198 protein-coding genes, 10 tRNA genes, 3 rRNA genes, 4 pseudogenes and 2 riboswitches (2 of these 217 cut by a window edge) are annotated in these 227,147 nt (G+C 71.6%); of the genes and pseudogenes, 102 read left to right on the top strand and 113 right to left on the bottom strand.

Translation table 11 applies throughout. The features are described from left to right. The 3 genes from Q3Y56_RS16110 to Q3Y56_RS16100 form a co-directional block, all read left to right on the top strand. A protein-coding gene (locus tag Q3Y56_RS16110) for a hypothetical protein (RefSeq protein WP_304462613.1) crosses the window boundary here: on the top strand, positions 1 to 1,200 show its 3' portion. It extends 1,038 nt beyond the left edge of the window; only the last 1,200 of its 2,238 coding nucleotides appear in the window; its start codon lies beyond the left edge, outside the window; its stop codon occupies positions 1,198 to 1,200. Between the two features lie 328 nt (positions 1,201 to 1,528). Further along, complete coding sequence (locus Q3Y56_RS16105) at positions 1,529 to 3,079, top strand: N,N-dimethylformamidase beta subunit family domain-containing protein (RefSeq protein WP_304462612.1); 1,551 nt, start codon at positions 1,529 to 1,531, stop codon at positions 3,077 to 3,079. A gap of 79 nt (positions 3,080 to 3,158) precedes the next feature. Further along, positions 3,159 to 4,058 (top strand): phosphoribosylaminoimidazolesuccinocarboxamide synthase, encoded by a 900-nt coding sequence (locus Q3Y56_RS16100; RefSeq protein WP_304462611.1) that lies wholly within the window; start codon positions 3,159 to 3,161, stop codon positions 4,056 to 4,058. An 86-nt stretch (positions 4,059 to 4,144) separates the two neighbouring features. Here the strand turns inward: Q3Y56_RS16100 and Q3Y56_RS16095 are convergent. The 9 genes from Q3Y56_RS16095 to Q3Y56_RS16055 form a co-directional block, all read right to left on the bottom strand. Then, positions 4,145 to 4,217 (bottom strand) — tRNA-Gly (locus tag Q3Y56_RS16095). A 32-nt stretch (positions 4,218 to 4,249) separates the two neighbouring features. After that, a complete protein-coding gene (locus tag Q3Y56_RS16090; RefSeq protein ID WP_304462610.1) occupies positions 4,250 to 4,891 on the bottom strand; it encodes a DNA-binding response regulator in 642 nt (213 codons plus the stop codon). Further along, positions 4,891 to 6,285, bottom strand: a complete 1,395-nt coding sequence (locus Q3Y56_RS16085; RefSeq protein WP_304462609.1) for a sensor histidine kinase — start codon at positions 6,283 to 6,285, stop codon at positions 4,891 to 4,893. Before Q3Y56_RS16085 ends, Q3Y56_RS16090 begins: the two co-directional genes overlap by 1 nt. A gap of 75 nt (positions 6,286 to 6,360) precedes the next feature. After that, positions 6,361 to 7,158 carry an ABC transporter permease gene (locus tag Q3Y56_RS16080; protein ID WP_304462608.1) on the bottom strand — a complete coding sequence of 266 codons (798 nt, stop codon included), beginning with the start codon at positions 7,156 to 7,158 and terminating at the stop codon, positions 6,361 to 6,363. Continuing rightward, positions 7,155 to 8,096 carry an ABC transporter ATP-binding protein gene (locus Q3Y56_RS16075; protein WP_304462607.1) on the bottom strand — a complete coding sequence of 314 codons (942 nt, stop codon included), beginning with the start codon at positions 8,094 to 8,096 and terminating at the stop codon, positions 7,155 to 7,157. Before Q3Y56_RS16075 ends, Q3Y56_RS16080 begins: the two co-directional genes overlap by 4 nt. Positions 8,097 to 8,308: 212 nt before the next feature. Further along, a tRNA-Gly gene (locus Q3Y56_RS16070) sits at positions 8,309 to 8,381 on the bottom strand. A gap of 79 nt (positions 8,382 to 8,460) precedes the next feature. Beyond that, positions 8,461 to 8,532: transfer RNA gene (locus tag Q3Y56_RS16065), tRNA-Gly, on the bottom strand. Positions 8,533 to 8,578: 46 nt separating this feature from the next. Further along, positions 8,579 to 8,650: transfer RNA gene (locus tag Q3Y56_RS16060), tRNA-Gly, on the bottom strand. 176 nt (positions 8,651 to 8,826) lie between these two features. Then, complete coding sequence (locus tag Q3Y56_RS16055) at positions 8,827 to 9,144, bottom strand: Lsr2 family protein (protein ID WP_304462606.1); 318 nt, start codon at positions 9,142 to 9,144, stop codon at positions 8,827 to 8,829. 302 nt (positions 9,145 to 9,446) lie between these two features. On the opposite strand from Q3Y56_RS16055, the gene purS reads away from it, so the two are divergent. Genes purS through purL form a run of 3 tightly spaced genes read left to right on the top strand, consistent with a single transcriptional unit; the run spans position 9,447 to position 12,660 of the window. Further along, positions 9,447 to 9,713, top strand: a complete 267-nt coding sequence (purS, locus tag Q3Y56_RS16050; RefSeq protein ID WP_304462605.1) for a phosphoribosylformylglycinamidine synthase subunit PurS — start codon at positions 9,447 to 9,449, stop codon at positions 9,711 to 9,713. After that, the gene (gene purQ, locus Q3Y56_RS16045) at positions 9,710 to 10,414 is read left to right on the top strand and encodes a phosphoribosylformylglycinamidine synthase subunit PurQ (protein ID WP_304462604.1); all 705 of its coding nucleotides are present in this window, start codon (positions 9,710 to 9,712) and stop codon (positions 10,412 to 10,414) included. The genes purS and purQ overlap by 4 nt, the downstream gene beginning before the upstream one ends. Continuing rightward, complete coding sequence (purL, locus tag Q3Y56_RS16040) at positions 10,411 to 12,660, top strand: phosphoribosylformylglycinamidine synthase subunit PurL (protein ID WP_304462603.1); 2,250 nt, start codon at positions 10,411 to 10,413, stop codon at positions 12,658 to 12,660. The genes purQ and purL overlap by 4 nt, the downstream gene beginning before the upstream one ends. An 88-nt stretch (positions 12,661 to 12,748) precedes the next feature. On the opposite strand, the gene Q3Y56_RS16035 is transcribed toward purL, so the two are convergent. Further along, positions 12,749 to 13,147 carry a nuclear transport factor 2 family protein gene (locus Q3Y56_RS16035; protein ID WP_304462602.1) on the bottom strand — a complete coding sequence of 133 codons (399 nt, stop codon included), beginning with the start codon at positions 13,145 to 13,147 and terminating at the stop codon, positions 12,749 to 12,751. A 116-nt stretch (positions 13,148 to 13,263) separates the two neighbouring features. Between Q3Y56_RS16035 and Q3Y56_RS16030 the strand changes: the two genes are divergently transcribed. The 3 genes and pseudogenes from Q3Y56_RS16030 (at position 13,264) to purM (ending at position 16,931) form a co-directional block, all read left to right on the top strand. Next, positions 13,264 to 14,079 (top strand): sterol carrier family protein, encoded by an 816-nt coding sequence (locus tag Q3Y56_RS16030; protein ID WP_304462601.1) that lies wholly within the window; start codon positions 13,264 to 13,266, stop codon positions 14,077 to 14,079. A 182-nt stretch (positions 14,080 to 14,261) separates the two neighbouring features. After that, positions 14,262 to 15,778, top strand: a pseudogene (gene purF, locus Q3Y56_RS16025) (amidophosphoribosyltransferase). 55 nt (positions 15,779 to 15,833) lie between these two features. Then, entirely contained in the window at positions 15,834 to 16,931 is a 1,098-nt protein-coding gene (gene purM, locus Q3Y56_RS16020; protein ID WP_304462600.1) for a phosphoribosylformylglycinamidine cyclo-ligase, read from the top strand. Between the two features lie 117 nt (positions 16,932 to 17,048). Here purM and Q3Y56_RS16015 read toward each other — a convergent pair whose 3' ends face one another. Beyond that, positions 17,049 to 17,309 (bottom strand): DUF3073 domain-containing protein, encoded by a 261-nt coding sequence (locus Q3Y56_RS16015; protein ID WP_304462599.1) that lies wholly within the window; start codon positions 17,307 to 17,309, stop codon positions 17,049 to 17,051. A gap of 387 nt (positions 17,310 to 17,696) precedes the next feature. Then, positions 17,697 to 18,806: a Glu/Leu/Phe/Val dehydrogenase dimerization domain-containing protein gene (locus Q3Y56_RS16010; RefSeq protein WP_304462598.1), complete on the bottom strand. Its 1,110-nt coding sequence runs from the start codon at positions 18,804 to 18,806 to the stop codon at positions 17,697 to 17,699. Positions 18,807 to 19,004: 198 nt separating this feature from the next. Here Q3Y56_RS16010 and Q3Y56_RS16005 point away from each other — a divergent pair, with 198 nt between their 5' ends. Next, a complete protein-coding gene (locus tag Q3Y56_RS16005) occupies positions 19,005 to 19,841 on the top strand; it encodes a hypothetical protein (RefSeq protein WP_304462597.1) in 837 nt (278 codons plus the stop codon). 469 nt (positions 19,842 to 20,310) lie between these two features. Continuing rightward, positions 20,311 to 20,517 (top strand): developmental transcriptional regulator BldC, encoded by a 207-nt coding sequence (gene bldC, locus Q3Y56_RS16000; protein ID WP_003949541.1) that lies wholly within the window; start codon positions 20,311 to 20,313, stop codon positions 20,515 to 20,517. A 394-nt stretch (positions 20,518 to 20,911) separates the two neighbouring features. Here the strand turns inward: bldC and Q3Y56_RS15995 are convergent, their stop codons facing one another. From Q3Y56_RS15995 to Q3Y56_RS15965, 7 genes are all read right to left on the bottom strand, one after another. Then, a complete protein-coding gene (locus tag Q3Y56_RS15995) occupies positions 20,912 to 21,133 on the bottom strand; it encodes a DUF6274 family protein (RefSeq protein ID WP_304462596.1) in 222 nt (73 codons plus the stop codon). A gap of 363 nt (positions 21,134 to 21,496) precedes the next feature. Then, positions 21,497 to 21,571: transfer RNA gene (locus Q3Y56_RS15990), tRNA-Asp, on the bottom strand. 104 nt (positions 21,572 to 21,675) lie between these two features. Continuing rightward, positions 21,676 to 25,626: an ATP-dependent RNA helicase HrpA gene (hrpA, locus tag Q3Y56_RS15985; protein ID WP_304462595.1), complete on the bottom strand. Its 3,951-nt coding sequence runs from the start codon at positions 25,624 to 25,626 to the stop codon at positions 21,676 to 21,678. Between the two features lie 174 nt (positions 25,627 to 25,800). Then, a complete protein-coding gene (locus tag Q3Y56_RS15980) occupies positions 25,801 to 27,225 on the bottom strand; it encodes a serine/threonine-protein kinase (RefSeq protein ID WP_304462594.1) in 1,425 nt (474 codons plus the stop codon). A 78-nt stretch (positions 27,226 to 27,303) separates the two neighbouring features. Beyond that, positions 27,304 to 27,380, bottom strand: a tRNA-Phe gene (locus Q3Y56_RS15975). A 20-nt stretch (positions 27,381 to 27,400) separates the two neighbouring features. After that, positions 27,401 to 27,475: transfer RNA gene (locus tag Q3Y56_RS15970), tRNA-Asp, on the bottom strand. 38 nt (positions 27,476 to 27,513) lie between these two features. Next, positions 27,514 to 27,586, bottom strand: a tRNA-Glu gene (locus Q3Y56_RS15965). A gap of 239 nt (positions 27,587 to 27,825) precedes the next feature. On the opposite strand from Q3Y56_RS15965, the gene Q3Y56_RS15960 reads away from it, so the two are divergent. From Q3Y56_RS15960 to Q3Y56_RS15910, 10 genes are all read left to right on the top strand, one after another. Further along, the gene (locus Q3Y56_RS15960; RefSeq protein WP_304462593.1) at positions 27,826 to 28,176 is read left to right on the top strand and encodes a metallopeptidase family protein; all 351 of its coding nucleotides are present in this window, start codon (positions 27,826 to 27,828) and stop codon (positions 28,174 to 28,176) included. Positions 28,177 to 28,420: 244 nt separating this feature from the next. Then, entirely contained in the window at positions 28,421 to 28,879 is a 459-nt protein-coding gene (locus Q3Y56_RS15955) for a hypothetical protein (protein ID WP_304462592.1), read from the top strand. Positions 28,880 to 29,156: 277 nt separating this feature from the next. After that, positions 29,157 to 31,493 (top strand): DEAD/DEAH box helicase, encoded by a 2,337-nt coding sequence (locus Q3Y56_RS15950; RefSeq protein ID WP_304462591.1) that lies wholly within the window; start codon positions 29,157 to 29,159, stop codon positions 31,491 to 31,493. Between the two features lie 180 nt (positions 31,494 to 31,673). Then, positions 31,674 to 31,746, top strand: a tRNA-Lys gene (locus tag Q3Y56_RS15945). 194 nt (positions 31,747 to 31,940) lie between these two features. Next, positions 31,941 to 34,370, top strand: a complete 2,430-nt coding sequence (locus Q3Y56_RS15940) for a hypothetical protein (RefSeq protein WP_304462590.1) — start codon at positions 31,941 to 31,943, stop codon at positions 34,368 to 34,370. A 113-nt stretch (positions 34,371 to 34,483) separates the two neighbouring features. Beyond that, positions 34,484 to 35,230 (top strand): hypothetical protein, encoded by a 747-nt coding sequence (locus tag Q3Y56_RS15935; RefSeq protein WP_304462589.1) that lies wholly within the window; start codon positions 34,484 to 34,486, stop codon positions 35,228 to 35,230. Positions 35,231 to 35,276: 46 nt separating this feature from the next. Beyond that, positions 35,277 to 36,260: an urea transporter gene (locus tag Q3Y56_RS15930; protein ID WP_304462588.1), complete on the top strand. Its 984-nt coding sequence runs from the start codon at positions 35,277 to 35,279 to the stop codon at positions 36,258 to 36,260. 394 nt (positions 36,261 to 36,654) lie between these two features. Further along, positions 36,655 to 37,434, top strand: coding sequence for a DUF6227 family protein (locus tag Q3Y56_RS15920; protein ID WP_304462587.1), 780 nt, complete (start codon positions 36,655 to 36,657; stop codon positions 37,432 to 37,434). Between the two features lie 396 nt (positions 37,435 to 37,830). Beyond that, a riboswitch (cyclic di-AMP (ydaO/yuaA leader) is annotated at positions 37,831 to 37,995 on the top strand. 11 nt (positions 37,996 to 38,006) lie between these two features. Next, a complete protein-coding gene (locus Q3Y56_RS15915; protein WP_304462586.1) occupies positions 38,007 to 39,134 on the top strand; it encodes a M23 family metallopeptidase in 1,128 nt (375 codons plus the stop codon). Positions 39,135 to 39,293: 159 nt separating this feature from the next. Next, complete coding sequence (locus tag Q3Y56_RS15910) at positions 39,294 to 39,845, top strand: N-acetyltransferase (RefSeq protein ID WP_304462585.1); 552 nt, start codon at positions 39,294 to 39,296, stop codon at positions 39,843 to 39,845. Here Q3Y56_RS15910 and Q3Y56_RS15905 read toward each other — a convergent pair. From Q3Y56_RS15905 to Q3Y56_RS15875, 7 genes are all read right to left on the bottom strand, one after another. After that, complete coding sequence (locus Q3Y56_RS15905) at positions 39,829 to 41,025, bottom strand: Ig-like domain-containing protein (protein WP_304462584.1); 1,197 nt, start codon at positions 41,023 to 41,025, stop codon at positions 39,829 to 39,831. The genes Q3Y56_RS15910 and Q3Y56_RS15905 overlap by 17 nt on opposite strands. Positions 41,026 to 41,060: 35 nt before the next feature. Beyond that, positions 41,061 to 41,534 carry a hypothetical protein gene (locus Q3Y56_RS15900; protein WP_304462583.1) on the bottom strand — a complete coding sequence of 158 codons (474 nt, stop codon included), beginning with the start codon at positions 41,532 to 41,534 and terminating at the stop codon, positions 41,061 to 41,063. A 384-nt stretch (positions 41,535 to 41,918) separates the two neighbouring features. Further along, a complete protein-coding gene (locus Q3Y56_RS15895) occupies positions 41,919 to 42,449 on the bottom strand; it encodes a SigE family RNA polymerase sigma factor (protein ID WP_304462582.1) in 531 nt (176 codons plus the stop codon). Positions 42,450 to 42,533: 84 nt separating this feature from the next. Next, positions 42,534 to 44,006: a PrsW family intramembrane metalloprotease gene (locus tag Q3Y56_RS15890; protein ID WP_304462581.1), complete on the bottom strand. Its 1,473-nt coding sequence runs from the start codon at positions 44,004 to 44,006 to the stop codon at positions 42,534 to 42,536. 153 nt (positions 44,007 to 44,159) lie between these two features. Further along, on the bottom strand, positions 44,160 to 44,885 hold the full coding sequence (gene trmB / locus Q3Y56_RS15885; RefSeq protein ID WP_304465637.1) for a tRNA (guanosine(46)-N7)-methyltransferase TrmB: 726 nt from the start codon (positions 44,883 to 44,885) through the stop codon (positions 44,160 to 44,162). A 225-nt stretch (positions 44,886 to 45,110) separates the two neighbouring features. Then, complete coding sequence (lhgO, locus tag Q3Y56_RS15880) at positions 45,111 to 46,322, bottom strand: L-2-hydroxyglutarate oxidase (RefSeq protein ID WP_304462580.1); 1,212 nt, start codon at positions 46,320 to 46,322, stop codon at positions 45,111 to 45,113. A gap of 148 nt (positions 46,323 to 46,470) precedes the next feature. After that, complete coding sequence (locus Q3Y56_RS15875) at positions 46,471 to 47,904, bottom strand: MFS transporter (RefSeq protein WP_304462579.1); 1,434 nt, start codon at positions 47,902 to 47,904, stop codon at positions 46,471 to 46,473. 785 nt (positions 47,905 to 48,689) lie between these two features. Here Q3Y56_RS15875 and Q3Y56_RS15870 point away from each other — a divergent pair. Both Q3Y56_RS15870 and Q3Y56_RS15865 read left to right on the top strand, forming a co-directional pair. Next, complete coding sequence (locus tag Q3Y56_RS15870; RefSeq protein WP_304462578.1) at positions 48,690 to 50,771, top strand: asparagine synthase-related protein; 2,082 nt, start codon at positions 48,690 to 48,692, stop codon at positions 50,769 to 50,771. A gap of 172 nt (positions 50,772 to 50,943) precedes the next feature. Next, complete coding sequence (locus Q3Y56_RS15865) at positions 50,944 to 54,483, top strand: BTAD domain-containing putative transcriptional regulator (protein ID WP_304462577.1); 3,540 nt, start codon at positions 50,944 to 50,946, stop codon at positions 54,481 to 54,483. Between the two features lie 4 nt (positions 54,484 to 54,487). On the opposite strand, the gene Q3Y56_RS15860 is transcribed toward Q3Y56_RS15865, so the two are convergent. After that, entirely contained in the window at positions 54,488 to 56,389 is a 1,902-nt protein-coding gene (locus tag Q3Y56_RS15860; RefSeq protein WP_304462576.1) for a sigma-70 family RNA polymerase sigma factor, read from the bottom strand. Between the two features lie 575 nt (positions 56,390 to 56,964). After that, positions 56,965 to 57,681 (bottom strand): TetR/AcrR family transcriptional regulator, encoded by a 717-nt coding sequence (locus Q3Y56_RS15855; RefSeq protein WP_304462575.1) that lies wholly within the window; start codon positions 57,679 to 57,681, stop codon positions 56,965 to 56,967. 371 nt (positions 57,682 to 58,052) lie between these two features. On the opposite strand from Q3Y56_RS15855, the gene Q3Y56_RS15850 reads away from it, so the two are divergent. Both Q3Y56_RS15850 and Q3Y56_RS15845 read left to right on the top strand, forming a co-directional pair. Continuing rightward, positions 58,053 to 59,348, top strand: coding sequence for an NAD(P)/FAD-dependent oxidoreductase (locus Q3Y56_RS15850; RefSeq protein WP_304465636.1), 1,296 nt, complete (start codon positions 58,053 to 58,055; stop codon positions 59,346 to 59,348). A 387-nt stretch (positions 59,349 to 59,735) separates the two neighbouring features. After that, positions 59,736 to 61,775 carry an ATP-binding SpoIIE family protein phosphatase gene (locus Q3Y56_RS15845; protein ID WP_304462574.1) on the top strand — a complete coding sequence of 680 codons (2,040 nt, stop codon included), beginning with the start codon at positions 59,736 to 59,738 and terminating at the stop codon, positions 61,773 to 61,775. Between the two features lie 50 nt (positions 61,776 to 61,825). On the opposite strand, the gene Q3Y56_RS15840 is transcribed toward Q3Y56_RS15845, so the two are convergent. Next, the gene (locus tag Q3Y56_RS15840; protein ID WP_304465635.1) at positions 61,826 to 63,127 is read right to left on the bottom strand and encodes an MFS transporter; all 1,302 of its coding nucleotides are present in this window, start codon (positions 63,125 to 63,127) and stop codon (positions 61,826 to 61,828) included. A 143-nt stretch (positions 63,128 to 63,270) separates the two neighbouring features. On the opposite strand from Q3Y56_RS15840, the gene Q3Y56_RS15835 reads away from it, so the two are divergent. From Q3Y56_RS15835 to Q3Y56_RS15815, 5 genes are all read left to right on the top strand, one after another. After that, the gene (locus tag Q3Y56_RS15835; RefSeq protein WP_304462573.1) at positions 63,271 to 63,831 is read left to right on the top strand and encodes a MarR family winged helix-turn-helix transcriptional regulator; all 561 of its coding nucleotides are present in this window, start codon (positions 63,271 to 63,273) and stop codon (positions 63,829 to 63,831) included. A gap of 635 nt (positions 63,832 to 64,466) precedes the next feature. After that, a 16S ribosomal RNA gene (locus Q3Y56_RS15830) occupies positions 64,467 to 65,995 on the top strand. Positions 65,996 to 66,277: 282 nt separating this feature from the next. After that, a 23S ribosomal RNA gene (locus Q3Y56_RS15825) occupies positions 66,278 to 69,401 on the top strand. Between the two features lie 87 nt (positions 69,402 to 69,488). Further along, positions 69,489 to 69,605: ribosomal RNA gene (gene rrf, locus Q3Y56_RS15820) — 5S ribosomal RNA — on the top strand. Together the 16S, 23S and 5S rRNA genes form the textbook arrangement of a ribosomal RNA operon. A gap of 73 nt (positions 69,606 to 69,678) precedes the next feature. Then, positions 69,679 to 70,248, top strand: a complete 570-nt coding sequence (locus tag Q3Y56_RS15815) for a GNAT family N-acetyltransferase (protein WP_304462572.1) — start codon at positions 69,679 to 69,681, stop codon at positions 70,246 to 70,248. 24 nt (positions 70,249 to 70,272) lie between these two features. On the opposite strand, the gene Q3Y56_RS15810 is transcribed toward Q3Y56_RS15815, so the two are convergent. The 7 genes from Q3Y56_RS15810 to Q3Y56_RS15780 form a co-directional block, all read right to left on the bottom strand. Next, the gene (locus Q3Y56_RS15810) at positions 70,273 to 72,132 is read right to left on the bottom strand and encodes a type IV secretory system conjugative DNA transfer family protein (RefSeq protein ID WP_304462571.1); all 1,860 of its coding nucleotides are present in this window, start codon (positions 72,130 to 72,132) and stop codon (positions 70,273 to 70,275) included. A gap of 1 nt (position 72,133) precedes the next feature. Then, complete coding sequence (locus Q3Y56_RS15805) at positions 72,134 to 73,603, bottom strand: ATP-binding protein (RefSeq protein WP_304462570.1); 1,470 nt, start codon at positions 73,601 to 73,603, stop codon at positions 72,134 to 72,136. Between the two features lie 46 nt (positions 73,604 to 73,649). Continuing rightward, a complete protein-coding gene (locus Q3Y56_RS15800) occupies positions 73,650 to 75,206 on the bottom strand; it encodes an SCO6880 family protein (protein ID WP_304465634.1) in 1,557 nt (518 codons plus the stop codon). Positions 75,207 to 75,208: 2 nt separating this feature from the next. Beyond that, complete coding sequence (locus tag Q3Y56_RS15795) at positions 75,209 to 76,525, bottom strand: hypothetical protein (RefSeq protein ID WP_304462569.1); 1,317 nt, start codon at positions 76,523 to 76,525, stop codon at positions 75,209 to 75,211. Further along, a complete protein-coding gene (locus Q3Y56_RS15790; protein WP_304462568.1) occupies positions 76,515 to 77,435 on the bottom strand; it encodes a hypothetical protein in 921 nt (306 codons plus the stop codon). The genes Q3Y56_RS15795 and Q3Y56_RS15790 overlap by 11 nt, the downstream gene beginning before the upstream one ends. A 572-nt stretch (positions 77,436 to 78,007) precedes the next feature. Next, positions 78,008 to 78,319, bottom strand: a complete 312-nt coding sequence (locus Q3Y56_RS15785; RefSeq protein ID WP_304462567.1) for a hypothetical protein — start codon at positions 78,317 to 78,319, stop codon at positions 78,008 to 78,010. Between the two features lie 261 nt (positions 78,320 to 78,580). Beyond that, positions 78,581 to 78,829 (bottom strand): DUF397 domain-containing protein, encoded by a 249-nt coding sequence (locus Q3Y56_RS15780; protein WP_304462566.1) that lies wholly within the window; start codon positions 78,827 to 78,829, stop codon positions 78,581 to 78,583. Between the two features lie 168 nt (positions 78,830 to 78,997). Between Q3Y56_RS15780 and Q3Y56_RS15775 the strand changes: the two genes are divergently transcribed. Further along, positions 78,998 to 80,020, top strand: a complete 1,023-nt coding sequence (locus tag Q3Y56_RS15775) for a bifunctional lytic transglycosylase/C40 family peptidase (RefSeq protein WP_304465633.1) — start codon at positions 78,998 to 79,000, stop codon at positions 80,018 to 80,020. Positions 80,021 to 80,195: 175 nt separating this feature from the next. Beyond that, positions 80,196 to 80,936, top strand: coding sequence for a phosphatase PAP2 family protein (locus tag Q3Y56_RS15770; RefSeq protein ID WP_304462565.1), 741 nt, complete (start codon positions 80,196 to 80,198; stop codon positions 80,934 to 80,936). Positions 80,937 to 81,053: 117 nt separating this feature from the next. Here the strand turns inward: Q3Y56_RS15770 and Q3Y56_RS15765 are convergent, their stop codons facing one another. Continuing rightward, positions 81,054 to 82,625: an FAD-binding oxidoreductase gene (locus tag Q3Y56_RS15765; RefSeq protein ID WP_304462564.1), complete on the bottom strand. Its 1,572-nt coding sequence runs from the start codon at positions 82,623 to 82,625 to the stop codon at positions 81,054 to 81,056. Positions 82,626 to 83,158: 533 nt separating this feature from the next. On the opposite strand from Q3Y56_RS15765, the gene Q3Y56_RS15760 reads away from it, so the two are divergent. Both Q3Y56_RS15760 and Q3Y56_RS15755 read left to right on the top strand, forming a co-directional pair. Next, positions 83,159 to 83,977: a hypothetical protein gene (locus tag Q3Y56_RS15760; protein ID WP_304462563.1), complete on the top strand. Its 819-nt coding sequence runs from the start codon at positions 83,159 to 83,161 to the stop codon at positions 83,975 to 83,977. Between the two features lie 133 nt (positions 83,978 to 84,110). Next, positions 84,111 to 84,296 (top strand): hypothetical protein, encoded by a 186-nt coding sequence (locus tag Q3Y56_RS15755; protein ID WP_304462562.1) that lies wholly within the window; start codon positions 84,111 to 84,113, stop codon positions 84,294 to 84,296. Positions 84,297 to 84,396: 100 nt separating this feature from the next. Here the strand turns inward: Q3Y56_RS15755 and Q3Y56_RS15750 are convergent, their stop codons facing one another. Continuing rightward, positions 84,397 to 84,777 (bottom strand): metal-sensitive transcriptional regulator, encoded by a 381-nt coding sequence (locus Q3Y56_RS15750; RefSeq protein WP_304462561.1) that lies wholly within the window; start codon positions 84,775 to 84,777, stop codon positions 84,397 to 84,399. A 193-nt stretch (positions 84,778 to 84,970) separates the two neighbouring features. Between Q3Y56_RS15750 and Q3Y56_RS15745 the strand changes: the two genes are divergently transcribed. Continuing rightward, positions 84,971 to 85,591 (top strand): DUF47 domain-containing protein, encoded by a 621-nt coding sequence (locus tag Q3Y56_RS15745; protein WP_304462560.1) that lies wholly within the window; start codon positions 84,971 to 84,973, stop codon positions 85,589 to 85,591. A gap of 6 nt (positions 85,592 to 85,597) precedes the next feature. Continuing rightward, the gene (locus tag Q3Y56_RS15740; RefSeq protein ID WP_304462559.1) at positions 85,598 to 86,596 is read left to right on the top strand and encodes an inorganic phosphate transporter; all 999 of its coding nucleotides are present in this window, start codon (positions 85,598 to 85,600) and stop codon (positions 86,594 to 86,596) included. 142 nt (positions 86,597 to 86,738) lie between these two features. Here the strand turns inward: Q3Y56_RS15740 and pstB are convergent, their stop codons facing one another. The 4 genes from pstB to pstS all read right to left on the bottom strand — a co-directional run bounded on the left by pstB (position 86,739) and on the right by pstS (position 90,934). Continuing rightward, positions 86,739 to 87,515, bottom strand: coding sequence for a phosphate ABC transporter ATP-binding protein PstB (gene pstB / locus Q3Y56_RS15735; RefSeq protein WP_304462558.1), 777 nt, complete (start codon positions 87,513 to 87,515; stop codon positions 86,739 to 86,741). A 65-nt stretch (positions 87,516 to 87,580) separates the two neighbouring features. Next, positions 87,581 to 88,663: a phosphate ABC transporter permease PstA gene (pstA, locus tag Q3Y56_RS15730; RefSeq protein ID WP_304462557.1), complete on the bottom strand. Its 1,083-nt coding sequence runs from the start codon at positions 88,661 to 88,663 to the stop codon at positions 87,581 to 87,583. Further along, positions 88,660 to 89,712: a phosphate ABC transporter permease subunit PstC gene (gene pstC / locus Q3Y56_RS15725; RefSeq protein WP_304462556.1), complete on the bottom strand. Its 1,053-nt coding sequence runs from the start codon at positions 89,710 to 89,712 to the stop codon at positions 88,660 to 88,662. The genes pstA and pstC overlap by 4 nt, the downstream gene beginning before the upstream one ends. 100 nt (positions 89,713 to 89,812) lie before the next feature. Further along, positions 89,813 to 90,934, bottom strand: coding sequence for a phosphate ABC transporter substrate-binding protein PstS (gene pstS / locus Q3Y56_RS15720; RefSeq protein WP_304462555.1), 1,122 nt, complete (start codon positions 90,932 to 90,934; stop codon positions 89,813 to 89,815). A gap of 360 nt (positions 90,935 to 91,294) precedes the next feature. On the opposite strand from pstS, the gene Q3Y56_RS15715 reads away from it, so the two are divergent. After that, positions 91,295 to 92,362 (top strand): C40 family peptidase, encoded by a 1,068-nt coding sequence (locus Q3Y56_RS15715; protein ID WP_304462554.1) that lies wholly within the window; start codon positions 91,295 to 91,297, stop codon positions 92,360 to 92,362. Positions 92,363 to 92,637: 275 nt separating this feature from the next. Beyond that, a complete protein-coding gene (locus tag Q3Y56_RS15710; RefSeq protein WP_304462553.1) occupies positions 92,638 to 93,876 on the top strand; it encodes a PP2C family protein-serine/threonine phosphatase in 1,239 nt (412 codons plus the stop codon). Between the two features lie 121 nt (positions 93,877 to 93,997). On the opposite strand, the gene Q3Y56_RS15705 is transcribed toward Q3Y56_RS15710, so the two are convergent. From Q3Y56_RS15705 to Q3Y56_RS15695, 3 genes are all read right to left on the bottom strand, one after another. After that, the gene (locus Q3Y56_RS15705; protein WP_304462552.1) at positions 93,998 to 94,378 is read right to left on the bottom strand and encodes a DUF2516 family protein; all 381 of its coding nucleotides are present in this window, start codon (positions 94,376 to 94,378) and stop codon (positions 93,998 to 94,000) included. Between the two features lie 126 nt (positions 94,379 to 94,504). Next, on the bottom strand, positions 94,505 to 95,227 hold the full coding sequence (locus Q3Y56_RS15700; protein WP_304462551.1) for a hypothetical protein: 723 nt from the start codon (positions 95,225 to 95,227) through the stop codon (positions 94,505 to 94,507). A gap of 18 nt (positions 95,228 to 95,245) precedes the next feature. Beyond that, positions 95,246 to 95,671: a helix-turn-helix domain-containing protein gene (locus Q3Y56_RS15695; protein ID WP_304462550.1), complete on the bottom strand. Its 426-nt coding sequence runs from the start codon at positions 95,669 to 95,671 to the stop codon at positions 95,246 to 95,248. A 102-nt stretch (positions 95,672 to 95,773) separates the two neighbouring features. Between Q3Y56_RS15695 and Q3Y56_RS15690 the strand changes: the two genes are divergently transcribed. The 3 genes from Q3Y56_RS15690 (at position 95,774) to Q3Y56_RS15680 (ending at position 99,106) form a co-directional block, all read left to right on the top strand. Further along, entirely contained in the window at positions 95,774 to 96,193 is a 420-nt protein-coding gene (locus Q3Y56_RS15690; protein WP_304465632.1) for a helix-turn-helix domain-containing protein, read from the top strand. A 10-nt stretch (positions 96,194 to 96,203) separates the two neighbouring features. Then, entirely contained in the window at positions 96,204 to 96,620 is a 417-nt protein-coding gene (locus Q3Y56_RS15685; protein WP_304462549.1) for a VOC family protein, read from the top strand. A gap of 86 nt (positions 96,621 to 96,706) precedes the next feature. Further along, the gene (locus Q3Y56_RS15680; protein ID WP_304462548.1) at positions 96,707 to 99,106 is read left to right on the top strand and encodes an excinuclease ABC subunit UvrA; all 2,400 of its coding nucleotides are present in this window, start codon (positions 96,707 to 96,709) and stop codon (positions 99,104 to 99,106) included. Positions 99,107 to 99,308: 202 nt separating this feature from the next. On the opposite strand, the gene Q3Y56_RS15675 is transcribed toward Q3Y56_RS15680, so the two are convergent. Then, positions 99,309 to 100,481 (bottom strand): YcaO-like family protein, encoded by a 1,173-nt coding sequence (locus Q3Y56_RS15675; RefSeq protein ID WP_304462547.1) that lies wholly within the window; start codon positions 100,479 to 100,481, stop codon positions 99,309 to 99,311. A 187-nt stretch (positions 100,482 to 100,668) separates the two neighbouring features. Continuing rightward, entirely contained in the window at positions 100,669 to 100,800 is a 132-nt protein-coding gene (locus Q3Y56_RS15670; protein ID WP_304462546.1) for a hypothetical protein, read from the bottom strand. 183 nt (positions 100,801 to 100,983) lie between these two features. On the opposite strand from Q3Y56_RS15670, the gene Q3Y56_RS15665 reads away from it, so the two are divergent. Beyond that, positions 100,984 to 101,451 (top strand): DNA-binding protein, encoded by a 468-nt coding sequence (locus Q3Y56_RS15665; protein WP_304462545.1) that lies wholly within the window; start codon positions 100,984 to 100,986, stop codon positions 101,449 to 101,451. A 74-nt stretch (positions 101,452 to 101,525) separates the two neighbouring features. On the opposite strand, the gene Q3Y56_RS15660 is transcribed toward Q3Y56_RS15665, so the two are convergent. The 3 genes and pseudogenes from Q3Y56_RS15660 to Q3Y56_RS15650 form a co-directional block, all read right to left on the bottom strand. Then, entirely contained in the window at positions 101,526 to 102,161 is a 636-nt protein-coding gene (locus Q3Y56_RS15660) for a maleylpyruvate isomerase N-terminal domain-containing protein (RefSeq protein WP_304462544.1), read from the bottom strand. Positions 102,162 to 102,351: 190 nt separating this feature from the next. Continuing rightward, positions 102,352 to 102,573, bottom strand: a pseudogene (locus Q3Y56_RS33535) (GNAT family N-acetyltransferase); the annotation flags it as partial. A gap of 734 nt (positions 102,574 to 103,307) precedes the next feature. Then, entirely contained in the window at positions 103,308 to 103,973 is a 666-nt protein-coding gene (locus Q3Y56_RS15650) for a TetR/AcrR family transcriptional regulator (RefSeq protein WP_304462542.1), read from the bottom strand. 112 nt (positions 103,974 to 104,085) lie between these two features. On the opposite strand from Q3Y56_RS15650, the gene Q3Y56_RS15645 reads away from it, so the two are divergent. Together Q3Y56_RS15645 and Q3Y56_RS15640 are read left to right on the top strand one after the other, a co-directional pair. Further along, entirely contained in the window at positions 104,086 to 104,472 is a 387-nt protein-coding gene (locus Q3Y56_RS15645; RefSeq protein WP_304462541.1) for a cupin domain-containing protein, read from the top strand. A gap of 62 nt (positions 104,473 to 104,534) precedes the next feature. Beyond that, entirely contained in the window at positions 104,535 to 106,031 is a 1,497-nt protein-coding gene (locus tag Q3Y56_RS15640; RefSeq protein WP_304462540.1) for an MFS transporter, read from the top strand. A 99-nt stretch (positions 106,032 to 106,130) separates the two neighbouring features. Here the strand turns inward: Q3Y56_RS15640 and Q3Y56_RS15635 are convergent, their stop codons facing one another. Further along, complete coding sequence (locus Q3Y56_RS15635; RefSeq protein ID WP_304462539.1) at positions 106,131 to 106,427, bottom strand: hypothetical protein; 297 nt, start codon at positions 106,425 to 106,427, stop codon at positions 106,131 to 106,133. Positions 106,428 to 106,615: 188 nt separating this feature from the next. On the opposite strand from Q3Y56_RS15635, the gene Q3Y56_RS15630 reads away from it, so the two are divergent. Then, complete coding sequence (locus tag Q3Y56_RS15630) at positions 106,616 to 107,374, top strand: GntR family transcriptional regulator (RefSeq protein ID WP_304462538.1); 759 nt, start codon at positions 106,616 to 106,618, stop codon at positions 107,372 to 107,374. A 68-nt stretch (positions 107,375 to 107,442) separates the two neighbouring features. Here Q3Y56_RS15630 and Q3Y56_RS15625 read toward each other — a convergent pair whose 3' ends face one another. Both Q3Y56_RS15625 and Q3Y56_RS15620 read right to left on the bottom strand, forming a co-directional pair. Further along, a complete protein-coding gene (locus Q3Y56_RS15625) occupies positions 107,443 to 108,411 on the bottom strand; it encodes a serine hydrolase (RefSeq protein ID WP_304462537.1) in 969 nt (322 codons plus the stop codon). 101 nt (positions 108,412 to 108,512) lie between these two features. Then, complete coding sequence (locus Q3Y56_RS15620; protein WP_304462536.1) at positions 108,513 to 109,496, bottom strand: helix-turn-helix domain-containing protein; 984 nt, start codon at positions 109,494 to 109,496, stop codon at positions 108,513 to 108,515. A 70-nt stretch (positions 109,497 to 109,566) separates the two neighbouring features. Here Q3Y56_RS15620 and Q3Y56_RS15615 point away from each other — a divergent pair, with 70 nt between their 5' ends. Further along, positions 109,567 to 109,956 carry a cupin domain-containing protein gene (locus tag Q3Y56_RS15615; protein WP_304465631.1) on the top strand — a complete coding sequence of 130 codons (390 nt, stop codon included), beginning with the start codon at positions 109,567 to 109,569 and terminating at the stop codon, positions 109,954 to 109,956. A gap of 150 nt (positions 109,957 to 110,106) precedes the next feature. On the opposite strand, the gene Q3Y56_RS15610 is transcribed toward Q3Y56_RS15615, so the two are convergent. Continuing rightward, positions 110,107 to 110,853, bottom strand: a complete 747-nt coding sequence (locus Q3Y56_RS15610; RefSeq protein ID WP_304462535.1) for a TetR/AcrR family transcriptional regulator — start codon at positions 110,851 to 110,853, stop codon at positions 110,107 to 110,109. A gap of 111 nt (positions 110,854 to 110,964) precedes the next feature. On the opposite strand from Q3Y56_RS15610, the gene Q3Y56_RS15605 reads away from it, so the two are divergent. Both Q3Y56_RS15605 and Q3Y56_RS15600 read left to right on the top strand, forming a co-directional pair. Further along, positions 110,965 to 111,981 carry an ATP-binding cassette domain-containing protein gene (locus Q3Y56_RS15605; protein WP_304462534.1) on the top strand — a complete coding sequence of 339 codons (1,017 nt, stop codon included), beginning with the start codon at positions 110,965 to 110,967 and terminating at the stop codon, positions 111,979 to 111,981. Then, positions 111,974 to 112,717 (top strand): ABC transporter permease, encoded by a 744-nt coding sequence (locus tag Q3Y56_RS15600; protein ID WP_304462533.1) that lies wholly within the window; start codon positions 111,974 to 111,976, stop codon positions 112,715 to 112,717. Before Q3Y56_RS15605 ends, Q3Y56_RS15600 begins: the two co-directional genes overlap by 8 nt. 28 nt (positions 112,718 to 112,745) lie before the next feature. Here Q3Y56_RS15600 and Q3Y56_RS15595 read toward each other — a convergent pair whose 3' ends face one another. Both Q3Y56_RS15595 and Q3Y56_RS15590 read right to left on the bottom strand, forming a co-directional pair. Further along, positions 112,746 to 113,231, bottom strand: coding sequence for a GNAT family N-acetyltransferase (locus tag Q3Y56_RS15595; protein WP_304462532.1), 486 nt, complete (start codon positions 113,229 to 113,231; stop codon positions 112,746 to 112,748). A gap of 22 nt (positions 113,232 to 113,253) precedes the next feature. Further along, positions 113,254 to 113,853 (bottom strand): NADPH-dependent FMN reductase, encoded by a 600-nt coding sequence (locus Q3Y56_RS15590; protein WP_304462531.1) that lies wholly within the window; start codon positions 113,851 to 113,853, stop codon positions 113,254 to 113,256. A 52-nt stretch (positions 113,854 to 113,905) separates the two neighbouring features. On the opposite strand from Q3Y56_RS15590, the gene soxR reads away from it, so the two are divergent. Beyond that, positions 113,906 to 114,361, top strand: a complete 456-nt coding sequence (gene soxR / locus Q3Y56_RS15585) for a redox-sensitive transcriptional activator SoxR (protein WP_304462530.1) — start codon at positions 113,906 to 113,908, stop codon at positions 114,359 to 114,361. A gap of 75 nt (positions 114,362 to 114,436) precedes the next feature. Here soxR and Q3Y56_RS15580 read toward each other — a convergent pair whose 3' ends face one another. The 3 genes from Q3Y56_RS15580 to Q3Y56_RS15570 form a co-directional block, all read right to left on the bottom strand. Beyond that, a complete protein-coding gene (locus Q3Y56_RS15580; protein ID WP_304462529.1) occupies positions 114,437 to 115,693 on the bottom strand; it encodes a GNAT family N-acetyltransferase in 1,257 nt (418 codons plus the stop codon). Positions 115,694 to 115,780: 87 nt separating this feature from the next. Continuing rightward, positions 115,781 to 116,737, bottom strand: a complete 957-nt coding sequence (locus Q3Y56_RS15575; protein ID WP_304462528.1) for an asparaginase — start codon at positions 116,735 to 116,737, stop codon at positions 115,781 to 115,783. A 94-nt stretch (positions 116,738 to 116,831) separates the two neighbouring features. Beyond that, positions 116,832 to 117,413, bottom strand: coding sequence for a hypothetical protein (locus Q3Y56_RS15570; RefSeq protein WP_304462527.1), 582 nt, complete (start codon positions 117,411 to 117,413; stop codon positions 116,832 to 116,834). Positions 117,414 to 117,557: 144 nt separating this feature from the next. Here Q3Y56_RS15570 and dtd point away from each other — a divergent pair, with 144 nt between their 5' ends. Continuing rightward, positions 117,558 to 117,983: a D-aminoacyl-tRNA deacylase gene (gene dtd, locus Q3Y56_RS15565; RefSeq protein ID WP_304462526.1), complete on the top strand. Its 426-nt coding sequence runs from the start codon at positions 117,558 to 117,560 to the stop codon at positions 117,981 to 117,983. 15 nt (positions 117,984 to 117,998) lie between these two features. Here the strand turns inward: dtd and Q3Y56_RS15560 are convergent, their stop codons facing one another. The 6 genes from Q3Y56_RS15560 to Q3Y56_RS15535 all read right to left on the bottom strand — a co-directional run bounded on the left by Q3Y56_RS15560 (position 117,999) and on the right by Q3Y56_RS15535 (position 123,282). Next, positions 117,999 to 118,964: a folate-binding protein YgfZ gene (locus Q3Y56_RS15560; protein WP_304462525.1), complete on the bottom strand. Its 966-nt coding sequence runs from the start codon at positions 118,962 to 118,964 to the stop codon at positions 117,999 to 118,001. 9 nt (positions 118,965 to 118,973) lie between these two features. Next, a complete protein-coding gene (locus Q3Y56_RS15555) occupies positions 118,974 to 119,477 on the bottom strand; it encodes a Fur family transcriptional regulator (protein ID WP_304462524.1) in 504 nt (167 codons plus the stop codon). Between the two features lie 19 nt (positions 119,478 to 119,496). Beyond that, complete coding sequence (locus Q3Y56_RS15550; protein WP_304462523.1) at positions 119,497 to 120,528, bottom strand: ABC transporter substrate-binding protein; 1,032 nt, start codon at positions 120,526 to 120,528, stop codon at positions 119,497 to 119,499. Positions 120,529 to 120,537: 9 nt separating this feature from the next. Then, on the bottom strand, positions 120,538 to 121,329 hold the full coding sequence (locus Q3Y56_RS15545) for an ABC transporter ATP-binding protein (protein WP_304462522.1): 792 nt from the start codon (positions 121,327 to 121,329) through the stop codon (positions 120,538 to 120,540). Further along, positions 121,329 to 122,351 carry an iron ABC transporter permease gene (locus Q3Y56_RS15540; RefSeq protein WP_304465630.1) on the bottom strand — a complete coding sequence of 341 codons (1,023 nt, stop codon included), beginning with the start codon at positions 122,349 to 122,351 and terminating at the stop codon, positions 121,329 to 121,331. The genes Q3Y56_RS15545 and Q3Y56_RS15540 overlap by 1 nt, the downstream gene beginning before the upstream one ends. A 215-nt stretch (positions 122,352 to 122,566) precedes the next feature. Continuing rightward, positions 122,567 to 122,700, bottom strand: a riboswitch (cobalamin riboswitch). Positions 122,701 to 122,709: 9 nt separating this feature from the next. Further along, the gene (locus Q3Y56_RS15535; RefSeq protein ID WP_304462521.1) at positions 122,710 to 123,282 is read right to left on the bottom strand and encodes an FABP family protein; all 573 of its coding nucleotides are present in this window, start codon (positions 123,280 to 123,282) and stop codon (positions 122,710 to 122,712) included. 220 nt (positions 123,283 to 123,502) lie between these two features. Between Q3Y56_RS15535 and Q3Y56_RS15530 the strand changes: the two genes are divergently transcribed. Next, positions 123,503 to 123,868, top strand: a complete 366-nt coding sequence (locus tag Q3Y56_RS15530) for a DsrE family protein (RefSeq protein ID WP_304462520.1) — start codon at positions 123,503 to 123,505, stop codon at positions 123,866 to 123,868. Between the two features lie 63 nt (positions 123,869 to 123,931). Here the strand turns inward: Q3Y56_RS15530 and Q3Y56_RS15525 are convergent, their stop codons facing one another. From Q3Y56_RS15525 to Q3Y56_RS15500, 7 genes are all read right to left on the bottom strand, one after another. Next, entirely contained in the window at positions 123,932 to 124,180 is a 249-nt protein-coding gene (locus Q3Y56_RS15525) for a DUF3099 domain-containing protein (protein ID WP_304462519.1), read from the bottom strand. 121 nt (positions 124,181 to 124,301) lie between these two features. Next, positions 124,302 to 124,589: a DUF1416 domain-containing protein gene (locus Q3Y56_RS15520; protein WP_304462518.1), complete on the bottom strand. Its 288-nt coding sequence runs from the start codon at positions 124,587 to 124,589 to the stop codon at positions 124,302 to 124,304. Between the two features lie 35 nt (positions 124,590 to 124,624). Next, positions 124,625 to 125,464, bottom strand: a complete 840-nt coding sequence (locus Q3Y56_RS15515) for a sulfurtransferase (RefSeq protein WP_304462517.1) — start codon at positions 125,462 to 125,464, stop codon at positions 124,625 to 124,627. A 140-nt stretch (positions 125,465 to 125,604) separates the two neighbouring features. Beyond that, complete coding sequence (locus tag Q3Y56_RS33530) at positions 125,605 to 125,712, bottom strand: putative leader peptide (protein ID WP_369696755.1); 108 nt, start codon at positions 125,710 to 125,712, stop codon at positions 125,605 to 125,607. A gap of 191 nt (positions 125,713 to 125,903) precedes the next feature. Further along, the gene (locus Q3Y56_RS15510; protein WP_369696754.1) at positions 125,904 to 126,758 is read right to left on the bottom strand and encodes a DUF2993 domain-containing protein; all 855 of its coding nucleotides are present in this window, start codon (positions 126,756 to 126,758) and stop codon (positions 125,904 to 125,906) included. 156 nt (positions 126,759 to 126,914) lie between these two features. Then, positions 126,915 to 128,762 (bottom strand): hypothetical protein, encoded by a 1,848-nt coding sequence (locus Q3Y56_RS15505; RefSeq protein ID WP_304462516.1) that lies wholly within the window; start codon positions 128,760 to 128,762, stop codon positions 126,915 to 126,917. A 10-nt stretch (positions 128,763 to 128,772) separates the two neighbouring features. Beyond that, positions 128,773 to 129,033, bottom strand: coding sequence for a MoaD/ThiS family protein (locus Q3Y56_RS15500; RefSeq protein WP_304465628.1), 261 nt, complete (start codon positions 129,031 to 129,033; stop codon positions 128,773 to 128,775). A gap of 184 nt (positions 129,034 to 129,217) precedes the next feature. On the opposite strand from Q3Y56_RS15500, the gene Q3Y56_RS15495 reads away from it, so the two are divergent. Then, on the top strand, positions 129,218 to 130,969 hold the full coding sequence (locus Q3Y56_RS15495; RefSeq protein ID WP_304462515.1) for an ABC transporter ATP-binding protein: 1,752 nt from the start codon (positions 129,218 to 129,220) through the stop codon (positions 130,967 to 130,969). Positions 130,970 to 131,118: 149 nt separating this feature from the next. Next, positions 131,119 to 133,095 (top strand): ABC transporter ATP-binding protein, encoded by a 1,977-nt coding sequence (locus Q3Y56_RS15490; RefSeq protein WP_304465627.1) that lies wholly within the window; start codon positions 131,119 to 131,121, stop codon positions 133,093 to 133,095. Positions 133,096 to 133,206: 111 nt separating this feature from the next. Here Q3Y56_RS15490 and Q3Y56_RS15485 read toward each other — a convergent pair whose 3' ends face one another. Beyond that, positions 133,207 to 134,076 (bottom strand): alpha/beta hydrolase, encoded by an 870-nt coding sequence (locus tag Q3Y56_RS15485; protein ID WP_304465626.1) that lies wholly within the window; start codon positions 134,074 to 134,076, stop codon positions 133,207 to 133,209. Between the two features lie 314 nt (positions 134,077 to 134,390). On the opposite strand from Q3Y56_RS15485, the gene Q3Y56_RS15480 reads away from it, so the two are divergent. The 5 genes from Q3Y56_RS15480 (at position 134,391) to Q3Y56_RS15460 (ending at position 139,695) form a co-directional block, all read left to right on the top strand. After that, the gene (locus Q3Y56_RS15480) at positions 134,391 to 135,224 is read left to right on the top strand and encodes a response regulator transcription factor (protein WP_304462514.1); all 834 of its coding nucleotides are present in this window, start codon (positions 134,391 to 134,393) and stop codon (positions 135,222 to 135,224) included. Between the two features lie 24 nt (positions 135,225 to 135,248). Then, the gene (locus tag Q3Y56_RS15475; RefSeq protein ID WP_304462513.1) at positions 135,249 to 136,271 is read left to right on the top strand and encodes a LacI family DNA-binding transcriptional regulator; all 1,023 of its coding nucleotides are present in this window, start codon (positions 135,249 to 135,251) and stop codon (positions 136,269 to 136,271) included. Positions 136,272 to 136,404: 133 nt separating this feature from the next. Then, entirely contained in the window at positions 136,405 to 137,418 is a 1,014-nt protein-coding gene (locus tag Q3Y56_RS15470) for a S1C family serine protease (RefSeq protein ID WP_304462512.1), read from the top strand. Positions 137,419 to 137,482: 64 nt separating this feature from the next. Further along, a complete protein-coding gene (locus tag Q3Y56_RS15465; RefSeq protein WP_304462511.1) occupies positions 137,483 to 138,292 on the top strand; it encodes a response regulator transcription factor in 810 nt (269 codons plus the stop codon). Further along, a complete protein-coding gene (locus Q3Y56_RS15460) occupies positions 138,289 to 139,695 on the top strand; it encodes a cell wall metabolism sensor histidine kinase WalK (protein WP_304462510.1) in 1,407 nt (468 codons plus the stop codon). Before Q3Y56_RS15465 ends, Q3Y56_RS15460 begins: the two co-directional genes overlap by 4 nt. Positions 139,696 to 139,797: 102 nt before the next feature. Here Q3Y56_RS15460 and Q3Y56_RS15455 read toward each other — a convergent pair whose 3' ends face one another. After that, entirely contained in the window at positions 139,798 to 140,196 is a 399-nt protein-coding gene (locus Q3Y56_RS15455) for a hypothetical protein (RefSeq protein ID WP_304462509.1), read from the bottom strand. 37 nt (positions 140,197 to 140,233) lie between these two features. Here Q3Y56_RS15455 and Q3Y56_RS15450 point away from each other — a divergent pair, with 37 nt between their 5' ends. After that, complete coding sequence (locus Q3Y56_RS15450; RefSeq protein ID WP_304462508.1) at positions 140,234 to 140,425, top strand: hypothetical protein; 192 nt, start codon at positions 140,234 to 140,236, stop codon at positions 140,423 to 140,425. A gap of 26 nt (positions 140,426 to 140,451) precedes the next feature. On the opposite strand, the gene Q3Y56_RS15445 is transcribed toward Q3Y56_RS15450, so the two are convergent. Continuing rightward, positions 140,452 to 141,723, bottom strand: coding sequence for a DUF2993 domain-containing protein (locus tag Q3Y56_RS15445; RefSeq protein ID WP_304462507.1), 1,272 nt, complete (start codon positions 141,721 to 141,723; stop codon positions 140,452 to 140,454). Between the two features lie 251 nt (positions 141,724 to 141,974). On the opposite strand from Q3Y56_RS15445, the gene Q3Y56_RS15440 reads away from it, so the two are divergent. Next, complete coding sequence (locus Q3Y56_RS15440; RefSeq protein WP_304462506.1) at positions 141,975 to 143,201, top strand: alpha/beta hydrolase; 1,227 nt, start codon at positions 141,975 to 141,977, stop codon at positions 143,199 to 143,201. A gap of 214 nt (positions 143,202 to 143,415) precedes the next feature. Beyond that, entirely contained in the window at positions 143,416 to 144,732 is a 1,317-nt protein-coding gene (locus Q3Y56_RS15435) for a triacylglycerol lipase (protein WP_304462505.1), read from the top strand. Between the two features lie 79 nt (positions 144,733 to 144,811). Here the strand turns inward: Q3Y56_RS15435 and Q3Y56_RS15430 are convergent, their stop codons facing one another. Continuing rightward, on the bottom strand, positions 144,812 to 145,324 hold the full coding sequence (locus Q3Y56_RS15430) for a GNAT family N-acetyltransferase (RefSeq protein WP_304462504.1): 513 nt from the start codon (positions 145,322 to 145,324) through the stop codon (positions 144,812 to 144,814). A gap of 243 nt (positions 145,325 to 145,567) precedes the next feature. Here Q3Y56_RS15430 and Q3Y56_RS15425 point away from each other — a divergent pair, with 243 nt between their 5' ends. Then, positions 145,568 to 147,061 (top strand): oxidoreductase, encoded by a 1,494-nt coding sequence (locus Q3Y56_RS15425; RefSeq protein WP_304462503.1) that lies wholly within the window; start codon positions 145,568 to 145,570, stop codon positions 147,059 to 147,061. Between the two features lie 90 nt (positions 147,062 to 147,151). Here Q3Y56_RS15425 and Q3Y56_RS15420 read toward each other — a convergent pair whose 3' ends face one another. After that, complete coding sequence (locus Q3Y56_RS15420; protein ID WP_304462502.1) at positions 147,152 to 148,981, bottom strand: bifunctional UDP-sugar hydrolase/5'-nucleotidase; 1,830 nt, start codon at positions 148,979 to 148,981, stop codon at positions 147,152 to 147,154. Positions 148,982 to 149,180: 199 nt separating this feature from the next. On the opposite strand from Q3Y56_RS15420, the gene mshD reads away from it, so the two are divergent. From mshD to Q3Y56_RS15400, 4 genes are all read left to right on the top strand, one after another. After that, positions 149,181 to 150,179 (top strand): mycothiol synthase, encoded by a 999-nt coding sequence (gene mshD, locus Q3Y56_RS15415; RefSeq protein WP_304462501.1) that lies wholly within the window; start codon positions 149,181 to 149,183, stop codon positions 150,177 to 150,179. 542 nt (positions 150,180 to 150,721) lie between these two features. Next, entirely contained in the window at positions 150,722 to 153,010 is a 2,289-nt protein-coding gene (locus Q3Y56_RS15410; protein ID WP_304462500.1) for an RNA degradosome polyphosphate kinase, read from the top strand. A 243-nt stretch (positions 153,011 to 153,253) separates the two neighbouring features. After that, the gene (locus Q3Y56_RS15405; RefSeq protein WP_304462499.1) at positions 153,254 to 154,912 is read left to right on the top strand and encodes a CHAD domain-containing protein; all 1,659 of its coding nucleotides are present in this window, start codon (positions 153,254 to 153,256) and stop codon (positions 154,910 to 154,912) included. 78 nt (positions 154,913 to 154,990) lie between these two features. Then, complete coding sequence (locus tag Q3Y56_RS15400) at positions 154,991 to 155,467, top strand: NUDIX hydrolase (protein ID WP_304462498.1); 477 nt, start codon at positions 154,991 to 154,993, stop codon at positions 155,465 to 155,467. Positions 155,468 to 155,537: 70 nt separating this feature from the next. On the opposite strand, the gene Q3Y56_RS15395 is transcribed toward Q3Y56_RS15400, so the two are convergent. Next, positions 155,538 to 156,563 (bottom strand): aldo/keto reductase, encoded by a 1,026-nt coding sequence (locus Q3Y56_RS15395; RefSeq protein ID WP_304462497.1) that lies wholly within the window; start codon positions 156,561 to 156,563, stop codon positions 155,538 to 155,540. 146 nt (positions 156,564 to 156,709) lie between these two features. On the opposite strand from Q3Y56_RS15395, the gene Q3Y56_RS15390 reads away from it, so the two are divergent. Next, positions 156,710 to 157,633, top strand: a complete 924-nt coding sequence (locus Q3Y56_RS15390; RefSeq protein WP_304462496.1) for a helix-turn-helix domain-containing protein — start codon at positions 156,710 to 156,712, stop codon at positions 157,631 to 157,633. Positions 157,634 to 157,684: 51 nt separating this feature from the next. On the opposite strand, the gene Q3Y56_RS15385 is transcribed toward Q3Y56_RS15390, so the two are convergent. After that, the gene (locus Q3Y56_RS15385; protein WP_304462495.1) at positions 157,685 to 158,515 is read right to left on the bottom strand and encodes a class I SAM-dependent methyltransferase; all 831 of its coding nucleotides are present in this window, start codon (positions 158,513 to 158,515) and stop codon (positions 157,685 to 157,687) included. Positions 158,516 to 158,643: 128 nt separating this feature from the next. Continuing rightward, positions 158,644 to 159,513, bottom strand: coding sequence for an NAD(P)H-binding protein (locus tag Q3Y56_RS15380; RefSeq protein ID WP_304462494.1), 870 nt, complete (start codon positions 159,511 to 159,513; stop codon positions 158,644 to 158,646). A gap of 102 nt (positions 159,514 to 159,615) precedes the next feature. Between Q3Y56_RS15380 and Q3Y56_RS15375 the strand changes: the two genes are divergently transcribed. The 4 genes from Q3Y56_RS15375 (at position 159,616) to Q3Y56_RS15360 (ending at position 163,467) form a co-directional block, all read left to right on the top strand. Further along, positions 159,616 to 160,788 carry an AraC family transcriptional regulator gene (locus Q3Y56_RS15375; RefSeq protein WP_304462493.1) on the top strand — a complete coding sequence of 391 codons (1,173 nt, stop codon included), beginning with the start codon at positions 159,616 to 159,618 and terminating at the stop codon, positions 160,786 to 160,788. Between the two features lie 193 nt (positions 160,789 to 160,981). Beyond that, the gene (locus Q3Y56_RS15370; RefSeq protein WP_304465625.1) at positions 160,982 to 162,475 is read left to right on the top strand and encodes a glycosyltransferase; all 1,494 of its coding nucleotides are present in this window, start codon (positions 160,982 to 160,984) and stop codon (positions 162,473 to 162,475) included. Next, positions 162,462 to 163,046, top strand: a complete 585-nt coding sequence (locus Q3Y56_RS15365) for a YbjN domain-containing protein (protein WP_304462492.1) — start codon at positions 162,462 to 162,464, stop codon at positions 163,044 to 163,046. The genes Q3Y56_RS15370 and Q3Y56_RS15365 overlap by 14 nt, the downstream gene beginning before the upstream one ends. Before the next feature lie 154 nt (positions 163,047 to 163,200). Beyond that, positions 163,201 to 163,467 (top strand): RNA-binding protein, encoded by a 267-nt coding sequence (locus Q3Y56_RS15360; protein ID WP_304462491.1) that lies wholly within the window; start codon positions 163,201 to 163,203, stop codon positions 163,465 to 163,467. Here Q3Y56_RS15360 and Q3Y56_RS15355 read toward each other — a convergent pair. After that, on the bottom strand, positions 163,464 to 164,741 hold the full coding sequence (locus tag Q3Y56_RS15355) for an MFS transporter (protein ID WP_304465624.1): 1,278 nt from the start codon (positions 164,739 to 164,741) through the stop codon (positions 163,464 to 163,466). The genes Q3Y56_RS15360 and Q3Y56_RS15355 overlap by 4 nt on opposite strands. Positions 164,742 to 164,918: 177 nt before the next feature. On the opposite strand from Q3Y56_RS15355, the gene Q3Y56_RS15350 reads away from it, so the two are divergent. Then, a complete protein-coding gene (locus Q3Y56_RS15350; RefSeq protein ID WP_304462490.1) occupies positions 164,919 to 165,680 on the top strand; it encodes a phosphoglyceromutase in 762 nt (253 codons plus the stop codon). Between the two features lie 377 nt (positions 165,681 to 166,057). On the opposite strand, the gene phoU is transcribed toward Q3Y56_RS15350, so the two are convergent. Continuing rightward, entirely contained in the window at positions 166,058 to 166,741 is a 684-nt protein-coding gene (gene phoU, locus Q3Y56_RS15345) for a phosphate signaling complex protein PhoU (protein WP_304462489.1), read from the bottom strand. Between the two features lie 352 nt (positions 166,742 to 167,093). Here phoU and Q3Y56_RS15340 point away from each other — a divergent pair, with 352 nt between their 5' ends. Both Q3Y56_RS15340 and Q3Y56_RS15335 read left to right on the top strand, forming a co-directional pair. Next, on the top strand, positions 167,094 to 168,389 hold the full coding sequence (locus Q3Y56_RS15340; RefSeq protein ID WP_304462488.1) for a cell wall metabolism sensor histidine kinase WalK: 1,296 nt from the start codon (positions 167,094 to 167,096) through the stop codon (positions 168,387 to 168,389). After that, positions 168,386 to 169,066, top strand: coding sequence for a response regulator transcription factor (locus Q3Y56_RS15335; protein WP_144386969.1), 681 nt, complete (start codon positions 168,386 to 168,388; stop codon positions 169,064 to 169,066). Before Q3Y56_RS15340 ends, Q3Y56_RS15335 begins: the two co-directional genes overlap by 4 nt. A gap of 137 nt (positions 169,067 to 169,203) precedes the next feature. Here Q3Y56_RS15335 and Q3Y56_RS15330 read toward each other — a convergent pair whose 3' ends face one another. After that, positions 169,204 to 169,935 carry a DUF461 domain-containing protein gene (locus Q3Y56_RS15330; RefSeq protein WP_304462487.1) on the bottom strand — a complete coding sequence of 244 codons (732 nt, stop codon included), beginning with the start codon at positions 169,933 to 169,935 and terminating at the stop codon, positions 169,204 to 169,206. Positions 169,936 to 170,446: 511 nt separating this feature from the next. Here Q3Y56_RS15330 and Q3Y56_RS15325 point away from each other — a divergent pair. The 7 genes from Q3Y56_RS15325 to Q3Y56_RS15295 all read left to right on the top strand — a co-directional run bounded on the left by Q3Y56_RS15325 (position 170,447) and on the right by Q3Y56_RS15295 (position 177,409). Then, complete coding sequence (locus Q3Y56_RS15325) at positions 170,447 to 170,929, top strand: CarD family transcriptional regulator (RefSeq protein WP_009716930.1); 483 nt, start codon at positions 170,447 to 170,449, stop codon at positions 170,927 to 170,929. Between the two features lie 301 nt (positions 170,930 to 171,230). Then, on the top strand, positions 171,231 to 172,004 hold the full coding sequence (gene ispD / locus Q3Y56_RS15320) for a 2-C-methyl-D-erythritol 4-phosphate cytidylyltransferase (protein WP_304462486.1): 774 nt from the start codon (positions 171,231 to 171,233) through the stop codon (positions 172,002 to 172,004). After that, positions 171,994 to 172,491, top strand: a complete 498-nt coding sequence (gene ispF, locus Q3Y56_RS15315) for a 2-C-methyl-D-erythritol 2,4-cyclodiphosphate synthase (protein WP_304462485.1) — start codon at positions 171,994 to 171,996, stop codon at positions 172,489 to 172,491. The genes ispD and ispF overlap by 11 nt, the downstream gene beginning before the upstream one ends. 113 nt (positions 172,492 to 172,604) lie before the next feature. Further along, positions 172,605 to 173,003: a PPOX class F420-dependent oxidoreductase gene (locus Q3Y56_RS15310; protein WP_304462484.1), complete on the top strand. Its 399-nt coding sequence runs from the start codon at positions 172,605 to 172,607 to the stop codon at positions 173,001 to 173,003. An 81-nt stretch (positions 173,004 to 173,084) separates the two neighbouring features. Continuing rightward, the gene (gene cysS, locus Q3Y56_RS15305) at positions 173,085 to 174,482 is read left to right on the top strand and encodes a cysteine--tRNA ligase (RefSeq protein WP_304462483.1); all 1,398 of its coding nucleotides are present in this window, start codon (positions 173,085 to 173,087) and stop codon (positions 174,480 to 174,482) included. 106 nt (positions 174,483 to 174,588) lie between these two features. Further along, the gene (gene rlmB, locus Q3Y56_RS15300) at positions 174,589 to 175,542 is read left to right on the top strand and encodes a 23S rRNA (guanosine(2251)-2'-O)-methyltransferase RlmB (protein WP_304462482.1); all 954 of its coding nucleotides are present in this window, start codon (positions 174,589 to 174,591) and stop codon (positions 175,540 to 175,542) included. A gap of 118 nt (positions 175,543 to 175,660) precedes the next feature. Next, positions 175,661 to 177,409 carry a DoxX family protein gene (locus Q3Y56_RS15295; protein WP_304462481.1) on the top strand — a complete coding sequence of 583 codons (1,749 nt, stop codon included), beginning with the start codon at positions 175,661 to 175,663 and terminating at the stop codon, positions 177,407 to 177,409. A gap of 173 nt (positions 177,410 to 177,582) precedes the next feature. Here Q3Y56_RS15295 and Q3Y56_RS15290 read toward each other — a convergent pair whose 3' ends face one another. The 3 genes from Q3Y56_RS15290 to Q3Y56_RS15280 all read right to left on the bottom strand — a co-directional run bounded on the left by Q3Y56_RS15290 (position 177,583) and on the right by Q3Y56_RS15280 (position 180,388). Further along, positions 177,583 to 178,335: a nucleotidyltransferase family protein gene (locus tag Q3Y56_RS15290; RefSeq protein WP_304462480.1), complete on the bottom strand. Its 753-nt coding sequence runs from the start codon at positions 178,333 to 178,335 to the stop codon at positions 177,583 to 177,585. A gap of 171 nt (positions 178,336 to 178,506) precedes the next feature. Beyond that, positions 178,507 to 178,929, bottom strand: coding sequence for a hypothetical protein (locus tag Q3Y56_RS15285; protein ID WP_304462479.1), 423 nt, complete (start codon positions 178,927 to 178,929; stop codon positions 178,507 to 178,509). 319 nt (positions 178,930 to 179,248) lie between these two features. Then, positions 179,249 to 180,388 (bottom strand): ABC transporter ATP-binding protein, encoded by a 1,140-nt coding sequence (locus Q3Y56_RS15280; RefSeq protein WP_304462478.1) that lies wholly within the window; start codon positions 180,386 to 180,388, stop codon positions 179,249 to 179,251. 198 nt (positions 180,389 to 180,586) lie between these two features. On the opposite strand from Q3Y56_RS15280, the gene Q3Y56_RS15275 reads away from it, so the two are divergent. Next, positions 180,587 to 180,659, top strand: a tRNA-Thr gene (locus Q3Y56_RS15275). An 89-nt stretch (positions 180,660 to 180,748) separates the two neighbouring features. Here Q3Y56_RS15275 and Q3Y56_RS15270 read toward each other — a convergent pair. The 4 genes and pseudogenes from Q3Y56_RS15270 to Q3Y56_RS15255 all read right to left on the bottom strand — a co-directional run bounded on the left by Q3Y56_RS15270 (position 180,749) and on the right by Q3Y56_RS15255 (position 184,602). Beyond that, complete coding sequence (locus Q3Y56_RS15270) at positions 180,749 to 181,897, bottom strand: site-specific integrase (RefSeq protein WP_304465623.1); 1,149 nt, start codon at positions 181,895 to 181,897, stop codon at positions 180,749 to 180,751. 8 nt (positions 181,898 to 181,905) lie between these two features. Further along, positions 181,906 to 183,274, bottom strand: a pseudogene (locus Q3Y56_RS15265) (FtsK/SpoIIIE domain-containing protein). 5 nt (positions 183,275 to 183,279) lie between these two features. Continuing rightward, positions 183,280 to 183,630: a hypothetical protein gene (locus Q3Y56_RS15260; protein WP_304462477.1), complete on the bottom strand. Its 351-nt coding sequence runs from the start codon at positions 183,628 to 183,630 to the stop codon at positions 183,280 to 183,282. A gap of 186 nt (positions 183,631 to 183,816) precedes the next feature. Beyond that, positions 183,817 to 184,602, bottom strand: coding sequence for a GntR family transcriptional regulator (locus tag Q3Y56_RS15255; RefSeq protein ID WP_304462476.1), 786 nt, complete (start codon positions 184,600 to 184,602; stop codon positions 183,817 to 183,819). A gap of 111 nt (positions 184,603 to 184,713) precedes the next feature. Here Q3Y56_RS15255 and Q3Y56_RS15250 point away from each other — a divergent pair, with 111 nt between their 5' ends. Genes Q3Y56_RS15250 through Q3Y56_RS15240 form a run of 3 tightly spaced genes read left to right on the top strand, consistent with a single transcriptional unit; the run spans position 184,714 to position 185,872 of the window. Beyond that, positions 184,714 to 185,121, top strand: coding sequence for an NUDIX hydrolase (locus Q3Y56_RS15250; protein ID WP_304465622.1), 408 nt, complete (start codon positions 184,714 to 184,716; stop codon positions 185,119 to 185,121). A gap of 44 nt (positions 185,122 to 185,165) precedes the next feature. Beyond that, the gene (locus tag Q3Y56_RS15245; RefSeq protein WP_304462475.1) at positions 185,166 to 185,585 is read left to right on the top strand and encodes an ATP-binding protein; all 420 of its coding nucleotides are present in this window, start codon (positions 185,166 to 185,168) and stop codon (positions 185,583 to 185,585) included. Next, positions 185,582 to 185,872, top strand: coding sequence for a hypothetical protein (locus Q3Y56_RS15240; RefSeq protein ID WP_304462474.1), 291 nt, complete (start codon positions 185,582 to 185,584; stop codon positions 185,870 to 185,872). Before Q3Y56_RS15245 ends, Q3Y56_RS15240 begins: the two co-directional genes overlap by 4 nt. Positions 185,873 to 186,222: 350 nt before the next feature. Here the strand turns inward: Q3Y56_RS15240 and Q3Y56_RS15235 are convergent, their stop codons facing one another. From Q3Y56_RS15235 to Q3Y56_RS15220, 4 genes and pseudogenes are all read right to left on the bottom strand, one after another. After that, positions 186,223 to 186,903 carry an MAE_28990/MAE_18760 family HEPN-like nuclease gene (locus Q3Y56_RS15235; RefSeq protein WP_304462473.1) on the bottom strand — a complete coding sequence of 227 codons (681 nt, stop codon included), beginning with the start codon at positions 186,901 to 186,903 and terminating at the stop codon, positions 186,223 to 186,225. Further along, entirely contained in the window at positions 186,900 to 188,039 is a 1,140-nt protein-coding gene (locus Q3Y56_RS15230; RefSeq protein WP_304462472.1) for a DUF262 domain-containing protein, read from the bottom strand. The genes Q3Y56_RS15235 and Q3Y56_RS15230 overlap by 4 nt, the downstream gene beginning before the upstream one ends. Before the next feature lie 2 nt (positions 188,040 to 188,041). Further along, complete coding sequence (locus tag Q3Y56_RS15225) at positions 188,042 to 189,412, bottom strand: hypothetical protein (RefSeq protein ID WP_304462471.1); 1,371 nt, start codon at positions 189,410 to 189,412, stop codon at positions 188,042 to 188,044. Between the two features lie 1,209 nt (positions 189,413 to 190,621). Then, positions 190,622 to 190,903, bottom strand: a pseudogene (locus Q3Y56_RS15220) (site-specific integrase); the annotation flags it as partial. Positions 190,904 to 191,481: 578 nt separating this feature from the next. Between Q3Y56_RS15220 and Q3Y56_RS15215 the strand changes: the two are divergent. Beyond that, complete coding sequence (locus Q3Y56_RS15215) at positions 191,482 to 192,738, top strand: phage tail sheath subtilisin-like domain-containing protein (RefSeq protein ID WP_304462470.1); 1,257 nt, start codon at positions 191,482 to 191,484, stop codon at positions 192,736 to 192,738. Between the two features lie 132 nt (positions 192,739 to 192,870). Continuing rightward, a complete protein-coding gene (locus tag Q3Y56_RS15210) occupies positions 192,871 to 193,461 on the top strand; it encodes an isochorismatase family protein (protein WP_304462469.1) in 591 nt (196 codons plus the stop codon). Between the two features lie 205 nt (positions 193,462 to 193,666). On the opposite strand, the gene Q3Y56_RS15205 is transcribed toward Q3Y56_RS15210, so the two are convergent. Further along, positions 193,667 to 194,299 carry a class I SAM-dependent methyltransferase gene (locus tag Q3Y56_RS15205; protein ID WP_304462468.1) on the bottom strand — a complete coding sequence of 211 codons (633 nt, stop codon included), beginning with the start codon at positions 194,297 to 194,299 and terminating at the stop codon, positions 193,667 to 193,669. Between the two features lie 162 nt (positions 194,300 to 194,461). Beyond that, a complete protein-coding gene (locus Q3Y56_RS15200; RefSeq protein ID WP_304462467.1) occupies positions 194,462 to 194,971 on the bottom strand; it encodes a hypothetical protein in 510 nt (169 codons plus the stop codon). An 890-nt stretch (positions 194,972 to 195,861) separates the two neighbouring features. On the opposite strand from Q3Y56_RS15200, the gene Q3Y56_RS15195 reads away from it, so the two are divergent. After that, positions 195,862 to 196,632, top strand: a complete 771-nt coding sequence (locus Q3Y56_RS15195) for a hypothetical protein (protein ID WP_304462466.1) — start codon at positions 195,862 to 195,864, stop codon at positions 196,630 to 196,632. A gap of 106 nt (positions 196,633 to 196,738) precedes the next feature. Here the strand turns inward: Q3Y56_RS15195 and Q3Y56_RS15190 are convergent, their stop codons facing one another. Then, positions 196,739 to 196,900, bottom strand: coding sequence for a hypothetical protein (locus Q3Y56_RS15190; protein WP_304462465.1), 162 nt, complete (start codon positions 196,898 to 196,900; stop codon positions 196,739 to 196,741). Between the two features lie 21 nt (positions 196,901 to 196,921). Here Q3Y56_RS15190 and Q3Y56_RS15185 point away from each other — a divergent pair, with 21 nt between their 5' ends. The 4 genes from Q3Y56_RS15185 (at position 196,922) to Q3Y56_RS15170 (ending at position 200,981) form a co-directional block, all read left to right on the top strand. Beyond that, positions 196,922 to 197,596, top strand: coding sequence for a LuxR family transcriptional regulator (locus Q3Y56_RS15185; RefSeq protein ID WP_304462464.1), 675 nt, complete (start codon positions 196,922 to 196,924; stop codon positions 197,594 to 197,596). Positions 197,597 to 198,063: 467 nt separating this feature from the next. Then, entirely contained in the window at positions 198,064 to 198,756 is a 693-nt protein-coding gene (locus tag Q3Y56_RS15180) for an IclR family transcriptional regulator (protein WP_304465621.1), read from the top strand. A gap of 232 nt (positions 198,757 to 198,988) precedes the next feature. Next, entirely contained in the window at positions 198,989 to 199,729 is a 741-nt protein-coding gene (locus Q3Y56_RS15175) for a thioesterase II family protein (RefSeq protein WP_304462463.1), read from the top strand. A gap of 151 nt (positions 199,730 to 199,880) precedes the next feature. Continuing rightward, the gene (locus Q3Y56_RS15170; RefSeq protein ID WP_304462462.1) at positions 199,881 to 200,981 is read left to right on the top strand and encodes an aminopeptidase P family protein; all 1,101 of its coding nucleotides are present in this window, start codon (positions 199,881 to 199,883) and stop codon (positions 200,979 to 200,981) included. 73 nt (positions 200,982 to 201,054) lie between these two features. On the opposite strand, the gene Q3Y56_RS15165 is transcribed toward Q3Y56_RS15170, so the two are convergent. From Q3Y56_RS15165 to Q3Y56_RS15155, 3 genes are all read right to left on the bottom strand, one after another. After that, positions 201,055 to 202,050 (bottom strand): zinc-binding dehydrogenase, encoded by a 996-nt coding sequence (locus Q3Y56_RS15165; RefSeq protein WP_304462461.1) that lies wholly within the window; start codon positions 202,048 to 202,050, stop codon positions 201,055 to 201,057. A 67-nt stretch (positions 202,051 to 202,117) separates the two neighbouring features. Further along, on the bottom strand, positions 202,118 to 203,080 hold the full coding sequence (locus Q3Y56_RS15160) for an LLM class flavin-dependent oxidoreductase (protein ID WP_304462460.1): 963 nt from the start codon (positions 203,078 to 203,080) through the stop codon (positions 202,118 to 202,120). Positions 203,081 to 203,123: 43 nt separating this feature from the next. Continuing rightward, a complete protein-coding gene (locus Q3Y56_RS15155; protein ID WP_304462459.1) occupies positions 203,124 to 204,320 on the bottom strand; it encodes an NAD(P)-binding protein in 1,197 nt (398 codons plus the stop codon). A 202-nt stretch (positions 204,321 to 204,522) separates the two neighbouring features. On the opposite strand from Q3Y56_RS15155, the gene Q3Y56_RS15150 reads away from it, so the two are divergent. After that, positions 204,523 to 205,173, top strand: coding sequence for a pentapeptide repeat-containing protein (locus tag Q3Y56_RS15150; RefSeq protein WP_304465620.1), 651 nt, complete (start codon positions 204,523 to 204,525; stop codon positions 205,171 to 205,173). Positions 205,174 to 205,213: 40 nt separating this feature from the next. Here Q3Y56_RS15150 and Q3Y56_RS15145 read toward each other — a convergent pair whose 3' ends face one another. From Q3Y56_RS15145 to Q3Y56_RS15135, 3 genes are all read right to left on the bottom strand, one after another. Continuing rightward, a complete protein-coding gene (locus Q3Y56_RS15145; RefSeq protein ID WP_304462458.1) occupies positions 205,214 to 205,711 on the bottom strand; it encodes a hypothetical protein in 498 nt (165 codons plus the stop codon). 112 nt (positions 205,712 to 205,823) lie between these two features. Continuing rightward, complete coding sequence (locus Q3Y56_RS15140; protein WP_304462457.1) at positions 205,824 to 206,909, bottom strand: S-(hydroxymethyl)mycothiol dehydrogenase; 1,086 nt, start codon at positions 206,907 to 206,909, stop codon at positions 205,824 to 205,826. 138 nt (positions 206,910 to 207,047) lie between these two features. Then, positions 207,048 to 208,661 carry a M4 family metallopeptidase gene (locus Q3Y56_RS15135; RefSeq protein ID WP_304462456.1) on the bottom strand — a complete coding sequence of 538 codons (1,614 nt, stop codon included), beginning with the start codon at positions 208,659 to 208,661 and terminating at the stop codon, positions 207,048 to 207,050. A gap of 405 nt (positions 208,662 to 209,066) precedes the next feature. On the opposite strand from Q3Y56_RS15135, the gene Q3Y56_RS15130 reads away from it, so the two are divergent. Beyond that, positions 209,067 to 209,600: a Scr1 family TA system antitoxin-like transcriptional regulator gene (locus Q3Y56_RS15130; RefSeq protein WP_304462455.1), complete on the top strand. Its 534-nt coding sequence runs from the start codon at positions 209,067 to 209,069 to the stop codon at positions 209,598 to 209,600. 50 nt (positions 209,601 to 209,650) lie between these two features. Here Q3Y56_RS15130 and Q3Y56_RS15125 read toward each other — a convergent pair whose 3' ends face one another. Continuing rightward, on the bottom strand, positions 209,651 to 209,965 hold the full coding sequence (locus Q3Y56_RS15125) for a hypothetical protein (protein WP_304462454.1): 315 nt from the start codon (positions 209,963 to 209,965) through the stop codon (positions 209,651 to 209,653). Between the two features lie 409 nt (positions 209,966 to 210,374). Next, positions 210,375 to 210,950: a TerD family protein gene (locus Q3Y56_RS15120; RefSeq protein WP_304462453.1), complete on the bottom strand. Its 576-nt coding sequence runs from the start codon at positions 210,948 to 210,950 to the stop codon at positions 210,375 to 210,377. 150 nt (positions 210,951 to 211,100) lie between these two features. Between Q3Y56_RS15120 and arfB the strand changes: the two genes are divergently transcribed. Beyond that, complete coding sequence (gene arfB / locus Q3Y56_RS15115; protein ID WP_304462452.1) at positions 211,101 to 211,529, top strand: alternative ribosome rescue aminoacyl-tRNA hydrolase ArfB; 429 nt, start codon at positions 211,101 to 211,103, stop codon at positions 211,527 to 211,529. Positions 211,530 to 211,662: 133 nt separating this feature from the next. Continuing rightward, entirely contained in the window at positions 211,663 to 212,070 is a 408-nt protein-coding gene (locus Q3Y56_RS15110; protein ID WP_304462451.1) for a hypothetical protein, read from the top strand. 53 nt (positions 212,071 to 212,123) lie between these two features. Here Q3Y56_RS15110 and Q3Y56_RS15105 read toward each other — a convergent pair whose 3' ends face one another. Then, on the bottom strand, positions 212,124 to 212,684 hold the full coding sequence (locus Q3Y56_RS15105) for a flavin reductase family protein (protein WP_304462450.1): 561 nt from the start codon (positions 212,682 to 212,684) through the stop codon (positions 212,124 to 212,126). Positions 212,685 to 213,125: 441 nt separating this feature from the next. On the opposite strand from Q3Y56_RS15105, the gene cdgB reads away from it, so the two are divergent. The 3 genes from cdgB to Q3Y56_RS33520 all read left to right on the top strand — a co-directional run bounded on the left by cdgB (position 213,126) and on the right by Q3Y56_RS33520 (position 216,230). Beyond that, positions 213,126 to 214,922: a diguanylate cyclase CdgB gene (gene cdgB, locus Q3Y56_RS15100; protein WP_304462449.1), complete on the top strand. Its 1,797-nt coding sequence runs from the start codon at positions 213,126 to 213,128 to the stop codon at positions 214,920 to 214,922. Between the two features lie 250 nt (positions 214,923 to 215,172). Beyond that, the gene (locus Q3Y56_RS33525) at positions 215,173 to 215,646 is read left to right on the top strand and encodes a hypothetical protein (RefSeq protein WP_369696753.1); all 474 of its coding nucleotides are present in this window, start codon (positions 215,173 to 215,175) and stop codon (positions 215,644 to 215,646) included. A 26-nt stretch (positions 215,647 to 215,672) separates the two neighbouring features. Beyond that, on the top strand, positions 215,673 to 216,230 hold the full coding sequence (locus Q3Y56_RS33520; RefSeq protein WP_369696752.1) for a carbohydrate-binding protein: 558 nt from the start codon (positions 215,673 to 215,675) through the stop codon (positions 216,228 to 216,230). Here the strand turns inward: Q3Y56_RS33520 and Q3Y56_RS15090 are convergent. The 5 genes from Q3Y56_RS15090 to Q3Y56_RS15070 form a co-directional block, all read right to left on the bottom strand. Continuing rightward, positions 216,220 to 217,083 carry a class II fructose-bisphosphate aldolase gene (locus tag Q3Y56_RS15090; protein WP_304462448.1) on the bottom strand — a complete coding sequence of 288 codons (864 nt, stop codon included), beginning with the start codon at positions 217,081 to 217,083 and terminating at the stop codon, positions 216,220 to 216,222. The genes Q3Y56_RS33520 and Q3Y56_RS15090 overlap by 11 nt on opposite strands. 63 nt (positions 217,084 to 217,146) lie before the next feature. Further along, positions 217,147 to 218,100, bottom strand: a complete 954-nt coding sequence (locus tag Q3Y56_RS15085; RefSeq protein ID WP_304462447.1) for a 1-phosphofructokinase family hexose kinase — start codon at positions 218,098 to 218,100, stop codon at positions 217,147 to 217,149. 175 nt (positions 218,101 to 218,275) lie between these two features. Further along, entirely contained in the window at positions 218,276 to 219,541 is a 1,266-nt protein-coding gene (nagA, locus tag Q3Y56_RS15080) for an N-acetylglucosamine-6-phosphate deacetylase (protein WP_304462446.1), read from the bottom strand. Beyond that, positions 219,541 to 220,482 (bottom strand): ROK family protein, encoded by a 942-nt coding sequence (locus Q3Y56_RS15075; protein ID WP_304462445.1) that lies wholly within the window; start codon positions 220,480 to 220,482, stop codon positions 219,541 to 219,543. Before Q3Y56_RS15075 ends, nagA begins: the two co-directional genes overlap by 1 nt. Positions 220,483 to 220,667: 185 nt before the next feature. Next, positions 220,668 to 221,600 (bottom strand): SIS domain-containing protein, encoded by a 933-nt coding sequence (locus tag Q3Y56_RS15070; RefSeq protein ID WP_304462444.1) that lies wholly within the window; start codon positions 221,598 to 221,600, stop codon positions 220,668 to 220,670. 346 nt (positions 221,601 to 221,946) lie between these two features. On the opposite strand from Q3Y56_RS15070, the gene Q3Y56_RS15065 reads away from it, so the two are divergent. The 3 genes from Q3Y56_RS15065 to Q3Y56_RS15055 all read left to right on the top strand — a co-directional run bounded on the left by Q3Y56_RS15065 (position 221,947) and on the right by Q3Y56_RS15055 (position 224,879). Next, positions 221,947 to 223,170, top strand: coding sequence for an extracellular solute-binding protein (locus tag Q3Y56_RS15065; RefSeq protein WP_304462443.1), 1,224 nt, complete (start codon positions 221,947 to 221,949; stop codon positions 223,168 to 223,170). A 250-nt stretch (positions 223,171 to 223,420) separates the two neighbouring features. Then, positions 223,421 to 223,687 carry a DUF3263 domain-containing protein gene (locus Q3Y56_RS15060; protein WP_304462442.1) on the top strand — a complete coding sequence of 89 codons (267 nt, stop codon included), beginning with the start codon at positions 223,421 to 223,423 and terminating at the stop codon, positions 223,685 to 223,687. A 295-nt stretch (positions 223,688 to 223,982) separates the two neighbouring features. Further along, a complete protein-coding gene (locus tag Q3Y56_RS15055) occupies positions 223,983 to 224,879 on the top strand; it encodes a trehalose-phosphatase (RefSeq protein WP_304462441.1) in 897 nt (298 codons plus the stop codon). Positions 224,880 to 225,079: 200 nt separating this feature from the next. Here Q3Y56_RS15055 and Q3Y56_RS15050 read toward each other — a convergent pair whose 3' ends face one another. Then, a complete protein-coding gene (locus Q3Y56_RS15050) occupies positions 225,080 to 225,925 on the bottom strand; it encodes an endonuclease/exonuclease/phosphatase family protein (protein ID WP_304465619.1) in 846 nt (281 codons plus the stop codon). 227 nt (positions 225,926 to 226,152) lie between these two features. Further along, positions 226,153 to 227,147: the 3' portion of a trehalose-6-phosphate synthase gene (locus tag Q3Y56_RS15045; protein ID WP_304462440.1), read on the bottom strand. Its footprint extends 466 nt past the window's final position; the window shows 995 of its 1,461 coding nt (coding positions 467-1,461); its start codon lies off the right edge, out of view; the stop codon is at positions 226,153 to 226,155.

Raw genomic sequence — 227,147 nt, 5'->3', positions numbered from 1 at the left:
GCGGGCTGGGACCGGCTGCTGACCCGGGTCGCGCTGCCCGCCTGGCGCATGGGCCGCTGGCCCTCGCAGCTGGACGCGGGCGTCGTCTCGGCCCTGACCGAGCTGTCCCGCCGCGACCGGCTGGCCGAGGGCTTCGCCTCCCGGCTCGGCGAGCGCCCCGCGTGCGACCTGCTGGAGGAGCCGGGGGCCGTCGACGAGGCGACCTCGCTGCTGGCCGCCCGGTTGTTCCACGGCGGCCCGCCCCAGCCGGGGCCGGGCTGGACCCCGGTCGAGTGGGAGCACTATCCGGAGCAGGTGGTGGACCGCAAGTGGCGGCTGGAGGCCGCGCGACTGCTGCGCGTGCTGGACGAGCCCGCCCCCGATGCCCCCGGCCGCGAGCGCGCCCCGCTCCGGAGCGAGGGCCGCGGCGACCACCAGGCCGGCCGGCGGCCCGCGGCACTCCTGCCCGAGGAGCTCCGGGGCGTGGACCTCGGGCCTGTGGACCTGGGGCCTGTGGACCTCGGATCCGTGGAGCTCCGGCACGAAGGGATCCCGCCCGGAGGAATCGCGTCCGGAGGAATCGCGTCCGGGGCCATCACCTCCGGGGCAATCACCTCCGAGGGGCTCCGGCGCGAAGCGCTCAGGCATGACGGGCGCGGGGCCGGATCGGGCGCGCCGGAGGTCCGTACGGCCACCCTCGCCCGCGTCATGGACCGGCTCTCCGCCCCGGCGCGCGGAAGCGCGGCGACACCCCACGCGGCCGTCGCCGCAGCGGCCGCCGGGGAGGAGCTGGCCGTGCGGCTGACCGGCGAGCTGGCCCGCGAGGAGACCGCGGCCCGGCGCGCGGCGAGCCAGGCGGCGGCGGACGAGCCGGACCCCGGCTGCCCGGCGGACAGCCACGGCCGGAGCGCGACGCCGGCCATGGCCGACCCGTGGCTCGACGGGTACATGCCGCTCTTCCCGCTCCAGCCGCCGCGCACCGGACGCGAGCTGCTCGCCGACCACGTCACCGCCATCGTCTGCTGCGCCGCCGTGGACACCGCGGGTGCCGAACCCGGCCTGGACTGGCTGGACGGGCCCGTGCTGCTGGTCGACGGCCGCCGCGCGGCGGACCTGGCGCCACCGGTGCTGAGCCTGGTCGAGGACGGCGACGCCCGGCCGCTGCGCGCGTGGCTGGCGGAGATCGGCGTCCGCTCGGAGAAGCCCGTGCGCCTGGCGTGAGACCGCGAGACGCCGCGGAAAGCCGCGAGACGTAGCGGGCCACCGCAAGGCGTCGCAGGTTCTCGTGGGACACCGCGCCGCGCGCGGCGTGGTGGGGGATGTCCTGCGCGCCGTGTCCGGGAAAGTTCACTCCCGCCAATTCGCGACGAACAGTGATGGACTGGGTGCGTTATGTGATGTGCTTGTAGTCGACCGCCAGTACTCGGCCCGACAGAAGAGTGAGCGGATCTGCACGGGGACGAGCGGGGAGCGGCCGAACGGAAGCGGGCGACGAGAAGCGGACGGGCGGGCCGTGGGCCGCCAGGGGAAGAACGGGAGGGGAGCGGGCATGGGGACGGAGCACATCCGGCGCTGGGAGTCGGGGGCGCTCGCGCATGCGGTGACGGACCCCTTCGGTCAGGGACCGCTGCCGTGGCTGCGCGGAAGCGAGCACTATTTCGACGACACCGGCCATGTCGTGCCGTGGTACGTGGACTACGGCGACGGCCCCGGGGCGGGCCCGGTGTCCGGGCCCCGCTCGGCCGCCGGCCCCGGCGGCGCCGCACGCGCCACGACCCGGGGCACCGGCCGCGTCACCCCCCGCCCCGGCGTCTCCGGCCCGCGCACCGCCGACGACGTCCACCGGCAGATCAAGGGCTTCACCTCCACCCCGGCGGTCGCCCCCGGCGAAGCCATCGACTTCCGCATCACCGTCGACCCGCCGCAGCAGTTCAGCGTGGATGTCTACCGCATCGGGCACTACGCCGGGGACGGCGCCGCGAAGATCACCACCAGCCCGCGGCTGTCCGGCATCGTCCAGCCGCCGCCGCTCACCGCCGACCGCACCGTCTCCTGCCACCACTGGTGGCTCTCGTGGCGGCTCCAGATCCCCTCGTACTGGCAGCTGGGCGCCTACGTCGCCGTGCTGACCACCGCCGACGGCTACCGCAGCCACATCCCGTTCACCGTCCGCGACGACCATCCGGCCGATCTGCTGCTGGTCCTCCCGGACATCACCTGGCAGGCGTACAACCTCTACCCCGAGGACGGCCACACCGGCGCCAGCCTCTACCACGCCTGGGACGAACACGGACGGCTGCTCGGCGAGCAGGACGCTGCGGTCACGGTCTCCTTCGACCGGCCGTACGCGGGCGCCGGCCTGCCCCTGCACGTGGGCCACGCCTACGACTTCATCCGCTGGGCCGAGCGGTACGGCTACGACCTCGCCTACGCCGACACCCGCGATCTGCACGCCGGTCGCATCGACCCCGCCCGCTACCGCGCCCTGGTCTTCCCCGGCCACGACGAGTACTGGTCGGTTCCCATGCGCCGCACGGTCGAACTCGCCCGCGACACCGGCACCTCGCTGGTCTTCCTGTCCGCCAACACCATGTACTGGCAGGTCGAGCTGGCACCCTCACCGGCCGGCCCGGACCGGCTGCTGACCTGCCGCAAGCGCCGCGGACCGGGCCGCTCCGCGCTGTGGCGGGAGACGGCGGAGCCCGAGCAGGAAGTGATCGGCATCCAGTACGCGGGACGGGTCCCCGAGCCGCACCCGCTGGTCGTCCGCAACGCCGACCACTGGCTGTGGGAGGGAACGGGCGCGGGGGAGGGAGACGAACTGCCCGGCCTGGTGGCGGGCGAGGCCGACCGCTACTTCCCCCGGACGAACCTGCCCGAGCACACCCGGCGGATCCTCCTCGCCCACTCGCCGTACGCCGACGGGGACGGCGCCGCACGGCACCAGGAGACCTCGCTGTACCGCGCGCCCAGCGGCGCACTCGTCTTCGCCTCCGGCACTTTCGCCTGGTCACCGGCGCTGGACCGGCCCGGCCACGTCGACGAGCGCATCCAGCGCGCCACCGCGAACCTGCTGGACCGCATGTGCAAACGCGAGTGACCAGGGCGGACCCGTGTCACCGGCGCCCCGCGCCGTGGGGGACAATCACAGCACTTGGTCGAAACCCCCAGGAGGATCCGTGTCCGGATTCGTAGAGAAGCCCGAACCGGTCGAGGTGCCGGGCCTTGAGCACCTGCACACCGGCAAGGTGCGCGACCTCTACCGGAACGAGAACGGCGACCTCGTGATGGTCGCCAGCGACCGGATGTCCGCCTACGACTGGGTGCTGCCCACCGAGATCCCCGACAAGGGGCGCGTCCTCACCCGGCTCTCCCTGTGGTGGTTCGACCAGCTCGCCGACCTCGTCCCCAACCATGTGATCTCGACCGAGGTCCCCGACGGCGCCCCCGCCGACTGGGCCGGCCGCACCATGATCTGCCGATCACTGAAGATGATCCCGGTCGAGTGCGTGGCCCGCGGCTATCTGACCGGCTCCGGCCTCGTCGAGTACCAGCGGGACCGCACCGTCTGCGGGCTCGCCCTCCCCGAGGGCCTGGTCAACGGCTCCGAACTGCCGTCCCCGATCTTCACCCCGGCCACCAAGGCCGAGGTCGGCGAGCACGACGAGAACGTCTCCTACGAGGAGGTCGCCCGCCAGGTCGGCGCCGAGACCGCCGCGCACCTGCGCCAGCTCACCCTCGCCGTCTACAGCCGGGCCCGGGACATCGCGCGCGACCGCGGCATCATCCTCGCCGACACCAAGTTCGAGTTCGGCCACGAGGGCGAGCAGCTGATCCTCGCCGACGAGGTGCTGACCCCCGACTCCTCCCGCTTCTGGCCCGAGGAACAGTGGCAGCCGGGCCGCGCCCAGCCGTCCTTCGACAAGCAGTTCGTCCGCGACTGGCTGACCTCCCCGGCCTCCGGCTGGGACCGCCACGGCACCCTGCCCCCGCCCCTGCTCCCGGCGGACGTCGTCGAGCAGACCCGCGCCAAGTACCTGGAGGCATACGAGCGCCTCACCGGCACCCGCTGGTCCTAGGAACGCGGGCCCTCGGGAACACCGAGGGCCCTGCCCCGGGAACGCCGAAGGCCCCGGTCGTGATGACCGGGGCCTTCGTAATCGAGAGCGGACGACGAGGCTCGAACTCGCGACCTCAACCTTGGCAAGGTTGCGCTCTACCAACTGAGCTACGTCCGCATGCCCCACACTTCCGTGCGGTGCGGAGTCCACTATAGCCAACCTTGCTCGCGTGCGATGCGCGCGGCCGCATGCCGATTCTCCGCGTTCAGCTTCGCCACGGCCGACGAGAGGTAATTGCGCACCGTTCCCGGCGTCAGCGCCGCCCGCTGCGCGATCTCCGCGACGGGCGCCCCACCCTCCGCCAGCTCCAGCAACTCCGCCTCCCGCACGGACAGCGGCGAGTCCCCGGCGCTTATCGCGTCCGCCGCCAACTCGGGGTCCACGTAACGGCTTCCGCCGTGCACCGCGCGGATGATCTCCGCCAGCCGCTGCGCCGACACCGTCTTCGGCACGAACCCGCGCACCCCGGCCTCCAGCGCCCGCTTCAGGTGGCCAGGGCGGCCATGACTGGTGACGATCATGATCCGGCAGTCGGGCAGCTCGGCCCGCAGCGATGTGGCAACCGCCACACCGTCCGCGCCCGGCATCTGCAGATCCAGCACCGCCACATCAGGCCGGTGCGCCCGCGCCATCGCCAGCGCCTCGGGCCCGGTCGCGGCCTCGGCGACCACCCGCAAGTCGTCCTCCAGCGCCAACAGCGCCGCCAGGGCACCCCGGATCAGATGCTCGTCGTCCGCGAGCAGCAGCCGCACCTCCCCAGGCCCTGTGCCGGCTGTGCCGGTCCGCTCCATCACCGCTCCCCGCCTTCCGTCCCGACGACCGCCTCCGACAGCCCGGCCGACGATCCACCTGACAACCGGGCCGACGAGTCGGCCGGCGATTCCCCGTTCACCAGCGGCACCTCCGCCGTGAGCCGGAAGACGCCGCCGGACAGGGTCTCGATGCCCACAGTGCCGCCCACCGCCGCCAGCCGCTCCTGCAGCCCCCTGAGCCCGCTGCCCGGCTCCCCTTCGGAGCCACCCCCACCTCCGGGGGCCCCGCCCCTCTCCCCGCTCCCCGTGGTCGGTTCGCTGCCCCCGGTGCCGCGCACACCGTCGTTCTCCATCACCAGCACCGCCGCGTCCCCCACCCGCAGCCGCACCGTGCAGTGCCGGGCCTCTGAGTGCCGCAGCACATTCGTCGTCCCCTCCCGCACGACCCACGCCAGCGCCGACTGCACCGCCCCCGGCAGCACAGCCCCGCCCGGCGCGCTGTCCGCGGCCCCGTCCCGCTCGCCGCCGTCGTCGATCCGGCAGTCCACACCGGCCGCCCGCAGTACCGAGCGGGCGCCCACGAACTCGGTGTGCAGATCGGCCTCCCGATAGCCGCGCACCACATCCCGCACCTCCCGCTGGGAGTCCTGCGCGAGGCGCTGCACCTCGGTCATCTGGTCCACGGCCGCCGCCGACCCGCGATGCGCCAGTTGGACGGCCAGCTCGCTCTTGAGAGCGATCACCGCGAGATTGCGGCCCAGAACGTCGTGCATGTCCCGGCCGAAGCGCAGCCGCTCCTCCGCCACGGCCAGCCGGGCCTGGACGCCCCGGGCAGCATCCAGCTCCCACATCACCGCCAGCACCCATGCCGAACACCGGACCGTGAAGGCGACCCAGCCGACGATGACCAGCATCACCAGGGACGCTCCCACCGCGGTCAGGATGCCGCTGCCGATCGCCGCCAGCCCGGCGCCGGCTACGACCGCGATGGCCACCTGTGCGGCCATCGCCGTCCGCACCGGCACCATCAGGACATGTGCCCCAAGGAAGGGGATGGCGACGGATGCCAGCAGTGACGCGATCACCCCCGAGCCCTCTATCCCGCCGACCGATGCCAGCGCCAGCACCCATCCGACCATCCCGGCCAGCAGCGCGGCCCCGGTCACCACCTGCCGCCGGGTGACCGTCCCGGTCTTCAGATACTGGTCCAGCCCGCCGCGCATCAGCCCCGTACCGGACACGACCTGCACGACGGCCAGCGCGGCGACCAGCAAGACCAGCGTGAGGGGCGCTCCCGACGTGCGCACCGGCAGCGTGGTGAGCAGCAGCAGTGTGCAGGCGGGAGCCAGCCAGGCGAACGAGTACAGGGTCCCTCGCGTGTACAGGTCGACCTGCGCGAGCCTGCTCCTACTGCGCCATTTCCGTCCGGCCACGCCGTCGCCCCTCTCCTGCCCCAGTGCCGCACGCTCCCCATCAGCGCTGCGTCAGCGTCCTGCCGCGGCTCTCCCTCACTGACGCGGCTCCCAGCGGAACCACCGCCGTACAGCAAACACCGCGACACCAGTCCAGACCATCGCCGTGACCAGCTGTCCCAGGGTCTGGCCCGAGGCGCCGGTCCACCCGGCCCGTATCAGCCCGACCACGGGCGTCAGCGGCAGCACCTCACACACGGAGGCGACCCGGTCCGGCAGCACCTCCAGCGGGAAGACCAGCCCGGAGCCGGCCATCGAGAGCATCAGCAGCGGCATCACGCTCAGTTGGGCGCCCTCCGCGGACCGGGTCACCCCGGCCGTAGCGGCCGCCAGCGCCGCCAGCATCACCATTCCGCAGAGCACCCCGGCGAGCGCCAGGTGCGGTGCCTCAGGAGCCGCGACGTCCAGGACCAGGGCAGCCCCCGCCGCCACCAGCAGACACTGCACCAGGGCGATGACGAGCGACGGCAGTGCCGTGCCGGCCAGGATCTCCCGGTCGGTCAGCTCCCCGCAGCGCAGCCGCTTGAGGACCAGCTCGTCCCGCCGCACGACATACGCCGGCACGAGGTTGGCATAGATGCCGAAGAGCAGCACGAATCCGAGCGTGCCCGGCAGCAGCACCGTTTCCGGGGAGAGCCCCGCCTCCTTGAGGTTCAGTCCGTCGACGGTGGATTTCATGGCCGTGGTGAACGTCAGGGGCAGCACCAGCGCGGTGAACATGGCCGCCTTGTTCCGCCGCAGCAGTGTCAGCTCGGCCCGGCCCAGTGCCCTCAGCCGGGCCGCGGTCCCGCTCGCCCGCCGCATGCCGCGCACCGTGACTACCTCCGCGCTCATCGTGAGCTCCCCTCCATCTCCAGCTCCTTCGCGATGTCCAGGAACGCCTCTTCCAGCGAGGCCGACCGAGCGTCGAGTCCGCCCAGCTCCACCCCCGCGTCCCGCGCCCACAGCAGCAGTCCGGTGGCGGTCCGTTGAAGGTCGTCTGTGAGCAGCCGCACCTGCTGCCCGGCCATCTCATGGCCCGTGACCCCCCACTCCGGAAGCGGCGGCAGGTCCGCGAGCACGGAGGAGTCCGGCAGCTGGAAGGAGATGCGCGAGGGGTACCGCGCGACGACGTCGGCAACGCGGCCGGACGCGGCTATCCGTCCCTCGTGCATGATCGCGAGCCGATCGGCCAGTTCCTCGGCCTCCTCCAGATAGTGGGTGGTCAGCAGGACGGTCGTGCCGCTGTCGCGCAACGACCGCACCAGTTCCCAGGTCTCACGCCGCCCCTCCGCGTCGAGCCCGGTCGTCGGCTCGTCCAGGAACAACACGTCGGGCCGACCCAGCAGCGCCAGCGCCAGGTCGAGCCGCCGCCGCTCGCCACCGGACAGCTGCTTGACCCGGACGTCCCGCCGCTCCGCGAGCCCGACCGCCTCCAGTGCGTCGGTCACCGGCCGGGCTCCGGTGGTGCAGCCCGCCCACATCCGTGCCGTCTCCGCCGCGGTCAGGTCCGAAGGGAAGCCGCCTTCCTGAAGCATCACCCCGATCCGCGGGCGCACCTGTGCGCGCTCCCGGTGCGGATCGAGTCCCAGCAGCCGCACTGATCCCTCGTCCGGCAGCGCGAGCCCCTCCAGCAGCTCGACGGTGGAGGTCTTGCCCGCGCCGTTCGTCCCGAGCAGGGCGAACAGTTCCCCCCGCGCCACGGAGAAGGAGACGCCCCGCACCGCCGCGAAGCCGCCGTCGTACCTGCGCCACACCTCCGTGGCCTCGATCACATTCTCGCCGTGTTCCATGATTCAAGGCTCCCCGCGACCAGGGCCGGAAGGCAGTGCGGCCTGTCATCACTTGAGATGACAGATGTCATGGGTTCGCCGCCACCGCGACGGAATAGGTGCCAAGGGACCGTGCGGCCGTGGGACCCCGCGCCGTGGGACCGCTGCCATGGGATCAGGGTCGCGAAACGACGAAGGCCCCGGTCCTGAGGACCGGGGCCTTCGCTCCAGAGAGCGGACGACGAGGCTCGAACTCGCGACCTCAACCTTGGCAAGGTTGCGCTCTACCAACTGAGCTACGTCCGCATGCCTCCGACCAGCTTTCACCGATCGGCGCGAGAACCACCATACCTGATCCACCGAGGTGGTCCGGCACGTGGCGGAGAGCGGGTGACAGGAATCGCACACTGCGCCTCCCCCTTGGAAAGGGGGCGCTCTACTACTGAGCTACACCCGCATCGTCACTTCGCCTGATCCATCAACAAGATCCGGCAAGTGATGAGAGCGGGTGACAGGGATCGCACACTGCGCCTCCCTCTTGGAAAGAGGGCGCTCTACTACTGAGCTACACCCGCGCGTTCCTCGGGGTTTTGCCTTTCGGCCTCGCCCCTCGGCGTGCTCCAGACTCTAGCGGATCACCGGGGGCGTCGCGCAACTCGGCTCCGGAGGCCGGAGCCGATGCCGAACGGGCGGTGCAATTCACCGCGTTGGGCGCGGTTCGCCCCGTTGAGTCCATTTCGCGTCGCCGGGCTCAGCTCGCCTCGTCGAACGCTTCGTAGACCTTCTTCGGAATGCGGCCGCGCGGCGGCACCTCCATGCCCCGCGACCGGGCCCACGCGCGCACCGCCGCCGGATCCGGCGCCACGGCCGTGCGGTGGTAGGCCTTGCCGGAGCGGGAGCGCTTGCGGCCGGCCGCGACGTACGGGGCGAGGGCGCCGCGCAGTTTCTTCGCGTTGGCGGAGTTGAGGTCGATCTCGTACATCCGGCCGTCGAGTCCGAAGGCGACCGTCTCCTCGGCCTCCCCGCCGTCGATGTCGTCAGAGAGCGTGACCACTACGCGCTGCGCCACGGATATCGGTCCTTTCGGCAGCATCGATGCGTTGACGTGCATGGATGCCGAGTGTGAGGGTGTATGGGGCCAATGCTTTTTCTTTTGTACAGCGGCGGGCATTGCATTGTGAAGCCCTGCGAATTTCATCCGCGTGTCCCGCCGCAATCGGGACCCTACGTTTTTCCGGCTCCTTTCCGCACGTCTTCTTGCCGCCGATGCTTAAACGTGATCGGGCCACACACTATATCTACCCGCGTAGATTTTCCCGCGGGGTACGCTTAGGCCACCGCCTTACGCACCACATCACACCGGGAGTGCCAGTGGCACGCGTCGTAGTCGACGTCATGCTCAAGCCGGAGATCCTCGACCCGCAGGGCCAGGCGGTGCAGCGCGCACTGCCCCGCCTGGGATTCGACGGGATCTCCGATGTCCGTCAGGGCAAGCGTTTCGAACTTGAGGTGGAGGGCCCGGTCGGCGAGGCCGCCCTCGCCCGCATCCGAGAGATCGCCGAGACCTTCCTCGCCAACACCGTCATCGAAGACTTCGTCGTCCGGCTGGAGGACGCCGACGTGAAGGTGGAGTCGTGACGGCACGCGTCGGAGTCGTCACATTCCCCGGCACGTTGGATGACCGCGACACCCAGCGCGCGGTCCGTCTCGCGGGCCTGGAAGCGGTGCCGCTGTGGCACCGTGACAAGGATCTCAAGCAGGTCGACGCCGTGGTGCTTCCCGGCGGCTTCTCCTATGGGGACTATCTGCGCGCCGGCGCGATCTCGCGCTTCTCTCCGGTCATGGAGTCGGTCATTGGACAGGCGAAGGCGGGTATGCCCGTTCTTGGCATCTGCAATGGCTTCCAGGTCCTGACCGAGACGCACCTGCTCCCCGGTGCGATGCTTCGGAACAACCATCTCCACTTCATCTGCCGCGAGCAGAAGTTGCGGGTGGAAAACAACGGGACGGCCTGGACGAGTTCATACGAACTCGGGCAGGAGATCAACATTCCGCTGAAGAACATCGACGGCCGGTACGTCGCCGAAGAGCGCGTCCTGGACGAGCTGGAGGCCGAGGGCCGGGTCGTCTTCCGGTACGTGGCCCGCGGTGAAGCCGCTCATGGATACGGCAACCCCAACGGCTCGCTTCGCGACATCGCCGGCATCACCAATGCGGCGGGCAACGTCGTGGGGCTGATGCCGCACCCCGAGCACGCGGTGGACCCGCTCGTCGGCACCGGCGGCACCGACGGTCTCGGATTCTTCACCTCGATCCTCAAGAAGCTGGTCACCACATGAGCCTGGACACGGTCAAGCACGCGGCCGAGACCCCGGACGTCGAGCAGCCCTGGGCCGAACTCGGTCTCAAGCAGGACGAGTACGAGCGCATCCGCGACATCCTCGGGCGTCGTCCCACCGGCGCCGAGCTCGCCATGTACTCCGTCATGTGGTCCGAGCACTGCTCGTACAAGTCGAGCAAGGTCCACCTCAAGCAGTTCGGCGAGAAGGCCCCCGAGAACGACGCCCTGCTCGTCGGCATCGGCGAGAACGCCGGTGTCGTCGACGTCGGCCAGGGCTACGCGGTCACCTTCAAGGTCGAGTCGCACAACCACCCCTCCTACATCGAGCCGTACCAGGGCGCGGCCACCGGCGTCGGCGGCATCGTCCGCGACATCCTCGCCATGGGCGCCCGCCCGGTCGCCGTGATGGACCCGCTGCGCTTCGGCGCGGCCGACCACCCCGACACCAAGCGTGTGCTGCCCGGCGTCGTCGCGGGCATCGGCGGCTACGGCAACTGCCTGGGCCTGCCCAACATCGGCGGCGAGGTCGTCTTCGACCCCTGCTACCAGGGCAACCCGCTGGTCAACGCCCTGTGCGTGGGCGTGATGAAGCACGAGGACATCCACCTCGCCAAGGCGTCCGGCGCCGGCAACAAGGTCATCCTCTACGGGGCACGCACCGGCGGCGACGGCATCGGCGGCGTCTCCGTGCTGGCCTCGGAGACCTTCGACGACACCAAGCCCACCAAGCGCCCCGCGGTCCAGGTCGGCGACCCGTTCCAGGAGAAGCTCCTCATCGAGTGCACCCTGGAGATCTTCCGGGAGCACCTCGTCGAGGGCATCCAGGACCTCGGCGGCGCCGGGCTGTCCTGCGCCACCTCCGAGCTGGCCTCCGCCGGCTCCGGCGGTATGCGGGTCGAGCTGGACACCGTTCCGCTGCGCGACGCGACGCTCTCGCCCGAGGAGATCCTCATGAGCGAGTCGCAGGAGCGCATGTGCGCGATCGTCGAGCCCGGCAACGTCGACCGCTTCCTGGAGATCTGCGAGAAGTGGGACGTCATCGCCACCGTCATCGGTGAGGTGACCGACGGCGAGCGGCTGGAGATCTTCTGGCACGGCGAGCAGATCGTGGACGTGCCGCCCGGCACCGTCGCCCACGAGGGCCCGGTCTACCACCGGCCGTACGCCCGCCCCGCGTGGCAGGACGCCCTGCAGGCGGACGACGCGAACGCGCTCCCGCGCCCGCAGACCGCCGACGAGCTGCGCGCGCAGGTCCTGAAGCTGGTCGCCTCCCCGAACCAGGCGTCCAAGGCATGGGTCACCGACCAGTACGACCGGTTCGTCCAGGGCAACACGATCCTCGCCCAGCCGGAGGACTCCGGCATGGTCCGTGTCGACGAGGGCACCAACCTCGGCGTCGCGGTCGCGACGGACGGCAACGGCCGCTACGCCAAGCTGGACCCGTACGCGGGGGCGCAGTTGGCGCTGGCCGAGTCGTACCGCAACGTCGCCGCGTCGGGCGCCAAGCCGCTGGCGATCTCCAACTGCCTGAACTTCGGCTCGCCCGAGGACCCCGCCGTCATGTGGCAGTTCGCCGAGGCCACCCGCGGCCTGGCCGACGGCTGCCAGACGCTCGGCACCCCGGTCACCGGCGGCAATGTCTCGCTGTACAACCAGACCGGCGAGACCGCGATCCACCCGACCCCGGTCGTCGCCGTGCTCGGTGTGATCGACGACGTCACCCGCCGCACCCCGATCGCGTTCCGGGAGGAGGGCCAGCTGCTCTACCTGCTCGGCGACACGCGTGAGGAGTTCGGTGGCTCGGCCTGGTCCCAGGTCGTCCACGACCACCTCGGCGGTCTGCCGCCGCGCGTGGACCTGGAGCGGGAGCGGCTGCTGGCCGAGATCCTGATCTCCGCGTCCCGCGACGGCATGATCGACGCGGCGCACGACCTGTCCGACGGCGGTCTGGTCCAGGCCGTTGTGGAGTCCTGCCTGCGGGGCGGGAAGGGCGCGCGCCTGATCGTGCCGGACGGTCTGGACGCCTTCACCTTCCTCTTCTCGGAGTCGGCGGGCCGCGCGATCGTCGCGGTGCCGCGCAGCGAAGAGCTCCGGTTCAACGACATGTGCGGCGCCCGTGGCCTTCCGGCCACGCGCGTCGGCGTGATCGACGGCGAAGAGGTCGAGGTCCAGGGCGAGTTCAGCATTCCGCTGGCCGAGCTCAAGGAAGCCCATGAGGCCACGATCCCGGGCCTGCTGGTCTGACGCACCGCGGCCGGGGCGGTAGCCGCGCCGCTTCGCATACCCCGGGCCGGACGTACGCCGTACGTCCGGCCCGGGGCCGCGTGTGCGGTCAGTTGCTCCAGAACGCGTCCTCGACGTCGATGTCCTCCCAGCACTCGTCGATGTCGCTGATCTTGCCGCCGACGATGGTGAAGAACAGGGCTTCGCGCATCTCCATGCCGCGGTCCTTGCGGTCCGCGTAGAACTTGTGGACGGAGATGACGTGCCCGCGCCCGTCAGCGGTCACGGTTTCGAGGTCGACGCGGATCGTGCCGCCAGTCTCCTCGTGCATCCGCCGGTACAGCGCGATGCAGGCGTCGCGGCCTTTGTGGTGGCCGGACACCGGGCCTTTGCCGGGCACGTGGTGGACGCAGTCCGACGTCATCATCATGGCCAGGGTGTCCATGTCGCCCCTGGTGAAGGCGTCGTAGCCGCGCCGTACCAGAGCACTGTCCGGGTGCTCGCCCATGGCAACGCACCCCCTTCTCGCGGGAATTTCGCGGATTCAGCCTCTTTTCCATCATCTGTCGGGCCCCCGTGGCTGTCCACGGCGTGCTGTCAGACCCGCTGAGTAAGATCAACCGCATGCCCGGCGCCCCCCGCAAGCCTCGTGCCCGCCGCTACGACCACGCCCGGACGCGCGCGGCCGTCGCGGCGCAGTTCCAGCACGTACGGGACGCCGTGGCCGGGCTCGACGCCGCGCGGCTCGCCGCCCCGACCCGGCTGGGGGACTGGACGGTGACGGACCTCGTCGCGCACCTGTCCATGGCGGTGGAGAGCGTGAACCGGACTCTGGAGCAGCCCGCCCCGCCCGCCGCCGAGGTGACCGCCGCCGACTGGGTCTTCGCCACGGCCGCGCACGCCGGGCGGATCGAGGAGGACACCCGGGCCGTCGCCGCGAGCGCTTCGGCGGCCGCTGATGCCACGGTCGCCGACCTGCTGGCGCGCGCCGCCGCGCGGTACGAGGAGCTGGTGCCGCCCGCGCCCGCCGACCGGCTGCTGTCCGCCCGCGTCGGCGCCATGCGGCTGGACGAGCTGCTCGTCACCCGCTGTGTGGAGCTGGTCGTCCACACCGATGATCTCGCGGCCGCCACCGGGCTGGAGATCCCGTACGACCGCCAGGCCCTGGCCACTGCCGTCCGGCTGCTCGCGGACGCGCTCGCGGCGAAGGCGCCCGGGGGGTCGGTGGAGGTCCGGATCCCGCCGTTCGCCGTCGTCCAGTGCGTCGCGGGGCCGCGGCACACCCGCGGCACCCCGCCGAACGTGGTCGAGACCGACCCGCTGACCTGGATCCGTCTCGCCACAGGGCGTACGACGTGGGGCGAGGCGGTCGAGGACGCCGCGGTGACGGCGAGCGGCGAGCGCGCCGACCTCGCCGCGCACCTGCCGCTGCTCGGCTAGCGGGCCGGTCGCCGGGCCGGGCCCGGAGGCCGCGGGAGGCCGGCGGGAATGTGATCCTCGCCGCAGCCGGGGCCGCCTCTCGGCGACAGTTCGCTGGCGGGGCGCGTCCGAGGGGTGTGATGTGCGTCGGCGAGGCCGTCCCTCGTTCGGAGGTGCGGCGGAACTGGCCTAGACTCGATGGCGTGCCACGTGGTGACGGACGACTCAGCCACGACCTGCTCCCCGGTGAGAAGGGCCCCCAGGACGCTTGCGGCGTCTTCGGTGTCTGGGCCCCGGGTGAAGAGGTCGCCAAACTCACCTATTTCGGGCTGTACGCGCTGCAGCACCGTGGACAGGAGTCCGCGGGCATCGCAGTGAGCAACGGCTCACAGATCCTCGTCTTCAAGGACATGGGCCTGGTCTCCCAGGTCTTCGACGAGACCTCTCTCGGATCCCTTCAGGGCCACATCGCGGTCGGCCATGCCCGCTACTCCACCACCGGTGCCTCGGTGTGGGAGAACGCGCAGCCCACGTTCCGGGCCACGGCCAACGGCTCGATCGCGCTCGGCCACAACGGCAACCTGGTCAACACCGCCGAGCTGGCGGAGCTGGTCGCGGAGCTGCCCCGGGAGAACGGCCGGGCCACCCAGGTGGCGGCGACCAACGACACCGACCTGGTGACCGCGCTGCTGGCCGGCCAGGTCGACGACGACGGCAAGCCGCTGACGATCGAGGCATCCGCAGCCCAGATCCTGCCGAGGGTCAAGGGCGCTTTCAGCCTCGTTTTCATGGACGAGCACACGCTGTACGCCGCCCGCGACCCGCAGGGCATCCGCCCGCTGGTCCTCGGCCGCCTGGAGCGCGGCTGGGTGGTGGCCTCCGAGACCGCCGCCCTGGACATCGTCGGCGCGAGCTTCATCCGCGAGGTGGAGCCGGGCGAGCTCATCGCCATCGACGAGAACGGCATGCGGACGTCCCGGTTCGCCGAGGCCAGGCCGAAGGGCTGCGTCTTCGAGTACGTGTACCTGGCCCGCCCCGACACCGACATCGCCGGGCGGAACGTTTACCTCTCCCGCGTCGAGATGGGCCGCAGGCTGGCCGCCGAGGCGCCCGCCGACGCCGACCTGGTGATAGCCACCCCGAGTCCGGCACCCCGGCCGCGGTGGGCTACGCCGAGGCCAGCGGCATCCCGTACGGCTCGGGACTGGTGAAGAACGCCTACGTGGGCCGGACCTTCATCCAGCCGTCGCAGACCATCCGGCAGCTGGGCATCCGGCTCAAGCTGAACCCGCTCAAGGAAGTCATCCGCGGCAAGCGGCTGGTCGTCGTGGACGACTCGATCGTGCGCGGCAACACCCAGCGCGCGCTGGTGCGGATGCTCCGTGAGGCGGGCGCGGCCGAGGTCCACATCCGGATCTCCTCCCCGCCCATCAAGTGGCCGTGCTTCTTCGGTATCGACTTCGCCACCCGCGCCGAGCTGATCGCCAACGGTCTGTCGGTCGAGGAGATCGGCAAGTCGCTGGGCGCGGACTCCCTCGCGTACATCTCCATCGACGGCATGATCGAGGCGACCACGATCGCCAAGCCGAACCTGTGCCGGGCGTGCTTCGACGGCGAGTACCCGATGGAGCTGCCGGACCCGGAGCTGCTGGGCAAGCACCTCCTGGAGACCGAGCTCGCCGGCGGCGCCGACGCCGCGGACGCGCTGCGCCGTCCGTAACGCTTCGTCATCACACGACACTCAACGTCATCACACGACACGAAAGTTCCCAGCCATGTCGCTTGAGTCTTCTGAGCGTGTCCCCCACGAGGGCGCCGGTGCCAGCTACGCGAGCGCGGGCGTCGACATCGAGGCGGGCGACCGCGCCGTCGAGCTGATGAAGGACTGGGTGAAGAAGGCCACCCGTCCGGAGGTCGTCGGCGGCCTGGGCGGCTTCGCCGGTCTCTTCGACGCCTCCGCGCTCAAGCGGTACGAGCGGCCGCTGCTGGCGTCCGCCACCGACGGCGTCGGCACCAAGGTGGACATCGCGCGGAAGATGGGCGTCTTCGACACCATCGGCCACGACCTGGTCGGCATGGTCGTGGACGACCTGGTCGTCTGCGGCGCCGAGCCGCTGTTCATGACGGACTACATCTGCGTCGGCAAGGTCTACCCGGAGCGGGTCGCCGCGATCGTGAAGGGCATCGCCGAGGGCTGTGTGCTGGCGGGCTGCGCGCTGGTCGGCGGCGAGACCGCCGAGCACCCCGGCCTGCTGGGCGAGGACGAGTTCGACGTGGCGGGCGCGGGCACCGGTGTGGTCGAGGCCGACCGGGTGCTGGGCGCCGATCGTATCCGTACGGGTGACGCGGTGATCGCGATGGCGTCGTCCGGACTTCACTCGAACGGGTACTCACTCGTCCGGCACGTGCTCTTCGACCGGGCCGGGTGGGCGCTGGACCGCGAGGTTCCGGAACTCGGCCGGACGCTGGGCGAGGAACTGCTGGAGCCCACCCGGATCTACTCGCTGGACTGCCTGGCCCTCACCCGCACCGCCGAGGTGCACGGCTTCTCGCACATCACCGGCGGCGGTCTCGCCAACAACCTGGCCCGGGTCATCCCCGATCACCTGCACGCCACGGTCGACCGGTCCACCTGGACGCCGGGCGCGATCTTCGACCTGGTCGGCCAGGCCGGCTCGGTGGAGCGGCTGGAGCTGGAGAAGACGCTCAACATGGGCGTGGGCATGATCGCGGTCGTCCCGCAGGAGTCCGTGGATGTGGCGCTGACCACGCTCGCGGACCGGGGCGTCGACTCCTGGGTCTGCGGCGAGGTCCTGGAGCGCGACGGTGACCACACCGAAGCGGTGGCGCTGACCGGTGACTACGCGAGCTGACGCCGCGAGCCGTGACATGGACGGCGACGTGAGCGCAGCACAGAAGCCGGTCCGAGGCGGTTGCCCCGGACCGGCGGAGGTGCGGCGAGCGGCTGAATGCCGGCTGCGCGTGCGCGCTCAGGCGCGACGGCGGTGCGCGGACGACCCGGACGACTGGTCGTCGTCCTCGTCCTCGTCGTCGTTGTTGTACAGATCCGCGTACTGTGCGTACGGGTCCTCGTCGTGCTCATCGTCCTCGAACGGCTCGCCATTCGGCGGCTGGCTCGATTGCGATGCGCCCAGCTCCTCGGCCAGGCGTGAGAGGTCCGTCCCACCGCTGTTGTACTTCAGCTGGCGGGCGACCTTCGTCTGCTTGGCCTTGGCCCGGCCGCGCCCCATGGCTCGACCCCCTCAACGACGGGGCTCGACGGCCCCAGAGTCTTGACACGCGTTCACGTTCATGAATCGGAGCGGACTCTCGAAAGAGAACCCGGTCCGTAGGGCTTCAACGGTACCTGCTTCTGTGGCCATACGGTACGTCGCCCGCATGACGTGCCACGTCGCACAACCCGCGAGGCGCCCCGTCCTCGCTGGTCAGCTGCGATTTTAACGTGTCCTGAGCGCCGACCCGCCGACAGGCCGTGAGGGATCTCTCCCTCACGGCCTGTCGGAGCGCCGACAAACGGGTGACCCATCTGCCCGTCTGGCCGAAAACAACCAGGTCGAGCTACCGGGGCGGCCAGACGGATCCGGCGGGCCGGTGCGTGAGCCCTCCCGCCGGACGGGTCACCTACGGCGGCCTTCGGCCATCCGCTGCTCGGCCAACCGGTCGGCGGCCACCGCCGGAGGCACGCCGTCCGTCACCGCGCGTTCGAATATGGCCAGCGTGGTGTCGAAGATCTTCGTCGCCTTGGCCTTGGCCCGGTCGAAGTCGAAGCCGTGCAGCTCGTCGGCGACCTGGATGACGCCGCCCGAGTTCACGACGTAGTCCGGGGCATAGAGGATGCCGCGGTCGGCCAGGTCCTTCTCCACACCCGGGTGGGCGAGCTGGTTGTTGGCCGCGCCGCACACCACCTTGGCGGTCAGGGCGGGCACGGTGGCGTCGTTCAGCGCGCCGCCGAGCGCGCACGGCGCGTACACGTCCAGGTCGGCGCGGATCAGCGCGTCGGTGTCGGCGACGGCCGTCACCTGCGGATGCCTGGACCGGACCCGGTCCACCGACTCGGCGCGTACGTCGGTGACGACGACCTCGGCCCCGTCCTCCAGCAGGTGCTCCACCAGGATGTGTCCCACCTTGCCGACGCCCGCGATGCCGACCCGGCGGCCACGCAGGGTGGGCGCGCCCCAGGCGGTCTGCGCGGAGGCCCGCATGCCCTGGAAGACGCCGAAGGCGGTGAGGACGGAGGAGTCGCCGGCGCCGCCGTTCTCCGGTGAGCGGCCGGTGGTCCAGCGGCACTCGCGGGCGACGACGTCCATGTCGGCGACGTACGTGCCGACGTCGCAGGCGGTGACGTAGCGGCCGCCCAGGGAGGCCACGAAACGCCCGTAGGCGAGCAGCAGCGCCTCGGTCTTGATCTGGTCGGGGTCGCCGATGATCACGGCCTTGCCGCCGCCGTGGTCGAGCCCGGCAAGCGCGTTCTTGTACGACATGCCCCGGGAGAGGTTGAGCGCGTCCATGACGGCCTCCTCGTCGGAGGCGTACGCGTGGAAGCGGGTGCCGCCGAGGGCCGGGCCCAGGGCGGTGGAGTGGATGGCGATGACGGCCTTCAGGCCCGTCTCGCGGTCCTGGCAGAGGACGACCTGCTCATGGCCGCCCTGGTCGGAGCGGAAAAGAGTGTTCAGCACGCCATCAGCATCGTCGGTGAGACGTACGTCAGTCACGGTGGTGACTCCCATATGTCGCGGGTGGGCGCCCTCCTGGGGGTGGGGGAGGGCCGGTCGCCAAGAGAGTAAGCCCTGGCGGGGCGGTATGGGGCGGGTCTCGGGCCGCGGACGGGCGGCCGAGTCGCCGGTTCCACGGTGTGGACGGCGTGGGACGATTCGAGCGTCCGGGAGGCAACTGCCCGCGGTGGAATCGGCCTTGAAGGAGCGTGCGTGGCCTTGGCGTCTTCGGTGATCGTCCCGTACGCGGCGTATCTGCGGGTCTACGAGCCGCTGGCGGCCTTCCCGGAGCCGGAACGCACCCACTGGGCGCGCTACGCCCGGCGCGCGCGCCTGCCCGGAGCCCAGGAGGAGCTGCGGCGCTCGCTGGCGGACCTGCTGCCGGTGCCGCCGGTGGCGGTTCCGGTGCACGAGAGCGGCGACGCGTTCGTGGCGGTGGTCGACGGCATCGTCTGCGTCTGCCCGTGGCGGACCCGGCTGCGGGGCTGGCTGGCCCTGGAGGAACTGTCGGAGCGGTTCCCCGCGCCGCTGCTGGACGCCGTGCTGCCGCCGGTGGTGCGCCGGCAGGCGCTGTCCGATTTCGAGCGCTGGCTGGAGCGCAATCCGGACGCCCGGCCGTGGATCCGGTCGGCGACCTGGCATGTGCCGGTGCGCTGGTTCGCCCTCTTCTCGGACGAGGAGCGCGAATTCACCAAGGGCGAGGACGGCCTCGTCCTGCGCTATCGGACGCCGATGGTGGACGCCCGGCGGCGGGTGGCGCGTGGCCTGAAGGTGCTGCGCGAGGCGCTGGGGGAGGGGCCGCTCATCGACGGCCTGGTAGATGTAGGACGGTGGCTCGAAGAGTTCCATCCGCGTTCGCTTGTTGAACTGGACTACGGCGGCCTGGTGCACACGGTGCCCGAGGAGGATCTCGACGGCGATCACTCCGCGGCGGACGTGGCCGAGGGCCTGGCGGCCCTGCGGGACGGCGACGGGGACCGGGCGGGGCAGGCGTACGAGAGGCTGACGGAGCGCTGGAGCGCGGTGCGGGCACGGCAGAACGCGAGTTGACGCCGTCTTGATGTCGGACGCTCAGGACGTAGGTCCCGATACGGACTTTTAACGTCAAGCGTGATGTAACCCACTTACCTCGGGTCTTGCGGGTATCCCCTACCCTCGTGTCAAAATAGGACAAGGAGTCCAGGTGGGCCTCCTTCCGTCCAAGTAAGGGCGGATTTCTCGGTATTGCACGCCTTGGTGGGTCTGGTGACCCCTGATCCTGTTGTGACTGATCGTTACGACGGGGTGACTGTCCGCTATGACATGGTCCATCGGTATCCGCCGAGGTTGAACACCTGAGAGGGCAATTCCATCGGTTTGGCCGACGGGGCTGGACAGATGGTGTAGTTGTAGTGCCGAGGACAAGCCGTTCGTCCTATAACCGACTCGGCCCGCGTCCGCCATTTCGGGCAACGCGGGTCAAGGTGCAGAATTTAGAGGAAAGAACCGTGATGGTTCGGTTCTCCCGAGGAGGCCGCTCATGACCGCTCGCACCCCTGATGCCGAGCCGCTGCTGACCCCGGCTGAGGTTGCCACGATGTTCCGCGTGGACCCGAAGACGGTCACGCGCTGGGCCAAGGCAGGCAAGCTCACGTCCATCCGCACGCTCGGAGGGCACCGGCGCTACCGCGAAGCGGAGGTCCGTGCGCTTCTCGCGGGCATCCCGCAGCAGCGCAGCGAGGCCTGAAACACCGCATTACCGGGCATTTTCCAGGCCCCCCAGCCTGGTGACCGCCCGCACTGAGCACCACACGACAGGTGCCTGCCCCAACAGGCCCGCCGCCCGCACATCGGGGTGAAGTCGTTCGATCGCGCTGGATTCCGCCGGATCCAGCGCGATCTTTTTTATGCCCTGGAGAGCGCCGGTCAGAGGGTGCCGCAAGGGCCCGCCTCGGGCTGGGCGGCCGAGGTTGAGAGCGCTCCCCGAGGGGTCACCGAAGGCATCCCGGGCGCCCCTTCGAGGCTGGTGCAATTGCACATATTAAATTGACCCGTTGTAGGAGGGGGGTAAGTTCGGCCGTTCTACAAAGCCGTTCGGTGACTCCCGTCACATTGCGTGCGCCTTGTCATCGCGCGCACACCTACGGTACGAGGGCGCCATCCGGCGGAGCGTCCTCCGGCGGGGTGTCGCTCGATGGGGTGGCATCGCCCGGCCCGGAAGCGGTGGCGGGGTCGTGCTCCATCGCGAGGCGCAGCAGCCGGTGGCAGACCGGGCAGTGACGGGTGGAGTGCCGGTACCCCGTCGCGGCCGACAGATGGGCGCGCAGCAGCGCCCGGATCTCATGCCTCGCGGACGTCGTCATACGCGCACCTCCCGCGCCCCCACATCACTCACTGATTGGGTACCGCCGGTACTTGCCCCAGTCAATACACACGAAGGCCCGGATCCTGGGATGGATCCGGGCCTTCATCTCGTGCGGTCCTGACGGGATTTACTGCTTCTGATTGCGGCCTCCGGCCGCGGGCGCGGCCTCATCCCGTCGTCGGCCGGGCAGCGGAACGGTCCGCGCCCAGTATGGGACACAGACCGCCGCCTTCGTGCGGTCCTGACGGGATGTGCCCTGTCCGATCGCGGCTTCCTGTCGCGGCGCGGCTTCGTCGTGATGCCGCGCTGGACAGCGGAAGGGCCCGCGTCCGGTGTCGGATGCGGGCCCTTCATCTTCTTGCGGTCCTGACGGGATTTGAACCCGCGGCCTCCACCTTGACAGGGTGGCGAGCACTCCAAACTGCTCCACAGGACCTTGCTTCGCTTTGCACGGTGTGCGCTGCGGAAACAGACTCTACAGCAGGTCAGGGGGTGCGGTCGAACTCGCGCCCGCAGACCCCCGGCCCACCGCGCCGGCGGCTACGGCACCGCCGCGTCGATCGCCTTCACGATGCGCTTGTCCGACACCGGGTAGGCCGTGCCGAGCGCGTGCGCGAAGTAGCTGACCCGCAGCTCCTCGATCATCCAGCGGATCTCCAGGACCTCGCGCGGCACCGGGCGCCCCTGCGGGAGCTGCTCCAGCAGCCACGCGTACTCGTCCCGCATCTCCCGCACCTTCGCCATCCGCGCGCGGTCCCGCTCGGCGTTGACCGGGAGCTGCTGCAGCCGCCGGTCCGCGGCCACCAGGTAGCGCATCAGGTCGGGCAGCCGGCGCACTCCGTGCGCGGTCACGAAACCGGGCTTCACCAGCTCCGCCAGCTGCTCCTTGACGTCCGTGAGGGAGGCCAGCAGCACCGGGCTCGTGGTGGCCTTCAGCCGGCGCTCGCACGCCTGCCAGGCGGCCAGCACCTCCTGCACCTTGCGGATCGTGTCCAGCGTGGCGTCCGTGATGTCCGCGCGTACGGCGTCGAAGAGCTTGCGGAAGGCCTCCTCGTCCCACGCCGGGCCGCCGTGCGCCGCGATCAGCCGGTCGGCCGCCGCCGCCACGCAGTCCTCGAAGAGCGCCGGGACGCCGCCGTGCGGATTGCGGGCCAGGGCCAGCTTCGCGCTGTTGCTCAGCTTGTCCTGGGCGAACTTGGCGGGATTGGACGGCAGGTTGAGCAGGATCAGCCGCCGCGTGCCGCGCCACATGGCCTGCCGCTGCTCGGCCTCGGTGTCATAGAGCCGTACGGCGACCGAGGCGCCCTCGTCGACCAGCGCCGGATACGCCTTGACCGGCTGGCCGGACCGCCGGGTCTCGAACGTGCGCGGCAGGGTGCCGATCGTCCACGCCGTCAGCCCGGCGCGCTGCTCGATGCCGGTGCCCTCCTTGGACGTCTCGAACGCCTTGGAGATCGCGGCCCGCGTCTTCGGCTTCAGCCTCAGCCGCAGCGCCTCCAGGTCCTTGTCCTCGGCGATCTTGCGACGCCGCTCGTCCACGACCCGGAAGGTGATCTTCAGGTGGTCGGGGACCTTCGCCGGGTCCCAGTCCTCCGCCTCGATCCTCACCCCCACCATCCGCTGGAGCTCCCGGCCGAGGGCGGCCGTCAGCGGCTCCTGCAGGGGCACGACGCCGTCCAGGAAGCGCTGGGCGTAGTTGGGTGCCGGGACGTAGTGCCGCCGCACCGGCTTGGGCAGCGACCGGATCAGCTCGGTCACCAGGTCCTCGCGCAGCCCCGGGATCTGCCAGTCGAAGCCCTCGGGAGAGACCTGGTTGAGCACCTGGAGCGGAATGTGGACGGTCACACCGTCCGCGTCCGCGCCCGGCTCGAACTGGTACGTCACCCGGAATTTCAGCTTGCCCTGCCGCCAGGAGTCCGGATAGTCGTCCTTGGTGACGCCCTCCGCCCGCTCGTTGATGAGCATCGACTTCTCGAAGTTGAGCAACTCCGGCTCGTCGCGGCGCTTGTGCTTCCACCACGAATCGAAGTGCGCGCCCGAGACGACGTGTTCGGGAACGCGCTGATCGTAGAAGTCGAACAGGGTCTCGTCGTCCACCAGGATGTCGCGGCGCCGCGCCCGGTGCTCCAACTCCTCGACCTCGCCGAGCAGCTTGCGGTTGTCGTGGAAGAACTGGTGGTGCGTGCGCCAGTCGCCCTCCACCAGCGCGTTGCGGATGAACAGGTCCCGGCTGGTCTCCGGGTCGATCCGGCCGTAGTTCACCTTCCGCTGGGCGACGATCGGCACGCCGTAGAGCGTGACCCGCTCGTACGCCATCACAGCGGCCTGCTTCTGCTCCCAGTGCGGTTCGCTGTACGTGCGCTTCACCAGGTGCTGGGCCAGCGGCTCGATCCACTCCGGCTCGATGCGCGCGTTGACCCGCGCCCACAGCCGGGAGGTCTCCACCAGCTCCGCCGACATGATCCAGCGCGGCGGCTTCTTGAACAGCGCCGAGCCGGGGAAGACCGCGAATTTGGCGCTGCGCGCGCCCAGGTACTCGTTCTTGGCTGTTTCCTTCCCGCCCTCCCCCCCGGCGTTCTTGAGCCCCACGTGGGAGAGGAGCCCCGCCAGCAGCGCCGTGTGGACGTGCTCGGGCGCCGCGTCCTGCTCGTTCAGATGGATGTCCATCGTCCTGGCGACCGTACGCAGCTGGCTGTAGATGTCCTGCCACTCGCGTATCCGGAGGTAGTTCAGGAACTCGGTCCGGCACATCCGGCGGAACGCGGACGACGACAGCGCCTTCTGCTGCTCGCGGACGTACCGCCAGAGATTGAGGAAGGCGAGGAAGTCGGAGTTCTCGTCCTTGAAGCGGGCGTGGTGCTGGTCCGCCTGCTGCTGCTTGTCGGAGGGGCGCTCGCGCGGGTCCTGGATGGACAGCGCCGCCGCGATCACCATCACCTCGCGCACACAGCCGGTGCGGTCGGCCTCCAGGACCATCCGGGCCAGCCGGGGGTCCACCGGCAGCTGCGACAGCTTCCGCCCGGTCTGGGTGAGCCGCTTCTTCGGATCCTTCTGCGTGCCGTCCAGGGCCCCCAGCTCCTCCAGGAGCTGCACGCCGTCCTTGATGTTGCGCCGGTCGGGCGCGTCGATGAAGGGGAACTTCTCGATGTCGCCCAGGCCCGCCGCGGTCATCTGGAGGATCACGGAGGCCAGGTTCGTACGGAGGATCTCGGCGTCGGTGAACTCCGGACGGCTGAGGAAGTCGTCCTCGGAGTACAGGCGGACGCAGATGCCGTCGCTGGTGCGGCCGCAGCGGCCCTTGCGCTGGTTGGCGCTGGCCTGGCTGATCGGCTCGATGGGCAGGCGCTGCACCTTGGTGCGGTAGCTGTAGCGCGAGATGCGGGCCATGCCGGTGTCGATGACGTACCGGATGCCGGGCACGGTCAGCGACGTCTCCGCCACGTTGGTCGCCAGCACGATGCGCCGGCCCGTATGTCGCTGGAAGACCCGGTGCTGCTCGGCGTGCGAGAGCCGCGCGTACAGCGGCAGCACCTCGGTGTTCCGCAGCTGCTGCTTGTTGAGCGCGTCGGCGGTGTCCCGGATCTCCCGCTCGCCGGAGAGGAAGACCAGGATGTCGCCCGGCCCCTCGGCCTGGAGCTCGTCGACCGCGTCGCAGATCGCGGTGATCTGGTCGCGGTCGGCGTCGTCGCCGCCCTCTTCGAGGAGCGGCCGGTAGCGCACCTCGACGGGATACGTACGGCCCGAGACCTCGACGATCGGCGCGTCGCCGAAGTGCCGGGAGAAGCGCTCCGGATCGATCGTGGCCGAGGTGATGACGACCTTCAGGTCGGGTCTGCGCGGCAGCAGCTGCGCGAGGTAGCCCAAGATGAAGTCGATGTTGAGGCTGCGCTCGTGCGCCTCGTCGATGATGATCGTGTCGTACTGGCGCAGCTCGCGGTCCGTCTGGATCTCGGCGAGCAGGATGCCGTCCGTCATCAGCTTGATGTGGGTGTCCAAGCTCACCTGGTCGGTGAAGCGGACCTTCCAGCCGACGGACTCGCCCAGCGGGGTCCGCAGCTCCTCGGCGACGCGCTCGGCCACCGTACGGGCGGCGATCCGGCGCGGCTGGGTGTGGCCGATCAGGCCCCGCACGCCCCGCCCCAGCTCCAGACAGATCTTCGGGATCTGCGTCGTCTTGCCGGAACCCGTCTCTCCGGCGACGATCACGACCTGGTGGTCGCGGACCGCGTCCCGGATCGTGTCCTTCTTCTGGCTGACCGGCAGTGCCTCGGGGTAGCTGACCTCGGGTACGGCGGCGCGGCGGTCGGCGACCCGCAGCTCGGCCCGCTCGACGTCGGCGGCGATCTCGGCGAGCACGGCGGTCCGCGCCTCGGGCTTGCGGATCCGGCGCGCGCCGTCGAGCCGGCGCCCCAGCCGCTGCTGGTCGCGCAGCATCAGCTCGGGGATCCGCTCCAGCAGGGCGGGGAGGGTGGGGGCAGGCGTTGTGGACATACGCGATCCAGGATCTCACTTCGCCGAAACGGCTGGCGAGCCATTTCTGTCCGGACTAATCGGGGAAGTATGTCGGGGGCGGCGGCGTCAGCGTGAATCCGTGAGCGGGTGAACGTGGATCCGCGGGTGCGAGTGCGGGTACGGGCGCGGGTACGGGCGCGGGGCGCGGGGCGGTCAGAGCCCGGGGGCGAAGCGCCGGAGCACGGCGTCGAGCAGGGCGCTCCAGTAGACCAGCTCGTCCCTGTTCCGGGCGGTGACCTTGCATATGTGGGCGCTGTCGTCGGTCAGCAGCAGGCTCACCGTGAGCGTGGTCCTGCGAGGGTCTGCCGTCTGCTCGGCGTAGTCGATGGCGTACCAGGGGAATTCCGCCGTGCTGCCGTTGCGGTCGAATGCGATGCCGTCGCGGTCGGCGACGATGGAGTTCTTGCGATCCATGGCGAGGAACTCCGGATCGTCGGCCAGCCCGCCCGGCACGGCACCGGCTGGCACGGCACCGCCCGGCACGGCACCGGCAGGCATCGCACCGCCCGGCGGCGGCCCTGCCGGCGGCGGACCGGGCGGCGCGGGCGCGACCGCCGGGACGATCGGGGCGTGGGGCGGCGGAGGCGGCACGGCAGGCACGCCGGCGACAGTGGGCGAGTAGCCCGCCGCGGCGGCGGGCGACCCGGCATGGGCCGGGGCGCCGGCCGTGCCCGACGTGCTCGGGACGCCGGCCGCGCCCGGGTGACGGGGGGTGGGGGCCGAGCCCGGGACGCCGACCGTGCCGGGGCGACCGGGGGTGGCGGCCGAGCCCGGATAGCTCGTCACACGGGGATCTTCGACCGTGAGCCAGTCCAGCAGCTGCCCGGTGCTCGGCCTGCGCTCCGGGGCCTTCTCCAGACACGCTGCCACGATCGGCCGCAGCGGATCGGGAACCGCGGAGAGGTCCGGCGGGTGGTGCACCGAGCGGTACATCAGCGAGACCGGCGTGCCGTCCCCGAACGCGCTGCCGCCCGCGGCCGCGACCAGGACGGCGCCCAGCGCGAACACGTCCGCGGCGGTGTCCACCGGATGGCCCTCGGCCTGTTCGGGAGCGAGGAATCCGGGGGTGCCGAAGGCCGTGCCGGTGATCGTGAGCGGGGTGTTCTCCACTGCCCTGGCGATGCCGAAGTCCAGGACCCTCGGACCGTCCTCGGCCATGATGATGTTGCCGGGCTTCAGATCGCGGTGGACGAGTCCGCAGCTGTGGACGGCCTGAAGGGCCTCGGCGAGCGCGGCGCCGAGACGGCGCAGCTGCCGCGTCCCCATCGGGCCCTGGGCGGTGATCAGCTGGGACAGGGTGGGGCCGGGCACGTAGGCGGTGGCGAGCCAGGGGGCCTCGGCGTCCGGGTCGGCGTCGACGACCGGGGCGGTGTGGAAGCCGCCCACCCTGCGGGCGGCCGCGACCTCGGCGCGGAACCGCTCCCGGAACAGGGGCTGGCAGGCCAGCTCGGGCCTGGCGACCTTGACCGCGACGGACCGCCCGCCGCGCGAGCGCGCCAGATAGACCGTGCCCATCCCGCCCTCGCCGAGCTTGCGCACGATGGCGTACGTACCGATCCGGTCCACTCCAGCCCCCAACGTGCTCCGGATGCTTGCGGCGCCCAACCAGGTCCAACGAAGAAACCCCCGGCGAGTGATCTCGCCAGGGGCTTCGTGTGGTGGCTGGGGCCGGGGTCGAACCGGCGACCTTCCGCTTTTCAGGCGGACGCTCGTACCAACTGAGCTACCCAGCCACGCAACCTCGCGGTTGCAGCGGTCCTGACGGGATTTGAACCCGCGGCCTCCACCTTGACAGGGTGGCGAGCACTCCAAACTGCTCCACAGGACCAAGCTTGTGCGAGGACTAGTCTCGCACATGGTGTTGCGTGCCCCCAACGGGATTCGAACCCGTGCTACCGCCTTGAAAGGGCGGCGTCCTGGGCCACTAGACGATGAGGGCTGATGGCCCACCGTTTGCGCCTCTCGGCGCCGTCGGGGACGTGAGAAGCATATGGGATGCCGGGGAGGTTCGCCAAAACGGTTTACGGCTGCCTGGGCGAACGGCCTGTTCCTCGGCCTCTTCCTCGGCCTGTTCCGCGCCTGTTCCACGGTTCGCCGGGGCGTGATCGCGGGGCCGGGGCGGGGTGCTCTGCGTGGCCGGGCTGCCCCGGCGGGCGTGTCCTGGTCGACAATGGCGGCGTGCTGGAGATGACGCGCGAGGAGTTCGAGGAACTGGTCGCCGAGGCGCTCGACCGGATTCCGGCGGAGCTGACACGGCTGATGGACAACGTCGCCGTGTTCGTGGAGGAGGAGCCGCCCGCGGACGACCCCGAGCTGCTCGGGCTGTACGAGGGGACTCCGCTGACCGAGCGGGGTGAGTGGTACGCGGGCGTCCTCCCGGACCGGATCACCATCTACCGGGGCCCGACCCTGCGGATGTGCGAGACACGCGAGGACGTGGTCGCCGAGACCGAAGTGACCGTGGTGCACGAGATCGCCCACCACTTCGGCATCGACGACGAGCGGCTGCACGCGCTCGGGTACGGCTGACGGCTGCACGCGCTCGGGGGCGGCGCTCGGGTACGGCTGACGGCCGCACGCGCTCGGGTACGGCGCTCGGGTACGGCTGATCGCGTGTCCTGCGCGGGGCGGCGCCAGTTGGGCAGGGAGTCTGCACCCTGCGGCCTGGAGGTGGCCCGCCCATGCCTGGATTTCCCGTTCCGTCCCCTCGCGCCCCTCGTGTCGCGGCGCGTGTCGCGGCGGTCATAGCCGCCGCCGTGGCCCTGGGGGCTGCATGAGCGTGTCCGACGGCCCCGAGCGGCCGGGTTCGCGCGGCGGCACCGAGCAGCGGGGCCGCGCGGAGGGCGTCGAGCCGGGCGGCGGGCTGCCGGGCTCGGCGGAGTCCGGGCACCGCGACGACGGCAAGGGGCGGGACGGGAGGGAGGGCGGGAAGAAGAAGGCGGGCAAGGAGAAGGGCGGTAAGCCCTCGGCGTCCCCGTCGGCCTCTGCCTCCGCGTCGCGGTCGGGAAGCCCGCACGTGCCCGTGCCGCCCGCCACGCCCTCCGGGCCGGGCGGCGGTTCGCCGGGCCCCGCGCCCTCCTCCCGGCCGCCGCACCCGTCGGACCCGGCGCCGACCACCCCCGAGCCGCGGCCGACCACCCCCGAGCCGCCGTCGCCGTCGCCGACCCCGGAGCCGCCGGGCGGCGGCGGAACCGAGCCGGGCACGTCGCCGGAGTCCGGGGGAGCGAGGTGAGGCCCGGGCGCACGGTGGCCGGGCGGCGACCATCGGGGCGCCGCTGAGCAGGGCCTTTACCGGATCCGCGGCGGGCCGTCCAGGGGGAATTTGCTTTCGGTGGGGGCGAGTGCGTATGGTGGTAGATCGTTTGATCCCATTTGCCCGGCGCCAAACCGAAGCGCGCCGCGTGGCGCGTTCCTTACCTTGCCGTGGCCTGACCGCATTGAGGCGGTCGTTTGCGAAACGACACGGAGCTTGGGCGCGTGCCGAGACTCCGGAAGGTTTCGCATTTCGCATGTCCATTTCCACTGATCACACCGTCATGCCCGCTGCCGATGAGGCCGTGGAGGTGTCGGAGGCGACCGAGGAGACGGTTGAGGCCGTCGCCACCGTCGACGCCGCCGACGAGGCCACCGCGGCCGAGGCCGAGGCCGACAAGGCTCCCGAGATCACCTTCGCCGACCTCGGGCTCCCCGAGCAGATCGTGCGCAAGCTGGCGCAGAACGGTGTGACCACGCCCTTCCCGATCCAGGCCGCGACCATCCCGGACGCCCTGGCCGGCAAGGACATCCTGGGCCGCGGCCGCACCGGCTCCGGCAAGACGCTCTCCTTCGGTCTGCCGACCCTGGCCCAGCTGGCCGGCGGCCACACCGAGAAGAAGAAGCCCCGCGCGGTCATCCTCACCCCGACCCGTGAGCTCGCGATGCAGGTCGCGGACGCCCTTCAGCCGTACGGCGACGTGCTCGGACTGAAGATCAAGGTCGTCTGCGGCGGTACGTCCATGGGCAACCAGATCTACGCCCTCGAGCGCGGCGTCGACATCCTCGTCGCCACCCCGGGCCGTCTGCGCGACATCATCAACCGTGGCGCCTGCTCCCTGGAGAACGTCCAGGTCGCCGTCCTCGACGAGGCCGACCAGATGTCCGACCTGGGCTTCCTGCCCGAGGTCACCGAGCTGCTCGACCAGGTGCCCGAGGGCGGCCAGCGCATGCTCTTCTCCGCCACCATGGAGAACGAGATCGGCACGCTGGTCAAGCGCTACCTGAACAACCCGGTCAGCCACGAGGTCGACAGCGCCCAGGGCAACGTCACGACCATGACGCACCACGTCCTCGTCGTGAAGCCCAAGGACAAGGCGCCGGTCACGGCCGCCATCGCCGCCCGCAAGGGCCGCACGATCATCTTCGTACGGACGCAGCTGGGCGCCGACCGTATCGCCGAGCAGCTCGTCGATGCGGGCGTGAAGGCGGACGCGCTGCACGGCGGCATGACGCAGGGTGCCCGTACCCGCGTGCTCGCCGACTTCAAGGACGGCTACGTCAACGCGCTGGTCGCCACCGACGTCGCCGCGCGCGGCATCCACGTCGACGGCATCGACCTGGTGCTGAACGTGGACCCGGCCGGCGACCACAAGGACTACCTGCACCGCAGCGGCCGCACCGCCCGTGCCGGGCAGAGCGGCACGGTCGTCTCGCTGGCCCTGCCGCACCAGCGGCGGCAGATCTTCCGGCTGATGGAGGACGCGGGCGTGGACGCCTCGCGCCACATCGTCGGCGGCGCCGGCGCGTTCGACGAGGACGTGGCCCGTATCACCGGTGCGCGTTCGCTCACCGAGGTGCAGGCGGAGTCGGCGGCGAACTCGGCCAAGCAGGCCGAGCGCGAGGTGCAGCACCTCACCCGTGAGCTGGACAAGGTGCAGCGGCGCGCGACCGAGCTGCGCGAGGAGGCCGACCGGCTGGCGGCCCGCGCGGCGCGTGAGCGCGGCGAGGACCCGCAGGCGGGCGCCGCCGCGGCCGAGCCGGCCGGTGAGGCGACCGCCGACACCGCCGCGGTGGCCGCAGCCGACGCACCGGTGGTGCCGGAGCAGGCCGCGGCGTCGGAGGCCGAGGGCGCCGGCGCAGCCGAGGCGCCGCGCCGGACCGCCCCGGCGCACGAGCGCCGTGACGAGCGGGGCAACTTCGACCGCCGTGACCGTGACCGGGACCGCCGTGACGACCGCGGTGGCTTCAACCGTGACCGTCGTGACGACCGCGGTGGCTTCAACCGCGACCGCGACGACCGTGGCGGCTTCAACCGCGACCGCGACCGGGGCTTCGGCCGCGACCGCGACCGCGGCGGGGACCGCCCGTCCTACCGCGACCGCCAGAACGGCGAGCGCGGCGGCTTCGGCGGCGGCCGCTCGTACGAGCGCCGCGACGACCGCGGCTTCGGCCGTGACCGTGACCGGGACCGCCGTGACGACCGCGGTGGCTTCAACCGTGACCGTCGTGACGACCGGGGCGGCTTCAACCGTGACCGCGACGACCGTGGTGGCTTCAACCGCGACCGTCGTGACGGCGACGACCGCGGCGGCTTCAACCGCGACCGCCGTGACGGCGAGCGCGGCGGCTTCAACCGGGACCGCCGCGACGAGCGTCCGGCCCGTTCGTTCGAGCGCCGCGAGCCCGGCTTCCGCGACCACAACCACCGTGGCGGCGACCGCCCGTTCAACCGCGACCGCCGTGACGACCGCCCGTTCAACCGGGACCGCCGCGACGACCGCCCGGCCCGCCGGGACGACCACCGCGGCGCCACCGGCGCCCGCTCCTTCGACCGCCGCGCCGACAAGCCGCGCTGGAAGCGCAACGGCTGATCCCGGCAGGCTCTGACACCTGGGCCCGTACGACACCGGCGTGTGTCGTACGGGCCTTCGTGCGCCGAGGGCAAGTCCGCCCGGAGACCGCCCGGTTGAGCGGTGTCGATCACCTGACACGGCCTCTGGAGGGTATTGGCTCGGGCCTTCGCCGCGGTCCGGGCTATGCTGCGGTGTGCGGGGTCATTAGCTCAATTGGCAGAGCAGTGGACTTTTAATCCATTGGTTCAGGGTTCGAGCCCCTGATGACCCACTCGGTTGGACGTCCCGCAGGGCCTCTGACCAGCAGATATGCGCCCCGGCCGCGGTGAGTGGCCGGGGCGCTTCCGTGTCCGGAGGCGGCGCGCGGGGGCGGCGTCGGGTGCGGGTGAAGATCGCGGAGGGGGCGCTCACCCTGCCGGATGCCACCGGGTGCGCGGGGGAGTGACCTCTGCTGATGATGTCGGCATGGGGCTTCAAGCACGTACTGGACGCGAGCCAGTGGGCGCGACCCGGGATGTCGAGAGACCTGAGGCATCGCAGGGAGTCGCCCCGTGGGCGGAGGAGGCGTGGGCGGAGGAGGCGGTGGGCCTCTTCGGCCCCGCGCCGGCCGCCGGCACGGTCTTCATCAGCGGCATGCACAGCGGCCCGAACCCGTCGCCCGGCCTGAGCGTGGCCCGTTCCCTGCGTCTGGCCTGGCCCGGACTGCGGATCGTCGGCTTGGACTACTCGTCGGAGAGTTCGGGGCTGCACTCCGACGTCCTCGACGACCTGGTGTGCCTTCCGCCGTGGAAGCGGGCGCACCTCGCCACGTGGACCGAGCAGATCAGCGGGCTTCTGGAGCCCGAGGACGCGTATCTGATCCCGTGTCTGGATCTTGAAGTCCGGCTGCTGGCCAGGGAGCTGGGTTCCCACGAGCGGATCCTGGGCCCTTCGAAGACGGCGCTGGACCTGGTGCGCAAGCCTCCGCTCGATGCCGCGGGACGGCTCGGCCTGCGCACTCCGGCGTACGAGACCGACAACAGCTGGCTCGCTGTCGACCGGTTCGTCCGTCTGGCTCCGCACGGGGTGTGGGTGAAGGGCCAGCACTACGACGCGTACCGGGCCTACACCGCCGGGCAGGTGCTGGCCCTGGGCGACGTCGTCCGCCGGACGTGGGGTGGCGGATGGCATGTGGAGCAGCACGTCGCGGGCCAGGAGTGCAGTATCGCGTTCTGCGCGCTCGACGGCCGGCTCCTCGACGCGGTCTTCATGACGAAGGCGGTGGTCACGGGCGAGGGCAAGACATGGTCCGGCGAAGTCGCGGAGCTCGAGGGGCCGCTGCGCGACCGGCTGGCCGACCTGGTCGCCGAGGCCGTGTGGACCGGCGGCGGCGAGCTGGAGCTCATCCGCGCCTGGAACGGCGACCTCACGCTCATGGAGGTCAACCCGCGCCTCCCCGCCTGGATCCACGGCGCCTCGGTGTGCGGCGCCAACCTGCCCGCCGCCCTGCTCGCCGGGGGTCCCCTCACGCCCTCAGGATGCCGGGGTGCCGCTCCCGGCTCCGGCAGGCGCCTGGTGCCGGGTTTCACCCGGGTGGTCGAGGAGATCCCGGTCAACCCGGCGCTGGGCATCACCCCCATCGGCTGGGTCGCCGGGGGGCTGTCCCATCCGGAGGACAAGCACCACCATTCCGGGATGCCCGCACTGGGCCAGCGGCGTCTGGTCCCCTCCGAGGGCGACGCGGTGGCCGAGGAGCCGGTCGGAAGCCATGCGGCGGTGGCCGACGAGACCGGTGGCTTCGAGGACCTGCTCGAACCTCCCGGGCGCGAGGCCACGCCGCGCAGACAGTTCCTCGTCCCCCTGTTCACCGAACGGGTCCAGGCCCTGCGGCGGGAACTCGAAGGGCTGTGCCGACTCCTGCTCGCGCAGAGCGTGAAGACGTGTCCGCAGCCCGAGGTGCTGCGGGAGGCCGCGCGGCTCGACATGGTCGCCGAGGCCATCAGCCTGGCCGAGCTCGAAGCCGCCGACCGCCTCGGCCTGGCGGCCGAACGGGCGATCCTCAACGGGCCCGCGAAATGGTGGCCCGCCGCCGACCGCGTACGCTGCTGGGCCTTCTTCGCCGACTCCCTGGCGGAACTGCGCGGGCTGAGCGCCCTGCTGGACGACGGCTTCAAGCTGGAGGCCGACGTCGTCGGGGTCCGGGTCGCCCCCGTCGGCGTGGCCAGCCGGTTCGGCATCCCGCTGCACGAACGCGACGCCATGGCCGAGACGGCCCGGCTGCTCGGCGCTCTCGCGGAGCGGCTCGAGGCCCGGTGGGGGCTGCACTTCCACTACGCCCAGAGCGTCCTGGGTACGTCGCGCTGGCAGCGCGAGTGCGCCGCGGCACTGGCCGCCGCGGATCCGCTGGCGGACCTGCTCGGAGCGGCCCCGGCCGTGCTGGACATCGGCGGCGGGTGGCACGTCGACGACATGCCGGGGCTGCGTACGTCGCTGGAGTACGTGCTCGCGGCGGGCCCCTCGGCCGTACACGACGGGGACCCGCTGCTGGTGCTGGAGCCGGGCAAGCTCCTCACGCAGCCGTCGGCCGCCGTCGTCACCCAGGTCCTGGTGCGCCGGGAGTCCCGCTACGGCTGCGACGTCGTCGTCGACGCGGCCGAGGGCGACATGCCCGAGGCGCCGTTCCATCCACACCCCGTGGTCCGGTTCGACGGGTCCCGCTGGGTGCCGCTGCCGCCCGGCCGGAACCGGATTCTGGGCAGGTCCTGCATGGAGCACGACGTGCTGTCCGTCTGCCTCGACCTGTCGGGCGTCCGTGAGGGCGACTACCTCGCGTTCGGCATGTGCGGCGCGTACGACACGTCGATGGCCTACGACTTCGGGCGCGGGACCGTGCCGCGGGAACTGGGGCAGTCGTGACCGCGGGAACCGGGAGTCGTGACCGCGGGAAGTGGGGCAGTCGTGACCGGGGAAGCGGGGCAGCCATGACCGGGGAAGCGAGGCAGTCATCGAGCCCGGGGAGCGGGGTGGCCATGACGGAGCTGCTCGCGGAGCTGGAGCGGTTCGACCGGATCGGCCTGTCCCGGGTGGCCGGTCATGGGGCGGCGTGCTGCCACATGGTCAGGCACGGCGTGTTCGCCCGGCTCACACAGTTCGGGGACATCGGAGCCCGGCTGGCCGCGGTCCCCGAGCTCTTCCGGTGGGGGCCCGTGCAGTGGCCCGCGTACTGGTGCCACCTGGCACTCCACGACGGGCTCATCGGCGACTGCGGGGTCCACGCCGACGTGGCGGCGGCGCTCCTGGAGCGGGACGGCATCCCCCACGCGCGCGGTCGCGCCGCGCTGCTGACAGGACCGCTGGCCCCGGCCCACTGGCGCGTCAGTTGGAACGAGGCGCAGGCCAACGTCGCGTGGATCGGGCGGAATGTGGTGCACCACGAGGTGATCCGGGTCGGAGACCGGTGGTGGGACCCGAGCGACGCCCGCTGGTTCGCGGGGGCAGGAGGAAACCTGGCGGGCGCGCGCGTCGTCGCCGTGCGCGAGGACGACGGGCCATGGCAGTTCGACCCCGGCACGTCGACGCCGGCGCCGACGCCCCTGCCGGCGCCGGCCTCGACGCTCGCGCCCGACGCGTCGTCGATGCTCGCGCCCGATACGTCGGCGATGCTCTCTCCCGACGCGTCGTCGACGCTCTCGCCGGATGCCTCGTCGGAGTCCTCGTCAGCCCCCTCGTCAGCCCCCACGTCAGCACCCTCCTCAACGCCGCACGTCCTGTCATGAGGCCGGACTCGGTCGTGGAGACGGCCATGCCGCCCTGGAGGCATCCATGATCACTCCCGACACGTGGCAGGCGGCCTCGCCGGACACCGCGGAGACCGCCGGTCTGCCCGGCCCGGTCCGCCTCACGACGCAGCTGGTCCGCGGCTTCGCCCAGCTCAGCCTCCAGGCGAACGCGCGCGCGGGGGCCATCATCCTGCTCGCGCTCTTCGTGGGCGACTGGCGGATGGGCGCCCTCGGCCTGCTCGGCGCCGCGGTCGCCACCGCGACCGCGTACGCCCTGGGCGTCGACAGGGGCGCCATCGACCTCGGGCTGCAGGGTTTCAGCGGCTGCCTGACCGGCATGGCCCTGTTCGTCTTCCTGGGCCACTACCCCGCGACCTACGTGCTGACCGTCGGCGGCGCCGTCGTCTGCGTGCCGCTGTACTCGGCGCTGACCAACCTGCTGGCGCCCTGGAGGCTCCCGGCGCTGACCGCGCCGTTCTGCGTCGTCTGCGGGGTGGCGGTGATGGGGGCCCCGGCGTTCACCCGGGTCTGGCACGGCGGAAGCCCCGCCGCCCTGCCCGCCATGGCGACGGCCGGCGCCGACTACACCTGGACCGACCTGTGGCACGGGTTCTTCACCAACATCTCCCAGGTCGCCCTCTCGGCCCACTGGTACGTCGGCGCGATCATGTTGGTCGGGCTGTTCGTCGCGGGGCTCCGCCCGGGTCTGGCCGCCGTCCTGGGCAGCGCCGTCGCGGTGCTCGTGGCCTGGGCGCTGGGTGCCCCGCCGGGCGCGGTCGCGGTGGGCGTCTACGGCTACAACGGAGTGCTGGTGGCCATCGCCCTGGGCACCCTGTTCCTGGCGAGGACGGTACCGAGCGCGCTCTACGCCTTGGTGGCCGTGGCCGCCGCCACCGTGCTGACGGCCGCACTGAACGCCTACTTCACGCCCTTCGGCGGACGTACCCTCACCTGGCCCTTCACCATCACCACCTGGCTGTTCATCGCCGCGGTCCCGGCCTTTCCGCGGATCCGGCGCGCTGTGTGAACGAGGAAGCGCAGCCGAAACGAGCGCTGCCGAAGCGAGCGCTGCCGAACAAGCCCTACCGCACGAGTGCTTACGACAGCAGGTCGACGCGCGTGCCGATGCCGCGCTGCCGCGCCCGCTGATACGCGGTCCGGGCGACGGCGAGGTCCTGCCAGGGCAGCCCGACCGGGGCGTCGACGGAGCGTGCGCCAGACCCCTGACCCGTGGCTGGATCTGTCGCCTCTCGAGCCCGAAGCGTGATGATTCCCGGCCATGTGCCGCAGCAGGGGGCAAAGGGAACTGCGGTCCACGGCTTCGCCAAACACCGCACGCGGGGTGTGTCGACGCCGCTACGGTAAGTCGCGAGATGTCGCTTCGGGGGCGCGGCGAGTCGATGGCCGGGAGGAGTAGAGACATGGGACACGCAGAAGCCGGCGGGCCGCCCACCGAGCATCTTGACGGGCTGCTGGCCCGCGCTCAGAACACGTTCGAGCTCGACGAAACGGAGCTCGTCCGGCTGCGTGACGCCCTGATGCACCAGACCGAACTGCGGTCGTGCCGCCAGTGCAACGAGCCGCGAGGACCGGTGGGATACAGCACGTTCCGGCACGTCTTCCTGCTGCCGGACGGCAGCAGCGGGCTGCTGTGGGAGCTGGAGCACAACACCGCCCGGGACGGGAGCCTCCTGTACGAGCTGTACCTGGACGAGGAGGCCCTCACCACCGCCGAGCGCCGTGTGCACGAGCTCACCGGCGGCGGCCGCTGGGAGGACTGGGAGGAGTTCGAGAAGGGCCCGGTGTGGCTGCCCGAGCAACTGCTGCGCACCACGGTGCCGCTGGAGATGTCCCGCGCGTACGTGGCCGACAACTCCGCCGACCACGCGCGGCGCGTGCTGCGCCGTGCGGAGAACTCCGACCGGCCGGGCGAGGAGGTCGAGCAACTGCTCGCGACCGCGTTCGCCCACGACATCGCGCTCGCGCCGAAGCCGCGGCGGCGCTCGGGGGGACGGGACGCGACATGGTGCCGCTTCTATGAGCACGCGTTCCTGCTGGCGTGCGGGGACGAGATCAGCCTGTGGGAGCTGGAGCACAACCTGACCAGCGACGGGCGGCTGGTGTGCGAGGTCTATCTCGACGAGGCCGCGGCCGAGCTGGCGGCGGACCGGCGGGCCCGGGCCCTCGGCGTGGAGCTGTGACGCGGCGCCGGCCCTGATCCTCAGAACGCCGGACGCGAGTGATGCCCGGAACCGTCGCTTCACCCGCTGGATTTCGGCCGTTCTGATCGTCGGAGGCGTCGTCTTCGACGGGGCCGCCCCGCGCCGGCCGCCTCGGGCGTGACGTCGCGTAGTCGAAGGTGACCCCTCAGGCATAACGATTGACACACGATCAGGCGTGTCAGGTTTGCGTGTACGTGGAACACGACGTCGCGGCGCGCCGGTGGAACCGGCAACTCGCACCACCCTGCCCGCAAATGACCGTTTGGCGCGCGTCAAAGGTTCGTGGATTCCGGGGAACAGCTTGGAATCGTGTCGCCGGGTCTATTAACGTTCGATAACGCAGCGCGGTCGTCACAGCCGTCGCAGAGGCGGCACCGTGCGCCGTCGCCGAATCCCTACGCACCACCACTGCACCACCAGCAACACCAAGGGAACCGGGGAACCACCAACCTTGGGGTGAATCGGGCCGCACCTGGCCCGTAGGAGACCTTCCTGCTCCGAACCCGTCAGCTAACCCGGTAGGCGAGAAGGAAGGAAAGGAGTACGCCCCGGTGGCGTCCAACAGGTCTGCCCTCGACGAGGCACCGTACGGAACCTCCGGCGGAGCCGGGCCCTCCGGGACCGCCGTCTTCGCCCCCGGCGCCGCCGACGACGGCGAGCCGTGGGAGGAGTGGAACCCCACGGAGGAGTCCGTCGCCCCGGTCCGCGGCAGGCACCGGGTCGTCAAGCAGCGCGGCGGGACCATGGCGCGCAGCGGCGCCGTGCTCGGCGTCGGTGTCATCGCGGCGGTCGGCGCGGGCGGCATGGCGACCGCCAAGGACCGGCCGAACGCCCCGATATCCATGCCGGACCTGGCCCATGTCGCCGACGAGGTGCAGGACGCGCTCCCGGACACCAAGGACCTTCCCGTCATCGGGCCGCTGATCTCCGACGGCGACCCCTCCGGCACCGGCACACGGGGTTCCGGCACTCCACTCTCCCAGGCCGGGCTCACCCCCCAGGACCGGGCCAGCGGCACCACGGACGCGGGCGAGGCGCTCCGCGCCCGCATCATGCAGCAGGCCGAGCAGCAGCAGACGGCCGCCGACGAGGCCCAGCGGGAGGCGGCGGCGCGGGCCGAGGCGGCGGCCGCGGCGAAGGCGGCGGCGGAGCAGAAGGCGAAGGACGTCGCGCAGCAGAAGGCCGCCAAGGCGGAGGCCGAGCGGAAGGCCGCGGAGGAGGCCGAGCGCAAGGCGGCGGAGGCCGCCCGCAAGGCCGAGGCCGAGCGTCGCGCGAAGCTGGCCGCGTCCTATGCCCTCCCCCTCGCCTCGTACACCCTGACCTCGTCGTTCGGCGAGGCGGGCGACATGTGGTCGGCCGACCACACGGGCCAGGACTTCGCGGCCCCGACCGGCACCCCGGTCAAGGCGGTGCACGGCGGGACGATCACCGAGGCCGGCTGGGCGGGGTCGTACGGCTACCGCATCGTGCTCACGCTGGAGGACGGCACGGAGGTCTGGTACTGCCATCTGTCCTCCATGGTCCGGACCTCGGGTTCGGTGTCGACCGGAGATGTGATCGGCCGCGTCGGCGCCACGGGCAACGTGACCGGACCGCATCTGCACCTCGAGGTACGACCGGGCGGCGGAGCCCCGATCGACCCGCTGGCCTGGCTGCGCGAGCACGGCCAGAACCCGTAGCGGAGGCCGCACGCCCCACCCGTGCCCTCCTCCCCTTCCCCCACGCCCTGAACGCCGACGGCCCTGGTCTCTCTCCCCCCTTGACACCAGGGCCGCCGGTCTGTCCGGGGCAGGAAGCCCGTCGCCCAGCCGCTGCCCGATCGCCAGGAAGGTCCGCCCATGACGACGCCCCCGTACCTGTACCGCGTAGGGACCCCCGCCGACGACGCCGAACTCACGGCGCTGGACGACTCCTTCACCACGGACACCGTGTACGAGGTCACGGCGACCGCGACCGGCTTCTCCCTCCATCCGGCACCCGTCCACCCGCCCCTGACGAAGCAATTCCCGGACGATGACGGCGACGAGGACGACGACCGGGTCGACCACACGGTGGTCGCGGTGGACGGCGACCGCATCTGCGCCTTCATCGCACTCGACTACGAGGACTGGAACCGCCGCCTGGTCATCCGCCAGATCACCGTGGCGCCCACCCACCGGGGCAAGGGCATCGGCCGCCACCTGATGGCCCGAGCCTTCGCCTACGGCCACGACCGCGGTGCCCGCGCCGCCTGGCTGGAGGTCACCAACGTCAACGCCCCGGCGATCCACGCCTACCAGCGGATGGGCTTCACTCTGTGCGGTCTGGACACGACCCTGTACCTCGGCACGCAGTCGGAGGGCGAGACCGCGCTCTTCATGAGCCGACCGCTCGTCAGTCCAGAGCGCTGAGCTTCTGCCACTCCTCGTACGACAGGTTCCACTCGCCATAGCCATTGCCCGTGGCCACGGTTTGGCGGGTCGAGCCGGTGACCTCGACGATGTCGCCGCGGACCGCGCGGTCGTAGAACCACTTGCCGTCCTTGTTGGTCATGCCGACACAGCCATGGCTCTTGTTGATCTTGCCGAAGATGCCCTTGCCCTCGTTCCAGGGTGCGGCGTGGGCGTAGGTGCCGGAGGTGGTGAGGTGCACGGCCCAGGGGACGTCCTTGTTGTAGGGGTCGGCTATGCCGACGGATTCGCTGGTCATGTTGACCATGGGGGCCTTGTCCAGGACGACCATCGTGCCGTTCCAGGTGGGGTAGCGGGGCTCACCGCCGGATATGGGAAGGGTGCCGACCTTCTTGCCGTCCTCGTAGACCGTCATCGTGTGCGCGTTGAGGTCGACCTTGGAGACACGCGCCGTGCCGATGGTGAACGTGCTGGTCACATCGCGGCGGAGGTAGCGGCCGTCGCCGGTGTTCACCCCGCTGAGCTTGGCGTTCAAGGTGACCTTGGTGCCCTTGGCCCAGTAGGTCTTGGGACGCCAGGAGGCGCGTTCGATGCCGGTGAGGGGGTCGCGGACCCAGCCCCAGGAGCCTTCCGTCTTGGGGCTGGTGGAGACGGAGAGCTGCCGCTCGACCGCCGCCTTGTCCTTGACGGGGTGGTCGAAGGCGACGGAGACGGGCTGGCCGGCTCCGACGACCTTGTTGTTGGTCGGGGTGACGGAGACGCCGTTGGCGAGCTGGGCCGGGCGGACGCGGAAGGTGGACCGGTGGTTGGTGTTCTCCCCCGCGGCGTTGGTCGCGGTGGCCTGGATGGTGTAGGTGGCGCCCGGGGTCATGGTCCGGGTGGAGTGCCAGCTCTTGCGGTCCTTGTCCCAGGTGCCGGTCACCGGCGCGGCCTCGGCGTCGTCGGAGGTGACGGCGACCTTGGTCAGCGTGCCGCCCTTCGCCTCGACCTTGATGGTGTGGTCCGGGGCGAGCGGCTGACCGGCGCTGCCCTGGGTCGCCGAGATACGAACGGGCCCGGCATCGGCGGCGTCCTTGTCCTTGTCACCGGCCGACGCCGACTGGCAGCCGACGAGCGCGGTCAGGGCGAGGGACGACGCCACGAGGAGGTGGAGGTGGCGTACGGAACGGTGGGATCGCACAGTGGGCCTCTTGAGATGGTCGTGGGGTCGTCGGATCAGCAACGTCGCGCCGCTTCTTCCGGGTTGTTCTTGTAAAGGGAGGGTGAAGGCGAGGCAGAAGGTTGCGTCCGCCACAGGGATACCGAAAGACAGTGATCCGCGACGCCGTCGATGTACTCGCGGGCGAAGCCGTCTATGCCCGCGACTTGGACGACGGCGACACGGGTGCCCGAGCGCATCGGCACCACCTCGACGTCCTCCGGAGAGGCGTGGGAGGTCCGGACGAAGAACTTGTGGATCAGCGGGTCTGCCGCCGAGCCGGACGGCGCAATGTCCCGATCGGTGGGCCAGTTCACGCCGCAACGTGCGCGGAGCGTGTTCGCCAGCGCTGTGAACACCGTGATGGCGTCTCGCTCGCTCGCGTACACGCTGATCGTGTGCCGCGCCTTCTGGTCGCCCCTGCGGCCCTCGTAGGTGCGGGTGCGTTGGGAGACGGGCGCCGGTGCGCGGTCGCCGTCGAGGCCGGTCAACCGGCAGCGTCCGTCGACGTCGAGGAGCGGCGCGTCGGTTCCCTCGGTGCTCCGGACCGCTTTCCAGTGCGCGTACTCCGAGAACGGCAGCGCGGTCGGCGGCAGCAGTGCGGCGGACGGGATCGCCGGGGTGGTCGGCGGGGTGTCGGCGGTGGCCGTCGGCGAGGGGGCGGCCCCGCCGGCAGGGTCCGGGCCGGATCGTCGCCGGGCAGCAGCTGCCAGGAGCCGATCGTGAGCGCGGCCGCGGTGAACACCGCGGAGGCGGCGATCGTCGCCCGCTTGCGGGCGCGGCGGCAGTGCCCCCTGGCCCGCGCTGCCTGCGGGCCCGCGAGCCTTATGGAGGGCTCGGCGGCACGCGCGATCTCACGCAGACGCTCTTCCAGATCAACCATGGGTGGGCACCTCCTTCGGTGGGCGTGCGCAGAGTCTGGGAGCCGGGGCCTCGGCGTCGCGGAGATGGGGCCCGAGCGCCTTGCGGGCACGGCTGAGCCGCGTACGCACGGTGCCTGCCGAGACTCCGGTCTCCCGGGCGACCTGCTCGATGGGCAGGTCGAGCAGGTGGTGCAGGACGACGACGGTGCGCTGGTCGGGCTTCAACCCGCGCAGGGCATGCACCAGCGCCACCCGGTCAGGGGCCAGATCGGGCAGGTCGGCCGGTGGGCCGTGGCGCACATGCGCGCGCATGCGGTTACGCGCCCGGCGCCAGGAGCTGACGGCCAGACGGAGCGCGACCGTCCGGACCCATGGCGTCGGGTCGCCGTCCTTGGTGAGGCGGTCCCAGCGCTGCCACGCCCGGGCGTATGCCTCCTGTACCGCGTCCTCGGCCTCGGTCAGGTCGCCGGTCGCGGCGTAGACCGCGGCGACCAGCCGCTTGGCTGTCGCCGCGTAGAACTGATCGAAATCTGATGCTGACATGTGCCCCCCGCTGCCCCCGTGCGCCGTCCTGCACGCGCGGTGCTTTTCGCTCCTGTAATGGGCACGCCCGGCGGCGGCGAAAGGTTACAGACCGATTCGCGGAGGCTGAGGGGAGACCCCATACGGGTACGTTCCGGATCCCACGCGCGGCGCGGACCCCCAGTACGGCGCGGTTCCGCCGTTCGGCGCGACTCCCCCGTACGGCGCGGCTCCCCAGTGCAGTGCGGCTCCCCCGTACGGTGCGGGCCCCCAGTACGGGGCAGGCCCCCAGTGCTGCGGCACACGCGGGGCGGGCACCGACAGCGCCGCGTGCGCCAGCACCGGCTGCGCGATCTCCTTGCGCTGCCACAGGTGGTGCAGCAACTCCTGTTCGCGCGCCGTGAAGTCCGGGCCCGCTGTGCCCCGGTACGCCCGCCGCCGGAGAAAGGCGAGGGAGGTGGCGAAGGCCGTGTACTCGGCGACCGCACGCGCCGCCGCGGCGCCCTGGGTGCGGCGCGCGAGATCGCGCGCGATGCCGCGGGCCCGGAGCGAGGACAGCGCCACCGGCTCCGGCGGGGTGAGCCAGCCCGCGGCCTGGTACGCGGGGAGATGGGTGCGGATGGTGCGCAGCTCGTTGTTGCGCGACCAGATGGTGAGCCAGGTCAGCAGGCCGAACAGCGGGACCATGAGCAGGGCGTAGACGGTGAGGAAGCTGAGGCCGCCGTGCGTGGCCGACCCGTTCCATATGCCGTGCAGGACCATGGCGGCGAGCAGCGCGGCGACCGGCAGGAGCACGCGGCGGGCACGCTGCCGCTGCGTGGCCGCGCCGGCGAGGCCGAAGCCTATGCCCGTCATGGCCGTGAACAGGGGATGCGCGAACGGGGACATGATCGCCCGGACGAAGAACGTCGCGGCGGTGGTGGAGCGTACGCCGGAGTACCCCAACTCCTGATCGTCGACGAACGCGTTGCCCAGATAGAGGATGTTCTCGGTGAAGGCGAAACCGGTGGCGGTGATTCCGGCGACGACGACGCCGTCCACGATCCCGTTGAAGTCGCGGCGCCGGAAGAGGAAGAGGAGCAGTATGGCGGCCGCCTTCGCGCTCTCCTCCACGACGGGTGCGACGAAGGTGGCGCCCCACGCGGTGTCGGCCGCGTCGTCCCCGGACCCGGAGTCGGCGACGGTCCTCGTGAGCCACTCGGTCGCGAGGCCGTTGGCGAGCAGGGCGACGAGCGTCGCGGCGCACGCGCCCCAGGCGAACGCGAACACCAGGTTGCGCCAGGGCTTCGGCTCGACGCGGTCCATCCAGCGGAAGGCCGCGACCATCAGCGGCACGGGCAGAACGGCCAGCCCCAGCCCGACCAGAAAGCCCTTGGTCCCGGTCTGCTGGCGGACGAGCGCCAGGATGACCAGCCCGGAGAGCGCGAGCAGCAGGATGAGCGCCCCGGCCCGCAGCGCCCGGTTGTCCCACAGCGCGCGACGCGGTCGGTAGCGCCAGTGGGCGGGCCCGGGTACGGCCTCGAAACGCGGCTGCGGTTCGCACCCCGGCACCGGGGGCTGGGACGGGGATTCGTGCACTCGACGACCCTAACGAAGGGGGAGTGGGGGGGGCTCAGGGATTATGCCCAGCCGCCCCGACCGCAATGACCCGCGGCCTCACGCCGTACGGCGCCGGAGCAGCCTTGTCTCGTGCGGCGCCGGAGCAGCATGGTGTGGGGCGCCGGGGCGGCCTCACGCCGTACGGCGACGGAACAGCAGGTCGTTGACGCGGTGGCCCTTCTCCAGCCCCTGGCCTTCGAACTTCGTCAGCGGACGGAAGTCCGGGCGCGGTGCGTACCCGCCGTCGGCCTGCGTGTTCTCGAAGTCCGGGCTGGCGGTCAGGACCTCCAGCATCTGCTCCGCGTACGGCTCCCAGTCGGTGGCGCAGTGCAGGAGCGCCCCGGGCTTCAGCCGGGTCGCGGCGAGCGCGACGAACTCGGGCTGGATCAGACGGCGCTTGTGGTGCCGCTTCTTCGGCCACGGGTCGGGGAAGTAGACGCGCAGGCCGGACAGGGAAGCGGGGGCGAGCATCTCGCGCAACAGGATGATCGCGTCGCCGTTCGCCACCCGGATGTTGGAGAGCCTGTTCCGCTCGGCGAGGGCCAGCAGGTTTCCCTGGCCGGGGGTGTGGACGTCGGCGGCGAGTATGCCCGTGCCGGGGTCGGCCGCCGCCATCTGGGCCGTGGCCTCGCCCATGCCGAAACCGATCTCCAGCACGACGGGCAGCTCGGGCTCGCCGAAGAGCTCGCCCAGGTCGATGGGGTGCAGGCCGTCGATGTCCAGGCCCCACTGGTTCCACAGCCGGCGCAGTGCCTCGCCCTGACCGGGGGTGACGCGCCCGCGCCGGGGGCGGAACGAGCGGATCCGGCGCTCGTGGTGCGAACCGGCCGGATCGGGCACCGGCCCGTCGGGGAACATCGGGGTGCTGCGGTCTCGCGGGGCGGACGCTCCACGCTGCGCGTGGATGGTCCGGCTCCCCGCAGCGGGCTCGCTCGGGGTGGCGGCGTGGTTCTCGGGCACGGCGTGGTTCTCTGACACAGTAGGTCGATTCTACGGGGCCGTGGGGAGGGCGCGGGGAGACGCGGGGAGCCGGCGGCACGGAGACGGGGCGCGGCGTCCAGCGCCCGCCCGCCGCGGCCGTCCTCAGCCCCGCAACGCCGCCAGCGCCCGCCGGGCCACCTCTCGCCCGATGGGCAGGGACGCCGTCGCGGCCGGGGACGGCGCGTTGAGCACATGGACCACCCGCTGCGACTCGGCGAAGAGGAAGTCGTCCACGAGCGTGCCGTCCCGCAGCACCGCCTGCGCGCGGACGCCCGCCGGGGCCCGTATGAGATCGTCGGCCGTCACCACGGGCAGCAGCCGGCGGACGGCGGCGGTGAAGGCGCGCTTGGACACCGAGCGGCGCAGCTCGCCCACGCCGTACCGCCAGTGCTCCCGGGCCATCCGCCACGGGCCGGGGAACGCCAGGGTCTCGGCCAGCTCCCGGGGCCGCGCCGTGCGCCAGGTGTAGCCCTCGCGCGCGAGCGCGGGCACCGCGTTCGGCCCGATGTGCACGTCGCCTTCGATGCCGCGCGTCAGATGCACGCCGAGGAAGGGGAACGCCGGGTCGGGCACCGGATAGACCAGGCCCCTGACGAGCGGGGCCCGAGGCGGAGCCAGCTCGTAGTACTCCCCGCGGAAGGGGACGATCCGCATCCCCGGGTCGTCCCCGGCCAGCCGGGCGATCCGGTCGCAGTGCAGCCCCGCGCAGTTGACCAGTGCCCCCGCTCTCAGCACCGTCCCGTCCGCCGTGCGGACCGCGACCGCCGACGGGCGGCGCCCGATGGCGCGGACCTCCGACCCGTACCGCACGGAGGCGCCCGCGTCCTCCGCCAGCCCGGCCAGCCGCGACGCCACCGCCTTGAAGTCGCACACGCCGGTGGAGCCGACGTGGATCGCGGCCAGGCCGCGCACATGCGGCTCGTACTCCAGGATCTGGGCGGGGCCCAGCTCCCGCACCGGTATCCCGTTCTCCCGGCCGCGCTGCACCAGGGCGTGCAGCCGCGGCAGCTCCACGCGCTCGGTCGCGACGATCAGCTTGCCGGTCACCTCGTGCGGGATGTCATGCTCCGCGCAGAACTTCACCATCTCGGCGGCGCCCTGCACCGCGAACCGGGCCTTCAGAGATCCCGGACGGTAGTAGATACCGCTGTGGATCACACCGCTGTTGCGGCCGGTCTGGTGGCGGGCCGGGCCCGCCTCCTTCTCCAGCACGATCACGCGGGTGCCCGGCGCGGCCCGCGTGATCGCATACGCCGTCGACAGGCCGACGATGCCGCCCCCGATCACCAGCACATCGCAGTCCCACGTCGCCACGTCACGTCACCTCCCCGCAGCTCCCGACGCTCAACCGCTCGCACGACGATCACTATCATGACGCGCCCCACTGACAATGGGCCCGCGGCGATGCTCAGGCGCGTGATCCGCGGGTCGCGGGGGTCGCGGTCCGCTGGTCCGCTGCTCCTCAGGCCGGGGTGACCAGCAGCGGCCGCGCGCGCTCCCGCAGCTCGGCGACGCGGGGCTCGTGCCCGTACGGCTCCAGGCGGTGCAGCAGGTCCCGGACGTACTCCGTCGTACGGGCCGACGAGATGCGCCCCGCCACCTCCACCGCCCGCGCGCCCTGCGCGCACGCCGCGTCCAGATTGCCCGATTCCAGCTCCGCGACGGCCGACACCACCAGCCGCAGCCCGTGTGAGCGCACGAACTCCTCCGTCGGCCGCGACAGCGCCTGCTCGGTGAACCGCCGCACCTGGCGCGGCAGCTTCAGGTCGCGGTAGCACTCGGCGGCATCCGCCGCGAACCGCTCGTGGGTGTAGAAGTCCAGCCAGGACGGGTCCGGATCGCCCACGCGTGACCGCTCCAGCCACCCCTCCGCGGCCTTCAGCGCCGCCCCGCAGGCCGGTCCGTCCCCCGCCTTGGCCTGGGCGCGCGCCTCGACCAGGCGGAAGAAGCTCATGGTGCGTGCGGTGGCCAGGCCCCGGTTGCGCTCCAGCGCGGCCTGCGCCAGGTCCACGCCCTCGTCGGCGAAGCCGCGGTAGGTGGCCTGCAGGCTCATCGACGCCAGGACGTACCCGCCCAACGGCACGTCGGCGGCCGCACGGGCGAGCCGCAGCGCCTGGATGTAGTACCGCTGGGCCGCCTCCTGCTGCCCGGTGTCGAAGGCCATCCAGCCGGCCAGCCTGGTGAGTTCGGCGGTGGCGCCGAACAGCGCCCGCCCGACCTCGTCGGTGTACGAGCCGAGGAGCAGGGGGGCGGCGTCCACGCGCAGGCACTCGGGCACCATCGAGGAACGCCAGTCGCCGCCCCCGTACTTGGAGTCCCAGCGGCGCGCGTCCTCCGCGGCCTCCCGCAGCTTGCTGACGTCGCTGTGCCCGACGCGCTGGGAAGGGATGTCGGATCCGCCGCCGCTGTCGGCTTCCTTGGGCTCGCGCGCGACAGAGGTGTCCGCGGGGGTTATCAGCCAGCGTGAGGCGGGTGTCGCGTAAGCGCTCACCGCGAAGGAACCGGCGAGGCTCTGCCATATGCCGCCGCCCCCGCGCCGCCCCACCAGGTCCAGGCGGTACAGCTCGGTCGCGGTCCGTACGGCCTGGCCGATGTCGCGCGGGAAGGCGAGGCCGACCTCGGGGGCGGGGTCCGCGTCGGCGAGCCCGATCTCGTGCAGCGGCACCGGACGGCCCAGCTTGGAGCCGATCGCGGCGGCGATCAGATGGGGGGCGGCCCCTTGGGGGACCATCCCCTTGGAGACCCAGCGAGCCACGGACGTCTTGTCGTAGCGAAGGGTCAGGCCGCGTTGAGCGCCGAGGTCGTTGACTCTGCGCGCGAGCCCGGCATTGCTGATTCCCGCGAGCGCGAGAACGGTGCCGAGCTTCTCGTTCGGCCCGCGTGGCTCCCTGGACATGCGCACCCCTCGAACAGCGCCGACGGCCGCCCCGGCATAGGCACGGGGCATTCGTAAACCCAGCGTAGTTCGCCGGATCCCGACCGTTAAGAGGTCTAGTCCCGGATGGCGAGATTCTTGTACGAACGCGGGTGCGGGACGGGGCGTGTGCTCCCGGTGTGTGTGGCTGTGCGCCCGTCTGTGCGCTCTGTCCCGCCCGCCGCGTGAGCGTTTCCATAGTGCTGCGTGGGTCGGCCCACGGCGCAAAAGCCGGTGGGCTGGGGGATGCCGCCGCCTCATTCCCCGCGGGCGGCGGAACGGTCCGGGAGGTGGACGCCACCTCCCGGACTGTGATGTGGGGCCTCCGCAAGCCCACGGAAGGCCCGTCAGAAAAATGGCTGAAAGCCGCTCCTGACGGCCGGGCTGCCGCGCCGGGCCGGGGAGGGGGAGGCCCGACGCGGAAGCCCCGGAGCCGCCGGCTCCGGTGCCGCGTTCCCACACCCGCACCGACACCGACGGCAATGCCGATACCGATGCTGATGCCGACGTCGGCCGCCCGTGCCAACGCGCCGCCGCCGACGTGTCGTTCGCGCGCGCACGCTCCCGTACGCCCCACTCGTGGCAGCATGGGCCACGGCGGAGCGGTAGCGCGCACTCTCGGGTCGCGTGCGAGGGCGCGCGCCCGTGGTGATCCCGTTATTGCCCGAGCGCTGCCCGGCAGGATGCCGAATCCGTCGACTTGCTGTGCATATTGCTGCGCAGGATGACTGCTGGTTCTTGGTTGTCCACAGCCTGTGGAGGCGCCGATGCGGTGGTTGGTGGGGTGGAGCAGAGCCGCCTCGGGACCGGCCACGGCCGACGGCGGTGGCGTACAGCCGGTCGGCGCCCAACTGCTGTGGGCCGACCCGGATCCGCTCTGGGCCGTCGGCGACTGGCGCCCCGACGAGGTGCGCGTCGTCCAGACCGACCCCTTCACCCGGCTCGCGGTCTTCGGCTGCTGCGGCGCGACCGACGAGGAGCTGCGCGTCGGCCTGTTCGCCGCGCGCGGCGGCGCCCTGCGGCATCTGAGCGCCTGGCCCGGCAGCTACACCGCCGTCGCCCAGGTCGGCCGGCGTGTCACCGTTGTGGGGGATCTCGCCGGTGCCCGCCCCGTGTTCCATACGGACTGGGCGGGCGGCACCGCCTATGCCACCGCCGCGCTGCCCCTCGCCGACCTCGTCGAGGCGCAGCTCGACGTCAGCCACCTCGCCGCACTGCTCGCCTGCCCCGACTCCCCGGAGGCCGTCGGCGACGGCACCCCTTATGCGGGTGTACGGCGCGTGGCGCCGGGCCACGCGCTGATCCTCCGCGAGGGCGCGCGCGACATCGTCGGTTACGAACCCATCGCCTCCCTCGCCGTCGCCGCGCCCCAACGCGACCCGCAGGAGGCGGTGGAGGGCGTGCGGGACGCGCTGGTCGACGCCGTACGAGCCAGGCTCACCGCGCCCCGCCACGCCCCCGAGACCGGCCACCTCGACCCCGGCCCCGTACCCGGGATGGGCCCGGCGGAGCGGCGGGCGGCCCGTGGCGCACCGGCCCCCGGCGTCGGCGCGGATCTGTCCGGAGGCAGCGCTTCCGGCACGCTGGCGCTGCTGGCCGCCGGACTCCCGGGCGTACCCGGCACCGTGCTCGGCCATGGCACCGGGGCGGGCGAGCGCCTGCTCGTCGTCACCTTCAACGACCTGGTCGTACGCGGCCGGACCCGCGAGGCGGAACTCGAACGCGCCCGCAGCATCGCGGAGAACCCCCGTCTGCACCACGTCGTGGTCGCCGCCGGCGAGGAGGCCCTGCCGTACGCGTCCCTCGGCGGCGGACCGCTCACCGACGAGCCCGGCCCCTCCCTCGTCCACGCCGAACGCCACCGCCGCAGACTCGCCGCGGGCAGCGCCGACCACTTCATCGGGCACGGCGCCCGCCAGGTGCTCGACGCGCATCCCGCCCGCCTCGCGGATCTGCTGCTCGACCGGCGCCGCAGGCACCTGCTGCGGCCCGCCACGGCCCTCGCCCGTGCCGACGGGCCGTCCGCGCACTCCTTCTTCGTCCCCTTCACCGTCTACCGCGCCGCCCGCAGACTGGCCCGTACGCCGTACAAGGACGGTCTGGAGGACGCCGCACACCGCCTGATGGAACGCCGCTTCGCCGGCGATGCCGGGCCGGGCGCCACCGGTGTGGTCTCCGCCTCCCTCGCCGCGCTCACCTGGTGCCGCCCCGGGCCCGCCGCGCGGTGGCTGACCGGCGAGGCGCTGGCAGAGGTATCGGTTCGCCTGGAAGCGGCGGCCGCCCGACCGGCCGCGCTCCGCCGCCCCGGCGAGCGCCGTGCCGATGCCGCGCTTGCCCGTTACGCCGCCGACCAGCGCGTCTTCGAACAGGCCGCGGAGGTACGCAGCCAGCGACTGCACGCGCCCTTTCTGGACAACCAGGTCGTCCGCGCCTGCCGCGCGCTCCCCGAGGCACTCCGCGTGCAACCGGGGGCGCGCGCCGCGGTCCTGCGCGCCGTACTCGCGGGCGCGGGCATCCGCGACCTGCCACCCGGCTGGGGCGCCACGTCCCACGCCGCCCACAACGCCGCCGTACGCGCCGGACTGCGCACGTACGCGAGCGACCTCATCGACCTCTTCGAGGCACCGCTGCTGGCGGACGCGGGGCTGGTCGAGGCGCGCGTCGTCCGCAAGGCCCTGCGAGCGGCGGCGGAGGGCGAACGGCTCCCGCTGGACGGCCTGGCCGAGCTGGTCGCCACGGAACTGTGGCTGCGCCGCCTGCTGGCCCGGCGCGGAACATGCTGGACGGGCACGGCGGCACCGCGCCAGCGGGCGGTCGCGGGCGGCGTGGTCCCGCGCCCCAGCCTGTGAGAATCGCGGAGTCAGACGCATTGCAGCAGGCTCTTTAAAAGAAGCGCGTTGAAGCGGCGCTTCGAAGCAGGCGCGTTGCGGCAGGCGCATGGAAGCCTGCTCCCCGTCCCCGTCCCCTCCCCGTCCCCGTCCCCTCCCTGTCCCCGTCCCCTTCCCCAAGGACCATGTTCCCGTGCGGTATCTGATACTCGGCCCCACCGAAGCGCGTGCCGCCGACGGGCAGCCGCTCCCCGTCGGCGGAGCCCGGCTCCGCGCGCTTCTCGCCGCGCTCGCGCTGCGCGCCGCACGCGCCACCCCGACCCCCGTCGACGTCCTGATCGACGAGGTCTGGGGCGACGAACCACCGCACGACGCCCTGGCCGCGCTCCAGGCGCTCGTCGGCCGGCTACGGCGCGCCCTCGGGCGGGACGCGGTGCTCTCCGCACCCGGCGGCTACCGCCTCGACGCCACCCCCGACGACATCGACCTGCTGCGTTTCGAGCGCCTGGTGGACGTCGGCGGACGCGCCCTCGACGCCGGGGACCCGGAGACGGCGGCCGCCACGCTCCGTACGGCGCTCGGGCTCTGGCGTGGACCGGCGCTCGCCGACCTGCCGGACCGGGAGGCGGCGGCCGCAAGGCCCGAGGCGCTGCGGCTGACCGCCCTGCACCAGCGGGTGGCGGCCGATCTGGCGCGCGGGCAGGCCGTCGCCCTGGTTCCGGAACTCCGCGAGTTGGTCGCCGACCACCCGCTTGACGAAACGTTCCACGCCCAGCTGATCCAGGCGCTGCGTGCGATCGGGCGGTCGGCGGACGCGCTCGCGGCGTACGAGGACGTGCGCCGCGGACTCGCGGACAGGCTCGGTACGGAGCCGGGACCGGAGCTTCAGCGGCTCTACCGCCTGCTGCTGGACGGCGGCGGGCCGCGGACGGCTACGGCCACGGACGCGGCTGCGGTCACGAACGCGGCTACGGCCACGGACCGCACCGCGGCTCCAGGGCACACCGCCACCGCCCGTCCGGGACCCGCCTCCGCTGCCCGCCTCAGCCCCGGCTCTGCCGCCCGCCCCGGCCCCGCCTCCGCCGCCCGCCCGGCTCGTGGCAACCTGCGCGCCCGCCTCACCAGCTTCGTCGGCCGCCAGGCCGAGATCGACGCGCTCCGCGACGACCTGAGCTCCGCCCGCCTCGTCACGCTGACCGGACCCGGTGGTTCCGGCAAGACCCGGCTCTCCGAGGAGACCGCCGCGACCCTCGGCGCCGCCCACCGCGACGGGGTCTGGGCCGCCGAGCTCGCCCCGCTCGACGATCCGCGCGCCGTCCCCGGCACCGTGCTCAGCGCGCTCGGCCGCCGTGAGACGGCCCTTCTCGGCTCGGGGCTCGAAGGCCGTACGAGCGGCGCGGATGCCGCGGACCCGACCGCGCGGCTCATTGAGTACTGCGGCCCTCGCCGCCTGCTGCTCCTCCTCGACAACTGCGAGCACGTCATCGATGCCGCCGCCCAGTTGGCCGAGGCGCTGCTCGCGGCCTGCCCGGGGGTCACCATCCTCGCCACCAGCCGTGAGCCGCTCGGGGTGCCCGGCGAGACCGTACGCCCGGTGGAACCGCTGCTTCCGGCCCCCGCGCACCAGCTGTTCGCCGAGCGCGCCGCTGCCGTACGCCCCGGGTTCGACCCGGCGCGGGACCCGGCGACCGAAGCCGCGGTCGCCGAGATCTGCCGCCGCCTCGACGGCCTGCCGCTGGCCATCGAACTCGCCGCGGCACGCCTCCGGCTGCTCACCCCACGGCAGATCGCGGGCCGTCTGGACGACCGCTTCCGGCTGCTGACCACCGGCAGCAGGACCGTACTGCCGCGGCAACAGACGCTGCGCGCCGTCGTGGACTGGTCCTGGGACCTGCTCGACGACCGCGAACGCGCGCTGCTGCGGCGCGCGTCGGTGTTCGCGGGCGGCTGGACCCTGGACGCGGCGGAGTCGGTGTGCGCGGATCCGGTGCGGCAGGAGCGCCTCGACGCGGCACAGCAGGAGCGCCTCGACGCGGCACAGCAAGGGGGCGCCGACCCGGTCCGGCACGGGTGCGCCGACGCGCCGGAGCCGTCCGTACGCATCGGGCAGGGGGATGTCCTCGATCTGCTCGGTGCGCTGGCCGACAAGTCCCTGCTCGTGGTCGACCATCCCCAAGGGCGAGATGATGAAGTCCGTTTCCGCATGCTGGAAACCATTCATGAGTACGTCAACGAGCGTGCCGCCGAGACCCCGGCCACCCGCCGGGACCACGCCGCCGCGCTCCGCCGCCACACCGCGCACTTCAGGGCGTTCGCCCACACCGCCGATCCGCTGGTGCGCTCGGCGGAGCAGCTTCCGTGGCTGCGCCGCGTCGAGGCCGACCTGGACAACATCCGCGCGGCGCTGCACCGTGCCATCGAGTGCCGGGACGAGGACAGCGCGATCGCCCTCGTCTTCGACATGGGGTGGTTCTGGTGGCTGCGCAATTACCGTGACGAGGGGGCTTCGTGGGCGGCGCGAGCGCTGACGCTCATCGCTCCGGTCTCGGATCCCGTCCCCTCCTCCCGCCACGAGGATGTGGTCGACCTCCGCCTCCTCCGCTACTTCCTGATCGCCGAGCAGCGTTCCGAACAGGAGCTGCGGAGCCCCGAAACCATGGCCGCCGCACGCGCCATACGGGCCGCCTACGCCGGTCACTCCGGCCCGCGCGGTGCCCGCTTCCCCGGCCTTCTGTGGCCGTTCTGCGGATACCTCATCGACGGGCACACGAGCGTGGTGCCCATGCTGGACGAGGCGGTCGCCAACTGCCGTCGGTACGGCGACGAATGGGCGCTCGGCGCCCTGCTGATGCTGCGTACGCACCTGGAGATCGACCTGCCCGGCGGCATGGCCCGCGCCGAGCGCGGCTGGCCGGAACTGCGCGAGCTGAGCCGACGCGTCGGAGACCGCTGGATACTCGCGCAGGTGGAGGAGGCCAACGGCGAGATGGCCATGGCGCACGGCCGTTACGCCGACGCTCGGGCGTCGCACGAGGAGGCACTGCGGCTCGCGCGCGAGATCGGCGCCCACACCGAGACCCCGTTCCTCATCACACGGCTCGCCGACCTCGCCTTCCAATGCGGCGATCTGCCGGAGGCGGTGCGGCTGCTGGACGAGTCCGAGGCCGAAGCCGAGCGCCACGGCGCGCGGGACGCACAGGCCTTCAACCGCATGCTGCGCGCGTCGATCGCACTGCGCGGCGGCGACCTCGACGCCGCGCGGGCACGGTGCGACGAGGCGCTGCGGGAGGCGGCGAGAGCCGCCACCCCGCCACCGCAGTTCTGGACGGTGCTCGGCGGCATCGACGCCCGGATCACGGCGGACAGCGGGGACGCGCCGGGCGGCCTGCGCAAGATCCGTGACGCGTTGCGCACGGGCATCGAGTCGCACAGTACGGAGGGGCTGCTGGCCCTGCAGGCGGAGACCGCGGCCTACATCCTCCTCCAGCTCGCGCGCCACGCCCCGGCCGCCCGGCTGCTGGGCGCGGCCGGGGCATGGCGCGCGGGACAGCCGCGCACGCCGTCGCTGGAGGAGCACGTCACGGACGTGGCGAAGGCCGCGTGCGAGGCGCTGGGCGAGGGCGCGTTCGAGGAACTGCGCGCCGAGGGCACGCGACTGACCGCCGACGAGTGCGTCGCGCTGCTGGACTCGATCGCCACGCCTCCGCCGCCCCCTTCGGTCACTGCCGATTGATGGCTTATGTGCAATTGATGACGGACTGCGCCCAGTCCGCCAGAGCCACCTTGCTCAGCGAACCGTGTCGTTCGACCACCAGCCGGAGCGTCTTTCGCCCGGACAGCGGCACCTGGACGGGCACGGCCGGGTCGCCGCCGTGGATCACCGGGGAGCGCCACAGCCGCACCCCGTCCGCGTAGACGGAGAAGCGCGCGGCGCCGAACCCCAGCATCAGGTCGTCGATGCCGACGTACGCGCTGTAGGAGACACAGGAGCGGTTGAGGTCGATCGTCAACGACGACGGTTCCCGCACGGTCACACCGTGGGGGTAAGGGGTGCCGCCTGTGGACAGCCCCCAGCGCTGCCACAGCCAGCTGCTCTCGCCCTGCCGCAGCTCCGGCTCCGTGCCATCGCCCGCACCGCCGAACTCCAGGCGGTTGAGCTGGTACGCCGTCGGGGCCTGCGGGGGAGTGGACGTGGGCCGGGGCGACGTCGGCGTCGGCTGCGGTGTCGGCTTCGACGTCGGTTTCGACGTCGGTTTCGGCGGGGTGGGGGTGGGAGTCGGGCGCGGGGCGGCCGTGGTGGGCTTCGGCGCGGGCGTGGTGGGCGTCGGCCGGGGCGCGGTCGGGCTCGGCTTCGCGGCGGGAGGGGAGGTCCGCGGCTTGGGCTTCGCCTCCGCGGGCACAGGCGTGGCCTTCGCCTCCGACGGCGGGCTGGACTCCGGCGTCGGCTTCGCCGGAACGGCGGGTGACGCCGACGGCTTGGCGGCGACCTGCTTCGGCTGCCCGCCGCCACCGGTGGTGAGGGCCAGCGCGGTGGCGGCGGCCGTGACGATGACGCCCGCCGCGATACCCACCTTCACCGGGGCCGCCAGACCTTCCGCCGCGGCCCCCGCGCCCGCAGCGCTCGTTCCGCCTCCAGCTCCAGCTCCAGCTCCAGCTCCAGCTCCAGCGCCGCCCGCCGTGGCGGTCGCCCCCGCGCTCAGACCCGCCGCCGCGGCCCCTGCTCCGGCCGCGCCCGCGGCGGCACCTGCCGCCGCCTTGAGCACGTAGCCGCCCGCGAACCAGCCGATGACCGCGAGCGGCAGCACGGCGCGCAGCCGCGCGTTCACGTCGGCGACCTCCAGGGCCGCCATACGGCACTTCGGGCAGTTCTCCAGGTGCTTGCGCAGTCCGAGTTCCGCCCGCGTCCGCAGACCGCCGCGTGCGTACGCGCCCAGCCGGTCGGCGTACCGCGCGCAGTCCCCGCCCTCGGTCAGGGCGGTGCTCACATGGGCCTGGAGGTACGCCTGCTTGAGCTTCTCCCGGGCCCGGTGCGCCAGCACCGCCGTGGCGTTGTCCGACAGACCGAGCAGTGGTGCCACCTCACGCGGCGACTCCTCCTCGACCGTGGTGTGCCACAGCACCGCCTGGTAGTGCTCCGGCAGGCTGCGGAACGCCTTGACGGCCAGGGTCCGCTCGGCGGCGTGCATCGCCTTGACGTCCGCGCCCTGGTCATGCGTGCGGGCCTCGGCCGCGGGCCGTGCCGCGTCGGACGCGAACGCGGCGAAATCCTCGACGAGCTGCTCCCGCTTGGCCGTCCTGCCCCACGTCGCCGCAACCCGTCGCACGGTGGTGAGCAGGTAGGCGCGGACCGCCGAATCCGGGCCCGCCCCGCCCCGTACCGCCTGCAGCGTCCGTGCGAACACCTCGGCGGTGAGGTCGTCCGCGGTGTCGGCGTCCCGGCAGCAGCTACGGGCGTACCGCCGCACCGAGCCGGCATGACGGCGGTACAACTCCTCGTACGCGGTGTCGTCACCGTCGCGCAGCCGCGTGACCAGGTCGGCGTCCGACGGTGCCGTCCCGCCCTCCGCCTCGCCGGCCGCACCGGTGGCCCCGCCGGCGCGGTCGCGCTGCGATGGCACGCTCGGGTTCGGCCGGGACATGCCCTTGACGCGGCGGTGCCGGCCCCCTTGCGCCGGCACCTGAGGCGAGGGGGCGCCTCTGCCGGCTTCACCCCCACCAGGAGCCCCGGTGCCGACGGGCCGGGCCTCGTCCGCTCCGCCCGTTCCGGCGCCGCTCGTTCCGGCCCCGGACGTCTCCGCTGCCTCGGTCCCCTGCCCGCCCGTGTCCCGCTCGTTGCGGTCGCGCGGCTCTCCTCGCCCGTCAACACCACCCATAGCGGAAGCCCCCGACCCGACCGACGCACTCGAACACCGGGTAAGAGTGCCACAGCCGCCCCACGGCGCCACCCCGTACAACCCGCAACCACTCTTCCGGGGCGGGGTTGCCGTACGGCGACGCTACCGTTCACCCATACGGGCGAAAGGTCGGCCATCGGAGACCTGCCTGCCCGCGGCCTGTCCACGAGGCAGAGGCAGGCCGGGGGTGACGGAGCCGGCCGAGTCGCAGTCGGCGGCCGACCGTCTCTGCCGAGAACAACCGGCCAACTCCGCCGGGAGCAGCCGACCGTCTCCGCCGACAACAGCCGACCAGCTCCGCCGAGAGCAGCCGATCAGTCCTACGGGCGCGACCGTAGCCCGTCCAGCAGGATGTCCAGCAGCCGTGCCGATGCCGCCGCCTGCTGCGCCGCGTCCGGGAGCGAAGGCGCCGCCGTCGCTATCACCAGCAGCACGTCCGCGACCGTCACATCCGCCCGCAGCTCACCCGCTGCCCTCGCCCGCTCGACGAGCTGCCCGACGACCTCCAGCAGCGCCGCCACGCCCGCGTCGTCGCGCTCCTGGCGCGGCGCCGGACGCTGCTCGACCAGCCGCAGCTCCGGCTGGTTCGAACCCGGCTGCCGCTGGTGCGGCACCCGAGCGGGCTCCTCCGCCTCCACCTCGACGCCGACCCGCAGCACCTGCGGCGGCAGCAGCCGCCCGGCACCGGACGCCACGGACGTACGCAGGAAGCGGGACAGCGCCGACCACGGCTCGTCCTCCTGCCCCAGCGCGGCCCGCGCCTGGTCGGTCAGCCGGGCCGTCTCCTCGTCGGCTATGCGCCGCACCAGCACGTCCTTGCTGGGGAAGCGCCGGTACACGGTGCCGACACCGACCCGCGCCCGCCGTGCCACGTCCTCCATCGGCGCGCCGTAGCCCAGCTCGCCGAAGACCTCGCGCGCCGCGCGTAGAACGTGCTCGAGATTGCGCTGCGCGTCCACGCGCAGCGGAGCATGACGACCGCCGGTCCCGTCCGCCGAAGCGACAGCAGCGGCCCAATGAGAACCCTGGATATGCATATGTGTTCCCCCGGTAATGACGCGTCTCCCCCCGGAGACTCCCCGCCCTGACTGGTCGGGCAGTCTCAACCCCGACCAAGTACGAACATAGTTGAGCCCAGGTCAAGAAAGAAGGGGGTAGTTCGGCACATCCCGCCCCCCGATCGGAGTACGAGCCCGATCTCTCCGCTTTGCGCCCTCGTCCGTCGGCCCGGTTCCCGGCGCTGACCTGCACGCATTCGCCACATACCGCCGACGACCGGTCCGCCGGCCCGCGACCGCCTCCGGTCACACAATTCGTCGGGCCTGTGGACAAACTCCGGTCACAGGTGCGTCATGGGAGGGTGAAGGAACCTGCGCGCATTCTCGTTGTCGGCGGTGGCTACGTCGGGATGTACACCGCGCTGCGCCTTCAGCGGCAGCTGAAGCGCGGCGAGGCACAGGTCATCGTGGTCGACCCCGAGCCGTACATGACCTACCAGCCGTTCCTGCCCGAGGCGGCTGCCGGATCCATCTCACCGCGGCACGTCGTCGTACCGCTGCGCCGCGTCCTGCCCAAGTGCCAGGTCGTCATCGGCGAGGCCACCTCGATCGACCACGCCAAACGCACCGCGAGCATCAAGACCCTCGCCTCCGAGGAGGAGGGCACCGGCGCGATCGCGATCCACTACGACGAACTCGTGCTGGCTCCCGGCTCCATCTCCCGCGCCCTCCCGATCCCCGGTCTGGCCGACTACGGCATCGGCTTCAAGACCGTGGAAGAGGCCATCGGCCTGCGCAACCACGTGCTGGAGCAGCTCGACATCGCCTCCTCCACCCGCGATCCGGACGTCCGCGACGCCGCGCTCACCTTCGTCTTCGTCGGTGGCGGATACGCGGGGGTCGAAGCGCTCGCCGAGCTGGAGGACATGGCCCGCTACGCCGTGCGCTACTACCACAACATCGCGCCGGACGACCTCAAATGGATCCTCGTGGAGGCGACCGGACGCATCCTCCCCGAGGTCGGAGAGGAGATGGGCCGGTACGCGGTCCGCGAGCTGCGCGGCCGGAACATCGACGTACGCCTCGAAACCCGCCTGGAGACGTGCGAGGACCGGATCGCCGTGCTGAGCGACGGCTCCCGCTTCCCCACCCGCACCCTGGTGTGGACCGCGGGCGTCAAGCCGCACCCCGTGCTCGCCGCCACCGATCTGCCGAGGGACGGCCGCGGCCGGCTGGTCTGCACCCCCGAGCTGCGCGTCGAAGGCGTCGAGCACGCGTGGGCCGCCGGGGACGCCGCCGCCGTCCCGGACCTCACGGCGCAGGAGCCGGGCAAGGAGTGCGCCCCCAACGCGCAGCACGCGGTCCGCCAGGCCAAGGTGCTGGCCGGGAACATCCTCGCCGCGCTGCGTGAGCAGCCGCTGAGGGAGTACAAGTACAGCTACGCCGGGTCCGTCGCCTCCCTCGGCCTCCACAAGGGGGTCGCGCACGTCTACGGCCGGAAGTTCAAGGGCTATCCCGCCTGGTTCATGCACCGCGTCTACCACCTCAGCCGGGTGCCGACCTTCAACCGCAAGGCGCGGGTGCTGGCCGAGTGGACGCTCGCCGGACTCTTCAAACGTGAGATCGTCTCGCTCGGCTCCCTGGAGAACCCGCGGGCCGAGTTCGAACTCGCGGCGGGGACGGGGCGCCACCCCGAGGCGAGTTGAGCGCCCCGCCGCCCGCGGCCCGGCCGCCGGCGGCCCCCGGGGCGCCCGCTGCCGACCGGCTCCGGCAGCCCCACGACGCTCGTTTGAGTAGGTTCGGGCCGCCGCGGCGGAGCGGGGAACTCCCTCCGAGTGGCCGACGTCTGACGGATGTCAGTCCAGTCCGTCACACTGGGCGTGTGACCATGGGTGGGCTCGCATCTACGAAGAGTGACAATCCTGCTAAGAGTGACAACCGCGAGGATCCGGACGCTTGCTGTATTCCTCTGGGGCCGGCCCCCGCACCCTCAGACGTGACCGCAGCACTGCCGCCGACCGTCACCGCAGCCGCTGGCGCGGGGCGGCCACCCCGACGGGCCGCCCCGAAACGACACCGCGAGGCAAACCTCAGTGAACTTCACGCGCTGGAGCGCTCGGCTCCCCGGAACACAGCGACGCGCCGCCGCGCGGTCCGACCGCACCGCGGGCGGCTCCGTGCCGACGGCTCGGGGCGAGCGCCCCGACTCCGCGCGCCAGGCCGCGGCGGCGTCGGCGTCCGGCTCGGCGGTGGAACCGCCCGGGGTCGCTGACGGCGGCGCCCACGGGCAGCCTGCGCCGACGCTCGGAGGGACGACCGTCCACGACATCCTCGGGCAGGTCCCGGCGCTGGTGGCCGTCGTGTACGGACCGGAGCACCGCATCGCGTACGTCAACGAGGCGTACGCGGCCCTCTTCGGCGCCCGCACACCCGGCACCCCGGCCCGGCAGGCGCTCCCCGAGCTCGGCGAGCTGGGTCTCCTGCCCCTGATGGACCAGGTGCTGCGCAGCGGCAAACCGCGTACGGTCAAGTCCCGCCGGATCCCGAGCGGCGGCTTCGCCGCGGCCACGGAGGCGGCGCACCAGCAGGGCGCCCACTCCGACGGGAATCACCGTGCCCGCCCCCACGGGGAAGGGCGGGCCGCGCACCTCTCCGAGTCCCCGCGGGACACCGCGCCGACGGGCACCGCGGACGCCGGCGCGCAGGCTCCCGCCGGGCCGAACCAGGAGACCGTCTGCACCGGCGGCCGGAACCGCGACGGGTACTACACCTTCACCTGCACGCCGATCGAGGTCACGGCACCGGCGCCCGTGGCCCCGGCACCGCCGGCGCCGGCGTCCGCCGCGGACAGCGGCACCGCCACGGATTCCGGCACTGACGGCGGCCCCGGCACCGACGGCGGCACCGACGCCGAAGCCGTCGCACCGCGCGCTGTCACCCACCGGGGCGTCCTCGTCTTCGGAGCCGACGTCACCGACCAGGTCGAGGCGGCCGAGCGGCTGCGCGCCAGCGAGCGCCGCCAGCGCGACGCGGCGGTCACCCTTCAGCGCAGCCTCCTGCCCCAAGAGCTGGAGCAGCCGGACGATCTGCGGATCGCCGCGACCTACCGGCCGGGCGGGGAGGACGCCGCGGTGGGCGGCGACTGGTACGACGTGATCACCCTCGGCGCGGGCCGTACCGCCCTCGTCATCGGTGACGTCATGGGCCGCGGCGTTCGCGCGGCCGCGGTCATGGGCCAGCTGCGCACCGCCGTGCGCGCCTACGCCCGCCTCGACCTGCCCCCGCACGAGGTGCTCCAGCTCCTCGACGGCCTCGCGGCCGAGATCGACGCCAGTCAGATCGCCACGTGCGTCTACGCCGTCCACGACCCCAACGAGGGCCGCCTGGTGTACGCCTCGGCGGGCCACCTGCCCATCCTGGTCCGCGATCCTGACGGTACGGTCCGGCGGGCCGCCGAACCCACCGGGCCACCCCTGGGGACCGGTGGCTGGCTGCACACCTCCGGGTCCGTGCCGCTCGGCCCCGGTTCCAGCGCGGTCCTCTACACCGACGGCCTGGTGGAGCGGCGCGACAAGGACATCGACGACGGCGTCGCCGAACTGGAGCGGGCCTTCACCGGTGCGACCGGCACGCCCCAGGTGATGTGCGACCGCCTCATCCGCGCCCTCGGCATCACGGAGGAACACGACGACGACGTGGCCGTCCTCGTGGTGCAGCACCCGGAACGCACGGGGCACGACGCCGAGCTGTTCCACAACGCCGCGCTGGAACTCCTCGGGGGAGTCGAGGCCGCACCGCGCGCGCGTGCCTTCGCCTCCGGCGTCCTCGCCAGCTGGCGCTTCCCGACCGAGCTGCGCGACCTGGGCGTCCTGGCCGCCAGCGAACTCGTCGCCAACTCCCTCCAACACGGCACCCCGCCCATGCGGCTGCGGCTGCGGCGCACGGACCGCCGACTGATCGTCGAGGTGACGGACGGCGACGACCACCTGCCGCGCCGCCGCCGCGCCGAGCCCGCGGACGAGGCAGGCCGGGGCATCTCGATCATCGCCACCATCGCCTCGTCGTGGGGCTCGCGGCGCACGCCGGGCGGCGGCAAGGCCGTGTGGTGCGAGTTCGCCCTTCCCGCGGGCTAGCCGAAGGGGAGCCGGTCCGCTACCCCGGTGCGACGGGGAACTGCGAGCCGTCAGGCCGCAGCGGTCACCTGCTCCGCGTCGGCGGCCGTCCGCCGCGCGGGCAGCGGCGCCGGGACCGCCCGCAGCGGGTTGTCCTGGGCGGCCGTCAGATGACGGCCGAGCCGGAGGGCGAGCGCGGTGATGCCCAGCGAGCAGACGACGAGCATCACGATGTACGGCGTGTACAGACCGGCACCGGCCAGTACGCCGCCCACCGCCGGACCGACGGCGAGTGCCAGCTGCTTCACCAGGGCGAACGCCGAGTTGTACTGCCCGATACGGGAGGCCGGAGCGAGATCGGCCACCAGCGGCGCGATCGTGGGCGACAGCATCGCCTCGCCGATTCCGAACATCGCGTACGTGGAAATGATCGCGGCGGTCGCGATGGCGTGGCTGCCGTGCACCAGCCCCGAGGCTGCGGCGGCCAGCCAGGCCACCGTCCATATCAGCCCGACCAGCGCGATGACCCGGCTCCGCCGCCGCCCCTCGACCAGTTTCAGCACCACGAACTGGGCGAGGACGATGGCCATCGTGTTCGCGGCCAGCGCGATACCGAGCGTCGCCGGCGATATCCGGGCGACCTCGACAGCGAACGCGGACAGGCCGGACTCGAACTGTCCGTAGCAGGCGAAGAACATCACGAAGCCCAGCACGCACAACTGCACCATCGCCCGGTCCGCGAGCAGCGCTCGGGAACCCGACGCGGCACGTTCCCCGGTCGGCACCGCGTCCTCGACCTTCGGCGCTTTGGGCAGCCGTACGGTGGCGACCGCAGCACCCAGCACCAGGAACATCACGGACTCGATCGCGAAGAGCCGGACGAAGCTCGACGGGTGCGAGGTGTCGACCAGCAGCCCGGCGCAGAGGCCGCCTATGCCGAGCCCCAGGTTGCTGAGGAAGAACTGCATCGCGAAGGCCCGCGACCGCGTCTGCGTCGTCGAACACCAGACGATCATGGTGGCCAGCGCGGGCTGCACCACCGCTATACCAGCGCCTAGCACTCCGGCCGCCGCGATGACCAGCGGTTCGCTCTGCGCCAGCCCGAGCCCGAGGGAGCCCACGGCGGCCGCGACGGAACCCGCGAGGACGATGGGCAGCGGCCCCCGCCGGTCGATCACGCGACCGGTGAAGGGCAGCACGACGAGCGCGGCCACGGCGAGCGTCGCGAGCACCACACCCGCGGTGCCCGAACCAAGATCCCGCACCTGTGCCACATAGATGAACAGGAACGGAACCGTGAAGCCGTTGCCGAACGCGCTCAGCGCGTTGCCCAGCTGGATCCGGCGCAGCGCGGCGCCCATCGCGGTGGTCACACTCACCTACCTAGGTCGAAGCAAGCTCGAAGAAGAAGAGGACGGACAGTCGAAGTCTGAAGACTTCAACCCTAAAGTTCGAAGCTAAAGACTACATGGCGAAGGACTTCAACGCCAATGAGTTACGTGCCATACTTCGCGGCATGCCCGACACCCCCGAGCCGGCCCCCACGCCGGCCGAGCCGAGCCTTGAGGAACAGATCGCGGCCTACCAGCGCGAGTTCCAGGACCTCGACCCCCAGGTCGAACAGGTCGTCTCCGCCCTCCAGCGGCTCAACCGCCGGATGAACGTGGCGTACGGACGCCAGACCGCGACCCTCGGCATCAGCAACGCCGAGTGGGAGGTCCTCAAGGCTCTGGTCCTCGCCGGCGCCCCGTACCGCCTGGGCCCGGGCGAACTCGCCAAGCGGCTCGGGCTCACGCCGGCGGCGATGACCCACCGGATCGACCGGATGGCGAGCGACGGACTGGTCACGCGCGAGCGCGACGAGCACAACAGGGTGCGCGTCATCGTGGAGCTGACCCACGAGGGCCGGGAGAAGTGGCTCGAGGCGATGCGGATGGCGACCGTCTTCGAGGAGGAGCTCCTCCAGGACCTCTCCCCCACGGAGCGCGGGATGTTGGGCCAGGTGCTGACGCGCGTGCTGCGCCGGGTGGAGGAGACCCAGCCGGACGCCGGTGGCCGCCTCAACGACCTCGGCTGACCGAGGTTGACACGGGTCGAACGGATCCGTAGTGTTCTCCGAGTTGCCACGGAGCCGTAACGGTTCTTCGGCAGCCACTCGCGCCGCGACCGGCGGCAAACCACTACTGCACGGCCCCTGATCGGGATCAATTTCGGCATGCCGAAATTCGGACCGAATGACTTGATTATGAGTCGCCAGGAAAACCCGCTAAAGTAGTGAACACGCCGGAAGGCGCAACCCCCTCCGACGGGGAATCGGAAACGAATTCGGGCCGGGAACGGAACGAACAAGGGTCTGATAGAGTCGGAAAGGCCGGAAAGCGAAAGCAGGAAGGCCGCCCCGCTCCAAACAGGGGGCCGGAAACGAAGAGCGGAAACGCGAAACGGATCTGGTAAGGTTGGAAACGCAAGACCGAAGGGAAGCGCCCGGAGGAAGCCCGAGAGGGAAGCCGAAGGAAGCGTCCGTTCCTTGAGAACTCAACAGCGTGCCAAAAGTCAACGCCAGATATGTTGATACCCCGTCTCCGGGCCTGATGGTCTGGGACGAGGTTCCTTTGAAGAAACAAAACACAGCGAGGACGCTGTGAATCGTCGGGATTATTCCTCCCGATGGTTCCGCTCAACGCGAGTGTGCATCCCGATTACGGGAAAACATTCACGGAGAGTTTGATCCTGGCTCAGGACGAACGCTGGCGGCGTGCTTAACACATGCAAGTCGAACGATGAACCCGCTTCGGTGGGGGATTAGTGGCGAACGGGTGAGTAACACGTGGGCAATCTGCCCTGCACTCTGGGACAAGCCCTGGAAACGGGGTCTAATACCGGATACGACCACTTGAGGCATCTCATGGTGGTGGAAAGCTCCGGCGGTGCAGGATGAGCCCGCGGCCTATCAGCTTGTTGGTGGGGTGATGGCCTACCAAGGCGACGACGGGTAGCCGGCCTGAGAGGGCGACCGGCCACACTGGGACTGAGACACGGCCCAGACTCCTACGGGAGGCAGCAGTGGGGAATATTGCACAATGGGCGAAAGCCTGATGCAGCGACGCCGCGTGAGGGATGACGGCCTTCGGGTTGTAAACCTCTTTCAGCAGGGAAGAAGCGAGAGTGACGGTACCTGCAGAAGAAGCGCCGGCTAACTACGTGCCAGCAGCCGCGGTAATACGTAGGGCGCGAGCGTTGTCCGGAATTATTGGGCGTAAAGAGCTCGTAGGCGGCTTGTTGCGTCGGATGTGAAAGCCCGGGGCTTAACCCCGGGTCTGCATTCGATACGGGCAGGCTAGAGTTCGGTAGGGGAGATCGGAATTCCTGGTGTAGCGGTGAAATGCGCAGATATCAGGAGGAACACCGGTGGCGAAGGCGGATCTCTGGGCCGATACTGACGCTGAGGAGCGAAAGCGTGGGGAGCGAACAGGATTAGATACCCTGGTAGTCCACGCCGTAAACGTTGGGAACTAGGTGTGGGCGACATTCCACGTTGTCCGTGCCGCAGCTAACGCATTAAGTTCCCCGCCTGGGGAGTACGGCCGCAAGGCTAAAACTCAAAGGAATTGACGGGGGCCCGCACAAGCGGCGGAGCATGTGGCTTAATTCGACGCAACGCGAAGAACCTTACCAAGGCTTGACATACACCGGAAACGGCCAGAGATGGTCGCCCCCTTGTGGTCGGTGTACAGGTGGTGCATGGCTGTCGTCAGCTCGTGTCGTGAGATGTTGGGTTAAGTCCCGCAACGAGCGCAACCCTTGTTCTGTGTTGCCAGCATGCCTTTCGGGGTGATGGGGACTCACAGGAGACTGCCGGGGTCAACTCGGAGGAAGGTGGGGACGACGTCAAGTCATCATGCCCCTTATGTCTTGGGCTGCACACGTGCTACAATGGCCGGTACAATGAGCTGCGATACCGTGAGGTGGAGCGAATCTCAAAAAGCCGGTCTCAGTTCGGATTGGGGTCTGCAACTCGACCCCATGAAGTCGGAGTCGCTAGTAATCGCAGATCAGCATTGCTGCGGTGAATACGTTCCCGGGCCTTGTACACACCGCCCGTCACGTCACGAAAGTCGGTAACACCCGAAGCCGGTGGCCCAACCCCTTGTGGGAGGGAGTCGTCGAAGGTGGGACTGGCGATTGGGACGAAGTCGTAACAAGGTAGCCGTACCGGAAGGTGCGGCTGGATCACCTCCTTTCTAAGGAGCACATGGCCGACTGCGAGCGAATGTCTCGCACGGTTAGCTCATGGGTGGAACGTTGACTACTCGGCACACTCGGTTGTTGTGACTGTTAGTACTGCTTCGGCGTGGAACACAGGACGGAACGCTGGGGGTGTCGGGCACGCTGTTGGGTGTCTGAGGGTGCGAGCGTTGCTCGTCCCTTTGCGATGCCGGCCTCGGTGAACTCTGCACGTTGGTGTGGGGGTGACGGGGGACGGGTCGTTGCTTGAGAACTGCACAGTGGACGCGAGCATCTGTGGCCAAGTTTTTAAGGGCGCACGGTGGATGCCTTGGCACCAGGAACCGATGAAGGACGTGGGAGGCCGCGATAGGCCCCGGGGAGCTGTCAACCGAGCTTTGATCCGGGGGTGTCCGAATGGGGAAACCCGGCAGTCGTCATGGGCTGTCACCCGCTGCTGAACACATAGGCAGTGTGGAGGGAACGCGGGGAAGTGAAACATCTCAGTACCCGCAGGAAGAGAAAACAACCGTGATTCCGGGAGTAGTGGCGAGCGAAACTGGATGAGGCTAAACCGTATGTGTGTGATACCCGGCAGGGGTTGCGCATGCGGGGTCGTGGGAGTTCTCTTGATCGGTCTGCCGGCCGGTCGGCGAGTCAGAAACCGTATGGATAGGCGAAGGGCATGCGAAAGGCCCGGCGTAGAGGGTAAGACCCCCGTAGCTGAAATCTGTACGGCTCGTTTGAGAATCACCCAAGTAGCACGGGGCCCGAGAAATCCCGTGTGAATCTGGCGGGACCACCCGCTAAGCCTAAATATTCCCTGGTGACCGATAGCGGATAGTACCGTGAGGGAATGGTGAAAAGTACCGCGGGAGCGGAGTGAAATAGTACCTGAAACCGTGTGCCTACAAGCCGTGGGAGCGTCGCGCAAGGACTTGTCCTTGCGTCGTGACTGCGTGCCTTTTGAAGAATGAGCCTGCGAGTTTGCGGTGTGTTGCGAGGTTAACCCGTGTGGGGAAGCCGTAGCGAAAGCGAGTCCGAATAGGGCGGTTTAGTAGCGCGCTCAAGACCCGAAGCGGAGTGATCTAGCCATGGGCAGGTTGAAGCGGAGGTAAGACTTCGTGGAGGACCGAACCCACCAGGGTTGAAAACCTGGGGGATGACCTGTGGTTAGGGGTGAAAGGCCAATCAAACTCCGTGATAGCTGGTTCTCCCCGAAATGCATTTAGGTGCAGCGTCGTGTGTTTCTTGCCGGAGGTAGAGCACTGGATAGGCGATGGGCCCTACCGGGTTACTGACCTTAGCCAAACTCCGAATGCCGGTAAGTGAGAGCGCGGCAGTGAGACTGTGGGGGATAAGCTCCATGGTCGAGAGGGAAACAGCCCAGAGCATCGACTAAGGCCCCTAAGCGTACGCTAAGTGGGAAAGGATGTGGAGTCGCAGAGACAACCAGGAGGTTGGCTTAGAAGCAGCCACCCTTGAAAGAGTGCGTAATAGCTCACTGGTCAAGTGATTCCGCGCCGACAATGTAGCGGGGCTCAAGCGTACCGCCGAAGTCGTGTCATTGCAGTACATACCCCCAACGGGGACTGTGATGGGTAGGGGAGCGTCGTGTGCCGGGTGAAGCAGCGCCGGAAGGTAGTTGTGGACGGTTCACGAGTGAGAATGCAGGCATGAGTAGCGATACAAACGTGAGAAACGTTTGCGCCGATTGACTAAGGGTTCCTGGGTCAAGCTGATCTGCCCAGGGTAAGTCGGGACCTAAGGCGAGGCCGACAGGCGTAGTCGATGGACAACCGGTTGATATTCCGGTACCCGCTTTGAAGCGCCAAACATCGAATCAGGCGATGCTAAGTCCGTGAAGCCGCCTTTGATCTCTTCGGAGTGATGGGGAGTGGTGGAGCCGACGGACCAGACTTGTAGTAGGTGAGTGATGGGGTGACGCAGGAAGGTAGTCCAGCCCGGGCGGTGGTTGTCCCGGGGTAAGGGTGTAGCCCGAGAGATAGGCAAATCCGTCTCTCACACAGGGTGAGACCTGATGCCGAGCCGATTGTGGTGAAGTGGATGATCCTATGCTGTCGAGAAAAGCCTCTAGCGAGTTTCATGGCGGCCCGTACCCTAAACCGACTCAGGTGGTCAGGTAGAGAATACCGAGGCGTTCGGGTGAACTATGGTTAAGGAACTCGGCAAAATGCCCCCGTAACTTCGGGAGAAGGGGGGCCATTTCCGGTGATGAGTCTTGCACTCTGAGCTGGGGGTGGCCGCAGAGACCAGCGAGAAGCGACTGTTTACTAAAAACACAGGTCCGTGCGAAGCCGTAAGGCGATGTATACGGACTGACGCCTGCCCGGTGCTGGAACGTTAAGGGGACCGGTTAGCTCCATTTCGGTGGGGCGAAGCTGAGAACTTAAGCGCCAGTAAACGGCGGTGGTAACTATAACCATCCTAAGGTAGCGAAATTCCTTGTCGGGTAAGTTCCGACCTGCACGAATGGCGTAACGACTTCTCGACTGTCTCAACCATAGGCCCGGTGAAATTGCATTACGAGTAAAGATGCTCGTTTCGCGCAGCAGGACGGAAAGACCCCGGGACCTTTACTATAGCTTGATATTGGTGTTCGGTTCGGCTTGTGTAGGATAGGTGGGAGACTGTGAAGCATGCACGCCAGTGTGTGTGGAGTCGTCGTTGAAATACCACTCTGGTCGTGCTGGATGTCTAACCTGGGTCCGTGATCCGGATCAGGGACAGTGTCTGGTGGGTAGTTTAACTGGGGCGGTTGCCTCCTAAAGGGTAACGGAGGCGCCCAAAGGTTCCCTCAGCCTGGTTGGCAATCAGGTGTTGAGTGTAAGTGCACAAGGGAGCTTGACTGTGAGACCGACGGGTCGAGCAGGGACGAAAGTCGGGACTAGTGATCCGGCGGTGGCTTGTGGAAGCGCCGTCGCTCAACGGATAAAAGGTACCCCGGGGATAACAGGCTGATCTTCCCCAAGAGTCCATATCGACGGGATGGTTTGGCACCTCGATGTCGGCTCGTCGCATCCTGGGGCTGGAGTCGGTCCCAAGGGTTGGGCTGTTCGCCCATTAAAGCGGTACGCGAGCTGGGTTTAGAACGTCGTGAGACAGTTCGGTCCCTATCCGCTGTGCGCGTAGGAATATTGAGAAGGGCTGTCCCTAGTACGAGAGGACCGGGACGGACGAACCTCTGGTGTGCCAGTTGTTCTGCCAAGGGCATGGCTGGTTGGCTACGTTCGGGAGGGATAACCGCTGAAAGCATCTAAGCGGGAAGCCTGCTTCGAGATGAGTATTCCCACCTCCTTGAGAGGGTAAGGCTCCCAGTAGACGACTGGGTTGATAGGCCAGATATGGAAGCCGGGTAACCGGTGGAGTTGACTGGTACTAATAGGCCGAGGGCTTGTCCTCAGTTGCTCGCGTCCACTGTGTTGGTTCTGAAGTTGCGAACCGTTTTGAGCCCCTGTGTGGGTTCCGGTTGTGTCATCTTCATAGTGTTTCGGTGGTTATTGCGTTAGGGAAACGCCCGGTTACATTCCGAACCCGGAAGCTAAGCCTTTCAGCGCCGATGGTACTGCAGGGGGGACCCTGTGGGAGAGTAGGACGCCGCCGAACAAATTGTGAGAAACGCCGTGTCTCTCTGAGGAAACTCAGAGAGACACGGCGTTTTTTTGCGTATCCTCAGCTGATGGGTTACCAGATACGGACCGTCAAGGCCGATGAGTGGCAGCAGGCCAAGGAGTTGCGGCTCGCCGCGCTCGCCGACCCCATCGCCCGTATCGCGTTCCACGAGACGCGGCTCAACGCCTCCCGCTATGCCGACGACGTATGGCGGGACCGGGCCGAGCGCAGTGCGGCCGGGACGGATACGACGACGTACATCGGCGAGACCGAAGAGGGCGTCTGGGCCGGGATGGTCGTCGTCCTGGTCGAGCCGAGCGGACAGGGCGAGCCCGAAGGCGCGGACAGGGGGCTGGACACCGCCCACCTCGTCGCCGTCTATGTGCGACCCGAGCACAGGGGCACAGGTCTCGCCCGTCAGCTCTTCGACGCCGCCATCCGATGGAGCTGGGACCTGGAGGCGCCCCGCATCGAACGCGTGCGTCTTTGGGTGCACGAGGACAACGTCCGCGCCGAAGGCTTCTACCGCAAGCTCGGCTTCGTACGGACCGGTGTCTCGGCGACCGCTCCCAAGGATCCGTCCAGGACCGAGTTCGAGTTGGCGCTGCGGCGGCCGGACGGTGGCGGCGCGCGGTAGCCGGGGCTCGCGGTGGCCCCGGGGCTAGCGGACGAGCGCGCGGTGCGGCCAGCGGGCGCGGGCCTGCTCCTGAGAACGCATCAGGGCCAGCGTCAGCAGCCCCTGGGCCGCGCCCTGCGCGATCAGGTCGGGAAGGGCCGGGATCGGGGCGACCGCGGCGACATCGTCGAGGACCAGGGTGACTGGTGGGTCGAGCCGACCGGAGGATGACCGTTCGGCCATGCGCCGGCCGTGCTCGACCACGCTTGATGCGAGTGCGGTGAGCAAGGGCATCGCACCCGGGTGGGCCCGCGGATCCTCGATGGATTCGCCCACAAGGTAAAGCGTTCCCCCTTCGGCGATGAATGACTCCAGCGCGAGCGCATCGGCCCGCCCGGGGTTGCACGCGTCCCTGATGTGGATCGAGGACAGCGCAGAGAGGGCACGCGCCGTCAGCTCACGGGCCAGGTCGCGGCGTTCGGGATGCGCGGTGAGCGTGGCCTCCAGCTCGCCCGCAACGCCGCCGAGCGCCTTCGGGTGGGTACGGAGGATACGGACCGGCTCGTGGGCCGAGCCGCCCTGCGCCCACCGGTGCACCTGCCGGAACGGCCGGCCGTCGACGGCCGCGGCGTGCAGCCAGCAGCGCATCAGCGTCTCGGCCGCCTCGGCGGTCGGCCGGTCGAGCGCGTGCGCGGGTCGCACCGGCGCGAGCAGAGCGGCGGCCCGCGCCGCCGCCACGTCCCGCACCTCGCACCCGGTCGCGGGATTCCAGCGCAGCCGGGCCGGGGTGTCGAGAAGGTGGGCGGGGTCGAAGACGTGCACGGCGCCGAGCTTGGCCCGCGCGTCCTTCGTGGCGGACCACACCTCCGGGGCGCTGGTCACGACCAGGACCGGCCCCTCGGCGTCCAGCACGGTGCGGACGGCCGCGTCGCCGCGCTGGGCGCCGTAGAGCACGCGCGGCAGGGGCGGTTCGGGCGACGGGAACGACGCGGCGCGTGCCGCCGCGTCGGGCGTCCCCGGTGCCATGGACGGCGTGGGCGCCTCCATCGGCGGCGCGACGGAGGTACCTGCCGCGTGCGGAGGCTGCTGCCCGGCCGCTTGAGGCGCGGCGGGCGCCTGGGCCATCATCGGCTCCGCCTGGCCGCCGTACGCGGCTGATGGCCCGTACGAGGCCGCAGGAGAGCCGTTCGCGGGCTGTGGGGGTACACCGGCGGCCGGGGCCGCCGGGACCGGGCCTGGGGGCGGCGCGGCCCCATTGGCCATCCCCCGACCGGGCGTTGGCCCTGTGCCGTGGCGGGTGTCCGCGAGGCCGCCTGTGGCGTCCTCGTCGTCCGCGGCGGTGGTCTCGTACCGGCCCGGGGTCCTGTCGTACCGGCCGGAGGGCTTCTCGTACCCGGTCACGCCGCCGTCCGGAGCACCGGTCACGGCCGCGTCCTTGGCCGCCGCCCGGCGGTCGACGGCCTCCTCGCGGCGGCGGGCCCGCACGATCCGGTAGCGGGCCGTCGTACCGATCGCGAAGACCGTCAGGACGAAGAGGACCATCAACTGGCCGATGAAGAGGCCCCAGAACAGCCCGTACCCGGAGAGCTGGTCCGCCGGTGTCTCCGGCCAGGCCGCGGCCAGGTCGTGGGGCTCGGAGATGAGGCTGCGCAGCGCTATCGGTGTACGGAGGAAGGTCACGTTGTCCGGCCAGGCGCCCTTGGCGAGCAGCCCTGCCAGGCCGGCCGCCGACCACATCAGCAGCGTCACCCCGACCAGGAAGCCGATGACGCCGACGAGCAGGCTGTCCGGGATGCCGCGTTCCGGCGAGCCCTCGGGGCCCCGCGCGCTGCCGCCGCCGCCTCCGCTGCCTCGTCCGGGCCGTCCGGTGCCTCCGCTCCCCCCTCGTCGAGGATCTCCTGTCATGTCACGCCACCGTCGACCCGTACGACGACCCTCCGTAGGAGGGGCCGCCGTACGCCGCTTCCGCCTCTTCGGCGAGGTGCTGCTCCACCACGGCGGCGGCCCGTTCCTCGGCCTCGGCCTCCGCTCGGGCGGCGAGTTCCAGCGCGAGCCCGTCCTCGGTCATGGCCCGGTCGGTGTAGACCAGCGGGCGCTCGGCTTCGGTGATCAGGTGCTTGACCACCTGGACGTTGCCGTTGACGTCCCAGACGGCGATGCCGGGGGTCAGGGTGGGGATGATCTCGACGGCCCAGCGGGGCAGGCCGAGCACCCGGCCGGTGGCGCGTGCCTCGTCGGCCTTCTGCGCGTAGATGGTCCGGGTCGATGCCATCTTGAGGATGGCGGCGGCCTCCTTCGCCGCCGCGCCGTCGACCACGTCCGACAGGTGGTGGACGACGGCGACGAAGGACAGTCCCAGTCGGCGGCCGAACTTCAGCAGTCGCTGGAAGAGCTGGGCGACGAAGGGGCTGTTGATGATGTGCCAGGCCTCTTCGACCAGGAAGATGCGCTTCTTGCGGTCGGGCCGGATCCAGGTGTGCTCCAGCCAGACGCCGACGATCGCCATGAGGATCGGCATGGCGATGGAGTTGCGGTCGATGTGCGACAGGTCGAAGACGATCAGGGGCGCGTCGAGGTCGATGCCGACGGTCGTCGGGCCGTCGAACATGCCGCGCAGGTCACCGTCGACCAGCCGGTCCAGAACCAGGGCGACGTCCAGTCCCCAGGCCCGTACGTCGTCCAGGTCGACGTTCATCGACTCCGCGGACTCCGGCTTGGGGTGGCGCAGCTGCTCGACGATGTCCGTGAGCACCGGCTGCCGGTCGGTCTCGCTCTTCTCCGCGGAGCCGAACTGGTTCAGCGCGGCGGCGTGCGCGACCTTGAGCGCGAAGCCGGAGCGTTCGTCGAGGCCGTGCCCCAGGGCGACTTCGATGATGGTGCGCAGGAGGGCGAGCTGGCCGGTGGTGGTGATCGTCGGGTCGAGCGGGTTGAGGCGGATCCCGCCGTCGAGCGCGGCCATCGGGTCCAGGCGGATGGGCGTGATGCCCAGCTCCTGGGCGATGAGGTTCCATTCGCCCACGCCGTCCTCGCCCTGGGCGTCGAGGACGACGACCTGGCGGTCGCGGAAGCGCAGCTGGCGCAGGACGTACGTCTTCTCCAGGGCCGATTTGCCGTTTCCGGACTCGCCGAGCACCAGCCAGTGGGGGGCGGGCAGTTGCTGACCGTAGAGTTGGAACGGGTCGTAGATGTAGCCCTTCCCCGAATACACCTCCCGGCCGATGATCACGCCGGAGTCGCCGAGTCCGGGGGCGGCGGTGGGCAGGTAGACGGCCTGCGCCTGCCCCGTGGAGGTACGGACCGGCAGCCGGGTCGTCTCCACCTTCCCGAAGACAAAACTGGTGAAGGCGTCGGTGATGGCGCCCATCGGATCGACCACGGCCAAGCCCCTCTCGTCCCTATGTCCTTGTCCGGTCCTGGCGGCGCTAGCGGCGGATGCCGGTCGCGAACGGCAAGGTGTTCACAAAGGCCCGGTGGTGTTCGCGGTCGCACCACTCCAGTTTCAGGTAGCTCTTGCCGGCGGAGGCGCGGATGGTGCGCTTGTCGCGGGCGAGTGCCTCGGGGGAGCGGGAGGAGACGGTGATGTAGCCGACGAGGTTGACGCCCGCGGCGCCGCTGGCCAGGTCCTCGCCGCGCTGGTCCAGCCGGCCGTGCGCGGCGATGTCGCGCGGGTCGACGGTGCGGTTCATCTTGGCGGCGCGGCTGGCTTCGGCCTCGTCGTTGGTCTTCTCGGTCAGCATCCGTTCGATGGCGACCTCGGTCGGCTCCAGGTCCATGCAGACCGCGACCGTACGGATCACATCCGGGGTGTGGACGAGCAGGGGGGCCAGGAAGTTGACGCCGACGGGCGTCATGGGCCACTCCTTCACCCACGCGGTGGCGTGGCACCAGGGCTCGCGGGTGGTGGACTCGCGGGTCTTGGCCTGGAGGTAGGTGGGTTCCATCGCGTCCAGCTCGGCGGGCCAGGCGTTGCGCTGGGTCATGGCCTGGATGTGGTCGATGGGGTGGTCCGGGTCGTACATGGAGTGGATGAGGGACGACAGGCGGCCCTGGCCGAGGGGCTGCCGTACGCGGATGTCGGCCTCGGCGAGGCGGGCGCAGATGTCGGTCAGCTCGCGTGCCATGACGACGGCGAGGCCCGCGTCCTTGTCGATCTTGCGGCCACCGGTGCTCTGCCGGGTGGCGCGGGCGATGACCTGGGCCTCGGTGGCGAGGTCGCGTGTGTAGTGCATGCAGGCCACGAGGTAGGCGCGGTGCTGTTCGGAGGAGGTGGACACCATGGACTGGAGCTGGTCGTAGGAGTCCTTCAGCCAGTCGGGGGCCTCGCGGTCGCCGCGCCGTTCGACGTCCTTGGCGTGCGCGTCGGGGTCGGCGGGGAGGGTACGGGCCAGCATCTGCAGTCGGGTCACGAACCCGTCGCCGTTGGCCACGTGCTTGAGGAGGGTGCCGAACCGGTCGACGAGGGCCTCCTGGTCCTCGGAGTCGCGCAGGCCGACGCCGGGGCCCTCGATCTCGATGGCGGCGGTGACGGTGCGGCGGTCGGCGTGCAGCAGGACGGCGATCTCGTCGGGGCCGAAGGGCGCGGCGAGCCAGCTGATGCGGCCGATGCCGGGGGGCGGGCCGATCTCGATCTCGCGGCCGTCGATCCGCGTGCCGGCCTCGGCGGCGGCGGAACGGTAGGCGGCGCCGCCCTTGCGGGTGATGCGCTTGTACGAGCGGTTGATCTCGAACCACTTGTAGAAGGTGCGGCCGTTGTACGGGACGTAGACCGCGGCCAGGGCGAGCGTGGGGAAGCCGACGAGGGTGACGATGCGGAGCGCCAGCACGGGCACCAGCAGGCCGCACATCATGCCGACGAAGGCGCCCCCGATGATCAGCGCGATCTCGCCGGTTTCGCGGTTCTTGCCGACGATCGCGGTGGGGCGGGCGCGGCCGATCAGATATGTGCGGCGGGGCGCGATGGGGTGGGACTGGGCCTCAATCGTCAACGCCGGTCACCTCCCGGATTGGTGCTGGTGCTGGAGCGGTTGCTCGGGTTGCGGGGCGCGGGGGTGGCGGGCTTGGCGCTGCCGCCGCCGCCCGAGCCGCCTGGGGCGGCGGGCGCGTTACGTGTGCTGTGGGCGGCCACACCGCCGGAGACGGGGTTGGCGGGCTTGGGCGCGCCGCCGGCGGCGCCTGCGCCGCCTCCGCCCTCGCCGCCGGTGCCGCGGGCGCTGTGGGTGTTGATGCCCTGCTTCACGAGGGAGGCGGGCGAGCGGATGATGGCGGCGGCCTGGCGGGAGGCCGGGTCGGAACTGGCGCTGCGGGACTGGATGATCTCGTCGCCGAAGCCGGGCACGAAGCGGTAGATCATCGCGCTGGCGAAGATGGCGAGGATGATGATCGACAGGCCGGAGACGACGGCGGAGAAGGCGTCGGGCTCGTCGCCGTTGGAGGACAGCGCTCCGGCGAGGGCGAGCACGATGACGATGACCGGCTTGATGAGGATGATGGCGACCATCAGCCCCACCCAGCGGCGCACGTGGCGCCACATGTTCTTGTCGACCAGGCCGGCGTAGACGGCGGTGCCGAGGAGGGCGCCGACGTAGAGCAGGGCGGCGCGGATGGCGAGCTCCAGGCACAGGACGCCGGCGGCCAGGATGGTCACGAGGGAGACGACGATCAGCATGATGGGGCCGCCGCCGATGTCGTCGTCCTGCTTGAGGGCCTTCGAGAAGGAGTTGAAGAAGGCGGCGTTGTCGGCGCCGGTGCCGGAGGCGATGACGTCGCTGACGGCGTCGGTGGCGGAGACGACGGTGTAGAGCACCAGGGGGGTGAAGGCGGAGGCGAGGACGGTCAGCCAGAGGAAGCCGATGGCTTCGGTGAAGGCTTGGACGAAGGGGACGCCGCGGATGGCTCGCTTGGCGACGGCGAGGAGCCAGAGGATGAGGGTGAGGATGGTGGAGGCGGCGAAGACGACGGCGTACTGGCGGAGGAAGGACTCGTTGGTGAAGTCGACGTTGGAGGTCTCTTTGACGAGCTTGGAGACTTTGCCTACTAGCCAGGCGGCGGCTTCGGCGCAGTTGTGGGCTAGGGAGGCGGCGGGGTCTAGGGGGGCGGAGGGGTCGGGTGTGCCACCAGGGGAACTGTCGCCCTCGCACAGGTCCTTGTATCGGCCTTCGAGGCCCTCGCATTTGTCTTCGCTGGGCGAACGAGTCGGTGTTGGGTCAGCCATGGCGTGCGGTGCCAGCAGGACGATTGTGCCTTGAGCGAGCACGACCGCCCCTGACAGCCAGAGGGCACGGCGGCGATTAGCGAGCATAGGTGAACCCTCCGAACCCTTGGACAGCGTCGCTGATTTCCTTAGCCGAAGACGCGGCCTGGTCACGGCCGACGGGTGCCGGGCCATTCTTCTGCGCGTGCTTGACGACCTTCCAGTCGCCCCTGACCCACTTCAGATCGAATGTGTCTGTGTACCACGCCTCTGTGACCGGATTCTTCGAGCCCTCCCCGGCGAGCCCAAAAAGGACTGAGCTCCAGACGGCGACTTGAGCCGTGCCGTTCTCGTACTTCTCCACCTTCGTGCCCACAGGGTTTGCCCGGGATACGAAGGTCATGCCGTCCGGAGCATTGCCCTTGGCATCGAGGCCGGCGTTTGCGAGAACCTTCTCGCTGGTGAAGGCGTTGTCCAGCTCGGCCTGTCGGCCAGGCGCGCTTTCCGGCGCGTAAATGGCGTTCACGATCGCATGGCGGCGATCGGCTTTGAACATGCCGTCGGACCCCAGCGCCACCGCGTAATTCGCCGCCGCGCTCTGCGCCCCCTGTTCCGTCCTCGGGAAGCCCGAGGCGATCCCCGTGACCTCGTTCTTCCCGTTCACCGGGCGTTCGCCCGTCGGGGCTGTGGCTTCTGCCTTGGGGCCGTTCCCGTTGCCATCGCCGTTACTGCCGGAGGAAGAGCTGGTGGAGGTGTCGTCGGAGTCGTCGTTGCCGCCGCGGTTGGCGAAGGCGATGGCCGCGATGAGGATGACGACGACGCTCACCACGGTGATGAGGTTGCGGCTTGGCTTGGTGCGGGTGGGGCGGCGGGGGGAGCCGTAGCCGTCTCCGTCGCCTTCCGGGAGATGGGTACGGGTCAGATGGGCGTCGCCGCCGCCTCTGCCCGTACCGCCCGTGCGGGCCGGGTCCTGACCGCCGTAGCCGTCCCCGTATCCGTCGTCGCCGCCGAGACTCATCGCCTGCACGCCCCTTCAGCTGTGTCGTACACCGGTGTAGCTCTCATGCCGCCCACATATGACGGTAGCGGCGCGGGCCGCGGAACGGGGGCGGCAGGGTGATTGCACATCAGGCTGACACAACCTCAGCAAGTGGACTGAGCGGATGGGAGGGAGGAGGCGGGCGGGGGAGTAGAGGAGAGGGAGTGGTACGTGGGGCGTGGGGTGAGTGCGGGCCCGGGCCCCGGTCGTCGCGGTTGCCCCGGATGGTGTCCTGGGCATTGCTGGCGTCCAGGCGTTCCGGTTCGTGTGGCCTCGCCGGGTACGTGGGCGTTCTGGTCCGCGCGGTCGTCCTGGGTGTTCCCGACCTGTGGCCCCGGTGGCGTGGGGTTCCGGTCCGCGTAGGCGTCCCGGTGGCCCCCGCGTTGGCGGTGCGTTCAGGTGCATCCAGGTGCGTCCGCGTGATGCCGGTTCCCGGCGTACGGGGGGCGCACGCCCCCGCGGCGCCCGGCGGCGGTTCGCGCCCCGGCCACCCGGGGTCGGCCTGCCAGGTCCGGCTCCAGGCGGTGTTCGCCCGGGGCCGGGGCGCCCGGCTAGATGGCCATCCCGTACACGATCGTGAACAGCGTGCCCAGTGAGCCGATGATGAACACGCCGGTCAGGCCCGCCACGATCAACCCCTTGCCCTGCTCGGCGCTGAACGTGTCGCGCAGAGCGGTCGCGCCGATGCGCTGTTTGGCCGCGCCCCAGATCGCGATGCCGAGGCAGAGGAGGATGGACACGGCCATCACGACCTCGACCATCACCCTGGCCTCCTGGCCCAGGCTGCCGAACGGCCCCCAGTTTGGGGCGATTCCGCCGATGATGAGGTTGATGTCGCCCTTGTCGCCGGCTGCCAGAAACATTGTGAACTCACCGCCCCTTATGGATGGTTGTGTGCGTCTGCCGCGCGGCACACGTCGGCTTCTATCTTCGCCGACGAAGCCGCCCCCGCACGCCGCCACGGCCGCATTTCTTGCTGGATCTCGTACGTGTTGTAGGCCACGTGCGCCGCGCGGGCCGCCGCGCGAGCGAACGTACGACCTATCGTCACTCTGTGTATCATCAGTTGTGACGTTGGGCAACGGTTCGCGGTTCCTGGGGACGGCCGCTGTGCGCGACGTTCCTCAGCTTCCCCCGTGCTCCGTCCCGTGCTCCGTCCCCCGCGGCGGCTCCTCCGCGAAGTCGTCGAACTCCCCTGCCTTGACGCCCTTGAGGAACGCCTCCCACTTGGCCTGGGTCGTGACGACGATGTTGTCCGGGTCGCGGCTCTCCCGCATGTAGACGCGGCCGTCCGGGCCGGCGGCCACCTCCAGGTACGGCTCGTCCGGGTCGTCCCCTTCCAGGGGGTCGGGCCGCTGCCAGTTGAGCTCCATCGGTCTCGCTCCTCAGTGCTGGTGCTGGTGCTGGTGTCGCTGCCGGTGTCGGTCGGCCGTCAGCGGGGCGGACTCTACGCGGGCTCCGGGCTCAGGACCGTCGGCCCGGTCCACGGCGGCGGCCAATTCGCGCCGCACCCCGCAAAAGTGCGTTCGTACACTCCCCAAATGGGGGAGGATGAACGGGTGCGTAAGGTCTGGCTGAGCGTCAGTGTCGGTGTCGTGCTGTGCCTTTCATTCGTGGCGCTGCTCGTCCTCGGCACCTACATGGTGGCCGGAAACCTGGCGTCCGGTGCCGGCAGGACCGTCGGGCTCGCCCAGGGTGCCGTGCCCGCCGCCTATCAGGGCCTCGTGCAGCGCTGGGGCAACCTCTGCCCCGCCATCAACCCCGCCCTGCTCGCCGCCCAGCTCTACCAGGAGAGCGGCTGGAACCCCAAGGCGCAGAGTCCCGCCAACGCCCGGGGGATAGCGCAGTTCATCCCCGGCACATGGGCTACCCACGGCGTGGACGGGGACAAGGACGGCGACCGGGACATCTGGGATCCCGAGGACGCGATCCCCTCCGCGGCCGCCTACGACTGCTCACTCGCCCGGTACGTCAAGGACGTTCCCGGCAATGCCACGCACAACATGCTGGCGTCGTACAACGCGGGCGCGTACGCGGTGATCAAGTACCGCGGCGTGCCGCCGTATCGCGAGACGCAGAACTACGTGAAGCGGATCACCACGCTCGCCAAGAGCTTCGAGGCGCCGGTCCAACCCGTGGCGTCGTCTCAGCAGGCGGCCGGGGCGATCTACTTCGCGCAGGACAAGCTCGGCACGCCCTACTTGTGGGGCGGCAACGGCACCCCGGAGCAGAACGGGCGGTTCGACTGCTCGGGGCTGACCAAGGCGGCGTACCACTCGGTGGGCATCGAGCTGCCGCGGGTGGCCAACGACCAGTGGAACGCCGGGCCGCACCCGAAGCGGAGTGAACTGCTCCCCGGCGACCTGGTGTTCTTCGCCTACGATCTCGGCGACCCCCGCTCCATCCACCATGTGGGTATCTACGTCGGCGGCGGATACATGATCAACGCGCCCTACACCGGCGCGGTGATCCGTTTCGACAAGATCGACACGCCTGACTACATCGGCGCGACGCGGGTGACGCAGGATGGCGCGAATGCGGCGCGCCGCGCGAACTCTGTGTAAGGCATCGGGCCTGAGCTGCGACGATGGGTCACCCTTCGATAACGTCCCGGTGATCTTTGGGTTGAGCGTGGAACGCACAGCGTGATCAGGGCGTTTGCTAGGGGTGAGGAAGCAGCATCGAGCGGGGGCCGGCAGCTGCACGTAGCGACAGGCAAGAGATAAGGGGCCGCGGCATATGGCTGGACTCGCACTGGGGTCCCCCTTGGCGGAGCTGAGGGGGGAGTCCGACTCGAACCCCGATGTCAGCCTGCTCTACGACATCAACGGACTCGCCAAGGACGCCCCGCACTGGTTCAACCGGGTCATGGAGTTCGTCGGCGAGTACGGCATCGTCTTCGGCCTGGCGCTGGTGATGTTCGGCGCCTGGTGGAGCGTGCGCAAGCGGCCGAGGGACGCGCCGAGCGCCGTCGCCGGGCTGGTCTGGGCGCCGCTCGCCGCAGGGCTCGCCCTGCTGGCCAACATCCCGATCCGTGGCTTCGTCGAACGGCCCCGGCCCTTCAAGGACCATCCGGTCGCCGTCCTCGTGACGGGCAAGGACGACTACTCCTTCGTCAGTGACCACGCCACGTTGACCATGGCGCTGGCCGTCGGCGTCTTCATGGCCAGCCGGAAGTACGGCGTGGGCGCCATCGCGCTCGCGCTCCTCGAAGGCTTCTGCCGCGTCTACATGGGCGTGCACTACCCGACGGACGTGATCGGCGGCTTCGCCCTGGGCACCGCGGTCGCCCTGCTCCTCGCACCGCTCGCCATGATGCTGCTGACCCCGCTGATGACCTCGATCGCGGGCTCCCGGGCGGCCTGGCTGGTCCGCGCCGGGCCCGACGGCGGCCGGGCGGGCACGCGCCGGGAGGCCGCGGCTTCGCCGCCGGTGCCCGAGCCGCGCCGCGACGGGCGGGACGAGGACCTCGCCGCCTGACCGGCCGTCCGGTCGTGTCACTCCGCTACCAGGTCGCACACCGTCACCAGGCCCACAGCGAACGGCCCGCCGCTCCCCTCCCGGGAGCAGCGGGCCGTAGCCGTTTTCCGGTCAAGGTCACAGCGCCTGCGGGAAGTCGAAGAGCCGGTTCGGGTCGTACTGCTTCTTCAGCTTCGTGAGCCGGCCGGCGGCGTCGCCGTAGTACGCCTTGCGCCAGTCCTTGAGGCCCGCGTCGGTGTAGTTCTGGTACGCCGCACCCGACGCGTACCGCCGCATCGCCGTGTGCGCGCCGTCCAGCCACGCCGTCTGCACGCCGCCCGAGCCGCTCGCCGGCCACGAGGCCATGTACTGGGCGAGGAAGCGCGAGCGCCGGTGGACGAACGCGGTGGCCAGCGGCGCGACCCGGTTGACCGCCCCGCCCAGCGCGGTCAGCGCGATGGAGACCGCCCCGCCGCCGCTGGTCCGGCGGCCGTACCGCTCCGGCTGGTCCAGCAGCGCCCTGATGCCCGCGGTGCTCAGCGAGCGGTCGAAGAAGTCGGAGCGCGCCGCGTACGTCTCGCGCTGGAGCGCGCCGTTCGGCGTGCGCCCCGGCGTCTTGCCCGGCAGGTGGGACTGGCTGGTGGAGTACGAGCTGCAGCCCGCGTACATCCGCATCGCGTCCAGGTAGGTACGGCGGCGCAGTGAGACGCTGGTGGCCGGCGCGCCCGCGCGGTCGGCGAGCCGGTCGACGGCGTTCTGCAGCGCTCCGTACGTCCCCAGCGAGAAGCAGGCCACGGAGATCCGCGGGGTGCGGCCGGGCGTGGCGGACAGGTGGAGGGACGACCAGATCTCGTCCGGCTGGGCGGGGCCCCACTCCTGCCAGGCGCGGAGCACGGCCGCCGCCTTCGACCACGGCCAGGTCAGGTACGCGGTGACGCCGGGAGCCGCCTTGTGGGTGCGGAAGCGCAGTTCGGTGACGACGCCGAAGTTGCCGTTCCCGGCGCCCCGCAGCGCCCAGAACAGGTCGGACTCGCGGTCCTTGGAGACGTCCAGGGTTTTGCCGTCGGCGGTGACGATCCTGGCGCCGGTGAGGCTGTCGGAGGTGAGCCCGTACGCCCGGGAGACGACGCCGTGGCCGCCGCCGAGGGTGAGCCCGGAGACGCCCACGGTGGGGCAGGAGCCGGCCGGGATGGTGACGCCGTGGGCGCCGAGCTGGGTGTAGACGTCGATGAGCTTGGCGCCCGCGCCTATGGTGGCGCTGCCGGAGCCGGTACGGACGGACTTGAGCGAGGAGACGTCGATGACGAGGCGCCCGTCGCCGCTGGACCAACCCGCGTAGCTGTGGCCGCCGTTGCGGATGGCGACGCGGGTGCCGTGGCGGCGGGCGAAGGCCAGGCACTCGGCTATGTCGGCGGTGTTCCCGACGTACGCGACGGCGGCGGGGCGCAGCGCGTCGAAGCGGGTGTTGTACAGCTGGCGGGCGGTGCCGTAGTCGGCGTCGCCGGGGCGGATCAGGCGGCCCTGGAGGCCCTTGCCGAGCGCGTTCCAGTCCGCGCCGGCGGGCTTGCCCGCGCGGGTGGTGATCGACGCGCCGGACGTGGCGGTGCCGCGGCCGGGGGCGGCGTTCCCGGTCCCGCTGTCGCATCCGACGGTCCATGCGGCGCCGGCCGCGATCCCGGTGCTCGCGGCCAGCAGTGTGCGCCTGTCCATGGCGGCCTCCGTTGCTCTGTGCTCTCTTCTAGGCAGAGGGCGAACGGAGGTTCCTGGTTCCTTACGTGTCCGGACCGCCGCCGGCGGAATGGTCCACGGCGTCCTCGCGCGCGCGGGCGCGCGCCCGGCGTGCGGGTCCCCTCCAGCCGCAGGAGCAGTGGGCGCTGCAGAAGGCGCCCTTCTCCACGGTGGTCACCACGTGCGGGACGGCGTGGGGCCCGTCCGGCGGAGGCGGCGGGCCGGGGGCGCGCGGCCCGCTGGGCCGGCCGGGCGGCGGGCCGGGGTGGTCTGAGGCGCCTGGATCGAGCACATGACCACGCTACCGGGACCGTGACGGGCTTCGGTGCCGGGTCGTTGAAGGAGCGAGTACTCACGTCATGAGCAGCGTGAGCCCGAGGGTGGCCAGGGGGTCAGGGCCGATGGTGAGCCGGCAGCGCGGACGCACGGGTGCGGCAGCGGCGCGCGGGTGGTCCCCCCGAAGGGGGTCCGGGGGCGCCTCCGCCGGGAGCGGCGGCAGACGGGCGGAGACGGCGGTGGCGACGGCGGTGGCGGGTGGGTTGGCCGTCGGGCTGATGGTGACGGGCGCCGGGTGCTCGTCGGAGCGTGTGGTGGTGGCCGGGCAGGCCGCCGGCGACGCGGTGGCCGAGCTGCGCGGCGCGGCCGATGTGCTGGTGCGGTCGGGGAGTTCCCGGGTCCGTACGACGGTGGAGATGGCCACGGGCGGGACCCGGGTGGCCGTGCGGGGCCACGGGGGTTACGACTTCGTCGCCCAGCGCGGGCGGCTGAAGGTGGTGCTGCCGAAGGACGCGGCGGGGGTGGCCGAGCACGAGCCCGTCACGGAACTGCTGGCGACGGGCGCCCTGTTCATGCGGAACCGGGGCGAGGGCGTGCCGGCCGACAAGTGGGTGCGGGTGGACACCGCGGGGGTCTCGGACGGGAACCTGGTCACCGGCGGGGCGACCGATCCGCTGACGGCCGCGGAGCTGCTGCGGGCGGCGCGGCATGTGAGCGTGATCGGCGATGAGCGGCTGCGCGGCACGGCCGTGCGGCACTACCGCGGCCTCACCGACATCGGGCGGGCGGCGCGGGTCGCGTCGCCGGGGGTGCGGGAGGCGCTGGGGGCGGCGGCCAAGGGGTTCACCGAGCACGCCGTGGCCTTCGACGCGTACCTCGACGAGCAGGGGAGGCTGCGGAAGATCCGGCACCGGTTCTCGGTGACCAACGGCTGGGCCGGGTCGGGCGGGCGGCAGGACGTCGCCTCCACGACCGAGCTGTACGACTTCGGGGCTCCGGTGACGGTCCGGCTACCGGAGCCCGCGGACATCTATACGGGCACGGTCGGGTCACCGTGACCCTGGTGCCGCCGGACCGCCTGAGCCTGCGAAATGGTCCGTCCGTGCCATGCGCGGCGTGTGCACCGCTCCCTACCCTGGGAAGTCGCTGCTCGTAAGTGCTCGCATGTGCTCGTAAGGGGAGGTGAAGCACGTGGTGGCGCGTCGTGGCTCTTCGGGCCCGGACTCCGTGGCCCTGATCGAGATCGATCTCTACGGTGACTTGATGATCGCCGCGTCGAGCGCGGATGAGGACCGGCTCAGCCCGGACCGGATCGACGAGATCCTCGGCGTCGGCGCCGAACGGGCGGACGGTGCGGTCGGGCGGGACCACCCCTAGAGCGCGGGACCACCCCTGGAGCCGGGACCACCCCTGGAGCGTGGAGCGATCGGTTTCGGCCATGATCCCGCGGCTGCCGGGCGCCGATCGCCGGGCCGGGTCAGGTCCTCAGCAGGCGGGCGATGGCCGCGGTGGCCTCGGCGACCTTGGCGTCGATCCCCTCGCCGGCGTCGTCGCCCTCGTGCGCGGCGCTCTCCACGGCCGCACTGGCGACACAGTGCCGGAGGTGTTCTTCGAGCAGTTGCAGGGCAAAGGACTGGAGTGCCTTGGTGCTCGCGGACACCTGGGTGAGTATGTCGATGCAGTAGACGTCCTCGTCGACCATGCGCTGAAGGCCCCTGATCTGGCCTTCGATGCGGCGCAGTCGCTTGAGGTGCTGATCCTTCTGCTGGGCGTACCCGTGCGGTCCGTGGTGCTCCTCGCGCGCTCCGGTCGGCTGGTCACCGCCGGCGGTGCCGCTGTCGGCTGCCGTGGTGGTCATGGCGTCCTCCGTTGTTCGCGATCGATCGGTATACCCCGGGTGGGTATACCGTACCCCATATGTCCGACTGAGTCCTGACCCGGTCATGAGCACGTTGCCCGATGGGCGACACTGGATGAACGCCGGTTAGCCGTGGCCGGATGATGCGCCTAGCATCAACGAGACCGAATCCGCTGTACCCCGAGGATCCCCAGTGCGCTTTCGTCTGACCCCCAGGGAGACGAGCTTCTACGACATGTTCGCCGCGTCCGCGGACAACATCGTCACCGGCTCCAAGCTCCTGATGGAACTGCTCGGGGCGGACTCCTCCGCTCGGGCCGAGATTGCCGAACGGATGCGGGCCGCGGAGCACGCGGGGGACGACGCGACACACGCGATCTTCCACCAGCTGAACTCCTCCTTCATCACCCCGTTCGACCGCGAGGACATCTACGCCCTCGCGTCGTCGCTCGACGACATCATGGACTTCATGGAGGAGGCCGTCGACCTGGTCGTCCTCTACCAGGTCGAGGAGCTGCCGAAGGGCGTCGAGCAGCAGATCGAGGTGCTGGCCCGGGCGGCGGAGCTGACCGCCGAGGCCATGCCGAACCTGCGCACGATGACGAACCTCACGGAGTACTGGATCGAGGTCAACCGGCTGGAGAACCAGGCCGACCAGATCCACCGCAAGCTCCTGGCGCACCTGTTCAACGGGAAGTACGACGCCATCGAGGTGCTCAAGCTCAAGCAGATCGTGGACGTCCTGGAAGAGGCCGCCGACGCCTTCGAGCACGTGGCGAACACCGTCGAGACCATCGCGGTCAAGGAGTCCTGACCCCCGGTGGACACCTTCGCGCTTGTCGTGACCATCGGGGTCGCGCTCTTCTTCACGTACACCAACGGGTTCCACGATTCCGCGAACGCCATCGCGACCTCGGTCTCCACGCGGGCGCTGACCCCGCGGGCGGCGCTCGCGATGGCCGCGGTGATGAACCTCGCGGGTGCCTTCATGGGCAGCGGGGTCGCCAAGACGGTCAGCGAGGGCCTGATCGAGACACCGACCGGCGACAAGGGGATGGGCATCCTCTTCGCGGCGCTGATCGGCGCGATCGTCTGGAACCTGGTCACCTGGTACTTCGGCCTGCCGTCCTCCTCCTCGCACGCCCTCTTCGGCGGCATGGTGGGCGCGGCGCTCGCGGGCGGCATCGACGTCATCTGGTCCGGGGTGATCGAGAAGGTCGTCATCCCGATGTTCGTCTCGCCGTTCGTCGGCCTGATCCTCGGCTATCTGGTGATGGTCGCGATCATGTGGATGTTCCGGAAGTCCAACCCGCACAAGGCCAAGCGCGGCTTCCGGATAGCGCAGACCGTCTCGGCGGCGGGCATGGCGCTCGGTCACGGTCTGCAGGACGCCCAGAAGACGATGGGCATCGTGGTGATGGCCCTGGTCATCGCCGATGTCGAGGACGCGGGCGACCCGATCCCGGTGTGGGTCAAGATCGTCTGCGCGCTGATGCTGTCGCTCGGTACGTACGCGGGCGGCTGGCGCATCATGCGGACGCTGGGCCGCCGGATCATCGAGCTGGACCCGCCGCAGGGCTTCGCGGCCGAGACGACGGCGGCGTCCGTGATGTACACGGCGTCGTTCATGTTCCACGCGCCGATCTCCACGACGCATGTGATCACCTCGGGGATCATGGGCGTCGGGGCGACGAAGCGGGTGAACGCGGTGCGCTGGGGCGTCGCGAAGAACATCATCATGGGCTGGTTCATTACGATGCCGGCGGCCGCGCTTGTCGCCGCGGCGAGCTATGGCGTGGTGAATCTGGTCTTCGGCTGACGGCCGCCTCTCCGGGGCTCCGCCCCGGACCCCGGCTCAGACGCACGGACGGGCCCGCCCCCCTCAAGGGGGGCGGGCCCTTCGCCTTGCGGCGGCACCGCCATGCAGCGCCGCAAGGCAGCTCCCGTAGTGCCGTGGCCGATCAGCCGAAGCGGCCGGAGATGTAGTCCTCCGTCGCCTGGACCGAGGGGTTGGAGAAGATCCGCTCGGTCTCGTCGATCTCGATGAGCTTGCCCGGCTGGCCGACGCCCGCCAGGTTGAAGAACGCCGTACGGTCCGAGACCCGCGCCGCCTGCTGCATGTTGTGCGTCACGATGACGATCGTGAAGCGCTCCTTGAGCTCGCCGATCAGGTCCTCGATGGCGAGGGTCGAGATCGGGTCGAGCGCCGAGCACGGCTCGTCCATCAGCAGCACCTGCGGCTCGACCGCGATCGCCCGCGCGATGCACAGCCGCTGCTGCTGGCCACCGGACAGGCCCGCGCCCGGCTTGTTGAGCCGGTCCTTGACCTCGTTCCAGAGGTTGGCGCCCTTGAGGGACTTCTCGACGACCTCGGTGAGCTGGGACTTCTTGTACGAGCCGTTGAGCCGCAGGCCCGCCGCGACGTTGTCGAAGATCGACATGGTCGGGAACGGGTTCGGGCGCTGGAAGACCATGCCGACGGTGCGGCGTACGGCCACCGGGTCGACCCCGGAGCCGTAGAGGTTCTCGTCGTCCAGCATCACCTTGCCCTCGACCCGGCCGCCGGGGGTGACCTCGTGCATGCGGTTGAGGGTGCGCAGGAAGGTGGACTTCCCGCAGCCGGAGGGGCCGATGAAGGCCGTCACGGAGCGGGGCTCGACGGTCATCGAGATGTCCTCGATGGCCTTGTGGTTGCCGTAGTACGCGGTGAGGCCGCTGACGTCGATGCGCTTGGCCATGGAAATCACTTCTCTTCTCAGGTGTACGCCCCGTGGAGCGGGGTCGCACATCAGGTCTTGGCGGCTCAGCGGCCGGTCTTGGGAGCCTTCCAGCGGGCGATGCCGCGGGCCACCAGGTTGAGGATCATGACGAAGGCGATCAGCACGAGCGCCGCCGCCCAGGCGCGGTCGTAGGACGCGTCATTGCCGTTGGACCACTGCTCGAAGACGTAGTACGGCAGTGAGGACTGCGGGCCGTCGAACGGGTTGCTGTTGATGACCCGCTCGCCGAACACCAGCAGCACGATCGGAGCGGTCTCACCCGCGATACGGGCGATGGCGAGCATCACACCGGTGGCGATACCGCCGATCGCGGTCGGCAGCACGACCTTGAGGATGGTGCGCCACTTCGGCACGCCGAGCGCCAGCGACGCCTCGCGCAGCTCGTTGGGGACGAGCTTGAGCATCTCCTCCGTGGAGCGGACGACGACCGGCATCATCAGGATCGCCAGCGCCATCGCGCCCGCGAAGCCGGAGTAGTCGTTGTCCAGCCACAGGATCCAGAAGCTGAGGATGAACAGACCGGCCACGATCGACGGGATGCCGGTCATGACGTCGACGAAGAACGTGACGGCCTTGGCGAGCGCGCCGCGCCCGTACTCCACCAGGTAGATGGCGGTCAGCAGGCCGATCGGGGCGGCGATCGCGGTGGCGATGCCGACCTGCTCCAGCGTGCCGATGATCGCGTGGTAGACGCCGCCGCCGGGCTGGTCGTCGAGCATTCCGGCCATCGAGTGGCTCAGGAAGTAGCCGTCGAGCACCTTGGAGCCGCGCTTGATCGTCTCCGAGAGGAGGGAGACCAGCGGGATCACCGCGAGCAGGAACGCCACCCACACCACGCTGGTGGCCAGCCGGTCCTTCGCCTGCCGCCGGCCCTCGACCTTGGCCGCGACCAGGTACGAGCCGACGATGAAGATCAGCACGGCGATCAGGCCCGACTGGACCTTGCTGTTCAGCCCGGCGCCGAACCCGATCCCGGCGCCCGCGAGCGCCGAGACTGCGGCGAACGCGGCAGGGGCCCAACGCGGCAGCCGCGGCTGCTTGAGCGTGGTGGGGCGCGGGGCGCCGCCGTTGGTGGCCGACGGGGCCTTGGTCAGGTTGCTGCTCATGCGTTGGCCCCCGAGTACTCCTTGCGGCGCGCGATGACCAGGCGGGCCGCGCCGTTCACCACGAGGGTGATCACGAACAGAACCAGGCCGGAGGCGATCAGCGCGTCCTTGCCCATGTCGCCGGAGGCCTCCTTGAAGCTGCTGGCGATGTTCTGGGCGAACGTGCCGCCACCCGCGTCGAGCAGGCTGGGGACGATGTCCCAGCTGGTGGAGAGCACGGTGGCGACGGCCATGGTCTCGCCGAGCGCGCGGCCGAGGCCGAGCATCGAGGCGCTGATGACGCCGGAGCGGCCGAACGGCAGGACCGACATCCGGATGACCTCCCAGCGCGTGGCGCCGAGGGCCAGCGCGGCCTCCTCGTGCATCCGGGGGACCTGCCGGAAGACCTCACGGCTGACGCTGGTGATGATCGGCAGGATCATGATCGCGAGCAGGATGCCGACGGTGAACAGCGAGCGGGCCGCGCCGTCGTGGTACTCGAAGATCCCCGTCCAGCCGAGGTAGTCGTCGAGCCACTTGTAGAAGCCCTCGAGGTGCGGGACGAGGAAGAGCGCGCCCCACAGGCCGTAGACGATGCTGGGGATCGCGGCGAGCAGGTCGATCACGTACGCGATGGGGCCGGACAGCCGGCGCGGCGCGTAGTGGGTGATGAACAGCGCGATAGCGACGGCGACCGGCACGGCGAGGGCCATCGCGATGATCGAGCTGACGATGGTGCCGAACGCCAGGACCGCGATGCCGAAGACCGGCGGGTCGGTGTTGGGCTCCCACTCGAAGGTCGTGAAGAAGTTGCCCTCGTTGGCCGAGAGCGCACCGCTGGCCCGGTAGGCCAGGAAGGCGGCGATGGCGGCCATGATCACCAGCAGGGTGATGCCGGCGCCCCGGGAGAGGCCGACGAAGATCCTGTCGCCGAAGCGGCCGGTGCTCTTCTGCTGGGGCTTCCCGAGCGGGGACTTCTCGAGCGACGAGGCGTCGAGCGGGGAGTGGTCGCCGTCGGGCGATGGCGGACCGCTGGGGTCCGGGGATGCTATGTCAGGGATGTCACTCATGGGGTTCTCCGGTCTGCGGAGCCGGTCACGGCTCCTGGCGCGGCGGTGCACCGGATGAGGGGGCGGCCGGCCCCGGGGCGCGGGGCCGGCCGTACCGGGGTCAGGACAGGCTGGTCACGGTCGAGCGGACCTTGGTGGCGATCTCGGCGGGCAGCGGGGCGTAGCCGCGCTCCTTGAGGACCTTCTGGCCGTCCTCGCTGGACAGGTAGGTCAGGAAGGACTTGGTGGCCTCGAGCGTGTCGGCGCTGTTGCCCTTCTCGCAGGCGATCTCGTACGTCACCAGGGTGATCGGGTAGGCGCCCTCGGCCTTGGTGTCGTAGGCCAGCTCCAGGGCGAGGTCCTTGCCCTTGCCGACGACCTTGGCCTCGGCGATCGCCTTGGAGGCGTTGTCCGTGGTGGCCTGGACCGGGGCGGCGGCGCCGGTCTTCAGGTCGACCGTCTTGAGCGAACCGGAGGTGGCGTACGAGAGCTCGAAGTACGAGATCGCGCCGTTGACCTGCTTGACCTGGGAGGAGACGCCGGAGGAGCCGTCCGCGGACTGGCCGCCCTCGCCCTCCCACGCCTTGCCCGGCTCGTGCGGCCACGCCGACGGGGCGGCGGCCTTGAGGTACTTGGTGAAGTTGTCGGTGGTGCCGGACTCGTCGGAGCGGTGGAACGCCTGGATCTTGAGGTCAGGAAGCTTGGCGTCCGGGTTCAGCTTCTTGATCGCCTCGTCGTTCCAGTTCTTGATGTCCGAGTTGAAGATCTTGGCCAGGGTCTCGGCGTCCAGGGTCAGCTTGTCCACGCCGTTGACGTTGAAGCCGACCGCGATCGGGCCGCCGAGCATCGGCATGTTGATGGCCTGGCTGTCCTTGCAGACCTTCTTGGAGGAAGCGACCTCTTCGTCCTTGAGCGCCGAGTCGGAGCCGGCGAAGGCGGTCTTGCCCTGGAGGAACTCCTGGATGCCGGCGCCGGAGCCGGTCGCCTTGTAGTTGACCTTGGTGCTGTCGCAGGCCGCGGTGTAGTTGCGGATCCACAGGTCCATGGCGTTCTTCTGGGCGGAGGAGCCGGAGGCGAGCAGGTTGCCCTTGCCCTCGCACTTGATGTTGCCGGCGGCCTGCGACTCTCCGCCGTTCGTCTTGCTGTTGTCGTCCGAGCCGCAGGCGGTGAGGACGAGGGCGCTGGAGACGGCGAGAGTACCGGCGGCGATGGCGCGAAGCCGGTTCTTGCGCTGAAGCTTCACTTTTCGGGAGTTCCTTCCGGGAGCCGCCGGTGGGGACGGCGTGGGAGAAGAGGAATGGTGCGGATCTGTGGATTCAGCTATGCGGTGCCGAGGCCGGATTGAGGGCACGGCTCGCTTCCGTAGGGCCGAAATTAGGCAGGACAGGTGAAGCCGCCGATGGGGAAGAGTGAACGGCGGGTGAACCTCGGCCGTCAGGGTGGTGGCCTTGCGCGGGGCGGGCGGAGGCGTCGGCTTCGCGCACCGCTCTACCGGTTTGCGGTGTGTCGTGCCACCATCCGTTCCTACGCGCCAGTAGGCGATCGTCGGCGAGTGAAGCGAGTGAAGCGGGGGCCCGCGTGCGGGGAGAGCGGAGGCTGACCGGTGAGGCGTGACGGCAGGGGGAGGGGTGCGGGAGTCGTCACGGCGACCGCGCTGGTGTGCGCGCTCGGCGTGCTGGCGGTCCCGGAGGTGGCGTACGCCGCGCCCGGCGACCCGGAGCCGTCCCGGGACGGGCGGCCGAGCCTGGAAGAGGTCCACAAGCAGGTCGAGGCGCTGTACCGGCAGGCCGAGGCGGCCACGGACGCGTACAACCTCGCGCGCGACAAGCAGACCCGCCAGGAGAAGACGATCACCAAGATCGCGCGGCAGGTGGTCAAGGCCAGGGGGGACATGGCCGAGCTCAAGAAGCAGGCGGGGGCGATGGCCCGCGCGCAGTACCGCAACGGTGCCATGCCGCCCGAGGCCCAGCTGCTCCTCTCCGACGACCCGCAGGAGTTCCTCGACGGCGTGTCCCTCGCGCGCAAGGGGCGGCACGCCACCAGCGGGCTGATCAACCGGCTGGCGGCGACGCAGGCCCTGCTCGACCAGAGCGCCGACTCCGCGTCGCGGGAATGGCAGCGCCTGGACCAGAGCCGGGCGAAGAAGGCGGCTGCCAGCAAGCAGATCAAGGAGAAGCTCAAGAAGGCCGAGAGGCTGGAGTCGAAGCTCAAGAAGGACGAGCTGGAGCGGCTGCGGAAGCTGGAGGAGGAGAAGGCCCGGTCGGCGCAGTCCAAGTGGCTGAGCTCGGGAATTCTCGACGACGTCAAGGGAAAGGCGTCGCCGTCGGGCGGGCGGGCGGTGAACTTCGCGACGGCGCAGATAGGAAAGGACTACGTGTGGGGCGCCGAGGGCCCCGACACGTACGACTGCTCAGGGCTGACGCTCAAGGCGTGGGCGGCGGGCGGCCGCGCGATACCGCGTACCTCGCAGGAGCAGTGGAAGCAGTTGTCGCGGGTGGAGATCGAGGAGATGCGCCCGGGCGACTTGATCATTTACTTCGGGGACGCCAGCCATGTCGGGATGTACGTGGGCGACGGCATGATCGTGCACGCGCCGCGGCCCGGTCGGCAGATCACGCTGGCGGGGGCGGGCTCGATGCCGATTCTGGGTGTCGTACGGCCCGACAAGTAGTCGTACGGCCCGTACAAGGAGCGGCCGCGCGCCGTTGCGCACGTGATGTTCGTCATCGCGCCGCCCTCTTATGTGTGCCAGGTTTTCGGACGGCTTCGGCATATGACAGAAGTTGATTGCCAAAGGTCATTCCGTTACGGCGCGCCCTACCGCTAGGGTCGCCAGGCAGTGACCGGGTGCACACCGCGAAACCGACCGGTTGGTGTGTGCCAGCACGGGTGGCCCGCCACGTGGGCGGGACGCTGTGCCCTCGGGGGGAGGGAAGGAAGCGAGGCATGTCCGTACCCGTGCCACGGCAGCGGGAGGCGTCGACCCCACACGCCCGGCCCGTCGCCCTGTCCGACGGCGGGCTGACGCTGCTGGTCATCGAGGACGACCCGGTCGGCTCCCTCTCCGTGCCGGAACTGCTGGACGCCGACGGCAACCGGGTCCGTATCCGTACGGCCCGCAATCTCACCGAGGCGACCCGGCTGCTCACCGACGACGTCCAGTGCATCCTCCTCGACCTGGCCCTGCCCGGCCCCGGGCGCGGCTCCGGCGACGCCCTGGACGCCCTGCGCCAGGTGCTGCGGCTCGCCCCCGCGCACGCCGTCCTCGCGCTCACCTCCGAGGGCGACGCGGAGCGCGCCGCCGAGGCGGTGCGGGTCGGCGCCCAGGACTACCTCTTCCGCGACGAGCTCAACGGCCGGGTGCTCAGCCGCGCCATCCGCTACGCGGTGGAACGCAAACGCGCCGACCTGGCCCAGCGCCAGCTGACCGAGTCCCGGCTGCGCGCCCAGGAGAACGCCCGGCTGGAGCGCGGACTGCTGCCCACCCCGCTGCTCCAGGGCTCGGACCTGCGGTTCGCTGCCCGCTACCGGCCCGGCCGCAGCCGCGCGCTGCTCGGCGGTGACTTCTACGACACCGTCCGCACCCCGGACGGCACCGTGCACGCGATGATCGGCGACGTGTGCGGGCACGGCCCGGACGAGGCGGCGCTCGGCGTCGAGCTGCGGATCGCGTGGCGCGCGCTGACCTTCGCCGGGCTCTGCGGCGACCAGCTGCTCGGCACGCTCCAGCAGGTGCTGGAGCACGAACGGGCCGATGACGAGATCTTCGCGACGGTCTGCACGGTGGACATCGCGCCGGACGGGCGGCGGGCCGGGGTCTGCCTGGCGGGCCACCCCTCGCCGCTGGCGGTACGGGCGGGCCTGCCGCCGCGGGTGCTGCCGTACGAGGACAACGCCGGACCGGCGCTCGGCCTGCTCCCGAACGCGCGCTGGCCGCGCCGCCAGGTCGAACTCGGGCCCGCCTGGAGCCTGATGATGTACACCGACGGCCTGATCGAGGGGCGCGTCGGGGCGGGCAGCAAGCAGCGCCTGGGGCAGGACGGCATGGTTGACATCGTTTCCCGCCAGATGGCGGAGGGCCTGCGCGGCGAGGCGCTGCTGGACGCGATGGTCACGGAGGTGCGCTCCCTGAACGGCGGGGAGCTGACGGACGATCTGGCGGTGCTGCTGCTCGACCGCGGCTGAGCGGGGCGCGCTGAGCGCGCTGGGGCGTCCGGGGACCTGGGGCGTCCGTGGACCTGGGCCGTCCGGGGCCTCTGGGCGTACGGGCGGCGGGGCGTGACGTCCCGTCAGTCGGACCCGGCGTTCAGCGGCGGCCGTTGAAGGGGCCGTACGGGCCGTGCCCGCGGCCGGGCCCCCGCCGGGGCCAGGTGCGCCGCCCGCGGATCTGCTTGAGGGTGGCGCGCACGTCCACGTAATAGACGATGGTGGCGACCAGCGAGGCCAGCGCGCACATGAACCACAGCGGGCCGAGGATGCCGGCCAGCGCGGCCCAGCCGCCGCCGAGCAGGCTGAGCGAGGGAAGCGCCGTGACCAGCGCCGCCACGCCCAGGACCGTCATCCAGAAGCGCTTGGTCTGCTTGTCGGTGGCGCGGAACGCGTCCTCGCGGGTGGTCGCGGCATCGAGGAGTGCCAGCAGGGCGAACACGCACAGCAGCCGCGGCAGCCACTCGCCGGCCACGCTCATGGCCCTGCCGAACCCCGCACTCAACACGCGGCCCACCACCCCTTCGATCCGTCACGGGTACCCTGCGCGCCACCGTACCCCGCACGGCGGGCCGGACACACCGGTTGGTGTCCGGCCCGCGCGCGCTCACTCGGCCGGCTTGGCCGCCGTCTTCTTCGCGGCGGGCTTGCGGGCGGGAGCCTTGCGGGCCGCCGGCTTGTCCGTGGCGTCGGGCCCGGCGGCGGGGGAGGACTTGCCTCCGTTCGCTCCGGAGCCGGTCCGCGACCCGGCGGCCGCCGCGGACTTCGCCTTCGACGCGTCGCCCTTGGCGGTGTCGTTCTTCGCGGGCGCGCTCTTCGAGCCCTCGCCCTGCGAAGCCTGCGAACCCTGCGCGTCCTGCGAACCCCGCGGCCCCTGGGAGTCGTCGGCCTTCGGCTCGATCCGCCGGCCGGCCTCCTGGATCTCCTCGGCCGCCTCGCCGCGCCAGGTCTTCACGGCCTCGCGGCCGTGCTCGGCGACCTCGTCGTACTTCTCCTGCACCCGGACGGCGAGCTCGGCGGCCCGCCCCACGCCCTGGAGCGCGAGTTCCTGCGCGGACTCCCGCAGCTTCTTGAGGTCGGTGTCCAGCGACCCGATCAGCTCGGTCAGCTTGTCCTGCGCGTCCCGGGCCTGCTGGGAGATGCGCTCCTGCACCGCCTGCGTGTCGGTGTTCCGTACGGCCGCGAGCCGCTCGGGGGCCTCGGCGCGGATCGTCTCGACCAGCGCCGGCACCTCCTTGAGCTTCTGGGCCGCGAGATCGGCCGTGCCCGCGAGGAAGTACAGGGGGGTGGGGTCGGTCAGCGTCTTGCGTACGTCGTCGGCGATGGCCATGGCGATGGTCCTCCCGGATCAGTTCGAGGGTGGGGTGGTGTCGTCGGGGGCGTCGCTGCTGTCCCTGTCGGCGGGGGGTGGCCGCTCGCCGCTCGCGGGGTGTCCGTTCTCCTTGCGGAACGATTCGTAGATCTGGAGCAGCACCTGCTTCTGCTGCTCGTTGATCGACGGGTCGGCGAGGATCACGCTGCGCACCTCCGCCTCGTCCCGTTCCCGCTCGTCGAGGATCCCGGCCTGGACATACAGCGTCTCGGCGGATATCCGCAGCGCCTTCGCGAGCTGCTGCAGAATCTCGGCGCTCGGCTTCCGCAGGCCACGCTCGATCTGGCTGAGATACGGATTGGACACCCCTGCGGCGTCGGCGAGCTGCCGCAGGGAGAGCTGCGCGGTGCGCCGCTGCTCCCGCAGGAACGCGCCGAGATTGCCGACGTTCAGTGATGCCATGAGGACGATGCTGCCCCATCGCTGCTAACTTTTGCAAGCGCATGCTTGCAAAAGTGGCACTTATGTCGGCCGTGCCGCCGCTGCGATGCTGGTCCCGTGACGGTGACGCTTGCGGACCTGGTCCGGCTCCGCCGGGCCCGCGACCTGATGGACCGCGACTACGCGGAGCCGCTCGACGTCCCCGCGCTGGCACGCGCGGCCCACATGTCGTCCGGCCACTTCTCCCGCAGTTTCCGCGCCGCCTTCGGGGAGACGCCGTACAGCTACCTGATGACGCGCAGGATCGAGCGGGCCAAGGCCCTGCTGCGGCGCGGCGACCTGTCGGTGACGGAGGTCTGCTTCGCCGTCGGGTGCACGTCGCTGGGGTCGTTCAGCTCGCGGTTCACCGAGCTGGTGGGCGAGAGCCCGAGCGCGTACCGGGCGCGCCGCCATGACGAGGGCGCCGCCATCCCGGCCTGCGTCGCCAAGATGTACACGCGACCGGTCAGGAATGGAGAAGCCGGACCCGCCCCGCGCCCGTAGCGTAAAGCGCATGGACATCAAGCTTTCCACGTGCTTCATCGCCGTCGACGACCACGACAAGGCCCTCGCCTTCTACCGGGACGTGCTCGGACTGGAGGTACGCAACGACGTCGGGTTCGAGGGAATGCGCTGGGTGACGGTCGGCTCGCCGTCGCAGCCCGACGTGGAGATCGTGCTCGAACCGCCCCTGGCGGACCCGAACGCCTCGCCCGCCGACCGGCAGGCCATGGCGGAACTGCTGGCCAAGGGCCTGCTGCGCGGCGTCATCTTCTCGACCGACGACGTCGACGCCACCTTCGAGCGCATCCGCGCCGCGGGCGGCGAGGTGCTGCAGGAGCCGGTCGACCAGCCGTACGGCGTCCGAGACTGCGCCTTCCGTGATCCCTCCGGCAACATGTTGCGCTTCAATCAGCCTCGCGGGCACTGAGATCGGCCACTGAGATCGACATTGGATCGACACGGAGATCTCGTCCCGCGGACCGAGCGCAGCCCAGGAAGACGGACGGAGACACGATGAGCACGGCCTCGAAGACGGACACGCAGTCGCCTGAGCCGCACGCCGCCGACAGCCACGCGTTGATCCGCGTGCACGGCGCGCGCGTGAACAACCTCAAGGACGTCAGCGTCGAGATACCCAAGCGCCGGCTGACGGTGTTCACCGGCGTCTCCGGCTCGGGCAAGAGCTCGCTGGTGTTCGACACCATCGCCGCGGAGTCGCAGCGGCTGATCAACGAGACCTACAGCGCCTTCGTGCAGGGCTTCATGCCGACGCTGGCCCGGCCCGAGGTCGACGTCCTCGACGGGCTGACGACCGCGATCATCGTCGACCAGCAGCGGATGGGCGCCGACCCCCGCTCCACGGTCGGTACCGCGACCGACGCCAACGCGATGCTGCGCATCCTCTTCAGCCGGCTCGGCACGCCGCACATCGGCCCGCCCGGCGCGTTCTCCTTCAATGTCGCCTCGGTCTCGGCGAGCGGTGGGTTCACGGTCGACCGCGGTGCCGACAAGACCAGGACAGAGAAGGTGACCTTCAGCCGCACCGGCGGCATGTGCACGCACTGCGAAGGCCGGGGCACGGTCTCCGACATCGACCTCACCCAGCTCTACGACGACTCCAAGTCGCTCGCCGAGGACCCGTTCACCATCCCCACCTACACCGGGGGCGGCTGGGTGGTGCGGGTCATCGCCGAGTCGGGTTTCTTCGACCCGGACAAGCCGATCCGCCAGTACACCAAGAAGGAGCGGCACGACTTCCTCTACCGCGAGCCGACCAAGGTGAAGATCAACGGCATCAACCTCACCTACGAGGGGCTGATCCCCAAGCTCCAGAAGTCGATGCTCTCCAAGGACCGGGAGGCGATGCAGCCGCACATCCGGGCGTTCGTGGACCGGGCGGTCACCTTCGCCGAGTGCCCCGAGTGCGACGGCACCCGGCTCAGCGAGCCGGCCCGGTCGTCGCGGATCGGCGAGGTCAACATCGCCGACGCCTGCGCGATGCAGATCAGCGACCTGGCCGAGTGGGTCCGCGGCATCGCCGAGCCTTCGGTCGCGCCGCTGCTCACCGCGCTGCAGCGCACCCTCGACTCGTTCTCGGAGATCGGTCTGGGCTACCTCTCGCTCGACCGGCCGTCGGGCACGCTGTCGGGCGGCGAGGCGCAGCGCGTCAAGATGATCCGCCACCTCGGCTCCTCGCTCACCGACGTCACCTACGTCTTCGACGAGCCCACCGTCGGCCTCCACCCCCATGACATCCAGCGGATGAACGACCTGCTGCTGCGGCTGCGGGACAAGGGCAACACGGTGCTCGTCGTGGAGCACAAGCCGGAGGCGATCGCGATCGCCGACCACGTCGTCGACCTCGGTCCCGGCGCCGGTACGGCGGGCGGCACCGTCTGCTTCGAGGGCACCGTCGAGGGTCTGCGGGCCGGCGGCACCGTCACCGGCCGCCATCTCGACGACCGGGCCGCCCTCAAGGAGACGGTGCGGAGGCCCACCGGCCGGCTCCCGATCCGCGGCGCGACGGCGCACAACCTGCGGGGCGTCGACGTCGACATCCCGCTCGGCGTGCTCTGCGTCGTCACCGGCGTCGCGGGCTCCGGCAAGAGCTCACTGATCCACGGCTCCGTCCCCGCCTCGGAGGGCGTGGTGTCGGTCGACCAGGCGCCCATCCGCGGCTCGCGACGGAGCAACCCGGCGACGTACACCGGACTGCTCGACCCGATCCGCAAGGCGTTCGCGAAGGCCAACGGCGTGAAGCCGGCGCTGTTCAGCGCCAACTCCGAGGGCGCCTGCCCCCACTGCAACGGCGCCGGCGTCGTCTACACCGACCTGGCGATGATGGCCGGCGTCGCCACCACCTGCGAGGAGTGCGACGGGAAGCGGTTCGAGGCGTCGGTCCTCCACCACCACCTCGGCGGCCGCGACATCAGCGAGGTGCTCGCGATGTCGGTGACCGAGGCCGAGGAGTTCTTCGGCGCCGGCGAGGCGCGCACTCCGGCCGCGCACCGCATCCTCGACCGGCTCGCCGACGTCGGGCTCGGCTACCTCACCCTCGGCCAGCCGCTCACCACGCTGTCCGGCGGCGAGCGGCAGCGGCTCAAGCTGGCCACGCACATGGCCGAGAAGGGCGGCATCTACGTGCTCGACGAGCCGACCACCGGCCTCCACCTCGCCGACGTGGAGCAGCTGCTCGGCCTGCTCGACCGGCTCGTCGACGCGGGCAAGTCGGTCATCGTCATCGAGCACCACCAGGCGGTCATGGCGCACGCCGACTGGATCATCGACCTCGGCCCCGGCGCCGGCCACGACGGCGGCCGGATCGTCTTCGAGGGCACACCCGCCGACCTCGTCGCCGCCCGCTCCACCCTCACCGGGGAGCACCTGGCGGCCTACGTCGGCACGGCGCCGTGACGGCGCCTTAGGTGAAGAACCCTATGTAGGACGAGGCGAGGCTTGAGGCCAGCCAGTACAACCCGTAGGCGATGCCGATGATGATCAGCACTGACAGCACGCTGTCTATTCTGTCGGCCAGCGTGGAGGGAGGTCTGGGCTCCAGGTCAGGTGAGCTCACCCGTTCAACATACGTCAGGAAGTAGGGGGTGTGGACGTTTGTTCAGTTTTCTGCGCCCGCCGGTTCACCTGGCCCGGCGCTGACGTGGTCGCACGTGAGACGGGTCACCGCCCGCCCGCGCGGGCCCGGCAGGATGAGAGCGCCTTTGACGACGGCGAAGAACCGCTCCAGGCCGGGTACGACGGTGTGGACGGCGTCGGCGCCGCCGGGGAGTCGGGCGATGCGGCGTTGGTAGGCGGTGAATCCTCCGGCGCGCAAGCGGACGAGGAGCTCGGTGAGTTGGTCCGCGGGCGCGTCGGGCGCGGGGTGGTCGCGGAACGGTGCGCTCCGGGCCTGTCGGAGGGCGTCGGTGAGGTCGAACCGCCCGCAGCGGTGCAGCGCCGGGTAGGGCTCGAGGACCGTCAGCGGGACCGGCCGGGCCGGTGCGCGGCGGCGGGCGGTGGCCGATTCAAGGTGCTCGGTGAGCGCCCCCGCGACGGCGTCGTGCCGGCTGAGAGCGGCGGCCTGGCCGCGTACGTAGGGCTTCGGAGGGGAGGGCGGGCTGTAGGCCAGGACGGTGGGGACGCCGAGATCGCCGGTGGCGTCGACGAGATGGACGCGGGCCGATGCCTCGCGTTCGGCGCAGCGGTGGAGAGCGGCAAGCCCGTCGGGCAGGGTCGCGGGGTCGAGGACGACGGGCGGTCGGCCGGCGAGGAACATGCGGAGGGTCAGCAGCGAGCACGCGTCCCGCTCGATCGTCTCCAGCAGCGCGTGGACGGTCGCCCGGGTGCGTGTGGGCCCCAGGCCGTATCCCGAACCGACGGCGTACCTCGACAGGGCCCCGTAGTCGGTGCGGTCGCCCAGCGCGTCCCGATGGGCCTGCCCGTCCGGGCCCGCGTACCAAGGAGCACCGAGGAACAGGGGGATGCTGACCTCGTTCGCGTCCTCATCCTCGTCCTCGTCCGCGTGGAGGGACCGGTAGGTGAGGCAGGCGAGCTCCCGGTCCGGGTGCTGTGCCAGCAGCGGGGCGCTCGCCTCGCCGGCCAGCACACCGGCGGCCAGCCGGCCGGCGGCGGTGAAGTGCACGGCCGCCCGGTCGAGGCCGGCCGGCCCGGCCAGCAGGCGCTCCAGGGCTTCGCCGAGCGCCCGGGCCCGCGCCTCGGTGTCCGCACGCGCCTTCCCCGTACCGGCCGCCACGGACACGCCTGCCGTGTCGACGAGCTCGCACCCCCACACAGACAGGACGCTGTCGAGGCGCGCCTGGCGACGCCAGCGCGGCCGCGTGCCGAGACCTCGGGCCGATTCCTCCAAGGTCGCGACGGCCCGCGTGGACTCCGTGGGGGCGGGGGCGGGGGCGGGAAGGGCGCCTTCACCGCGCCCTTGGGCCCCGGTGTGCGGTCACCCCTCCCGCCCGTACGCATGGTCAGACGGCCTCGTCCGCCGCATCGGCCGTGGGAGTCTGCTCCAGCTCAGCGGCCAGGGCCGCTTCCGCGGGCGTCAGTTCCGTGCCCTCGGGGTGCCGCGCGACCGCCATGTCGCCACTGGCGTCACCCATCGTGGATCCCCTCCAATCTTGTCGGAACACGGTCAGGGCGACCGCTCCCACCACGCTAGGGAGGCCGTCGCGGGCAGGCCGGGCGCGTCACGGGCGCACCGATGCATTCGATGGGCGCCGGATGAACAGATTGTTCACAATATTGAGTTGATGCCATGTCGTGTGCCAGGGCAGCCTGGTCGCATGGCAGCCTCGACTCCCGATCGGTCCACCGACCCCTTCACGCCCCCGCACCCGGACCAGGCCCGGGCGGAGCGCGTGTACACCTCCCTGTTCCGGATCGCCGAGCGGCACGCGGCCACCGACGAGCAGCGGCGGCGGCAGGTCCATCCCTCCGTCCTCGGGCCGCACGAGGCCATCAGGCTCGTGTCGTTCCTGCTCAGTGGGGCCGCGCAACTCCAGGACGGTGAGCCGGAGGTGGACCGGTCCGATGTCACCGCCGCCTTGAGTCTTGTGCCACTGGCTCGTGGGGAGATGGACGAGCTGGAGGCCGGGCTCCTCCAGATGGCGCGGGGCCGCGGCATGACCTGGCCGGAGATCGCCTTCGGCCTCGGGCTCCGTACCCCGCAGGCCGCCAGGCAGCGCTACGAGCGCCTCGTCGGCCGTACGGCCACCGACGCGGACGGGGCCGGTGCGGAGCGGGGCGCATGAGAGGGGGGCGGGTGCGGCCGGAGCGGAGGGGGCCGGAGCGGACGAGGCCGCGGCGGATGAGGCCGGACAGGGCGTCAGATCGCGTTGACCGCCGCCGGCGCCCGCTCCACCCGGGCCAGCGCCCGCAGCAGCGCCGCCTGGCCGTGCCGCCGGGCGGCGAGCCGGGCCAGCAGCACGAGTACGGGGTCGAAGGCGGCGTCCGGGAGCTCTTGCGGGGGCAGGCCCACGCTGACGGCCAGATCGTCGATGTGCACGGCGAGCTCCAGCAACCGCGTGACGAGGAAGTCGTCGAAGGTCAGCGCGAAACCCTTCTGCGGGAGGAACACGGTCCGGCCGCCCGAGAGGCCCGGCAGCTCGGTCTGCTGCTCGGCGAGTGCCGCGCGGGCGCGCTTCAGCAGCGACCGCGGCCCCTCGGCCGCGATGCCCTCGCTCTTCGCCCGGATACCGGCGTTGACCTCACCGTCGAGCGGCGCGTCGATCCACGTGGCACGCGCGAAGTTCTCCAGCAGCGGAATCGGCGCCTCCGCGGACGCGGGTTCGGCGAGGGCGGAGTCGACGCTGAAGATCTGAGCGGCGAGGTGGCCCGCGAGGCCGCCGACCGTCATCTCCGCCAGCGCGCTGGGCTGCTCCCACGCCGCGGCGACTTCCGGCCGCTCCAACAGCGCCACGGCTTGCGCCGCGGCAGCCAGGTACGCGTCTATGGCACTCATGACGTCCTCCATAACGTCCCCCATAACGTCCTCCAAGTCCCGAATCCGGCACCACACTTACGGCCGATGGGCCGTACCCCCTCAGTATCCGGCCGGGGGCCGGGCGTAGGTGCGGGTGTACGCGGTGAAGCCCCAGGGATTCGTAGAGCCGCTTGGGCACGGGATAGCCGGCGTCGCCGCGGGCGTAGACGACGGCCCGCCGGCCGCCGGCGGTGGCGAACGCGTGCAGCACCGCGACGCAGGCGGCGCGGGCCAGGCCCAGGCGGCGGTGCTCGGGGTGGGCGCCGACCGGTTCGAACGCGCCGATGCCGTTGACCTCGTCGTACCAGCCCTGGCAGTAGGCCGCGACGTCACCGGCGGGTGAGACCACGACGGGGTCGAACTCGGCGCGGTAGGGCCAGGTGTCCCGCATGCGGGCAGGGGGCACCTCCCAGCGGCCGCGCTGGGGGAGTTCGGCGGTGACGCGGGTGGAGCCGAACGCGGCGCGGTGCGCTGCCGCCCGGCCCGCCACGTCGGCGGGGTCGCGCTGCGCGCGGATGGTGTAGCCGTCCGGCAGGCGCGGCATGTCCGGCAGGCCGGTGAGCGGACGGCCGAGGCACGCCAGATACGGGCCGTCGGAGGCGCGGACGTAGCCACGCCGCTCCAGTGCCGCGGCCAGGTCGGCTTCGGTCTCGGCGACGTCGACCGTGAGGGGGCCGGGTGCCGTTCGCTCCGCCCAGGTGAGGACGTCGTCGGTCAGTTCCGGGTGGTCCGGGTCGACCTGGAGCGTCAGATGGTCCGGAAGCTCCAGCCAGCCCCAGGCCAGTGTCCGGTCCCCGCGGCTCCAGACCGCCGTCGGGCACGCGTCGGCGCGGTCGAGGGACAGGCAGTGGTTCCAGGCGAGGTCGCCGATGTGCCGGTAGCCCGTCACCGGGAAGACGCGGGCGCCCAGGCTCTGCATGGCGCGCAGCGCCACGGGACCGGCGTACTCATGGCATCCCATGCGCGCCATCCTGCGTGGCCGCGTCTCGGGCAGGCAACGGAGTTACCGGGGACGGAGATACCGAGGGCGGAGTGGCCAGCGACGGAGTGACCGGGAGCCATCGACCGCGACCTGATCACCGGCCGGAATCCGTCCTCGGCCAGGCCGCCGGCTACCCGGCGTGATCACGGTGCCGGGCTGACGCGCGCGCCCGTCTGACCGTCCAGGCCGGCGATGACGAGGTCCAGGCCCGCGCGGAACTCCGCTTCCGGGGTGCTGGTGCTCGCGGCCTCGGCGATCTCGACCAGGTGCGGGAAGCGCTCCGGGGGAAGCGCGCGGACGCGCTGGGTGAGCGTGTCGACGTCCTCGTCGGGGGCGATCGACAGTGGTCCGGCGAGCTCGGCCTGGGCGAAGCCCATGATGAAACCCGTGAGCATGCGGAAGGCCGCCAGCAGGTCGGCGCCCGCGCGGCCGCTGCGGGACAGGGCCTCCAGCAGGTCCTCGGCGGTGGCGAGGGTCGGCAGGTCCACCGTGCGGCGGGTGAGGATCAGCGGGATCACGTCCGGGTGGGCGCGGACCGCGCGCCAGTGGGCCTCGGCCAGGGCCCGGACGTCCGCGCGCCAGTCGTCCGACGGGATGCCCGGCGGCTTCCGGCCCTCGGCCATGACCGCGTCCACGAGCAGCGCTTCCAGGCCCTCGCGCCCGTCCACGTAGTTGTAGATCGTCATGGCCCCCGTGCCGAGGGCGGCGGCGAGGTTGCGCATGGTCAGGGCGGCGAGGCCCTGCTCATCGACCAGTGACAGCGCGGCGTTCCGCAGCTGCTCCTCGGTGAACTTGCGGGGTGCGGGCACGGCGGTTCCTCCTTGACTCGCGTACATCGTACGTGTTCGACTGCGCTCACGCGTTTACGTACGAGGTACGTGAACGTGCCCTTCACCCGCACGCACGCTCACGGAGGCCCCGATGGCGCTCATCGACCTGTTCTCGTCCGCGGTCCGGCTCTACGGCGACGGCACCGTCCGCGCCGAGGAGCGCCGGATGTCCGGCGACCTCGACGGCTGGACGCTCGCGGCCTTCCACGTCGAGACCGACGAGGACGTGCACGCGGACCACTGGGAGATGCACCCGGCCGCGGACGAGGCGGTGTGCGTGCTGGCCGGGGGCGCGCGGCTGATCCTGCGGGCCGATGAGGCCACCGGCGCCGCCGAGGAGACGGCGGTGCTCGGGCCGGGGACGGCGTACATCGTGCCGCGCGGGCGCTGGCACCGCGTCGAACTCGACGGGCCCGGCGACCTGATGTCCCTCACTCTGCGCCGCGACACCCGGCTGGAGAAGCGGCGGGACGGCTGAGGCCAGGACACCCGGAGGACGCGCCGGACAGCACAGGCTTTTCGAAGAGAGGAAGTTTTCGCATGGACAGCCCCGTGGCGTCGGCGGCCGGGCACGGGACGGCCCCCGCGCCGCCCCGGCCGGGCGCCGCCGCGCCGACCCTCGGCGGGCGGCTGCTCGCCGTCGTCCTGACCGTGCAGTTCATGGTCGCGCTCGACGCCTCCGTGGTGAACGTCGCGCTACCCGACGTCCGCACGGCACTCGGCTTCGACGGCGAGGGCCTGACCTGGGTCGTCAACGCCTACGCGCTCACCTTCGGCGGGCTGATGATGCTCGGCGGCAGGCTCGGCGACATCGTCGGCCGCCGCCGCACCCTGCTGACCGGGCTGACACTGTTCGGCCTGGCCAGTCTGGTGGGCGGGCTGGTGCAGTCGCCCGGTGCGCTCATCGCCGCCCGCGCCGTCCAGGGTGCCGGGGCGGCCGCCCTGACCCCCGTCGCGCTGGCCCTGCTCACCACCGGTTTCCCGCCGGGGCCCGCGCTCTCCCGGGCGCTGGGGCTGTGGGGCGCCACGGCGGCCGCCGGCGGCGCCGTGGGGGTGCTGGCGGGCGGAGTGCTGACCGAATGGCTGAGCTGGCGGGCGGTCATGCTCGTCAACGTGCCGATCGTGGTGTTCGCGCTGGTCCTCGCGGCCCGGCTGGCACCCGACCGCCGGGAGCGGACCGCGCCCCGGCTCGACCTCGCCGGGGCGGTGCTGGTGACCGCCGGGGCGGGCGTGCTGGTGCTCGGCGTCGTACGGACCCACAGCGTGCCGTGGGGCTCGGCCACCACCGTGCTCACCCTCGGCGCGGCGGCCGTGCTCCTCGCCGCCTTCGCGGCCGTCGAACGCCGGGCGCGTGAACCGCTGCTGCGCCTGGGCCTGCTGGCCCGCCGACCCGTCCTCGGCGCCAACCTGTTCATGATGCTGCTGTGCTCCGGGCAGTTCGCCGCCTTCTACTTCACCTCGCTGTACCTGAACCAGGTGCTCGGCTACGGAACCGCGGCGGCCGGCGTAGCGTTCCTGCCGTTCTGCCTGGGCATCGTGGCCGGGACGCTGATCGCCTCCCGTACCGTCGCCCGGGTCGGGCTGCGCGGCCTGATGGTGGCCGGCGGTCTGGTCGGCGCGGCCGGATTCGCCTGGTTCGGCCTCGCGTTCGCCGCGCAGGCCGGCTTCGCGGGCGCGATCCTCGGCCCGTCGCTGGTGGCGAGCACCGGCATCGGGATGTGCTTCGTACCGCTGGGCACGGCGGCCACGGCGGGCGTCGACCCGCGCGAGGCGGGCATGGCCTCCGGACTGGTCAACAGCTCACGCCAGGTGGGCGGTTCGATCGGCCTGGCGGTCCTGGACACCCTGGCGGCGACGGCGTCCGGTGCGCACGGGGCCGCCGGGGGCGGGCACGGCGGCGATCCGCGGCCCGACCTCGCGGACGGATACGGTGCGGCGCTGGGCGCCGCGGGCGGGTTGCTGGCCGTCGCGGCGGTGGTCGCGCTCGTTCTCGTACCGGGACGGCGAGTACGGGACGCGGCGGCGCGGCAGCCCTGACGCCGCGGCGGCGACAGGCGATACGGACGGGCTCGCGACGGGCTTCCGTCCGCCCCTGGGGGAGGGGCGGACGGCCCGTGGCGGCAGCTCAGCGGTCGGTCAGGGGGCCAGCCCTTCGTCGTCGGGTGCGGGAACCCGCTCGCCGCGGCTTTCGGCGACCCGGAGCGCGTCGCGCAGGGACTCGCACAGGCGGTTGCCGAGGAAGCGCAGCTCGTCGGCGGTGGCCTTGCGGTCGTCCAGCATCTCTCCGGCGTAGCCGAGCAGTTCGGTGCCCATGCGGAGCTGTACGGCCTCCATGTCGTCGGCCAGCCGCGAGACGTAGCCGGTGCCGTCGCCTGCGAGGCGGCACGGTTTGCCCTCCGGGCTGGCCCAGGGCAGCAGCCGCGGCGCGTTCATCGGGCCACCACCTCCAGCCCGTGCACGGCCAGCACCAACCCCGTGGGCCACGGCGGCGCTGAGCCCGGCTCCGCAGGCGGGGCGAGCTGCGGCATCGGCGTGCCGTCGGGCCCCGAAGGGGATGGGGTGGGTGGGGCCGTGGCGCGGCGCCGGCCCGACGAGGGCAGTAGTCAGAGCGAGGAGGGCGTATGGCCGCCAAGGGCAACGGCCGCCAGCCGAAGTACCAGCGCATTGCTGAGGCGCTGAAGGAGGCGATCAGGGCTGGCGAGTACGGCCCAGGTGATCGGCTGCCCGGCGAAAACGACCTCATGGCCACGTACGAGGTCGCCCGCATGACCGCACGGCAGGCGCTCGGCGTTCTGCAGAGCGAGGGGATCACGGAGGCGCGGAGGGGCGCGGGCGTCTTCGTCCGTGACTTCCAGCCGTTGCGGCGACGAGGCATCGAGCGGCTCGCACTGGAGCAGTGGGGCGAGGGCCAGTCCATCTGGTCGGCCGACACCGGCGGCCGGGAATTGGTCGTCGATCAGGTGACGGTCACCGAGGCACCGGCGCCCGCGGCCATCGCCAACGTGCTCGGTATCGAGGCTGACCAACCGGCGTGCGTGCGCAGCCGCCGCTTTGTCCTCGAAGGCAAGCCGGTGCTGCTGGCCACGAGCTATCTACCTGCCGACCTGGTGGCCGACTCGGCGATCACGCAGGAGGACACCGGTCCCGGCGGCATCTACGCACGGCTGGCGGAACTGGGCCAGAAGCCGGTTCGCTTCCGTGAAGAGATCCGCTGTCGCATGCCGTCCCAGGAGGAGGCGAACCGGCTCAGCCTCAGCGTTGGCACGCCCGTGGTCCTCATCTTCCGTACGGCATTCGCGGATGGCGGCCGCGCTGTGGAAGTCAACGAGATGATCCTGGACTCGGCCGCGTACGTGCTCGAGTACGACTTCGACGCCTAGCGAAGGAACGCGAACGGCGGAACCCGAGCGGGCGGCCCCGCGAGCGCGGGGCCGCCGTCGGATGAGCCCTACGACGGAGGCAGCGCGGGCAGTACCTCCCGCGGCGTGCTGGTCGGGGTGTAGCGCTCCGTCACCGACACCGTCGGGGCGAGGTCCTTGTGGATCGCGCGGGAGACGGCCTGGATCGTGGCGACGCCGTCGTTCATGGTCCGGCTGTCGTGCGTGAGGACCGTGATCGTGTAGTCGTGGCCGCCGCCGGTGAACGCGCCGACGCTGTGCACCCGCCAGCCGTGCGTGGCGCGCGACAGCCAGCCGTTCTTGACGTGGATCTTCGCGGTGCTCGGCGCGCCCGCCGGGGTTCCCCAACGCTGGGAGGAGACGACCTTGTTCATCAGCTTGAGGACGTACGCGCGGGACTTGTCGCTGAGGACCGCGTTCCGCGCGGTCAGCAGGTCCATCAGCTTCTGCTCGTCGCGCGCGGTGATCTGCGTCAGGCCCCAGTAGCCGCCGCTGCCCGGCACGGTCTGCGTCATCCCGGCCGCCGTCAGGAAGCGTTTGATCTTGGTCATGCCGAGCTGCTTCCACAGCGCGCTGGTCGAGGCGTTGTCCGACGCGGTGATCATCTTGGTGGCGAGCTGGGACTCGCGCTCGGTGAGGAGGCGGCCCTGGTTCTTGGCGTCCCACAGCAGCGTGGCCAGGACGGTCACCTTCACGACGCTCGCCGAGTCGTACTTCTTGTCCCCGCGCAGCGTGCACACCGTGTTCGTGGTGCGGTCGTGCAGCGAGACGGCGGTGGTCGCGGACCGTCCGCGCAGCGCCGCGTCGATGTCCTTGGCGAGCTTGTCGGCCAGCCCCGGCCTCGCCGAAGTGCAGCTCACCGGCGCGGTGGTGGCGCCCGCGGGCTGGGCCGCCGCGACGGTGAGCAGCGGCGCGAGCGAGCCCGCGGCCAGCGCGACGGTCAGCGCGCCACGGGCACGACGGGACGTGCGAGATATGCGGGATACGCGAGATGTTCCGGATATGCGGAAGCGCGTCATGAAAGCCTTCCCCTCCCCTGTGGATTCACCACAGATGACGGTCTGACGCTACCGAATGGTTGTGCGGGCCCGGTGTGCGGTGCGCGACGGACCGCGCGGGATCACGGGCCGAACCGCGCCCGGTACGCCGTCGGGCTCAGCCCCGTCCTGCGACGCAGCTGCGTCCGCAGGTTCGCCGCCGTGCCGAGGCCGCTGAGCCGGGCCACCCGGTCCAGCCGCTGCTCCCCGCGTTCCATCAGTCGGCAGGCCAGCGCGACCCGCTCGCCGGTGAGCCACGCCAGCGGGGTGGTGCCCAACTGGGCGCGGAACCGCCGGTGCAGCGTGGCGGCGCTGACCGCCGCGCGGTCCGCGAGGTCCGGCACCGTCAGCGGCCGGTCGAGCCGCTCCCGTACCCAGTCCAGTACGGGGGCGAGGGACTCGTCCGGGACCTCGGGGACGGGGCGCTCGACGAACTGCCGCTGCCCGCCGTCCCGGTGGGCGGCGAACACCAGTCGGCGGCTGACCGCGTTGGCCGCCTCGGCGCCGTGGTCGCGGCGTACGAGATGCAGGCTGAGGTCGAGCGCTGCCGCGCTGCCCGCCGCCGTCAGCACCTGGCCGTCCTCGACGAACAGCACGTCCGGTTCGAGGCGTACGGCGGGATGGCGGGCGGCGAAGGACTCCGCCCAGCGCCAGTGCGTGGTGGCCCGCCGCCCGTCGAGGACGCCCGCCGCCGCGAGCGTGAACGCACCGGTGCAGAAGCTCACCAGCCGGGCACCGCGCAGCGCCGCGCGTCGGATCGCGGCCAGTACCGCCGGGTCGGCGGGGACGTGCGGATCGGGGCGGTTCGGCACGATCACGGTGTCGGCGGCGTCGGCCGCGTCGAGTCCGGCGACGCCGGAGAGGGTGAAGAACCCGGCGTGCACGGCGACCGCCGGGGAGGCGGCGCAGAGGGCGAAGTCGTACCAGGGGATGCCCAGCTCGGGGCGGCGCAGCCCGAATATCTCGGTGGCCACGCCCAGTTCGAAGGGGTTGGAGCCCTCGCCGACGATCACGGCCACCCGGTGCGGCGGACGGCACGCGCCCGCCTGCGAGGAATCTTGCGGCATATGCGATTCCTAGCACTCACGCGGCGGTCCCGTCACCGCGCATGATCGCCGTATGAACAGCGAACGCCCTGTGAACAGCGAACCGATCGACCTCCAGACCGCGCTGGCGAGCTTCGAGGCCCTGTGGAGCCCCCGGATCGTGACCCGCGTGAACGACTACGACGTACGGATCGCCAAGGTGGCGGGCGAGCACCTGTGGCACGCCCACGACACCACCGACGAGTTCTTCCTGGTCCTCGACGGCGAGCTGACGATCGCCCTGCGGGATCCGGACGAGCGCGAGGTCGTCCTGCCGCGCGGGTCGGTGTACGTCGTTCCGCGCGGTACGGAGCACAAGCCGTCGTCCGCCGACGGGGCGGCGCTGCTGCTGTTCGAGCCGTCGGGCACGTCGACGGTGGGCGACCGGCACGACCCCGTACCGGAGCACGTCGACGCGACGACCGGCCACGAGCTGGGCTGAGGCGCAGGCGGTCCGGGACCGCGCGGCGGGGCTCAGCTGCGGCCGCACGTCACGCCCGGTCGGGCGTCAGGCGCGGCCGCACGTCACGCCCGGTCGGGCGTCAGGCGCGGCCGCACGTCGCGCCGCCGCACGTCGCGCCCGGCCCGGGCGTCAGGCGCGGTCGCGCATCAGGACCTCGATGCCGTCGAGGATCCGGTCCAGCCCGAAGACGAACTCGTCGTCCGGGCCGTCCGGCTTGTCGACGGCGCCCGCGGCGAGGGCCGCGGTCAGGGCGGGGAAGCGTTCGGCGTCCGTCAGTCGGGACAGGGTGCGGCCGTAGGAGCGCATGAAGTCCTGCGGGGAGGAGTCCGCCGCCCGCAAGGCCGCGCCGAACTCCGCGTACAGGGTCGCGTCGGCCTTCACATGCCCGCTGACCAGCATCACCACGGAGACCTTCTCGCCCTCGCCGAGGCGGGTGCCGGCCAGGGCGGCGAGCGCCCGCTCGAACCACGCGAGTTGGTGCGGGGTGATGGGCGGGCCACTGATCGGGATCCGCAGGGCCCAGGGGTGGTCGAGCAGCGCGGCGCGCATCTCATGGGCCCAGCGGGTCAGTTCGTGCCGCCAGCCCAGGTCCGGCCGCGGCTCCGGGGGCGTGCCGTACGCGGCGTCGGCCATGAGGGCGAGCAGTTCGTCCTTGGCGGCCACATAGCGGTAGAGCGACATCGTGGAGACGCCGAGCTCCTTGGCGACCCGGCCCATGGAGACCGCCGGGAGGCCCTCGGCGGCGGCGACCCGCACCGCGCCCGCCACGATCCGGTCCAGGCTCAGCCCGCGCTTGGGGCCCTTGGTGGGGCGTTCGCGCAGGCCCCAGGCCGCTTCGATGCTCGGCGGCAGGCCCGTGCCGCTGTCGTGTCCCATGGCCTCGCGTGCCTCCGCCCTCATTCCGGTTGACCGCCCATCCTAGTTCTGTGTATACCTTACGCAGTAAAGCGTATGGCATACGCAGAAGAGTGTGAGGGGAGCGGGGGCATGACCCACGAAGCGGCCCACGAACCGGCCCGCGATGCGGCCGTCGAGGCGCACGGCCTGCACAAGTCCTACGGGGCGGTGCGCGTCCTGACCGGAGTCGATCTGCGGGTGGCGCGCGGCAGCGTCTTCGCGCTGCTCGGCCCCAACGGCGCGGGCAAGACCACCACCGTCCGGATCCTGGCCACGCTCAGCGAGCCGGACCGCGGCACCGCCCGGGTCGCCGGGCACGACGTCGTACGGGAGCGCGCCGCCGTGCGCCGCGCCATCAGCCTCACCGGCCAGTACGCGGCGGTCGACGAGATGCAGACCGGGGTGGAGAACCTGCGCATGATGGGCCGTCTGCGCGGGCTGTCCCGGCGGGACGCGCACCGCCGCGCCGAGGAACTCCTGGAGCAGTTCGACCTGGTGGCCGCCGGCGGCCGGACGGCGGGCACGTACTCCGGCGGGATGCGCCGCCGCCTGGACATCGCCGCGGGGCTGGTGGTCCGCCCCGAGGTCATCTTCCTGGACGAGCCGACGACCGGGCTGGACCCGCGCAGCCGCCAGGCGATGTGGGAGGCCGTCAGGGGCCTGGTCGGCGACGGCGTCACGGTCTTCCTCACCACCCAGTACCTGGAGGAGGCGGACCAGCTCGCGGACCGGATCGCGGTGGTCGACGGCGGCCGGGTGGTCGCCGAGGGCACCGCCGCCGACCTCAAGCGGAGCGTGGCGGGCCACCGTCTGGACCTGGTCTTCGCCAGTGCCGCCGACTACGCGCGCGCCGCCCGCGACCTCGGCCTGCGGGCCGTACGGGACGACGCCGAGCGGCTGACGCTGGGGCTGGCGACCGACGGGAGCGCCGCCCACGTGCGGGCGCTGCTGGCGGAGGTCGACCCCGGCGGGCGCGCGCTCGACCGGTTCACGCTGCACAGCGCCACCCTCGACGACGTCTTCCTGGCCCTCACCGGGACCGCCGCCACCGCACCGTCTCCCGCTTCTCCCGCTTCGTCTTCGTCAAAGGAGGACCTCCATGTCTGACGCCATGACCATGATCGGCCGGAGCGTCCGGCTCAGCAGGCGCAACCTCGACGCCCTGCTCACCGCGCTCATGCTGCCCGTCATGCTGATGCTCGTCTTCGTCTACTTCTTCGGCGGCGCCATCGAGACGGGCACGGACTACGTCACCTACGTGGTGCCCGGCGTGCTGCTGCTGTGCGCGGGCTACGGCTCGGCCACCACCGCCGTCAGCGTCAGCCAGGACATGTCCGGCGGCGTCATCGACCGGTTCCGGTCCATGGACGTCGGCGGCACGGCGATCCTCACCGGACACGTCGTCTCCAGCGTCATCCGCAACGCCGTCTCCACCGTCCTGGTCCTCGGGGTCGCCTTCCTCATCGGCTTCCGGCCGGACGCCTCGCCCGCCGCCTGGCCGGCGGCGGGCGGCGTCCTGCTGATGTTCATCCTCGCGATCTCGTGGCTCTCCGCGGCCTTCGGGCTGATCGCCAGGACACCCGAGGCGGCGGGCGGCTTCACCTTCCTGATGATGTTCCTGCCCTACCCGAGCAGCGCGTTCGTGCCGATCGAGACGATGCCGGACTGGCTGCACGGTTTCGCCGACCACCAGCCCGTCACCCCGGTCATCGAGTCCCTGCGCGCGCTGCTGCTCGACCGGCCCGTCGGCGACAGCGCGACCCTCGCGCTGGCGTGGTGCGGCGGCCTTGCGCTGATCGGGGTCGCGCTGTCCGGGGCGCTGTTCCGGCGCCGTACGGGCTGATGGCCCTCAGCCTGATGGCGCTCAGGCGCTACGCGACGAGTCGCCGCTCGTACCGGACACCGGGCCGACCGTCGAGCCGGATGTCCCCGACCGCGGTGAAGCCGGTGCGTGCGAGCACCGCCATCGACGCCGGATTGTCGCGGGTGGTGGCCGCCGTCAGCGCCGACAGCCCGTACGACGCGGCGGCCAGCCGGCACATCTCCCGGACCGCGGCCGTCGCGACGCCCCGGCCGGCGGCGCGCTCGGCGATCCGGTAGCCGAGTTCGGCGGCGCCCTCCGCGACGTCCACGAGGTTGGCCCGGCCGATCAGCTCCCCGGCCTCGTCCATGACGACGTGGAAGTGGATCACACCGGCGTCCTGCTCCGCGAGCAGGGCCCGGTGGCGGGCGTCGAACTCCGCGAAGTACGCGTCCCCCCGGTCCGGTATGGAACGCGCGAAGTACGCGCGGTTCTCCCGCTCGAAGGCCAGCAGGGGCGCCGCGTGGTCGGCCCGAAGCCGCTCGACTCTCACCATGTGCCGGAGCATACGGGCCGGTTCAGGCGCCGTACGGGCGGACCGCGCGCGCCTCGCGCAGGGCCCGCGCCCACCAGACGATCTGGTCGAGCATGGCGGCGGCGGCCTTGTCGGCGCCGTCGTCGACCGGGCGGCCGTCCGGCCCGAAGCGGTCCCCGACGTTGTGGAAGCTGACGGTGTCCCGGACCGTGACGGCGTGCAGTTCGGCGAAGACCGGGCGCAGATGCTCCACCGCGCGCAGGCCGCCGGCCATCCCGCCGTAGGAGACGAAGCCGACGGGCTTGGCCTGCCACTGCGTGTAGTGCCAGTCGATGGCGTTCTTCAGGCCCGCCGGGTAGCTGTGGTTGTACTCGGGGGTGACGACGGCGAACGCGTCGGCGGCGTCCAGGCGCGGGGTGACGGCGGCCAGGGCGGCGGTCGCCTCGGGGCCGGGCGACTTGCTGAGCCGGGCGGGGAGTTCGGTCTCCGCGAGGTCGACGAGGTCGACGGTCATGTCGTCGCGCTCGCGGGCCAGATCGGCGAACCAGTTCGCGACCGTCGGCGCGAAGCGGCCCTCGCGGGTGCTGCCGACGACGACGGCGAGGCGGATGGGGGCAGTGGTGGAAGTGGTGTTGATGTCCATGCGGAGAGCCTCTGACTTAAACAAAGGTTGAAGTCAAGCTAGGCTCAGCGCCATGTCCCAACTCACGTGGAAAACCCAGGAACTCACGGTCGGCGAGCTCTCCCGGCGCAGCGGCGTACCCGCCTCCGCGCTGCGCTTCTACGAGCGCGAGGGCCTCATCCACAGCCGCCGCACCACCGGCAACCAGCGCCGCTACACGCGCCACACGCTGCGCCGGGTCGCGTTCGTGCGGGCCTCGCAGCGGGTCGGGATGCCGCTGGCACAGATCCGGGAGGTCCTCTCGCTCTTCCCCGACGACCACGTGCTGACCAAGGACGACTGGGCGCGGATCTCCGAGTGCTGGCGCAAGGACCTCAACGAGCGCATCGAGCAGTTGGAGAACATCCGCGACAACCTCACGGAGTGCATCGGCTGCGGCTGCCTGTCCATCTCCAAGTGCGCGCTGGCGAACCCGTACGACCGGTACGGCGAGCAGGGCGCGGGCCCGCACCGGATGCTCAAGTCCTGACGCGCGCGGCGGGCGGACGCGGAACCCGGTACGGACGCGTGCGGCAGACGGGCTGCCGCCGCGGCCGCGTCGCCGTCAGAAGATGTCCGGGCACCACGGGCGGCGCGAGGTCCGCAGCAGCGCGTCCGCCCGCGCGGCGGCCCCCTGCCGCTCCTCCCCGACCCGGCCCAGCGCGGCCAGCCGCACCGCCGACTCGTCGCCCAGCCACAGCGTGCCCAACTCGCCGATGTCCATGATCAGATCGGCGGTACGGGTGGTCGGCGTGCAGGTGGCCCCGTCCGGCCCCGCCTCCAGCAGGAACCGGCCCTCGGCCAGCCCCGCGCGGTCGGCGAACTCCAGCACGAGCGCGTCCGCGACCGGGTACGTACGGGTCTCCAGCAGCCGGGGCACGTCCAGCGGGCGTATCCACAGGAAGTCGGCGTGCGCGGTGACGCGGGCGGCGCGCGGGTCCGGCAGCAGCAGCGGCAACAGGTCGTCCGGGGCCCGGCAGCCGCTCTTGACCGTGGTGATCCAGTCGACGGACAACAGGTAGTGCCACAGGGCGCGCTCGGCGGCGGGGGAGACGGCGATCAGGTCCAGCACGGTCGCGGTGTTCTGCGGGAGCTTCGCCTCCCACACGTCGTCGGCGGTGTACGTGACCAGCCCGTCCACCGTGCCCTCGGGGGAGCGGTAGACGGCGTGGAACGGCTCCTTCCAGGGGTGTCCCGGCATCGGCGTCTCGCCGGTGGACTGCCGCCACCCGCGCTCGGGGCGGTCGATCACGCCGTGCTGGACCGCCCGCAGCCGCTCATGGAGGACGGGTCCCAGCTCTCGCACCGCCGCGCCGTCCACGAGGTCGATCCGGCCGCCGTCGACGGGCCCGGCGTGCCGCGGGTCGAGCCCGGCGCGCGGTACGTCGACCTGCCACTCGGTGGTCCAGGTGGCCGGGCCGAAGCCGAACCGCCCGTAGATCGGATACTCGGCCGCGACGAGGGTGGCGACCGCGTCCCCGCGCTCCTTGGCGGCCCGCAGGTCGCGGTCCATCATGCGGCTGAGCAGACCGCGCCGCCGGTGGGTGGGCGAGACAGTGACGTTGCTGATGGCGTCGGCGGGCACCGATGCCCCGCCGACCGCCGTCAGCTGCTGCGGGAAGCTCCGGAAGGTGGCCACCCAGCGCCCCGCGTCGCTGTCGAAGGCCCCCTGCACGCGGCCCGGGTACATGCCCCCGCGCCGGATCTCGACCTCCTCCTTCGGCACCGTCGGCGGCCGCAGGAAGCCGGTCTGAAGCGCCAGGATCCAGGCGCTCACTTCGGAGTCGTCGGACGCGTCGATGGTGCGGATGTCGAGAGCCATGGGATCACGCTAGGCGGCGGCCAGGGCGGGACGCACGCGGTTTTTCCGGTGCTCCCGGGGCTCCCAGGGTTCCCGGGACCTGGGGCGTCAGAACGCCGCGCGGATCTCGCCGACGCGCTCCCCGCCGCCGAACAGCGGCACCTCGCCGATCCGGGCGACCACCGGCGAGGAGACGCCCAGCAGCTCCAGGGCCCGTGCCAGCACCGGCCCCAGCGCCCGCGACGCCCCGTCGTCGACCTTGAACGCCAGCGCCCGGCCGTCCGGCAGCGCCACCGCCTGCACCGCCTCCGCGCCCATCTTCGCCAGCGCCCCCGGCAGCTCGCGCATCAGCCAGGTGTCGGGGCGCCGGGTGCCCGCCACGTACTCGGGATGCGCGCGCATCGCGTCCGCCACCCGCCGCGCCTCCGTCCCTGGCTCGGCCAGCACGAACGACCGGAAGGCGCGCGCCAGGCCGGTCAGGGACAGGGCCATCAGCGGCGCCCCGCAGCCGTCGGTGCCAACGTGGGCCACGCGCTCGCCGGTCGCCTCCTCCACGACGTCGCGGACCAGCAGCTGGAGGGGGTGGCCGGGGTCCAGATAGGTCTCCAGCGGCCAGCCGTTGGCGGCGCAGGCCGCGAGCATCGCGGTGTGCTTGCCGGAGCAGTTCATGGCGATCCGGTCCCGTACCCGGCCCGCGGCCAGGTACGCCTCCGCCTCGGCCGGGTCCAGCGGCAGGTCCGGCGGGGTCCGGAGGTGGTCGGCGGACAGCTCGTACTCGGCGAGCATCTGCCGTACGAGGTCGAGGTGAAACGATTCTCCGGAGTGGCTCGCGGCGGCCATGGCCAGCCGCTCACCAGAGAGGTCGAGCCCGGCCCGCAGCACCGCCGCCGCCTGCATCGGCTTGTTGCTGGACCGGGGGAAGACCGCCGCGGCCGGATCGCCCAGCGCCAGTTCGACGCCGCCGTCCGCCGCCAGGACCACCAGGGACCCCCGGTGGCGGCCTTCGACGAAGCCGGAGCGGACGACTTCGGCCAGGACCGGGGTGGCGATGGTGGAGGAGGTCATGGTCGGCCTTCCAGGGGTGGTGCGAGATCTGCCCCGCCGCGTCCGTTACGTCCGGCCCGCCGCCACCGGCGGGTTCGGACGGCTTTTCGGAAGATTACGAGAGCAGATCATCTACTTGGGCTTCCCCCTCACGGTACCTGCGCGCGATCTCGGCGCTGCAATCGTCCGCGGTGTGCTGGAGCTCCTGCCGCCGCCGCGAGACCTGCTGCTCGTAGGCCATCAGCCGGCCCATCGCGCCGTGCAGCTCCTCGTCCGTACGGGCCCGCAGGTCCGACAGCTCCACCTCGGCGAGCACCGATTCGGCCAATCGCCGGTACTCCTCGGCGTGCGGCGTGCCGAGCGTCACGTGCCGGGCCGAGCTGCGGTGCCGCGACGGCTCGTCGGCCAGGATCTGCGGCAACAGGTCGACCACCGACCTTCCGGGCGCCGAACGGTGCCCCAGCTCGGCGCGGAGGATGTCGATCCTGCCCTGGAGCAGCCGCCGCAGATAGGACAGGTCAGCCTCCTCGCGCTGCGAGCCGCGGCGCAGCGCCCGCAGCTCGGCCAGCCGCAGCTCGACCAGCCGCGGTACGCCCGCCCGCGGTCCGGCGGGCGCGCCGGTCCGCACGGCGGTGCCGCGCTCCAGGGTGCAGGTCGGTACGGGTCCGGGTGCCTGCCCGGTGGTGGGTGTGCTCATGCGTTTCCGTCCCCTTCGGTACGCGGCCCCGGCCGCGCCGTCCACATCGCGCACTGCGTGCACGCATCGTGCCATCGCGGGCCTATGGCTTGCAGTGCGTGTGCGCCGATCGGCCCCGGATGGACGCACGGCATGATGGACCGTATGCGAGCTGTGGTACAGAGAGTCGACGGCGCGAGCGTCGTCGTGGACGGGGAGACGGTCGGCGAGATCGTCGGCGAGGGCCTGTGCGTGCTGGTCGGGGTGACCCACGACGACACCCCGGCCAAGGCGGCCCAGCTGGCCCGCAAACTGTGGTCGCTGCGGGTGCTGGAGGGCGAGAAGTCCTGCTCGGACCTGGGCGCCCCGCTCCTGGTCATCAGCCAGTTCACGCTCTACGGCGACGCCCGCAAGGGCCGCCGCCCCACCTGGAACGCGGCGGCGCCCGGCGACGTCGCCGAGCCGCTGGTCGACGAGGTGGTGGCGCGGCTGCGGGAGCTGGGCGCACCGGTGGAGACGGGCCGGTTCGGAGCGGACATGAAGGTCTCGCTCACGAACAGCGGCCCGTTCACGGTGCTGGTCGAGGTCTGAGGTCCCGGTGGGGCCCTACGGCTCCACCACGACCTCCTGTGCCGCCGCCGTGCCGTCCACGATCAGCTCCGCGTCCACGGGGACGTTCCGCTTCACCAGCGCCAGCGCGATCGGGCCCAGCTCGTGGTGGCGGGCCGACGTGGTGACGAACCCGAGCTGCCGGCCGTCCTCGCCGTCCCGCGCCAGCCGTACCGGCGCCCCGTGCCCCGGCAGCTTCACCTCGCTGCCGTCCAGGTGCAGGAAGACCAGGCGGCGCGGCGGCTTGCCCAGGTTCTGCACCCGGGCGACGGTCTCCTGGCCGCGGTAGCAGCCCTTCTGGAGATGGACGGCCGTGCCGATCCAGCCCAGCTCGTGCGGGATCGTCCGATGGTCGGTCTCCAGCCCCAGCCGCGGCCGGTGCGCCTCCACGCGCAGCGCCTCGTACGCCAGCACCCCGACCGCAGGACCGTGCTCCGCGGCGAAGGACTCCAGCGACTCGCGCGGCAGGAACAGGTCCCGGCCGTACGCCGTCTCGCGGACCACCACGCCCTCCGGGGCGGCGGTGATGCTGCCCGCGGGGAGGTGCACGACCGCGTAACGCTCCGTCGCGTCGGCTATCTCCACGCGGTAGAAGAACTTCATGCTCTCCAGATAGGCGATCAGCGCCTCCTGGGTGCCCGGCTCCACGTGCGCCCAGGTCGTCTCGCCGTCGTCGACGAGGTAGAGGACGTGCTCGATGTGGCCGTGGGCGGAGAGGATCAGCGCCTCGGTGGCCTGTCCCGGCGGCAACTCGCTGACGTGCTGGGTGAGCAGCAGGTGCAGCCAGCTCAGCCGGTCGGCACCGCTGACGGTGACCACGCCGCGGTGGGAGAGGTCCACCAGGCCGGTCCCGTCGGCGAGCGAGCGCTGCTCACGGAACAGGTCGCCGTAGTGCGCGGCGACGCCTTCGTCGGGGCCCTCGCCGGGGACGGCGCCGGGCAGCGACAGCAAAGGGCTCTTCATGCGCCAAGCCTACGACGACCCGGCCGCGCCCTCAGGGGAGTTGCCCCGCCGTTCCGGGGAGTCGCCCCGCGCTCCCTCGGCCTCGCCCCGACCCTCGCCCGCACCGCATCCGGCGCACCGGCCGAAGATCGCGAAGTGCTTCATGTCGGTGTCGAAGCCGAAGTCCTCGCGCAGCTTCGCGGTGAACGCCTCGGCCACCGACAGGTCGGCCTCGATCACCTCCGTGCAGTCCCGGCACACCAGGTGGATGTGGTGGTGCCGGTCGGCGAGGTGGTAGGTCGGCGCGCCGTGCCCGAGATGGGCGTGGCTGACCAGCCCCAGCTCCTCCAGCAGCTCCAGCGTCCGGTAGACGGTGGAGATGTTGATCCCGCTCGCCGTGCGCCGTACCTCGGTGAGGATGTCGTCCGGGGTGGCGTGCTCAAGGTGGTCGACAGCCTCCAGCACGAGCTGGCGCTGCGGGGTCAGGCGGTAGCCGCGCTCTCGAAGGTCGGTCTTCCAGTCGGTGGTCGCCACGGGCCCAGTGTAGAAGCCGTCACCGGCCGCGGGAGGTCTCGATTCCGCGCAGATACGCGGCCAGGGCGACGATCGCCGCCGGGTTGCGGGGGCTTTCGACCAGGTCGGCGTAGTCCATGACGTAGATCCGCCGGTGCTTGACCGCCGAGACGTTCCGCAGCGGGCCGTAGGACAGCAGGAAGTCCCGCTTCCGGGCGGCGCTGGTGTCCCCGTAGTCGTTGATCACGATGACCTCGGGGTCGCGTTCGACGACGGTCTCCCAGCCGACGGTCGTCCACGAGTCCTCGAGGTCCTTCATGACGTGGTCGCCGCCCGCCTTGGTGATGATGTCGTGCGGCCCGGCGTAGCGGCCCGAGGTGAACGGCCGGTCCCGGCCGTCGTCGTAGAGGAAGACGGTGGGGCGGTGGTCGCCCTTCGGGGCCTTGGCCCGGGCGTCGGCGACCTGCTGCTTGAAGTCCCGCACCAGCGCGGCGGCCCGGTCCTCGACGTCGAAGATCTTCCCCAGGGTGGCCAGGTCGGCGTACAGGGCCTCCAGCGGCGGCATCACCCCGCGCGCCGAGCCCTGGCCGTTGCGGCAGGACTCGGTCAGGACGTACGAGCCGATGCCGAGCTTCTTCAGCGCGGCGGGGGTGACGCCGGTGGCCTCGTTGAAGCCGTAGTTCCAGCCCGCGAAGACCAGGTCGGCGTCGGCGTCGAGGGCGAGCTCCTTGGTGATCTCCTTCTTCGACAGCCACGGCACCTTGCCGTAGGAGTCCTTCCACGGCACGGCGTCCAGGTCGCCCTTGTCGTCGGGCATCACGAAACCGGCCATGCGGTCCTCCAGCCCGAGGGCGAACATGATCTCCGTGATGCCCACGTCGTTGGTGACCACGCGCCGGGGCGCCTTGTCGTACGTGACCTTCCGCCCGCAGTTCTCGACGGTCACCGGGTAGTGGCCGGACGGCCTGCCGCCGCGGGCGTCGTCGTCCGCGGCGTCGTCCGCCACATGGGCGCCGCACCCGGTCAGGCCGAGGCCGAGGGCGAGCACGAGGGCGATGGGCGTCAGGCGCATGAGCCGTCCTTACGAAGAGCGGGGAGAGGGAAGGGCGGGGAGGAGGTCGAAGAGCAACTGCACGGCACCGGTCTCGGGGTGCGGTACGCGGTGCGCACGGACGCCGAAGACCTCGGCCAGCAGCTCGGGGGTGAGCACGTCGTGGGGGGCGCCGGAGGCGACGATCCGGCCGCGCGCGATCACGTACAGCACGTCGCAGTGGACGGCGGCGAGGTTCAGGTCGTGCAGCGCGGTCAGCACGGTGAGCCTGCTGTCCTTCACCAGCGCCAGCACCTCCAGCTGCTGGGCGATGTCCAGGTGGTTCGTCGGCTCGTCCAGGACGAGCACCCGCGGCTCCTGCGCCAGCGCGCGGGCGATCAGCACCCGCTGCTTCTCGCCGCCGGACAGGGACAGGAAGCCGCGGTCGGCGAGCCGGTCCGCGCCCACCCGCGCCAGCGCGGCCGCGCACGCCTCCCGGTCGGCATCGGTGACCCGCCCGGCGGCGCGCTGGTGCGGCAGCCGGCCCATGGCGACCACCTCGGCGACGGTGAAGTCGAACTCGCTCGCCGACTCCTGCGGCAGCGCGGCCAGCCGCCGCGCGCCCTCCCGTGCGGTGAGCGCGTACAGGTCCTCACCGTCGAGCCGGACCGTGCCCGCGGTGGGGCGCAGCGCCCGGTAGACGCAGCGCAGCAGGGTGGACTTGCCGCTGCCGTTGGGGCCGACGAGCCCGACCAGCTGCCCGGTCCCGGCCCGCAGCGCGATGTCGTCGACGAGCCGCGCGCCCGCGACCTCCACGCTCAGGCCCTCGATGTCGACCCGCATCACGCGCCTCCGAAGCTGTAGCCGCGGCGGCGCATCAGCAGGACGAAGCAGGGCACCCCGATGACGGCCGTGATGACCCCGAGGGGCAGTTCGATCGGCGGCAGCAGCACCCGGGACAGGATGTCCACCCACACCAGCAGCACCGCGCCGAGCAGCGGCGCGACGGCCAGTACCCGGCGGTGGTCGGCGCCGACCAGCATCCGCGCCAGATGCGGCACCATCAGCCCGACGAACCCGATCGCGCCGCTGACCGCGACCACCGCGCCGGTGACGGCGGCGGTCACCACGAACAGCTCGGTCCGCAGCCGGGCCGCGTCCACGCCGAGCGCGGTGGCGGTCTCGTCGCCCATGGCGAGCGCGTTGAGACGGCCGGCGGAGAGCGCGAGATAGCCCAGGGCCGCGGCCACCGCGGCGGCCGCGATCGGCACCGCCGCCCAGCTCGCGCCGCTCAGGCTGCCGAGCAGCCACATCATCGCGGAGCGGGCGGCATCGCCCCGGTCGGCGGAGAAGACCATCAGCGTGGTGATCGCCGAGAAGCCGTAGTACATGGCCGAACCGGTCAGCACCAGGCGCAGCGGGGTCAGCCCCTGCGGCGTGCGGGCCGCCGCGTACACCAGGGCCATCGACGCCAGCGCCGAGACGAACGCGGACAGCGACAGCGCCCAGACACCCAGGCTCGCGAGGGCGCCGAAGAGCAGCACGGCGTTGGCGCCGATCGCCGCGCCCGAGGAGATGCCCAGCACGAACGGGTCGGCGAGCGCGTTGCGCACCATCGCCTGGACCGCCACGCCGATGGCCGCGAGCCCGGCCCCGACGACGGCGGCCAGGACGGCGCGCGGGAAGCGCAGCTCCCACACGATGGTGTACGCGGAGAGTTCGTCCCGGCCGATGGTGCCCCCGGTCAGCCCGGCGCGCAGCATGCGCAGCACCTCGGACCAGGACAGCCCGGCGGCGCCGAGGCCCACGCCGCAGACGAGGGAGACCACGAGCGCGGCGGTGAGCGCGCCGACCAGCGGCGGCAACGGGACCCGGCGGGGCGCGCCGGCGCGTGGGCGCGGGTCCGAGGCGGCCTGTGCGCGCGGGTCCGCGTCGACGGTCCGTGGGCGCGGGTCCGCGGTGTCGGTGGGGCTCGCCACGGGCGGGTCGCTTTCACCTCGGGCCGCGTCCGTACGGAGAAAGGAGGCGCGGCCCGGGCACTCGATGCCGGTGGCGGTCCCCTCGCAGTCCACGGCGAGTTGTCAGGAGCTGCCGCCGCCGCGGGTGATCAGGCTTGCGACCCACTGGGGCCGCCTACTGTTGCGGGTCAGCGCCGGACTTCGACCGGACTTCCCCCGCGGGGGCGGGTGTGAAGCAGAAGACGTGAAGCAGAAGAGCCGAAGGTCAGCGGAAGAAGGCGATGCCGTCGTCCGGCAGGTCACCCAGGTCCTTGGCCCAGGCCGCGACCTGCTCGGGCGTGACGGACTTCTTCAGGTGCGCCGACATGTAGGGGCGCAGCGGCACCTCGGGGGTGGCCTTCTCGCCGACCCACATCAGGTCCCCCTTGACGTAGCCGTACAGCCGCTTGCCGCCGGAGTACGGGCCGGAGGCGGCGGTGCGCGCGACGGCGTCGGTGACCAGGTCGATCTGGGGCTTCTGCGCCGCCAGCTCGCCGTACCAGACCTCGACGACGCCCTGGTCGCGGATCATCACGATCTCGACCTTGCGGTCCTTGTCGATCCGCCAGTAGCCGGACTCGGTCTCCAGCGGCTCGACCTGCTTGCCCTCCGCGTCCAGCACCCAGCTGCGCGAGACGTACTCCAGGAAGTCCCGGCCGTCGTGGCTGAAGGTCACTTCCTGCCCGAAGTTGCACTTCTTCGAGCCCGGGAAGTCGGCGACGCCCGCACCCGTCCAGTTGCCGAGGAGGAAGGCGAGGGGCACGAGGTCCGGGTGGAGGTCGGACGGGATCTCGATCATGGAATCAGGCGTTCTGCTAGTGAGCGGAAGGGAGCGGTCAGCGCTGGCCCTGGTACAGCTTCTTCCAGGTCAGCCCGACGAAGCCGAGCGTGCCTACCGCGACCAGGATCATCAGGGTGGTGAAGACTGCCTCAAGCACGAGCGCGCTCCTCGGACGGAGTGAGGTATTACGGATCGCCGCCAGTCTAGTCCGCGATGCCGCCTCACCTAGGCTGGGGCCATGGCCAAGAAGCTGGTGATCAAGGTGACCGCGGGCGCGGACGCGCCGGAGCGGTGCTCGCAGGGGTTCACGGCGGCGGCGGTGGCCGCGGCCAGCGGGGTCGAGGTCTCGCTGTATCTGACCGGGGAGTCGACGTGGTTCGCCCTGCCGGGGCGGGCGGCGGAGTTCGAGCTGCCGCACGCGGCGCCGCTGCCGGATCTGATCGACGGCATCCTGGTGGGCGGCGGGACGATCACGGTGTGTTCGCAGTGCGCGGCCCGGCGCGGGATCGAGGAGAAGGACCTCATCAAGGGCGCGCGGATCGCGGGGATGCAGGTCTTCGTCAGCGAGATCATGCCGGACGGCGTGCAGGCGCTCGTGTACTGAGCGTCTACGGGTACCGAGCGCCGTCTGCGGGTACCGAGCGCCGTACCGGGCTTCGCCCGCGACTCAGCTCCGGCGGTCCAGCTCGCGCCACCACTCGTCCGACTGCCGGTCGCCCGTCTCGTCCCACCACCGGTCGTCCGGCCCTCTGCGGTTCGCGATGATCGCGGCGAACGGCGGGATGGCCATGGCGACGACGCACATCGCGACCGCCACCGGCACGGACCACAGGCGCACGACGGCCCACGCCGTGATGAACAGCGTCAGACACGCGCCCATCAGGACGAAGTAAGCACGGCGCCGTCGCGCGTACACGCTTTCAGCGTACGACCGAAGGCCGCTCCCCGTAACCGCGCCCGCAACGACCGAGAGCCGCATCCCGCAGAGGGCGTCCAACCCAGGGATGCGGCTCTCGGCCCGTGAGCCGGGTTGCGGCTCAGACGGCGATGGCGACCTCCGCCAGTCCGCCCTTCTGGGCGATAACGGTGCGGTCCGCGGTCGCGCCCGGCACCAGGGCGCGCAGCGTCCAGGTGCCCTCGGCGGCGTAGAAGCGGAACTGGCCCGTCGCCGAGGTGGGGACCTCGGCGGTGAACTCGCCGGTGCTGTCCAGCAGGCGCACGTAACCGGTGACGGGCTGGCCGTCGCGGGTCACCGAGCCCTGGATCGTGGTCTCACCGGACTTGATGGTCGACGCGTCGGGGCCGCCGGCCTTTGCTCCACACATGGGTGTCTTTCCTTACGTTCCGGGAGGCGGGGAGGTCAGTTGTTGGCGCCGAGCTCGATCGGCACGCCGACGAGCGAGCCGTACTCGGTCCACGAGCCGTCGTAGTTCTTGACGTTGGTCTGGCCGAGCAGCTCGTGCAGGACGAACCAGGTGTGCGCGGAGCGCTCACCGATGCGGCAGTAGGCGATGGTGTCCTTCGCCAGGTCCACGCCCTCGCCCTCGTACAGCTCCTTGAGCTCCTCGTCGGACTTGAACGTGCCGTCGTCGTTGGCCGACTTCGACCACGGGATGTTCCGGGCGGACGGCACGTGGCCCGGACGCTGCGACTGCTCCTGCGGCAGGTGGGCGGGGGCGAGCAGCTTGCCGGAGAACTCGTCGGGGGAGCGCACGTCGACCAGGTTCAGCGAGCCGATCGCGGCCACGACGTCGTCGCGGAAGGCGCGGATCGAGGTGTCCTGGGCCTTGGCCTTGTACTCCGTCGCCGGGCGGGTGGGGACCTCGGCGACCAGGTCGCGCGAGTCCAGCTCCCACTTCTTGCGGCCGCCGTCGAGGAGCTTGACGTCCTGGTGGCCGTAGAGCTTGAAGTACCAGTAGGCGTAGGACGCGAACCAGTTGTTGTTGCCGCCGTACAGGACGACCGTGTGGTCGTTGGCGATGCCCTTCTCGGACAGCAGCTTCTCGAACCCGGCCTGGTCGACGAAGTCACGGCGCACCGGGTCCTGGAGGTCCTGCTTCCAGTCGATCCGGACGGCGTTCTTGATGTGGTTCTTCTCGTAGGCCGAGGTGTCCTCGTCGACCTCGACGATGACCACCTTGGGGTCGTCGATGCGGGCCTCGACCCAGTCGGCGTCCACCAGGACGTCACTGCGGCTCATGTTCTCTCCTCCGGGGCAGTTGCGGCGGTACGGGGGTGTGCGGGTACGCGGGGACGGCGCGGCGCGGGGAGGCGCGTGGCGCTGTACGAGAGAAGGGATGCCCATTTCGGGCGGAGGGGGAGCGGGCGGCGCTCACCCGGTCAGACGGTGCGACAGAGCATGGCGGCGACACGGCACAGGTCGACTGCCCGCCGCTTTGTGAGGTCCGCCTGTCCCCGCGGACGGAGACCGCTAATCGAGCTCTGCATGGGGGCGATGGTAGGGACGGACGGACGGGCGTGTCACCGGCGTGTCGGATGATGAGACGTAATCGTCTGAATAGTGATACGCGGGGCCTGCTTCGGGCGCCTCGGAGCGAGGCCGTCGGCCCGTACCGCGGCGGTGATCTGCGGTACGGACGCGGCCGTCTCAGTGATTGGACATTGAACCGTTTTGGCGGTCAGCCGGCCAGGTTCACCGAGTTGCCCGTCACCGACAGGTCGATGCCGTCCTCGGTGGTCTCCAGCTTCTCCAGCCGCAGCCCGCCCGGCAGGTCGTCGATCTTCCAGTCCTTGTCGGTCTTCTCCCGGATCCTGTCCCCGAGCCGCGCGGGTACGCCTTCCGGGGTGGCGCCGATGCGCAGCCGGATCGTGTCGCCGTTCACCACGGAGATCGTGCCGTCCGCGCTCAGGCTGAGGCCCAGGTAGCTGCCGGTGATCTTGACCCGGTTGGCGTCCGCTCCGGCCTTGCCCGCGTAGCTCACCTGGAGGCCGTCGCCCGCGGCCTTGGACAGGTCCGCGTAGCTGATGTGCGCCTGGCCGGAGGCGCGGTCGGCGGTGGCGGAGGAGAAGTCACTGGAGATCTTCACCTGGTGCAGCGTGGCGGTCAGCTCGGTGATCGTGACCTCGCGCCCGTCGTCGGTGGTGGCCGATATCCCGTCGAGGCCCACCTCGACCTCGTCCAGCTCCTTGTTCAGCGCCTGGGTCAGGAAGGGGAAGCCCTTGATCGAGACCTCGGGGGTGATCGAGAGCCCCTGATGGCTCTTGATCTTCTCGGCGGCCTCGTCCTCCGCGTAGCCGACCGCGAACCGGTCGGCCGCGACGCCCAGGCCACCGAGGACCACGAGGATGATCAGCGTGATCCGCAGCCCGCGCCCCCGCCGCCTCCTCGGTGCCCGCCGCGCGGGTTCCGGATGCGCGGGTTCCTGGTACGCCGGTTCCTGGTACGCGGGCTGCCGGTGCGCGTCGGCGGCCGCCGACGGGTAGGGCGGGTCCGCCGGGTACGCGGCGTTCGTGGTGTGCGTCGGCTCGGTCACGTTCGTCCCCCACTCCTCGGTCAGGCGTTTGCCTGTCGCTGCGAGCCTAACGAACGGCTTTCCCCCGCCTGCGGTTCCCGCTGTTCCCGATGAGCGCCACGGGCTCCGCCCCCAGGGCCCCGGGTCGCCGGTGGCCTGGGGGCGGAGCCCAGCGGCCTACGCGATCGCTCGGCCGATCAGGTAGACGGCGGGGGCGGCCGCCGCGAGGGGGAGGGCGACGCCCGCGGTCATGTGCACGAAGCGCGACGGGTAGTCGTACGCGGCCACCCGCAGCCCGATCAGCGCGCACACCCCGGCCGCCGCGCCCAGCCCGGCGGCGCCCGTGGTGGCGGTGTCCGTCAGATGCCCGGCCGCCAGCCCGGCGCCCGCGGCCGCGAGCAGGGCGACGACCACCGACACGGCGGTGGGCAGCGGCAGCGCGCGGGCGAGCGCGGCGGCGGCGACGGCGGCGCCGCCCACGACGACGGCGTCGGAGGACTCGGCGACCGCGGCCAGATGACCGGCCGCGATGACCGTGACGGCGGTCGAGGCGGTGGTGGCGGTGAGGCTGTACAGGCGCTCGTCGGGCGTACTGCGGTTGCGCAGTTGGAGGACGAGGACGAGCAGCAGCCAGACACCGAGCGTGCCGATGACGACCGTCGGGGCGTCCTCACGGTCGGTCGCCAGCAGCCCGGCGTCGGCGGCCAGGCCGCCCGCGAAGGCGAGCATGATGCCCTGCCGGGCGGGCCACATGCCGTTCAGCCGGAACCAGCCCGCGGCGGTCACGGCCTGCAGCAGCGCCACGACGGCGGCGGTCGCGGGACGGGGCAGCGGCGCGGTGGCGGCCAGCAGCCCGGCGATGGCCGCCGTGAGCAGCGCGGGCGTCATCCCGGGGTCGATGATCGGCGACCGGCCCTCGGCGCGCGCCCGCTGGGCGGCGGTCATCGGCCTCGCGGGCGCGGGCACGGATGGGGTCCGGGCGGTCTGGGACGCGGGTGCGCCCGAGGCCCCGGCTCCGGCCGCCCGCGCCGACGTCGGCGTCGGCTCGGTGAGGGTCGCGGTGGCCGCCGCGCGCTGCGGGTGCCGGCCGGGCGGCCCGGCCGCAGGCTGTCCGGCGGTCGCGTGTCCGGGCACGTGCTGTGCGGCGGTCGCGTGTCCAGGCATCTGCTGCGCGGGGGCGTGCTGTCCGGGCGCCGCGTGCCCAGGTGCGTGTTGCCCGGGTGCCGCGTGTCCGGGTGAGTGCTGTCCGGGCGTCCCGTGTCCGGGTGCGTGCTGTCCGGCCGCGGCATGTCCGGAACCGTGCTGACCCGCCGCGGCGGGGCCGGACGCGGGCTGCCGGGGCGCCGCGTGTCCGGGCACGTGCTGTCCGGCCGCGGCGTGCTCGGGGTGCCCCTGCGCGCCGTAGCCGCCGGTCTGCGCCGCGAAGCCGGACGCAGCTGCCCCCGCCGGGTAGCCGGGCGCGGCCTGCTGCTGCGCGGGCGCGTCCCAGCGCGGCTGCGGCTGCCCGTACTGCTGCTCGCCGCCCCCGGGCTGCCCGTACTGCTGCTCGCTGCCCCCCGGCTGCCCGTACTGCTGGTCCCCGGCGCCCGGCCGCCCGTACGGCTGTTCCCCGTACGGCTGTTCCCCGTACTGCTGCGACCCGTAGGGCTCGTGCGGGTACGGCTGGTGCTGCTGCGCCGCGTACGGCTCCCCGTACTGCTGCTGGCCGGGCTGCTGCCCCGCCTGCCCGTACGGCTCCTGGTACCCGGCCGCGTACGGGTCCGGGTACGGCTCCCCGTATCCGGCCTGCTGCTGCCCGTACTGCCCCTGGGGGCCCTGCGGCTGCTGCGGTTGCTGCTGGTACGCCTGCTGCCCGTCGTACCCCTCGTGGCCCTCGTAGCCGGGCCAGGCACCGGGCTGCTGCCCGCCCTGCGGGGCGTAGCCCTCATACGGCGCGTACGACGCGTACGGATCGTGCGGTTCGTGGGGCTCGTGCGGTCCGTGCTCGTGCCCGTACGGGTCCGGGTTCTGCGGCTGGTTGCTCATCGCGCTTCGGTCACCCTCCTGCGAACGGCGGGAGCACCTCGACCGTGCCGCCCTCGGCCAGTGCGACCGTCGCGTGGTCGCGTGTGCCGACGGCTTCCCCGTCGACCAGGAACGAACAGCGCAGCAGCACCCGGGCGAACTCCGGGCGCGCCGTGTGCCGCCGCCGGGCCGCGTCGAGGGCCTCCGCGAGCGTCGCGGCGGCGTACGGCTCCTCGGCGGTGCCGGCCGCGGCCTTGGCGGCGGCCCAGTACCGGATCGTGCCGACGGGCACGTCCGCCGTGCCCCCCGTACCGCCCGTCCGGTCCGTCTCGTCGCTTGTCGCCATGGCGACCCCTTTCCCTTCCGGTCCGCGCGCGGGCGCTCGGCCCGGGCGGATTACCGCCCTCCATGATGACGGGTGGACGGGGTGCGGAAATCCGCGCGACGCCGCACGGTGCGCCGCATAGGGTTCGCGTGTGCTGGTACGACTTATACGGGCACATCTGGGGCCCTACACCCGACCCATCGCGCTGATCGTGCTGCTCCAACTGGTGCAGACGCTGGCCACGCTCTACCTTCCGGCCCTCAACGCGGACATCATCGACAACGGCGTGGTGGAGGGGGACACCGGTTACATCGTCCGGGTGGGCGGCGTCATGGTCGCCGTCACGCTGCTCCAGATCTGCTGCGCCATCGGCGCGGTCTATTTCGGAGCCCGTACGGCCATGGCGCTCGGCCGCGACATCCGCGCCGCGGTCTTCGACCGGGTGCAGTCCTTCTCCGCCCGCGAGCTGGGCCGCTTCGGCGCGCCCTCGCTGATCACCCGCAGCACCAACGACATCCAGCAGGTGCAGATGCTGTGCCTGATGGCCTTCACCATCATGGCCTCGGCGCCGATCATGTGCGTCGGCGGCGTCCTGATGGCGCTCGACCAGGACGTGCCGCTGTCCGGGCTGCTGCTGGTCATCGTGCCGGTCCTCGGCGTCGTCATCGGGTTGATCCTGCGCCGGATGCGGCCGCTGTTCCGGGGCGTCCAGGAGCGCATCGACACCGTCAACCGGGTGCTGCGCGAGCAGATCACCGGCATCCGCGTGATCCGCGCGTTCGTCCGCGACCGGCATGAGCGGGAGCGGTTCGACAAGGCCAACCACGCGCTCATGGACGTGTCGCTGCGCGCCGGGCGGCTGATGGCCCTGATGTTCCCGACGGTGATGCTGGTGGTGAACATCGCGGGCGCCGCCGTCGTCTGGTTCGCCGGGCACCGCATCGACAGCGGGGACATGCGGATCGGCGCGCTGACGGCGTTCCTCGCGTACCTGATGCAGATCCTGATGGCCGTCATGATGGCCACATTCATGTTCATCATGGTGCCGCGCGCGGAGGTGTGCGCCGAGCGCGTCCAGGAGGTGCTGGACACCGAGACCAGCGTGCGGCCGCCCGCCGACCCGATCCCGCTGCCGACCGCCGCGGAGTCCGGAGGGCGGCGCGGTCTGCTGGAGCTGGACGGCGTGGAGTTCCGCTACCCGGGCGCCGAGGAGCCGGTGCTGCGCGACATCTCGCTGATCGCCCGGCCCGGCGAGACCACGGCCGTCATCGGCTCCACCGGCAGCGGCAAGTCCACGCTGCTCGGCCTGGTGCCGAGGTTGTTCGACCCGACGGCGGGCAGCGTACGGGTGGACGGGGTGGACGTGCGGCGGCTCGACCCGGCGGAGCTGGCCCGGACGATCGGACTCGTCCCGCAGAAGCCGTATCTGTTCTCCGGCACCGTCGCCTCCAACCTGCGCTACGGCAGACCCGACGCCACCGACGAGGAGCTGTGGCGGGCGCTGGAAACCGCCCAGGCCCGGGACTTCGTGGCGGAGTTGGAGGAGGGCCTGGAGGCGCCCATCGCGCAGGGCGGCGGCAACGTCTCCGGCGGGCAGCGGCAGCGCCTGGCCATCGCCCGCGCGCTCGTCGGGCGCCCGGCGATCTACCTCTTCGACGACTCCTTCTCCGCCCTGGACTACGCCACGGACGCGCGGCTGCGCGCGGCGCTGGCGGACGAGACCGGGGAGGCGACGGTCGTCATCGTCGCCCAGCGGGTCGCCACGATCCGGCACGCCGACCGCATCGTCGTCCTGGACGAGGGCCGGGTGGTCGGTACGGGCACCCATCCCGAACTGATGGCGGACAACGCGACGTACAGGGAGATCGTGCTGTCGCAGCTGAGCGAGGAGGAGGCGGCGTGAGCGGGGGCGGCACGGGCAAGGGCGGTGGCCGGAGCGGGGACGGTATAGGCAGCGGCGGTGGCCGGGGCGGGGGCGGCGTGAGTGCGGGCACCGCGAAGGTTCCGGCGCCCCGCAGGGGACCGGCCCCGGCCGCCGGGCCCGCGCGCTGGATGGGCGGCCAGCCCACCGAGCGCTCCATGGACTTCCGCGGCTCCGGCCGCCGGCTGCTGGGCACCATGCGCCCCGAGCGCACCATGCTGACGGTGGCCCTCGGCTTCGCGGTGCTCAGTATCGCGCTGACCGTGCTCGGCCCCAGGCTCCTGGGCCACGCCACGGACCTGATCTTCGAGGGCGTGGTCGGCCGCCAACTGCCCGCGGACGAGACCAAGGCGGAGGCCGTCGAGCGGCTGCGCGAGCACGGCGACGGCACCGTCGCGGACATGATCTCCGCGATGGACGTGGTGCCGGGCCGGGGCATCGACTTCGACGCGGTCGGCACCGTGCTGCTGTGGGCCCTGCTGCTCTACGTGGGCGCCGCGGTCCTCGGCCTGGTCCAGGCCCGCATCTACACCGTCGTCGTCCAGCGGGCCGTGTTCCGGATGCGGCGCGACGTCGAGGAGAAGCTGGCCCGGCTGCCGCTGTCGTACTTCGACAAGCAGCCGCGCGGCGAGGTGCTGTCCCGGGCGACCAACGACATCGACAACATCCAGCAGACGCTCCAGCAGACCATGAGCCAGGTCGTCGCCTCGCTGCTGACCATCGTGGGCGTCCTGGCGATGATGTTCTGGATCTCGCCGCTGCTGGCCCTGGTGGCGCTGCTGACCGTGCCGCTGTCGGTGTACGTGGCGGCCCGCGTCGGCAAGCGCGCGCAGCCGCAGTTCGTCGCCCAGTGGAAGACCACCGGCAAGCTCAACGCCCATATAGAGGAGATGTACACCGGCCACTCGCTGGTGAAGGTCTTCGGGCGGGAGCGGGAGTCCGCGGCGGTCTTCCGGGAGCACAACGAGCAGCTGTACGCGTCGAGTTTCCGGGCGCAGTTCATCTCCGGGATCATCCAGCCCGCGATGATGTTCATCGGCAACCTCAACTACGTGCTGGTCGCGGTGGTCGGCGGGCTGCGGGTGGCCTCCGGCTCGCTGTCGATCGGCGATGTGCAGGCGTTCGTCCAGTACCAGCGCCAGTTCAGCCAGCCGCTGACCCAGGTGGCCGCGATGGCCAACCTGGTGCAGTCGGGCGTGGCGTCGGCCGAGCGGGTCTTCGAGCTGCTGGACGCGGAGGAGCAGAGCCCGGACCCGGAGCCGTCGAAGGACTTGGCGAAGGACCTGACGAAGAACCTGACGAAGGACCTGACGAAGGACCCGGCGCCGTCGAGGGGCCTGGCGGAGGAGCCGCGCCGCGAACCGGTCAGCGGCCGGGTCGCGTTCGAGAACGTCTCCTTCCGCTACGAGCCGGACAAGCCGCTGATCGAGGACCTGTCGCTGTCGGTGCGGCCGGGCCAGACGGTGGCCATCGTCGGCCCGACGGGCGCGGGGAAGACCACCCTGGTCAATCTGCTGATGCGGTTCTACGAGGTCAGTGGCGGCCGGATCACGCTCGACGGCGTCGACATCGCCACGATCCCGCGCGAGGAGCTGCGCTCCAACGTCGGCATGGTCCTCCAGGACACGTGGCTGTTCGGCGGCACGATCGCGGAGAACATCGCCTACGGGGCGGACGGGGCGTCGGCGGAGGCCATCATCGCGGCGGCGAAGGCCACCCATGTGGACCGCTTCGTACGGACCCTCCCGGACGGCTACGACACGGTCCTGGACGAGGAGGGCGGAGGCGTCAGCGTCGGCGAGAAGCAGCTGATCACCATCGCGCGGGCGTTCCTGGCCGAACCGGCGATCCTCGTCCTGGACGAGGCGACCAGTTCGGTGGACACCCGCACGGAGGTCCTGATCCAGCACGCGATGGCGTCCCTGCGCAAGGGCCGCACCAGCTTCGTCATCGCCCACCGGCTCTCCACGATCCGCGACGCGGACCTGATCCTGGTGATGGAGGCGGGCCGCATCGTGGAACAGGGCACGCACGAGGAACTGCTGGCGGCACGGGGCGCGTACGCCCGCCTGTACGAGGCCCAGTTCGCGGCCCCGGTGACGGAGTAGCGGGGCGCCCCGGAGCCGGGGCCGGGGCCGGGGCCGGGGGCGGGACCAGGGACCGGGCACCGGCCTGGCCCGGCGCGGGCGGGGGCCCGGGGCCGAGACGTCGGCCCCGGCCTAGGCGTGGGTCGCGGCCCACGCCGCGATCCGGGTCAGCAGGTCCTCCCCGGCGGAGTTCTCCGCGTGGCCGAAGCCGCGCTCGATCCACAGCTCTGTGGACGACGGGTCGGCGGCCTGCGCCAGCATGCGGGGATGGTCCAGCGGGAAGTACGGGTCCGCGTCGCCGTGGACGATCAGCAGCGGCGTCGGGGCGATCAGCGGGACCGAGGCCACCGGGGAGAGCGGAACGGGGTTCCAGCGGTGCGGGGCGACCCGCGTGCGGAGGCCGTAGCGGGAGACCAGGCGGCCGGCGGGGTGCGTCACCGCCCAGTGGAGGCGGCGCATGGGCGCGGTGCCGCGGTAGAACCAGCGGGCGGGGGCGCTCACCGCGATCACCGCGTCGGCATGCGCGTCCCTGCGCCCCCCGCGCCCTTCACGCTCCTGTGTGCGCCCCTCCCCGCCCCCGGTCGCGTATGGCTGGATTTCGCCGGTCGTACCCGTGGCGGGTGAGCCCGCGGTGGCGTCCCCGGCCGGCGTCCCCACGGATGTCCCGGGGCGCGCGGCATGCCGCAGTACCACCGAGCCGCCCATCGAGAAGCCGACCGTGACCACCCGCCGGTGGCCGAGCCGACGTGCCCAGCGCACCGCCGCGGCCAGGTCCAGGACCTCGCGGTCGCCGACCGTGGAGCGGCCACCGGAGCGGCCATGCCCGCGGAAGGAGAACGTGATCACGGGCGCACGCTGGGATAACGCCAGCGCCGCACGCCGCAGCGCGGGACGCTCCAGCGCCCCGGTGAAGCCGTGCGCGACCACGAAGACCAGGTCGCCCTCGGCGCCGCCGGCGGTCTCGTACGCCGCGTCGATCGGGATCCCGTCGTCCGTCAGCAGCGTGACCCTCAGGACCCCTGACGTGACCGGCGACGTGACCGGCAGAACACGACTACGTGCAGATTCGGCCTCTGATCCGCGCGTCATGTGGGCTATTCTGCTTCGAAGAGGACTCGGGCAACGCAGCCCCCGGGTCCTTTTGTGCTTTCAGGCGGGTTCCGCGCGTCTGAGTGCACGCGCGCTCCAGGGCGCGGAGCCGCACGCAGCGAACACCGGTACGAGCAGTGCCCTCGCAGGGACCGAGGAGGAACCGACGTTATGGGCGAGCCAGGCGAGACCGCGACCGTGACCACGGCCAAGGCAGGTGGCGACCGATGAGCTCACTGCTTCTGCTGACCAACGCACTCCAGCCGTCGACGGAGGTGCTGCCCGCTCTCGGCCTCCTGCTGCACAGCGTGCGCGTCGCCCCGGCGGAGGGCCCGGCCCTGGTGGACACCCCCGGCGCCGACGTCATCCTCATCGACGGCCGCCGCGACCTGCCGCAGGTGCGCAGCCTGTGCCAGCTGCTGCGCTCCACCGGCCCCGGCTGCCCGCTGATCCTCGTGGTCACCGAGGGCGGCCTCGCCGCCGTCACCGCGGACTGGGGGATCGACGACGTCCTGCTGGACACCGCGGGCCCGGCGGAGGTCGAGGCGCGGCTGCGGCTCGCGATGGGCCGCCAGCAGATCACCATGGACGACAGCCCGATGGAGATCCGCACCGGCGACCTGTCGGTGGACGAGGCGACCTACAGCGCCAAGCTCAAGGGTCGTGTGCTCGATCTCACATTCAAGGAGTTCGAGCTGCTGAAGTACCTGGCGCAGCACCCCGGGCGCGTCTTCACCCGCGCCCAGCTGCTCCAGGAGGTCTGGGGCTACGACTACTTCGGCGGCACCCGGACCGTCGACGTCCACGTGCGACGGCTGCGCGCCAAGCTCGGCCCGGAGCACGAATCCCTGATCGGAACGGTGCGAAACGTCGGTTATCGCTTCGTCGTGCCGGAGAAGGTGGAGCGGGCCGCCGAGGAGGCCAAGGCGAAGGCCAAGGCGACGGCCGGGGCGGGTCGGGGCGAGGGCGACGGCGCGCGCACCGAAGCGGCGGGCGCCCGGGGCCCGGCGGCGCGCCGCGAGGAGGCCGAAGTCACCGCCGCACGACCGGCCAAGGGGTAGATGGACCCGCGTAGACTTCCCGGCGTGGCCAAGGTGACGCGGGACGATGTGGCAAGGCTGGCGGGGACCTCGACCGCGGTCGTCAGCTACGTCATCAACAATGGACCGAGGCCGGTCGCCCCGGCCACGCGCGAGCGCGTGCTCGCCGCGATCAAGGAGCTGGGTTACCGGCCGGACCGCGTCGCGCAGGCGATGGCGAGCCGGCGCACGGACCTCATAGGCCTGATCGTGCCGGACGCCCGCCAGCCCTTCTTCGCGGAGATGGCGCACGCCGTGGAGCGGGCGGCCGCCGAGCGCGGAAAGATGGTGCTGGTCGGCAACTCCGACTACCTCGACGAGCGCGAGGTGCACTATCTGCGCGCCTTCCTCGGGATGCGGGTCTCCGGGCTGATCCTGATCAGCCAGGGCCCCAGCGAGCACGCGGCCGCCGAGATAGACGCCTGGGACGCCCGGGTCGTCCTGCTGCACCGCCGTCCCGAGGCGATCGAGGACGTCGCCGTGGTCACGGACGACGTGGGCGGCGCGCACCTGGCCACCCGGCACCTGCTGGAGCACGGCCATCCGTACGTCGCCTGCCTCGGCGGTACGGAGATCACCCCGACCGTCGGCGACCCGGTCACCGACCACGTCGAGGGCTGGCGGCGGGCCATGCGGGAGTCCGGGAAGTCCACCGAGGGCCTGCTGTTCCAGGCCCCGTACAACCGTTACGACGCCTACCAGGTGGCGTTGAAGCTGCTGGCCGGGCCGGAGCGTCCGCCCGCCATCATCTGCGCCACCGACGACCAGGCCATCGGCGTGCTGCGGGCCGCGCGCGAGCTGCGGATCGACGTGCCGGGGGAGCTGGCCGTCGCGGGCTTCGACGACGTGAAGGAAGCGGCGCTCACCGATCCGCCGCTGACCACCGTGGCCTCCGACCGCGAGGCGATGGCGCGGGCCGCGGTGGACCTGGTGCTGGACGACGGGCTGCGGGTGCCGGGGTCGCGCCGGGAGCGGCTCAAGCAGTTCCCGTCCGCGCTGGTGGTCCGGCGCTCCTGCGGCTGCGCATGACCTCGCCGGTCGCGCCCCGCTGACCCGTGCGCCGCGGCCCGTGCGCCGCCCCGTCCGCGGGTCCGGTGAACTCTGTCGCGCTTCTCAGCGGGCTCTCAGACGATTCTCAGGAACGTGGCGCACCGTCGAAGCCATGACGGACAACGGCACGCACCTCCCGCAGCACCACCCCGCGCACCCTTACGCCTCCCTGCACCCTTACGCCTCCCTCCCCGCCGCGCCGCCGGTGCCTCCGGACCCGCCGGGCGGGCAGCCCGCGGCCGAGGGAGGCCACCGGCGACAGGGCCGCAGGCGCGGCCCCGTCGCCCTGGTCGCCGCCGTCGCCATCGCGGCGGCCGTGCTCGGCGGCGGGACGGCCGCGCTGGTCGGCCACGCCACGGAGAAGTCCGGCGGCAGCGCCGCCACCCCCGTGGTCAACGCCAACGCCACCACCGGTGGCAGCGTCTCCGCCGTCGCCCAGGCCGTCGGCCCCAGCATCGTGGAGATCAAGGCCAGCTCCGGGCAGGGCGCGTCCACCGGCTCCGGCGTGATCATCACCGGCGACGGCGAGATCATCACCAACAACCACGTCATCGCGGGCGCGGACAGCGTCACGGTGACGTTCAGCGACGGCAGCAGCAGGACCGCGTCCGTCGTCGGCACCGACCCCGGCAAGGACCTGGCCCTGATCAAGGTGCGGGGGGCCAGTGGACTGAAGGCGGCCACGCTCGGTGACTCCGACAGCGTGCGGGTCGGCGACCAGGTGGTGGCCATCGGCTCGCCCGAGGGCCTGACCGGCACCGTCACCAGCGGCATCGTCTCCGCCCTCGACCGGGACGTCACCGTCTCCACCGACGAGAGCCAGGGCCGGCAGGGAGACGGCTCCGGCCGGTGGCCGTTCGAGTTCGGCGGCGGCCGCTACAACGGCGACGTGGGCTCCTCCACCACCACGTACAAGGCCATCCAGACCGACGCCTCGCTCAACCCGGGCAACTCCGGCGGCGCCCTGATCAACATGAAGGGCCAGATCATCGGGATCAACTCGGCGATGTACTCGCCCTCGGGCGCGCAGTCGTCCGGCAGCGCGGGCAGCGTCGGACTCGGCTTCGCCATCCCCGTCGACACGGTGACCGCCGACCTGGACGCGCTGCGCGACGGCGGGAGCTGAGGGCATCCGTGGCACGCTGGACGGGTGACCGCGCGACCCGTCAGGACCCCGAGGTAGACATCCGATGAGCACCGTCGAGCCCGCCGAGCAGTCCTCCCGCGTGCTGATCGTCGACGACGAACCGGCCGTCCGCGAGGCGCTGCGGCGCAGCCTGGCCTTCGAGGGCTACCGCACCGAGACCGCCGTCGACGGGCTGGACGCGCTGGAGAAGGTCGGCCGCTGCGACCCCGAGCTGATCGTCCTCGACGTGCTGATGCCGCGCATGGACGGGCTGACCGCCGCCCGCCGGTTGCGCGCCGGCGGCGTCACCGTGCCCATCCTGATGCTGACCGCGCGCGACACGGTCGGCGACCGGGTCACCGGTCTCGACTCGGGCGCCGACGACTACCTGGTCAAGCCCTTCGAGCTGGACGAGCTGCTGGCCCGGATCCGCGCGCTGCTGCGCCGCAGCGCGTACGCCACGGCGGCGGGCGGCGGGGCGGTGCCCGGTCGGGCGGACCAGGCCGGCGGCGACGTCCTGTCCTTCGCGGATCTGCGAATGGACCTGTCGACGCGGGAGGTGACGCGGGGCGCGCGGCAGGTGGAGCTGACCCGCACCGAGTTCACGCTGCTGGAGCTCTTCCTGGCCCACCCGCGCCAGGTGCTCACCCGCGAGCAGATCCTCAAGGCGGTCTGGGGCTTCGACTTCGAGCCGTCGTCCAACTCCCTGGACGTGTACGTGATGTATCTGCGTCGCAAGACCGAACTGGGCGGCGAGCCGCGGCTGGTGAACACCGTGCGCGGGGTGGGCTACGTCCTGCGCGGCGGGGACGGCCCCGGCAGCGCCCCGAGTCCCGGCAGTGCCCCCGGCCCCGGACGGGACGGGACGCCGTGATCCGGTGGTTCCGGCGGCTGCCGCTGCGCTCCCGGCTGGCGCTGCTGACCGCGGCGGCGGTGGCCCTCGCCGTCGCGATCTCGGCGCTGGCCTGCTGGTTCGTCACCCGCGACCAGCTCGTCAGCGCGCTGGACGACCGGTTGCGGGACGACGTACGGCGGATCGACCTCGGCCGGCTGCGGGACTACGACTGCACGACCGGCAGCCAGGGCTCCCGCGATCTGCGGCCCGGCGCGGCCAATGTGCAGGTCGTCGGCGAAGACGGCATTCCCTGCGTCGCGCCGGGCTCGGACCGGGTACGGGTGACGCGCGAGGACGTCGACGTGGCCCGCGCCCCGCTCTTCACCGACGCCACGCACGACGGCACCACCGCGGACGGCCGGGAGGTCCGGGTCCGTACCGAGCACGTCCAGGTCACCTTTCCGGACGGCCGGACCGGTGACCTGACCGTGTCGGTGTCCCGTCCGCTGGCCGAGGTCACCCGGCCGCTGGACACCCTCGCCCTGGTGCTGCTGACCGTCGCGGGCGGCGGGGTCGTCCTCTCGGCGACGGCCGGGCTGTGGGTCGCCCGGACCGGCCTGAAACCGGTGGACCGGCTCACCGACGCCGTGGAGCACGTGGCCCGCACCGAGGACCTGGCGGTCCGCATCCCCGCGGAGGGAGAGGACGAGATCGCCCGCCTGTCGCGCTCGTTCAACGCCATGACGGCGGCGCTCGCCTCCTCCCGCGACCGGCAGCAGCAGTTGATCGCGGACGCGGGGCACGAGCTGCGCACCCCGCTGACCTCGCTGCGTACCAACATCGAACTGCTGGCGCGCAGCGAGGAGACCGGGCGCGCGCTGCCGCCGGAGGACCGCAGGGCGCTGCTGGCCAGTGTCACCGCCCAGATGTCCGAACTGGCCGCGCTCATCGGTGATCTCCAGGAGCTCTCCCGCCCGGACGCGGCGCCCGGCAGCGGCCCGGTGCAGGTGGTGGCGGTGCACGAGGTGGCGGAGGCGGCGCTGGAGCGGGCCCGGCTGCGCGGCGCGGAGGTGGCGTTCACCGCCGCGCTGGATCCGTGGTACGTACGGGCCGAACCGGCGGCGCTGGAGCGGGCGCTGGTGAACCTGCTGGACAACGCGGTGAAGTTCAGCCCGCGTGGCGGGACGGTCGAGGTCGCCCTGGCCGACGGCGAGTTCACGGTCCGGGACCACGGCCCCGGCATCCTGGAGGAGGAACTGCCCCACGTCTTCGACCGCTTCTGGCGTTCCCCGTCCGCCCGCAGCCTGCCGGGCTCGGGGCTGGGCCTGTCCATCGTGGCACGTACGGTCCACTCGGCGGGCGGCGAGGTGGCACTGCGGCCCGCGCCGGGCGGGGGCACGGTCGCACGGGTCCGGCTGCCGGGGTCGGCTGCCCCTTTCTGACCCACCCCTTCTGACCTGCGCCTCTCTGATCCGCAGTGCAGCACAACTAACCAATGGAACAGGTTTGTTGGCCTGGATTCCGGCTTGTTTCCTGTGACAGGCTCACAGCGAATTGGCTTTACCTGTGACAAGGAATCCGGTGCGAAAAATACAGTCAATCGCCACTGCCGCTGTCGCGGTGCTGGCACTCACCCTGACCGGTTGCGGCGGCGACGACGAGGACTCGGGGGCTTCGGGCACGTCCGAGTCGGGCAGCAGCCGGCCGAGCGGCGGAGCCGACACCACGTCGCCCAGCGCCAGCCCGAGCGCTACGGACGGCGCCAAGTCGCCCATGCCCAGCGGCACGAGCGGGGCCAAGTCCCCGAGCCCGAGCCGTACCGGTGGGGCCCCGTCCGCCAAGCCGAAGCCGAAGCCGACTCGGCCTGCCGCGCCCTCCAAGCCCGCGGCGACGAGCGGAGGCGGCAGCCAGGCGAGCGGCGCGCAGGGCGCCTGGTACTCCATAGCGCGTGATCCGAACGGCAAGGCGGTCGTCCTGACCGTGAGCGGCACATCCTTCACCGTGAACTACGGCGGCAAATCCCTGTCTGGGACGATCAACGCCGACATGACCACCAGGGCCACCGTCGGGGGCGAGACCTCGACCGGCAAGGCCGTGCTCAGCGAGGGCGGGCAGCGGCTCACGCTCACCTGGGACGACGGTAGTCCCAGCGACGTGTTCACCCGCAAATAGCCCGCACAGCACCGGCGGCGACCGCCCTATTCCTTCGCCTTGCCGAAGTCCAGGTGGTCGCCGGCCAGGTCGGCGCGGATGCCGTCGCGCTCGACGGTGATGTTCCGCAGCCGCAGGTCACCCGCCTTCTCGGGGAGCTGGAAGGAGAGCGCCAGTCGCTCCGACAGCTCTGGCGGCTGGAGCCGGATCAGGGCCGCCGCCAGTTTCGGGTCGATGCCGATCCGCTCGAGCACCCATGGGTGCTCGGTGACCGCGTCGACCAGGTTCACCCGCATCAGAGCCTCGACGAAGCGCGGTGAACTGGTGAGCTCGTTCAGCCGCGCGTCGCTGCGCAGCGCTTCCTGGGCCACCTGGTCCGGCACGCCGAGCCGCCGCGCCAGCGACGGGACCGCAAGCATCGCCTTGGCCTTGCCCGCGTCCTGGGCGATCCGTTCGGCGCTCTCGCGGTGCAGCCGCAGCCCGGCGTGCTTGCCCGGCCGGTAGGTCGCCACCTCGGGGATGTCGAGTCGCATGCCCGTGATGTCGGTGGAGATCCCGCGTGCGCCGTCGCGCATGATGCGCGCCTTGGCCCGCACCTGTACCTCCTGCCCGGCCACGGGCAGCTTTCCCGCGGCGAGTACGGATTCGGGGCCATGGCCGGTGAACCGCACCTGGGAGGCGCCGAGTTCGCGGTTCATGTCGTCGAAGGACAGCAGGACGTCGCCGTCGAGGCTGTCGATGGTGGCGCCCTCGACGGAGTCGGGGAGACTGCCGGCGATGTGGATGTCCCGGGCGCTGGCGCGTACCTGCGCCAGCGAGACCCGGTCCGCCGCCACGTCGGGGATGGTGACGTCCACCTGGTCCAGCCGCCCGTCCAGCACCTGGGTCAGGAACGGGAAGCCCCTGATCTCCACCTCGGGCGCGGCCTCCAGCCCGAGCTGCTTCTGCACCCGCTGGGCCGCCTGCCGTTCCGCGTACATCACGGCGCAGCGGTCCGCGAGCACCAGGATCACGGTGGCCGCGGCGGCGGCGATCACCAGCTTGAGGAGCAGCGAGACCCCGGACAGCGGGCGGCGGCGGCCGCGCTTGCGCTTGCGGTGGTTGGGCGGCGACCAGGGCTCTTCGCCGTCCGCGTCGCCGTCGGGCCCGTCCGGCTTGAGCCCGAGGCCCAGCGGGTCGTCGGGGTCGTACGGGTCGGCGAGCTCGGCGAGTTCGTCGTACGGGTTGCGGGGCGGGAGCTCGTCAGCCGCGGGAGCCTGGGGAAGCGGCTGCGTGAGGTCCGGAACCGGCGATGTTGATATGCGCGTGGGGGTTCGCATCGGTCAATCCCACCATGCGGGACCGTGTCGAACGCAAGTTGTACCGCCAGTAGGTGGTGAACGGCACGATGGATTCAGCCGCCGCTCAGCCGCCGCGCTTCGGGCACCGTCGGTGGCTCCCGGCGGCGGACCCCCTACGCCGTAGGGCGGACGTCGCGCGGCACCCCGTGATCCGTGAGTCGCATCTGCACGGGCCAATCCCCGACTTCCGTAGGACGCGGTCGATATGGGGCGGAAGTTAGCGTCGCGTCATGACCAGAACCCGTCGCGCGGCGCTCGCCGCCGCCCTCGTCGCCGCCGTGTCCCTGCCGCTCGCCGCAGCGGGCGCGGCGTCGGCGGAACCGCGCACCGACGCGTCGTCCCCGACCGCCGCGGCCACGGGGGCCACCGCCCTGGACGTCCGGTCGAACCAGAACATACGCCTTGAACTGCCGCGGCTCAGCGGCCCGTACGCGGTCGGCCGGGACACCATCCACCTGACCGACCGGTCCCGTCCGGACCCGTGGGTGTCCGAGGCGAAGGCCCGCGAGCTGATGGTCGACCTGTACTTCCCCGCCCGCCCCGGCACCGGACGCGCGGCGCCGTACATGTCGACGGAGGAGGCGCGGCTGCTCCTGGAGAGCCGGGATCTGGACAAGGTCGTGCCGCCCGAGACGGTGAGCGCGACCGCCACCCAGGTGCGCACCGCGGCCCGCCCGACCCACGGCAGGTTCCCGCTGGTGGTCCTCTCCCCGGGCTTCGGCATGAACCGCGCCACGCTGACCCATCTCGCCGGTGACCTGGCCAGCAGGGGATACGTGGTCGCGGCGGTCGACCACGCCTACGAGTCGCTCGGTACGCGCTTCCCCGGCGGGCGGGTGCTGACCTGCGTGGCCTGCGCGAAGGCGGATGAGGGCGGGGACGCCGTGCGCGCCCGCGTCCCCCGGGTGCGGGCCGCGGACGTGTCCTTCCTCCTCGACCGGCTGACCGGCCGCCACCCCGCCTGGCGGCATGCCGGGCTCATCGACCGGCAGCGGATCGGCATGGCGGGCCACTCCATCGGGGGCGCGGGCGCCGCCGAGACGATGGCGACGGACCGGCGGGTGCGGGCCGGGGTCAACATGGACGGCGCGTTCGTCGCCCCCGTCCCCGAGGACGGGCTGGACGGCCGCCCGTTCATGATGCTGGGCACCGACGACGAGTGGCACCGGCCGGGCGGCAAAGACCGGACCTGGGACGAGGCGTGGACCCGCTTCGACGGCTGGAAGCGCTGGCTGACGGTCGCCGGGTCGGGCCACATGACCTTCACGGACCTGCCGATCCTCGGCGAGCAACTCGGCCTGCCCGACCCCGAGGTGCCGCTGTCGGGGCGGCGCTCGGCGGAGATCACCCACGACTACGTGGCGGCCTTCTTCGACCTGCACCTGCGGGGCGAGCCGCAGCCGCTGCTGGAGGGGCCGTCGCGGGCCAACCCGGAGGTGAGGTTCCAGAACCCGTAGGCCGCCGTCGCTGACCGCTCGGCACAACCCCGTGCGCAAACCCCGTGCGGTGCACATCCGCTCGAAGTGATGACTCTCGGCGAGAGGGTGGTCACAGAGTGCGCTCACGCGTGAGGATGGATCTCGCAACCGCCGTAATGGGGCGAGCGTGTCGCGGCCGTTCCCGCAGCCCGGGAACGGCCGCGACGCGTGCCGTTGGCCGGAAGGGGACCGCATGGCGGATCGGGCGGCGCGGGCGGAGGAAGACGGCGAGAAGGCGGCGGAAAAGGCCGCGGAGAAGCCGGCGGAGGTCCCGGAACAGGCCCCGGGGCAGGTCCCGGAGCAGGCCCGGGAACAGGTCTCGGAGCAGGCCATCGCCACCTTCGGGTTCGTCAGGCCCTCGGAGGCCGCGGCCCCGGCCGAGCCCGCGCCCGGACCGGACGACCAGTGGGCGCTGCCCAACGGCACCGCGTGGGTGTACCACGGCGACGGACACGACGACCTGGTCCGGCCCGTCATCCTGGCCGACGGCTTCAACTCCGGCCCGTCCGAGCTGAACAGCTGGTGGGAGGCCGTGGAGCGGGGCGCGTACCCCTTCGCCACCGAACTGCGGCGCCGCGGCCACGACCTCGTCCTCGTCGGCTACGGCGAGCGCAGCCGCTCGATCCTGGAGAACGCGGAAGCCGTGCGGGCCGCCGTCCTGGAGGCGATCGCGCGGCGACGCGGCACCACACCCCTGGCCGTCGGCGGATTCGGGATGGGCGGCCTGGTCGCCCGGTACGCCCTGGCCGCAATGGAGCACGAGCGCATCGACCACCAGACGGCGGTCTACGTCTCGTACGACACGCCCCACCGGGGCGCCTGGGTGCCCATCGCCCTCCAGGCGTTCGCCCACTACATCCGGCCCCTGAAGTCCGGTTTCTCCCGGCAGGTCAACAGCGACGCCGCCCGCCAGATGCTGTGGCGGCACGTCCAGGAGGTCGACAGCCCGCCGAACGAGCACGACGAGCGGAAGAGGTTCCTCGCCGCGCTGCGCGAGGTCGGCTGGTGGCCGGTGCGGCCCGTCAAGATCGGCGTGGCCAACGGCCGGGCCGACGGCACGGGCAACGGGATCCCCGCCGGCGCGGAGGCGCTCAAGGCCACCGGTCTGGTCTTCCGGGGTACCACGCTGTCCACCCAGGCCGCGGGCGACGGCGTCGCGGTCGGCGAACTGCGCAGCGTCCTGGCCCGTCCAGCGACGGTGAGGACCAGCGAGCTCCCCGAACTCGACGGCGCCCCGGGCGGCATGCTCGACTCCTTCGGCATCCTCGCCGACGAGTTGACCAAGCTCGGCCGGACGACGGTCGACTGGCGCTCGGTGTGCTTCGTACCGACCGTGAGCGCCGCGGCCATCAGGGACCTCGACAGGCAGGACCACCTCTATATCGACGTGAACTCCCTGCCGCCGGGCCAGAGCGAACTGGACGCGTTCGCGTGCGCCTCGGACAACGGGGACCACGCCGCCATGACCGAGGAACTGGGCGGCTGGATCCTCGACCGGCTGCCGAGGTGAACCCGGCCGGCACACGCGGCGCACGGTGCGGCGCCCCGGCTGGGAAGGTCCACCTCCCCGGCCGGACCACCTCGTGGGACTACCGCTGCGACAGATCCGATGCCGTCGTACGGAACCGGGCGACGGTTCCGTCGTCGCTCCAGCGCCGCAGCCCGGCCTTCTCCAGCACCCGGACCGACGCCGGGTTCGACAACTCCACGTCGGCCTGCACCGTGTGCACATCCGGCGCGGTCAGGGCGAACTCCACGATGGCCCGGGTGGCCTCCGAGGCGTATCCGCGGCCTCGACGCGATGCGACGACGCCGTAACCCACCTCGATGGCCCCGTCACTGGGCGGCCAGAACAGCCCGATGGACCCGACCACCAGGCCACTGGCCCGCTCGATGATCTGCCGGTGACCGTACTCGGCCAGGCCGCCCGGGTGCTCGGTGAGGAACCCGGCGATGACCCGGTCTCCCTCGGCGGGGAAGTCCTCCGCCCAGTGCGCCGGCCGGGCGTCACCGACGACGGCGGCGAGCTCGGCGGCGCTCCACGGCCGCAGGACGAGGCGGTCAGTGGTCAGATCCGTACCGGTCAAAGAGAAAGATGACACGCGACACTCCTGGTCGTTTCAGACGACCGGGCCGCTGGACTACCCGCGCGCGGCCCGGACTTGGGAATGCTGACGAAGCGTCTGGCGAGCCATATTCATCAACCTCCCTTGTTCCGGCGGTAGTCGCGGAATTCGCGCGCCGAGGGATCGTATCAAGACGCGGCTCCTCCGTGATGACACGGTTGGCCTGCCCGGGAAGGCAAGCCAAGGGCTGACCCGGCAGTCCGTCGTTACGCTGCACGGATGCTGGCATACGACGAGCTGACGCCGCCCGAAAGGGAGTTGTGGGACGCCTTTCCCGCCGGGCGGTGGGTCGACCTGCGGACCGGTGTGGCCGAGGCCGACGATCCGGTGGGCGGCGACCGGTGGGGGCCGGAGCGGACGATACGGGCCGAGGTCATCGCCGCGTTGCTGCTCGGTGCCAACGCGGCGCCGGCCGGTGCCGTCGCCTCGCTGCGGCTGGCCGGGGCCCGGATCACCGGGGGGCTCGACCTCTCCGGGGCGGAGATCAACCACACGCTCTGGCTCAAGTGGTGCCGGCTGGAGGAGAAGGCGAGCTTCTACGGGGCCTCGACGCGGACGATCCGGATCGTCGACAGTCGACTCCCCGGCTTCAACGGCGGGCTGGTGCGGGTCGAAGGCCACCTGGAGCTGGACCGGTCCACCGTGGACGGTGCCGGGGTGTCGCTCATGAACGCCCACCTCGCGGGCGAGCTGAAGTTCAACCGCGCGACGATACGTGTCCCCGGCCACCGGTGGGCCGTGTTCGCGGGCGGGTTGGTCATGGGCGGCGGGGTCTTCGGCAAGGGGCTCACCACGGAGGGCGGGCTGCGGCTTCTGGGAGCGCAGCTCTCCGGCGGGCTGAACCTGAGGGGGGCGCGGCTCGGGGACACCGACGGGTTGTCGCTCCGTGCGGACAACGTGACCGTCACGACCATGCGGTGCTCCGACGGGTTCACGACGACGGGGACCGTGCGGCTGCGGAGCGCGCAGGTATCGGACTGGCTGTCCTTCGAGGGGGCGCGCCTGGGCGGCGACGGCGCCGCGCTGGTCGGCATAGGGATGCGCGTTGAGGACCTCAACCTGCGCTTCGCCGCCCCGCCCGCGGGCTCCCTCGATCTGCGCAGCTCCCAGGTGACGTGGGTACAGGACGACGACGCCACCTGGCCCGACGAGATACGGCTGGACGGCCTCACGTACGGGTCGGTGCGGTTCGCGGAGGCGACCGCCTCGCCCCGGCACGACCTGGCCCGCCGCCTCGCCTGGGTCCGCCGGTCGCCCGGCTACTCGCCCCAGCCGTACGAGCAACTCGCCGCCTACTACCGGCAGATCGGCCACGACGACGAGGCGCGCCGGGTGCTGCTGGCCAAGCAGCGGCACCGCCGCCGCACGCTGGGCCCGGCCGGGCGGGTGTGGGGCCGGCTGCTCGATGCCACCGTCGGGTACGGGTACCGGCCCTGGCTGGCCGGGGTGTGGCTGCTCGCGCTGACTCTTCTCGGCACGCTCGTCTTCCACGCCGGTTCGCCGACCCCGAACAAACCCGGCGAGGGGCCGCCGTTCAACGCGTTCGTCTACACCCTCGATCTGCTGGTGCCCATCGGGGGCCTCGGCCAGCGCGGCGCCTGGCACTGGACCGGCGACGGACGGCAGGTGCTGGCGTACGCGATGGTCGCCGTCGGCTGGATGCTCACCACCGCCGTGGTGGCGGGCGTGACGCGCACGCTCAGCAGAAGCTGAACGGGGGCGGGACGGCGGCGGGACACGCTGAATGGGGACGGGGCCCAGGGCTCACGCCCCGGACCCCGTCCCCGTTAAGCCGTAGCGGTGCTACTTCACCACGGTGATGCGGTCCGCCTTCGGCGGGGCCAGCGGGGACTGCGCCGAGGAGTGCGCCCCCAGGTAGGTGTTGAGCACCTCCAGGTCGGAGGCGCCGACCAGCTTGTTCTTGCCTTCCTTGAAGGCGGGGAAGCCGTCGCCGCCGCCCGCGAGGAACTCGTTCATCGCGACGCGGTAGGTCTTCTTGGGGTCGATGGCCTCGCCGTTCAGCCTCACCGAGTCCGTCACGATCCGGTCGGCACCGGTCTTCGTCAGGTCCAAGGTGTACGTGAAGCCCTTCGACACCTGGAGGATCTTCGGGTCCGCCTGGTTCGGGCCGCTGACCTGCTGCCGCAGCGCGGCCAGCAGCTGCTCGCCCGTCAGGTCGATGGTCGTCATCATGTTGGTGAACGGCTGGACCGTGAAGGCCTCGCCGTAGGTGACGACGCCGTCGCCCTCGCCGCCCGCGGCCTTGTACGCGAAGTCGGAGCGGACGCCGCCCGGGTTCATCAGGGCGATCTGGGCTCCGCCCTTGTCGGCGGGGGCGAGCGCTTCGAGCTGGGCGTCGGTGATCAGGTCGCCGAGCGGGGTCTCGGGCGTGGTCGCGCCCCGGCCGGGGATGTCGGCGGAGATGTAGCCGACCGGCTTGTTCGCGATCGGCGCGGCGAGCTTGCCCCAGCGCTCGATGAGCGCGGTCATGTCCTTGGCCTTCGGCTGCTCGCGGTCGACCACGTGGTTGGCCGACTTCACGCTGGTCCGCACGATGTCGCCGGTGCGGCGGTCGTAGGTGAGCGTGGTGTCGGTGTAGAGGCGGCCGAAGGAGGCGGCGGAGGTGACGGTGCGCGGGGTGCCGGACGGGTCCGGGATGGTGCACGCGTACGCCTGGTGGGTGTGGCCGGTGACCAGCGCGTCGACCTTCGGGGTCACCTTCTTGGCGATGTCGACGATCGGGCCGGAGATGCCGTCGCCCGGGCCGGGGCTGTCGCAGTTGTAGTTGTACGCGCCGGAGGCGGGCATGCCGCCCTCGTGGATCAGCGCGACGACGGACTTCACGCCCTTGCGCTGCAGCTCCTTGGCGTACTTGTTGATCGTCTCGACCTCGTCGCGGAACTTCAGTCCCTTGATGCCCTCGGCGTTGACGACGTCCGGGGTCCCTTCGAGGGTGACGCCGATGAAGCCGATCTTCACGCCCTTGTGCTTCCACACGGTGTAGGGCTTGAGGAGGGGCTTGCCGGTCTTCTCGTCGACGACGTTGGCCGCCAGGTACGGGAAGTCGGCGCCGGAGAAGGTCTTGCCCTCCTCGAAACAGCCGTCCTTGGGGTGGCAGCCGCCGTTCTGCATCCGGGCCAGCTCGCGCGCGCCCTCGTCGAACTCGTGGTTGCCGACGGACGAGACGTCGAGGTCGAGCTTGTTCAGGGCCTCGATGGTCGGCTCGTCGTGGAAGAGGCCGGACAGCAGGGGGCTGGCGCCGATCATGTCGCCCGCCGCGGCCGTGACGCTGTACGGGTGGCCCTGGCGGGCCGTGCGCAGCGAGGTGGCGAGGTACTCGACGCCGCCCGCCGGGATGGCCTTGGTGGTGCCGTCCGGCTGGACCTGGGTGATGTTGCCGGAGGAGCCCTGCGGCGGCTGGAGGTTGCCGTGCAGGTCGTTGAAGGAGAGCAGCTGCACGTCGACGGTGCGGCCGGGGTACGCCCGCTCGGCGGCGGCCCTGGTGTCGGCGTCGGAGGGGGTGCCGGCGTCGGCGGGTATCGCGAAGGCGAGCACACCGACGGTGGCGGCGAGGGCCCCCACCGAGGCGGCCAACCGGCGTGAGGGTCGTCGGCGTTGAGGTGTGGCTGGCATCTGCTCCCCTTGTGATGCGCGGAACTGTTGCGTACAGATCAGGTACGGGTCGGCGGAAGCTTACGGTCCACGCGCGTAGCGCGGCAGGGGGGAGGAGGTTACGAGCTGGTTGCGTGTGGTGGCCGGTCCCGGGGGCATGGGTTCGGTCAGGCGTTGGTCATGCGGGCAGCAGGGCCGGGTCGGTCGTAGGCTCGGCCTTATGGATCACGTGCTGAACGAGACGGTCGGCGGGCGTCCGATCGAGGTCGTCGACGAGCTGGCCCCCGACATGGCGCGGCGCGTGCTGGAGCTGGTCTCGGAGGCCGCGCGCACCGATGGGCAGCCCGCCGTGTCGGAGCAGGGGCGGCTGCAACTGCGCGGGCGGCGGCCCGGGGTGCGGCATCTGCTGCTCCGCGACGAACTGGGGGAGCTGGTCGGCTACGGCCAGCTGGAGGACACCGATCCGGTGGAGGCCCCGGCGGCGGAGCTCGTCGTCCACCCGGCGCACCGCGGCCGCGGATACGGGAGGGCGCTGGGGACGGCGCTGCTGAGGGAGTCGGGCAGGCGGCTGCGGGTGTGGGCGCACGGCGGCCACCCGGCCGCCCGCCACCTGGCCCAGTCGCTGGGCATGGCGCTCTTCCGCGAACTGCGCCAGATGCGGCGGCCGCTGGCGCTGCCGGGCTCCGCGGCGGCGGCCGCGCTGGGACCGGGCCTGCCGGAGATCCCCGAGCCGGTGCTGCCGGAAGGGGTGACCGTACGGACCTTCCGGCCGGGCGAGGACGACGCGGCGTGGCTGGCCGCGAACGCCGCCGCCTTCGCGCACCACCCCGAGCAGGGCTCACTGACCCAGCGCGACCTGGACGACCGCAAGGCCGAGCCGTGGTTCGACCCGGAGGGCTTCTTCCTGGCGGAGCGCGGCGGGGAGCGGGGGGAGGTGGGTGAGCGCGGTGAGCGCGGTGAGCTGGTGGGCTTCCACTGGACGAAGGTGCACGCGGAGGAGCGGCTCGGCGAGGTGTACGTGGTGGGCGTGCGCCCGGACGCCCAGGGCGGCGGCCTGGGCAAGGCGCTCACCGCGATCGGCCTGCGGCACCTGGCGGCCCAGGGGCTGCCGACCGCGATGCTGTACGTGGACGCGGACAACAAGGCCGCGGTGACGGTCTACGAGCGGCTGGGGTTCACGACGCATGAGGTGGACCTGATGTACCGCACGGAGACGTAGCTTCCCCCAGCGCGGCCGCTGGGAGGTGCCCCCATCTCCCTGCGGTCGCCCGGCGAGGGGCCGTGGAACGGGGGTGCCCCCGTCTCCGCCGTGCCGGGCGCTACGGGCCTGGGCCGCTCCGGGGCCTCCTCCGGCGCGGCCGCGGTGACGGGCGCCCGTACCGGAGCGTCCCCTCTCGCCGGTGCCACCACTGGCCCCTGAGGTGGCCCGCTGCGCCTGTCCGGCGCTTGAGGACCGGGGTCCGGGGCAGGGCCCCGGTTTCGGGAAGGGGCGGGGCTGGGGAATGTCACGCCGTGGGCCCACCGCCCACCGCAGGGGCACCCATGCGCACGGCCCCTCGCCGGGAGGCGGACCCGCGGGACCCCTGGGGATGCGCCGCGATTTCCTACGCGCCATGTCTCCGTTACCGGCGATTCAATCTTGGTTGCGAGCATCGCTGAATGCAGCCCGCTGTGCCCAAGCCCAGGCCCCGGAGGCTCCGAGCCGCCCCGGAGCCGTCTTCCGGCGCGCCCGACACGCCCGGGACGCGGAAGAATAAGTACATGAACCAGCCCAGTGGCCAGGCGTCCGTCCCCTCGCAGCCTCCGCAGTCCCCGCAGCCGCCGCACCAGCCGTCGGTCGGTTCCATCGCGGCGCACCGGCCCAACGCCGTCGCCGCACGGCACGTCGGCGGGCTGGACCCCGACCTCGACGCCGATCTGGACGGCTACGAGATCGGCGAGCTCGACGGGCAGAGCGAGGACGGCGTCGGGCCGTTCGCGGGGGAGCTGCCGCAGGGCCGGTTCCTGGACCGCGAGCGCAGCTGGCTGGCGTTCAACGAGCGGGTGCTGGAGCTGGCCGAGGACCCGGCGACGCCGCTGCTGGAGCGGGCCAACTTCCTCGCGATCTTCGCCAGCAACCTCGACGAGTTCTTCATGGTGCGGGTCGCGGGTCTCAAGCGGCGGATCGCCACCGGGGTGGCCACCCGTTCCGCCTCCGGGCTCCAGCCGCGCGAGGTGCTGGACCTGATCTGGACCCGGTCCCGCGAGCTCATGGCCCGGCACGCCGCCTGCTTCCAGCAGGACGTGGCCCCGGCCCTGGCCGACGAGGGCATCCACCTGATCCGCTGGCCGGACCTCACGGAGAAGGAGCAGTCCCGCCTCTTCACGCTCTTCCGGCAGCAGATCTTCCCGGTCCTCACCCCGCTGGCGGTGGACCCCGCGCACCCGTTCCCGTACATCTCGGGACTCTCGCTCAACCTCGCCGTCGTCGTGCGGAACCCGGTCAGCGGACACGATCACTTCGCGCGTGTGAAGGTCCCGCCGCTGCTGTCGCGGTTCCTGGAGGCGTCGCCGCAGCGGTACGTGCCGCTGGAGGACGTGATAGCGGCGCACCTGGAGGAGCTGTTCCCCGGCATGGAGGTGCTGGCGCACCACATGTTCCGGGTCACCCGCAACGAGGACCTGGAGGTCGAGGAGGACGACGCGGAGAACCTGCTCCAGGCGCTGGAGAAGGAGCTGCTGCGGCGCCGCTTCGGGCCCCCGGTGCGGCTGGAGGTCGAGGAGTCCATCGACCCGTACGTGCTGGACCTGCTGGTCCGCGAGCTGAAGATCTCCGACGCGGAGGTCTACCCGCTGCCCGGCCCGCTGGACCTGACCGGGCTGTTCGGGATCGCCTCGCTGGACCGGCCGGAGCTGAAGTACCCGAAGTTCATCGCGGGCACCCACCGCGATCTGGCCGAGGTCGAGTCGGCGTCCGCGCCCGACATCTTCGCGGCGCTGCGCGAGCGCGACGTGCTGCTGCACCACCCGTACGACTCGTTCTCCACCTCCGTGCAGGCGTTCCTTGAGCAGGCCGCGGCCGACCCGGATGTGCTGGCGATCAAGCAGACGCTGTACCGGACGTCCGGCAAGTCGCCGATCGTCGACGCGCTCATCGACGCCGCCGAGTCCGGTAAGCAGGTGCTGGTGCTGGTCGAGATCAAGGCGCGCTTCGACGAGCAGGCCAACATCAAGTGGGCGCGGAAGCTGGAGGAGGCGGGCTGCCACGTCGTCTACGGCCTGGTGGGGCTGAAGACGCACTGCAAGCTGTCCCTGGTCGTCCGCCAGGAGGGCGACACGCTGCGCCGCTACTCGCACGTGGGCACCGGCAACTACCACCCCAAGACGGCCCGGCTGTACGAGGACCTGGGGCTGCTGACCGCGGACCCGCAGGTCGGCGCCGACCTGTCCGACCTGTTCAACCGGCTCAGCGGCTACTCGCGGCGGGAGAACTACCGGCGGCTGCTGGTCGCGCCCAAGTCGCTGCGGGACGGGCTGGTCTCCCGGATCGCCAAGGAGGTCACCCACCAGCGCGCCGGGCGGCCCGCGTACGTGCGGATCAAGGTCAACTCGATGGTCGACGAGGCCGTCGTCGACGCGCTGTACCGCGCGTCGCAGGCGGGCGTGCCGGTGGACGTCTGGGTGCGCGGCATCTGCGCGCTGCGGCCGGGCGTGCCCGGGCTGTCCGAGAACATCCGGGTACGGAGCGTGCTCGGCCGCTTCCTGGAGCATTCGCGGGTGTTCGCCTTCGGGAACGGTGGCGAGCCGGAGGTGTGGCTCGGCAGCGCCGACATGATGCACCGGAACCTGGACCGCCGGATCGAGGCGCTGGTGCGGGTCGCCGACCCGGCCCACCGCGCCAGCCTCAGCAGGCTGCTGGAGACCGGCATGTCCGACTCCACCGCCTCCTGGCACCTCGGCCCGGACGGCGAATGGACCCGGCACGCCGTGGACGCGGAAGGCCAGCCGCTGCGGAACGTACAGGAGATGCTCATCGACGCCCGGAGGCGCCGACGTGGTTCAACGACATGATCTGCGACGACCGTCGGCCGAGGTGACGGGGGCGGCCGGGGGCCAGGCGCCCGGCACCCGGCACCCGGCCGATGTCTGCGGCTCCGGGGGCACGACGGGGGATACGACATGGGGGAGCACATGAGGGGGCCCGCCGTGCCGGCGGCGTCCGGGACATCCGGGATGTCCAGGACGTCTACGGCGTCTACGGCATCCACGACACCCACTGCGTCCACGGCATCCGCGGCGTCTACGGCGGGCGAGGTGCTGGCGCGCTATCTGAACGCGCAGGCGGGGGAGTTCCTGCGCAGCCTGCGGCTGCAACGCGAGAGCGGGTCGGACGTGGCGGAGGCGGCGGAGGCCGCCCGGCAACTGCGCCGCTCGGCACGCCGGATCAGCGGCGCGCTGCACGCGTACCGGCCGCTGACGGACCGGGCCTGGGCGGACCAGCTCCGCGCCGAACTGGTCTGGCTGTCGGGCACGCTCGCCCTCGAACACGCCTACGCGGCCCGCCTCGCCCGCCTGCGCGGGGCCCTGCACCGGCTCTCGGGGGCGGGGACCCCGGCCCAGGACGCGTACGTGGCGCCGCCGCGCGGTGAGCTGGACGCTTACGCGGAGCCGTACGGTCCGCATGATCCGTACGAGCCGCATGAGCTGCACGAGCCGCATGCGCCGTACGAGCCTTACGGGCTGAAAGGGCCGGCCACGGCGGCCGCGGGAGCGGCGACCGACACGGCGGGCGCGGCAGCAGGCGCCCGCTCCACGGGCCGCGGTGCCCGGCGCGGTGTCTCCCTCACGGCGGCCGACCCGGTGGTCCCGTACGGAGGCCCGCTGAGCGCGGACGCGGACGCGGACGCGGACACCACCGCTGTATGGGCGGGCGAAAGCTCTGGCGAGAACTCCGGGGACGCGGCGCCCACGGCCTGGCCGGACGAGGCCGGGGACGGCTCTCCCGCTCCGCGGACCGCAGGCGCCGCGGCAGTCCCCGGACCGTCTGGCGATCAGGAGACCGCCTCGGCGGGGGGCGGTGCTGCCCGCGGCGGCGGACGTGGCGAGGCCGGCGGGGCAGCGGCGGAGGCCGGTGGGGGCGGAGCCGCGGGTCCCGGGGTGTCGCGTCCTGCGCGTGCCGCCCGGGGCGGCGGGCGTGGCGAGACCGGCGGGGCAGCGACACGGGACGGTGGCGTGCGGGGCGGGGGGCGGTCGGACGGGCACGGCGGCGCGCTCACCGTAGGCGCCGCCCGCGCCGGGGCACTGCTCGAGCGGCAGCTCACCCTCGCCCGGACCCGCGCGCACACCGCCGCGCTCCAGGCGCTCGGTTCCGCGCGCTTCCACGCCGTCGCCGACGCGGTCGCCCTGCTCGCCTCCGATGTGCCGCTGGACCCCGACACCGCGGCGCGCCCCGCCGCGCAGGTGCTGCCGCCGCTCGCGGAGCTGGCGCACCGGCGGCTCGTCGAGGCCGTGGACGCGCTGCCGCTGGGCCGGGCCGGGCACCCGTACAACGCCGAGGCGCTGATGCACGGCCTCGCCGCCACCCCGGCCGCCGACGCCCCGCCCGCCAGCGAGCAGCAGGACGCGCCCTGGCACCAGGTGCGGCAGCTGGTGCGGATGCGGCGGTACGCGCTGGAGGTGCTGGACGAGGGCCCATACGTGGAGTGGGCGGGGCCGGTAGAGGCCGAACCCTCGCTGTCCGTACGGCTGCTGGCCGCCGCGCGCGCCTTGGAGCGGCACCGCGACGCGTCGGAGGCGGCCGCCGCCGCGGCCGCCGCCGCCCGGACCCCGCGCATCGCCCCGGCCACGGCGTACGCGCTCGGCGTGCTCCACGCCGACCAGCGGCACGAGGTGGAAGCCGCGCGCTTCGCCTTCGGCTGCGTCTGGCAGCGCATCGCCGCCGCTGCTGCCACCGCGACGCCCGCGCCCCCTTGATCGGTAATGTGCGGTCCGGAACTCGTGATCCGTGATCGGGAATCGGGAATCCGGTACGCGAACAGGAGGAGGCACCCCATGGCCTCGGCGGCCCAGCCCTCGCAAGGCGACCCCGCCCCCGGCGCCCGCCCCGTACGGGCCGCCGGGTGCGTGCTGTGGCGGCGGTCGCCGCGCGACGGGCGGCTGGAGGTCGCGCTCGTCCACCGCCCGGGCTACGACGACTGGTCCCACCCGAAAGGCAAGCTCGAACGGGGCGAGGACCCGATGCGCGGTGCCGTGCGGGAGGTGCTGGAGGAGACCGGGATGAGGTGTACGCCGGGTGCCCCGCTGCCGACCGTCCGCTACACGGTGCGGGGCCGCCCGAAGGAGGTCCGGTACTGGGCTGCCGAGACGACGGACCCCGACGACGCCTTCCTCCCCAACCGGGAGGTCGACCGGCTGCTGTGGCTGCCGCCCGCCGCCGCCCGTGACGTCCTCACCTACGCGCATGACCGGCTGCTCGTCGACGCGCTGCTCGACCGGCTCGGCGACGCCTCGGGCGGGACGCGGCAGTGACCGCGGGCGCCGGGCGGAACCGCGGAACCCGGGCGGTGACCGCGGGACGCGGCGGTGCCCCGCGCCACGGCTACCGCCGCCGCAGCGCCTTCTCGGCCAGCGCCGGCGGCTCGTAGTAGCCGTCCGCCCGGTTCAGGTCGGTGCCCGGCCGCACGATCTCGTCGATCCGGTCGAGTACGTCTCCGCTCAGCACCGTGTCCGCCCCGGCCAGCAGGTCCTCCAGCTGCTCGTACGTACGCGGACCGGTGATCACCGAGGTGACGGCCGGGTGGGACCGGACGAACGCGGTCGCCAGGTGCGGCAGCGAGAGCCCGCTCTGCGCCGCGAGTTCCGCCAGTTCGCCGACCGCCGCCAGCTTGCGCGCGTTCTCCGGCAGCGAGGGGTCGAACTTCTGCCGCTCCAGCGCCCTCCGGCCATCGGCCAGATCGATGTCGGATGCCTTGGTGTACCGGCCGGACAGCCAGCCCGCGGCCAGCGGCCCCCAGGTCAGCACCCCCATCCCGTACTTCTGGGCGGTCGGCAGCACCGCCGCCTCCGCGCCGCGCGCCAGGATCGAGTACTGCGGCTGCTCGGAGCGGAACCGGACATGGCCGCGCCGATCCGAGACCCACTGCGCCTCCACGATCTGCTCCGCGGGGAACATCGAGCTGCCGACCGCGCGGACCTTTCCGGCCCGCACCAGATCCGACAGCACGCCCAGGGTCTCGTCGATGTCCGTGTCCGGGTCGGGGCGGTGGATCTGGTAGAGGTCGACGTAGTCGGTGTCCAGGCGGCGCAGGCTGGCCTCGATCTCGCGGGTGATCCAGCGCCGCGAACCGCCGCTGTGGTTGGGCTCCTCGCTCATCGACTCGCGCGCCTTGGTGGCGAGGACGACGTCCTCGCGGCGGCCCTTGAGCGCCTTGCCGACGATCACCTCCGACTCGCCGCCCGAGTAGATGTCGGCGGTGTCGATGAAGTTGATGCCGCCGTCGAGGGCCCGGTGGATGATCCGTACGGCGTCGTTGTGGTCGCTGTTGGCCCAGGCCCCGAACATCATCGCGCCGAGCGCGTGGTCGCTGACCGAGATGCCGGTGCCGCCGAGGATCCTGCGCTGCATGGTTCTGTCTCCGTACCCGTTCACTGAGTCCCGGACGCGTCTGCGTCACGCGTTCCAGCCTCGGGCGCGGGGGCGGGCGGCGACAGGCCCGCTTCAACCTGGGTCCGGCGGAACCACCTTCGGCGGCCTGCCGCGATAATGGACCGATGGTGTTTTCCGAACCGGAGATCAACGCGTTTCTGACATCACGCCGTGCGGCGCTTGACCCGGGCTCGGTAGGGCTGCCCGAGGGAGTGACCCGGCGCCGCGTGCGCGGGCTGCGCCGCGAGGAGGTCGCCCAGCTCGCCGGGATCAGCGTCGACTACTACACCCGCATCGAACAGGGCCGCGCCCACGCGATCTCGGACTCGGTCCTCGACGCCGTCGCGCGGGCGCTGCGGCTGACGCCCGCCGAGCACACGTACCTGCGGAACATCACCCAGATACGCCGCCGGGGTCCGGGCGGGAGCGGCGGCGCGGGCGGGGGCGCCGGGGAGGGCTGCCGCGCCTGTACGGTGCCGCTCGCGGGCGAGGGCCCGGCGCGGCCGCGGGTACGACCGCAGGTCCGGCAGCTCCTGGACGCGCTGGACGACACGGTTCCGGCGTTCGTGTACGGCCCGGCGATGGACATCCTGGCCTGGAACCGGCTGGCCGGACGGGTCGCCTTCGACCTGGCCACGACGCCCGAGGCCGAGCGCAACGCGGCCAGGCTGGTCTTCCTGCACCCGGACGCCAGGGATCTCCACCCGGACTGGGAGCAGCTCGCGGAGGAGACGGTCGCGGCCCTGCGCGCCGAGGCCGGGCGCCACCCGGAGGACCCGCGGCTGTGCCAGCTCGTCGGCGAGCTGCTGGAACGCAGCGACGACTTCCGCCGCCACTGGGAGGCTCAGGCGGTCACCGAGCGCACCCACGGCACGAAGCGCATCCGGCACCCCGAGGTGGGGGAGCTGCGGGTGACGTACGAGGTGCTGCTGCTGCCGACGGACGAGGGCCAGATGCTGTGCACGTACACGGCGGAGCGGGGCTCCGGCACGGAGCGGGCGCTGCGGGCACTGGCGGAAGGGGCGGCGGTGCGGGTCGCGGCGCGCTGAGCGGCCACTGGGGCATGCTGAGCGGCCCACTGCGCCCGCCGAGTGCCCGCGTCAGCCCGCCGTCGCCCGTGGGGCCAGGGCCTCCCAGGCGACGGTGACCTCGCCCTGCCGCCACCGCCGCGGCCCGTCCGCCAGCGGCCAGTCCGCGCGCAGCGCCGCGCAGGCGCGGACCCAGCGCTGACGCGCGCTGAGCGTCGCGTACGGGGCGGCCGCCGCCCACGCGCGGTCGAAGTCGCGCAGGAACGCGTGGACGGGCTCGCCCGGCACGTTGCGGTGGATGAGGGCCTTGGGAAGGCGTTCGGCGAGGTCGGAAGGGCGGTCGAGGGAACCGAGCCGGGCGGCGAAGGTGACGGTGGCCGGGCCTTCCGGGGTGAGCGCCACCCAGGCGTGCCGCCGCCCTATCTCGTCGCAGGTGCCCTCGACGAGCAGCCCGCCGGGCTGGAGCCGCGCGCAGAGCCGCCGCCAGACGTTGGCGACCTCGTCCTCGTCGTACTGCCGCAGCACGTTGGCCGCCCGTATGAGGGCGGGGCGGGGGCCGTGTCCGGAAGGCAGCGGCACCTCGAAGCCGCCGTGCGCGAAGGTCAGCCCGTCGCGCTCGTACGGCTTGGCCGCGGCGACGCGGCCGGGGTCTATCTCTATGCCGACGACGCGGACGCCGGGCGTCCCGTGCGCCCCCGTCCGCAGCCGGTCCAGCAACTCGACGGCGGTCCAGGGGGCGGCCCCGTACCCGAGGTCGACGGCGACGGGCGCGTCCACACGGCGCAGGGCGGCGCCGTGGACGGCGGCGATCCAGCGGTCCATGCGGCGCAGACGGTTGGGGTTGGTGGTGCCGCGGGTCGCCGATCCGACGGGTCGGGTCGGCGAGGGGGTACGTGCGGCCATACGTATGACTCTAAGCGGCCGGAGGCGCACCCCCGGCCACCCGCGCGATCGGGCCGGGCACAGCTCGGCCGCCCGGGGTCACGCCACCCGGTTGCCCGCGGTCGGCGAGGCCGGACCGGGCCCGAGCGTCACGTCCACGCCCCCGCGGCCGCCGCCCGCTCCGCGTACGCCGTGAAGTCGGTCGGTGCCCGCCCCAGGACGCGCTGGACGCCGTCCACCGGGGCGGCCGTGTACCCGGTCCGGTGGAGGGCGAACAGCGCGCCGAACGCCTTCGCCGCCACCTCCGGGTAGCCCTCGGCGAGCAGCTCGGCCTCGTACTCCTCCGGCGTCAGCTCCACGTACGCGATCTCCCGGCCCGCCGCCCGCGCGATCGTCCCGACCGCCTCGCCGAACGACAGCCCGCGCGGCCCCGACAACTCGTACACCTCTCCCAGATGCCGGTCTCCGTCGCGCGTCAGCAGCGCCGCCGCCACCGCCGCCACGTCGTCCGCGTCGATGAACGGCTCCGGGGTCGCCCCGATCGGCAGGGCGAGCCGGCCGTCGCGCAGCGGCTGCCGCCACATGTCCTCGTCGAAGTTCTGGTTGAAGTTGTTGGGCCGGATGATCGTCCACTCCACGCCGGATCCGCGTACGGCCCGTTCCGCGGCGGCCATGCCCGTGTAGAAGGTGGCCGTGCCCGCGCCGACGTCCTCGCCGATCCGGTCCAGCCCGCGCCCCGACAGCGCCACGATGCGGCGCACCCCGGACTCGACCGCGAGGCGCACGAAGTCCTCCACCGGGTCCGGGTCGTCCGGCGCGACGAGGTAGAGCGCGGTGGCACCCGCGAGCGCGGGTTCCCAGGTGGCGGGTGCGGTCCAGTCGAACGTCACCTCGCTGGAGCGGGAGGCCGCCCGCACCGCCGCGCCCTGCGTGCGCAGCCGCTCCACCACCCGGCGGCCGGTCTTGCCGGTGGCGGCGAGGATCAGGATGTCGCTGTCGTGCTTGCTGTCTGTCGTCATGTCAGTGAGTCAACTGGGCGGGCGCGTGGCGCGACATGGCCGCGAGTACGTCACGCATGTGTATTCGTACGGTGCGTTCGAACGGCCGCATAGGGTGAGCGCATGGACCCGTTCGACGATCTGCTGAGGGGTGTGCGCGCCGACGGCGCGGTGTTCGGCCGGTCGGTGCTGGCACCGCCGTGGGCGCTGAGATTCACCGATGGGGCGTCCATGACGCTGTGCGTGCCGCTGCGCGGCGAGGGCTGGATCGTACGGGAGGACGACGGCAGCGGCAGCGGCTTCGGCGAGAGCGGGCGTCCGCCGCGGGGGATACGGATACGGGTGGGCGAGGCGGCGGTCGTACGCGGGCCTGAGCCGTTCGTCTTCACCGACGCCCCCGGCACCGTCGCCTCAGGGGCGGCGACGCCGCGCGACGTGCGGTGCGGGGACGTGTGGCCGGGCGAGCGGGCGGGCCGGGACGTGGCCGGTGAACTGGCGGGGCACGCGGCGGGCCGCACCGTGCTGATGGCGGGGGCGTACCACGTACGCGGCGAGGTCCCGGGGCGGCTGCTGCGGGTGCTGCCCCCGGTGCTGGTGCTGGCGGACGACCACGACTGCGCGGCGTTGCGCGACTACCTGGAGACGCAGTTGATCGCGAGCGGTCCGTGCGCGCCCGGTGGGCCGGGCGGGGCGGGTGCCCCGGGTCGCGCCGGCGGCCCGGGGCAGCAGATCGTGCTGGACCGGTTGCTGGACTGGCTGCTGGTGTGCACGCTGCGGGACTGGTTCGCCCGCCCGGAGGCGGAGGCACCCGGCTGGTACCGCGCGCTCGGCGACGAGGTGGTGGGCCCGGCGCTGCGCGCGCTGCACGAGGCCCCGGGCGCACCGTGGACGCTGGCGTCGCTGGCGGACCGGGCCGGGGTATCCCGTACGACGCTGGCGAAGCGCTTCCACGACCTGGTCGGCGAGCCGCCGCTGGCCTACCTGACCCAATGGCGGATGGCCCTGGCGGCGGACCTGCTGGCGGAACCGGCGGCGACGGTGGCGTCGGTGGCGCGCCGGGTGGGGTACGCGGACGCGTTCGGCTTCAGCGCGGCGTTCAAGCGGGTACGGGGCGTGAGCCCCAGCGCCCACCGCACCCGCCCCGCGGCCCTCAGCCCCGCCACCCCTGACCGCCCCACCACTGCGCCGACAGATGACCGCCCCACCACCGTGCCGACAGGCCACGTCGTCCGGAGTGGGACCCGACCCCCACATCCACGGCCCCTGCCCGGGAGGCCGCACGGCCCCGCCCGATAGGGCATACGTCACGCTTTGGCAAAGCGGAAATGGGAGCCGACGGTTCCGGCGTTGACCCCTTGGAGCAGACGCCCGTCCGGCGCCCGGCAAGGAGGATCGCGCGGTGAGCCAGTACATATCCCGGCTCGGCAACCTGCGAGGCCGTACCCCGGGGCGCGGCCCCGGGAGCGGGGCCGCGCCGCCGCACCAGCGGCTGCGGTGGCCCGGCCGACGGCCGCGCCGGATCGCCATGCTCAGCGTCCACACCTCGCCCCTCCACCAGCCCGGTACCGGCGACGCCGGCGGGATGAACGTCTACATCGTCGAGCTCGCCAAGCGCCTGGCCGCCCTGAACATCGAGGTCGAGGTCTTCACGCGCGCCACCACCGGCACGCTCCCGCCCGCCGTCGAGCTGGCCCCCGGCGTCCTGGTCCGGCACATCGACGCCGGCCCCTACGAGGGGCTCGCCAAGGAGGAGCTCCCGGCCCAGCTGTGCGCCTTCACCCACGGCGTCATGCGGGCCTGGGCCGGGCACCGGCCCGGCTACTACGACCTCGTCCACTCCCACTACTGGCTCTCCGGCCACGTCGGCTGGCTCGCCGCCGAGCGGTGGGGCGTCCCGCTCGTGCACGCCATGCACACCATGGCCAAGGTCAAGAACGCCGCGCTGGCCGAGGGCGACACGCCCGAACCCGCAGCCCGCGTCATCGGCGAGACGCAGATCGTCCGCGCCGCGGACCGGCTCGTCGCCAACACCGACGAAGAGGGCGACGAGCTGATCCGGCACTACGACGCGGACCGCGGCAAGGTCGCCGTCGTCCACCCCGGCGTCAACCTCGACCGATTCAGCCCGTACGGGCCCGAGGTCCCGGGCCGGCGCCACGGCGCGGACGGTGCCGACACGGGCCTCGCGGACGCGATCCGCACCCACGGCACCTACGGCACCGACCGCACCGACGGCACCGACCGCGCCGATGCGATCCGCGCCGCCACAGGCCGCACCGGCATCCGCCGCATCACCGCGGCCGACATCACCGCGAGCCGGATCGCCGCCGGCCGCGCCGCCGCCCGCGCCCGCCTCGGGCTCCCCGTCGACGCCCTCATCCCGCTCTTCGCGGGCCGTATCCAGCCGCTCAAGGCACCGGACGTCCTGCTGCGCGCCGTGGCGATCATGCTGGACGAGGAGCCCGCGCTCCGTTCCCGGCTCGTCGTACCGGTGGTCGGCGGCCCCAGCGGAACCGGGCTCGCCCAGCCCGAGCGGCTGCAGAAGCTCGCCGCCCGCCTCGGTATCAGCGACGTCGTACGCTTCCGCCCGCCCGTCGGCCAGGACCAGCTCGCCGACTGGTACCGCGCGGCGTCCGTCCTGGTCATGCCCTCCCACAGCGAGTCCTTCGGGCTGGTCGCGATCGAGGCGCAGGCATGCGGCACGCCGGTTGTCGCGGCGGCGGTCGGCGGACTGCCCGTGGCGGTGCGGGACGGCGTGTCCGGATTCCTGGTCGACGGCCACGACCCCGCCGACTACGCGCGCGTGCTGCGCCGTTTCGCCGCCGGGCCGGCAGGCGCCGAGCTTGTCGACCGGATGGGTGCCGCCGCGGCCCTGCACGCGCAGTCGTTCGGGTGGGACACGGCCGCCGCGGCGACGGCGGACGTCTATCAGGCCGCGATGCACGAGCGTCGTCGCCTACGATCAGCCCATGCCCATGGGTGACGCGGACGCCGACACGACGACAGACACCAGCAGCACCAGCGCCAGTGCGAGTACCAGCGCAGGCACTGGCACCGGCACGGGTACCGGCGCCGCCGCCGTCATCGAGCAGACCCTGCGCGACGCCGAGCTGGAATGGGAGAGCGCGGCCGACGGCGCCTACGTCGTCAAGCTCCCCGGCGTCCGCAAGCTCTCGACCACGTGCGCGCTGCGGCTCGGCAAGCACTCCCTCTCCGTCAACGCCTTCGTGATCCGGCATCCGGACGAGAACGAGGCGGCCGTGCACCGCTGGCTGCTGGAGCGCAACACCAAGCTGTACGGCGTGAGTTACGCGGTCGACCGGCTCGGCGACATCTACCTCGTAGGGCGTCTGCCGCTGTCCGCGGTCACCCCGGAGGAACTGGACCGGCTGCTGGGCACGGTCCTGGAGAACGCGGAGGGCAGCTTCAACACGCTCCTGGAGATGGGCTTCGCGACGGCGATCCGCAAGGAGTACGCCTGGCGCACCTCACGCGGCGAGTCCACGCGGAACCTCGAGGCATTCGAACACCTGACCCGCGATCTGACGGACTGACCGCGGCCTCGGTTGTCTGCGTCACGAAGTAGGCCGCGGCGGGCCGGTCACCGGTTCGGCCCACACCGCTGGTCCGCTGTGCACCACGTTGGGAGCCTTGACCCTGGCATGTGACATTCGTCCGGCCATCGTCGAGAGTGAGGGAGCGCCGGTCATGGCGAAGAAGCTGCACGTCGGCAACCTGGGGTTCGACACGACGGAAGACGACCTTCAGGAGCTTTTCGCAAGGGTCGGTGAAGTGCTGGACGTCCAGATCGTCTCGGACCGTGACACGGGCCGGTCTTTGGGCTTCGGGTTCGTCGAGATGAACGACCGGGCGGCGGAGAAGGCCCTGGCCCAGCTCAACGGAACCAGGCTGAACGGCCGCAACTTGAACGTCACCGAGGCCCATCGCCGGGCGAACCGCCGCATGCCCGGTTAGGCCACCCGCTCCACCGAGTCGGCCGGAGCCGGGCCCGCGGACCCCGTCTCCCGCGGCTCCGACGGCGCGGGCTCCGGCACGGTCCGCATCAGCACCCAGTACCCCGCCGCCGCGACCGTGCCCACCACCGCGCACCCGCCCCACAGCCACCCCGCCCCGAACCGGTCGATGACCTGGCCCGACAACAGCGGGGCCGCGAGCCCGGCCGCGGACCAGGACATGGTGTGCATGCCCTGGTAGCGGCCGCGGCCGTGGGTGGGGGAGAGGCGCACCACGAGGCCCATCTGCGTCGGCAGGTTGACGATCTCCGCGAGGGTCCACACGCACACCGTCAGCGCGTACACGCCCAGGGAGCCCGCGAACGCCGTCAGCCCGAAGCCGTACCCCACGAGCAGGGAGGAGAGGGTGAGCAGCAGCCGCGGGTCGCGGTGCTCGACGTAGCGGGTGACGGGAATCTGCAGGGCGACGATCAGTACGCCGTTGGCCGCGATCGCCAGCCCGTAGTCCGAGCTGGAGAAGCCGTCCGCGCCCATGGCCACCGGCAGGCCCACCGACCCCTGCTGGAAGAGCAGCGCGATGAGGAAGGACAGCCCGACGAGAGCCATGAAGCGGCGGTCCCGCACCACGGTGCCCAGGCCGATCTCCGGTTCGGCGGCCGTGCCCGGACCGGCCGGGCGGTCCGGGCGGGACTCCGGGAGCTTGGCGAAGACCACCAGGGCGCACACCAGCGTCATGGCGGCCTCGATCAGGAAGCCGGCCTGGTAGCTGTACTCGGCGAGCAGGCCCGCGCCGGTCGAGGAGAACGCGAAACCCAGGTTGATCGCCCAGTAGTTGAGCGAGAAGGCGCGGACCCGGTCCTCGGGGCGCACGATGTCGGCCATCATGGCCTGCACCGCCGGGCGGGAGGCGTTGCTGGCCATGCCCACGGCGAACGCGACGGCCGCGATGGCGACCGGGTGCGTCATGAAGCCGAGAACCGCCACCGACACCGCTGTCGAGAGCTGGGCGACGAGCATGGTGGGCCGCCGCCCGAGCCGGTCGGTCATGACCCCGGCGCCGAGCGCGGCGACGACGCCGCCCAGCCCGTGCAGGGAGGCGACCAGGCCCGCGTACGTGGCCGAGTAGCCGCGCTCCATGGTCAGGTACAGCGCCATGAAGGTGGCCACGAAGGCGCCCAGCCGGTTGACCAGCGTGCTGGTCCACAGCCACCAGAACTCCCGTGGCAGCCCCGAGACGCTCTCTCGTACGGCCCGTTTCGCGGTCGCAGCCGACAGCATCGTTCCCCCGAATCCCCCGACGATGTAAGCCCCATGATGTAAGTGGCTCATGCGGCAGCTGTACCTTACGGTTCGATGATCCCCGGCCGCCAGTCATTTGACTGAACACGTCAAACGAGACCGCCGTTCGGACGTCGTCGTTCCGGTTCAGCGGCGTCTATTACGCTCAGGGGCATGGCCGACGCACCGTACAAGCTGATCCTCCTCCGCCACGGCGAGAGCGAGTGGAACGCGAAGAACCTGTTCACCGGCTGGGTGGACGTCAACCTCAACGAGAAGGGCGAGAAGGAGGCGGTCCGCGGCGGTGAGCTGCTGAAGGACGCCGGCCTGCTGCCCGACGTGGTCCACACCTCCCTCCAGAAGCGCGCGATCCGCACCGCGCAGCTCGCGCTGGAGGCCGCCGACCGCCACTGGATCCCGGTCCACCGCTCCTGGCGGCTCAACGAGCGGCACTACGGCGCGCTCCAGGGCAAGGACAAGGCGCAGACGCTCGCCGAGTTCGGCGAGGAGCAGTTCATGCTGTGGCGCCGCTCGTACGACACCCCGCCGCCCCCGCTGGAGGACGGCGCCGAGTGGTCGCAGAGCGACGACGCGCGCTACGCCTCGATCCCGCCGGAGCTGCGGCCGCGCACCGAGTGCCTCAAGGACGTCGTCACCCGCATGCTGCCGTACTGGTACGACGGCATCGTCCCGGACCTGCTCGCGGGCCGCACCGTCCTGATCGCCGCGCACGGCAACAGCCTGCGCGCGCTGGTCAAGCACCTCGACGGCATCTCCGACGCCGACATCGCGGGCCTGAACATCCCCACCGGCATCCCGCTCTCCTACGAGCTGGACGCCGACTTCACGCCGCTGAACCCGGGCGGCACCTACCTCGACCCGGAGGCCGCGGCCGCCGCCATCGAGGCCGTGAAGAACCAGGGCAAGAAGAAGTAGCCCCGCGCGGGGAGTTCCCCGCGGACGTGGCAGGGCCCCCGACCGGATACCGGTCGGGGGCCCTCCGTACACGTCGTACGGTTCAGGTTCAGCTACAGCTGCCGCCGCATTGGCACGAGCCGCCGTTCTGGCAGCCGCAACTGCAGCCTGGGCCGCACTGGCAGCCGCTGGCGGGCGGGGCCGGGATCGGGACGGAGGGGCCTGTCATGGAGTGACCTCCTTGAGTCGGTCGGAACCTGACATAGCCCATTGGACCGCCAGGGGTACGGGCGCATCAACGGCGCGTGGAGGTAAACCGCCCGTCCCGCCATCCCCCGCAACAGCGGCCCCTCGGGCCCCTTCGACCGGACCCGCTCACTCCCCTTCGGCCGGACCGCTCAGGCTCCCTCGGCCGGGTCCCCCGCCGCCGCCGCGATCTCGTCCGCGTGCTCGCCGGTCACCAGGTACACCACGCGCTTGGCGACCGAGACCGCGTGGTCGGCGAACCGCTCGTAGTAGCGGCCCAGCAGCGTCACGTCCACGGCCGTCTCGATGCCGTGCTTCCAGCGGTCGTCCATCAGGTGCTGGAACAGGGCGCGGTGCAGCAGGTCCATCGCGTCGTCGTCCTGCTCCAGCTGCATCGCCAGGTCGACGTCCTTGGTGATGATGACCTCGGCGGCCTTGGCCATCAGCCGCTGCGCGAGCTGGCCCATCTCCAGGATCGTGGCGTGCAGGTCGCGCGGCACCGCCGTCTCGGGGAAGCGCAGCCGGGCCAGCTTGGCGACGTGCTGGGCGAGGTCGCCGGAGCGCTCCAGGTCCGCGCTCATCCGCAGGCTCGTGACCACGATCCGCAGGTCGGTGGCGACCGGCTGCTGCCGGGCGAGCAGGGCGATGGCGCGCTGCTCCAGGTCCCGCTGGAGGTCGTCGACCTTTCCGTCGGCGGCGATGACGCTCTCGGCGAGCTTGAGGTCAGCGTCGAGAATCGCCGTGGTGGCGCGGCCGATGGCCGAGCCGACGAGCCGGGCCATCTCGACCAGGCCCTCGCCGATCGAATCCAGCTCCTCGTGGTACGCGTCCCGCATCAGTGACCTTCTCTCCTTGTGAGCCCGGGTGTGTGGCCGATGTCTTCCAAGGTCCGGCCGAAACGCGTCGCGCGGCGGCATCCCGTGTGAACCCCCACCATCACCCCGGTGAACTCTAGGGAACATACGTTTTCACTACGACCTGACGAGTGATCCTGGTCACACGATCGTGGCATGGTGCAGGTCCGGTGTACGCGGGGGAACGGAGGGGATACGCCAACCGGACGACGGCGGTACGCGTACCGTGGGGAGTGAACCCGCGCCGACCCCCTGGTGAACTCTCGGCAACGTCTGTTCGAGGGCTCCGGTCAGCGGCTGTGGAGGGGTCTGGATCCGTGCATAACCTGGATGCATGAACGTGGACGCGGCCGTCGCCGCAGTGGCTGCGATCGCCGGGGTGTGTACCGGCGTCATCGCCATGCTGGCGTTCCGCTGGAGCGAGCGCGACCAGGCCAAGCCCACCCGTACCTCGCTGCATACCGAGGCCGCGCTGCCGCCGGGTGTGGACACCGTCCTGTCGGTGCTGCGCTCGTCCGCCGTGGTGCTCGACGAGGCGGACGCGGTGGTCAAGGCCAGCTCGGCGGCGTACGCCCTGGGCCTGGTACGGGGCGGGAAGCTCGCGGTGGAGCCGATGCTGGCCATGGCCCGCGACACCCGGCGCGACGGAGAGATACGGCAGATCGAACTGGACCTGCCGCGGCGCGGCACCGGCCGCGGCGACGCGCTGGCGGTCTCCGCCCGGGTCGCCCCGCTGGGCTCCCGGCTCGTCCTGCTGCTGGTCGAGGACCTCACCGAGGCCCGCCGGATCGAGGCCGTGCGCCGCGACTTCGTCGCCAACGTCAGCCATGAGCTCAAGACCCCGGTCGGCGCCCTGTCGCTGCTCTCCGAGGCCGTCATGGACGCCTCCGACGACCCCGAGGCGGTGACCCGCTTCGCCGGCCGGATGCAGATCGAGGCGACCCGGCTCACCAGCCTGGTCCAGGAGCTGATCGACCTCTCCCGGGTGCAGAACGACGACCCGCTGGAGGATGCCGAGCCGGTCCGGGTCGACGAACTGGTCGCCGAGGCGATGGACCGCTGCCGCCACCAGGCGGGCACCAAGCAGATCAACATCGCCGCGGGCGGCACCGCCGAGCTCCACGTCTGGGGGAACCGCGGCCAGCTGGCCGCCGCCCTGGGCAACCTCGTGGAGAACGCGGTCAACTACAGCCCGGCCCGCACCCGGGTGGGCGTCGCGGCCCGGCGCGTCAACGCGCCCGGTGGCGACCTGATCGAGATCGCCGTCACCGACCAGGGGATCGGCATCTCGGAGAAGGACCGCGAGCGGATCTTCGAGCGGTTCTACCGCGTCGATCCCGCGCGCTCGCGGCAGACCGGCGGGACCGGCCTCGGTCTCGCCATCGTCAAGCACGTGGCCGCCTCGCACGGCGGGGAGGTCACGGTGTGGAGCGCCGAAGGCCAGGGCTCCACCTTCACCCTGCGGCTCCCGGAGGCCGGCAGCGTCCGGGACCGGGCCGAGGCGGAGCGGAAGCTCCGCCGCGGCGGCCGCCCACTGATCGGTCCTGACGACCTCGAAGGCGAGGAGCAGGACCGGGCGTACGAGACCTTCACCAACGATCCACTCTCTGCCCCGGAGGTCCATCCGTGACCCGAGTGCTCGTCGTCGAGGACGAAGAGTCGTTCAGCGACGCGTTGTCGTACATGCTCCGAAAGGAGGGATTCGAGGTCGCGATCGCGACAACAGGGCCCGAGGGGCTGGACGAGTTCGAGCGGAACGGTGCCGATCTGGTGCTGCTCGACCTCATGCTGCCGGGCCTGCCCGGGACGGAGGTCTGCCGTCAGCTGCGCGGCCGCTCCAACGTCCCGGTCATCATGGTGACCGCCAAGGACAGCGAGATCGACAAGGTCGTCGGCCTGGAGATAGGAGCCGACGACTACGTGACCAAGCCCTTCTCCTCGCGCGAGCTGGTCGCCCGGATCCGCGCCGTGCTGCGCCGCCGCGGCGAGCCGGAGGAGGTCGCCCCGGCCGCGCTGGAGGCGGGACCGGTGCGGATGGACGTGGACCGGCACGTGGTCACCGTCGGCGGCGGCAAGGTCGACCTGCCGCTCAAGGAGTTCGACCTGCTGGAGATGCTGCTGCGCAACGCGGGCCGGGTGCTGACCCGCATGCAGCTGATCGACCGGGTCTGGGGCGCGGACTACGTCGGCGACACCAAGACGCTGGACGTCCACGTCAAGCGGCTGCGCGCCAAGATCGAACCGGACCCGGGCGCGCCGCGCTACCTGGTGACGGTGCGCGGCCTGGGCTACAAGTTCGAGCCGTAAAGAGCCACAGGGGGCACCGCCGACGGCGCACGACGGCAGCGGGCGGCCCGCCGGACTCGATCCGGCGGGCCGCCCGCTGCGTGTGTGGGTCAGCGCCCAGCTGTGTCAGTGCCCAGCCGTGTCAGTGCCCAGCCGTGTCAGTGCCCGGCGTGGCCGTTCGGGTCGGGCTCGCCGGAGGCGATGCCCTGGCCCTGCGGCGGCGTGGTCGCCGTGTCGTTCGGCTTGGCCGGCGCGGTGCTGCCGTTCGGCTTGCCCGGGTTCTTGTCCCCGGCCTCGCCGCCCGGGGAGGCCGGGGCGGTGCCGGTGGGCGTGCCCGCCGGGGTGGTCGGCGTGGCCGGCTGCGTCGGCTTCGGGGCCGGCGGCTTCTCCGGGCCCCACTTGTCGAAGTAGCTGGTGGCCGGGACGACGAACGCCTTCAGCTCGACCTCGCCCGTCTTGTTGAAGTCGAAGACGACGGACTGGGCGTCGCCGTCGCGGGCGGCCTCCCGGCCGTTCTCGATGACCGCCGAGGCGTTGCCCTTGCCGCCGAGGGTCAGCTCGCCGTGCTCCGGGATGACCAGCTCGCCCGTGCCCTTGGCCGGGGAGAGCTTGACCTTGGTGTCGCCGACGGTGATGGCCTTGAGCGCCTGCGGGCCGTCGCCGTTGTTGAAGATCTTGGCCGTGATCACGGCCGGCCCCTTCGCCTTCAGGTCCGGCTGCGTGACGACCGCCACGTTCTGGATCTTGATGTTGCCGACCGACGTCGCGGCGTTGTCCGGCTTGATCTCCAGCGTCTGCGCGTCGTTTCCGGCTCCGCAGGCGGAGAGCGGGGCGATCGAGAGCACGAGGGCGGTGGCGGCGAGGGCGCCGCGTCGAAGGTCGCTGCTCACGGCGGCGGCATCTCCTAGGACGAAGTAAAGGTTGGATCAGCGGGCTTAGGTTACCGAGCCGCCCGCGCGGCGCCGCACCCGACCCGCCCCGAGACGATCTCCGGTACGTCGGAATATCGCGCCGGTGTCCGGAGCGGGGATTATCGGTAAGGAATGCGGAGGGCTCCGGGAGAATTGATCAAGATGATGATCATGTATGGCGTGATCAATTCGGGAATCGCTCGGGTCGCGGCGCCCGGCGACCGAACGGAGTAGCGGAAGTTCCGCCCACGGACTCCGGCAAAACGGGACGTACAACCACCCGCATGGCCGTTCCGGAAGCTGTAACGTGCCTGTTTCACTGCCCCTGAACAGCGGCTCCGACCTGCGAATACCCGGTTCCGCGCCCCCCTCGAAGCACGTCCCGGCTGCTGTTGTCAAGCCCCGAGATATGCCCTGACCTGCGAAAACGCCATTCAGAACGGGGCGCTCACGTGTTACCCTGGATAGCCACGGAAGGGGTACCTGTCACATGACGTTCAAGGTTGGCGACACCGTGGTCTATCCCCATCACGGGGCCGCGCTGATCGAGGCCATCGAAACTCGCCAGATCAAAGGCGTGGACAAGACCTACTTGGTGCTGAAGGTCGCGCAAGGCGACCTGACGGTTCGTGTGCCAGCGGACAATGCGGAGTTCGTCGGCGTGCGCGATGTGGTCGGCCAGGACGGGCTGGACCGGGTCTTCGAGGTGCTGCGCGCACCGTACGCGGAAGAGCCGACGAACTGGTCCCGTCGCTACAAGGCAAATCTTGAGAAGCTCGCCTCCGGCGACGTGATCAAGGTCGCCGAGGTCGTGCGCGACCTGTGGCGTCGTGAGCGTGAGCGTGGACTGTCCGCCGGTGAGAAGCGCATGCTCGCGAAGGCCCGCCAGATCCTGGTGAGTGAGCTCGCCCTCGCGGAGAGCACGAACGAGGACAAGGCGGAAGCCCTGCTCGACGAGGTGCTCGCGTCCTGACGCTGTTCCGGATCCAATGCGATGTTGGATTCCCCGCAGTGGCTTGATGCACAGCAGTGATGCCGTGGTGCCCGCGACCTGACATGGTGATCGTTCCGTGTCCGCTGTCGCCGGGCGCCGCGGCATCTGTGCGTACCTTGGTGTACTGGGTGTGCCGGGCCCGGGCAGCTGGCGCGACCAGTCGTCACGGAAGGGGCCGGTCGGGCAATCGCGCCCGGCACTCCCCCAGGCTCCACGAGCCAGGGGGTACCCCCAGCCCATACCCATTTCGGCCGAGGAAGCAAACCTGAACGCCAACGCAATGTCCGCCTCCGGGGCAGCTGAGCGCCCCGAGCGGCCCTCCCGCACCGCCGCGGTCATTCCCGCGGCCGGCCGTGGCGTGCGCCTCGGCCCCGGCACCCCCAAGGCGCTCCGCGCCCTCGGCGGCGTCCCGATGCTGGTGCACGCCGTACGGGCGATGGCCGGATCCCGGGCCGTCTCGCTCGTCGTCGTGGTCGCACCGGCCGACGGCGCCACCGAGGTCCGCCACCTCCTGGACGAGTACCTGCAGTCCGGCGCCACCGACATCGAGGTCGTCCCCGGCGGCGCCACCCGCCAGGAGTCGGTCCGGCTCGGCCTGGCCGCGCTCCCGGACGACGTCACCACCGTGCTCGTGCACGACGCCGCCCGCCCCCTCGTTCCCGTCGACACGGTGGACGCGGTGGTCGCGGCCGTTGCGGAAGGCGCGCCCGCCGTTGTACCGGGCCTTCCCCTGGCCGACACGGTCAAGCAGGTCGACCCCCGCACCGGCGACCGGGCCGGGGAGCCCGAGCCCGTCACCGGCACCCCCGAGCGCGCCCTGCTGCGCGCCGTGCAGACCCCGCAGGGTTTCGACCGCGCCACGCTGGCCGAGGCGCACGCGAAGATCGCCCTTGACGGCGAGGGCGCGACGGACGACGCGGGCATGGTCGAGCGGCTCGGCGTCGAGGTCGTGGTCGTGCCCGGCCACGAGGAGGCGTTCAAGGTGACCCGCCCGCTGGACCTGGTCCTCGCCGAGGCCGTCCTCGCACGCCGGAGGGCCACCGATGGCTTTTAACCACCTGACCGGCCCGCTTCCGCTGGTCGGGATCGGCACGGACGTGCACGCCTTCGAGCGCGGCCGGGAGCTGTGGTGCGCCGGGCTGCGCTGGGACGGTGCCGAGTACGGCCTCGCCGGGCACTCCGATGGCGACGTCGCCGCGCACGCCGCGTGCGACGCGCTGTTCTCCGCCGCGGGCGTCGGCGACCTCGGCGCGCACTTCGGCACCGACCGCCCCGAGTGGTCCGGCGCGTCCGGCGTCACCCTGCTGACCGAGGCCGCCCGTATCGTGCGGGCCGCCGGCTTCGAGATCGGCAACGTGGGCATCCAGGTGATCGGCGTGCGGCCCAAGATCGGCAAGCGGCGGGACGAGGCGCAGCGCGTGCTGTCCGAGGCGGTCGGCGCGCGGGTGGCCGTGTCCGGCACGACGACGGACGGGCTGGGCCTGACCGGCCGCGGCGAGGGGCTGGCGGCGATCGCCACGGCGCTGGTCTTCCCGGCGTAACTTCCGCGGCCCTACGGGTGGAACACCGGCGCCGGCGCGGTCGGGCGGCGGCGGGGCGCGGCATGCGTAACCGTACGCGCCCCGCGAGGGCTTGCCCCGGAAGGAAACCACCCGTGCTCTCCGACGAAGTCAAGGCCCTGCTGGACACCCCGGTCTTCGTCACCCTGGTGACGCTCAACGCCGACGGCAGCCCGCAGGCGTCGCCGACCTGGGTGACGCGAGACGGCGACGACGTCCTGATCTCCACCACCGAGGGGCGTCGCAAGGAGCAGAACCTGCGGCGGGACCCACGGGTGTCGGTCGTGGTGCAGCCGTGCGACGCGCCGTACACCTACGCCGAGATCCGCGGCCGGGCGCAGCTCTCCTCGGAACGCGCCCAGGAGCTGATCGACGAGCTGTCGCAGAAGTACACGGGCAGGAAGTACGCGGAGTTCAACCCGGCGGCCGTGGACGACGCGCCGCGCGTGGTCGTGCGGATCACGCCCAGCCACATCACCGGCATGGGACTCTGACCGGTCCCCGTCGTGTCACGCTTCGATGACCCCGCGCCGCGGGGTCGCGGGGCACCGCCGTGTTCCGTCTACCCTTGATGCGTGACTATTCGCCTGTACGACACCAGCGCCCGGCAGATCCGTGACTTCACTCCGCTCGTTCCGGGCTGTGTCTCGATCTACCTGTGTGGCGCGACCGTGCAGGCCGCCCCGCACATCGGGCACATCAGGTCGGGGCTGAACTTCGACATCATGCGCCGCTGGTTCGCCTACCGCGGCTACGACGTCACGTTCATCCGCAACGTCACCGACATCGACGACAAGATCATCGCCAAGTCCGCCGACCAGAACCGCCCCTGGTGGTCGATCGGGTACGAGAACGAGGGCGCGTTCAACGCGGGCTACGACGCGCTCGGCTGCCTGCGGCCGACGTACGAGCCGCGGGCCACCGGGCACGTGCCCGAGATGATCGAGATGATGCGCGGCCTCATGGAGCGCGGCCACGCCTACGCCGTCGAGGGCAACGTCTACTTCGACGTGCGCTCGTACCCCGGTTATCTGGAGCTGTCCAACCAGTCGTTGGAGAACCTCCAGGCGGCGGGGGACGTCGAGACCGGCAAGCGCGACCCGCGCGACTTCGCCATGTGGAAGGCGGCGAAGCCGGGTGAGCCGTCGTGGGAGACCCCGTGGGGCCGCGGCCGTCCCGGCTGGCACCTGGAGTGCTCGGCGATGGCCCACAAGTACCTGGGCCGGGCGTTCGACATCCACGGCGGCGGGATCGACCTGATCTTCCCGCACCACGAGAACGAGATCGCGCAGGCGAAGGCCTTCGGCGACGACTTCGCGGCCTACTGGGTGCACAACGCCTGGGTCACGATCGCGGGCGAGAAGATGGCCAAGTCGCTCGGCAACTCGGTGCTGGTCTCCGAGATGGTCAAGCAGTGGCGGCCCATCGTGCTCCGCTACTACCTGGGCACCCCGCACTACCGCTCGATGATCGAGTACAGCGAGGAGGCCCTGCGCGAGGCGGAGTCCGCGTTCGCGCGGATCGAGGGCTTCATGCAGCGCGTCACCGAGCTGACGGGCGAGCCGGTCGAGCCCGCGGCCGAGGTGCCGCCGGCGTTCGCCGAGGCGATGGACGACGACCTGGGCGTCCCGCAGGCCCTGGCGATCGTGCACACCACCGTCCGGCAGGGCAACTCCGCCCTCTCCGCCGACGACAAGGAGTCGGCGGTGGCGCGGCTGGCGGAGGTCCGGGCCATGCTCGGCGTGCTCGGCCTGGACCCGCTGGACGAGCAGTGGGCGGGCGCCCAGGACCGCGGCCAGGACCTGCACGGCGTGGTGGACTCCCTGGTCCGGCTGGTCCTGGACCAGCGGCAGGCCGCCCGCGCCCGCAAGGACTACGCCACCGCCGACGCCATCCGCGACCAGCTCCAGCAGTCCGGGCTGGTCATCGAGGACACCCCGGCCGGCCCCCGCTGGGAGCTCGGCTCGCGCTGACCTCGCTCTTTGTGCCGCCCGGTCGCCCGGGCGGCACACTGTTGACCAGTAGCACGTACGTACGTTTGCTGAGCAGTGCTGAGCAATGAAGAGATAGGTGACATTCATGGCCGGCAACAGCCAGCGCAGGAACCGCCGCACCGCCAACAAGAAGGGCGCGACGGTCGGCAGCGGCGGCAAGCGGCGCCGCGCGCTCGAGGGCAAGGGCCCGACCCCGCCCGCCGAGATGCGCAAGGGACACGTCAAGCAGCGTGTCGCGAACGCCCGGGCCAAGCAGGCGGCCCGCCGCCCGGCCCCCCGGCGCGGCGGCCCCAAGGGCACCAACGAGCTGGTCGTGGGCCGCAACCCGGTGGTCGAGGCGCTCCGCGAGGGCGTCCCGGCCAACACGCTGTACGTCCAGCAGTTCATCGACAACGACGAGCGGGTCCGCGAGGCGCTCCAGCTCGCGGCCGAGCGCGGCGGCATCAACCTCATGGAGGCGCCGCGCCCGGAGCTGGACCGGATGACGAACGGGCTCAACCACCAGGGCCTGGTGCTCCAGGTGCCGCCGTACGACTACGCCCACCCCGAGGACCTCCTCGACGAGGCCGCCACCGCGGGCGAGGACCCCCTGATCGTCGCCCTCGACGGCGTCACCGACCCGCGCAACCTGGGCGCGGTGGTGCGTTCGGTGTCCGCGTTCGGCGGCCACGGCGTGGTCGTGCCGGAGCGGCGCGCGGCCGGGATGACGGCGGGCGCGTGGAAGACCTCGGCGGGCACCGCGGCCCGCACGCCGGTCGCGCGCGCCACCAACCTCACCCGGGCGCTCGAGTCGTACCAGAAGGCCGGTCTCACGGTCGTCGGCCTGGCCGCCGACGGCGAGGTGGAGCTCCAGGACCTGGAGGTGCTCGACGGCCCGGTGGTGGTCGTGGTCGGCAGCGAGGGCAAGGGCCTGTCGCGGCTGGTCGGCGAGACCTGCGACCTGCGGGTGCGGATCCCGATGCCGGGCGGCGCGGAGTCGCTCAACGCGGGCGTCGCCGCGGGCGTGGTGCTGTACGAGGCGTCGCGCCGCCGCGCCTGACCCCATGGACGCGCCGTCGCACGGGCGGCGGCGCGTCGTACACCCGATCGCCGTTTGACGGGTCTCGGACACTTCGCCACGGGTGAGGCAGTGTCTTAAGCGCGGGTCACTCGGTTAGATGAGTGTGGACACCAGAAAACCCCGCACGCCTACGGGGGGACGCTCACCGGGATTCGATGACGAGCCGCATCTGATCATGGCCAAGGTGCCGAGTGATCCAGCGCAGGTCATCGTCAATCACGCGAGCTTCCGTGTGCAGCTCGCCAGTCCGGTCACGGGCAGCACGCTGGAGGACACGGCGCCGCTGGACGCCGCGCCGGCCGGGACCCGCCGCCGACCCGTGGTGTGGAGCGGACGTACCGAGCCCGGCGGCGACCCGGCCGCGCAACTCCTCCAGGCCGTCCGGCACTCGGGCCGTACCTGGGCCTCGGGCGCGGCGGAGGAGGAGTCCGGCGCCACCCAGGTGCTGCCCCGCGTGGGCCTGGACGGCAGCCGTCCGCCCGCCGACCCCGCCGCCACCGTCGTGGGCCCGCGCAGCCCGCGGGACCGGCACGACCCGCTGCACGAGACCGCCCAGCTGCCCGCCGCCCGCATGGCGTACGAGTCGTACGACGGGTACGGCACGGGTGCCGCGGGCGGCTCCGGAGGCCGGTTCGGGGACGGGCGGGAGGGCCGAGGCGAACGGCCGGGGGCCGGTCGGCGGTTCGCGCGGGCCACGGAGTTCGACGAGTCCGACGGGTCCGACGAGTCCGCCGCCTCCGAGGCGTTCACCGGGCCGGAGCCGTCCCGTCGGCAGCGGCGCGGCGGCGCGGCGGCGTCGCCCGCCGGTGCGTCGAGCGTGCGGCACGCGTACTACCCGGGCCGCCGGATGAACCTGGGCGTCGTGCTGCTGCCCATGCGGGTCTTCCTGGGCCTGATCTCGGTCTACGCAGGGATGGGCAAGCTCTCCGACCCCGTCTACTTCGACGGCGGCCGGCGCGGCTCGATGGTCACCTGGCTCCAGTCGCTGCACCCCTGGCCGGTCGCCGAGCCGCTGCGGGACTTCGCGCTGAACCACCCGGTCGGCGCCGGGCTGACCGTGGCGTTCCTCCAGGTCCTGGTCGGCGTGCTCACGGTCATGGGGCTGTGGCAGCGGGTGGCGGCCGCGTTCGGCGCGCTGCTGTCGGCCGCCCTGCTGGTGACGGTGAGCTGGCGGACCGTGCCGGCGTACGACGCGCCGGACATCATCTATCTCGCCGCCTGGAGCCCGCTGGTCATCGCGGGCGCGCCGGTGTACTCGCTGGACGCGCGGCTGGCGGGCGAGGCATGGCGCCGGCTGGGCCCGCGCGTCGAACTGTGGCAGCTGCGGCGGCGGGTGCTGCGCCGGGGCTCGGTCATGGTGGCCGTGGTGTCCGGTCTGACGCTGCTGTTCGGCTCGATGCTGGGCGGGGCGGTGCGCTCGTCCGACATGGTCAACGCCCCGGGCCCGAGCGATCTGCCGACCAACGACCTGCCCGGTTCGCCGCTGCCCAAGAAGTCCGGGCAGCGCGGGCACCGGCACACCACGGGCCCGGCCGGGGCGAGCGGTTCGCCGTCCGCGCGCGAGCGCAGCGCGCGCCCGTCCGCGTCGGCGTCGTCCTCCGCCGGGCCGGGCGCGGCCCGGGAGTCGGCGGCGACCACCGGGGCCGGCAGCGTGCCGAGCCAGACGCAGGGCGCCACGCAGGGAGCGCAGTCCCGGCAGCAGGCCCCGGAGCGGAAGCCGGACGCGCCGGCGGTGACGTCGGGCCCGGCGTCGGGCGGATCCACCGGCAGCGATGGCACGGGCGGCGGCTCGTCCGGCGACAGCGGCGCCGACAGCGGCGGGGCGCTGGGCGGACTGCTCGGGTAGGCACCGAGGGTTCGGCGGCCTCTGCGGGCCCGTACGGAGTGCCAGGACGCTCCGTACGGGCCCGTTCGCGTGGGCCGGGGCTGAGCCACCGAGCAGGAGCGGCGGGGCTCAGGCGTGGGCCGGGGCGAGCTCCCCAAGCAGGCGGGGGCTCAGGGCCGGGGCTGAGGGCGGGCTCAGGCGTGGGCCGCCAGCTCCTTCGCCGCCTCTGTGAGGTCCTTCGCCGTGTCGATCGCGCGCCAGTACGCCCCGTGCGGCAGCGGGAAGCCCGCCAGGCGGCGTTCCCGCGCCAGTCGGGGGAAGGTGGTGCGCTCGTGGTCCCCGCGGTCGGGCAGCAGCGCGGTGAAGTCCGCGGAGAAGACGTAGACGCCCGCGTTGATCAGGTAGGGCGAGGGCGGCGACTCGATGAAGTCCAGGACGTGGCCGAACTCGTCGGTCTCCACGGCGCCCCACGGAATCCGGGGCCGGGCCAGGGCGAGCGTGGCGACGGCGTCGCGCTCGCGGTGGAAGTCGGCCATGTCCCGCAGTGAGAAGCGGGTCCAGATGTCGCCGTTGGTGGCGTACCAGGGCTGGTCCGGATGGGGGAGGGAGGCGGCGGCGTATTTGAGGCCGCCGCCGCGCCCGAGCGGTTCGGACTCCACGACGGTGGTCACCCGCAGCGGGAGGTCGGCCGAGCCGAGCCAGTCCTGGAGGACGTCGGCGAGGTGGCCGCAGGAGACGACGGCGTCGGTGACGCCTTCGGCGGCCAGCCAGGCGAGCTGGTGGCCGATGATCGGCGTCCCGGTGCCGGGGATCTCGACCATCGGCTTGGGCCGGTCGTCCGTGTACGGGCGCAGCCGGGAGCCCTGGCCTCCGGCCAGGACGACGGCCTGGGTGGGGCGTACGGGCTGAGCGTGCGGCTGCGGGGCTGTGCGGGTGTCACCGGTCATGGTGCGCACCCTATGCGGTGCGGGCGCGGCGGCTGGGGGTCCCCCTGGGGCACTGCTGGGGGCACCCCCCGGCCGCCGCGCTGGGGGAGGCCGGGCTGAGGAGGAGTCCGGGGGAGGGGCGGTGCCGGTCGGGCCGGGCGCGACCCGCCCGCCGCGGAGGGCGGCGGGCGGTCAGTCGCGGGCGTGGAGCACGCCGGACGCGTACGAGACGTCGCACACGGGCCGGGAGTAGGACTGGGCGCGCTGGGTGGAGCCGTGGTACTTGGCCACCGCGGCGCGGCCGAGCGCGCGGGCGATCGAGGCGCAGTGCTTGGCCAGCGAGGGACGGCGGTTGGTCTCCGCCTGGAGGTGGCCGAGGGCGACGCCCGGGTTCTTCTCCTGGAGTTCGGCGAGGAGCCGGTCGCGCAGCTGCTCGTGCGGGGCGAGCCGCTGGGCCCGGGTGGACGCCTTGTCGGCGGAGGCGGTGAGGAACTGCGACTCCGCGCGCGGGTCCGCCCAGGGGACGCGGGTGACCGCCAGGGTCCCGGACAGGACGAGCACGACGGGGAGGACGAAGGCGAGAGTTCTGCCGATGCGGCGGGCTGCGGTGTTCACGGGGTTCCTCGCGGAAGTTCGGGGAGGGAACTGCGACTACGCCCGCGATCGTAGCGAGGAGTGATGATTTGGAGACATTTAGTCACCCTGTTGAGCGACAGGAAGTGCGGAATATGTGCTTCCGTGTTGACGCACGGGACCGAAATGGCCGTTGTGCCGGGCTATTTGTCGACAGCGTGGCGGCGTGGCACGGCGGCGCGGCATGGCGGTACGGCACGCACGGCACGACGGCATGGCATGGCGCGGCACAGCACGGCGGCGCCGCCCTTCCGCGAGTGCGGAGGGACGGCGCCGCCGGAGCCGGTCGTGCGGCGCGGGCTCAGTCGCTGAGGCGCTCGCCGGTGGAGGTGGAGAAGACGTGGGTCTCGCCCGGGCGCGGGACCACGTGCAGGACGGCGCCCTTCTCCGGGACCTGCCGGCCGCCCACCCGGACCACGATGTCCTTCACCAGCCCGCCGACCTCCGCGGTGCCGTAGACGTAGCCGTCGGCGCCCAGTTCCTCGACGACGTTGACGGTGACGGCGACGCCGGCCGGGGCGTCCGCGGTCTCCTTGGACAGCGACTTGGCCGCTTCGCCGCCGCCGCGCTCGACCACGTCGAAGTGCTCGGGCCGGACGCCGACGGTCACGGTGGTGTCGCCCTTGTCGGCGGCCGCGGACAGCGCCTCGCGCGAGACCGGGACGACGCTGTTGCCGAACTTCACGCCGCCGTCGGTGATCGGCACCTCGACCAGGTTCATGGCCGGGGAGCCGATGAAGCCCGCGACGAAGAGGTTGGCGGGGCGGTCGTACATGTTGCGCGGCGAGTCGACCTGCTGGAGCAGCCCGTCCTTGAGCACCGCGACCCGGTCGCCCATGGTCATGGCCTCGACCTGGTCGTGGGTGACGTACACGGTGGTGATCCCCAGCCGCCGCTGGAGGCCGGCGATCTGGGTGCGGGTCTGGACACGGAGCTTGGCGTCGAGGTTCGACAGCGGCTCGTCCATGAGGAAGACCTGCGGCTCGCGCACGATGGCGCGGCCCATCGCGACCCGCTGGCGCTGGCCGCCGGAGAGCGCCTTCGGCTTGCGCTCCAGGTACTCGGTCAGGTCCAGGATGCGCGCCGCGTCCTCGACCTTCTGCCGGATCTCGGCCTTGTTCACGCCGGCGATCTTGAGCGCGAAGCCCATGTTCTGGGCGACGGTCATGTGGGGGTACAGCGCGTAGTTCTGGAACACCATGGCGATGTCCCGGTCCTTCGGCGGCAGGTGGGTGACGTCGCGGTCGCCGATGCGGATCGCGCCGCCGTTGACGTCCTCCAGACCGGCGAGCATGCGCAGAGAGGTGGACTTGCCGCAGCCGGAGGGGCCGACGAGGACGAGGAACTCGCCGTCCTCGATGGCGATGTCGAGCTGGTCGACGGCGGGCTTGTCGCTGCCCGGGTAGATCCGGGTGGCTTTGTCGTACGTGACCGTAGCCATGGTGATGTGTCCCTTCACCGGCAGGAACGTGCCGGACGATCCGAGTAAAGGTGGGTTGTCGGGTCCACGGGTGGACCTGCGGTGACGCTACCTGCCGCCGGGCCCGGTGTCAGTAGCCGGACGGCTGTGAAGTTCGCCGGGCGGGTGTGGGGCTTTCGGCCGGGGCGCGCACGGTGATGGGTACACTGCTGGTGACTCGCCGACTTAGCTCAGCTGGTAGAGCACCGCTCTTGTAAAGCGAAGGTCGTCGGTTCGAACCCGACAGTCGGCTCTGTGCCTGAGCAGGGAAGAAGCCCCGGACGATCTTTCGTCCGGGGCTTCTGCATCTCGGGTGACATCAACGCGGGTGAAAGTTGCTGGTCAGTCTTGGTTGGGCCGCCGCTTCAACAGCCGGTCCATGTGGTTGATGGCTTCCCGCTGGGTGTCCTGGGCGACGTGTGTGTACACGTCCATGGTCATGCTGATCTGACTGTGGCCAAGGATCTCCATCAGCACGCGGGGAGCCACCCCGGCCGCGGTGAGCAGTGTGGCGCAGCCGTGCCGGGCGTCGTGCAGCCGGATCGTCCGGAGACCAGCGGCGGCGGTGAGCCGGGAGAAGGACCGGTTGAGATTGCGCGGTTCGATCGGGCGGCCGGTACGGGTGGTGAAGACGAGCGCGTTGGGCGCGGGAGCGCCGGCCAGGCAGAGCCGATGCCAGCGGAGAGCGGCCAGGCAGATGAGGGGGAGCGGCACGGGCCGGATCTTTCCCGTCTTGGTGGTGTCCTGGTACAGCTCACCGCCGATGCGCTGCACCTGGTTGCCCACGCGGATCACCCGCTTGTCCAGGTCCACGTCCGACCACCGCAGCCCCAGCACCTCCCCGCGCCGCAGCCCCATCGCGATGGCGAGCACGAAGGCCGCGTACAGCGGGTCGCGGCGCGCCTCCTCCAGGAACCTCAGCGTCTCGTCCAGAGACCACGGTGTTGTCTCGCGGCTGTTCACCTTCGGGGCCTCCACGAGCGACGCGACGTTGCGGGTGACGAGTTCTTCGCGGCATGCGGCGGTGAGGACCGTACGCAGCACGCGATGGGCCTCCTTCGCCGTGGCGGGCGTGGTCTTGCGTGCCAGCTCGGCGAGGAACGTCCGGACGTGACGGGGGCCGAGGGATTCCAGTCGCTTAGCCCCAAGCGTGGGCACCAGGTACAGCCGTATGTGCATCGCGTACTTGCTGTATGTGGTCCGCTTCCGGTTCGGTTTGATCACGTTGTCCAGCCAGTACGGCAGCCACTCGGCGAGCTTCGCGGAACGGGTCGGGACGGGGATGCCCCCGTCGACCTTGGCGAGCAGTTCCCGGCGCTTGTTGTCGCACTCGGTCCAGGTCTTGCCGTACGTGAACTTGCGGGCCCGGGTGCCGTCCGGCTGGAGCACGTACACAGCCGCCTGGTACCGGCCGTCCTTGCGCCTGGTGATCGTCCCGGCCCCGTTCGGGTTGCGCTTGCGCTGCTGGGGCGGTCGCGCCGCCCGTGGGATGCGCTGGGCTACTTGCTGGCCGGGAGCGGTGACGTCGGAGCGCTCACCGGAACGGCCCGCGCGTCCGGACGGAACGGCTCCAGCGTGGGCAGGTCCGGAACGAGGTGCGCGGTGTCGCGGCAGACTCCGGCAGCGTCGCTAAGCGACAAATACGGCGTGCGGATGCGGGACCAGCCGCCGGAGGTGTCCCCGGCGACCGCGAGGCCGGGCCGTTCGGGAGCGATGGCGCAGGCCGCGCCGACCGCTTCGGGGGGGCGATGTCGCCGAGTGCCATCTTGGCGGAGGCTTCGTCGTTCACGCGGTGCCAGACGCGGCCGGTCAGCTGGGCCCGGAGCATCGTTGCGCCCTTGCCCAGTTCGGCGCCGAACCGCTGACCGCAGACTTCCAGGTAGATGCGTGCCGCGCGGCCGAGTTGGGCGAGCCGGATGAGCTGGGTGACCATCTCGTCCCGCCGTTCCTCGTCCTTTCGTGAGGCGACGAGGAACAGCTCGGCGACCTCGTCGACGAGCAGCACCACCGGCACCGGTCGTTCGTCTTCCGGCAGGCCCCAGATGTCAGAGGTGATCTCTTCATCCGGTGTGCTGGGCGGGATGCCCTGTCGGGCTTTGATCAAGTCGTAGCGGTCCTCCATCAGTTCAACGAGGGTGGGAAGCAGGTCAGCCGCCTGCACGGGGTCGGTGGCCAGTGCCGACAGCCGGGGAGCGAACGCCGCCAGCTCCACTCCCCTCTTGCAGTCGATCCCGACCAGCGCGACCGGCTGCCGGGCCAGCCCGGCTATCAGGTGCCGCAGGAACATTGACTTCCCCGACAGCGTCGCTCCCAGGGTGAGTTGGTGCGGGATGGTCCGGTAGTCGCGTACGAAGCGTGTCGCGTCCTCCTTCAGCGCCACCGGCACCTTGAGGAAGCCGTCACCGGTCTTCCGTGGCAGCCGGACCTTCCTGAGTACGTCGAAGCCGATCAGCCGCAGCTCGACGACACCGGGCTTCACCGCCTCCACGTAAACGCCGTGAACTCCCCAGGCGTGCCGCAGCCGTTCGGCCGAGGCCGCGACGTCGGCCGGTTCCTGCCCGGGTGCCAGCCGCAGCCGGAAACGCAGCCCGGTCGAGGTCGGGCGTATGAGCCCGCGCCGGGGCGGGACGGGGCGAACTTCCCGGTGGGTGAGCGCGTGTGTCGCCCAGGCCCGCAGTCGGGACGGCGGGACGGTCAGCCCGCAGGCATCCATGACGGATCCGTACGAGCCCAGCAGCTTCGCCGTGGAGACCGGCAGGCCGACCGTGGACCAGTACGCGGCCGGATGCCGGGCCCGGAGGTAGGCGGCCCCGCCGACCATTCCGGCGACCGGCCACCCACCTCCATCAACGTCAGCACGTCGGCCATCGGGTTCAGACCCCCGCCCCGACCGGCATTTCGGCCGGAGCGATGGCGTCGGCGCGGAAGGTGATTCCGTGCCACTGCTGCCCGTTGAACACGGTCTCCCACGGCCGGGCGATCAGCCCGATCAGCGTGACGGGCGAGCCGAGGGCCAGCCCCTCCGTCACGCCGCTCTCCGGCACGGTGACCAGCAGCAGCGAGGACTCCCCGCCGTCGATGTAGACGACGCCGAGCTTCATCAACTTCTCACCGGTCTGCGCGTCCTTGGCGATCTCGCCGGTCTGGCGGTCCTTGATCTTCGGCTCCGGCGCCTCGGTCAGCAGGACCGTGGCACCGGAGGTCTCAACGCGGATGGAACGCAACACTTTCTCCTTGTCTCGCACTTGACCCCACCTAGTTGTCTAGATGAGTTGGGGGATTCGAACCCGAACTCGCGGGAACGAGGACCGCCTTGCCACACAGCTTGCCCACTCGTCTATACGAGTATGCGTCTGCGTGTGTACGCGTCAGGAGAAGTGGCTCCGGGGCCATCACGCCCCGGCCGCACATCAGTTGGCAGGCAGTTGGTACGCGAGGACGTAGGCGTCAGCGGCCATCACGGTGTCGCAGACCTCGACCGCACGCCCCTCGGAGTCGTAGGCCGTCCGGACGAGATGGATCACCGGCACACCGGAGGCGAGCTGGAGCGTCCGCACCTCTTGGGGGGAGGGCATCCGGGCCCGGATCTCCTCGTCGAAGTGGTCCAGGCGGTGCCCTATCTCCTCCAGCCGGGCATAGATGCCGCCGGGGCCGGGGTTGGGCTGCGCGATCGGAGTGTTCCGGGCGAGGTCGAGCGGCAGGTAGGAGGTGGCGAACTCCACCGGCCGCCCGTCCAGCAGATACCGGCGCCGCCGGGCGAGGACCTTGCGGGGCGAACCGAGGCGAGCGGAGATGTCGGGCGAGGGCCCTTCCTCCTTCACCTCCAGGCCGTCGACCTCCGGACGGCTGCCCGCGGCTTCGGCCTCCACCGTGAAGGCTGACTTCCCCTGCTCGCGGTGGCGCCGGGCGAAACGGTCCGAGGCGAGCCGCCTGACCGGGGGCCGGGGCCGGACGAAGACACCCTTGCCGTGTTCGGAGACCACGAGCCCTTCCTGCTGGAGCAGGGAGAGGGAGTTCCGGACGGTCATGCGCGAGACGCCGAAGTGGTCGACCAGCTCTGTTTCCGAGGGCAGCTTGTCGCCTTCCCGGAAGCGCCCCTTGTCGATCGCTTCCCGCAGCGCGTCGGCGATCTGCCGGAATACGGCCCGGTCGCTCGTCGGGTCCAATACACCCAGGACAGAGGTCAGAGAAGCCATTCGCGCGTACTCCTTTAGGTATCTAGACGAGCGGCTGACCGGTGTTGCTACGGTGGAGAGCCTAGCCAGCCGAGAGGGCAGAGGAACGTGAGCACTGAGCGCCCGCACTCTGTGAGCGTCGCCGGAGTCATTGTCGACGACGCGGGCCGAGCGCTGCTGATCAAGCGACGGGACAACGGTAAGTGGGAGCCGCCCGGCGGCGCGCTCGAACGCGAGGAAACCATCCCCGACGCCCTACAGCGCGAAGTCCTCGAAGAGACCGGGATCAAGATCGCACTTCCCGCGACCCTCACCGGCGTCTACAAGAACATGACCGGCCTGATCGTCTCCATGGTCTTCCGCTGCGAAGCGATCGACGGCGCCCCGACCACCGGCGAGGAAACCCGCGCACTGCGCTGGGCCACCCGCGAAGAGGTCACCGAACTCGCCGACGAGGCGTACGCAATCCGCGTCCTGGACGCGCTCGACAACACCAGCCCGCCGGCCGTCCGCGCTCACGACGGCGTGCGACTCATCTAGCACGAACCCACGACCCATCGCCCCTACAGCATGAAGGAACTTGTATGGACGAGTATATGAGTAGCCCGCGAGTTTGGGGGCTGATGTGCCCAGGTTTCCGTGAAGAAGTGACGCGGGCTCGCCGCTGGACCCGGGAGATCTTGAGCGGACACCCCTGTGCGGACGATGCCGAGCTGATCGTCAGCGAGCTCGGGAGCAACGCCGTCAGCCACACCGCGAGCGGGACCGACTTCGGGACCTTCCAGCTCACGCTGTCGCTGCTGCCCCGCACGGTCGCGATCTCCGTGACCGACGAGGGCGGCCACCCCGACGAACCCCGCAGTACGGAGGCCGACCCGTACGACACTCACGGCCGCGGCTTAAGCATCGTCATGGCCTTGGCCTGCCGCCTGGACATCACCGGCAACAAGCACGGCCGCACCGTCACCGCCCAGCTCGTCGCACCCCAGAAGGCGGACCAATGACACCCCAGCCCGAGACCAACGACGGCTGGGAACTGGACCAGCTGCACCGCGACGAGATCACCGTGGCGATGAACTGGGTCATCCGTACCTGCCAGGACATCGTGCGCGAGTGCAGCCACAAGACGTTCTGGATCCCGAGCGGAACCGTCACCGGAACCCAGCCGACCACGGACCACCTCATCAAGTCGGCTCGCACCGACGTGTTCAACAAGCTCCGCCACCAGATCGACGGAGCCGAGCGCATCATCACCATCGCGGAGCACGAGCGCGCCAAGCGCAAGAGGTGAGTTACAACCTTCTCTACGGGTTCAAGGCGCCGCGCAAACGCGGCGCGCGCGGCCCGGCGGCGCGGGCCACCGCTCCTGTCTCCGCCCCGCTCCGGCCCGACCGCCAGGCCGCGCGCCAGCAGCAAGCACCTTGGCCGAGGAGAAGAGCACCGTCGCGGCTGGGGGGTCGGCTCCACGGCTTTAGGCACCTCCCCGGTCCGGGTCCCGCGTCGGGCAAGGCCAGGGGGCCACTCGTGCTAATTGCGGGCAGGTCCAAAGCCTGCCCGAGTTGCCAACCAGCGTACGGCCCCCTGACCATGCCCGACCCCAGACCAGGCAGGCCACCGCCCAAACCCGCTCCACCGACCTCGTCATGACGCGAGGCGGAACCACTCCTCCGACAAGGCCTGAGTCAACACACGCGACAGGCCATTCATGAACTGCTCGCACTTCTTCAAATGAGCGTTGAACATTCCGCCCGAAATATTCTCTTTCCGGCTTCCATGGGCGATATCGTTACGCACCCTCTTGACGAACTCAATCGAGCTGTATTGATCCCCTTCGACCTTTTCGACAGGGATCCCCAGGGAAACTAGCGCCCGTTTAAGCACGTCGGACCCTAGGTTCATTTCCATCGAAACCGCGACTTCCGATGCTATGGAAACAGGGCCGTCGATCAATTCCTGCAGTTTCCGAACGAAAGCGATCTGTCGTCGCGCACGATTGGTAAGCCTACCCTCTTCCTCATTACCACTGTTAGCGGATTTCCCGAGGCCATCGAATTCGGCAGCCAAAGCGGCAGCCATGAGTTCTGGCTTCAGTTCCTTGATCGGGAGGCTGCGCGCATTCACCGCTGAGACATATAGAGAAAGAGCGTTTCTCGTGAACCCTTCGAGATGGGCATATTGCATCACCAGAATCGCACGCAGCGAGTAGACGGATGCCTCTTCGGGAGCCACTTCACCCAACAAGTGGTTGACCAAGTGGCGAATCTCATCTAAACGCCATGCCATATCCTCTTCGAGCTGGGCTCGCATTTCAGCGGGGTTCACGCAAGAACCTCCGCGAAACGGTCAGCGAAGTAACCGACACGCACCTGGAGAGAGATGCGATCGTTTTTACCTCCCCCAGTGGCTTGCAAGAACTCTGGGGCGGACTTGCCCTTTTTCACGACAGCGGCGAGGGCCGCGATGTGCTCTTCGTTCTCGGGGTCAACGTCGTTGAGCACCTTCTGAAGCCCCAAGGCAATGCCTTCAAAGTGGTAGACCGAGAACTGCCATCTCGGCTCACCATTTCGCGACACAGTGCCCATGATCTTTTGTTCATAGCCGGTTGCCTTACCGACCTTTTGAAGGATCGCGAAGGTTTTCTCGAATAGCCCTCCCTCGCGAGTGTAATCGAATTGCACTGGACCAGACGGATCCGAGGCAGCCTCCATGTAGTCGGTAAGGAAGTCGGCAACATCATGCTTGTAAGTAGCACCGGCATTCTTGAAGGCGAAGAAGCGGAGAACTAGTTCCTGATCGAACTTCTCATTTCTCGCCTTATCGGTGATGGTTTCAACACAGTAAGAGAAGCCGGGATTGCGAGCCAGATCCATGATGAACTGGTTGAACTTATTCGAGAGGAGGCGGATTGTTGCGTTGCGCACTTCTTGCTTCGAGAGTTGCTCTCCGCCGGTGTTGAGCCTTTTGAACATGTAGTAGCGAAGGCGCGGGTCACTCTCTTTGCGTAGGATTTCCGCTCGGATGTAGCTACGCTTCAGCTTGATTGCAAGCGCTCGAGGAAGGCCGTCATACATCTGACCGTTAAGCTCGGGGACGATGTCACAGTCCGACAGAACGAGCGGATCGAGCACCTCCTCCCCTACGCGAAGATCCCCTCTGAAATGAAGAAAGGAGGAAATGCGCTGCAAACCGTCGATCAGTTCGTATACGCGATCTTCCCGCTCGATGAGAAAGATTGGGGGTACAGGCAATTCGAGGAGCAGCGACTCGATGAACCGCGATTGCGCACCCTCCGTCCAGCGAAACATTCGCTGAAACTCGGGGTCAATAATCAACTCTTCCGACTCGTACATGTCTGCCAGCTCATTGAAGGAGAAGTCGTTGCTCTTCGTCCTAATGGCGGTGATCTTCTTGTCTACAGACTGGATCAACTCATCCGGCGACGTGATTTCTTCAGACACCGCTACCCCCTCCTGAGGGTGATGACGGACTCCTCCACCTCACCCTTCTTGTATGCACGTGCAGCCTTGTTGACGCTAGTGAGCGATCTGCGCACTTCGAAACGATCTGTGTGCAGGAGCCGCCAGCCCCTCATGGCAGCTTCTTCAATACAGATGCCAGCCAGAGGAACGTGTATATCTTTGTAGAATGAGTCCTGAACGACAAGGTGCATGGTAGCTTCTGACTTGCAGACTCGACTCAGTTCATCGATCCCAGTCGTCAGATCATCCAGATATTGTCTGGCTTGCTTGAGGTAATAACCGGATGAAGCCTTGCTGTCGTGCTGTGCAATCTGACCGAGCATTTGGCTCGCAGCGTGACCCAAAGAATGTGAGTTCAATGAATCTGACGACCGAGTCAAGGTGGTGCCCATGAGTTCGTACCGCAAGGTAGGGTCGGCGGAAATGTCAACGCCGAGAACTGCCAGTTCTCTCGTGTAAGCAACGGCGTAGTCGATGCGAGTGAGATAAGGCGGCGATGTCAAGACAACGTCGATAGACTCACTCATGAGTGGCAAGCGCCCCGAGTCTCCGTTGATCAGCGCAGTGGTACTGGTACGCGTTGCATGCTCAACCGTGCGCGTGGTAACGAAAGAGATCTCGCGCTCAATAGCACTATCCACGTCCTGGTCGGACAATTGAACAAGCGACGCCGAATCCTTCGCCCGTTTAACCCACGTGGGGTTACTTCCCTCGAAATCTTTTGTAAGGGTTCGAACGGCCCTGAAAAGAGCTACTAGGCCGACACTGTAAAAACCCTGGTCAGACCGGATGATTAGCCGGTACCAGTCCCGAATCCTGGCAATGGTCTCGGGAGTGAACCAGGCGGCGAGTGGATCGCTTGCATAAGTTTCGATCTTGCGTGACTTAGCGCGTCGCGGGCGTCTAAATCCCTCTTGGCGTGTGCCAGCTTCGGCTCGCAAGCGGGCCACTACGTTGGCGACCGGATTGCGATCAATTCCGATCGAAGGGAGGCCGACGTGCTGCGCCGCTAGAGTCGTGGTTCCGCTACCGTTCCACGGATCGAGAACTATCCCAGATGCTTCCCACTTGATTAGCTGATTGCAAGCCCACTCGAAGGAAAAACCGGCATAGTACGGAAAAACATCAGCAAGTCCCGCTTTTTCGATCGCGGGTCGTTTCGGCGATAGCGCTCCGCCGCGTGTACGGCCCGGTGCTTCAACGCCATCGAATAGGTTGGGAATCGGCTCCTGGAGTGCAGCTTTCGGAAGGCTGCTAGTTGGGCGATCCACTTTCCTTCTCTCGGCGTTGTAGCTGTTAGTCTGGCGATCACAGTGTACGAGACCCAGCCACAATAGCGGCGGATCATACACCTTCTCATGCGGCCCACCGGTCCCGTACCAGTCAGCGAGTCCTAGGAGGGGACGCGGTAGCTAGTCGTGGACGGGCTTGGAGAGGCTCCGACTGCTGCCCTACCGCCCAAGTCCACCGAGCCTGGCTGCGACTCGGGTGGGAAGCGGCCAGCGAGGCGACCACGGGACACGGGCCCTCACGCCGACCGAGTCGGCCGTCGCGGAGTGCTGTGTTTGACGGTACTGGCCGCGTGGCGGAGGCCGGTGGGGGTGCAGCGAGGCATACGCGCGCGTGATCGGTCGACGTCCTCGCCATCGTGGCTGACTGTCGTCGGCTGAGGCCGTTGATGTAGTGCATGGCTGGGCCGTCCGAAGCCGCTCAACAGTGACCGAGGACGACCAGCGACGACCATCAAGCGCTCAGGCCTGTCGTGTCTGACAGCAAAACCCAGCTCACCAAGATCCCCGGCAAGAAGCAGGATCCGCCGGCGCCATGGTCAACCCCGGGTGTCTTACGAAAGGTCGCTCCTCCCAGGCGGTGGCTAGGGAACTGACTCCGCTATGCGCGTCTACCCTGGTCCCCGAGCTGTTCCGCTGACTTCAACGACATAGAGATCGAAGAGGCTTCAGGACCTTTGCAGCCGGTTGGATCGTGCGAGGTGTTGTAGTGCAACAGCCAACTTGTTGGCATACCTCGCACGCCAACTCGTGGTCTCACTTTTGGTCTCATTCACCTCCGTCCAGCCCCGTCCGGATGAGGACTCAGGCATACCTGGCTCTGAGACAGCGGACAGACATGGACGCAGCCGAACACCCCCGTACAGCCCTCTGCCTGGAACAAGCACCCTTGGAAAGCGTGTTGGGAACCTCCTGCGGGCTGCACAGGTACGGTCAGTTGATCGTGCTCCCCTCCCTGGCCCGGCTCGAACGGGCTGGTCCCCTCCACAACGGGTCGGCGCTCTGGGGAAGAGTTCACACCGACCGACGCAAGGCCGCTTGCAGAGTACTGCGCGACTAGCGTTTCTGACATCACCAGATGACATCAACGACGGCGGACGTCGGCAGTACCCAGCGCACCAAGGCCATCGCTCATGCGCCAGTCAGGTTCAGCCCAGCTTGGGGCGTCCCCTGCCTGTGATCGAACTTGTAAAGCGAAGGTCGTCGGTTCGAACCCGACAGTCGGCTCTGTGTGCACCGCGCTGACCTGGGATTTCTTCCCGGGGAGGCGCTTTACGCGGCCTCGGACTCCCCGTCCGGGGCCGTTTGCGTGCGCGGTGCGTGAGCGGACGGAGGACCAGGCCCCGAGATCTCGCTGGAAGGATCAACACCATCCGGCAGGGAATCCGGGCCGGACTCCGCCGTCTCGTCGGCCTCGGGCTGCCCCTCGGCGGCGGGATCCTGCACGACCGCGCGTGCGCGGGGTACGAGCCGGGCCGCCGCTTCCGCGATCGCCAGATCCACCTCGGGCAGCAGGCTCGTGTAGGTGTCCGCCGTGATGGCGATCGAGGAGTGGCCACCGCCCGCCAACCGGCCCGCGTCCTCATTACCCGCATCCAGCACACGAGCCGCAACCCCGCACCCAACCACCGCGCTGAAGCCGCCCGCCGACAGTCGACCATGAGGACGGCTTGTTCGGGCTGGGTGCTGACGCTGGGGGAGGGCGTGGGCGATCAGGCTCTGCGCCTGCGTAGGGAGATCCGGGACCGCAGTCCTGTGCCACCAGCGGTGCGCGGCTCAGGGGGGGCAGCCGCCGTCGCCTCGGCGGAGCGAAGTGGCGCGAATCAGCGGGTGCGATAAAGCACGCAACAACCGTTGCGGCGCACAAGCCCATCGGAGGAGGGCCAGCGTATGGACGACCCCCAGTTAGCTCCCATCCGCTTACCCAGCGGTCCCTTCGCCAGCCGGAGCCGCTGGCCGTGTCTCGATATCCGACGCCGACGCCGACGCCTTTCGGCGACCTTTCGACAGCTTTCTCGATGCTCTTCTCCGATGTGGGCCGACAGGTGCACAGAAGGGACGGATGGGCATGTGGAGAGGAAGGAGTGGGGAGAGGTGGTGTGGCCGTACGACGACTCAAGCAGAGGAGCCTCATGCCTGACGCATCGGAGGGGTCCGGACCGCGCGCGCCCGGCGTGTACATCCAAGGGATCGGCAGCGGCTTACGCACCGTGCAGGCTGCGGGGACGTCGACCGCGGCCTTCCTCGGCTTCACACCCCAGGACGGGGCACATGAGCCGGACTCCTACGCGCCGAGGCTCGTACGGAGCTGGAAGGAGTACACCGACTGCTTCGCGACGACCCAGAAGGGCACCAGCCTGTTCGAAGAGCTGGGGGAGCCCGTCCGACACGGAGAGGACGCGGTCCTCGGGCAGGGCCTGGCACTATCGGAGGCGGTGCGCGGGTTCTTCGTCAACGGTGGCTCCTCCTGCTACATCGTCCCCCTCCACACGGACGATGACGGGTTCTCCTCGTTCGTGGCAGCTCTGGAGGGCGACGCGGCGGACGAGACGGGCTTGAGGGGTCTGGAGAAGGTGTCAGAGGTGGCGATGGTCATCTGCCCCGACCTGGCATCCATGGCCACGACGGACCAGGAACTCGCCGAGGGCGCACAGAAGATCGCCGCCCACTGCGCCAAGATGCAGAACCGGGTGGCGATCCTGGACACCCGCCACGACCCCTCGGGCACCCCTATGGACAGGGCACCGGAGTTGGTGGCAGACGAGCGTCATCAGCAGTTCGCAGCGCTGTACTACCCGTGGGTGACGGTGCCGGGCGCGGACGGGACACCCCGGACAGTGCCGCCGAGCGGCCACATCGCGGGCGTGTGGGCGCGGGTGGACCACTATCGGGGTGTCCACAAGGCCCCCGCCAACGAAGCGCTCCAGGGTGTGACGGGACCGTCGGTACCGCTCACCGACGACGAGCAGGGCCCTCTCAATGAGCAGGGCGTGAACTGTCTGCGGGTATTCCCCGACCGCGGCACCATGGTCTGGGGCGCACGCACCCTCGCCGCCGACGACAGCGACTGGAAGTATCTCAACGCCCGCCGTCTCGTGTGCTTCCTGTCCGACTCCATCAAGCAGTCCACGACCTGGGCCGTCTTCGAGCCCAACGACGAACGCCTGTGGTCCTCACTGCGCGCCGCCGTCACCTCGTTCCTCCAGGACCAGTGGCGCCTGGGCGCCCTACGGGGCGCCACTCCCAGCGAAGCCTTCTTCGTGACCTGCGACTCGAGCAACAACTCCAAGGACGCCGGCTTCGCCCAGTGCGACATGGGCGTCGCTCCTGTCCGGCCTGGCGAATTCATCTGCTTCACGGTCCAGCAGGCCCTGGGATCCGGAGCCTGAGCGGGCAGCCCGGACACGACCGGGCTGCCCGTCCATGTCCAGTCGGGTGAGCGACTGGCGAGTGCTGCGTCTACCCGCTGCCGGAGGGGCGACCATACCGGCAAGGGCATCACCCAAGGGAAAGGATTCTCCGTGCGCCGTGCATTGATCGTCGTCGATGTGCAGAAGGACTTCTGCGAGGGCGGCAGTATTCCGGTGAAGGGCGGCGCCGACAGGGCCGTCGCCATCGCCGACCTGGTGCGGCGCGCCGACGGGAGCTACGCGTACATCGTCGCCACCCGCGACCACCACATCGACCCGGGCGCCCACTTCTCCGAGCAACCGGACTTCCAGAACTCCTTCCCCGAGCACTGCGTCGTCGGCAGCGAGGGAAGCGAGTTCCATCCGAACTTCACGCCTGCCGTCGCCTCCGGGGCCGTCGACGAGGTCTTCTACAAGGGTGCCTACTCCGCCTCGAAGAGCGGCTTCGAAGGCTCGACCGAGGACGGCACATCACTGGCCGACTGGCTGCGTGCCCACGACGTCAGCGACCTCGACGTCGTCGGCATCGCCACCGACCACTGCGTGAAGGCCACCGCGCTGGACGGCGTACGAGCGGGCTTCGCGGTACGGGTCCTGCTCGACTACACCGCCGGCGTTGCCGCCGACACCACCAGCACCGCGATCAGCGAGCTACGCCGCGCAGGTGTGGCGCTGAACGGCGAGCCAGTCGTCCTCGCCTGAAGCAGGTGCCACCGCTGGTAGGCAGCCTGTCAGGAGGACCCGCAACTGTTGGCAGGGGCCAGGACGCCGACCAGCCCGGTGCACAGGTTTCCGCCGGTGGCGATGTTGGCCAGGCCGTTCTGGCTCTGCACGTTGGACCTCCAGTTCCAGTTCCAGCTCCAGTCACCTGGCGCCCCTGTCTGCTGGTCTGTCTCGGCGGGCTGTCTCAGGCGGGTTTGCGGGCCTCGATCAGGAAGCGTGTGGTGTGCGCGACGAAGGGGCCTTCGGTCTGGATTCGGTCGTGCAGCTGCCGGAGCCGGTCCCGGTACTGGTCGACGGTGAATCCCGGGACCATCCAGATCACCTTCCGGAGGAAGTAGATCACTGCCCCGACATCGAAGAACTCCGTGCGCAGGGACTCCGAGCGCAGGTCGACGACCTCCAGGCCGGCGGCCTCGGCGGTGGCGCGGGCGTCGTCAGGGTGGCGCTTGCGTCGTACCTCGGGCGGCTGCGGTCCCAGGAAGTACTCGACGAGTTCGAAGACGCTGGCCGGGCCGACCTGCTGGGAGAAGTAGGTGCCGCCGGGTTGCAGGACCCGGGCGATCTCCTCCCACCAGGTGTTGACGGGGTGGCGGCTGACCACCAGGTCGAAGGCTTCGTCGGCGAACGGGAGGGGCGGCTCGTCCTCGTCGGCGACGACCGCCACTCCGCGTGGATGCAGCAGCGTGGTCGCCTTGGCGAGGTTCGGTGGCCAGGATTCCGTGGCCACTGTCAGGGCCGGGAGTTTCGGAACCCCGGCGAGGACCTCGCCGCCGCCGGTCTGGATGTCCAGCGCCGCGGAGGAACGTGCCGGCGGCATCCGCTGAACGACAGCGGCGAGGGGCTCGCGGTCGCCGGAGTACCACGCGCGGCCGGCGCACATCTCGCGGTATTCGGCTGCGAACCGCAGCGGTGGCCACGGGACGTCATGTCCAGGACGGCGCCCGGCGACCGGGGCGTCCCGCTCATGGCTCGCCGGCTGTCAGTAGCTGTCCAGAGGCACGCTCAAGGCCGTCCCCTGCGCGACGACCCCGCACTTCACGGTGCCCTCGATCGGGTAATACGGGTCCCTCGTCACGGTGTGCTCCTCGCTCTCTCCCGGGCGCATGGTGAAGATGTCGCCGCCGTGGCCGATCGTTTCGCCCGTGCTGTCGACGAAGTCGATCTCAAGCCCATAGGTGATCTTGCGCCCCTGGGTCCCCTTCGCCCCGGTGTGGGTGACCGTGCCGGTCCAGCTGAGCTTGTTGGTCGCCTTGTCGTACGTGCAGCTGCTGCTCTTGACGTCGGTCGCCGCCACATCACCGAGCTTCTGCGGTCCGGTGGCCTGCGGCCCCGGCACCGTGGTGGCCCCGTTCGTCGTGCCGCCGTTCGTCGTACCGCCTGACATCAGGCCCCCGTTGGTCGATCCGCCGCCGTCGTTGTGGCGGTCCTTCTTGCATCCGGAGAGTGCGACGAGCAGGATCGCGAAGCAGCGATGACCCGCGCATGACATATGCGCATGTGTAAGTCCCCCGTTGAGCATGTCCGTTGCGCCTGCTCCGCGCGGTGACGGCTCACGCAGGAAGCGCCCTACGGGCTTCGGGGAGTCGGCCGGGGGCGCCGAGGCGGCGCGACGGCTCCATCGCGCAAGCCTCCGTGGCGCGCGGCCCCCTGGTAGCGTCTGAGCCACGTTTCCGAAGCCTGGCTCATGCGCGTGAGCGATGCGTGAGCGGACGGCGGAGCAGCAGCCGTCCTGAGCCGGACCGAGCCGCATGCCGTGCGGCGCTGATCAGCGAGAACAGCACCATACGGCCTGACGGAGCAGCAGGCGTCAGCGGTTCGACCCCACTTGTCAAGCGAAGGTCGTCGGTTCGAACCCGACAGTCGGCTCCACTTTGAACGGCTTCGAACGGCCTCGGACTCCGCGTCCGGGGCCGTTCGCACGTGAACGCGCGTGAAACGCGCGCGTGATCGGGCGGCGATGCGTGCTCGATCGGGCGGCGGGCTGTCCGGGGGGTGGGCGGGCTGTCAACAAGTGGCCATGGGGGACTGCCTCGGCTACGGACAGGTGTTCCCCCTGTGCGCTGCGCGGTCGACGGGTGTCCCGTCAGGGATGGTGCCCCGTACGGGGTGCAGCTTGCTGACAATCCCGGTGCCGCCGTGGCCCTCTATTGCGCGTGCGCCACTGAAGAATGGCGTTTTTACTCGATCTTTACCATCTCAGGTGCGTTGACTGGGTTGCGACACGCGAACTAATCTCCCGCGTCTAACGCTTGTGGCGGGGCATTCTCGTCGCATTGCGGACACCGGCCCGAAAATCCTTACCGAGGAGTTAAGGGCCGATTGCGTGCAGGTGCACGACGGGGCGCGTGATCATGGGGACGCGCGCCACATGGGGGAGTCATGGCAGAACTGTCGAAGGCGAACGCACGAGCAGACGGTGTGGAGCATGCGCTCGTGCAGGCCGGTGAGCTCATCGAGTCCGCTGTTTCCATGCACCGCAGTACACCCGCCGAGCGATCGCCGATGGTGCCGGTGAGTGACGGCCCCGCGGTCGCCCGGGAGATCGAGGCACTGCTGGACCGCGCCGAGCGCAGCCTCAGCGTGATCATGCCGGGCACCTTCGAGCGGGCGAAGCCGATCATCCCGCTGCTGGGGAAGCTCAGCGCCATCGGGCACGCGGGGATCGCGGTCCGGGTGCTCTGCTCCCCGGAGGTGCTGGCCCCGCTCGGCCTCCTGGCCGCCGCCCGACAGGGCACGCTCGGCTACGAGATACGGGTCGCGGAAGTGGACCTGCGCGGCCTGGTCATCATGGACCGCAGGCTGGCGTTCGGCCGTACCGGGCCCGAGCGCGAGGGCCGGTACGCGTCGCGTTTCGGCGACCCGGGCTCGGTCCGGGCGCTGGACCTGATGTTCGCCGGCGCCTGGGCCGGCGCGATCCCGCTCGCCGAGCACCTCAAGCTCGTCGAGCGGCTGCGGACCGAGTCGGTGCGGCTCATCCTGGGGCGGCTGCGCGCCGGGCACACCGACGACGTGGGGGCCCGGCAGGTCCAGGTCTCGTTGCGCACCTACCGCCGGCACGTGGCGGCGATCATGCGCGACGTGGGCGCGAACACCCGTTTCCAGGCGGGGGTGCGGGCGGTCGAGCTGGGGCTGCTGTCCGACGTCACATGACGTCGCCGCCTGTTCGGCTTGATGGATTTCACGGCGTACGGGTTCACAGATTTACGGGCTTACGGGCTTACGGGGTTACGGGGTGAGGAAGTTGAGCGATCCCGCGCTATCGGGAATCGGCGCCCGGCGGCGTTCCGGCGCTGTCCAAAGAGGCGTCAAAAGCATCGAGCGTGTCGAAGCCGGCGTCGAAAGCCGGCCCGCCGAGGACGACATAGAGCAGGAACTGCTGGCGGTCCGCGCACTCATAGAATCCACGGTCGTCAAACACCGCGACCGGCGGAATGCGTGGGTGGCCGCGGTGGAATCGGGCGAGGAGGAATTCCTCACGACCGCCCGGGAGCTGCTCGCCGAAGCGGCGGACCAGGTGGACGTGGTCCTCGCCGCGGAGGCGGCGCACGCCCGTGTGCTCCACTCCGTACTGGACGACTGGCTCACGGCCGGCGGCGGCGACGCCGTACGCATCCGGCTGCTGTGCGCACACAACACCCGCCACTGGGACCTCGTCCAGCGCCAGCTCGCGGGCGAGCGGCCGTCGGAGGTGCGGGTCGCCCGGATGCCGCTGCTGGCGGCGCTCATCGTCGACGGCCGGGCCGCGCTGGTGAGCGCGGACTCGGCGTCCGGCCGCCGCGCCTCGGCGATCCGCGACCCGGGGGTCATCGAGACGCTCCAGACGCTGTTCGACGGCATCTGGCAGAACGCGGTGGTGGTGAGCGAGCGGATCGACCTGGGCGACAGGGCCCGCAGAGAGATGGTCCGGATGATCCTGGAGTGGCTCCGGCTGGGGGTCACCGACGAGGTGGCGGCGCGGCAGCTGTCGGTCTCGGTCCGCACCTACCGGCGCTACGTGGCCGACATCATGACGCTGCTGGGGGCGCACTCCAGGTTCCAGGCGGGAGTTCGGGCGGCGGAGCTGGGGCTGCTGGCGGTGACGCCCGCGCACCGGGTGCCCCAGCCCAGGCGCTGACGGCCGAGGGGGGAATGGCTGATGACGGGGGAACGGACGGCGTCCCGGAGTTCGCGGGGCGTGCGTGACGTGCGTGACGTGCGTGGCGTGCAGGGAGTACAGAGAGTGCGGTGCGTGCACGGCTCACGGGGCTTGCGCGGCTCGTGGGGCTTGCGCAGCTCAAGGGGCTTGAACAGCTCACGGGGCTTGCCGGGCTTCCGGGCCGTGATGCGGCGGACCCGTCACCACGTCTTCTGGCAGCTTCCTGATAGCGCCGTTGCGGGTGTTCGGGAACGGCCGCTAGACAGAGCGCAGGATTCTGAATCGGCGGCAGCTTGGAGGGAATTCCCGCCGGCGGTCCTGCGCTCCCGGTCCGCCGGGAGTGGCCGGCACGACGAGGAGGCACTCATATGACGACCTCTACGCCCGAGAGGGTGCGGGCCACTGAGCGGGTGCGGACCCCGGAGCGGGTGCGGAGCGGGGTCGGTGTGCTCGACAAGGCATCGCTCCTGCTCGGAGTGCTGGAGTCGGGCCCGGCCTCGCTGTCGAGGCTGGTCGCCGACACCGGGCTCAAGCGCCCGACGGTGCACCGCCTCGTCCTCGCGCTGGAGCGGCTGGCGCTGATCGCCCGGGACGCGCAGGGCCGGTTCGTCCTCGGCCCCCGGCTGGGCCTGATGGCCGCCGAGGCGTGCCGGGACCACCTGGTGGCGACGGCCGAACCGGTGCTGCGCGAGCTGTGCGACGTGACCGGCGCCAGCGCCCGGCTCTACCGTCGGCGCGGCGACATGCGGATCTGCGTGGCCGAGGTGGCGGTGGCCGACAACCCGTCCGCGCGGGACCGGGTGCCGGTCGGCGTCTCCCTGCCGCTGAACGCCGGCCCCGTCTCCCAGGTGCTGCTCGCCTGGGAGCGGCCGGAGGCGCTGCACGAACAGCTGCGCGGCGTGCGGTTCACCGTGGCCACCCTCGCCGGGGTACGGCGCCAGGGCTGGGCGCAGAGCACCGGCGGCCGGGAGCACGGCATCGCGGCGGTGGCCGCCCCGGTGCGCGGCCCCGGCGGGCGGGTGGTGGCGGCGCTGTCGATCTCCGGCCCCGTGACGCGGATGTCCGCCGTCCCGGGCCGGGTCTACGGCAGCGCGGTGATCGACGCGGCAATGCGGCTGAGCAGCACGGCGGCGGGTTGACGGCGTACGGTGGCAGCTTCCTGTAGTGGCTCTTGCCCGAGGGGCCGCCGCCGGTTAGACCGGAGCAGGAACATCGAGACCCTGCGGAGTCCCGCGGTTCGAGGCCCGCTCCGTCCGTCGACGCCGGCCTCCGTAGCCTCCGTCCTCGTTCCACCCACAGTGGTCCCACAGGGGGGCCACAGCGGTCCCACAGGGGGCCACAGCGGTCCCCCGGCGAGGAGGCGAGCGGACGATGACCGTCGGCACCGAGAGCACCTGGTTCCGTAGATACCCGGTCACCCGGCCCCGCGCCCGGCTGCTGTGCCTGCCGCACGCGGGTGGCTCGGCCAGCTTCTTCCACTCCTGGGGGCACGCCCTCGGGGCGGACGTCGAGGTGCTGGTGGCGAGCTACCCGGGGCGCCTGTACCGGATCTCCGAGCCGTGCATCGAGCACATGGACCCGCTGGCCGAGGCGGTCACGCGGGAGATCCTGCCGTTCCTGGACGTGCCGCTGATGGTCTTCGGGCACAGCATGGGCGCCTCGCTGGCGTACGAGGTGGGGCTGCGGCTGGAGAAGGAGCACGGCACCGCGCCGGCGGGGCTGTTCGTCTCCAGCCGGAAGGCCCCGCACAAGGTGGTGCCCAACCAGGTGTACCTGGGCGGCGACGACGCGCTCATCGCCTATGTGCAGGGCTTGGGCGGCACCGACGCGAGCATCCTGGACAACCCCGACCTGCGCGAACTGGTGCTCCCCGCGATCCGGGCCGACTTCCGGATCGTCGGGACGTACGAACCGCGGCCGCCCGTCCCCGTGGGCTGCCCGATCTTCGCCTACGTGGGCGACAGCGACCGCTTCGTGAACGTGACGGACATGCGGGCGTGGGGCGATGTGGCGACCGGCGGGTTCGACGTCAGGGAATTCCACGGCGGCCACTTCTATCTGGCGGGGCAACAGCCGGCTCTGATCCGGGACGTGGTGGCCCGCATGCCGTGAGGACGCGGCAGCCGCTGGGCGGGCTGCGGGCGTGGTGGCGGTGAAGGGGAAGGCGGCGCGGCAGGCGTCGGCCAAGGGCGGGGTGGCCCTCCGGCGGCCGGAGGGCCGGGTTCCTATCGCGAGCCGGTCGCCGTTGCGCGATCCTGGCGCCATGACCCTCGTCGACTACGCCGACCGCATGTCCCGCGCCGCCCGAGCGGCCGCCGACGCCGGGCTCGCCGGGCTCGTCATCACCCCCGGCCCCGACCTGACCCACCTGTGCGGCTACCAGCCCGTGGCCACCGAGCGGCTGACCGCGCTGCTGCTGGCGCCCGGCCGTACGCCCCGGCTGCTGGTGCCCGTACTGGAACGGCCGGACGCCGAGGCCGCGCCCGGCGCCGACGCCACCGAGGTCAGCGGCTGGATGGACGGCGGCGATCCGTACGAGGCACTGGCCGGGCTGCTGCCGCCCGGCCGCCGCTTCGGCATCTCCGACGGGGCGTGGGCCATGCACCTGCTGGGGCTCCAGCGCACGCTGCCCGACACCGCGTACTCCGCGCTCAGCGAGGCGCTGCCGATGCTGCGCGCGGTCAAGGACGCCCACGAGGTGGAACTGCTGGCGGCGGCCGGAGCGGCGGCCGACGCCGTGTTCGAGGAGATCGTCGGGGTGCGCTTCGCGGGCCGCCGGGAGAGCGACATCGCCGCCGACATCAGCGCGCTGCTCCGCGGATACGGCCACAGCCAGGTCGACTTCACCATCGTCGGCTCCGGCCCCAACGGCGCCAACCCGCACCACGAGGCGGGGGACCGGGTCATCGAGGACGGTGACATGGTGGTGCTCGACTTCGGCGGCCTCAAGGACGGCTACGGCTCCGACACCACCCGTACGGTGCACGTCGGCGAGCCCACCAAGGAGGAGTTGAAGGTCCACGAGGTGGTGCGCGAGGCCCAGGAGGCGGCGTTCGAGGCGGTACGGCCCGGGGCGGCCTGCCAGGACATCGACCGGGTCGCGCGGAAGGTGATCGGCGAGGCGGGGTACGGCGAGTACTTCATCCACCGGACCGGGCACGGCATCGGCGTCACGACGCACGAGCCGCCGTACATGGTGGAGGGCGAACACCTCCCCCTGGTACCGGGGATGTGCTTCTCGATCGAGCCGGGCATCTATCTGCCGGGCCGCTTCGGCGTGCGCATCGAGGACATCGTGACGTGCACGGAGACGGGCGGCAGGCGGCTGAACAACACGGACCGCGAGCTGCGCATCGTGGTGTGACACCCCCGGCGGCTCCCACCGAAGGGCTCTGCCCGGCCGGGACAGGCTCGGCCGGGCAGGCCCGGTCAGGGGCTCACGGCGTCAGCACGACCTTGCCCATCGTGCCGCGCGTCTCCAGCGCCCGGTGCGCCGCGGCCGCCTCCGACAGCGGGAAGCGCTGTACCGCCGGTACCAGCTGCCCCGAGGCGACCGCCGCCATGGCCTCGTCCTCCAAGGCCCGCAGCTTCTCCGGGGTGTCGATCAGGTTCCGCCACTCCGGGCCGCCGAACAGCGACCGGGAGACGATGCCGCGGGCGGCGGTCTCCTCCTCGGTCAGCTCCAGCGGGCTGCCGGAGGACCAGCTGATCACCAGGTGGCGGCCGCCGGAGCCGAGCAGGGCGACGGCGCCGCGGGCCAGTTCGCCGCCCACCGAGTCCATGACGACGGTCGCCTTCGCGCCGCCCAGTGCGGCCAGTGCCTGGTCCGCCCAGCCCTCGGCGGTGTAGTCCACGGCGACGTCCGCGCCCAGTTCTCGCACCCGCGCGACCTTGGCGGGGCCGCCCGCGAGGCCCACGACCGTCGCACCGAGGTTCTTGGCGTGCTGCACCACCAGCGAACCGATGCCTCCCGCGGCGGCGGTCACCACCACCACATCGTCCGCGGCCAGGTCGGCCAGGCGCAGCAGCCCCATGGTGGTGCGGCCGGTGCCGATCATGGCGATCGCCTGGTCCTCGCCCACCTCGTCGGGGAGTTCGTGCAGCTTCTCCACCGCCACGACCGCCTTCTCCGCGTAGCCGCCGGGCACCATGCCCAGGTGGGCGACGACGCGGCGCCCCAGCCAGCGCGGCTCGACGCCCTCGCCGAGCGCGTCGACGGTGCCCGCGACCTCGCGGCCGGGGATGGTGGGCAACGCCGGTAGCGCGTGCGGGCCGCCGCCCGTGTCCCCCTGGCGGAGAGTCGTGTCGAGCAGGTGGACCCCGGCGGCGGCCACCGCGATCCGGACCTGGCCGGGCGCGGGCTCGGGGTCGGCGACCTCCTCGTAGACCAGGTTCTCGGCGGGACCGAAGGTGTGGAGCCGGATGGCGTGCATGGCGGTTCTCTCCCAGATGTCGGGTGACGGAGTACGGGTCGTGGGGATACGGGCGGCCGGTGCGCCGTCAGAGCAGTGCGCGGGCCTCGGCGAGCAGTTCGTACTGCTGCCGCCAGTTGCCGGCCCCGGTGCTGAGGACGATGCGGTCGGCTCCCGCGGCGGCGAACGCGGCCAACTGCTCGGCGGCCGCGGCGGGTTCGCCCGAGATCATGACGGAGTCGGCCTGATCGGCGGGTACTTCGTATGTCTCGGTCAGCAGCTTGGCGACCTTCTCGCGGTGTGGCGCGGCCGGTCCGAGGCCGAAGGGCAGGGCGACCGAGACCCCGGGCGGCGACGGGTGGGGGCCGCCGGTCCGCGTCAGCTCCGCGAGCAGTTCCCGGCCCGCCGCGAGCAGCAGCGGCGGCATGAGCGCGGGGAACCAGTGGGCGCCGTGCTCCGCGGCGCGGCGCAGCGCGCGGCCGGAGGTGCCGCCGATGAGCAGCGGCGGTGCGGCGATCCGTGGCGGTGTGAGGGCCAGCTCCGGTTCCCCGGGACGGTCGGCGAGCCGCACGGGCGCGCCGGCCAGCAGGTCCGGGAGCAGTTCCAGCGCCCGGTCGAAGAGCGCGTCACGGTCCTCGTACGACAGACCGGCCGCGCGCCACGCCGTCGTGTCGCGCACCCCGCCGCGCCACCGGGACCGGGGCCCCGCCCCTCCGGAGCCGACGCCGAGCAGCAGCCGCCCCTCGGAGAGGTGCTGGAGGGTGGCGATCCTCTGGGCGGCCTGGGGGAGCGGGTGGAGCGGCAGGTGCAGGACACCGAAGCCCACGCGGACCCGCTCGGTGACGGCGGCGGCCATGGCTAGGGCGAGGCCGCCGTCGACCACCTGGGTCCGGCCGATCAGGTGGTCGCCGGTCCATACGGACTCGAAGCCCAGTTCCTCGGCCCGGCGGGCGGCCGCCTTGATCTCGCGGGCCCGCCCTCCGGGCTCGGGGCCGAGCGTGGGGAGGAAGACCCCGATCTCGGGGGTGGTCGGCCGCGCTGTCGTCGTCATGCGACCACCCTCCAACTTCAACTTAAGTTGAAGTCAAGGGGAGTTATGACGCGGCGCGTGTGACGCGCGGCACCCCGGCGGTCCGGGTGCGGTTGGCGGCATGGGCGCCCAGCGCCAGCGCGGACGCCTCCAGGGCGCTGTTGAACGACACCTCGCAGAGCAGCCCGGGCGCGGCGACCTGATCCCCCGCCAGGTAGACGTCGTCGCCGCGCACCACGGCGGGCCGGTCGCGCCAGGTGGTCCCCGGGTAGTCCAGCGCGCCCGTACGGCCCGTCGACAGTGCCTCGCGCCGGAAGGTCGTACGCTCGCGCCAGCCCGGGAAGCCCAGGTCCAGCAGGTGCTCGGCGCGCGCGATGCCCGCCGCCCGGCTCTCGCCGGGTGCGACCGGGATGTGGCCCTGGATCAGCTGCTCCCCGGCCGGTGCGAGGCTGCGGTCCTGGGTGGTGAAGCGCTCGATCCAGCCGGGGGCGTCCAGGTCGGAGACGACGAACGCGTCGCCGCGCCGGGTCGCCACCCCCAGGTCGAACAGGGCGGTACGGCCGCTCTCCCCGGTCAGCGACGGATCGTCGAGCAGGGTGCGGGCGGCGGCCAGCGAGGTCGCGACGATCACCGGGCCGTGCCCGGCGGGCAGCGCGCCGAGCGAGTCGACGCGCGCCGCCGTCTCGATCGTCACGCCCAGCGAGCGGGCGCGGTCGGCCATCCGGTCGATGATCCCGCCCCAGCCGCCGCGCACGTAATGCGCCTCGGGCGGCATCGAGGTCGCGCGCCGGAACCGTTCCTGTACGAAGGCTGCCGACAGCTGCCCGGGGTCGTGGTGGAAGAGCGCGACGCCGGTGTAGTTGGCCGCCGCGCGCGCCGCCGCCTCGCCGACCCGCTCGGCCGCCCAGCCGGCGAAGTCCCGGTCCACGGGCGCCACGCCGTACCTCAGCCTGAACATCCCGAGCGGCGGCACGCGCCGCAGCCGTCCGCCGCGGTGGAACCGGAACCGGGCGCCCGCCTGCGGCGGCAGCGTCGCCAGCTTGCCGATGAGCCCGCGCTTCTTGAGCCAGGGCCAGTGCGGGCCGCCGTTGTAGAGGGCGTGCGGCCCCTCGTTGGTGCGGTACGGGCCGTCAGCGGTACGGGCCCGGCCGCCGAGCGACTGATGGGCCTCGTACAGCGTGACGCGCGCGCCCGCCTCGGCGCTGCTGATGGCCGCGGTGAGACCGGCGAACCCGCCGCCGATGACGGTGATGTGGTGCATCTGCCGTTCCCTTCCGAAGGTGTGGAGTGGTGGTCGCTTTCGCTGTCGCGGGTACGACGGACGGGCGGGCCGCGGATGTGACATCGGGCCGTTGTCAGTGGTGCACGTCACGATGGAGGGGCGAAGGGCGGTGACGATGACACGGCGGAGCAGCCAGGACGGTACGGACGGGGACAGGAGCAGGGACAGGGACGGGGACGGGGTGCGGGCGCCCCGGCGGCCCGTGCTGTCGCTCCCCGCGCTACGGGCCCACGACGGCCGGGAGCTGGCGCGGGAGGGTGACTACGACGGGGTGGAGTTCGCGGACGCGGACCTGGGCGGGCAGGACGGGCGGGGCAGCCGGTTCCTGGACTGCGCGCTGCGCCGCTGCGCGCTGGACGAGACGGTGCTGAGCCGCGCCCGGATCCTGGACAGCGTCCTGGAGGAGATACGGGGCGTGGGCACCGACCTGTCCGGGGCGACGCTGCGGGACGTGGAGGTGCTGCACGCGCGGCTGGGCGGGACGCAACTGCACGGCGCGGCGCTGGAGAGGGTGGTGGTGCGCGGCGGCAAGATCGACTACCTGAACCTGCGCGACGCGACCTTGAAGGACGTCGTCTTCGAGGACTGCGTGCTGGTCGAGCCCGACTTCGGCGGGGCGCGGCTGGAGAGGGTCGCGTTCGTGGGCTGCGCGCTGCGCCGGGCGGACTTCTCGGGGGCGCGGATGGCGGAGGTGGACCTGCGGGCGGTGGCGGAGCTGGATATCGCGCGCGGCGTGGACCGGCTGGCGGGGGCCGTGATCAGCCCGACTCAGCTGTTCGACCTGGCGCCGGTGCTCGCGGCGTGGCTGGGGGTGCGGGTGGTGGGCGCCTGAACAGCAGGGCCGGGGCCGGGGCGGAGCCCCGGCGGTCGGGCTACACGCGCGGGAACCGCGCCAGCACGTCCCAGACCACCGGGTTGTCGCCCAGCCCCTCGTGCATGTCCGTGAGGTCCGCGACCAGGTCATGCAGGAAGTCGCGGGCCTCGCGGCGCAGCGCGGCGTGGTTGAAGGTCAGCGGCGGCTCCTCCGCGGGCACCCAGTCGGCGGTGACGTCCACCCAGCCGAAGCGGCGCTCGAAGAGCATCCGGTCGGTCGACTCCGTGAAGTCCAGCTCCGCGTACTGCGGCCGTGCGGAGCGGCTGCCCTGCGGGTCGCGGTCGAGGAGCTCCACGATGTCGCACAGCGCCCACGCGAAGTCCAGGACCGGCACCCATCCCCAGGCTGTGGACAGCTCGCGGTCCTTCTCCGCGTCCGCGAGATACACGTCCCCGCAGAACAGGTCGTGGCGCAGGGCGTGCGTGTCCGCCGTGCGGTAGTCGGTCTGCGGAGGGTCCGGGAAGCGCCGGGAGAGGGAGTAGCCGAGGTCGATCACCCGTCGATGGTGTCACGGGGACGCGACCTCGGCAGCCAAGGGAGCCCGCCCGGCAGCCGAGGGAGCCCGCCCGGCAGCCGAGGGAGCCTGCCCGGCCGTACCGCGCACCGCCTCACATCACGACGACCGATCGCAGCACCTCACCCCGCCCCATCTTCGCGAACGCCTCCTCGATCCCGTCCAGCGTGATCGTCTCGGTGACGAACGCGTCCAGGTCCAGCCGCCCCTGCCGGTACAGGTCGATCAGCAGCGGGAAGTCGCGGGACGGCAGGCAGTCCCCGTACCAGGACGACTTGAGCGCGCCGCCGCGCCCGAAGACGTCCAGCAGCGGCAGCTCCAGCTTCATCTCCGGCGTGGGCACGCCGACCAGGACGACGGTGCCCGCCAGGTCGCGTGCGTAGAAGGCCTGCCGGTAGGTCTCCGGGCGGCCCACCGCCTCGATCACCAGATCGGCACCGTGCCCGTCCGTCAGCTCCCGTACCGCCTCCACCACATCCGCGTCGCGGCCGTTGACCGTGTGCGTGGCGCCGAGCGAGCGCGCCCACTCCAGCTTCCGGTCGTCGAGGTCCACCGCGATGATCTTCCCGGCGCCGGCCAGCCGGGCCCCGGCGACCGCCGCGCAGCCCACGCCGCCGCACCCGATGACGGCAACGGAGTCGCCGCGTCCGGCGGCGCCGGTGTTCAGCGCGGCGCCGAGCCCGGCCATCACGCCGCAGCCGAGCAGCCCGGCGGCGGCCGGGGACGCGGCCGGGTCCACCTTCGTGCACTGCCCCGCCGCGACGAGGGTCTTCTCGGCGAACGCGCCGATGCCCAGGGCGGGGGAGAGCGGCGTGCCGTCGGTGAGCGTCATCGGCTGGGTCGCGTTGTGGGTGGCGAAGCAGTACCAGGGACGGCCGCGGCGGCAGGCCCGGCACTGGCCGCACACCGCACGCCAGTTGAGGATGACGAAGTCGCCGGGCGCGACGTCGGTGACCCCGGCGCCGACCGACTCCACGACGCCCGCGGCCTCGTGGCCGAGCAGGAACGGGAAGTCGTCGTTGATCCCGCCCTCCCGGTAGTGCAGATCGGTGTGGCACACCCCGCACGCCTGCACCTGCACCACGGCCTCGCCGGGACCGGGGTCCGGGATGACGATCGTCTCGACGCTGACCTGCTCGCCCTTGCCGGACGCGATGACGCCACGCACCTGTTGAGTCATGGCAGCAGCCTAGGCGCGGGAGAGAACGGAGGGGACGAAAACGGGCCGCACCGGGGGGTGGCCGGTGCGGCCCGCCGCACTGACACGCGGGGCGTCAGCGGATCACATGACGTCGGTCGCGGTCATGTGGCATCGCGGTCACTTGACGTTGATCGCCGTCCAGGAGGCCGCGACCGCCTTGTACTCGGCGCTGCCGGACCCGTACAGGTCGGCCGCCGCCTGGAGCGTGCCGGTGCGCGCGCCCGCGTAGGTGGTGGTCGAGGTGAAGTACGTGGTCAGCGCCTTGTACCAGATCTTGGTGGCCTTGTCCCGGCCGATGCCGGTGACCGTGGAGCCGTCGTAGGTCGGGCTGTTGTAGCTGACGCCGTTGATGGTCTTGGCGCCGCTGCCCTCGCTGAGCAGGTAGTAGAAGTGGTTGGCGGGACCGGAGGAGTAGTGCACGTCCACCCGGCCGATGCCCCGGTACCAGTAGTCCTTCGACGCGCCGTCGCGGCTCGGCTTGTCCTGGTAGCGCAGCGGGCTGCCGTCGCCGCGGATGTCGATCTTCTCGCCGATGAGGTAGTCACCGGCGTCGGCGGAGTTGGCGGCGTAGAACTCCGTGGCGGTGGCGAAGATGTCGGAGGTCGCCTCGTTGAGCCCGCCGGACTCGCCGCTGTAGCGCAGGCCCGCGGTGTTGGAGGTGACGCCGTGGGTCAGCTCGTGCGCGGCCACGTCCAGCGAGGTCAGCGGGTTGGTGTTGCCCGAGCCGTCGCCGTAGGTCATGCAGAAGCAGCTGTCGGACCAGAAGGCGTTGACGTAGTTGTCGCCGTAGTGGACCCGGGTGTACGCGGCCTTGCCGTCGTTCTTGATGCCGTTGCGGCCCAGCACGTTCTTGTAGAAGTCCCAGGTCGTGGCGTGCCCGTAGTGGGCGTCCACCGCGGCGCTCTGCCGTCCGCCGCCCCAGACGTCGTCGGCGTCGGTGAACAGCGAACCGGTGCCGGATGTGCCCTGGTTCAGGTCGTACGTCTTGTGGCCGCCGTGCGTGCCGTCGGTGAGGTTGTACGAGCCGCCGCTCTGCGTGGTGCCCAGCGGGACGTTGCCGCTGTAGTCGCCGGTGCCGGTGCCGGTCTCGATGCGCTCGTCGGCGAAGAGCTGCTTGCCGGTGGCGGCGTCGGTGACGACGTGCAGCTCGCTCGGCGTCCCGTCGTGCTGCAGCCCGGTGACGACGGTCTCCCAGGCCAGCACGGGCTTGCCGGAGGCGGCCCAGACGACCTTGCGCGGCGCGGCGGCGTCGGCCTTGCCGTTCTTCTCGGCGTCGGCGGCCTTGAGCGCGGTCTTCTTCGCGCTGGACGCGGACTTCTCCGGGGCGACGGAGGCCACGGATATCCGCGCCCGCACCGCCTTCGTCACACTCTGCTTGCCGTTCTTCTTCTCGTGGACCACGAGGTCGCCGCCGAGGACCGGGAGCCCGACGTACGTGCGCTCGTAGCGCGTGTGGACCGTGCCGTCCGCGTCCTTGACGACGTCCCGGACGACGAGCTTCTCCTTGCCACCGAGCCCGAGGGACTCGGCCTGCGCGGCCGCTCCGGCCTGCGCGTCCTTGATCGCGCTCGCGCGCTGGTCGGCCGAGAGCAACACGGCCGTGGCGCCGACCTCGCGGTCGGCCTTGGCACTGGCCGAGCCGGTCTGCACGCCGATGACGACCATCGCGGCCGACGCGACGAGCGCCGCGCCGCGGAGGGCGTTCTTACGAGAGGAAACGGTACGTCTCACTCGATACTCCTTGCAGGGGGCCGCTGGGTGGCGGCCACGTGGGGGCGGACGGCCTTGGGTGGGGCCGGTCCGAAACTGCACAAGTGATGCCGATGTGGTGCCGTTTGGTGGTGCAAGGTGGTGCCGATGTCCGCGTATGAGACGCGGGACCACGCGTGTGCCGTAAGTGGCGCATAAGCGGGTCGACCAGAGACTGGCACTGATTGCCGGTTTCTGACAGGCAAGTAACAAGAATTTCACCGTTGAATGTTCGTTTGGGGGCGACCTCTGTCCGATATTTGGCGAACTGGACCTGGTTTGGGGGCACTTCACCTACGGTGAGCAGCAGGTGACCGGCGATGGAAGAGGTGCCCGATGCCGCCAAGGAGGCCCTTCCCGGGAAGGGGCAAGCGATCACCGCGCGTGATGTTCGCGGAGGAACTGGCGCGGTTGCGCGAGGAGTCCGGGCTGTCCTACAGGGAGCTGTCGGACAAGGTCGGGTGGGGCCACACGCACCTGTACCACATGGAGAAGGGCGCGAGCCTGGGCGGCCCGGAGGCGGTCGAGGCGCTGGACACGTTTTACGGGACGACGCCGCTGCTGATGCGGTTGTGGGAGATTGCCAGGGACGGTTCGTTGTTCCGCGACAAGTACAAGCGGGCTGTGGAGCTTGAGGCAGAGGCCTCGGTCATCGAGCGCTTCGTCCCAGGAATCATCCCTGGGCTCCTCCAGACGCCGGCGTATGCGCGGGCGCTGCTGTGGTCCGCTCCGCATGGACCGGAGAACTCACCAGAGCTGGAGGAGCAACTTGCCGGGCGTCTCAGCAGGCAGGAGATACTACGACGCCGTCCCGCGCCGCAGTTTCGCGCCGTCATCGGTGAAACGGCTGGTCCTCGTTCGTCTCGGCCGTCAAGCGCGGCGAGTTCCCCGGCGCGTAAGCCCAGCGCTCCCCCAACATGACGGCGGGCCCCCGCGAGTGCGGGGGCCCGAACCGTATGCCTCGGCCGTGTTCAGCGGCTGGTCGGCGACAAGCAGAGCATGCTCTGAACGTGACCGCGGCGCGTGACCGTGTACCGGGCCTGGCCGGGGGCGCACTGGTCGCCGGTGCTCTCCTTGACCTTGTACTCCGCCCTGCTGTCGCCGCAGGGGACGACCTCAAGGTCGGGAGCGCTGTTGGATCCCTGGTTCTCCACGCATTCGCCGACGTCGATCGAGTTGGCGTCCTGGCTCGCGCTGGCGCTGGCGCGCGCCGCCGGGGTGGAGGGGGTGTCGGTGCTCTTGCCCTGGTGGGTGAAGATCCAGACGCCGGCGCCGATGGCGGCCACGGTGAAGACGATGGCCTTGATCTTGGTCTGCTGGTTGATGCGGCTGCGCCGCGGCGGGGGCTGCGGGGCGGGGGCAGGGGCTCCGGGGTAGCCGCCCTGCTGCGGATAGCCGTACTGCGGCTGGTGGGGCTGGCCGTAGGGGGTGTAACCGCCTTGGGGCGGAGGTGGGGTGGACAGGGGAGACTCCCTTGAGCGGCGGTGCGGTCGTACGTGAGATCGAGTTGATCACCGTACGGTAGCCGCCGGAGTCGCCGGTTCGGAGCGCGGGAGGGGGCCGTGACACGGGTGTTACTCCCTCGGGGCCGAGTTGGTGACCTCGTGGGTGCCATGCGCCGGCCACGCACACACGACGGCGGCCCCCGACAGAAGTCGGGGGCCGCCGTGCTGATCAATCAGGCTCGGCCTGGACTCAGACGTTGACGCCGAAGTCCTGGGCGATGCCCGCCAGGCCCGCGGCGTAGCCCTGGCCGACCGCGCGGAACTTCCAGTCCGCGCCGTTGCGGTACAGCTCGCCGAAGACCATGGCGGTCTCGGTGGCGGCGTCCTCGCTCAGGTCGTAGCGGGCGATCTCGGCGCCGCCGGCCTGGTTGAGGATGCGGATGTACGCGTTCCGGACCTGGCCGAAGTTCTGGCTGCGGGACTCGGCGTCGTAGATGGAGACCGGGAAGACGATCTTGTCGACGTCGGCGGGCAGGCCCGCGAGGTTGACGTTGATCTGCTCGTCGTCGCCCTCGCCCTGGCCGGTGAGGTTGTCGCCGGTGTGGACGATCGTCTGGTCCGGCGTGGACTTGTTGTTGAAGAAGACGAAGTGCGCGTCCGAGTAGACCTTGCCGCTCGGGTTGACGGCGATGGCGCTCGCGTCGAGGTCGAAGTCCGTGCCGGTGGTGGTGCGGACGTCCCAGCCGAGGCCGACCGTGACGGCGGTCAGGCCCGGTGCCTCCTTGGTGAGCGAGACGTTGCCGCCCTTGGACAGGCTTACAGCCATGGGGAGTCCCTTTCGTATTCGAGTCGTCGGGCTTCGTGACTCCACGAAGCTACCGTCATCCTCCATAACGCGAAGCGCGCGCCGCGGGTTCCACGGGGGCGTGTGGAAATGCGGGTGACGTTCGGGTGTGCGACGGGGGACCATGGGGGCATGCCTGGGCCCTACGTCATCCGCGGTTCGGTCTCCCTGCCGGAGGCCGAGCTCATGTGGCGTTTCTCGCGTTCCTCCGGCCCCGGCGGGCAGCACGTGAACACCAGCGACAGCCAGGTCGAGCTCCGGTTCGACCTGGCGCGTACGCAGGCGCTGCCGCCGGTGTGGCGGGAGCGGGCGCTGGAGCGGCTGGCGGGCCGCCTCGTCGACGGGGTCGTGTCCGTGCGCTCCTCCGAGCACCGCTCGCAGTGGCGCAATCGCGAGGCGGCGGCCGTCCGGCTCGCCGCGCTCCTGGCGGAGGCGACCGCTCCGCCGCCCAGGCCGCGCCGCCCGACCCGGATCCCGCGCGGCATCAACGAACGGCGGTTGCGGGAGAAGAAGCAGCGCGGCGAGACCAAGCGCGGGCGCAACGGGCGCGACTGGGGCTGATGCGGCCCCGATCGGGCCCAATTGCTGCATTCCGGTGGTTTCGCGGTCGCACAGAGCGCCTCATACATATCGCAACTGAAATTCCGTTATCTACGACATATCGGAATTTTCTCTTCGTGAGTGAGGTGGCGTGATGTTCGCTTCGACGCATCGTGTCCTGGCTGTCGTGGGCCTCATGGTGGCGGCCCTGTTCGCCCCGGTGGCCGGTGTGGCGACCGCGGTGGGGGACCCGGATGTGTACAAGGTCGAGAGCGAGGACGAAAAACGCGTCGACTGTGGGAAACAAGACCACGGGCCGGGCCAAATGCCCGAGCGAGGCAAGGAGCAAGGGCAGGGCCAGGGCCAAACCGCGACCCGCCCTGGGAGCCCGCTCAAAATCAACGGCTTCGACCTGCTCGACCTCAGGCTGCTTCATTACCTGCGGGACTGGAACGACAACACCGGTAAGTGCACCCGCACCGATGGCCGGGACCGCCGGGACCGCAAGGACGAGCAGGACCCCCGCAGGAGGTTCGACATCCTCAGCTTCAGCGAGCGCTAGGTCCGCATCCGCAGAGGGGCGGCTTCCAAAGGAACGGCCCGCGGTCGCTGCCGTCAGCCCAGCCGGCGGTAGCGGCCGCGGAAGTACGTCAGCGGCCCGGCGGTCTCCGTGCCCGACGTCCGCGCCGTCAGCACTCGTCCGATGACGAGTGTGTGGTCCCCCGCCGGCACCCGCTGCTCCGTATGGCACTCCAGCGACGCCAGCGCCCCGTCGATCAGCGGCGCGCCCGCCGCCTCGCCCCGGGTGTACCGGGTGTCCTCGAACAGCAGCCGGTCGCTGATCCGCCCCTTCATGGCGAAGCGCCCGGCGATCTGCCGCTGCTCCTCGGAGAGGATCGACACCGCCCACAGCGGCCGGCGCGCCAGCAGCTCGTCCATCCGCGACTCGTTGCGCAGGCTGACCATCACCAGCGGCGGGTCGAGCGACACGGACAGGAACGCGGTCGCCGTCATGCCGACGTCCTCGCCGCGCGGGCCGTCCTCCGGGTCGTGCGCGGTGACCAGCACCACGCCCGCGGCCAGCCGCGACAGCGCGGCCCGGAACTCGTCGTCGCTCACCCCACCAGCATGGGGCACAGCGGTCTCCTGGGGCGTGGAAGGCGTCGTCTGAAGCACACCAGCACGCTAACCGGGCCCTGTGCGCGGCCGCATCGGGCGCCGGGACCAGCCGGGCGTAGGTCCCGGGGCGGAGGTCGCCCGCCCCGTCGGCCGCTTCCCCGCCGCGCGGCCACTCGCGTCCCCGCCGCCCCCGTCGGCCGCATCCCGCCGCGCGGCCACTCGCGTCCCCGCCGCCCCCGTCGGCCGCCTCCTCGCCGTCTTCGCTGATCGCCACCCTCGGCGACCATCCCGTCCCGTCGACGATTTGCTAATCGGAAAAGTCGGAGCGCTCCCACACCCTCTGTGCAGCAACGAGATACGGACTGTGACATGAGTCACAGCAGGGGGGAATTGTTGACCCTGTGTACCTGCCGGGCAGCTCGCTGTGATTCAGTGGCCGTGGCAATCGGACGACAAGAAGCCAGGAGTTGCTGTCGAGGTCTCGGGGGAGAACGAGCGATGGAGACCGAGTCGGAGCCGTACATCCGTCTTGCGACCCTGCGGCAGCTGCACCAGGTGGTCGCCGATCTGAATACCGCCCGCAGCCTGGCCGACACGCTCCAGACGGTCGCCGACGGCATCATCGCCGGCCTCGGCTATGAGCTCTCGGCCGTCAACCTGGTGCGACCGGACGGTGATCTCGTCGTCGCCGCCGTCGCGGGCAGTCCGGGCGCCGAGGCCCTGATGGCGGGCCGGGTCGGGTCCCGCAGCTCGTGGGAGCGCCGGCTTGCGCTGGGGGACCGCTGGGGCGACCTGCGCTTCGTCCCGTACACCGAGGGCTGGGTCCTGGACGACGACGACGTCCCGCAGTGGCACACCCCCGGACCCGCGCCCCGCTTCCCCGACGAGTGGCATCCCATGGACCGCCTGTTCGCCCCGATGTACGCCGCGGGCGCCTCCGGCGGGGAGCTCATCGGGGTGATCTCGGTCGACAAACCGCGCAACGGCCGCCGCCCCGGCGCGTGGGGACGCGAAGCCCTCCAGATGTACGCCTTCCATGCCGCGATTGCGATCGGCAACGCCCGACTGCGCGCAAACATGCAGCGCGCGCTGGTCCGGCTGGAGCGGGACCAGCAGGCCCTGCGCGCCAGCGAGGAAAGCTTCCGGCAGGCCTTCGAGTACGCGCCCAGCGGCATGGCGATCGCGGAGATGGGCGGCGACCAGCACGGCCGCCTGCTGCGCGCCAACGACGCGCTGTGCCGGCTGCTCGGCCGGCCCGCCTCGGTGATGCGCCGCTGCTCGTTCTCCGACCTCGTGCACCCCGAGGACCTCACCACCTTGTTGCGGACCTCCGCCGAGGGCGGCCGCGCCGAGCTGCGGCTCGCGCGCCGCGACGGCACGTTCGTATGGGTCTCGCTGCGGAACTCCGTGGTCGCCGACGCCGCCGACGGGCCGCGCTTCCTGCTCACCCACGTCGAGGACATCGAGGAGCGCAAGCGGCACGAGATCCAGCTCGCGCACCGTGCCAGCCACGACGCCCTGACCGGGCTGCCCAACAGCGCCGAGCTCCGCGCCCGGCTCAGCTCCCGGCTCTGCGCCCACCCGCCCCGTCCGGCGCCGACCGGGCACGGTCACCCGCTCGGCGGGGGCAACGGCTCCACGGCGGAGGGGCGGCCACCGGACCCGGCCCGGCCCGGTCCGGACGGCTACGGCTCGGACGGTTACGGCCCGGCCGCGTCCGGTCCGGACGGCTACGGTGCGGAGGGCTACGGCCCCGAGGGCTTCGGGGCGGACGGCTTCGGTCCGGACGGCTTCGGGGTCGACGGGTACCGGGCCACCGGCGCCATGGCCGCCGACGTCGGGCCCTTCGACCACCACGTGCACACCACCGCCCCCGACGAGGAGGTCGACGACGGCCACAAGGGGCTGGCGGTCCTCTTCTGCGACCTCGACGGCTTCAAGTCGATCAACGACCGGTTCGGCCACCACACGGGCGACGCCGTCCTGATAGAGGTGGCCCGGCGGCTCTCCGGCGGGGTGCGCGACGGCGACACCGTCGCCCGGCTCGGCGGCGACGAGTTCGTGGTCCTCGCCGACGGCCTCGGCCGGGCCGACGCGGCGGATCTGGCGGTACGGCTGCGCAACGCGATCATCCCGCCGATCCGGGTCGAGGGCCGGGCGGTGCGCGTGGGCGCCAGCTTCGGCATCGGTTGGGCGGCCTGCGGCATGTCGGCCGACGAGGTGCTGCAATCCGCGGACCAGCGCATGTACGTGGAGAAGCGGTCCCGGGCCAAGGCCAACCGCAGGGCTGGATGATGTAACGGGGGCCGCGTGCCTTCGCCCGATCGGGGTAGGCTGCGCCGGGTCGGCGGTGCGTCGACGGTGAATCGATCATGAATATTGTCCATCCGGACAGCGGGGACCCTGACGAAGCCGCCCCGGCCCTGATATGAGCTGTCCTGCCGCGTGTGCGGAGAGCGCGTGTGCGGAGACGCGCGGGCGCGTGTCCGCGAAGCGGCGGCGCCTGAGCGCCGATGGCCATATGCATTGGAGAGTGACGAGAGGGATGACGGCCGGCAACAACGGCTCGGACACGCCGGAGAACGACGACCCCTTCGCCTACCTGTACCGACAGGAGGGCGAGCCCTCGGGTCAGGCCCAGCAGGGCCCGGCAGGGGCGGCCGCCCCCCGCACCGGTGGTTACGGGTACCCCGGCCCCGGCACCGGCACCCCGCACCAGCCGGGCGTACCGCGCACCTCGTACAACCACGTACGGGCGGTGGGTGAGCGCACGTACGGCCAGCAGGTCCCGTCCCAGCACGCTCAGCATGGCTACGGGCAGCAGGGCGCCCCCCAGGGCAGCCCCCAGGGCTACGGCCAGCCGGGCTACAACCAGCCGGGCTACGGCCAGCAGAACGCCCACTACGCGGCCCCCGAGACCCTCCCCGGCGGCGCCCCCCGCCGCCCCGCCCCGGCCCGCACGGCGCCGGCCACGGCGGCAGCGGCGGCGGCCGCGGCCCGAACACCAAGGGCCTGCTGATCGCCGCCATCGCGGTCGTCGCCGTCGTGGTGGCGGGCATAGGGGTCGCGCTGCTCACCAACAGCAGCGAGAAGAAGAAGGACGAGGCCGACGGCGGCAACGACCGCCCGACCGCGGGTTCGAGCGTCAAGCCGAGCGAGGAGCCGAAGCCCGACCCGGCGAAGCCCAAGCCGCTGCCGACCCAGGACGCCTCCGGGCTCACGCTGGCCGGCGGCACGGCGCCCGCGAACACCATCAAGGGCGCCAAGGCGAAGGACGGCACGTACGTCGCGGGCATCAACGCCCCTGGCGCGTCGGCCACCTGGAGCGTCAACGTCGAGAAGGCGGGCTCGTACAAGCTGTACGTGGGCTACGGCGTCCCCGGCGAGGACCAGAGCCTCTCGCTCACGGTCAACGGGACGAAGGCCGGCCAGCCGATCAACATGGAGAACTTCGCCAAGGGGCCCAAGGGCGACTGGGAGAAGGGCTGGACGTACACCTACTCCGTAGTCCAGCTCAACGCGGGCACCAACACCGTGAAGATCTCCTGCGAGGCGGGCGACAAGTGCGCGGTCAACCTCGACCAGGTCTGGCTCAAGAAGTAGCCGGGGCCGCAACCAGCCCCAGGAAGTGCGCCACGGTCCGGGCCATCGCGTCCCGGGCCGGGGCCAGGTACTTCCGGGGATCCACCGCCGCCGGGCGGTCCGTCAGGTAGCCCCGCACCGCGCCGGTGAAGGCCGTGTTCAGGGCCGTCCCCACGTTGATCTTCACCATGCCGGCGGCGACGGCCCGCCGGATCTCCCCGTCCGGGACGCCGGACGAGCCGTGCAGTACCAGCGGCACGGGCACGGCCTCCCGGAGCCGGCCGATCAGAGCCTGGTCGAGTGCCGCCGTGCGCTCGGTCATGGCGTGGGTGCTTCCCACGGCGACGGCGAGCGCGTCCACGCCGGTGTCGGCGACGTACGCGGCCGCCTCCGCCGGATCGGTCCGGACACCGGGCGCGTGCGCGTCCAGCGGGGGCTCACCGTCCTTGCCACCCACTCTCCCCAGCTCGGCCTCCACCCAGATCCCGCGCTCGTGCCCCCAACGCACCGCCTCCGCCGTCGCCTTCACGTTCTCGGCGTACGGCAGCTTCGACGCGTCGAACATCACCGAGCCGAAGCCTGCCGGGTGCGCGGCCCGCAGCAGCTCGCCGTCCTCGACGTGGTCGAGGTGCAGCGCGAGCGGGGCGCGCGAGGAGCGGGCGACGGCGGCCATGGCGGCCGCGAGCGGGCCGAGGCGCCCGCCGTGGAACTTCACGGCGTTCTCGGACACTTGGAGGAGCGCGGGCAGCCCGGCGGCCTCCGCCCCGGCCGCGATGGCCTCGGCGTGCTCCAGGGTGATGACGTTGAACGCGGCGACCCCGTGACCTGCCGCGCGCGCCGCGCGGACCAGCTCCCCGGTGGTGACGAGCGGCATACGTACCCCAATCCCGGGCCGAGCCCGGCCCGTTGACGTCGGCCCGTTGGTGCTTGCGCGCGGTTACGCCGCCGACCGTATCTCGCTGACCTCGATCCGGGGGAGCAGTTCCGCGTACGTCGCGCGGTCGAACTCGCCCGCCGCGGGGGCCCGTACGGTCGCCGCCGAGAGGGCCACCGCGCGCGCCAGCCGGTCCGGCCAGGGCAGGCCCTCGACCAGCCCGGACAGCAGGCCGGCGACCGCCGAGTCGCCCGCGCCCGTCGGATTGCCGGCGAGCCTGCGGGGCGGCGTCGCGCGCCACGCGCCGTCCGCCGTCACCGCGAGCATGCCGTCCGCGCCGAGCGACGCGGCCACCGCATGCGCGCCCCGCCGCCGGGCGTCCCGGGTGGCGCGCAGCGGCTCGGCGAAGCCGGTGAGCCCCGCCAGTTCGTCGGCGTTGGGCTTCACGACGTCGGGGCGGGCGGCTATGCCCCGGCGCAGCGCCTCCCCGCTGGTGTCCAGCAGCACCGGCACGCCCGCCGCGCGCGCCTCCCGGACCAGTTGGGCGTACGTCCCGACCGGCACCCCCGGCGGCAGACTGCCGCACAGCGCCACCGCGGCCGCGTCGCGCAGCAACCTGGCGTACGTGCCGGTGAAGGCCGTCCACTCAGGTGTGGTGACCAGCGGGCCCGGCTCGTTGAGCTGGGTGGTGTCGCCGGACGCGTCGTCCACGACCCCCACGGTGCGCCGGGTGGTACCGACCACGCCCACCAGCGCGTCGGTGACGCGTCCGTGCGCCGGATCGGTGACGCGTCCGTAGGCGGCGAGACCCTCGCGCAGCGCGGCGCCCGTCGGGCCCCCGGCGAACCCGGTGACGACGGTGTCGTGGCCGAGCGCGGCCAGTACGCGCGCGACGTTGAGGCCCTTGCCGCCGGGCCGTTCGACGACCTCGGTGACGCGGTGGGAGGCGCGCGGCCGGAGCCGGGGCACGCGGTACGTGATGTCGAGGGCGGCGTTGAGCGTGACCGTGAGGATCACCGTGGAGTCCCCTCTCCCCTGGCTCGTGACCGGACCGGCTCTCCCGTCTCATCCGTTGTGCGCCAGCGATCATGCCATCGCGGACTCCGGCGGGCGACCCCTCGTACTCCCACTGTTATCTCGCGGAGAGGGGGCCGTCCACCACCGGTACGCGGCCGAAGGGACGAGCCGACGGTCAGCGCACGGGCGGCCCGACCAGCCAGGTGCCGTGCCGCATGACGCCCACCACCTCGAAGGCGTCGTTCAGGACGACGAGGTCCGCGTCCTTGCCCGGCTCCAGGGAGCCCACGCGCTCGTCCACCCCCAGGACCCGCGCGGGCGTCGCGGACAGCGCGCGTACGGCCTGCTCCACCGTCAGGCCGTCGAGCGTGACGGCCCGTTGGAAGGCGTGGTCCAGGGTGAGGGTGGACCCGGCGATCGAGCCCGCCGTGGGCCCGTCGCTGATCCGCGCGACCCCGTCCCTGACCTCGACCGTCATGGGGCCGAGCGGGTACCGCCCGTCGCTCATCCCGGCCGCGCCCATCGCGTCGGTGATGAACGCGACCCGGTCCGCGCCCGCGCGCCGGAACGCCAGGCCCAGCACGGCCGGGTGCAGATGCGTCCCGTCGTTGATCAGCTCGACGGTGACCCGCTCGTCCTCCAGCAGGGCCGCGATGGGGCCGGGCGCGCGGTGCAGCAGCGAGGGCATCGCGTTGAACAGGTGGGTGGCCACGGTGGCCCCCGCCTCGATCGCCTCCAGGGTGGCGTCGTACGTGGAGTCGGTGTGGCCGACGGCGGCGACGACGCCGTGGTCGGTGAGCAGGCGTACGGAGTCGAGACCGCCGGGGAGCTCGGGCGCGAGCGTCATCATCCGCGCGGTACCGCGCGCCGCGTCGACCAGCTTCCGTACGTCGGCGGGGTCCGGGTCCCGCAGCAGCGACGGCTGGTGCGCCCCGCAGCGGTGCGGCGAGATGAACGGCCCCTCGAAGTGGATTCCGGCCAGCTCGCCCTCCTCGACCAGCTCGGACAGCGCACCGGCCTGGCGGGCGAGGTCGTCCAGGTCGCCGGTGACGGTGGAGGCAACCATGGTGGTGGTGCCGTGGGCCCGGTGGGTACGGGCGACGGTGAGCGCCTCCTCGGCGGTCCCGGCGGAGAAGGACGCGCCGCCGCCGCCGTGGACGTGCATGTCGACGAAGCCGGGGACGATCCAGTGGCCGGAGAGGTCGAGGACGGCTGCCCCCCCGCTTCGGCCCGCGGCGATACCGCTCGCGCCCGCGGGGCCCCCGTTTCCGCCCGCGCTCGCACGGGCAGACCCGCCGCCGTCGTCGACCGGCGTGCCGTCGGCTCCGGGCATCGGCCCGGCGGCGGTGATGCGCCGCCCCTCGACCGTGACCTGTCCGTCGTCGACCACGCCGGTCGGCAGCACCACCCGGGCACCCGCGAGAACCGTTCGTCGCACCATCAGGCGGATACCTCCGTGGAGTCCGTGGAGAGAAGATCCCAGGCGAGCAGCCCTGCGCCCAGGCAACCGGCGGTGTCCCCGAGGGCCGCCGGGACGATGTCGGGGAGTGTCTGGAAGGTGATCCGCTCGGCGACCGCCGCGCGCAGCGGCGCGAACAGCGTCTCGCCCGCTTCGGCGAGCCCGCCGCCGATGATGAGCGTCCGCGGGTCCAGCAGGGTGACGCCCATGACCAGCCCGTCGGCGAGCGCGGCCACCGCCTCCCGCCAGACGGCGCGGGCGCGGGGGTCGCCCGCGTCGACGGCCTTGGCGCAGTCGGCGGCGTCGGCGCCCGGGCCGCCGCCGGCCGCGGACCAGGCGCGGCCGACGGCGGCCGCGGAGGCCAGCCGCTCCAGGCACCCGGCCTGCCCGCAGCCGCAGGCGGGGCCGCCGGGCCGGACGATCAGATGGCCGATCTCGCCGGCGGAGCCGTGCGCGCCGGGCTCGATGCGGCCGTCGATGCCGATGGCGCCCGCGATGCCGGTGCCGAGCGCCACGTAGAGGAAGCGGCCGGCGCCGTCGCCCGCGCCGATCCGGCCTTCGGCCAGGCCGCCGACGCGTACGTCGTGTCCGAGGGCCACCGGGACCCCGGCCAGCCGGTCGGCCAGCAGGGCGCGCAGCGGTACGTCGCGCCAGCCGAGGTTCGCCGCGAAGACGGCCACGCCGCGGGCCTCGTCGATGACGCCGGGGACGCCGACCCCGGCGGCGACGGCCGACTGGCCGAACCGCCGCTCGCCGGTCGCGCGCAGGTCGTCGGCGAAGTCCAGAATCCCGGCGACGACGGCGTCCGGCCCGCGCTCACGGCCGGTGGGCCGCCGCGCCTCGTACAGAAGCGCGCCGTCCGCCCCGACCAGAGCGGCCTTCATGCCGGTGCCGCCCACATCGAGGGCGATGACGTGTTCCACGTGGACAGTGTCGCCTGCGCGCCCGCAAGAGGTCTAGTCCACTCGCGGGTGTACCGCCACACAGCGGCGGGACCGGTTCCGGCTGCGCCTGATCTGCGGGCGCGCTGCGTGGTGCCCAGCGGGCCGGAGGCACCGACACCGACGTGCGGCTCCGCCGAGTGGTCGGCCGCCCCGGCCCGAACCGCCTACCCGCCGAGGATCACGCTCCGCGTGAGGTTGCGGGGTCGGTCCGGGTCGTAGCCCCTGGCCTCCGCCACCGCGACCGCCAGCCGCTGCGCCCGTACGAGGTCCGCCATCGGGTCCAGCCCGTCCGGCGTCGCGGAGTCCGCCAGCAGCACGCCGCCGGTCCGTGCCACGTCGCCCGCCAGCCCCTCCGGCAGCGGTCCGAACGTCCACACCACCCGCCCCGGGCCCGTGATGGAGATCGGCCCGTGCCGGTACTCCATCGCCGGGTACGACTCCGTCCACGCGCCCGCCGCCTCGCGCATCTTCAGGCCCGCCTCCTGCGCCAGCCCGTACGTCCAGCCGCGCCCCAGGAACGTCCACTGCTCCGCGCCCGGCGCCGCCTCCGGCAGTGGTTCGGCGACCGCCGCCGCCGCGTCCGCCGCCGCCTCCGCCACGCTCTTCACGCCCTGCGGCAGCGGCCCGTGCGCCTCCAGCCCCGCGCGCAGCAGCGCCAGCGCCGTCGTCGCGAAGCGCGTCTGGACCACCGACGTCTCGTCCGCCCAGTCCAGTACGGCGACGTCGTCCGCCGCGTCCATGACCGGCGTCTTGGGGTCGCCGGTGAGCGCGGTCGTGGCGGGGCGGGCCGGTCCGCCGCGCAGCGCGGCCAGCAGCTCCAGTACCTCCGTCGTGGTGCCCGACCGGGTGATCGCCACCACCCGGTCGTACGAGCGCCCCGCCGGGAACTCCGACGCGGGATACGCGTCCGTCTCGCCCTGGCCCGCGGCCTCGCGCAGCGCCGCGTACGCCTGGGCCATGAACCACGACGTGCCGCAACCGGTGATCGCCACCCGTTCGCCGGGCAGCGGCAGTCCGCGCGCCGTGGCCGCGGCCCGCGCCGCCCGCCGCCAGCAGTCGGGCTGGGTGGCCAGTTCCTGTGCGGTGAGCGAGGTCATATGACTGCCTCCTGGCGACGAGGTGTGCCCCGGCGTGCCGGTCCGTACGGTGGTGCGGGGCAAGGGAGTTGGCAGGGAGCTGGTGCGGGCCCGGCGCCGGGGTGGGGCCCCGCCCGGGACGTGGATAGCAGGCGTCCGCGCGGCAGGGGAAGCCCGATGCGGAAGTGATACCCGTCATGGTGTAGACCTTGTGAGGGTTTGCGGGGAGACTCGCAGCTCATATCGAGGCTCCGGAACAGGAGCCTCCGGTTACAGGCACGATGCGTACGAACACGTAGGGCGGTTGGCGGCTGTGCAGCGGCGGAGGTTCCTGAATCTGACGGCGGCGGGTTGCGCCACGGCGGCGATGACGCCCGCCCTGACCGCCTGCGGAAACGATTCCGGCTCGGGCAAGACGACGCTCAAGCTGGTCGCGGCCGACTACGGCGACAACACCACCAACACCTCCCAGCGGTACTGGGACCGGGTGACGGTCGCCTTCGAGGCCGAGCATCCCGACCTCAGGATCGATGTCAAGGTCTACAGCTGGACCGAGGTCGACCGGAAGGTCGCCGAGATGGTCAAGGCGGGCGACGCCCCCGACCTGGCGCAGATAGGCGCGTACGCCGACTACGCCGCCGCCGGCAAGCTCTACCGCGCCGACCAGCTGCTCTCCATCCCCACCCAGGCGAGCTTCGTGCCGTCCATCGCGCAGGCGGGCAAGGTGCGGCGCGTCCTGTACGGCCTGCCGTTCGTCGCCAGCTCCCGGCTGCTCTTCTACAACAAGAAGCTCTTCGCCAAGGCGGGCATCGCCGAGGCCCCCACCACGTGGGAGGAGCTGCAGGCGGCCGCGGAGAAGCTCAAGAGCAGCGGCGTGAAGATCCCGTACGGGCTGCCGCTCGGCCCCGAGGAGGCCCCGGCCGAGACCATGCTGTGGATGCTCAGCGGCGGAGGCGGCTACACCGACAGCAACGGCAGCTACGTCCTCGACTCGCCCGAGAACATCAAGACCTTCGAGTGGCTGCGGGACGAACTGGTCGCCAAGGGTCTCACCGGCTCCCGGACCCCCGGCCGGGTCAACCGCCAGGACCTCTTCGACGCCTTCACCCGCGGCGAGGTCGGCATGCTCAACGGCCACCCCACGCTGATGAAGCAGGCGGAGGGCCGCGGCATCGACTACGACACGGCACCGTTGCCCACCATGGACGGGAAGCCCAAGTCGACCATGGGCGTCGAGGACTGGATGATGGCGTTCAAGCAGAACGGCCACCAGGAGGAGATCGGCCGCTTCCTGAACTACGTCTACAACGAAGAGAACGTCCTGGACTTCGCCAGCCGCTACGACCTGCTGCCGGTGACGACCGCCGCGTCCCAGGCGATGCGCGACGACCGCGAGTTCAAGCGGCTGTGGAAGTTCCTCGACCAGATGGAGCGGGCGGAGTTCTACCCCGCGGACAAGACGTCGTGGGCGAGCGTCAGCAAGGCGCTGAAGAAGAACATCGGCGCGACGGTGGCGGAGGGCGGCGACCCGATGAGCGTGCTCGGCGAGCTCCAGCGGGAGGCGGACGCCGCGGAGAGCTCGGCGCGGTAACCCGGCCCTGCGGCCCTGCGGCCCTGCGGCCCTGCGGCCCTGCGGCCCTGCGGCCCTGCGGCCCTGCGGCCCTGCGGCCCTGCGGCCCTGCGGCCCTGCGGCCCTGCGGCCCTGCGGCCCTGCGGCCCTGCGGCCCTGCGGCCTGGGCGGGGTCGGGGAACGGACCGCCCGCCCCGGTGGGGAAGGGCACCCCGGTGGGGAAGGGCACCCCGGTGGGGAACGGAGCCGCCCCGGTGGCAAGGTGGAGAACGTGACCGCACCCCCGAACCAACCGCCCCAGCCGGGCGGCGACGACGGCCTGTCCGACCGGGACCGGGCCGTCCTCGCCATGGAGCGCCGCGGCTGGCCCGGCCCGGGGGCGAAGGAGCGCGCGATACGTGAGCGCCTGGGGATGTCCCCGACCCGCTACTACCAGCTCCTGAACGCCCTCCTCGACGACCCGCGCGCACTGGCGCACGACGCGGTCACGGTGAACCGCCTGCGCCGGGTCCGGGAGGAACGCCGCGCGCGACGGTGAGGGAGGGCGCCTGGCCGTCCGGCGGACGAGCGCTGCGGTCCTGCACGGGCGCCGGGAAGGGCACGGACCGCCCCCGCACGGCGCCTGCTCGGCACGGCGCCCGCACCCGCACGGCGCCCGCACCCGCACGGCGCCCGCACCCGCACGGCGCCCGCTCCGTACGGCGCACGTGCCTCCCCGGTCGACACGGCGCCCGCACCGGACGGCGCCCGCGTCGTACGACGCCGCACGTCCCTCCGCGCTCCGTGTGGCGCGAACCCGCACCTGCCCGTTCCCGCGCGGGTAGGGTCGCCGCATGGGCAGCAGCCACCCTCTTCCCGTCCCTGCCACCCCCGCCGGCCGCGACGGTCTCGCCGCGCTGCTGGCGCGGCCGGAGAAGGCCGTCGTCGCCGTGGACTTCGACGGCACGCTGGCCGACATCGTCCCCGACCCCGAGCAGGCCCGCGCGCACCCCGGTGCCGTGCCCGCGCTCGCCCGGCTCGCCCCGCGCCTCCTCTCCCTCGCGGTGATCACCGGCCGCCCGGCCGAGGTCGCGGTGCGGTACGGGGGCTTCGCCGGGGTGCCGGGGCTGGAGCACCTCGTCGTCCTCGGCCACTACGGCGTCGAACGCTGGGACGCGGTCAGTGGCTCCGTCACCGCGCCCGCCCCGCATCCGGGGGTCGCGGCGGCGCGGGCGGAGCTGCCGGAGGTACTGGAGGCACTGACGGTGCTGGACGGTGCCGAGGCGGGGCCCGGCAGCTCGGCCGAGGCGAGCCACGGCACCGAGGCGGCGTTCATCGAGGACAAGGGCGGCCGCGCCGTCGCCGTCCACACCCGCCGCGCCGCCGACCCGCAGGCGGCCTTCGAGACCCTGCGCGAGCCGCTGCACCGGCTCGCCGAACGCCACGGCCTGATCGTCGAACCGGGCCGCATGGTGCTGGAGCTGCGCCCGCCGGGCACGGACAAGGGCGCCGCGCTGCGCGACTACGTACGGGAGTCGGGCGCCGAGACCGTGCTGTACGCCGGGGACGACCTCGGCGACCTGGCGGCGTTCGCGGCGGTGGAGAGGCTCCGGTCGGAGGGGCTGCCCGGGGTGCTGGTGTGCAGCGGCAGCAGCGAGGTGACCGCGCTGGCGGACCGCGCGGACCTGATCGTCGACGGCCCGGCGGGTGTGGTGGCCCTGGTGACATCCCTCGCGGACGCCGTCGCCTGACGCAGCCCTGCCACCCGCGTGCCTCGCCGGGCCGCCACCTTGCCTGGCCGCACCCTGATGGGCCTGTGCCTGGCTCGCCTTTGGGGGGCCTGGCGGCGGAGCCCCCAGTTTCGGGAAGGGGCGGGACAGGGGAATCCGCTCGGACGCGGTTCAGCCAGGCGGACGTCGTACCGAGCCGGACGACCGGCGGGGCGCGTGACCTACGCCGGCGCCAGGTCCGCGACCACCGCCGCGTGGTCCGACGGCCAGACCCCCGCCACCGGGGCGTCCCCGGCACGGCGCACCGCGCGGACCCGGCCGAGGCCGTCCGGGCCGGGCAGGCCGACGTGGACGTAGTCGATCCGGGCACTGGGCTCGAAGCTCTCGGCCACGTGCGGGTTCGCGCGGTCCCAGGTGGCCGCCGGTGCCGCCGGGTCCGCGTACTCCCAGGCGTCCACCAGCACCTGGCCCGGCAGGGCGGGTGCGGTGCGGTGGCCGCCGAGCAGCCGGATCTCGTCCGAGTCCGGCCGCGCGTTGAAGTCACCGGTCACCACCGGCGGGAAGTCCGTGCCGCCCCGGTGGTCGGCGACGAACCGCGCCAGCGCGGCCACCTGCGCGCACCGCACCGCCGACTCGTGCACGGCGTGGTTCAGATGCGCCGTGAAGAACGGCACCGGTGCGCCGGGTGCGTCGATACGGGCGTACAGCGCGAGGCGGCCCTCGTCCTCGCCGCCCGCCGTCGGCAGGGTCAGCACCGCGCGGTCCGCGATCGGCCACCGGCTGAGCACCGCGTTGCCGACCTCGGCCGTCTCCGCGGCCCCGTCCGCGATCCGCTTCCGCCACCGGCCCGGCACCTTCGACGACGCCCACGTCCAGGTCCACTCGTCGTCCAGGTCCCGGGACAGGCGCCGGGCGAGCCACTCCGCCAGGTTCTCGTCGCCGCGCGCCCACACCTCCTGGAGGCCGATCACATCCGGGCGCGCGTCGCGCAGCACGGCCGCGATCGCCTCGCGCCGCCGCTCCCACGCGCCGAACAGCCACCACACGTTCCAGGTCAGCACCCTCAGCACCGGCGGCCCGCCCGCGGCCGCACCCGGCTCCGTACTCACCGCCGTGGCCCGCTCCGAACCCGGCTCCGCCGCCGGACTCGGCGCCGCCGCCCGCCCCAGGCCCCGCCCAGTGCCCCGCTCCGCAGCCGAACCCGGCGCACCCCGCTCCGCAGCCGAACCCGCCGAACCCAGCTCCGCCGTCCGGCCCCGCCCCGCTGCCCGTACCCCGTCGTACGACGACGTGCTCACGGCTCGTCCAGCGCCCGCAGCTGCGCCAGGAACCACTGCTGCGGCGGCAGTGCCGTGGCCGCCGCCGCGAGCCGCTTCGTCCGCTCGGCGCGTTCTCCCTCCGGCATCGCCAGCGCCTCGTGCAGCGCCCGCGCCGTCGCCTCCACGTCGTAGGGATTCACCACCAGCGCGTCCCCGCCCAGCTCCGCGAACGCGCCCGCCTCCCGGGACAGCACCAGCGCGCAGCCCGCCTCCGAGACGACCGGGACCTCCTTGGCGACCAGGTTCATGCCGTCCCGGATCGGATTGACCAGCGCCACGTCCGCCAGCCGGTACGCGGCCAGCGAGCGCGCGAAGTCGTCCTTCACGTGCAGGACGACCGGCCGCCAGTCCGCCGTCCCGTACGCGGCGTTGATCTCCTCGGCGACCCGCCGCACCTGCGCGGTGTAGTCGCGGTAGATCGCCAGGTCCTGCCGCGAGGGGTAGGCGAAGGCCACGTGCACGACGCGGCCGTGCCACTCGGGGCGGGTGTCCAGTAGGCGCCGGTAGGCCAGCAGGCCGCGGACGATGTTCTTGGACAGCTCGGTGCGGTCCACCCGCACGATGCTCTTGCGCCCCGCCCCGATCTGCTCCCGCAGCCCGGCCAGCCGCTCGTCCACGTCCGCCGCCCGCGACCGCCGCCGCAGGAACTCCGCGTCGGCGCCCAGGCCGTGGACGCCGAGCCGGGTGGCGTGCCCCGCGTCGCGCACCACGGGCTCCGGACCGCCGCGCACCACCTCCGCGCCGAGCACGGCCGAACAGCAGTCGGCGAACGCAGCCGCCCAGCGCTCGGTGAGGAACGCGGCCCGGTCGCCGCCGAGGATGCCGCGCAGCAGCCGCGCCGCGATGTCGTCGGGCAGCAGCCGGAAGTAGTCCGGCGGCGCCCACGGGGTGTGCGAGAAGTGCCCGATCCGCAGGTCCGGCCGCCGCTCGCGCAGCAGGCCCGGGACGAGCGCCAGGTGGTAGTCCTGCA

Origin of the sequence: Streptomyces sp. XD-27 (genome assembly GCF_030553055.1) — a bacterium.
In the GTDB taxonomy this organism is placed as follows: Bacteria; Actinomycetota; Actinomycetes; order Streptomycetales; family Streptomycetaceae; genus Streptomyces.
This window is presented reverse-complemented; position numbering and strand designations above follow the sequence as displayed.

Coding starts and splice junctions, on each gene's coding strand:
- Q3Y56_RS15855 (WP_304462575.1), bottom strand. CDS start 57,681: ATGCATATCCAGGGTTCTCATTGGGCCGCTGCTGTCGCTTCGGCGGAC.
- Q3Y56_RS15120 (WP_304462453.1), bottom strand. CDS start 210,950: ATGGCTGTAAGCCTGTCCAAGGGCGGCAACGTCTCGCTCACCAAGGAG.
- Q3Y56_RS15410 (WP_304462500.1), top strand. CDS start 150,722: ATGAACCAGCCCAGTGGCCAGGCGTCCGTCCCCTCGCAGCCTCCGCAG.
- Q3Y56_RS15155 (WP_304462459.1), bottom strand. CDS start 204,320: ATGCACCACATCACCGTCATCGGCGGCGGGTTCGCCGGTCTCACCGCG.
- Q3Y56_RS15255 (WP_304462476.1), bottom strand. CDS start 184,602: ATGGCTTCTCTGACCTCTGTCCTGGGTGTATTGGACCCGACGAGCGAC.
- Q3Y56_RS16035 (WP_304462602.1), bottom strand. CDS start 13,147: ATGGGCGAGCACCCGGACAGTGCTCTGGTACGGCGCGGCTACGACGCC.
- phoU (WP_304462489.1), bottom strand. CDS start 166,741: ATGCGGGACGCGTACCACGAGGAGCTGGATTCGATCGGCGAGGGCCTG.
- Q3Y56_RS15920 (WP_304462587.1), top strand. CDS start 36,655: ATGGGACACGCAGAAGCCGGCGGGCCGCCCACCGAGCATCTTGACGGG.
- Q3Y56_RS15490 (WP_304465627.1), top strand. CDS start 131,119: ATGGGCGGCCAGCCCACCGAGCGCTCCATGGACTTCCGCGGCTCCGGC.
- Q3Y56_RS15340 (WP_304462488.1), top strand. CDS start 167,094: ATGAACGTGGACGCGGCCGTCGCCGCAGTGGCTGCGATCGCCGGGGTG.
- Q3Y56_RS15240 (WP_304462474.1), top strand. CDS start 185,582: ATGACACCCCAGCCCGAGACCAACGACGGCTGGGAACTGGACCAGCTG.
- Q3Y56_RS15995 (WP_304462596.1), bottom strand. CDS start 21,133: ATGACGACGTCCGCGAGGCATGAGATCCGGGCGCTGCTGCGCGCCCAT.
- Q3Y56_RS15290 (WP_304462480.1), bottom strand. CDS start 178,335: ATGACCGGTGACACCCGCACAGCCCCGCAGCCGCACGCTCAGCCCGTA.
- Q3Y56_RS15605 (WP_304462534.1), top strand. CDS start 110,965: ATGACCCACGAAGCGGCCCACGAACCGGCCCGCGATGCGGCCGTCGAG.
- Q3Y56_RS15480 (WP_304462514.1), top strand. CDS start 134,391: ATGAGCTCACTGCTTCTGCTGACCAACGCACTCCAGCCGTCGACGGAG.
- Q3Y56_RS16075 (WP_304462607.1), bottom strand. CDS start 8,096: ATGGAACACGGCGAGAATGTGATCGAGGCCACGGAGGTGTGGCGCAGG.
- Q3Y56_RS15175 (WP_304462463.1), top strand. CDS start 198,989: ATGACCGTCGGCACCGAGAGCACCTGGTTCCGTAGATACCCGGTCACC.
- Q3Y56_RS15395 (WP_304462497.1), bottom strand. CDS start 156,563: ATGCAGCGCAGGATCCTCGGCGGCACCGGCATCTCGGTCAGCGACCAC.
- Q3Y56_RS15660 (WP_304462544.1), bottom strand. CDS start 102,161: ATGAGTGCCATAGACGCGTACCTGGCTGCCGCGGCGCAAGCCGTGGCG.
- nagA (WP_304462446.1), bottom strand. CDS start 219,541: ATGGTGCGACGAACGGTTCTCGCGGGTGCCCGGGTGGTGCTGCCGACC.
- Q3Y56_RS15520 (WP_304462518.1), bottom strand. CDS start 124,589: ATGTGTGGAGCAAAGGCCGGCGGCCCCGACGCGTCGACCATCAAGTCC.
- mshD (WP_304462501.1), top strand. CDS start 149,181: ATGGATCACGTGCTGAACGAGACGGTCGGCGGGCGTCCGATCGAGGTC.
- Q3Y56_RS15930 (WP_304462588.1), top strand. CDS start 35,277: ATGATCACTCCCGACACGTGGCAGGCGGCCTCGCCGGACACCGCGGAG.
- Q3Y56_RS15790 (WP_304462568.1), bottom strand. CDS start 77,435: ATGAGTCTCGGCGGCGACGACGGATACGGGGACGGCTACGGCGGTCAG.
- Q3Y56_RS15780 (WP_304462566.1), bottom strand. CDS start 78,829: ATGGAGCTCAACTGGCAGCGGCCCGACCCCCTGGAAGGGGACGACCCG.
- Q3Y56_RS15055 (WP_304462441.1), top strand. CDS start 223,983: ATGGGCAGCAGCCACCCTCTTCCCGTCCCTGCCACCCCCGCCGGCCGC.
- Q3Y56_RS15435 (WP_304462505.1), top strand. CDS start 143,416: ATGGCGGATCGGGCGGCGCGGGCGGAGGAAGACGGCGAGAAGGCGGCG.
- Q3Y56_RS15640 (WP_304462540.1), top strand. CDS start 104,535: ATGGACAGCCCCGTGGCGTCGGCGGCCGGGCACGGGACGGCCCCCGCG.
- Q3Y56_RS15215 (WP_304462470.1), top strand. CDS start 191,482: ATGCCTGACGCATCGGAGGGGTCCGGACCGCGCGCGCCCGGCGTGTAC.
- pstA (WP_304462557.1), bottom strand. CDS start 88,663: ATGAGCAGCAACCTGACCAAGGCCCCGTCGGCCACCAACGGCGGCGCC.
- Q3Y56_RS15545 (WP_304462522.1), bottom strand. CDS start 121,329: ATGCGGGTCGACATCGAGGGCCTGAGCGTGGAGGTCGCGGGCGCGCGG.
- Q3Y56_RS15505 (WP_304462516.1), bottom strand. CDS start 128,762: ATGAGCAACCAGCCGCAGAACCCGGACCCGTACGGGCACGAGCACGGA.
- purM (WP_304462600.1), top strand. CDS start 15,834: ATGTCGCTTGAGTCTTCTGAGCGTGTCCCCCACGAGGGCGCCGGTGCC.
- Q3Y56_RS15935 (WP_304462589.1), top strand. CDS start 34,484: ATGACGGAGCTGCTCGCGGAGCTGGAGCGGTTCGACCGGATCGGCCTG.
- Q3Y56_RS15580 (WP_304462529.1), bottom strand. CDS start 115,693: ATGGCTCTCGACATCCGCACCATCGACGCGTCCGACGACTCCGAAGTG.
- Q3Y56_RS15620 (WP_304462536.1), bottom strand. CDS start 109,496: ATGCCGCAAGATTCCTCGCAGGCGGGCGCGTGCCGTCCGCCGCACCGG.
- Q3Y56_RS15950 (WP_304462591.1), top strand. CDS start 29,157: ATGTCCATTTCCACTGATCACACCGTCATGCCCGCTGCCGATGAGGCC.
- dtd (WP_304462526.1), top strand. CDS start 117,558: ATGCGAGCTGTGGTACAGAGAGTCGACGGCGCGAGCGTCGTCGTGGAC.
- Q3Y56_RS15385 (WP_304462495.1), bottom strand. CDS start 158,515: ATGGCCGCACGTACCCCCTCGCCGACCCGACCCGTCGGATCGGCGACC.
- Q3Y56_RS15595 (WP_304462532.1), bottom strand. CDS start 113,231: ATGGTGAGAGTCGAGCGGCTTCGGGCCGACCACGCGGCGCCCCTGCTG.
- trmB (WP_304465637.1), bottom strand. CDS start 44,885: ATGTTCCCCGACGGGCCGGTGCCCGATCCGGCCGGTTCGCACCACGAG.
- Q3Y56_RS16090 (WP_304462610.1), bottom strand. CDS start 4,891: ATGGAGCGGACCGGCACAGCCGGCACAGGGCCTGGGGAGGTGCGGCTG.
- Q3Y56_RS15835 (WP_304462573.1), top strand. CDS start 63,271: ATGCCCGACACCCCCGAGCCGGCCCCCACGCCGGCCGAGCCGAGCCTT.
- Q3Y56_RS15360 (WP_304462491.1), top strand. CDS start 163,201: ATGGCGAAGAAGCTGCACGTCGGCAACCTGGGGTTCGACACGACGGAA.
- Q3Y56_RS15380 (WP_304462494.1), bottom strand. CDS start 159,513: ATGACGACAGACAGCAAGCACGACAGCGACATCCTGATCCTCGCCGCC.
- Q3Y56_RS15815 (WP_304462572.1), top strand. CDS start 69,679: ATGGGTTACCAGATACGGACCGTCAAGGCCGATGAGTGGCAGCAGGCC.
- Q3Y56_RS15400 (WP_304462498.1), top strand. CDS start 154,991: ATGGCCTCGGCGGCCCAGCCCTCGCAAGGCGACCCCGCCCCCGGCGCC.
- Q3Y56_RS16080 (WP_304462608.1), bottom strand. CDS start 7,158: ATGAGCGCGGAGGTAGTCACGGTGCGCGGCATGCGGCGGGCGAGCGGG.
- Q3Y56_RS15875 (WP_304462579.1), bottom strand. CDS start 47,904: ATGTCCAGGGAGCCACGCGGGCCGAACGAGAAGCTCGGCACCGTTCTC.
- Q3Y56_RS15440 (WP_304462506.1), top strand. CDS start 141,975: ATGACCAGAACCCGTCGCGCGGCGCTCGCCGCCGCCCTCGTCGCCGCC.
- Q3Y56_RS15065 (WP_304462443.1), top strand. CDS start 221,947: ATGACGCCCGCCCTGACCGCCTGCGGAAACGATTCCGGCTCGGGCAAG.
- Q3Y56_RS15465 (WP_304462511.1), top strand. CDS start 137,483: ATGAGCACCGTCGAGCCCGCCGAGCAGTCCTCCCGCGTGCTGATCGTC.
- Q3Y56_RS16010 (WP_304462598.1), bottom strand. CDS start 18,806: ATGGGAGTCACCACCGTGACTGACGTACGTCTCACCGACGATGCTGAT.
- Q3Y56_RS15680 (WP_304462548.1), top strand. CDS start 96,707: ATGAGCACGGCCTCGAAGACGGACACGCAGTCGCCTGAGCCGCACGCC.
- Q3Y56_RS15810 (WP_304462571.1), bottom strand. CDS start 72,132: ATGACAGGAGATCCTCGACGAGGGGGGAGCGGAGGCACCGGACGGCCC.
- Q3Y56_RS15895 (WP_304462582.1), bottom strand. CDS start 42,449: ATGTCAGCATCAGATTTCGATCAGTTCTACGCGGCGACAGCCAAGCGG.
- rlmB (WP_304462482.1), top strand. CDS start 174,589: ATGGCCGGCAACAGCCAGCGCAGGAACCGCCGCACCGCCAACAAGAAG.
- Q3Y56_RS15630 (WP_304462538.1), top strand. CDS start 106,616: ATGGCCGCCAAGGGCAACGGCCGCCAGCCGAAGTACCAGCGCATTGCT.
- Q3Y56_RS15165 (WP_304462461.1), bottom strand. CDS start 202,050: ATGCACGCCATCCGGCTCCACACCTTCGGTCCCGCCGAGAACCTGGTC.
- arfB (WP_304462452.1), top strand. CDS start 211,101: ATGCCTGGGCCCTACGTCATCCGCGGTTCGGTCTCCCTGCCGGAGGCC.
- Q3Y56_RS15295 (WP_304462481.1), top strand. CDS start 175,661: ATGAGTGTGGACACCAGAAAACCCCGCACGCCTACGGGGGGACGCTCA.
- Q3Y56_RS15470 (WP_304462512.1), top strand. CDS start 136,405: ATGACGGACAACGGCACGCACCTCCCGCAGCACCACCCCGCGCACCCT.
- Q3Y56_RS15530 (WP_304462520.1), top strand. CDS start 123,503: ATGGCCAAGAAGCTGGTGATCAAGGTGACCGCGGGCGCGGACGCGCCG.
- Q3Y56_RS15940 (WP_304462590.1), top strand. CDS start 31,941: ATGGGGCTTCAAGCACGTACTGGACGCGAGCCAGTGGGCGCGACCCGG.
- Q3Y56_RS15170 (WP_304462462.1), top strand. CDS start 199,881: ATGACCCTCGTCGACTACGCCGACCGCATGTCCCGCGCCGCCCGAGCG.
- pstC (WP_304462556.1), bottom strand. CDS start 89,712: ATGAGTGACATCCCTGACATAGCATCCCCGGACCCCAGCGGTCCGCCA.
- Q3Y56_RS15195 (WP_304462466.1), top strand. CDS start 195,862: ATGGCAGAACTGTCGAAGGCGAACGCACGAGCAGACGGTGTGGAGCAT.
- Q3Y56_RS15200 (WP_304462467.1), bottom strand. CDS start 194,971: ATGTCATGCGCGGGTCATCGCTGCTTCGCGATCCTGCTCGTCGCACTC.
- Q3Y56_RS15420 (WP_304462502.1), bottom strand. CDS start 148,981: ATGCCAGCCACACCTCAACGCCGACGACCCTCACGCCGGTTGGCCGCC.
- Q3Y56_RS15070 (WP_304462444.1), bottom strand. CDS start 221,600: ATGACCTCGCTCACCGCACAGGAACTGGCCACCCAGCCCGACTGCTGG.
- Q3Y56_RS15245 (WP_304462475.1), top strand. CDS start 185,166: ATGGACGAGTATATGAGTAGCCCGCGAGTTTGGGGGCTGATGTGCCCA.
- Q3Y56_RS15205 (WP_304462468.1), bottom strand. CDS start 194,299: ATGCCGCCGGCACGTTCCTCCGCGGCGCTGGACATCCAGACCGGCGGC.
- Q3Y56_RS15535 (WP_304462521.1), bottom strand. CDS start 123,282: ATGATCGAGATCCCGTCCGACCTCCACCCGGACCTCGTGCCCCTCGCC.
- Q3Y56_RS15350 (WP_304462490.1), top strand. CDS start 164,919: ATGGCCGACGCACCGTACAAGCTGATCCTCCTCCGCCACGGCGAGAGC.
- Q3Y56_RS15750 (WP_304462561.1), bottom strand. CDS start 84,777: ATGACCACCACGGCAGCCGACAGCGGCACCGCCGGCGGTGACCAGCCG.
- pstB (WP_304462558.1), bottom strand. CDS start 87,515: ATGGCCAAGCGCATCGACGTCAGCGGCCTCACCGCGTACTACGGCAAC.
- Q3Y56_RS15955 (WP_304462592.1), top strand. CDS start 28,421: ATGAGCGTGTCCGACGGCCCCGAGCGGCCGGGTTCGCGCGGCGGCACC.
- Q3Y56_RS16030 (WP_304462601.1), top strand. CDS start 13,264: ATGCCCGGCGCCCCCCGCAAGCCTCGTGCCCGCCGCTACGACCACGCC.
- Q3Y56_RS15575 (WP_304462528.1), bottom strand. CDS start 116,737: ATGACCTCCTCCACCATCGCCACCCCGGTCCTGGCCGAAGTCGTCCGC.
- Q3Y56_RS15610 (WP_304462535.1), bottom strand. CDS start 110,853: ATGGGACACGACAGCGGCACGGGCCTGCCGCCGAGCATCGAAGCGGCC.
- Q3Y56_RS15090 (WP_304462448.1), bottom strand. CDS start 217,083: ATGCCGCTCGTCACCACCGGGGAGCTGGTCCGCGCGGCGCGCGCGGCA.
- Q3Y56_RS15665 (WP_304462545.1), top strand. CDS start 100,984: ATGGCAGCCTCGACTCCCGATCGGTCCACCGACCCCTTCACGCCCCCG.
- Q3Y56_RS15140 (WP_304462457.1), bottom strand. CDS start 206,909: ATGACTCAACAGGTGCGTGGCGTCATCGCGTCCGGCAAGGGCGAGCAG.
- hrpA (WP_304462595.1), bottom strand. CDS start 25,626: ATGTCCACAACGCCTGCCCCCACCCTCCCCGCCCTGCTGGAGCGGATC.
- Q3Y56_RS15785 (WP_304462567.1), bottom strand. CDS start 78,319: ATGTTTCTGGCAGCCGGCGACAAGGGCGACATCAACCTCATCATCGGC.
- Q3Y56_RS15670 (WP_304462546.1), bottom strand. CDS start 100,800: ATGGGTGACGCCAGTGGCGACATGGCGGTCGCGCGGCACCCCGAGGGC.
- Q3Y56_RS15775 (WP_304465633.1), top strand. CDS start 78,998: ATGGGGGAGGATGAACGGGTGCGTAAGGTCTGGCTGAGCGTCAGTGTC.
- Q3Y56_RS15770 (WP_304462565.1), top strand. CDS start 80,196: ATGGCTGGACTCGCACTGGGGTCCCCCTTGGCGGAGCTGAGGGGGGAG.
- Q3Y56_RS15425 (WP_304462503.1), top strand. CDS start 145,568: ATGCTGGCATACGACGAGCTGACGCCGCCCGAAAGGGAGTTGTGGGAC.
- Q3Y56_RS15850 (WP_304465636.1), top strand. CDS start 58,053: ATGTACACCGCGCTGCGCCTTCAGCGGCAGCTGAAGCGCGGCGAGGCA.
- cdgB (WP_304462449.1), top strand. CDS start 213,126: ATGGAGACCGAGTCGGAGCCGTACATCCGTCTTGCGACCCTGCGGCAG.
- ispD (WP_304462486.1), top strand. CDS start 171,231: ATGTCCGCCTCCGGGGCAGCTGAGCGCCCCGAGCGGCCCTCCCGCACC.
- Q3Y56_RS15705 (WP_304462552.1), bottom strand. CDS start 94,378: ATGAGCGTGGCCGGCGAGTGGCTGCCGCGGCTGCTGTGCGTGTTCGCC.
- Q3Y56_RS15710 (WP_304462553.1), top strand. CDS start 92,638: ATGTCCGTACCCGTGCCACGGCAGCGGGAGGCGTCGACCCCACACGCC.
- Q3Y56_RS15765 (WP_304462564.1), bottom strand. CDS start 82,625: ATGGACAGGCGCACACTGCTGGCCGCGAGCACCGGGATCGCGGCCGGC.
- bldC (WP_003949541.1), top strand. CDS start 20,311: ATGACCGCTCGCACCCCTGATGCCGAGCCGCTGCTGACCCCGGCTGAG.
- purL (WP_304462603.1), top strand. CDS start 10,411: ATGAGCCTGGACACGGTCAAGCACGCGGCCGAGACCCCGGACGTCGAG.
- soxR (WP_304462530.1), top strand. CDS start 113,906: ATGTCCCAACTCACGTGGAAAACCCAGGAACTCACGGTCGGCGAGCTC.
- Q3Y56_RS15560 (WP_304462525.1), bottom strand. CDS start 118,964: ATGAAGAGCCCTTTGCTGTCGCTGCCCGGCGCCGTCCCCGGCGAGGGC.
- Q3Y56_RS16105 (WP_304462612.1), top strand. CDS start 1,529: ATGGGGACGGAGCACATCCGGCGCTGGGAGTCGGGGGCGCTCGCGCAT.
- Q3Y56_RS16015 (WP_304462599.1), bottom strand. CDS start 17,309: ATGGGGCGCGGCCGGGCCAAGGCCAAGCAGACGAAGGTCGCCCGCCAG.
- Q3Y56_RS33530 (WP_369696755.1), bottom strand. CDS start 125,712: ATGCAGAGCTCGATTAGCGGTCTCCGTCCGCGGGGACAGGCGGACCTC.
- Q3Y56_RS15700 (WP_304462551.1), bottom strand. CDS start 95,227: ATGGCCATCGCCGACGACGTACGCAAGACGCTGACCGACCCCACCCCC.
- Q3Y56_RS15910 (WP_304462585.1), top strand. CDS start 39,294: ATGACGACGCCCCCGTACCTGTACCGCGTAGGGACCCCCGCCGACGAC.
- Q3Y56_RS15625 (WP_304462537.1), bottom strand. CDS start 108,411: ATGACGCGCTTCCGCATATCCGGAACATCTCGCGTATCCCGCATATCT.
- Q3Y56_RS15375 (WP_304462493.1), top strand. CDS start 159,616: ATGGACCCGTTCGACGATCTGCTGAGGGGTGTGCGCGCCGACGGCGCG.
- Q3Y56_RS15365 (WP_304462492.1), top strand. CDS start 162,462: ATGCCCATGGGTGACGCGGACGCCGACACGACGACAGACACCAGCAGC.
- Q3Y56_RS15550 (WP_304462523.1), bottom strand. CDS start 120,528: ATGCGCCTGACGCCCATCGCCCTCGTGCTCGCCCTCGGCCTCGGCCTG.
- ispF (WP_304462485.1), top strand. CDS start 171,994: ATGGCTTTTAACCACCTGACCGGCCCGCTTCCGCTGGTCGGGATCGGC.
- Q3Y56_RS15455 (WP_304462509.1), bottom strand. CDS start 140,196: ATGGAGTACCAGGCGCCCTGCGCGCCGCTCGCCTGGCTGCCGCCTCCG.
- Q3Y56_RS15860 (WP_304462576.1), bottom strand. CDS start 56,389: ATGTCCCGGCCGAACCCGAGCGTGCCATCGCAGCGCGACCGCGCCGGC.
- Q3Y56_RS15590 (WP_304462531.1), bottom strand. CDS start 113,853: ATGGACATCAACACCACTTCCACCACTGCCCCCATCCGCCTCGCCGTC.
- Q3Y56_RS33525 (WP_369696753.1), top strand. CDS start 215,173: ATGACGGCCGGCAACAACGGCTCGGACACGCCGGAGAACGACGACCCC.
- Q3Y56_RS15795 (WP_304462569.1), bottom strand. CDS start 76,525: ATGCTCGCTAATCGCCGCCGTGCCCTCTGGCTGTCAGGGGCGGTCGTG.
- Q3Y56_RS15160 (WP_304462460.1), bottom strand. CDS start 203,080: ATGACGACGACAGCGCGGCCGACCACCCCCGAGATCGGGGTCTTCCTC.
- Q3Y56_RS15130 (WP_304462455.1), top strand. CDS start 209,067: ATGTTCGCGGAGGAACTGGCGCGGTTGCGCGAGGAGTCCGGGCTGTCC.
- Q3Y56_RS15280 (WP_304462478.1), bottom strand. CDS start 180,388: ATGGCTACGGTCACGTACGACAAAGCCACCCGGATCTACCCGGGCAGC.
- Q3Y56_RS15635 (WP_304462539.1), bottom strand. CDS start 106,427: ATGAACGCGCCGCGGCTGCTGCCCTGGGCCAGCCCGGAGGGCAAACCG.
- Q3Y56_RS15870 (WP_304462578.1), top strand. CDS start 48,690: ATGCGGTGGTTGGTGGGGTGGAGCAGAGCCGCCTCGGGACCGGCCACG.
- Q3Y56_RS15390 (WP_304462496.1), top strand. CDS start 156,710: ATGGTGTTTTCCGAACCGGAGATCAACGCGTTTCTGACATCACGCCGT.
- Q3Y56_RS15445 (WP_304462507.1), bottom strand. CDS start 141,723: ATGCGAACCCCCACGCGCATATCAACATCGCCGGTTCCGGACCTCACG.
- Q3Y56_RS15110 (WP_304462451.1), top strand. CDS start 211,663: ATGTTCGCTTCGACGCATCGTGTCCTGGCTGTCGTGGGCCTCATGGTG.
- Q3Y56_RS15325 (WP_009716930.1), top strand. CDS start 170,447: ATGACGTTCAAGGTTGGCGACACCGTGGTCTATCCCCATCACGGGGCC.
- Q3Y56_RS15685 (WP_304462549.1), top strand. CDS start 96,204: ATGGACATCAAGCTTTCCACGTGCTTCATCGCCGTCGACGACCACGAC.
- Q3Y56_RS15515 (WP_304462517.1), bottom strand. CDS start 125,464: ATGAGCCGCAGTGACGTCCTGGTGGACGCCGACTGGGTCGAGGCCCGC.
- Q3Y56_RS15645 (WP_304462541.1), top strand. CDS start 104,086: ATGGCGCTCATCGACCTGTTCTCGTCCGCGGTCCGGCTCTACGGCGAC.
- Q3Y56_RS15695 (WP_304462550.1), bottom strand. CDS start 95,671: ATGGCATCACTGAACGTCGGCAATCTCGGCGCGTTCCTGCGGGAGCAG.
- Q3Y56_RS15570 (WP_304462527.1), bottom strand. CDS start 117,413: ATGAGCACACCCACCACCGGGCAGGCACCCGGACCCGTACCGACCTGC.
- Q3Y56_RS15600 (WP_304462533.1), top strand. CDS start 111,974: ATGTCTGACGCCATGACCATGATCGGCCGGAGCGTCCGGCTCAGCAGG.